This is a genomic window from Streptomyces ficellus, from assembly GCF_009739905.1.
Classification (GTDB): domain Bacteria; phylum Actinomycetota; class Actinomycetes; order Streptomycetales; family Streptomycetaceae; genus Streptomyces; species Streptomyces ficellus_A.
Genome location: NZ_CP034279.1, coordinates 3,923,628 through 4,143,864, shown reverse-complemented (window position 1 = coordinate 4,143,864; position 220,237 = coordinate 3,923,628). Strand labels below are relative to the sequence as shown.

Genomic DNA, 220,237 nt, shown 5'->3' with positions numbered 1-220,237 from the left:
GCGCGGGCCGAACCGGACGCGGACGCCGAGACCTGGACGGCGTACGTCCTCGACGCGGACGAGGCCGAGTTCTTCCAGGGCGACGCGCGGCGCCGGCACCTCCGCCTGCGCTACCGGCGCGATGCCGGGGGCGCGTGGGTGCGGGACCTGCTGTGGCCCTGACACGGACGGATCTATGAGAAACGGGTCGCCAGGCGCCGGCCCGCCTGGACGAGTTCGCGGGGGCGGACCTCGGTGAGTTCCGCGTCGAAGGTGGCGAGGATGCCGGCGATCCCGGCCCAGGACCACGCGCCGAGGGTGAGCCGGCAGTGCTCGTCGTCGAGGTGTTCGACGACCGAGCCGCCCGGCGCCCAGCGGGCGACGACCCCGGCGGGCAGCCCGAGCCGGGCGCTCCCGGTGCACGGCCAGGCGGCGACGGTGTCCCCGCGGTCGTGGCTGCTCATGACGAACCGGGCGAGGTCGCCTCCCGGCAGCTCGCGCGCGGTGAAGGGGTGCGTCGTGGGGCGCGGGTGAAGGCGGTCGACGCGGCGCACCCGCCACGCCCGGTCGGCGAGGTCGTAGGCGACCACGTACCACCGGCCGGCCCAGACGACCAGGTGGTGGGGTTCGACGCGGCGGGCGGGCCGGAAGTCGTCGTCGCCGGGTTCCGGGCGCGAGCCGTCGGCCCGCAGCGCTTCGGTGACGAGTACGTGGCGGTGGCGCACCGCGGCGCCCACGGCGGTGAGCGCGGCCGCGTCGATGGGTGGCGCGGGGAACTCCCAGTAGTTCCGCAGCCTGGTCAGGCGCAGGGACTCCATGGACGCCCGCAGCGGGGCGGGCATCACCCGTTCCAGGGCGGCCAGCGCCCTCGCCGCGTCGTCCGCCAGGCCGAACACCGTGCTGGGCGCGGTCTGCAGCGCCACCGCGACCGCCAGGGCCTGCTCGTCGTCGAACCGCAGCGGCGGGAGGGTGTGCCCGGCACCGAGCCGGTAGCCGCCGTCGGGGCCGTGGACGGTGGTGACCGGGTAGTCGAGCCGGCGCAGGGTCTCGATGTCGCGGCGGACCGTGCGCTCGCTGACCCCCAGCCGGGTGGCCAGCTCGCGCATCGGCCACAGGCGGCGCGATCCGAGGAGGGACAGCAGGTGTAACGCCCGTCGTGAAGTGCTCGCCATCGCCCCATCATGGCCCGGGTACCGGCCACCCGGTGTCCACCACCGGTGCCATCGTCGGTCCGCGAAGGCAACCCGGCGGTGGAAGGGGACGTGATGCGTGTCGTGGTGGTCGGTGGCGGGATCGGAGGGCTCGCGCTCGGCGCGGGACTGCGTCGTCACCCGGGATTTCAGGTGACGGTGTTCGACCGCGACGGCGAGGTAGCGGCGACGGGCGGCTACCACATCACCCTGGACGGGCGGGCGCAGACGGCGCTGGGGAAGCTGGTCGCGCCGGAGTTCACGGAACGGCTGCTGGCGTCGGCCTCGGCACTGCGGCTGCGTGACCGCGACGCGTTCTGGGACCACCGGGGCCGGCTCCTCGGCCACGGACCGGACCTCGGCCAGGACGCCGGTATCGACGTCGACCGCATCACTCTGCGCACCCTGCTCGCGGAGGCCGTCGGTGACGACCTGCGCCTGGGGCGGACCGTGTCCGGCGTCGGCCACGACGCGCACGGCGCGCCCCAGGTGCGGTTCGCGGACGCGCCGCCCGTCACGGCCGATCTGGTGGTGGGCGCGGACGGCGTCCACTCGCTCGTGGCCCGGCACCTGGCCGGGGGGCCGACGAACAGCCCGGCGGGCGTCATCGGGTTCTCCGGCCGGACGGCCCTCGGCGACCTGAGCCCCCGGGAGCAGCGGCGGCTCGGACCGCGCTCGGGGCTGGCGCTGGGCCCCCGGGGGACGGCGCTGTACGTCGGTTTCCTCGACCCGGTCGGCAACGCCGTGCTCGACGCACCCGAGCTGCGGATGTCCGTCACCACCGGACCCACCTACATCTGGGGCGCCATGCTCCCCGAATCCGTCGAGACCGACGCCCTGCGCGGACTGCGGGCCGGCGCGCTGCGGGCCGCGCTGCTGGACCGGTTCCGGCGGCGGGGCTGGGCCGAGGCCACGCTCGAGGTGATCGCCCGCGCCGACCCCGGCGGCGTGGCCGCGTTCCGCTTCAACGCCGCCTCGACCCGCGCGGCCGACCTCGCACCGTGGCCCGCGGGCCCGGTCACCGCGCTCGGCGACGCCGTCCACGCGACACCGCCCACCGCCGGAATGGGTGCCGGCGCGGCGATCCGCGACGCCGCCGCCCTGCTGGAGCAGCTGGGCGAGGTCGCGGGCGGGGCGGCCACACTCCCCGAGGCGGTCGGCCGGTTCGAGGCGGGTATGCGCCTGCGGGGCAGCGAGGTCCTGACGCTGGCCATGGAAGGAGTCCGCCTGATCCTGGCCACCGCCGACGCCGACGCCGCCGCCACCCCGGGCGGGACCGCACCGGATACGGTAGGTTGAACGCGTTCAGTTGAACATGTTCAAGAGCTGGGGGCGGTCATGGCGACGACTGCGACTTCCGTGACCTCACGGGTCGCCGGGGTGCACCGGTGGCAGCGCGCGCTCGCGGGCGTCGCGGCCCTGGGCACCCTGCCGGTACTGGGCTGGATGCTCGACAGCCACGTCTACCCCCTGCACGTCGGCACCGCGATCGCCATCGCCGCCCACCTGTTCCTGGTACGGCGCCCGGTGGCCTTCACCCGCGCCGCGACGACCGTCGGGCTGCTGCTCCTGCCCTGGGGCCTGCTGGGCATGTACATGGGCATGTGCCTGTTCTGGCCGTCGGCGGCGCTGCTCCTGCTGTCCGCGTACGCCGACCCCCGCGCCCGCCCGGCGGCCGCCCGGCTCATGGCCGTCACCGGCGGCGCGGTCACGGCGACCGCGCTCGCCTGCGCGGCCGTCGCCACCTGGACGTTCCACCTCGCCCCCGCCCTCGCCGAGCCCCACACCTTCCGCGCGGTGATCACCGAGGAGGCGTACCTCGACAGCCTCGACGCCCGGTACACCCCGCTCCAGGAACTCGGCGCGACCGGGGTGTCGGGGACCTGGACGGAGGAGCTGCCCCACCTGGAGGTCAGCTTCCCCGAGGACCTTCCCGAGGAGCGGCGGGCGGCCCTCAGGGCGGAGATCGCCGCGCTCCCCGGCGTGAGCGGCGTCGAGCTGTGCCCGGTCAGCGAGTGCGGCTGACGCGGCGGGCCGGCGGCCCCGGCGGCCGGGCCAGGGGACACGCCGGTGCTCCGACCGCCCCAGCCCGGCAGTCGTGTCACACCGTCTTGATGCCGCCGCCCTCGATGACGTAATCGGCGCCGGTCACGCTTGCCGCGCGGTCCGAGGAGAGAAACGCGACGACGGCCGCGACCTCGTCCGCCTCGACCATGCGGCCCGTGGTCATGCCCATCGCCGCGGGCACCCCGGCCACGAATGCGCGGTGTCCGACGCCGTTCGCCTCCGCGAGGCGGGCACCGAAGCCGTCGGCGTCCTCCCACATCCCGGTACGCGTCGGGCCGGGGGAGACGGTGTTCACCCGTACACCCCGCGGGCCGAACTCCTCGGACAGCGCCTTGCCGAACGCGTTGAGCCCCGCCTTCGCGGCGCCGTACTCGATCGGGCCCGTGCCCGGCAGGCGGGCACTCATCGACGAGACGTTCACCACCGAACCGCGACGCTCCAGGATGCTCGGCAGCAGCCGGCGGGTGACCCGGACCGTGCCGAACAGGTTGACCTCGAAGGCCCGCGCCCACAGGGCATCGTCGGTGGCGAGGAACCCGTTCAGGGTGAACGTGTCGCCGCCGCCCAGGTTGTTGACCAGGATGTCCACTCCGCCGAGTTCCGCGAGCGCCTGCGCCCCCAGCTCCTCGGCGCCTTCCGGCGTGCTCAGGTCCACCGCTACGGGGTGGGCACCGGCCTCCTTCAGTTCGGCCGTGATCGTGCGGGCCGCGCCGACCACGCGGACCCCCTCGGCGACGAGCTGCCGGGTGATCGCGAGGCCCACGCCCCGACTGGCCCCGGTGACGACCGCGGTCTTTCCGGCGAGATCGAGCTCCATGTCCGACTCCTTGAATGTATTTGACTCGCAGGTACAAAATTAGGCCGCCAAAGAGCCCGGCACCGAGCGGCGGCGCCGGACTACAGGGACGCCATCGCCGCGTCCACGACCCGCCTCAACTGCCCGGCGTCCTCGGCCGTCTTCGCCAGCACCCGCATGCCGATCACCGTCGCCAGCAGCCAGGCGGCCACCGCCGCCGCGTCACGGTCGCCGGCGATCTCGCCGGCCCGCTGCCCCTCCTCGACGGTCACCCGGAACGCGCTCTCCGTACGCGCGAACATCCTGCGCACCGTGTCAGCCGTCCCGGCATCCGACGTGGCCAGCTCGGCGGCGGTGTTGACCGCCATGCAGCCGCGCCGGTCCGGGTCGTCCAAGTCGAGCCGGACCAGCGCCTCCAGCGCACCCCTCAGTCGGTCCTTCGCCGAACCGGGGTGATCGAGGAGCGCCTCCAGCCACGCGACCTGCGAGTCGCGGTAGCGCGCGAGCGCCCGTTCGAACAAGGCATGCTTACTGCCGAAGGTGTTGTACAGGCTGCCCTTGCCAATGCCGATCTCGTCCACGAGATCCTGCGGCGTCGTCGCCGCGTACCCCTTGCGCCAGAACACGCCCATCGCGCGCTCCACCGCCACGTCCGGATCGAACTGCTTCGGCCTGCCCATGACGCCACCGTACCAGCATTTTTGACCTTGAGGTCAAGAATAAGTCGCTTCTCGTGATCGTTTCCGGATCGGGGCACTAGCGGGTGGCGTACGGGCGGTCCCGGCGGGCGTCCCGGAGCACCGAGCCCCACCAGTCCAGCTGGTCGAGCATCGCCTCGGCGGCGGCCCCGGGCTCGGCCGGGTCCTTGAGGTTGCCGTCCTCGTCGAACAGCAGGTAGTAGCGGGGAAAACTGACGTAGTCGCGCACGGTGTGGGCGTGCAGCTCGCCGAAGACCTGCTTGAGCTGCTCGATGGCGAGCAGACCGCCACTCGCGCCGCTGTAGCCGACGAACCCGACCGGCTTCGCCCGCCACTCGGTGTAGTGCCAGTCGATCAGGGCCTTGAGGGAGGCGGGGAAGCTGCGGTTGTAGTCGGGCGTGACCACGACGACCGCGTCCGCCTCCGCCAGACGGCGGCTGACGTCCGCCAGCCCGGCGGGCCGGGCCGGTTCGGGGTCCATCGCCGGGGGCACGGCGGGCAGGGCGAGCGGCAGCTCGGTCCCGGCCAGGTCGATGACGTCGACGTCGAACCGGCCGTGCGACTCCGCGTGCCCGGCGAACCAGCGGGCGACGACCGGCCCGAAGCGGCCGTCCCTGACACTGCCGATGACGATCGCGAGGCGGAGGGGCTGAGCGGGCTGAACGGACATGGCGGGGCTCCTGGGAAAGGCGGGGTGGGTGACGCCGATCGGGTCGGCGACCTCCAACCTGCCGGGACGGCCGGGCGCCAGGAAGGCCGGGCCGTGACTGGTAGGGGCAGGGCCACGATCCGCCGCCCCTCCCGCTGTTACCGTCGGCCGGGTGAGCGACAACGAGTTGGGGCTGTTCCTGCGCACGCGCCGCGAGGCGGTCACCCCCGCCGAGGTGGGCCTGCCCGCCGGGCCGCGACGCCGCACGCCCGGCCTGCGCCGCGCGGAACTGGCCACGCTCGCCGGGGTGAGCGTCGAGTACGTGACGCGCCTGGAGCAGGGCCGTGACCGGCACCCGTCGGCGCAGGTCATATCCGCCCTGGCGGACGCCCTGCGGCTGACGACGAGCGAGCGCGTCCACCTGCACCGCCTGACCAAGGGCCCCGGCGGCGGCCTGTGCACGGGCGCGGCACCCGCACTGACCGTGCGGCCGACCGTACGGGCGCTGCTGGACCGGCTCGAACCCGCCCCGGCGGTCCTGCTCAACCGGCTCGGTGACCTGCTCGGCTGGACGGCCGGGTACGAACGGCTCACCGAGCCCCTCGGCCTGCTGGAGGGCACCCCGCCGAACCTCGCCCGGTTCGTCTTCGGCGACCGGCGGGCCCGGGACGCCTTTCCGGACTGGGACCGCGTCGCCGACGAGCAGGTCGCCGCCCTCAAACACGACCCCTTCCTCGCGGACCCCCATGTGGCCGCCCTGACGAACGAGTTGACGGTCACGGCGGGCGCGGCGTTCACCGACCGGGTACGTACGCTGCCGGGCCTCCCGGCGGCCACCGGCGTCACCCGCCTCGCCCACCCCGAGGCGGGTGCGCTGCGCCTGGCGTACGAGACGCTGGAGCTGCCCGCCGACGACGACCAGCGGCTGATCGTCCACCTCCCCGCCGACGAGACCACCGCCACCGCCCTGGACCGCCTCACCGGCCGCCGGCCGGGCGCCCTGCGATCCGTCCCCGCCTGACCCGACGGGAACCCGTGGGACCCTGTCCGCGTCGACACGTACGACCACACACGATCTGGGGGAACGACATGTCCGTCACGCTGGCCGAGGAAATAGCGCTGCTCTCACTGGACGACGAGTCCGGCGCCGCGAAGGACCGGCAGTCGGCCGGCTGGGCGGTCGCGGGCGGCATCCTGCTGGAGCTGGCCATGGCCGGACGGGTCACCGTCGCCGACGGACGGCTGACCGTCACCGACCCGACCCCCACCGGCACGGCGCTGCTCGACGGGCGCCTCGCCCAACTCGTCGAGTGGACGGCCCGCAAGAGCCCGCGCAAGGTCTCCGACTGGCTCACCAAGGACCAGTCCAAGGCGGTCGCCGCGACGGCGCAGAGCCTGCGCGAGCGCGGCCTCGTCACCGAGGAGCGCAGCAAGGTGCTCGGCCTCTTCCCGGTACGCCGCTACCCGGAGGCCGACGGCTCGGTGGAGCAGGAGTTGCGCGCCCGGCTCACCTCGGTCGTCGTCCACGCCACGGAGCCGGACGACCGCACCTCCGGGCTCGTCAGCCTGCTCCACGCGGCCAAACTGCACCGCATCGCCTTCCCGGACGTCCCCCGCAAGCTGGTCGCGCCCCGCATGGCGGCGATCGCCGAGGGCCAGTGGGCGGGCGACGGCGTCCGCGAGGCGATCCGGAACATGCAGGCCGCGATGGTGGCGATCACCGTGGCGACCACCGCCACCGTCATCCTCTGACCGGGTCTCCCACCGGGCCCGCCGCCCCCGCGACGAACGCGGCCCAGGCGGCGGGCCCCACGGCGAACGTCGGCCCGCCGGTGACCTTGGAGTCCCGTACGTGGACGGCCTCCGGGCAGGCGGCGACCTCGACGCAGTCGCCCTCCTCGTTGCTGCTGTAACTGCTCTTGAACCAGGTCAGTGCGGGGGTCACAGCTGCGCCGCCATCCTCTCGATCAGCTCCACCGACTCCCACGGCGTGAGCGCCTGTGCCCGCAACGCGCCGAAGCGGTCGATGAGCTGGTTCACCTCTTCGGGCTTGGAGACCAACGTACCGACGAAGTGTCCCTCGGAGTAGGCGAGGTTACGGCCGTCCCGGGTACTCATCAGTTGCAGTGACCCGATGACAGACGCGTGCTCGTAGCGTCGGGTCGGCATGACCTGCAGCGTGACATGATTCCTCGTGCGCAGGCACTCCAGTACGTGCAGAAGCTGTTCCTTGAGCACCGCCTCGCCACCGATCGGCCGCTGGAACACCGACTCCTCGATCACATAACTCAAAGCCAGTCGAGGCTTGCGATCAAGGGCCGATTGCCGCTCAAGCCGAGCCTCCACGTACTCGTCGATGACCTCGGGCTCGTACGCCGGGACTCGCACCTCGTACAGCGCACGCACGTAGGCCGGTGTCTGCAACATGCCCGGGACCACCATGCTCTCGTAGGCGCTGTAGCTCGTCGCCTCGCCGATGGTGCGAACCCAGTTGAAGAACTTCGGCGAGTACTTCTCCCCCTCCATCAGCTCCGCGCACGACCTGAGCACCCCGCCCGCCCCCAGCGCCGCGTCCGCGTCGGCCAGGAACGCCGTCGTCGGGATGCGTTCCGCGCGCTCGTACGCGCCGACCAGCGACTCCGACATCAGCAGCCGGTCCGCGAGGTCCTTCTGCGTCATGCCCGCCTTGCCCCGGAACTTCTTGACCAGCTCACCCACGTGCCTTCGCGCCGGCGAGGGCTCCCCATTCGATCCCACAAGCGCCACCGTCCTTCCCACACCACCCCGAAGTGGATCGCGTCCCCCTGGTCACGCTACGCAACCACCCGGATCCTCGTAGCCATGACGAGCAACAATGTGCCCGATTGGGTACCGGCCTCCGGGCTGCGACTGCGCCTCGCGGGCGTCCACTTCGACGCCGTGCGGGTGCGTGGCGTGCGCGGGGAGGCGGTGGTGCACCACCTGGCCGATGTCACCGACGGGTGTCCGGGGCCCGTGGTGCGGGAGGTGTCCGGTGGGCGGTGGACGTACTTCCTGATTCCGCCGGGGAGCAGCAAGGGGTATGCGTGGCCGCCGGGCGCGGCGTGTTTCGGGCCGTGCGCGCGGGACCAGTACGTGGGGATCCCGGCCGCGTACGGCAACACGTATCCGCTGTCGTGGCGGTGCGGGCCACCGGTCCGGGACGTGTTCGTCGATCCGGAGCTGCTGCACGAGATCGTGACCGCGCAGCTGTGTGTGGAGCCGGGTGTCAGAGGTGTGTTCTAGCCTGCACTCATGTCGGTCAACATCTCCTTCACCCTCACCGTCACGGCTCTGGCGGACGAGCACCAGGCCCGGGAGGTCGTGCGGTCCCTCGACGAGGTGATGCGCGACGAGCGGATACAGGACCAGGTGCAGTTGGGCGTCGCGTGGGACGACGGGACGCCCTTCGTCTCCGGGGAGACCGACTTCCCGCTCAGCATCACCGGTTTCGCCGACTGGCAGCCGCACTTCGAGAGCTTCGTGAAGTTCGCGGTGGACGAGGTGGCGCCGGCGGCGACGCTCACTCTGGACTGGGGTTATCCGGACCTGGAGGGGTGAAGACCGGGGCGGTGACGCGGTCTTCGGCCGGGCGGAAGGTGACGATCAGGTCCATGCCGACGCGCAGGTCGTCCTCCGGGCAGTCGACGACCTCGGTCATCATGCGCGGGCCTTCGGCGAGGTCGACGACGGCGGCCGTGTAGGGCGTGCGGCCTGCGAAGGGCGGCAGGTCGTTGCGGTGGACGACGGACCAGGTGTAGAGCGTGGCGCGGCCGCTCGCGCGTTCCCAGGTGACGTCGTCGCTCCAGCAGTGCGGGCAGAACTCGCGCGGGTAGTGGTGGGCCCGCCCGCAGGTGCCGCAGCGCCGGATCAGCAGCCGGCCGTCGGCGGCGGCGTCCCAGTAGGGGCGGGTGAAGGGGTCGATGTCGGGGGTGGCCGCGGTCATGCGCCGAGCCAGCCGATCGCGGCGTCGAGGGACCAGGTCTGCCAGGACAGGGCGAGCAGGGCGACCAGCGAGATGAGGGCCATCATCGCGTTCTGGCCCTGTTCCGCCCAGTCGTGGATCATCAGGACGAGGTAGAGCAGGTTCAGGACGAGGCCGCCGAGCAGGGCTACGGGGGTCAGGAGTCCGGTGACCAGGCCGAGTCCGACGGCGAGTTCGGCGTACACGACGACGTATGCCATGAGTTTCGGCCGGGGCGCGACGACGCGCTGGAAGCCGGTGCGCACGGCCGGCCAGCGGTGGTCGCGGGCGACTCCGGCGGCCCAGGCGATGCCGGTGCCGCGTTCGAACCAGCCCTTCTTGTCCTTGTGCCGCCAGCTCTCCAGCCACCACAGGCCGAGGCCGACGCGCAGGACGGCGAGCCATTCGGCGCCGCTGAGCCAGACGGTCCGCATACCACCCACCCCTTAGATCTGACGGTACGTCAGTTCAACGGATGATCCGGCTCGGGCGCAAGGGGCTGTTCCTGCCAGGACCTCCAGCCGCTAATCTGACAGAGCGTCAGGTCTTCCCATCCCCGACGAGCAGGAGCGGCGGAACGATGCTTGGATCGACCCACGGCACCTTCACCACCGATCTCCGCGCCCGCGTGGTGGCCTGCGGCCAGACCACCGGCGCCACGGTCCACGGCACGACCGCCGCCGCCGGCGACACGGACGTCAGCGGCCGGCCCCTGTACGCCGCCGTGCCCGACCTGGACCGGCTGTTCCGGCCCGGGTCCGTCGCCGTCGTCGGCGCGTCCGACACCGAAGGGCGCCCCCATACCGGGATCACCCGGCAGCTCCTGCGCTGGGCCGAGCGGGTCGGCGCCCGGCTGTACCCGGTGCATCCCACCCGCCGTTCGGTCTTCGGGCTCGACTGCGTACCCTCCGTCGCCGACCTGCCCGTACCGGTGGACGTGGCCGTGCTCCTGGTAGCGGACCCGCTGCCGGTCGTGGAGGAACTGGGCGCGGCCAAGGCGCGGTTCGCGGTGGCGTTCGCGTCCGGGTTCGCCGAGACCGGCGCGGCGGGCGCCGCCGCGCAGGCCGCCCTCGCGGCCGCCGCCGGGCGCGCGGGCGTGCGCCTGCTGGGCCCGAACACCAACCTGAACGCCTTCGAGAAGTTCCGCGACGACCTCGAAGGGCCCGCGATCGCCCTGATCACCCAGTCCGGTCACCAGGGCCGCCCGCTGTACGCCCTTCAGGAGCTGGGCGTACGCCTCTCGCACTGGGCGCCCACCGGCAACGAGGCCGACCTGGAGGCCGCCGACTTCCTCTCGTACTTCGCCGAGCGCCCCGAGGTCGGCGCCGTCGCCTGCTACCTGGAGGGCATCAAGGACGGCCGCGCCTTCCTGCTCGCCGCCGACCGGGCGGCCCGGCGCGGGGTGCCGGTCGTCGCCGTCAAGGTCGGCCGCACCGAGGCGGGCGCGCGGACGGCCGCGTCCCACACCGGCAAGCTGACCGGGGCGGACCAGGTGGTGGACGCGGCGATGCGCCAGTTCGGTGTGGTCCGGGTCGACGGGCTCGACGAGCTCCAGGACACGGCGACCCTGCTGGCGCGGGCCCGCCCGCCGGTCGCGGACGGCGTCGCCGTCTACTCCATCTCCGGCGGCACCGGCGCCCACTGCGCCGACCTCGCCACCGCCGCCGGGCTCCGCCTCCCGGTCCTGTCGCAGGCCCGGCAGGACCAGCTCCACCAGTGGATACCCGGCTACCTGGACGTCTCCAACCCGGTCGACAACGGCGGCCACCCGGTCGGCGACGAACGCGGCCGGAAGATCATCGACGCGCTGCTGGCCGACCCGGACGTCGGCGTGCTGATCTGCCCGGTCACCGGCCCCTTCCCGCCCATGAGCGACCGACTGGTCCAGGACCTGGTGGACGCGGCGGAGACGACGGACAAGTTGGTGTGCGTGGTGTGGGGTTCACCGGTCGGCACCGAGGCGGCCTACCGCGAGACGCTCCTCGGCTCCTCGCGCGTGGCCACCTTCCGCACCCTCGGCAACTGCGTCGCCGCCGTCCGCGCCTACCTGGACCACCACCGGTTCACCCGCACCTACCGCTCGCCCTTCGACGAGGCCCCCCGCACCCCGTCGCCGTCGTACCGCAAGGCCGAGGCCCTGATGCTGCCCGGTCACCGGCTCAGCGAGCACGCGGCGAAGCAGCTCCTGCGGGCGTACGGCATCCGCGTCCCGCGCGAGCAGCTGGTGACCAGCGCGGCGGCGGCCGTCCGGGCGGCGAGCCTGGTCGGCTACCCGGTCGTGATGAAGGCGTCCGCCCCGCAGATCGCCCACAAGACCGAACTGGGCCTGGTCCGGGTCGGCCTGACGTCGGCGAGCCAGGTCCGCGACACCTACCGCGACCTGATCGACACCGCCCGGTACGAGGACGCCGCGCTGGACGGCATCCTGGTGTGCCAGATGGTCGACCGGGGCGTCGAGATGGTGGTGGGCGTCACCCACGACGACCTGTTCGGCCCGACGGTGACCGTCGGACTGGGCGGCGTGCTGGTCGAGGTGCTGCGGGACACGGCCGTACGCGTGCCGCCCTTCGGCGAGGACCAGGCGCGGGCGATGCTCGGTGAGCTGCGCGGGCGGGCCCTGCTCGACGGGGTGCGCGGGGCGCCGCCGAAGGACGTGGACGCGCTGGTCGAGGTCGTCCTGCGGGTGCAGCGGATGGCGCTGGAGCTGGGCGGCCGGCTGTCGGAGCTGGACATCAACCCGCTGATGGTGCTGGAGCGCGGGCAGGGCGCGGTGGCGCTGGACGCGATGGCGGTGTGCCGGTGACCGGGACCGTGCTCCACACCACCGGCGACGGCGTCTCGTGGATCACCCTCAACCGGCCCGAGACGCTCAACGCGCTCACCCCCGGCCAGCGGGACCGGATCGTCACCCTGCTCGCGGACGCGTCCGCCGACCCCGGCGTACGGGCCGTGGTCCTCACCGCCACCGGCGAGGGCTTCTGCTCCGGCGCCGACCTGCGCGGCGCGGCGACCGGCACCGGGGGCGGTACCGGGGGCGCGGCCCCCGCGCGGGTCTCCGGCGACGTCGCGCGGATGCTGCGGCTCGGCGCGCAGCGCCTGATCGGCGCCGTGCTCGACTGCGAGAAGCCGGTGATCGCGGCCGTCAACGGCACGGCCGCCGGGATCGGCGCGCACCTCGCGTTCGCGTGCGACCTGGTGCTGGCGGCGGAGTCGGCACGGTTCATCGAGGTGTTCGTGCGCCGGGGCCTGGTCCCGGACGGCGGCGGCGCGTACCTGCTGCCGCGCCTGGTGGGGCCGCACCGGGCGAAGGAGCTGATGTTCTTCGGCGACGCGCTGCCCGCCGAGCGGGCCCGGGAGATGGGCCTGGTCAACCGGGTCGTCCCGGACGGCGAGCTGGAGAAGACGGCCCGCGCCTGGGCGGAACGCCTGGCGCACGGCCCGACGCGGGCCATCGCCCTCACCAAGCAGCTGGTCAACGCCTCGCTCGACACCGACCGTGCCACCGCGTTCGCCGCCGAGGCGGCCGCGCAGGAGATCACCATGACGACGTACGACGCCAACGAGGGCGTGGCGAGCTTCGTGGAGCGCCGCACGCCCCGCTACAGGGGTGAGTGACGTGATGGGACACGCGGGCATGGCCGCCACGGCCGTCCGGTACCTGAGGTCCGTGGGGGCACCGGCCACGGGCGCCGCCCCGCCGCCGCCGCTGCGGGCGGTGCGGGACGACGAGCGGCTGCCGCTGGACCCGGCGGAGTTCCGGCGGGTGCTGGGCCACTTCGCGACCGGCGTCACCGTCGTCACGGCGGACGACGGGGCGGGCCCGGCGGGCTTCGCCTGCCAGTCGTTCGCCTCGCTGTCGCTGGACCCGCCGCTGGTCGCGTTCATGGTGGCGCGCACGTCCGCGACCTGGCCGCGCATCGCCCGGGCCGGCTCCTTCTGTGTGAACGTCCTGGGCGCCGACCAGGCGGGCCTGTGCCGGGCGTTCGCGGTGAGCGGGTCCACCGGGGCCGACAAGTTCGCGGGCGTGACCCACGAACCGGCGCCCGTGACGGGCTCGCCCCGGCTGGCCGGCGCGCCCGCCTGGGTGGACTGCACGGTGCACGCGGTGCACACCGGGGGCGACCACCTGATCGTGGTGGGCCGGGTGGAGGCCCTGGACGCCTCGGACGGCGGCGACCCGCTGCTGTTCCACCGGGGCGCCTTCGGCCGGTTCACGCCGTGAGCGCGGGGCGCCGCCGGATCACCAGGGCCATCAGGGCGGCCGCCGCGCACAGGGCGCCCGAGGCGTACCAGACGACGTCGTAGGACCCGAACACGTCCCGCGCCACCCCGCCGGCGAAGGCGACCACCGCCGCGCCGACCTGGTGGGAGGCGAGGACCCAGCCGAAGACGATCGCCGAGTCGTCGCCGTAGTGCTCACGGCACAGGGCGATCGTCGGCGGCACCGTGGCCACCCAGTCCAGGCCGTAGAAGACGATGAAGAAGACCATCGGCGGGTGCACGGACGGCGCCAGCAGCATCGGCAGGAAGAGCAGCGAGACGCCGCGCAGCGCGTAGTAGACGGCCAGCAGCCGCCGGGTGTCGAAGCGGTCGGTGAACCAGCCGGACGCGACATCCCGAAGCGCAGGACTGTACTGCGCGTCCGCTCACCCTCCGAGGTACAGCCATGCGCTGACCTCGGCTGCCGCCGGGAGGTCGCCACCCCTTGAACAGCTCGCCGTCAGTGAAGAGGTGGAGCGGGAAGGCATTGGGGAGAAGACGCCGGAAGGGCTGGAGGCTGCGGCCCGTAAAGGCAATGCCGGTGGGCGTCCGTCCGTCGTGGATGACGACAAGCTCGCCGTAACCCGTGCTCGGCATGCCAAGGGAGACAGTGTCACAACCATTGTCAAGGCCCTGGGTATAGGCCGCGCCACCGTTGTACCGCCACATCAAAAAGAGCGTCTGAGGCGGGCTCACAGGGACGCAGACAGGCCCTCGACATACGCCGGGGCCGCTGTCACGCGCGGACCTACCGGGCGGGACAGGGCAGGTCGGGAGCGGCTCGGTTTGGAGAGCACGTCACGATGGCGACGGAGTGGAAGACAGTGCCCTTCAGGTAGTGGCCCAGGGATACGTCTCCTCCCCACGTCAACCGCTCGACTGCACTCTTCACCAGAAGAACCAGTCTGGTTGCCTCCCGATCCTGCTCGGAGGCGAAACGAGGTGCGAACTCTGCGAGCTGGAGGCCCAGCCACTCGCCGGCCTCCTTGGGTTCTGCCCATGTCCCTCGGATCATCGAGGGCGGTTTCATGAGCCATTGCGCCGTCTGGATCGGGGGCACGTCGGTGGTCGGGAACACGGCCACGGCTTCTCGGTACCGGTCCTGTACCTCCATCTCGCTGCTTGCGGTCGGGGCCTGTCCGGCCGGTCTGCGGACGCTCTCCTTGTCGAACGTCTTCTTTTCCCCCAGCCATGCGTATCCGTGGTGGTGCACCGCCGCTCCGTTCCGAGAGATGACGACGGCCCCGCCCGTCGGGGTGAGGGCGGGGCCGTCAGTTCGGGTGGTGTTGTGGATCAGGCGGAGAGGTCGAATCGGGCGGGGTCGATGCCCGCCGCGTCCAGCTCGGCCGTGGTGAAGCGCAGTGGCTCGGCGTCCGGGCGCTTGCTGTCGCCCATGGCCCATGCGTCCGGACCGATCTTCGCGAGGGTCACGCACGCCTCGCCGTCCGGGTGGGTGTTGCCGCCGCACGCCTTCGAGAACTCGGCTCCTGCGATGGGGAGCCCGTACAGGTCGGTCATCGTTGTGTCCTTCCTGATCTGCTGACGGCCCAGAGTGGGCCGTCCCCCGCCCGTAGCGGACGGAAGTCTTCGAGTGGACTCAGGGAGTCGAGGGCACCCGCAGTGCTTCTGCGATCTGCTCAACCGCATCAGACCGGATCATCCCGAGGTGGACGTATGCCTGCCCGGTGTGCGTCACCACAGGCCGGACGCCGCTCCACGCGGACTCGGGGACTCCGAGCGCAGCGAGTGCCGCGCCTACGGACTCCGTCGCGTCCGTCGCCTGAGTCCTTGCGTCTCTCCACGTCTGCATGTCCATCAGTGACCGGTCCCGTGCATCCGAAGCAGGATGTTGCAGTCCGCGACCGTGGTGCTGTCACGCTCCAACCCGGCTGCCTTACGGAGCTGACCGAGCCGCGCGCACTCGGGGCAGCCGGGCACCGGACGGGGCGCAGGGCGCTCTTCCCGGATCGGCAGCTCTACCGGTGCTTCCTGCCACCGCGTGGGTTCTGTCCGCGTCACCGTCGCGCCCTCCCTGTCGCCGCCGAGGTCGATGAAGAGACCGTAGGGAGCGGCGTTGCGAGGGGTCCACGCTGTTGCACGTGGTTGCACGGATTCACCCGAGGGTGGAGAGAGCCTTCGTGATCAGGGCACGGGCTTCGGCCCCGCGCACGGCGGATCGGGACAGCTCGGAGAAGGCACGGAGGTACGTACGGATCTCGCCGGGCGCGGTCAGGTTGATCTCTGCCGTGAGAGTCTCCACCGCCACCTGTTGATCATCGAAGGCGTAGAAGGCTTCGAGCGGCCAGACGGTACGGCGGGCCCTTGCCGGGATGATGCCGAGGGATACGTTCGGCTGGCCCATCACCGAGAGCACGTGTTCAAGCTGGGTGGCCATCGCGGCGTCGTCGCTCACCCGGTAGTAGAGAACCGTCTCTTCGAGCAGCAGGGCGAATCGATGATCCCCCTCCCGGATCACGCGGGACCGTTGCGTCCGGGCCCGCACGGCGTCAGCTACGTCGTCCGGGGTTCCCTGAAACGTCGTAATCGACCGCAGAAGTCCTGCGGCATAGCCGGGAGTCTGGAGCATTCCCGGCATGACGTTCGACGCGTATACGCGAAAGGAGCGGGTCCGCTGATACAGCGGGACGGTCTGCTCATGAACGCGCCGCATCCCGTCACGGTGAATCTGCCGCCACTCGACGTACATCGATTCTGCGTTTCGGGACGCAGCGATCAGATCGGCCACGTGATCGTCGGCCCCGCACGCAGCGCACCAGGCGCGGATGTCAGCGTCCGAGGGAGGCGTCTTGCCGCGCGCGATCCGGGAGGACTTCGACTTGTGCCAGCCGCACCGAGCGGCCAGCTCATGCCCTGTGAGACCAGCGTCTTGCATGAGGCCCTGCAAACGGGCGGCCACAGCGGCTCGTGCCGCTTGGGCGCTGGAGAGTGGAGAGGAAGGCATGAGCTGACCGGTCAGGAATCAGACGGCGTACTTCTCGTGCGGGATGGCTCGCTCCCACACGGCTTCGAACGCCGACGCGCACAGCTCGACTACGGCAGGGTCTTCCGTCTGGTCAGTGTGGACCCACCGTCCGACCCCATCGAAGACGTTGAACTGGACAAGGCGACCGTCGAACAACCAGAAGTCGTTGCCCGGCAGGGCAAGGTCCGAGGCACTGCGACGGGGAAGCCAACGGATCTGCTCTCCAGCCGCCACGTTCGTGAAGGTGCCCGAGTGCTCGAAGGCGATGTAGTCGCTGACTGGCTCCGAGACGATGCGGGCGCGTCGGATGACAACGCCCTTGGCCGTGACCTCCTCAACAAGGTCGAGCCAGGGGCGCCACCATGAAGCCCGGTCCTCCGGGTCGAGCCGGCGCCCTTGCTTCCATGCGGCGAAGCCTTCGATCTCGTTCTCAACGCCGTACGTGTCGCGCATCTCAAGGTGCACGGCTGACTCCTGCACTGACCTGATGAGGTCAGAGAAGTCAGTCAGACTCTGCGACACGGAGCGCCTCCCTGAGAAGCGGGACCATCCGCTTCGGAACCCTGATCACCGACTCATGCCCGGGGATCGGCACATCCCGCGAACTCTCACCCGTGGTCCGCTCGTCTGCTGTCCACCCCTGGATCACAAGGTCCTTCGACTCTTGGTCCACCCACACAGCGGGGGATCCGTGGTCCCCGGACTCGGGATCTTTACCGACGAACCGTAAGGCCATGGCGTCCCTCCCTGTCGAGCGCGTTGCGCCTGGTTGCACGACCTTCACTCTGCCGGACAGCACTGGTCAAGGGGGCCGGAACCGGACTGTTCAGCATGGGGCGTTGTCGTACCGTCAGGGTGGTGCCGGAGTCTCCCGAATCTGATCAGCAGATCCCGCCGATGCTTCCCCCAGCATTACCACGCGCTCACCGTGCAGCGGGTCGATCAGCAGGCCCGGCAGCGAGATGAAGCCCGCCGCGCCGATGATCGTCACGAACGTGACGGCGGCGACGTACCAGGCGCGGTGGACGCGGGGCACGGGCCGGCGCGGCGGGCGGGCGGGCGCCGGCCCGGGCGCCGGGGCCGCCGCGGCGGGAGGAGGGGTTGTCTGGGTCACGTCCGACAGCATCGCGAGCGGGCCCGGAACCGTACCAGTGGCCCGGATGCCACCTACCGCTACGATCGGGCCATGTCCGGATCCGCCCCGCACCGCGTCGTCGTCCTGGCCCTCGCCGGGCTCCTCCCCTTTGAACTGGGCATACCCCACCGCATCTTCGGCCGCGCCAAGGACGCCGAGGGCCGCCCCCTGTACGAGATCCGGACGTGTGGAGTGTCCGCGGGGCCGGTGGCAACCGACGCGGACTTCCTCATCTCCGTCGAGCACGGGCCCGAGGCGCTCGCCACCGCCGACACGGTCGTGATCCCCGCCTCCTACGAACTCGGACCCGTCTACGAGGAGGGCAGGCTGACCCCCGAGCTGACCGCCGCGCTCGCCCACGTCCGCCCCGGCACCCGCCTCGTCGCGATCTGCACCGGCGGGTACGTGCTGGCCGCGGCCGGGTTCCTCGACGGCCGGCCCGCGACCACGCACTGGGCGTCCGCCGAGCACTTCCAGCGGCTGTTCCCGGAGGTCCGGGTCGACGCCGGCGTCCTGTTCGTCGACGACGGTGACGTCCTCACCTCCGCCGGGGTCGCCGCCGGGATCGACCTGTGCCTGCACATCGTGCGGCGCGACCACGGGTCGGCCGTCGCCAACGACGTCGCACGCCGCACCGTCGTACCGCCGCACCGGGACGGCGGCCAGGCCCAGTTCGTCCACCGGCCCGTCCCCGACCCGCAGTTCGCCACCACCACGCGCGCCCGCGCGTGGGCGCTGGAGCGCCTCCACGAGCCGCTCCAGCTGCGGGACATGGCCGAGCGGGAGGCGATGAGCGTGCGGACCTTCACCCGCCGCTTCCGCGACGAGGTGGGCGTCAGCCCCGGCCAGTGGCTCACCCAGCAGCGCGTGGAGCGCGCCCGGCACCTGCTGGAGTCCACGGACCTGCCGGTCGACCGGGTCGCGCGGGACGCCGGTTTCGGCACCGCCCAGTCGATGCGCCAGCACCTCCAGGCCGCGCTCGGCGTCCCGCCCACCGTCTACCGCCGCGCGTTCCGGACCGCCCGGGACGCGGCCGGCCGACGGTAGAACGTCTCTTCCATGAGCACGTCTCCCGTGAAGGCGTCTCAGTCGAACACGAGCACCCCCCGCGCGCCCCGGCCGTGGTGCGCGTCGTCCGCCGCCCGGGCGAAGTCCTCGACCGGGTAGGTCTCCGTGACCAGCTCGTCGAGCAGCAGGTCGCCCGAGCGGTACAGCTCGGCGTAGAGCGGGATGTCGGCCTGCGGGCGGGAGCTGCCGTAGCGGCAGCCGAGGACCGACTTGTCGAGGAACATCGCGGCGGGCGCGAAGGCCGCCTCGGCGCCTGGGGCGGTCATGCCGAGCAGGACGGCCTGCCCGTGCCGGTCGAGCAGGTCGATCGCCTCGCGTACGAGGCCGACGTGGCCCACGCACTCGAAGACGTGGTCGGCGCCGCCCGGCAGCACCTCCCGGACGGCGTCGACGGAGGTGACGAACTCCGTCGCCCCGAACCGCTTCGCCATCGCCTCCTTCTCCGCGCGCACGTCGACCGCGACGACCACGGACGCGCCCGCGAGCCGGGCCCCTTGCAGCACGTTGAGGCCGATGCCGCCGGTGCCGATGACGACGACGCTCTCGCCGCGTCCCACCCTGGCCCGGTTGAGGACGGCTCCGACGCCGGTGAGGACGGCGCAGCCGATCAGCGCCGCCGACGCGGGCGGGACGTCGGCCGGGATGCGCACCGCCTGGACGGCCTTGACGACGGTCCGTTCCGCGAACGCCGAGTTGGACGCGAACTGGTGCACCGGCCGGCCGCCGCGCGCGAACGGTGTCCCCGGCCGGCCGATCGCCCACCGGCACATCGTCGGCCGGCCCCGGTCGCAGTCCGGGCACGCCCCGCAGTTGGCCAGCGTCGACAGCGCCACGTGGTCACCGGGCGCGACGTGCGTCACGCCCGCCCCCACCGCCTCCACGATCCCGGTGCCCTCGTGGCCGAGCACCACCGGCACGGGGAAGGGGATCGTCCCGTCGATCACCGACAGGTCGCTGTGGCACAGTCCCGCCGCCGTGATGCCCACCAGCACCTCGCCCGGCCCCGGGTCGCGCACGACGAGGTCGTCCACCACCCGCGCGCGTTCCCCGTCGAAGACGACACCCCTCATCGCGGCTCCCTGGGCAGGCCGAGCACCCGCTCGGCGATGATGTCGCGCTGGATCTCGTCCGAGCCGCCGTAGATGGTGTCGGCCCGGCCGAAAAGGAACGCGCGCTGTACGTCGTCGAGTTCGTAGGCGCCCGGTGACCAGGGCGCCGGCCCGGTCGCGCCCGCCGCGCCCCGCACGGCCATCGCCAGCTCGCCGAGCCGCCGGTGCCACCGCCCCCACAGCAGCTTCGCCACGCTCGGATCACCGGGACCGTCCGCGCCGCCCAGCGTCCGCAGCGCGTTCCACCGCATCACCCGCAGCTCCGCCCACTGCCGTACCAGCGCGTCCTTCAGCACCGGGTCGGCGACCGCCCCGCCGGCCACGGCCCGGCGCAGCACCCGCCCCAGCTCCGCCTCGAACCCGATCTGCTGGGCGAGCGTCGACACGCCCCGCTCCCTCGCGAGCAGGCCCATGGCGACCCGCCAGCCGTCGCCCTCCGCGCCCACCACGTGGGCGGACCTCGCCCCGTCGAAGAACACCTCGTTGAACTCGGCCGTCCCGGTGAGCTGCCGGATGGGCCGCACCTCGATCCGGCCCGGCTGGTCCATGGGCACCAGCAGGAACGACAGCCCGTGGTGGCGCCGCGAGCCCGCCTCCGACCGGGCCAGGACGAAGCACCAGTCGGCGTCCCGGGCCAGCGAGGTCCAGATCTTGTGGCCGGTGATCCGGTACCCGGCGCCGTCCCGCTCGGCCCGGGTCCGCAGCCCCGCGAGGTCCGAGCCCGCGCCCGGTTCGCTGTAGCCCTGGCACCACAGCTCCTCGCCGCGCGCGACGGCGGGCAGGAACCGGTCCTTCTGTTCCCCGTCGCCGTACGCGAGGAGGGTCGGCGCGAGGAGGTTCTCACCGATGTGACCCGCCCGGCCGGGCGCCCCCGCCCGCGCGTACTCCTCGGCCCAGACGACCTGCTGGGTGAGCGTGGCGCGCCGGTTGCCGTACGCGCCGGCCGGCGTGTCCCAGCCGAGCCCGATCCAGCCGTCCGCGCCCAGCTCCCGTTCCCAGGCGCGCCCGCCCGCGCCCGGCGGGTGGGCGGTGAGCCACTCCCGCGCGACGGCCCTGAACGCCTCGTCCTCCGCCCCGAACGCGAAGTCCACGGTCCCGCCCCCTACGCGTTCGGGCGGGACGTGGCGGCCGCCGCCCTGGCCATCTCCTCCAGCCGCTCCAGCATCGGCATGGGGTCGGTGCCGACCGTGCCGGGCAGGAGGTCGGCGATCCGCTCGGGCGTCCAGGGCCCCTGCGCGTACGCCGCCCGCAGTTCGCGCGGCTGGGCCCAGACCGCGATCTTGGGTCCGGCGACCGTGTAGACCTGCCCGGTGATCCGCTCGGCGCGGGCCCGCTCGGAGAGCAGGTACACCACGAGCGCGGCCACGTCCTCCGGCTCGCCGATCTCCTTGAGTTCCATGGGCACGTTCGCCGACATGCGGGTCCGGGCGACGGGCGCGACGGCGTTGGCGGTGACGCCGTACTTGTGCAGGCCGAGGGCGGCGCTGCGGACGAGGGAGATGACACCGCCCTTGGCGGCCGCGTAGTTGGCCTGGGAGACCGACCCCTGGTGGTTTCCGCTGGTGAAGCCGATGAGCGTGCCGGCGCCCTGCCGGCGCATCACGGCGGACGCCGCGCGGAAGACGGTGAAGGTGCCCTTGAGGTGGGTGGCGAGGACGGGGTCCCACTCCTCCTCGGACATGTTGAACAGCATGCGTTCGCGGAGGATGCCGGCGACGCACACGGCGCCGTCGATCCGCCCGTACTCGGCGAGCGCGGTGTCCACGACGCGCTGGCCGCCCGCCATGGTGGAGATGTCGTCGGCGACCGCGACGGCCTGGCCGCCCGCCGAGGTGATCTCCTCGACGACGGCCGCCGCGACCTCGGAGGCGGGTCGGGCGCCGTCGATCGCGACGCCGTGGTCGTTGACGACGACCCGGGCCCCTTCGGCGGCGCAGGCGAGGGCGACGGCCCGGCCGATGCCCCGTCCGGCTCCGGTGACGGCGACGACCTTGCCTGCCAAAAAGTTCCCCATGCCCGGCCCCTCCAGCTCTCCCGCGTCACCACTTCCGCCGCATCTGACGGACCGTTAGATTTTATGGTCCGTCAGCCGCGTCAGCACAAGCCCCGGGAGGGTCCCATGTCACTGCCAGCCGCTTTCCACGAGATCGCCGAGCGCGTCAACAACTGGGGCCGCTGGGGCGACGACGACGAACGGGGCACCCTGAACCTGATCACCGACGCCGTCGTACGGGAGGCCGCCGCCACCGTGCGCAGGGGCTTGCGCGTCCCGCTGGCGCTCCCGCTGCGCCAGGACGGCGTCCAGACCGGCCTGATACCGGGCCGGGTCAACCCGCTGCACGTCATGGTCCAGATCAACCAGGAGCTGTTCGGCCCCGGTACGGTCGCGACCAGCGACGACGCCGTGACGCTCGGGCTCCAGGCGGGCACCCACTGGGACGCCCTCCCCCACGCCTCGCACGCGGGCCGGATCTACAACGGCCGGCCCGCCGCCTCGATCACCCCGCACGGCGGCGCCGGGTTCGCCGGCATCGACACGGTGGGGCACGTCGTCTCACGGGGCGTGCTGCTGGACGTGGCCCGCGCGAAGGGCGCCGACCGGCTGCCCGGCGACCACGCGGTGACGCCCGAGGACCTGGACGAGGCGGCGGAGTTCGCCGGGGTGGACGTCCGGGCGGGCGACATCGTGCTCGTACGGACGGGGCAGGTGCGGGTCCATCTGGCGGGCGACCCGCATGGGTACGGGTACCCGTCGCCGGGGCTGTCGGTGCGCACGCCCGAGTGGTTCCACGCCCGCGACGTGGCGGCGGTCGCGAACGACACGCTCACCTTCGAGATCTTCCCGCCCGAGATCGAGGACCTGTGGCTGCCGGTGCACGCGCTGCACCTGGTGGAGATGGGGATGCTCCAGGGCCAGAACTGGAACCTGGAGGACTTGTCCACAGCCTGTGCACAGGAGCGGCGGTACGCGTTCCTGCTGGCCGCGACGCCCGAACCCTTCACGGGCGCCACGGGAGCCCCGGTGGCCCCGGTGGCGGTGCTGTGACCCGCGCGGGACGGGAGGAGCCGTGAACGCGGCGCCCCGGGCGCATCCTTGGGTGGCGGCGCACGCATGCGCACCCCGAGCACGGCACGGCGGCCGCCACCCGGCTCCGGCGGGGCCGCCCCGAGGGCCCTGACCTGGAGCCGCCGCCGAGCCGCGACCCGCACTCGCCGAGGGCGTCAAGCCCTCGGCGTCCCCTCGCCACGAATCGCTGCTCCCAGGGTGATCAGCCGGATACGAGCCGTCAACACCTATTCGGGTGTACGACCGTTACGCCCCATTTGTGACAGCGCACGACGGCGCGTACCCACCGGGCTCACGCGCCACCCCCGTCACCCCCGGTACGCCCCGGTCCACTTCGCACCAGATGCTCTTCCCGGCGCCCTCCCGCTGCCACCCCCACCGGTCGGCGAGCCCGTCGACCAGCTCCAGGCCGCGCCCGTTGGTGTCGTCGCCCTCCGCGTGGCGCGGGCGCGGGGGGCGGGCGCTGGTGTCGGCCACCTCCACCCGTACCGTCCCGGCCTCCGCCGCGCCCGCCCCGAAGAGCATCCGCAGCACGGCCGGACAGCCGGTGTGCACCACGGCGTTGGTGACGAGCTCCGAAATGAGCAGCACCAGCGTCTCGGCCAGCGGCTCGTCATCCCCTATCCCGGAACCGGCGAGGCGGGACCGCGCCCACCTCCTGGCTCGGCCGACCTCTGCCGGGTCGGGGCCGATCTCCAACTGCACCTGAAGCACCTGCACCGCTCACACCATCCGAACCGGCGGACACAACGCCTCGCGTCTCACAGCGACCACAGCCTTCACAGTCGTCACTGAACGTGATTTCCCTGTGGGACAGCATGGTTGACGTACAGTCACCGCAACAAGCGCTTCGGGCATATTCCCGCGCGAAGGAGTACGCGTCGTGCATACTGTGCGACGCACGCCGCGGGTAGTCGAACAGGGGGGCGCACCGCGCCACCGAAGGGCACGAGCGGCGGGCACTCCCGGCCGGGGAGCTGCCGCACGAGCACCGCCGGGCCGCGCCGGCCTCCGAACCACTCGCATCCCACGGAGGGTACCGGAGGCGGGCGCCGACTCCGGGCCGTGACGAGTCACCGGATCACAACAACCCGGTATCAACGCTGCGTGACGGCTCACCCGAAGGGGTGGCCGGTACGACTCAGAGCGCTGCCGCGCACCTCTCCTCGGCCTCCGCCGTCCCCGTCCACCGCCGCGACCGCACCCACGCGCGCTTGAGGTGCAGGTGCACGTCCGCCTCCCAGGTGAAGCCCGTGCCGCCGTACACCTGGAGGCAGTCCCGGGCGCCGCGCACCGCCGCCTCGTCGGCCAGCAGCTTGGCGGCGGCGACGTCCACCGGGTCGGCGGTGACGGCCGCCGCGTACACCGCCGCGCGCGCCACCTCCGTCCGCGCGAGCATCTCCGCGCACAGGTGGGCCACGGCCTGGAAGGCGCCGATGGGGCGGCCGAACTGCTCGCGCTCGCGCGCGTACCGGGCCGCCATCTCCGTCGTCCGCCCCGCGCTGCCGAGCTGTTCGGCGGCGGTGAGCAGCACGGCCACCGGGTCGTCCCGCGCGGGGCCGCCCGGCTCCACCCGGTGCAGCGGGGTGAGCGGGTCCACGGACCGCACCGGCCTGGCACCCCGCGCGTCGCCGCCGCGTACGACGTCGGCGGCGTCCAGCCACTCGACGAGCGGCCCGTCCACGGCGGTGACGACCGCCCTCCCCTCCGCCGCCCCCTCGACGTGTCCGGCCGCGAGGTGCGTGGCGACCAGCGGGCCGGGCAGCAGCACCCGCCCGGCCTCCTCGAAGGCCAGCACCGCCTCGGGGAGCCCGAGCCCCACCCCGCCGTCCGCCTCCGGCAGGCTCAGGGCGAAGAACCCGGCGTCGCCCAGCGTCCGCCACAGCTTCCGGTCCAGGGTGCCCGCGTCCACGGCGGCCCGCAGCGCGTCCCGCCCGAACCGCCCCTGAAGCAGCTCCCGTACGCCCCGCCGCAGCGCCCGCTGGTCGTCGTCGAGTCGGAAAGGCACGGTCAGCGTCCCTTCGGCAGGCCGAGGACGCGCTCGGCGAGGATGCCGCGCTGGATCTGCGAGGTCCCGGCGGCGATGGTGTACGAGAGCGACGACAGCCGGTCGTGGACCCAGGGGCGGTCCAGGTCCAGCGCGCCGGCGCCGCCCAGCACCTCGGCGGCCGCGTCGTACAGCTCCTGGCGGGCGTGCGAGTAGCGCAGCTTGAACACCGAGCCGCCCGCCCCGGGCACCGCGCCGGTGGCCCCCGCCCCGCCGACGTTCCACTGGACCAGCCGCCACAGGGCGCGGAACTCGGCGCCCAGCCGCCCCAGCCGGCGCCGGAGCACGGGGTCGTCCCAGCGGCCGGTGGCGCGGGCCTCGCGCGCCAGCTCGCCGAGGACGCGGCGGCAGGCGACCACCTCGCCGGCGAACGCCGTGCCCCGCTCGTACGACAGCGTGACCATGGTGACCCGCCAGCCGTCGTTCTCCTCGCCCACCCGGTTGGCGACGGGCACGGGCACCTCGTCCAGGAACAGCTCCGCGAACTCCGCCGTCCCGGTGAGCGTGCGCAGCGGCCGTACGGTGATCCCGGGCGCGTCCATGGGCATGGCCAGCCAGGTGATGCCCCGGTGCCGGGGGGCGTCCGGGTCGGTGCGCACCAGCAGTTCGCACCAGTCGGCGACCTCGGCGTGGGAGGTCCACAGCTTGGCGCCGCTCACCAGGTAGCGGTCGCCGTCGCGGACGGCGCGGGTGCGCAAGGAGGCCAGGTCGGAGCCGGCGTCCGGTTCGCTGAAGCCCTGGCACCACACGTGGTCGCCGCGCAGGATCGGCGGCAGCCACCGGGCGCGCTGGGCGGCGGTTCCCTCGGCGGCGATGGTGGGGCCCGCGTGCAGCAGGCCGACGAAGTTGGCGCCCACGTAGGGCGCGCCGGCCCGTTCGGTCTCCTCCAGGAAGATCAGCCGCAGGGCGGGGGACGCGGCCCAGTGCAGGTCGCCGTACCCGGCGTCGTACAGCCTGCGCTGCCAGGCGGTGTCGTGGGCGCGGCGCGCCGGCCAGTCGGCGGGGTCCGGCGCGGGCGGCAGGCCGGGCAGCACGGCCGCGAGCCACTCCCGCAGCCGGGCCCGGAAGTCCGCCTCCTCCTCCGTGTCGGCCAGGTCCATCAGACGAGGTCCAGGCCGAGCATCCGGATCGCGTTCCCGCGCATCAGCTTGTACGTCGTCTCCTCGTCCAGGCCCTTGACGTGGTCGAGGGCGACCTCCTTGGTGTGCGGGAAGGTGGAGTCGACGTGCGGGTAGTCGGTCTCGAAGGTGGCGTTGTCGCGGCCGACGGCGTCCAGGGACGCGATGCCGTGCTTGTCGCGGAAGAAGCAGCAGAAGATCTGCCGGTAGTAGTACGTGGACGGCGGCTCGGGGATGAGGTCGCGGACGCCGCCCCAGGCGCGGTGCTCCTCCCAGACGTCGTCGGCGCGCTCCAGGGCGTAGGGGATCCAGCCCATCTGGCCCTCGCTGTAGGCGAGTTTGAGTGCGGGGAACCGAACGAGGACGCCGGAGAAGAGGAAGTCCGTCATCGACGCCATCGCGTTGTTGAACGACAGGGTCGCCTGGACGGCGGGCGGCGCGTCCGGGGAGGCGGCGGGCATCTGCGAGGAGGACCCGATGTGCATGTTGACGACGGTCCCGGTCTCCTCGCAGACCGCGAAGAAGGGATCCCAGTGGCCGGAGTGGATGGAGGGGAGTCCGAGGTGGGTGGGGATCTCGCTGAAGGTGACCGCGCGGACGCCCCGGGCGGCGTTGCGGCGGACCTCGGCGACCGCGAGGCCGATGTCCCACAGGGGGATGAGGCACAGCGGGATCAGCCGGCCGCCGCTGTCGCCGCACCACTCCTCGACCATCCAGTCGTTGTAGGCGCGCACGCAGGCCAGGGCCACCTCCTTGTCCTTCGCCTCGGCGAAGGTCTGGCCGCAGAAGCGGGGGAAGGTGGGGAAGCACAGGGAGGCCTCGACGTGGTTGAGGTCCATGTCCTCCAGACGCGCCTTGGGGTCCCAGCAGCCGCGCCGCATCTCGGCCCGGGTGATGCCCTCCAGGGTCATCTGGTCGCGGTCGAAGCCGACGGCGGCGATGTTGCGCTTGTACGGGAACCTCAGGTCCTCGTAGATCCACCAGTCGGCGGGCGGCCCGTCCGGGTCCATGGTGATCCGGTACTTCCCGCCCACGTACTCCAGCTCGCCGATCCCGGTGGTGAGCGGCCGGGGTCCGCGGTCGCGGTACCTGGCCGGGAGCCAGGTCTCGAAGAGGTGCGCCGGCTCGATGACATGGTCGTCGACGCTGATGATCCGAGGCAGTTCCGTCATGACGCGCCTCCCTCTTTCTGACGGGTCGTCAGCTATGTGGAGTCAGGCTAGCCCCGCACCCCTGGACCGACAAGGCGCACCGCCCTACGCTCACCGCACGCACCTGACGCAACGTCAGTTCGAGGAGGAGCCGACCGTGCCGGACACCGCACACGCCCTGGGCGCCTCACGCACCCTGTGGGAGCTCACCGAACGCCGCGCCCGCCTCACCCCCGACCGCCCCGCCCTCCTCCAGGACGACCGCGTGCTGACCTTCGGCGCCCTGCGCGACCGCGCCGAACGGACCGCCGCGGGCCTCCACAACAGGGGCGTACGGCCCGGCACCGTCGTCGCCTGGCAGCTGCCCACCCGCGTCGAGACCGTCGTCCTCACCCTCGCCCTGGCCCGGCTCGGCGCCGTCCAGACCCCGGTCATCCCGTTCTACCGGGACCGCGAGGTCGGCTTCGCCCTCCGCGGGTCGGGGGCCGCCCACTTCGCCGTACCGGGCCGGTGGCGCGGCTTCGACCACACCGCCATGGCCCGGCGGCTCGGCGCGCCCGGCGTCTTCGAGGCGTACGACACCCTCCCCGAGGGCGACCCCGCCGCACTGCCGGACCCGCCCGCCTCCGGCACCGACGTCCGCTGGATCTACTGGACCTCCGGCACCACGTCCGACCCCAAGGGCGTGCTGCACACCGACCGTTCCCTGATCGCGGGCGGCTCCTGCCTCGCCCACGCGCTGCGCCTGACGCCCGACGACGTCGGGTCGATCGCCTTCCCCTTCGCCCACATCGGCGGCCTCGACTACCTCGTCATGCTCCTGCTGTACGGCTTCCCCGCCGTCCTGCTGGAGACGTTCGCCCTGCCGGACTCCCTGGACACCTACCGCGCCCACGGCGTCACCACGGCGGGCGGCTCCACCGCCTTCTACGCGATGTTCCTCGCCGAACAGCGCAGACAGCCCGGCCGGAAGATCGTCCCCACCCTGCGGCTGCTCGCCGGCGGCGGCGCGCCCAAGCCGCCCGAGCTGTACCACGACGTCGTCCGGGAGATGGGCTGCCGGCTCACGCACGGCTACGGCATGACCGAGGTCCCCATGATCACCATGGGCTCCCCCGAGGACACCGACGAGAACCTCGCCACCACCGAGGGACGGCCGCCCGAGGGGATGGAGATACGGATCACCGACGGTGAGGTGCGGCTGCGCGGCGAGGCCGTGTGCCGCGGCTACCTGGACCCGGCGCAGACGGCCGAGGCGTTCGACGAGGACGGCTTTCTGCGCACCGGGGACCTCGGGCACCTCACCGACTCCGGGCACCTGGTGCTCACCGGGCGCCTCAAGGACGTCATCATCCGCAAGGGCGAGACCATCTCAGCCCGGGAGATCGAGGACCTGCTGCACCGGCACCCCGCGGTCCGGGAGGCGGCCGTGATCGGCCTGCCCGACCCGGAGCGCGGGGAGCGGGTGTGCGCGGTCGTCGAGAGCACCGGCGACGTGACCCTGGGCGCCCTCACCGCGTTCCTGCGCGGCGAGGGCCTGGCCGTCCACAAACTGCCGGAACGGCTGGAGGTCGTCGACGCCCTGCCCCGCGGCGACACCCTGCGCAAGGTGCTCAAGTACAAGCTGCGCGAACGCTACTCGTGAGCGGGGAGCCGGAAGCCCGGGAGCCCGGGAGCCCGGGAGCCCGGGAGCCCCCTACGGCTCCTGGGTCATGAAGTGGCGGGCGAAGGCCGTGACGGTCTCCTCCTCGCCGACCAGGCCGTCCCGGTCCTCGTCCAGCGACTCGGCCGCGAGCGCGGCGGCGTGCGACTCGACCCCCAGCGCCCGCAGCGCCCGCTCCAGCTCCGCCGTCCCCGTCCTGCCGTCGTCGTCCTGGCCGGCGACCGCGAGCAGGGCGCGGACGAAGGGGCGGGCGATCTCGGCGAACCGCTCCGGGTTGTCGCGCAGCCGCTTCACCGCTCCGCTCACGAACTCGCCCCGGGTCACCCGCTGGTCGCCGTCCACGTCCGCGATCCCGGCCAGGCCCTGCCAGAAGGCCTCCGCGCCGCCCGCCAGGGCCTGCCCCTTGTCCGACCGGAACGAGGTGCCGAACTCCTCCAGCAGCCGCTGGGCCGCGGTCGTGAAGTCCTCGCGGGAGATATAGCCGTTGCCGTCCTGGTCGAAGGCCGCGAACCGCGAGGCGATCCGGCGTTCGTACAACTCCTCTGCGTCCATGCCGGGAGCGTACGACGCCGGACGGGCTCCGTCACGCCGACAGTTGCTCGTCCTCCTCGCCGGTGGCCGAGGCGACGTCCGCGTACACCGCGAACAGCCGCCGTACGCCGAGGGCCGCCAGGACCCGGTTGACGTGCGAGCCCTCGACCGCGCCCCGGGCCGGCAGGATCAGCCGGAGCCTGCCCCGGCAGGAGTGCAGCAGCCGCCGGGACGCGATCAGCACGCCGACGCCGCTGGAGTCGCAGAACAACACCTCGGACAGGTCCAGGACGACGTCCCGCCTGCCCTCGGCGACCGCTTCGTGCACGCTTCTGCGGACCACGGGCGAGGTCACCAGGTCGAGTTCTCCCCGGATGCTGAGCACCGTCCAGGCGCCGTGCCCGGTTTCGTCCACCGTGAGCGTCACGCGCCTACCCTTCGCCGATCCAACCGGGGCCACCGCAAACGGAAGCGGTGCTTCCTTTGCGCCGCTGCTGCCCCGTCCTCCCCCCATGAAACACGATCCACTCGTTGTGACGGTTTCCTTACCATCCGGGACCGGCACGTGGGGCGCTTGGCACAAAAAGAGGCGCGTTGTCGGTGCGGAGCACTACATTCGAGGGGAGTCGGGTCGGGAGGGCTCCACATGGCGAAGGACACACCACCGCGCTGGGACCGCAAGATGCAGCAGCGGCTGGCGCGCGGCGAGGCGGCCGCCCTCGGCGAGCTGTACGACCGGTTCGCCTCCCTCGTCCACAACACGGCACACCGCGTCCTCGACGACGAGTCCGCCGCCGACCAGGTCACCCGGGAGGTGTTCGGGTACGTGTGGGAGAACCCGGACGCCTACGACCCCCGGCGGGAGGGGTCCATGCGCTCGTGGATCGCGAAGCTGACCCGCCACCAGGCCGTGCACCGGCTCCGCCAGGCCGAGGCCAAGGCGTACGCGGAACGGGGCGGTGGCTGCGCGGAGGAGCTGGAGCAGAAGGTGCGGCGCGCGGCCGTCTCCGCCCGCGCCGACTTCATCGTCCAGTCGATGCCCGCGCCCCTGCGCGCCGCACTGGAGCTGGCCTACTTCCAGCGCCGGGACTACCGCCAGACCGCCGCCGACCTCGGCGTCACCGAGGACGAGGCCCGGCGCCGGCTGCGGCTGGGACTCCAGCTGCTGGCCACCGCCAACAGCCGCCCGCTGGACGGGCGGACCCTATGACCGGGCCCCTGGACGGCGGCGGCCACGACGACGGCCAGGAGGAGGTGGGCGGCGTGCCGCGCATACCGGCCCCGAGGCGGGCCGCCGACAACTACGAGGCGCTGCCCGCGCCCACCGCGGCCGGCGCGCCGCCCGGGACCGCGCCGCCCGATACCACCCGGCCACCGGCCCTGCCGCACAAGGTCCTCCAGTCGCTGCTCGGTGCCTGGGCGCTGTCCGCCTGCTCCGCCGAGGAGACCACCGCCGTCGAGGAGCACCTCACCGAGTGCGCCCCCTGCGCGGAGGAGGCCCTGCGCCTGCGGGACGCGGTCGGACTGCTGCACCACGAGCGGGACCTGGACCTCGACCCGCTGCTGCGCTCCCGGGTGCTGGAGAACTGCCTGGGCCGCCGCCCGGCGCGCATCCCCGTGCCCCACTGGGCCGGCCCCTACGACGCGGAGACCGCCCGGCTGGACGCCCTGCTGCGGGACATCGGCGACTCCGAGTGGCACGCGCCGGTCCGGCTCAAGTGGTTCGAGCGCGACGAGCCCGTCAGCCGCCGCACCACCGTCGCGGGGGTGATAAGCCACCTCCAGGCCGTCGACAGCCTCGTCGCGACGGCGATCGGCCTGGACGACTCGCTGTCGCCCAAGACCCCGGCGGAGCGCACCGAGGCGTACTGGCAGGGCGCGCACCACCCGCCCACCAGATCGGTCCGCGGACCCTGGCGCGACCAGGCCCACACCCTGATCCGCACGGTGTCCTTCGCGGGCCGCGGCGTGGCCGAACTGTCCGTCTCGTACGGCGACTTCTCGCTGCCCCTGCGCGACGCGCTGCTGGACCGGGCCTTCGAGTGCTGGGTCCACGCGGACGACATCGCCAGCGCCGTCGACTACCCGTACGAGCCGCCCAGCGGCGACCACCTGCACCGGATGATCGACCTGGCGGCCCGTCTGCTGCCGGCCGCCCTCGCCGCCCGCCGCCGTGCGGGGCTCGCCGCCCCGGCCCGCCACCTCGTCGCGGCGGGGGCACCGGGCCGCTCGCTGCACCTGGAGGTCGAGGGCTCGGGCGGCGGCGACTGGTACATCGCGCTGGACTCCCCCACCGCCATCGGCTCGCCCGAGCGGAAGGTCGCCCAGGTGGCGCTGGACGGCGTGGAGTTCTGCCAGCTGGTGGCCGGGCACATTCCGCCCGAGGAGGCCGCCGCGGGCCAGGACGGTGACCGCGAGGCCATCCGTGACGTGCTCTTCGCCGCCGCCTCCCTGAGCCGCCTGTAGGCACCCCGGGGCACCGGGGTGCCTCGGGGCGGCGCTACGCGAAGACGACCGTGCGGCGGCCGTTGAGCAGGATGCGGCGTTCCGCGTGCCACTTGACCGCGCGGGCGAGGGCCTGGCACTCGACGTCCCGGCCGACGGCGACCAGCTGGTCCGGGGTGACCTCGTGGCCGACCCGCTCCACCTCCTGCTCGATGATCGGGCCCTCGTCGAGGTCGGCCGTCACGTAGTGGGCCGTCGCACCGATCAGCTTCACCCCGCGCGCGTGCGCCTGGTGGTAGGGCTTGGCGCCCTTGAAGCTCGGGAGGAAGGAGTGGTGGATGTTGATGATCCGGCCGCTCAGCTGCTTGCACAGGTCGTCCGACAGCACCTGCATGTAGCGGGCCAGCACCACCAGCTCGACGCCCTGCTCGCGCACCAGCTCCAGCAGCTCGGCCTCCGCCTGCGCCTTGGTGTCCTTGGTGACCGGGATGTGGTGGAACGGGACGTCGTACGAGGCGACCAGCTCGGCGAAGTCGGTGTGGTTGGACACGACCGCCGCGATGTCGACCGGCAGGGCGCCGATCCGCGCGCGGAACAGCAGGTCGTTCAGGCAGTGGCCGAACTTCGAGACCATCAGCACGACCCGCATGCGCTCGTCGGCGCGGTGGATCTGCCAATCCATCGCGAAGGAGTCGCCGACCGCCGCGAAGCTCGCCCGCAGCTTGTCCACCGTGACCGGCGCCTCGGCCGAGAAGTGGACCCGCATGAAGAACAGGCCGGTGTCCCGGTCCCCGAACTGCTGGCTGTCCTCGATGTTGCAGCCGGTGATGAAGAGGTAACTCGAAACGGCGTGCACGATGCCCTGTTTGTCCGGGCAGGAAAGGGTGAGGACATACTGGTCGGTCATCCTGGCAGGATGCCACATCCGCACGGAGCCCCGGACGGGGGTCCGCCAGGCGGAACGGCGGCCGGAAAGAGACGGGCGGAGACCCGTCAGGCGGCCCTGGTCATGATCCGCAGCACGTCCAGCGAGTGCGGCACCACGTCCGGGTCCTCGCCGTCGTTGACGGCCAGCCGCACGTGCGCGTCCCGCGCCGCCCGCACCGCCTCCGGCCAGCCGTGGTGCCCCATGTAGGCGGAGACGGGGGCGTCCGGGCCGACCTGGTGCATGATCCGCAGCACCCGCAGCACGGCGACGTCGACCAGCGCGGCCTCACCGGAGTCCCGGAATATCGTGCCCACGTACTTCTCGGCGGACCAGTTGTCCAGCCACGTGTCCTCGACCAGCCGGTACACGGCGTCGGTGACGTCCCCGTAGCCCTCCAGACCGGCCAGCCAGCACTCCTGGTGGAAGGCGGGGTCGGAGAGCATGTGCAGCGCCGAGCGCACGTTGGCGCGCCAGCGCCACCACGGCATGTCGTTGAGCGGCATGCCGCCCATGGTGGAGGAGCGACGGCCGCGACGGGAAGAGTTCACGGAAGCTGACACGTTCCGATCGTACGTTCCTTCGCATGCCCGGCGAACCGGCCCCCGCAATTCACCTCGGTGTCACCGAGCGTTGAACCGGCCTCACTCCCGCGTTACCCATGAGGCGGAATTGTGCGTGTGCATGACCGGTATCGGCAGGCGACGTTCCTCCTCCCCCTCCCTCCTCCGGACCGTGGCGGCCGTCGGTTCGGCCTGCCTCCTGGCCGGGTGCGGGGTCATCCCTGGGGCCACGGGGGGCTCCAGGGAACCCCTCACCGTCATGACCTGGGCGCCGGAGAACTCCCGCGCGACCAATATGCCCGGCATGCCCGCCATGGGGCAGGCGTACGCGCGCTGGGTCAACTCCCAGGGCGGCGTGGGCGGCCGCGAACTGCGCGTGCTCACCTGCAACGAGGGCAACGCGCCGATGGAGGCCGCCGCCTGCGCCCGCCGCGCGGTCCAGGAGGGCGCGGTCGCCGTCGTCGGCTCGTACAGCCAGCACGGCCGCGCGTTCATGCCGCGGCTGGAGGCCGCCGGCATCCCGTACATCGGCGGCTACGGGCTCTCGGACGACGAGTTCAAGAGCCCCACCTCCTACCCGGTCAACGGCGGACAGCCCGCACTGCTGGCCGGCAACGGCCTCCAGCTCGCCGACTCCTGCGACCGCGTCTCCCTCGTCCGGCCCGACTCCGTCACCGGCGCCGACCTGCCGTACATCCTCAACGCGGGCCTCACCCGAGGACACCACCGCAAGGCCGCCGACATCCCCACCGCCGACGACGCCGGCGCGTACACCGAGGAGGCGCGGCGGTCCCGCGAGCAGGTCGGCGACGACGGCGGCTGCGTCACCGCCGCGCTCGGCGAGCACACCGCGAACTTCTTCGACTCCTTCCGCCGGCTCCCGCCCGACGGCCGGGACGTCAGAGTCTCCTCGGTGCTCGGCAGCGTCGACCAGCCGCTCATCGACCGCACCGGCGGCGCCAACGGCCCGTTCGAAGGGGCCTACGTCACCGGCTGGTACCCCGAGGCGGGCGACGAACGCTGGGGCGCCATGAAGCGGGTGATCCGCGAGCACGCCTTCGCCGACAACCGCATCGACCCGGCCGACGCGGGCGTCCAGACCACCTGGATCGCGTACACCGTCCTGAAGAGCGTCGTCGAGTCCCTCGGCGACCAGGAGATCACACCGGGCGCCATCATCCACGCGCTCGACCGCGGGGTACGGGTGGACACCGGCGGCCTCACCCCACCGCTGCGCTGGCGCTACGAGGACATGCTCGGCACCCCGGCCACCCCGCGGACGGTGAACCACCAGGTCACCTTCCAAGTCGTGCGCATGGGACGGCTGGTGGCGCACAAGGAGGGCTTCGTCGACGTCGGCCCCACGCTCCGCGAGGCCGCCGCGCTCTAAAGCGCCTCGGCCGCCGTCACAGCTGGGCCGGCTGGCGCGGGGTCAGGCCGTACGTGCCCGCGATGGCGTTCCACAGGCGGGACGCCTCCTGCTTCGCGGTCGTCGCGTCACCGCTGGCCCGGTTGCCCTGGGCGAACTGGCCCGTGCTGCGCGCCTTGCCGCCCTTGCAGCCCTTCTTGCCCTTGACCTCGCCGGCCCAGGCCGCGTAGTGGTCGTCGGCGGCGGCGGACGCCTGCCACGCCCTGGTCAGCGCCGCGCTCAGCTCGGTGTGGCTCGGCAGCTTGTCGACGGACAGGGCCTGGAGCCGGGTCACCAGGTTCCGGCGCTGTCCGGCGGCGCCCCGCAGGTCGGTGGCGGCCTGGTCGAGGCCCTGGCACTTCTTGATGTTCTCCACGGAACGGATCACCGTGTCGCGGCTGTTGTTGCTGTCCGCGAGGAGCTTGTCGAGGGCCTCCGCCTGCGTCCTGGCCGGGTCGGGAGCCGCCTGCGAGGCACCCGACCCAGGGGTCGGGGAGCTGGCCCCGGCGACCCCGGCCTTGTCGGGCGCGCCCTTCTTCTCGCCCTCGCCGCCGCTGAGCAGCGCGCCGGCGCCGAGCCCGAGGACGGCGCAGCCGACGACGACGGCGGCGATCAGCGGCAGCTTCGACGACCGGCGCGGTGCGGGCTCCTGGTACGGCTGCGGGTCCTGGTACTGCTGCGGCGGCTGGTACGGCTGGCGGGCCTGCTGGTGCGGCGCCTGGTCCGTGACCGGCGGCAGGGCCTGCGTCGCCGGCGCGTCGGAGCGGAACAGGCTGTCGAACTCGGCCGGCGGCTGCCGGTCGCCGGGCGCCCCGGGGCGTATCCCGAAGGGCGCACCGGACGGCTGGGGCGGAACGGGCGATATGTACTGCGTGGCGTCCGCGTCCTGGGCGTGGGCGGCGGCGGGCCCGGTGCCGAGGAACTGCGTCGACTCGGCCGGGCTCTCGCCGGGCGCCGGTGCCGGCAGGGGCTGAGCCTGGGGCCGGGGCTGCGGCTGGGGCGCGCCGCCCGCGGCGGCGACCGGCGGGAGGTACTGGGTGGCGTCCGCGTCGGCGCCCCCCGCCGGCGCCTCCGGCGGCAGCGGCTGGGCGTACTGCGGCGGCTGCTGGTGCTGCGGCGGCTGCGGCTGGTGCTGCTGGTACGCGCCGGGGTGTGCGCCGTACGGGCCCGGCTGCTGGTCGTACGGTCCCGGCTGCTGCGGCGGCAGCGGCTGCTGGTGCCCGCCCGGCGGCCCCCACTGGCCGCCCCAGGGACGGCCCCCGGCCGGCCCGGCGCCGCCCGCGGTGTTCCAGGCCTCACCGCCCTCGGCGGGCAGCACGACACCTTCGTGCGCGGGTCGCGCCGCCGGAAGGTGCGGCTCCTGACCCTGTCCGCTCTGCGTCACCGGGACTCCTACGTGTGAACCTGTTAAACCTACGGAACCGTCGGCTCACGCTACCGGGTGACGCGGAGCCCGCGCACACGTGTGTGGCGGCAGTAACAAGAACCTCCTCCACGACGCTGATAACGCCCCGCCCCGCGAGCGCCCTAAGCCGCCTGGAGCTCCAGCCGGGCACCGAACTCCCGCACCGCGGGCTCGTCCGCGTACGGCTCCAGCCGCTGCTGGAGGTCGTCCAGGTACTCCGCGCCCCTCGACGACCGCAGGGCGCCCAGCAGTTCGGCCGCGCGCGTACCCGTGTGACAGGCGGCCTCCACCTCCCGCTGCTGCACCTGCGCCGCGGCCAGCAGCACCAGGCCGATCGCCCGCCGCCGCGCCCGCCCCTCGGGGTGCCCGTCCAGCGCCTCGCGCGCCGCCCGCGCCGCCTCCTCCGGCCGGCCCAGGTCCCGGTAGCAGTGGGCCAGTTCGTCGGCCAGGTACGCCCGGTCGAAGTGGGCGATCCACGCCGGGTCGTCGCCCGAGTCCGGGTCGCTGCGGTCCATGGCGGCGACCGCCCGCGCCGCCACCTCCTGACAGGTGCGCACATCCCCGAGCAGGGCGTGCCCGCGCGCCTCGGCCGCCAGGAACATCGCCTCCGCCCTCGGCGGCACGTGCCCCCGCGCCCCCTCCTGCGCCGCCCGCGCCAGCTGGGCGATCTCCCGCGGGTTGCCCAGCTGGGCCGCCAGGTGACTCATGGACGCGGCCAGGACGTACCCGCCGTACCCGCGGTCCCCGGACGCCTGCGCGAGCCGCAGCGCCTGGATGTAGTACCGCTGCGCCAGCCCCGGCTGCCCCGTGTCCACCGCCATGTACCCGGCCAGCTCCGTCAACCGCGCGACGGCGGAGAAGAGTTGGCGCCCCACGGTGTCCCGGTACGAGCCGGACAGCAGCCCCGACACCACGCTGTTCAGGTAGTGCACCACCACGGGCCGCACGTGCCCGCTGCCGAACCGGTGGTCCAGCTCCACCAGCGCCCCCGTCATCGCCCGGACCGCCTCGACGTCGGCCGTCCCCACCCGCGCCCCGGCCTGCCGGGCCACCTGCGGGTCGGCGGCCGTGATCAGCCAGTCCCGGCTGGGCTCGACGAGCGCGGACGCGGCCACCGTCGAGCCGGACAGGAAGTCCCGGCGGCCCACGTCGCTGCGCCACAGCTCGCAGACCTGCTCGATGGCGCCGAGCACGGTCGGGGAGAACTGCAGGCCCACCCCGGACGCCAGGTTCTTGCCGTTGGCCATGCCGATCTCGTCGATCGTGACCGTACGCCCCAGCTTGCGGCCCAGCGCCTCCGCGATGATCCCCGGCGCCCGCCCCCGCGGCTGCTGGCCGCGCAGCCAGCGCGCCACCGACGTCTTGTCGTAGCGCAGGTCCAGCCCCCGTTCCTGCCCGACCATGTTGACGCGGCGGGCGAGCCCGGCGTTGGAGCATCCTGCTTCCTGGATGAGAGCCTGCAGCCGTTCGTTCGGCTGACGGGCGACGAGCGGCCTCGCTGCCATGACTACCCCCTGTTGCCGCGGTGATCAGTCACGCTGATCACTGCCCGGCTGATATACGGAGAATGCAGAAGTTGACCTGCGAATACTGACGAAACCGATGAAGCACGAAGAAGGGCACGCACAGTTACCTAAGCGAGTGGAAGACACCGGAAGGGCTGGTCGCGCCCCATCTGCTGACGAACGACGACAGTTCACGCAATGGCGGGAGACCGCCCTATTCCCACCTCCCCCGACAGTGGCTACCCGGCCTCGGCTCCCGGCCCCCGTGCGCGCCCCCGTCCATGCATCCGTGCGCCCCGGATGCGGAATCGATGCTCCTCGGCCTCCCTTCCCGCGCCCCGTAACTCCGGGTGAAGCCGGTAGTTGAGCTGTCCGTGGAAGAGACCATCGGAGTCACGGAAGCCGCACAGATTCCCAAGCAGCGGGGCGAGCAGCTGCTGGACAGCGCCGTGCGGTACGCGGAAGAGCGGCACTGGGACGTGTTCCCCGGCACCTGGCTGGAGGCGGTCGACGGCATGGAGCGGTGCTCGTGCGCCGACACCGCGTGCCCCGCGCCGGGGGCGCACCCGGCGCGGCCGGACTGGGCGACCCAGGCGACGGGCAGCGCCGTGGTGGCGCGCCGGCTGTGGGGGAAGCAGCCGAAGGCGTCGATCCTGCTGCCGACGGGGCGCACGTTCGACGCGCTGGACGTCCCGGAGTCGGCGGGCTTCCTGGCCCTGGCGCGGATGGAGCGGATGGACCTGGCGCTCGGCCCGGTCACCTGCACCCCGGACCGCCGGATGATGTTCTTCGTCCTGCCGGGCGCCGCCGCCAAGGTGCCGGACCTGGTGCGCAAGCTGGGCTGGTCGCCGAGCGGCATCGACCTGGTGGCGCGCGGCGAGGGCCAGTACGTGGCGGCGCCGCCGACCCGGGTGGGCGGCCACGGCGCGGTGCAGTGGGCGCGCCGCCCCACACCGGCCAACCGCTGGCTGCCGGACGTCGAGGAGTTGATCTGCCCCCTGGCGTACGCCTGCGCCCGGGAGGCCGCCGATGCCCGTTCCCGGCAGGGCTGACCTGCTGCGACTGCCGGGTTCGGCCCCTGCCCGCGTACCGGTGCGTCCGTAGGCTGGTTCTCGTATCCAGGGGACTACGGGAGGCAGTGACCATGCCGGACCAGGTGAGGGACGGGCTCGCGCCCGCGGTGCGGGTCGAGGGGTTGTGGAAGCGGTTCGGCGAGCAGATCGCCGTCGCCGGGGTCGATCTGACGCTTCCGGCGGGCCGCTTCATCGGGCTGGTGGGTCCGAACGGGGCGGGCAAGACGACGACCCTGTCGATGGTGACGGGCCTGCTGCGGCCCGACCAGGGGCGGGTCGAGGTGGTGGGGCACGACGTGTGGCGCGATCCGGCCGCGGTGAAGGAGCGGATCGGTGTCCTGCCGGAGGGGCTGCGGCTGTTCGAGCGGCTGTCGGGGCGCGAACTCCTCGCCTACACCGGGCGGCTGCGGGGGCTCCCCGGGGACGAGGTCGACAAGCGGGCCGCCCAGCTGCTGGACGTGCTGGACCTGGCGGGCGCGCAGAACAAGCTGGTCGTCGACTACTCGACCGGTATGCGCAAGAAGATCGGGCTCGCGGCGGCTCTCCTCCACAATCCCGAAGTGCTCTTCCTGGACGAGCCGTTCGAGGGGGTCGACCCGGTGTCGGCGCAGACCATCCGGGGCGTCCTGGAGCGCTACACGTCCTCGGGCGCCACGGTCGTCTTCTCCAGCCATGTGATGGAACTGGTGGAGTCGCTGTGCGACTGGGTCGCGGTGATGGCGGGGGGCCGGATCCGGGCGCAGGGCACGCTGGCCGAGGTGCGGGGCGAAGCGCCCTCGCTCCAGGCCGCGTTCCTGGAACTGGTGGGGGCGCAGGGGCGGGACGCGGGCGAGTCGCTGGACTGGCTGGGCGGTGCCCGGTGACGCTGACGCAGGTCTTCGTACGGCTCAAGCTGTCGCTGCTGCTGAACGGGCTGCGGCAGTCGGCGGGGCGCACGGCGGCGTATGTGACGTCCGCCGTGCTGGCGTTGCTGTTCGCGGCGGGGCAGTTGCTCGGGCTGGTGCTGCTGCGGGGCAGCGAACACGCCGCCACGGTAACGGTGTTGCTGACGGGGTTGCTGGCGCTGGGGTGGGCGGTGATGCCGCTGTTCTTCCCGAGCGGGGACGAGACGCTGGATCCGACACGGCTGGTGATGCTGCCGCTGCGGCCGGGACCGCTGGTGCGGGCGCTGCTGGTGTCGTCCCTGGTGGGGATCGGGCCGCTGTTCACGCTGTGTCTGGCGGTCGGGTCGTCGGTGGCGCTGGCGCGCGGGGCGTTCGCCGTGCTGGTGGCCGTGGTGGCGGTGCCCCTGGTGCTGCTGGTGTGCGTGGCGCTGGCGCGGGCGGTCGCCGCGGCGAACGTCCGGCTGTTGACGTCCCGCAAGGGCCGGGACCTGGCGGTGCTGAGCGGTCTGGTGATCGCCGTGGGCATCCAGTTCGTCAACTTCGGTGCGCAGCGCCTGGGGCGGGCGGGCGGTCTGTCGGCGCTGGACCCGGCGGCGGACGTGGTGCGGTGGCTGCCGCCCGCGTCGGCGGTCTCGGCGGTCGGCTCGGCGTCGGCGGGCGCGTACGGCGAGGCCGTGGCGGGGCTCCTGCTGACGGCGGCGGCCCTGGTGGCGCTGCTGTACGCGTGGCGGCGCAGCCTGGTGAAGCTGATGACGGCGCCGGACGGTTCGACGCTGGCGGCGTCCTCGCGCCCGTCGCGCCGTGAGCCGTCCTCGTCCGGGCCCGGCCGGCTGTGGCCCGAGGGACGTACCGGCACGGTGATGCGACGGAGTCTCCAGTATGTGACGCGGGACCCGAAGACCAAGGCGGCCTGGGTGACGTCCCTGGTGATCGGTCTGATCGTGCCGCTGTTCAACGCCCTTCAGGGCACCGGGTCGGTGTACTTCGCGTGCTTCGCGGCGGGCATGCTCGGCATCCAGATGTACAACCAGTTCGGCCAGGACACCTCGGCCTTCTGGATGGTCGCCATGACGATCTCGTCCACGCGGGACGCCTACGAGGAGCTGAGGGCCCGGGCCCTCGCCCTCCTCCTCGTCACCCTCCCGTACACCCTGCTGGTCACCGGCCTCACGGCGGCGGTCCTGGGCGACTGGCGGTCACTGCCGCAGGCGCTGGGGCTCTCCTTCGGCGTACTGGGCGCGATGCTGGGCACCGGCGCGGTGGCGTCGGCCCGCTTCCCGTACTCCATCCCTCAGGACAGCGGCTTCAAGAACGTGGCACCGGGCCAGGCCGGACTGGCGTGGATCTCCATCCTGGGCGGCATGGTCGCCGCGGCGCTGCTGTGCGCCCCGCTGATCGTCCTCACGATCGTGCTGGACCCGGGCCTCTCCTCGGCGCTGCTCCTCCTCGCACTCGGTGCCGGCTGGGGCACGCTGCTGTCCTGGGCGGGCCTGCGCCTCGCCGCCCCCCGCACGGCGGACCGCCTCCCGGAGATCCTCGCGGCGGTGAGCAAGGGCTAGGACGTCAGGACGCCGTCCAGGAAGGGCGTGACGGCGGCGCGCCAGCCGTCCGGCTGGTCGTAGTGGACGAGGTGGCCGGCGTCCGGCACCTCCGCGTACTGGCCGTGCGGCAGGACCCGGACCATCTCCTGGGCCTCCGCACGGCCCAGCTCGCCGTCGAGGCCGCGGACCACGAGCGTGGGGCAGCGGACCTGGGCGAGGGAGTCCCAGTGGGCGTCATGGACCCAGGTCTTGCGGGACGTGAGCATCTGGCGGCGGGAGAACAGGGGGCGCCAGCCGTCGGGCCCCTCGGCCATGACCTCCGCGTAGAACGCGCCGCGCGCCGGGTTCGGCCGCTCCACCCAGGGGTCGTCCTCGCCGAACCACTTCCGCACGTCGGCGAGCGTGGCGAAGGGCAGCGGCCACGAGCGGAACCAGTCCTCCCACTCGCGCTGGGACGCGGCGCCCAGCGCGGAGGCCCGCATGTCGCAGATGACCAGCGCCCGCACGAGGTCCGGCCGCTCCGCGGCCAGCTGCCAGGCCGTCAGGGCGCCCATGGAGTGGCCGATGAGGGTGACCGGGGCGAGCCCCAGCTGTTCGACCGCGGCGACGGCGTCGGCGACGTACGCCTCGCGGGTGAAAGGGCCGTCCGCCGGCTTGGCGCTGTGCCCGTGCCCCCGCTGGTCGAGCGCGACGGCCCGGTGCCGCTCGGCGAGCCAGCGCGCGGTGGACGCCCAGTGCGAGGCGCGGCCCATCAGGCCGTGGAGAAGGAGCACCCCGGGCGCCCGCTCGGCGTCACCGGACGTCCGGCCCTTGGGCGGGTCGGCGAACTCCCAGGCGGCGAGGTGTAAGCCGTCGGCTCCGGTCAGGTCGATGCGTCGCACCATGTGTCCTGACACCCCCTTCTCTGACGTGCCCGGCCAGAGTATCGAACCTGCATTCGAAAACACGGCTCTCGCGCATAACACCGCTCGTTCGAGTGACCCCGCTCAAGGATTGACGGGCTCCGCCGAGGGGAGATCTTCATCGGGAGGCGGGCCGCTCGGGGAAAACGGTCCGAGGGGGACGACCCTGAGAGCTCGGGGCTCCGGGTCAGCACAGGGGAGGACAAGCCCCGGCGCCGAAAGGCGTCGGGGCTCTCCCCATGTCCGCGGCGCACCGGCTGTTCCCTCCCCGGGGTCATATGCCTCCCCCAAGACTGGCACGGGGCGCGTCCATCCGCTGCCATTCCGCCCACTTCCGGCGGGGGTACGCCACGCACCCCCCGTCCCGCACCCGGGGCGGGACCTGACCCGAGGCCCCCAACGGGTGGGAGCCGTCCGGCGGCGGGTCAGCGCTTGGCTACGAAGACGTGGGACGCGACGTCGGCGCCGAGTTCCGCGGCTTCGCCGCTGCTGCCGACCAGCACGCCGCCCGCCGACTCCGTCACGCTCACCACCGAGCCGGGCTGCACGCCCGCGCGGCGCAGCGTGTACATGAGCTGGGCGTCCGTCTGGATCGGCTCGCCGATGCGCCGCACGACCACGGTCTTGCCCTCCGGGCCCGCGTCGAGCTCGGCCAGCGACACCATGCCCTCGTCGAGGAACGCCTCGGCCTCCGACTTCTCGCCCAGCTCCTCCAGGCCCGGGATCGGGTTGCCGTACGGCGACTCGGTGGGGTGGCGCAGCAGCTCCAGCACGCGGCGCTCCACCGCCTCGCTCATCACGTGCTCCCAGCGGCACGCCTCGGCGTGGACCTGCTCCCACTCCAGGCCGATCACGTCGACCAGCAGGCACTCGGCGAGCCGGTGCTTGCGCATCACACGGGTCGCCAGGCGGCGGCCCTCGTCGGTCAGCTCCAGGTGCCGGTCGCCCGCGACGGTCACCAGACCGTCCCGCTCCATCCGCGCCACCGTCTGGCTGACGGTCGGCCCGCTCTGGTCCAGCCGCTCGGCGATGCGGGCGCGCATGGGCACCACACCTTCCTCTTCGAGCTCGAGGATGGTGCGGAGATACATCTCCGTGGTGTCGATCAGTCCGGACATTCGTGCCCCTCGAAAATTATCGTGCGCTGGCCCTGACTCAATTCTTGCGCATCGGGCCGACAACCGTGCCGCCCTGTGGACAAGCCGGTATTGACAGAGCAATGGTCCAGACCGCAACGTGATCCGCGACACGGAGAGAAGGGGCCTGACGCCATGCCTGAGACCAGTGGTGGGAGCGAGCTGGCCGACCGGTTCTTCGACGCCGCGATCGGCCTGCTCCGGCGGGTCCGGGACGAGGAGGCGCGGAACGTCGCCGCCGCGGGCGCGGTCGTCGCGGACGCCGTCGCCGCGGGCGGCCGGCTGTTCACGTTCGGCGCGGGCCACTCGTCGCTCGCCGCCCAGGACGTGGTCTACCGCGCCGGCGGCCTGGCACTGGTGAACCTGCTGGCCGTGCCCGGCGCCGTCGGGGTGGACGTGATGCCCGCGACGCTGGGGTCGGCCCTGGAGCGGGTGGACGGCCTCGCGGGCGCGGTCCTGGACTCGTCACCCGCCCGCGCCGGCGACGTACTGATCATTGTTTCGCTGTCCGGGCGCAACGCCCTGCCCGTGGAGATGGCGATGAACGCCCGCGCGCTGGGCCTGAAGGTCATCGGGGTGACGTCGGTGGCGTACGCGGAGGAGACGAAGTCGCGGCACACGTCCGGCACGTTCCTCCGGGACCACTGCGACGTCGTGGTGGACTCGAAGATCGCCGTGGGGGACGCGGAGCTCACCCACGAGGGCGTGGAGACACCGTTCGCGCCCGCGTCGACGGTCGTCACCAGCGCGCTGATGCAGGCGGTGATGGCGGCGGCCGCCGAGGCCATGGTGGCGCGCGGCATCGAGCCGCCGCTGCTGCGCTCCGGCAACGTCGACGGCGGACACGAGTGGAACGGCCGGGTGATGACCGAGTACGCGGACCGGATCTTCTTCCGCCACTAGGTCGTGCGCCCTAGGAGGCGGTCCCCCGGCCGAAGTCCACCCGCACGGTCAGTCCGCCGTCCGGCGCCGGGTGGGCCGTCGCCGTCGCCGACGCCCCGTGCGCGCGGGCGATGGACTGGACGATCGACAGGCCGAGGCCCGCACCCTCGCCGGGGGCGTGACGGCGTTCCGCGAGCCGCCGGAACGGCTCGAAGAGCAGCGGCACGGTCTCCGCCGGGACGACCGGGCCCGTGTTGGAGACCTCGACGCCCGCGGGCCCGGTGCGCACCGCAACCCGGCCGCCCCGCGCGTTGTGCCGGATGCCGTTGACGACGAGGTTGTGGACCAGCCGGTCCAGCAGGACCGCGTCGCCGGCGACGGTCAGCGGCTCGGCTTGGACCGAGACGGTGACGTCCCGTGCGGCGGCCTCGGCCGCGAGGGCGTCGGCGGCCGACCGGGCGACCTCGTGGACGGCGACCGGCTCCCGGGCCCGCAGGCCCTGGTCCGAGGCGGCCAGCAGCAGCAGTCCGTCGATGATTCGCTCGCTGTCGTCGGCGACGGCGATCAGCTTGCCGCGGATGCGGTCCACCCGCTCCCGGTCCGGCTCCCCGGCCAGGCCGATCTCCGCGGCCGCCCGCTGCACCGCCACCGGGGTGCGCAGCTCGTGCGCCGCGTTCGCCGCGAACCGCTGCTGCGCCCCGACGAGCTGTTCCATCCGGTCGAGCATCCCGTCGAAGGTGTCGGCGAGGCGCTTCAGCTCTCCGGGCGGGCCGGCGAGCGCCAGCCGTTCGTGGAGGTTCTCGCCGGACAGCCGCCGCGCCTTGTCGGTGATCACCGCGACCGGCCGCAGGACCCGCCCGGCCATCCACCACGCGAGGGCCACCGAGACCAGCGCGTACAGGGCGAGGACCAGCAGCGAGACGGTCAGCAGCCGGCTCAGCGCGGCCTCCTCGGCGGCGTCGCTGAGCTGCCGGGTGACCGCGTACCCGCGTGCCACCGCGCCGGGCGGGACGGGCAGCGGGCTGGCCGGCACGGCCGAGCGGGTGGGCAGCGGCTCCGCGGGCCGGAACCCGGAGGGGTCGAACGAGGACGCCGGGACGGCCGTCGTCACCGCCGTACTGATCGAGGTGTACAGGCCGTCCCGTACGAGCAGGTAGACGAGCCCCGTCAGCAGCGCGCCCGCCCCGACGAGCAGGCCGCCGTACAGCGCGGTGAGCCGGGCGCGTTCGCTGCTCACGAGGCGATCCGGTAGCCCGCGCCGGGCACCGTCTCCACCACGGGCGGCTCGCCCAGCTTGGCGCGCAGCTTGCTCAGGGCGACCCGTACCGCGCTGGTGCGGTAGCTGGTGTGCTCCTCCCACACCTGCTCGATCAGGTCCTCGCCGCTGACCACCGCGCCCTCCGCGCGCAGCAGCGCCTCCAGGACGGCGAACTCCTTGCGGGACAGGTTCAGGTACCGCCCGTCGCGGCTGGCCTGCCGGCGGGCGGTGTCGAGCACGATTCCGGCCCGCTCCAGGACCGGCGGCAGGGCGGGGTGCGCGCGGCGGCCGAGCGCCAGCACGCGCGCGAGGAGCTCGTCGTACGCGAAGGGCTTGGTCAGGTAGTCGTCGGCGCCGAGGCCCAGGCCGTCCACCCGGTCCCGTACGGTGCCGGACGCCGTCAGCATCAGGATGCGGGTCAGCAGCCCCTGCCGGACCACCCGGCGGCACACCTCGTCGCCGTGGAGGCCCGGCAGGTCCCGGTCCAGGACCATGACGTCGTACGCCCCGAACTGAAGTTTCCGCAGCGCCTCCGGGCCGTCCGGCGCCACGTCGACGGCGAGGGCGTCCCGGCGCAGGCCCTCCGCGATCATCTCCGCGAGGAAGTCCTCGTCCTCCACCACCAGTACGCGCATGCGTCCTGTGTAACCCACGGGCACCTTTCGGCGGTGTTAACGGATCCCTTGGCAGCGGCGAAACGTCCGTCCCGGGCAGCCTCCACGGCCATGAGAATCCGACACTGCACAGCCGTGGCCGCCCTCGCCCTGCTCGCCGCCGCCTGCTCGGGCACGGAGAGCGGGACGAAGACCGAGGACGTCAGCGGCGAGGGGAAGAAGGCCGACCAGGCCCTGGAGTACCGCACGTGCCTGCGCGAGAACGGGCTGGACGTGCCCGAACCGAAGCCGGGCCAGGACGAGCGCGGCATCACCGTCGGCGGCGACCTCAGCAAGGAGCAGATGGAGAAGGCCTTCAAGGCGTGCCGCGGGAAGGGCGGAGGCGCCGGCTCCGGCGAGATCACCCAGGCCGACAAGGACAAGGCGCTGAAGTACGCGCGCTGCATGCGGGAGAACGGCGTCAACATGCCCGACCCCACGTTCGACGGGTCGATGGCCCAGGCGCTGCCCATGCCGACGGCCGGCCCCGAGAAGGAGAAGTTCGACAAGGCGATGAAGGTCTGCGGGGGCGAGACCCGGTGACCCGCCGCCGACTCCTCGTCGCGCTCACCGTCATCGTCGTCGCGGCGGGCGGCGGCGCCGCCGTCACCGCGTACAGCGCCCCGGAGCAGAAGTCCGCGCCCAAGGACTCCGGCGGCCCGTCCGCGACGGCCACGGTCCAGCGCGGTGACCTCACCGACAGCAGCCGGCAGACCGGCACCCTCGGCTACGCCAAGGAGCGCCGCATCAACGCCGGGCCCTCCGGCACCCTCACCTGGATCGCGGGCGCCGGCTCCACCATCGAGCGCGACGAACGGCTGTACGAGGTCGACGGCCGGCCCGTCCGGCTCATGTACGGCAGCGGGCCGATGTACCGGACGCTGAAGCCCGGCGACGAAGGCCGGGACGTCGAGGAGCTGGAGGAGAACCTCCGCGACCTCGGCCTCGGTTCCGGTCTCGCCGTCGACGACACGTACACCGAGGGCACCGCCGACGCCGTCAGACGCTGGCAGGAGTCCCACGACCTGAAGCAGACCGGGCGCGTCGGACCCGACCAGGTCGCCTTCGCGTCCGGCTCCGTCCGGGTGAAGGAGACCGGTGGGGCGGTCGGTGACCCGGTGGGGCCGGGCAAGCCCGTGCTCACCGTGACCGGCGCCGAACGTGTCGTACGGTTCCAGCTGCCGGTGTCCGACGGGTCCCTGGCGAAAACCGGCACCAAGGTCACGGTCGAACTGCCCGACGGCACCAGCGCGCCCGGCGAGGTGACGGGCGTCGGCAAGACCGCGAAAACCAGCGACGACCCGCAGGACAAGACGCCGAAGATCGACATCACGGTGTCCTTCGACGACCCGGCCAAGGTCAGGGCGTTCGACCAGTCACCGGTCACCGTGAACCTCACCGGCCAGACCCGCAAGGGCGTCCTGTCCGTCCCCGTCAACGCCCTCCTCGCCCTCCCCGGCGGCGGTTTCGGCGTCGAGGTCGTCGAGGGCGGCCGCAGCCGGGACGTGAAGGTCGAGCTGGGCATGTTCTCCGACGGCCGGGTCGAGGTCAGCGGCGGCGGGCTGCGCGAGGGCATGAAGGTCGGGGTGCCGTCCCTGTGAACACGGTCGTCCGGCTGACCGGCGTCACCAAGGAGTACGCGGGCGGCGTCACGGCGCTCGACGGCGTCGACCTCTCCGTCACGGCGGGCGAGCTGGTCGGGATCGTCGGCCCGTCCGGATCCGGCAAGTCCACGCTGCTGCACATCGTCGGCACCCTCGACCGGCCGACGGCGGGGCGGGTGGAGATCGCCGGGCACGACGTGGCGGAACTGACCGACCGGCGGTTGTCGGCGCTGCGCGCCCGGCACATCGGCTTCGTGTTCCAGGCGTTCCACCTGGTGCCGGGGGTCAGCGCCCGGGACAACGTGGCGGAAGGACTCCTCTACTCCGGCCTGCCTCGCGCCCGGCGCCGCGCGCTGGCCGCCGAGGCGCTGGCCCGGGTCGGGCTCGCCGACCGCCAGGGGCACCGGCCGCACGAGCTGTCCGGCGGGCAGAAACAGCGGGTCGCGATCGCCAGAGCGGTCGTCGGCCGGCCGGACCTGCTGCTCGCCGACGAACCGACCGGGGCGCTGGACACGGCGTCCGGGGAGGCGGTGATGGAGCTGCTGCACGCCCTCAACGACGAGGGCGCCACCATCGCCGTCATCACACACGACACGGAGATCGCCGGACGACTGCCGCGTCAGGTGCGGCTCCGGGACGGGCGGATCGTCGCGGACACCAGGAAGGTGGCGGCCTGATGGCACGTCGTTCGAGAGCCGCCCGGCTCGGGCCCCGCGACGTCCTGCACGTCGGCGCGTCCGGGCTGCGCAGCCGGCCGGTGCGGATCGTGCTGTCCGCGCTGGGCATCGCCATCGGCATCGCCACGATGATCGCGGTGGTGGGCATCTCCGCTTCCAGCCAGGCCCAGTTGATGCGGCAGCTCGACGCACTCGGCACCAACATGCTGGTGGCGACGCCCGGTGAATCGATGTTCGCCGGGCAGGACGTCAAGCTGCCGAAGGACGCGCCCGGCATGGTCGGCCGCGTCGACGGCGTACAGCACGTCGGCGCCACGGGAGACGTGCCCAGGTCGGTGCGCCGCTCCGAGAAGATCCCCGAGGAGGAGACGAGCGGCATCGCCGTGAAGGCCGCCACGGAGGACCTCCTCGAGGTGCTGCGCGGCGCGGTCGGCCGCGGGACGTGGCTGAACGGCGCCAACGGCCGCTACCCGTCAGCCGTGCTCGGGCACATCGCCGCCGAACGGCTCGGCATCACGGAGCCGGGGCGCCAGGTGTGGATCGGCGACCGGTACTTCACGGTCGTCGGCATCCTCGACCCGCTGCCGCTCGCCCCCGAGATCGAACGGTCCGCCCTCGTCGGCTGGGCGGCCGCCGAACGGCTGCTGGGCTTCGACGGCCACCCCACGTCGGTGTACGAGCGGTCCACCGACGCCTCGGTCCAGGACGTACGCGCCCTGCTGGCGGCCACGGTCGACCCGCGCAACCCGCAGAACGTCCGGGTCACCGACCCGTCGTCGGCGCTGCGCGCCAAGGCGGCGACGGAGGGCGCCTTCTCGACGCTGCTGCTCGGCCTGGGCGGTATCGCGCTGCTGGTCGGCGGGGTCGGCGTGGCCAACACCATGATCATCTCGGTGTTGGAGCGGCGCCACGAGATCGGCCTGCGCCGCGCGCTGGGGGCGACGCGGGGGCAGATCCGGATCCAGTTCGTCACCGAGTCGCTGATGCTCTCCGGCCTCGGCGGGGTGGCGGGTGTCGCCCTGGGCGCCGCCGCCACGGGCGCGTACGCCGCGTCCGGCGGTCTTCCGTGGGTGGTCCCGCCCTGGGCGGTGGGCGGCGGGTTCGGCGCGACGCTGGTGATCGGCACGGTGGCGGGGCTGTATCCGGCGGTACGGGCGTCCCGCCTGTCCCCCACGCTCGCGCTGCACGCCGCGTAGCGGCCCACGACCCGCACCCGGCGACGTACCGGGGTGGGGCCGTGCAGGGTCGCCCCCGCAGCGGATCGGCGGCGAGATACGGCACCGTTTCGAGGCCGGGTGCCCCGCCGACCGCGAGGAGGCGAGCCCGGAGGGGCCACGCCCCACACCCACCGGGGGTCACCGCACCCAAGGCACCGCCCCAGGGCGAACCGGGACAGGGCACCGCCCCGGTCCCGTTGTGCCCACCCTCCCCCAAGCTCTCGGCTTCGCTCGAGCAGGGGGGACCCCCATCGCCCTGCGGAACGATTGCCCACAACGGGGTGGGCGGGGACGACTGCCGCAACGCAGCCGGTGGGGGTCAGTCGCGGGACAGGGACAGGTCCACCGACGCGGCTACGCGGACCGCGACGCTTTCCGCGTAGACCGCGTCCGGGCGTTCGAAGGCGGGGCGGGTGGCCGAGCGGAGGAAGGTGACCACGCCGAGCGTGCGGCCGCGGCTGCGGAGCACCGTGCACAGGGCGTGCGCCGCGTCCGGGGGCCATTGGCGTTCGGTCGCCCACGCCTCGGACGCGGCGCTCGCGCGCACGGAGCCCGCCCGCTCCACGGCCTGGAGCGCGGGGTGCCCCGCCGCGTACCGGACGGGGATTCCCGCGCCGGCGAGGCGGGCCACCGGGCCGGGCGCCCCGGTCGGGGAGGCGGCCGCCCGGACGAGGCGGCCGCCCTCGGCGAGGTCCACCAGCGCATGGTCGGCGAACCCGGCGAGCGCGAAGTCCAGGTAGGTGGCCGCGGCGTCCATCGGGTCCTCGCACTCGGCCGCCGCGCCGCCCGCCCGGTGCAGCTGGCTGACCCTGAACCGCATCCGGTCGGCCTCCTGTTCGGCGAGTTTCGCGTCCGTGACGTCGCGGAACAGCCAGCCGACCCCCAGCGGAACCGGTTCCTCGGCGAGCGGTGACGCCAGCCGCAGGAAGCCGCTGCGCCAGCAGCGCCGCCGCTCCCCCTCGGGCGTCCTGAGGGTCACCCACAGCTCGACGGGCGCCCGGGGCGCGCCTTCCGCCAGGACGTGGTGGAGGGCGCCCTCCAGTTCTTCCACGCCCTGCACGACCAGTTCGCCGAGCGGCCGCCCGAGCAGCGACGTACGGGCGGCGCCGAGGGCCTGCGCGGCGTGGGCGTTCACGACGGCGGGGCGCAGGTCGACGTCGACGAGGACGACGCCCCAGGAGGCGTCCTCGAACAGCGCCTCGCTCAGCGCGATCGACCGCTCCAGGTCGATCTGGGCGTGCACCTCGCTGAAGGCGCAGTACACCCCGGCGGGTGCGCCGTCCGCGCCCCGGACGCCGGCCGACTGGGTGCGCACGAGGACGCGGCCGCCGTCCTTGCGGAGGAGGGCGAACTCGTGGACCTGTCTGCCGGGCGTGTCCATGACGGCCATCAGGCGCTGCCGCACGTCGTCGGCGTCGGCGCTGCGGACGGCCCATCCGGCGAAGCCGCTGCGTCCGACGGCCTCCTCGGTGCTCCACCCGAGGATCCGTTCGGCCTCCCGGTTCCAGTGGGTGATCACCCCGTCGGCGTCGAACGCGCACAGTGCCGCGTCCATCCCGTCGAGCAGCGCGGCGAGCAGATCCGCCCCGGGCCCCAGGGCCCTCGCGGTCTCGCTCCTGGACGCACTCATCCCGGTACCCCCTGCAGGACGTGTACTCACGTGCACGTGCACGCCACCGGTCATTCAACTGGAACGTGACGCAGCGCACAGCCGGTTCCCGGAAATCCCCCTGCTCGAACCCCGCTCGAACCCGCTCGGAAAAACCGGTTGTGGGGCGCGGAGACGGTTCCTAGGGTGTGGAGCACACGAAGAAAGGAGGTGATCCGGAAGTGGTTTCTTTTCGGATGCGTGAGGTGACTGCGGGCTGAGGCCTGTTGTCGCACTCTGTGCACATGTCGGCAGGCCTCCTGCCGCAATCTCCAGCAGTCACCGACCCGCGGGCTCGCCGGCACATCCGGCCGGCCTCTCCGTCAGGAGAGCCAGAGCCCGCGGGTTTCTGCTTGCCCGGCACCCGGGCTCCCCGGCACCCACCCCTGAGTACCACCGCGCCACGATCTGAGTACCGGGGACCATGCCCCGCCCACCGGCCGGCGACCAGGATGGCCGTCATGGACACCACAGAGACGACCGCCCCCACGTTCGCCCCGAGCACCGGGGCCGTCCGCGTGTTCGCCGGCATCGGACTGCTGCTGCTGGTGTTCGCCTTCCTCCTGACCGTGGGCATCGTGCTCCACCAGGCGTACTCCGGCGACGGCGCCAGCGGCCCGTCCACCGAGCTGGCCCTGTGGGCGCTCGGCTTCTCCGGACTGGTGGGCCTGTGGGCGATGAGCCTGCCCAAGGAAGCCGTGGGCCACGCCGTCCGGCGCGGCGCGGTGTTCGCCCAGTACGCGCTGATGGCCGCCGGACCGCTGCTGGCCGCCGTCGACCTGTCGTAACGCGCGGCGCGGAACCCGCGCCCCGGCACCCCCGCGCCTACGGCGCCAGCCGCTCGACCCGCCAGGCGTCGCCGTCGCGGACGTACCGCAGCCGGTCGTGGAGGCGGTTCTCGTGGCCCTGCCAGAACTCGACGGTCTCCGGGGTGACGCGGAAGCCGCCCCAGTGGGGCGGGACGGGCACCTGCTCGGCCTGCGGGTAGCGGGTGGCGAGTTCCTCGTAGCGGGCGAGGAGCTCCGCCCGGGAGGCGATCACCGAGGACTGTTCGCTGGCCCACGCACCGAGCTGGGAGCCGTGCGGGCGGGTGCGGAAGTAGGCGGCGGTCTCGTCGCGGCCGACGCGGGTCGCGGTGCCGGTGACGAGGACCTGGCGGGCGACGGGGTGCCAGGGGAAGAGGAGTGAGACGTACGGGTTGGTCTCCAGCTCCGTGCCCTTGCGGGAGCCGTAGTTGGTGAAGAAGACGAAGCCTCCTTCGTCGTAGTGCTTCAGGAGCACCGTTCGCGACGAGGGCCGGCCGTCGGGCGTGGCCGTGGACACGACCATGGCGTTGGGCTCGGTGATCGCGTCGCTGCCGGCGGCGTCCTTGAACCAGCGCGTGAACTGTTCCATCGGCTCGGCCGCGAGGTCCGCCTCCCGCAGTTCGGCGGTGCGGTACTGCTCGCGCATGTCGGCGGGATCGAGAGCTGCTGGATCGAGAGCGTCTGTCACGGGGCCATCCTGCCGTAGCGGCCCAGTCTGCCCGGCACCGCGTGCCACTAATCCTGCCTGACCGGTTCGGCGCAGTGTGCCGGATGTCACGCTTCCCCGCATCGGAGGAACCCGACAGACTCATGGGCTGGGTCACTGTTCCCTCCCGACGACGGTGCCGGACGACCACCAGCCGTACGGGGCACCACCACTGGAAGACTCACCTCACGAGGAGCCGCCTGATGTCCGACTTCGTACCCGGTCTCGAAGGGGTCGTCGCGTTCGAAACGGAGATCGCCGAACCGGACAAGGAGGGCGGCGCGCTCCGCTACCGCGGCGTCGACATCGAGGACCTGGTGGGCCAGGTCTCGTTCGGGAACGTGTGGGGCCTGCTGGTCGACGGGGCGTTCAACCCCGGCCTGCCGCCCGCCGAGCCGTTCCCGATCCCGGTGCACTCCGGTGACATCCGCGTCGACGTGCAGTCCGCGCTCGCCATGCTCGCGCCCGTGTGGGGCCTGAAGCCGCTGCTCGACATCGACGAGGAGCAGGCGCGCGACGACCTCGCGCGGGCGGCCGTGATGGCGCTGTCGTACGTCGCGCAGTCGGCGCGCGGGCAGGGCCTGCCGATGGTGCCGCAGAGCGAGATCGACAAGGCGGAGTCCGTCGTCGAGCGGTTCATGATCCGCTGGCGCGGCGAGCCGGACCCCAAGCACGTGAAGGCCGTCGACGCGTACTGGACGTCCGCCGCCGAGCACGGCATGAACGCCTCCACGTTCACCGCCCGCGTCATCGCCTCCACGGGCGCGGACGTGGCGGCGGCGCTGTCCGGTGCCGTCGGCGCCATGTCGGGCCCGCTGCACGGCGGGGCGCCGTCCCGCGTCCTCGGCATGATCGAGGAGATCGAGCGGACCGGTGACGCCACCGCGTACGTCAAGCGGGCCCTCGACAAGGGCGAGCGCCTGATGGGCTTCGGCCACCGCGTGTACCGCGCCGAGGACCCGCGCGCCCGCGTCCTGCGCCGCACCGCCAAGGAGCTGGGCGCGCCGCGCTTCGAGGTGGCGGAGGCGCTGGAGAAGGCCGCGCTGGAGGAGCTGCACAACCGGCGTCCGGACCGGGTCCTGGCGACGAACGTGGAGTTCTGGGCGGCGATCATGCTGGACTTCGCGGAGGTCCCGGCGCACATGTTCACGTCGATGTTCACCTGTGCCCGCACGGCCGGCTGGTCGGCGCACATCCTGGAGCAGAAGCGCACCGGCCGCCTGGTCCGCCCGTCCGCCCGCTACGTGGGCCCGGGTTCGCGCGGCCCCCAGGAGATCTCCGGCTACGAGGACATCTCTTCCTAAGGGCTCATGGGGCCGCCGGGCCCAGTGCGCCGTCCAGGAGGGCGGTCCACTGGGCGACCACCCGGTCGCGGCGGGCGCTGTCGTCGGTGAGGAGGTTCGCGAGGCCGAGGCCCCGGGCCATGTCCAGCAGGCCCTGCACGGTCTCGCGGACGCCGGGGCGGGACTCGTCGGCGCCCAGCAGTTCGACCGCGATGCGGTGGGTCTCGCGGCCCACGCGGGCCTCCAGCTCCGTCACCCGGGGGCGCAGCTGCTCCTCGTCGCAGGCGGCGACCCACAGGTGGAGGGCAGCCCGGAACAGGGGGCCGGTGTAGAGGCCGACGAGGGCGGCGACGACCGACGCGCGGTCCTGCACCGGCAGGGCGCGCAGCGCCTGGGAGCGTTCCTCGGCGACGTACTCGACGGCGGCGGTGAACAGGTCCTCGCGGGTGGGGAAGTGGTGCTGTGCCGCGCCCCGGGAGACGCCGGCGTGTTCGGCGACGACGGAGACCGTCGAGCCGGCCCAGCCGCGTTCCGCGAGGCACGCCACGGCCGCCGCGAGGAGCCGTTGCCGGGTGGCCCGGCTGCGGTCCTGCTTCGGCTCCTTCGCGGCAGTGGTCACACCACCCATGCGGGGTCCCGTCGTTCGAGGAAGGCGGTCATTCCCTCGCGTGCCTCCGCCGAGGCGAAGAGCGAGGCCGAGCGCTGGACGAGGTCCTCCGCGTCGCGCTCGAAGGTCTCCAGCACCCTAGCCGTGACCAGCCTCTTGGCCTCGGCCAGCCCCTGGGGCGAGGCCCTGCGCAGGCCGTCCAGGACGGGTGCGAGGGCTTCGTCCACGTCGTCGCCGACGACGGTGACCAGCCCGATCCGTGCCGCCTCGGCGGCGTCGAACCGTTCGCCGGTGAGGTAGTAGCGGGACGCGGCGCGCGGGTCGAGGCGGGGCAGCAGGGACAGGGAGATCACGGACGGGGCGACCCCGATGCGTACTTCCGTGAGCGCGAAGTCGACGTCCGTCCCGGCGGCGACGACGTCGCAGGCCCCGAGGATGCCGAGCCCGCCGGCGCGGACGTGCCCGGCGACGCGGGCGACCACCGGTTTGGGCAGTTCCACGAGCGCCCGCAGCAGCGCCACGAACGTGTACGGGCTGGGCGGCGCCTTCAGGTCGGCTCCGGCGCAGAACGTGGGGCCGGTGTGCGTGAGCACCACGGCCCGTACCGCGGGGTCCTTGCCGCAGCTCTCCAGTGCCTGGGCCAGTTCGCCGACGAGCCGCGCCGACAGGGCGTTGCGGCTCGCCGGGGAGTCCAGTGTCAGGGTGGTGATGCCCCGCTCGTGCGCGGTGGTGACGAGACTCGTCATGCGCTTTCCCGTTCCCTTTCCCATTCCCTCAGTTCGCGCCGGAGGATTTTGCCCGACGCCGCCCTGGGCACGGCGTCGATGAACTCGACGCGCCGGATCTTCTTGTACGGGGCGACCTTCCCCGCCACGAAGGCGATGATGTCGTCGCCGGTGAGGCCGGTGGCGTCCGGCTGCCGTACGACGTAGGCCTTGGGCACCTCGTTGCCGTCGTCGTCGTACACCCCGATCACCGCCGCGTCCGCGACGCCCCGGTGGGTGAGCAGCAGTGCCTCGAGTTCGGCCGGGGCGACCTGGAAGCCCTTGTACTTGATCAGTTCCTTGACCCGGTCGACGACGAACAGCCAGCCGTCGTCGTCGACCCGTCCGACGTCGCCGGTGTGGACCCAGCCGTCGGCGTCGATCATCGCGGCGGTGGCGTCGGGGCGGCCCAGGTAGCCCTTCATCACCTGGGGGCCCCGGATGGCGATCTCGCCCTCGTCGCCGGGGGCGGCGTCCTTCGCCGGGTCGTCGAGGGACAGGATGCGCATCTCGGTGTTCGGCAGGAGCCTGCCGACGGTGCCGGGCGGCGGGTCGGTGGCGTCGAGCGGGACGACGTGCGTGCCGGGCGACAGCTCCGTCATGCCGTACGCCTGCCGCACCGGGGGCAGCCCGAGGCGGGTGGCGCAGGCTTCGGCGAGGCGGGCGTCCAGCGGGGCGGCGGCGCTGACGACGTACTCCAGCGAGGACAGGTCGTAGTGGGCGACCGCCGGGTGTTTGGCGAGGGCGAGGACGATCGGCGGGGCGACGTACAGGGCGTTGATGCGGTGCTTCTGGATGGCCGCCAGGAACTGGTCGAGGTCGAAGCGGGGCAGGACGACGACGGTGGCGCCCATCCGCAGCGGGGCGTTCATCAGGGCGGTCAGCCCGTAGATGTGGAAGAAGGGGAGGACCGCCAGGATCCGGTCGCCGGGTCCCATGGGGATGGTGGGTTCCAGTTGCGCCAGGTTGGTGGCGATGGAGCGGTGGGTGAGCATGACGCCCTTGGGGACGCCGGTGGTGCCCGAGGAGTACGGCAGGGCGGCGAGGTCCTCGTCCGGGTCGAGGGTGACGTCCGGTTCGGGGGCGGTCGAGCCGAGCATGTCGAGGACGGAGCGGTGCCCGTCGGCCTCGTCGCAGACGAGGATCTCGGTGACGCCGCCGGCGAGTTCGGCCGCCCGCCGCGCGGTGGCGAGCAGTGGCGAGACGGTGACGATCCAGCGGGCGCCGCTGTCGCGCAGCTGCTTGGCGAACTCCTCCGGGGTGGCGAGCGGGTGGACGGTGGTGACGGCGGCCCCGGCGCGCGTCGCCGCGTAGAAGACGACCGGGTAGGCGACCGTGTTGGGGCTGTGCAGGGCGAGGACGTCGCCCTTGCGCAGCCCCGCCTCGGCGAACGCGGCGGCGAGGCGCCGGTGGTAGGTGTCGAGTCGGCCGTAGGTGAGGGTCAGTTCGCCCGTGCCGTCGACGAGGGCGGGCCGGTCGGGGTGCGCGGCGGCCGACCGGGCCAGGACCGCGTCGTGGATGGGGAGGGAGACGGGGGGAACGTCCGCGTACGCGCTGTGGAACACCATCACGGCTCCTGTCGGTACGGCGGTACCGGGCACGGGGTGTGCTCAGTACGACTTGGGCAGGCCCAGGGTCTGGTGGGACACGTAGTTCAGAATCATTTCCCGGCTGACCGGAGCGATGCGTGCCACTCGCGACGCGGTGATGAGCGACGCGAGGCCGAACTCGCGGGTGAGGCCGTTGCCGCCGAGGGTGTGGACGGCGCTGTCGACGGCCCGCACGCACGCCTCGGCGGCCGCGTACTTGGCCATGTTGGCGGCCTCACCGGCGCCCGTGTCGTCGCCCGCGTCGTAGAGGTGGGCCGCCTTCTGCATCATCAGGCGGGCCAGTTCCAGTTCGATGTGGACCTGGGCGAGGGGGTGGGCGATCGCCTGGTGGGCGCCGATGGGGGCCTTCCACACCTGGCGGTCCCTGGCGTATGCGACGGCCTTCGTCACGGCGTACCGGCCCATCCCGAGGGCGAACGCGGCCGTCATGATGCGTTCGGGGTTGAGCCCGGCGAACAGCTGGAGCAGCCCGGCGTCCTCGTCGCCCACCAGCGCGTCCGCCGGGAGGCGCACGTCGTCGAGGGTCAGCTCGAACTGCTTCTCGTGGGCGTTGAGTTCCATGTCGATGCGGCGGCGGCCGAAGCCGGGGGCGTCGCGCGGGACGATGAACAGGCACGGCTTGAGCTTCCCGGTGCGGGCGTCCTCGGTGCGGCCGACGATCAGCGTGGCGTCGGCGATGTCGACGCCCGAGACGAAGACCTTCCGGCCGGTCAGCACCCAGTCGTCGCCGTCCCGGCGGGCGGTGGTGGTGATCCGGTGGGAGTTGGAGCCCGCGTCGGGCTCGGTGATGCCGAACGCCATGGTGCGGCTCCCGTCGGCGAGCCCCGGCAGCCAGGCGGCCTTCTGGGCGCCGGTGCCGAAGCGGGCGACGACGGTGCCGCAGATGGCGGGCGAGACGACCATCATGAGCAGCGGGCAGCCGGCCGCGCCGAGCTCTTCGAGGACGATGGACAGTTCGGCCATGCCGCCGCCCCCGCCGCCGTACTCCTCGGGCAGGTTGACCCCGAGGTAGCCGAGCTTCCCCGCCTCGGCCCACAGGGCGTCCCGGGCCGCCTCGTCGTGGGCGCGCCCGTGGCGGCGGCCGAGTGCGGCGACGGCGGCGCGGAGGGCGGACTGTTCCTCGGTCTCGACGACGGTGCTCATAGGTCGGTCTCCTTCTCCGGTGCTTCCTGTGCTTCCTGTGCTTCCTGTACGTGCTGTACGACGGCGAGCAGGGCACCGACCTCGACCTGGTGGCCGGGGGCGGCGTGGAGCGCGGTGAGCGTGCCGGGGGCGGGAGCGGTGACGCGGTGCTCCATCTTCATCGCCTCCAGCCAGACGAGGGGCTGCCCCGCCTCCACCCGGTCGCCAATCCGCACGTCGGCGACGCGGACGACGGTGCCGGGCATGGGCGCGAGCAGCGAGCCGGGCGCGGTGCGCTCGGCGGGGTCGGTGAACCGGGGGTGGGCGGCCAGCCGGTGGCCGTTCACGTGGACGACGCCGTCGCCGTACGCGGCGACCTGGAAGCGCCGCACGACACCGTCCACGTCGAGGCTGACGCACTCGGGGGAAACGGCCACCACGCGCGCGTGCGGGTGGGACTCGACGGTGAAGGAGCCGCCGCGGGTGGGCCGGTAGCGCACCTCGTGGTCGCCGTAGCGGGCGCTCTGCGGCTGCGAGGGGACGTTGCGGAAGGCGCCGAACCGGCCGGAGCGGGCGGACGCGGCGGCCAGGGCGGCGGCAACGGCCGCGTACTCGTCGCCGGGCGGGGGTGCGGTGAGCGCGCCGAGGTGCCGATCGTAGAAGCCGGTGTCGATCCGTCCCGCCGCGAAGTCGGGGTGCCGCAGCGAGCGGACGAGCAGGTCCCGGTTGGTGACCGGGCCGTGCACCCGGGCGCGGTCGAGGGCGTGGGCGAGGACGCGGACCGCCTCGCCCCGGGTGGGGGCGTGGGCGACGACCTTGGCGAGCATGGCGTCGTAGTGGACGCCGACCGTGTCGCCCGCCGCGTACCCGGCGTCGACGCGGAGTCCGGCGCCCCGGGGGACGTCCAGGGCGTGCACGACGCCCGTCTGGGGCGCCCAGTCGTGGGCCGGGTCCTCCGCGTACAGGCGGGCCTCCACGGCGTGGCCGCTCGGGGCGGGCGGCTCGGGCGGCAGGGGGGCGCCCTCGGCGATCCGGATCTGGTGGGCCACCAGGTCGAGCCCGAAGACGGCTTCCGTGACGGGGTGTTCGACCTGGAGCCGGGTGTTCATCTCCAGGAAGTACGCCCGGTCGCCGGCGACCAGGAACTCGACGGTGCCCGCGCCGGTGTAGCCGACGGCCCTGGCCGCCGCGACCGCCGAGGTGTGCAGCGTCTCGCGCAGGGCGTCTCCGAGGCCGGGCGCCGGGGCCTCCTCGACGACCTTCTGGTGGCGCCGCTGGAGCGAGCAGTCCCGGGTGCCGAGCGCCCACACCGTGCCGTGCGCGTCGGCGAGGACCTGCACCTCGACGTGGCGGCCGCGTTCGACGTACGGCTCCGCGAACACCTCGCCGTCCCCGAACGCGGACCGTGCCTCGGCGGTCGCCGCCGCCAGCTCGCCGGGCAGCGCGGCCAGGTCCCGTACGACCCGCATGCCGCGCCCGCCGCCGCCGGCCGCCGCCTTCAGCAGCAGCGGCAGGTCGGAGGCGGTGGCCGTCGCCGGGTCGACGGGCGCGAGGAGCGGGACGCCGGCCGCCGCCATCAGTTCCTTGGCGCGGGTCTTGGACGCCATCGTCTCGACGGCCTTGGGCGGCGGGCCGATCCAGGTCAGGCCCGCGTCCAGGACGGCCCGCGCGAAGTCGGCGCTCTCCGACAGGAAGCCGTATCCGGGGTGGACCGCGTCGGCGCCCGCCGCGAGCGCGGCCTTCACGATCAGGTCGCCGCGCAGGTACGTCTCCGAGGGCGCCGCGCCCGGCAGGCGTACCGCCGCGTCGGCCTCGCGGACGTGGCGGGCACCGGCGTCGGGGTCCGCGTACACCGCGACGGTGGCGATGCCGAGGTCGCGGCAGGTGCGGAAGACGCGGCAGGCGATCTCGGCGCGGTTGGCGACGAGGACGGTGGAGATCATGGTGGGGTCCCTCACATCCGGAAGACGCCGAAGCCGCCGCGTGCGCCTTCGACCGGGGCGGTGTGGATGGCCGACAGGCACAGGCCGAGGACGGTGCGGGTGTCGCGCGGGTCGATGACGCCGTCGTCGTACAGCCGTCCCGACAGGAACATGGGCAGGGACTCGGCCTCGATCTGCTGCTCCACCATGGCGCGAAGGCCCGCGTCGGCCTCGTCGTCGTAGGGCCGGCCCTTGGCGGCGGCGGAGGCCCGGGCGACGATCGACAGGACGCCGGCGAGCTGCTGGGGGCCCATGACGGCGGACTTGGCGCTGGGCCAGGCGAACAGGAAGCGGGGGTCGTAGGCCCGGCCGCACATGCCGTAGTGCCCGGCGCCGTAGGAGGCGCCGACGAGCACCGACAGGTGCGGGACCTTCGAGTTGCTCACCGCGTTGATCATCATGGCGCCGTGCTTGATGATGCCGCCCTGCTCGTACTCCTTGCCGACCATGTAGCCGGTGGTGTTGTGCAGGAACAGCAGGGGGACGTCCCGCTGGTTGGCGAGCTGGATGAACTGCGCGGCCTTCTGGGACTCGGCGGAGAACAGCACCCCTTGCGCGTTGGCCAGCACGCCGACCGGGTAGCCGTGCAGGCGCGCCCAGCCCGTGGTGAGCGACGGCCCGTACAGCGGCTTGAACTCGTCGAGGTCGGAGCCGTCGACGATCCGGGCGATCACCTCGCGCGGGTCGAACGGCGTCTTCAGGTCGCCGGGGACGATGCCGAGCAGCTCCTCCGGGTCGTACTTCGGGGGGTCGGCCGGGGCGGGGTCGGGGTGGGCCTTGCGGTGGTTGAGGCGGGCGACGATCCGGCGGGCCTGGCGGATCGCGTCGGCCTCGTCGACGGCGTAGTGGTCGGCGAGCCCCGACACGCGCGCGTGCATCTCGGCGCCGCCGAGCGACTCGTCGTCGCTCTCCTCGCCGGTGGCCATCCTGACCAGCGGCGGCCCGCCGAGGAACACCTTCGACCGCTCCTTGATCATCACCGTGTGGTCCGACATGCCGGGCACGTAGGCGCCGCCCGCCGTGGAGTTGCCGAAGACGACGGCGATGGTGGGGATCCCGGCGGCGGACAGGCGGGTGAGGTCACGGAACAGCGCCCCGCCGGGGATGAAGATCTCCTTCTGGGACGGCAGATCGGCGCCGCCGGACTCGACGAGGGAGATGCAGGGCAGGCGGTTGGCGTACGCGATCTCGTTGGCGCGCAGCGCCTTCTTCAGCGTCCACGGGTTGGACGCGCCGCCGCGCACGGTCGGGTCGTTGGCGGTGATCAGGCATTCGACGCCTTCGACGACCCCGATGCCGGTGACGATCGAGGCGCCCACCGGGTAGTCGCTGCCCCAGGCGGCCAGCGGGGACAGTTCGAGGAACGGCGCGTCGGGGTCGAGGAGCAGCTCGATCCGTTCGCGGGCCAGGAGCTTGCCGCGCCCCCGGTGCCGTTCGGTGTACTTCTCGCCGCCGCCGGCCAGCGCCCTGGCGTGCTCGGTCTCCAGCTCGGCGAGCCTGCCGAGCATGGTCGCGCGGTGGGCGGCGTAGTCGTCCGCGGTGGTGTCGAGGGCGGTGGGGAGGACGGTCACAGCAGGGCCTCCGGTAGGTCGAGGTGGCGGGCGCGCAGCCATTCGCCCAGCGCCTTGGCCTGGGGGTCGAAGCGGGCCTGGGCGGCGACGCCCTCGCCGAGCAGCCCGGTGACGGTGAAGTTCAGCGCGCGGAGGTTCGGCAGGACGTGCCGTTCGACGTCCAGGGAGGCGGTCTCGGGGAGCAGTTCGCGCAGCCGGTCGGTCGTCAGCGTGTGGGCGAGCCAGCGCCACGCCCGGTCCGTGGGGGCCCACACCCCGATGTTGGCGTCGCCGCCCTTGTCGCCGCTCCTCGCCCCGGCGACCAGCCCGAGCGGGGCGCGCCGGACCGGTCCGGGCGGCAGCGGCTCGGGCAGGGGCGGTTCGGGTACGGGTTCCAGGGGGCGGGTGGCTGCCGCGGGCGGGATCACCACGCGTTCGCCGCCGGGGAGCACGGCGGTGTGCGTGACGCCGGTGGGGTCGACGTACGCCGCTTCGAACACCCCGTAGGGCGCGCCCTTGCCGGGCGGGGCGGTGACGTGGAAGCCCGGGTAGCTGCCGAGGGCCAGCTCCACGGCGGCGCCGGTGACGGCCCGGCCCACCGCGTCGGGGTCGGCGTCGCGGACGACCAGGCGCAGCAGGGCGCTGGCGGTCTCCTCGGTGGCGGCGTCCGGCCGGTCGGTGCGGGCCAGCTCCCAGCGGACGTCGGAGGTCTTCGCGAACGAGCCCTCCAGCTGTTCGCGCACTAGCCGTGCCTTGGCCTCGACGTCGAGCCCGGTGAGGACGAACACGACCTCGTTGCGCCAGCCGCCGAGCCGGTTCAGCCCGGCTTTCAGCGTCGGCGGCGGCGCCTCGCCCCGTACGCCGGAGATCCGCACCCGGTCGGGGCCGTCCGCGTCGAGGCGCACGGTGTCGAGGCGGGCCGTCACGTCCGGCCCCGGGTAGCGGGCGCCCGCCGTCTCGTACAGCAGTTGCGCGGTGACGGTGCCGGTGTCGACGACGCCGCCGGTGGCGTGCTGCTTGGTGATGACGGATGACCCGTCCTCGTGCAGTTCGGCGACCGGGAAGCCGGGCCGGCGGACGTCGTGGCGGGTGAAGAAGGCGTAGTTGCCGCCCGTGGCCTGGGTGCCGCACTCCAGGACGTGCCCGGCGACCACCGCGCCCGCCAGCCGGTCGTACTCCTCGGGCCCCCAGCCGAACCACCAGGCCGCCGGCCCGCTGACCAGGGCGGCGTCCGTGACCCGCCCGGTCACCACCACGTCGGCCCCGCCGCGCAGGCACGCGGTGATGCCCCCGCCGCCGAGGTACGCGTTGGCGGTGAGCGCCCCGCCGGGCACCGGCAGCTGGTCGCCCTCCACGTGGGCGACGCGCACCTCCGGCAGGCCGAGGCGTTCCGCGAGGGCGCGCAGCGCGCCGGCGAGCCCGGCGGGGTTGAGCCCTCCGGCGTTGGTGACGATCTTGACGCCGCGTTCGCGGGCGAGCCCGAGGCCGTCCTCCATCTGCCGGAGGAAGGTCTTGGCGTAACCGAGGGCCGGGTCCTTCAGGCGGTCGCGGCCGAGGATGAGCAGGGTCAGTTCGGCGAGGTAGTCGCCGGTGAGGACGTCGAGTTCGCCGCCGGTGAGCATCTCGCGCACGGCGTCGAAGCGGTCGCCGTAGAAGCCGGAGGCGTTGCCGACGCGCAGCGGCCGTTTCACGCGGCCCCCTTGGGCGCGCGGCCGGGGCCGGCCGGTCCGGCGAAGGCCTGGGCGATGTCCAGCCAGGCGGACGCGTGGGCGCCCTCCGCGCGCAGGGCCGTGTCGTCGCGGTGGGCGCGCTGGGTGACCAGGAGGCAGAAGTCGAGGGCGGGGCCGGTGATCCGCTGGGTCGCGTCCTCGGGGCCGTAGGTCCACGGGCTTCCGTCCGGCGCGGTCAGCTCCACGCGGAACGGTTCGGCGGGCGGGGTCAGGCCCCGTACCGCGTAGGCGTAGTCCCGGGCGCGTACGCCGATCCAGGCGACGTGGCGCAGGCGGGCGGTCGGCGGGCGTACGGCGCCGAGGGCGTCGGCGACGTCCTGGCCGTGCGCCCAGGTCTCCATCAGGCGGGCGGTCGCCATGGACGTGGCGCTCATGGGCGGCCCGTACCAGGGGAAGCGGGCGCCGGCGGGGGCGGCTGCCAGGGCGTCGGCGAGCCGGGTGCGGCCGTCGCGCCAGCGGGCGAGGAGTTCGGCGGGCGGTGCGGCGGCGCCCGCGCCGGCGCCCTCGTCGACGAAGCCGTCGGGGTCCTTCAGCGCCTGTGCGGCGTGCGCGGCGAACCCGTCCGGGTCGGTGACCGCGAGCAGGGCCGCGTCGTCGGTCCAGGCGAGGTGGGCGATCTGGTGGGCGACGGTCCAGCGCGGCGCGGGGGTGGGGGTGGCCCAGCCGTCCGGTCTCAGGTCCGCGACCAGCCGGTCGAGCTCCTCGCTCTCCTCGCGCAGGTCGGCCAGCAGGGCATCGGACACGGGGCGCTCCCTCCGGGACACGGCAGTGCGTGCCCCGGAGCATGGCAGCGCCCCGAGAAACAAGCAAGCATGCTTGCTTTACTTTTTGGCCGTCCGCTTCGGCATCTGCGAGCGCACCGCGCCCATGCTCGCCGCGATGACCAGCGCGATCGCCAACGCATCGGTGACGGAGAGGGCTTGGTGCAGCACGAAGAACCCGGCGGTCGCCGCGATCGCCGGCTCCAGGCTCATCAGGATCGCGAAGGTCGGCGCGGGCAGCCGCCGCAGCGCCAGCAGTTCGAGGGTGTACGGGAGGACCGACGACATCAGCGCGACGGCGAGGCCCAGCCCGATCGTCGAGGGCACCAGCAGCTTGGACCCGGCCTCGGCGACGCCCAGCGGCACCGTCAGCACCGCGCCGAAGGCCATCGCGAGGGCCAGCCCGTCCGCCTGCGGGAACCGCCGCCCGGTCCGGGCGCTGAAGACGATGTACGCGGCCCACATCGCACCCGCCCCGAGCGCGAACGCCGCGCCCAGCGGGTCCAGCCGGTCGAAGCCGCCGCCGCTCAGCAGCACCACGCCGCCCAGCGCGAGCCCGGCCCACACCAGGTTGACCAGCCTCCGCGAGGCGACCACCGACAGCACGAGCGGCCCGAGCACCTCCAGGGTGACGGCGGCGCCCAGCGGGATGCGGTCGACGGCCTGGTAGAAGAGGACGTTCATGCCGGCCATCGCGGCACCGAAGGCCACGACCGTCCCCCAGTCGGCACGCGCGTACCCGCGCACCCGGGGCCGGCACACCGCCAGCAGCACCACGGCGGCGAGGATCAGCCGCAGCGTGACCACGCCGAGCGCCCCGGCCCGCGGCATGAGCAGCACGGCGACCGCGGACCCGAACTGCACGGACAGCCCTCCGGCCACCACCAGCGCGACCGGCCCCAGCGCCCCGCGCCGCCCACCGCCCGGCCCCTCGGGGTGCGCGGCGGACGCCTCGGGCAGCGCGACGGCGGAGGCGTCGGCGGTACGGGCGGCGGCGGCCTCCGTACGGGCGGTGTCGTTCACCGGGGGAACCTCGACTTCTTTCTCTTCGACGGGCGGACGGTGCGAGAAGGATCAGTCCACTGAAATGGACTACCAGTCCAGCCTACTGCACCGAATGGCGGGCCTCCCTCCACCGTAACCGCCGCCCCGGAGCCCGCCCCCTCAGCCCTCGGGACGCCCCTCCGGCCCGGCCTCCAGCGCCTCCGCCAGCACCTCCGCCAGGTGCCTGGCCCGCGCGCCCGCGAGGTGGGCGAGCTGGGTGCGGCAGGAGAAGCCGTCCGCGAGCAGCTCGGTGCCGGGGGCGGCGGCGCGGACCGCGGGCAGCAGCTGGTCCTCGGCGCAGGCGACCGAGACGTCGTAGTGGCCGCGCGTGAAACCGAAGTCGCCGGCCAGGCCGCAGCAGCCGCCGCTCAGCTCGCCCGTGAGTCCGGCGCGCTCGCGCAGGCGGCGTTCCGCGGTGTCACCGAGGACGGCGTGCTGGTGGCAGTGCGTCTGGCCGGCGACCGGGCGGTCCAGGCGCGGGGGCCGCCAGTCGGGGGCGTACTCCTGGAGGGCCTGGGCGAGGGTGCGGACGGAGTCGGCCAGCCGCCGGGCGCGCGGGTCGCCCGGGAGCAGTTCGGGCAGGTCGGTGGTGAGGGTGGCGGCGCAGCTCGGTTCGAGGACGACCACGGGCGTGCCCAGGACGGGCTCCAGGGTGTCGAGGGTGCGGCGCATCACGGTGCGGGCGTGGTCGAGCTGGCCGGTCGAGACGTAGGTGAGGCCGCAGCACACCCGGCCGGGCGGGAGCGCCGGGGGCAGGCCCGCCGCCTCCAGGACGGTCACGGCCGCGCGGCCCACGGACGGCGTCAGGTGCTCGGTGAACGTGTCGGGCCACAGGATCGGGTCCCCGGTTCCGCTCCCCCGGCCGCCCCGCCGCGCGAACCAGCGGGTGAACGTCTCGGGCGCGAGCACCGGCAGATCCCGCTCTGAGGCGACGCCCGCCGCCCGCTTGGCGAGGGCCGCGAGCGGGCGCGGGCGGGCGGCGGCGTTGAGGGGACGGGCGAAGGGGGCGGCGAGGCGCAGCCACCGGGGCAGGCGGCCCATCGCGTAGTGGGCGGCCGGGCGGAGCCGCCCCGCGTAGTGGTGGTGCAGGAACTCCGCCTTGTACGTCGCCATGTCGACCCCGACCGGGCAGTCGCTCCGGCAGCCCTTGCACGACAGGCACAGGTCGAGCGCGTCCCGCACCTCCGCCGACCGCCAGCCGCCGGTCACCACCTCGCCCGCCAGCATCTCGTGCAGCAGCCGGGCGCGCCCGCGCGTCGAGTGCTCCTCCTCGCCCGTGGCCCGGAAGGACGGGCACATCACCCCGGGGCCCTGGTTCGGGCCGTCCACCCGGCACTTGGCGACACCGACGCAGCGGCGGACGGCGGTGGCGAAGTCGCCACCGTCGTGCGGGTAGCCGAAGGTCACGTCCACCCGCTCGCGAGGCAGGACCGCGAAGCGCAGGTTCTCGTCGAGGCGGGCCGGGCGGGCGAGCATCCCGGGGTTCATGCCCCCGGCCGGGTCCCACAGGTCCTTGAACCGGCCGAAGAGGGCGACCAGTTCGTCCCCGTACATCCTCGGCAGCAGTTCGGCCCGCGCCTGGCCGTCGCCGTGCTCGCCGGACAGCGAGCCGCCGTGGGCGACGACGAGGCCGGCGACGTCCTCGGAGAACCGCCGGAAGCGCCGTACGCCCTCGTCGGTGACCAGGTCGAAGTCGATGCGGACGTGGACGCAGCCGTCGCCGAAGTGGCCGTAGGGCGTGCCGTGCAGCCCGTGGGCGGCCAGCAGGGCGCGGAAGTCGCGCAGGTACGCGCCGAGCCGGGCGGGCGGCACGGCGCAGTCCTCCCAGCCCGGCCAGGCCTCGGCGCCCGCGCCGGTGCGCGTGGCGGTCCCGGCGGCGTCCTCGCGCACCCGCCACAGGGCGCGCCGGGCGGCCGGGTCGGTGACGACGGTGCCGTCCAGGGCGTCGGCGGCGCGCAGCAGGGCCTCCGCGCGGGCGCGGGCCTCGGCGGGGGTCGCGCCGCCCGTCTCCGCGAACAGCCAGGCACCGCCCCGGGGCAGGGCGGCGCGGGCGGCCGGGTCGCGCACCAGGTCCTCGGCCATGCCCTCCACGGTGAGCGGGCCGAGCGGCAGGAGGCCGGGGGCCGCCTCGGCCGCCGCGCTCTCGTCGGCGTACCCGAGCACGGCGAGGGCGCGGGCGGGCGGCGACCCGACGAGCCGTACGGTCGCCTCGGTCAGCACTCCGAGGGTGCCCTCGCTGCCGCAGAAGGCGCGGGCCAGGTCGGTGCCGCGCTCGGGCAGCAGGGCGTCCAGGGCGTAGCCGGAGATGCGGCGGGGAAGACTGGGCGGGAACCCGGTGCGGAGCTGCGCCAGGTGCCGCCCGACCAGGTCCGCGAGGCCCTCCGGGCCGCCCTTCCATCCGCGCCCGAGGCGCAGTTCGGCGCCGCCGTACGTGGTGACCTTGAGGGTGTGGACGTTGTCGGCGGTGGTGCCCCACGCCACGGAGTGCGCGCCGCACGCGTTGTTGCCGATCATCCCGCCGAGCGTGCAGCGGCTGTGCGTCGACGGGTCGGCCCCGAAGGTCAGCCCGTGGGGGCGTACCGCCTCGCGCAGCCGGTCCAGCACGACGCCGGGCTGGACGACCGCCGTCCGCGCCTCGGGGTCGACCGCGACGACGTCCCGCATGTGGCGGGTGAGGTCGAGGACGACGCCGGTGCCGGTCGCCTGCCCCGCGATGGAGGTCCCCGCCCCGCGCGGCACCACCGGTGCGCCGTGCTCCCGGCACACCGCGAGGGCGGCGGCCACGTCGTCCGCGTCCCGGGGCGCCACGACGCCGACGGGGACGCGGCGGTAGTTGGACGCGTCCATGGTGTGCAGGGCCCGGGCCGCCGCCCCGAAGTCCACCTCGCCGCGCACGGCGCCCCGCAGCGCCCGCGCGAGGTCCGCCGTCTCCCGTTTCCGCCGCTGCTGATCGCCCATACGGCCAGCATGCCCCGCGGGGTGCCGCCGGGGCGGGAACGGGGCGGGGGGCGGGGCGGGGCTGGGGTGGGACTGGGTGTGATCTGAGTAAGAAAGCGCTCAAGAACTTCCCAAAGTGATCGTCAAGTCTCTTATAGTGACCCGGAATTGTTAGGGAATAGACGACTCCAGATGCCCCACGCCTCCCCCCGCTGCCCCACGCCAGAGGACTGACGATTTGCGCCCCTCACTCCGGCCGGTCGCGCCGGCCCTGCTGATCTCGGCGGCCGTCACCGGCCTCCTGTGCGCGGGAGCGGTGGCCCTCGCGCCCGGCTCCGTGCGGGCTCCGCTGGCGTGGGGCTCGGCCGCCGCCGCCGTCCTGTTCACGGCGGCCGTCGCCACCGCCGCCCACGCCCTCGACACCGCCCGTCGGCTGCGCGCCCAGGCCGCCGCGCTGACCACCGAGGCCGCCCACAGGGCCGCCGACACCGCCCGTACGGTCGCCGAGTCCCGCGGCGAGGCGGCCCGGACGCGGGCGGACGCCGACCGCGCCGTCGCCGAAGCCCACGCGGAGGCGGACCACGCCGTCGCGCAGGCCCACGCGGAGGCGGACCGCCTCGTGGCCGAGACCCGCGCGGAGGCGGACCAGGCGGTGACGCAGGCCCGCGACGAGGCGGACCGCCTCGTCGCCGAGACCCGCGCGGAGGCGGACCAGGCGGTGACGCAGGCCCGCGACGAGGCGGACCAGGCGCGCGCCGAGGCCGACCGGGCCCGCGCGGAGGCGGACCACGCGGTCGCGCGGGCCCGCGCGGAGGCGGCACGCAGCGAGGCCAACCGCGCCGCCGCCGTGGCCGCCTGCGCCAACGCCGCCGGCCGTATGCAGGCCCTGGCGACGAGCATGCTGGCCGACCTGCGCGAGATGGAGCACCGGCACGCCGACGAGGACGTCCTCACCGACCTCCTCCACCTCGACCACCGCACCGCCCAGGCCGGTCGCCTCGCCGACTCCGTCGCCGTCCTCACCGGCGCCCGCTCGGGCCGCCGCTGGGCGAAGCCGATCGTGATGGAGTCCATCCTGCGCGGCGCGATGGGGCGTATCGCCGGCTACCAGCGCGTACGGCTGCACACCACCAGCGACGCCGCGATCGCCGGCCACGCCGCCGAGGGCGTGATGCACGCCCTCGCCGAACTCCTCGACAACGCGGCGAACTTCTCGCCGCCCACCGCCGAGGTCCACGTGTACGTCGAGGAGGTCCCGGCCGGGCTCGTGGTCACCGTGGAGGACAGCGGCCTGGTCATGAGCGACGTCCAGCTCCGCCGCGCCGAACGGGCCGTCACCGCCGAACGCGCCGACCTGACCGGCCTGTCCGGCACCCGCCTGGGTCTCGCGGTCGTCGGCCGCCTGGCCCGCAAGCACGGCCTGACCGTGTCCTTCCGGCCCTCGGCCCGGGGCGGCACCGGCGCGCTGGTGATGATCCCGCACGAGCTGATCGCCCGGACCCGCCCGGAAACCGCGCCGGCGCCCGCGCCCAGGGCCCTGCCGCCCGCCCCCAAGACCCCGCAGGCCCCGCAGGCCCCGCAGGCCCCGGCCTCGCCCGAACCGCACGAGCGCCCCGCCTCCCCCTTCGGGGGGCCCGACGCCACCGAGGCCCCCTCCCCGGGCGGCCTCCCCAGGCGCCGCCGGGGCCAGACCCTCGCCGCCGCCCACCCCGAGGGCACCCCCGGCGGCACGTCGCCCGGCACCTCCGGCCGCGATCCCGACGGCACCCCCGCCGAGCCCGCCGGCCCCGCCTCGCGGACCCGGTCGGCCGCCCGCTTCAGCAGCTTCCGCCAAGCGGTACGCACCACCACGGAAGGCACCCCCCGATGACCACCGGCACCACCACCGACGAGAAGCTCAACTGGCTGCTGGACAACCTGATCCAGCGCACGCCCGGCGCCCGGCACGCGCTCGTGCTGTCCCGCGACGGCCTCAAACTGTGCCGTACGCCGGAGCTGTCCGTCGACCAGGCCGACCAGCTGGCCGCGATAGCCGCCGGCATCCAGAGCCTGTCGCACGGCGCTTCCGTGGAGTTCGGCGACGGGACCGGCGGCGTCCGGTCGGCGATGGCCGAGTTCTACGGCGGCGTCCTGCTGATCGTCGAGGCCGGGGAGGGCGCGCACCTCGCGGTCGTCGCCGCCGAGGACTCCGACGTCGGCCTGGTCGGGCACAACATGAGCGAGCTCGTCGAGCAGCTCGGCGAGCACCTGCACGCCGAGCCCCGTACCGCGTGAGTCCGGCCAGCCACCGGGACGAGTCGCCGGACCGGCTGTACACGCTCACCGGTGGCCGCACCCGTTCCGCCCCCGACGCGCCGTTCGACCTGGTGACCCTTGTGGTGGCCGAGTCGGAGGCGGCACCCGGCATGCAGTCGGAGCACGCGGCGATCCTGCGCATGTGCCGGCGGCCCACCGCGGTCGTCGAGGTGGCCGCCGAACTCGCCCTGCCCATCGGCATCGTGCGCATCCTGCTGTCCGACCTGCTCGACACGGGTCGCATCAGCGCCCGCCACCCCCGCGCGTCAGCCCACAGCCTTCCCGACCCCGACATCCTGGAGCAGGTGCTCGTTGGACTCCGCAACCTCTGAACGGACACCGCTCAGCAGCACCGCCGACAACGGTCTCAAGATCGTCATCGTGGGCGGTTTCGGTGTCGGCAAGACCACCCTCGTCCGCTCGGTCAGCGAGATCCGTCCCCTCAACACCGAGGAGACGATGACCCGCGCGGGCGAGAGCGTCGACGACGTCGCCCAGATCCACACCAAGACGTCCACCACCGTCGCGTTCGACTTCGGCCGCATCACGCTCGACGCCCACAACGTGCTGTACCTGTTCGGCGCCCCCGGCCAGGAACGCTTCTGGTTCCTGTGGGACCGGCTCTTCTCCGGCACCCTCGGGGCGGTCGTCCTCGTCGACACGCGCCGCCTCGCCGACTCCTGGTACGCGATCGACCGCCTGGAGCACCACGGCATGCCGTTCATCGTGGCCTGCAACGACTTCGGCGGCCCCGCCCACACCGAGCAGGAGATCCGCGAGGCGCTCGACCTGGCCGACCACGTACCGCTGGTCGAGTGCGACGCCCGCGACCGCTCCTCCAGCAAGTACGTGCTGATCACCCTCGTCACCCACCTCCAACGCCTCCAGGCCCAGGCCCGATCCCTCCGGGAGACCCGCGCATGACCGCCCCCGTACCCCTGTCCGGGACCCGGTTCCAGACCGAACCCGCCCAGCTGTACCGGGAGATGAGGCGCGAGCACGGAGCCGTCGCCCCGGTCCTCCTGGACGGGGACGTCCCGGCCTGGCTGGTGCTCGACTACCGCGAGCTGCACCAGGTCACCGGCGACCCGGTGCTGTTCAGCCGCGACTCCGACCTGTGGAACCAGTGGGACCGCATCCCCGCCGACTGGCCGCTGCTGCCGATGATCGGCCGCAAGCAGCCCTCCATCCTCTACACGGTCGGCGAGCGCCACCGCCGCCGCGCCGCGATGGTCGCCGACGCCCTGGAGTCGGTCGACCCCTTCACCCTGCGCCGGTACGCCGAGGAGTACGCGGACGGGCTCGTCGACGCGTTCTGCGGCGCGGGCGAGGCGGAGCTGATCGCCCAGTACGCCATGCTGCTGCCGGTCCGCGTGCTGGTGAAGATCTACGGCGTGCCCGACGAGCAGGGGCCCGGCCTGGTCACCGCGCTCAACGACATGATCGACGGCCGTGAGCGGGCGCTGGCCGGCCAGCAGCACCTGGCGGAGTCGGTGTTCGGCCTGCTCGCCGCCAAGCGGGCCGAGCCGGGTGAGGACGTCGCCTCGCGCATGCTGGCCGACCCGTCGGGGTTCACGGTCGAGGAGATGGCGCAGGACCTGATGGTCATGATGGCGGCCGGGCACCAGCCGACGGCCGACTGGATCGGCAACTCGCTGCGCCTGATGCTCACCGACGACCGGTTCGCCGCCTCGCTGTCCGGCGGCCGGCACTCCGTCGCCGAGGCGATGAACGAGGTGCTGTGGGCCGACACCCCCACCCAGAACGTGGCCGGCCGGTGGGCGTCGCGCGACACGCACCTGGGCGGGCGGCACATCAGGGCCGGCGACCTGCTGCTGCTGGGCCTGGCCGCCGCCAACGCCGATCCGCAGGTCCACATCGACAACGCGGCCCTCACCGGCGGCAACAGCGCCCACTTCTCGTTCGGGCACGGCGAGCACCGCTGCCCGTTCCCCGCGCAGGAGATCGCCGAGGTCATCGCCCGTACGGGGATCGAGGTGCTGCTGGACCGGCTGCCCGACCTGGACCTGGCCGTCCCGGCCGGGGCGCTCACCCGGCGCCCGTCGCCGTGGCTGCGCGGGATGACCGACCTGCCCGTGACCTTCACCCCGACCCCCGCCCTCGGAGGCACCCCGTGAACCCCGTGGAAAGACCGACCGTCGAAGAACCCATCGCGCTGGACCCCTTCGTCACCGACCTGGACGGCGAGAGCGCGGCGCTGCGCGCGGCCGGGCCGCTCGCCCGGGTCGTCCTGCCGGGCGGGGTCCCGGTGTGGGCGGTCACCCGGCACGCGGAGGCGCGCGCGCTGCTCACCGACAAGCGGCTCGTGAAGGACATCGGCGTCTGGGGCGCCTGGCGGCGCGGTGAGATACCGATGGACTGGCCGCTGATCGGCCTGGCCAACCCCGGCCGGTCCATGCTGACCGTGGACGGCGAGGACCACCGCCGGATGCGGGCGCTGGTCGCCCAGGCGCTCACCCCGCGCCGGGTGGAGCTGATGCGCGGGCGGATCACCGACCTGACCGAGCGCCTGCTGGACGACGTGGCCGCCCTGGCGGCCGAGTCCCCGGACGGCACGGTGGACCTCAAGGCGGCGTTCGCGTATCCGCTGCCCATGTACGTCATCAGCGACCTGATGGGCATCGACCCTGCGGACCACCCGCGGCTGAAGGTGCTGTTCGACAGGTTCTTCTCCACGCAGACGCCGCCGGAGGAGGTCGTGGCGACCCTCGGGGAGCTGGCGGAGATGATGGCGAAGGTGGTGGCGGTACGCCGCGCCGAACCGGGCGACGACCTGACGAGCGCGCTGATCGCCGCCTCCGAGGACGGCGACCACCTCACCGACGCGGAGATCGTCTCCACCCTCCAGCTGATGGTGGCGGCGGGCCACGAGACCACGATCTCGCTGATCGTCAACGCGGTGGTCAACCTGTCCGCCCACCCCGGGCAGCTGGCCCTCGTCCGCTCGGGCCAAGTCGGCTGGGATGCGGTGGTGGAGGAGACCCTGCGCTTCTCCACCCCTACCTCCCACGTCCTGATCCGGTTCGCCACCGAGGACGTGCCCGTCGGTGACCGCGTCCTGCCGGAGGGGGAGGCGCTGATCGTGTCGTACGGGGCGATCGGCCGGGACGAGGAGCAGCACGGCCCGACGGCCGGCGTCTTCGACGTCACCCGCTCCCCCAACCGGCACATCAGCTTCGGCCACGGGCCGCACGTCTGCCCGGGGGCGGCGCTGTCCCGCCTGGAGGCGGGGGTGGCGCTGCCCGCCCTGTACGAGCGGTTCCCGGACCTGGCCCTGGCGGTGCCCGCCGCCGAGCTGCGCAACAAGCCGGTGGTCACGCAGAACGACCTCTTCGAGCTGCCCGTCCTCCCGCGTCCGCGTCTCCGCTGACCCGCGTCCGCGTCTCCGCTGAACTTGCCATTTCGTGTCTCATCGGACGGACACGGTCTTCGGCCGTGTCCGTGAGCGGTTAGGCTCCGGACGTGGCTGAGATCCGGATTCCCGCTGACATCAAGCCCGCCGACGGCCGTTTCGGCGCGGGCCCCTCCAAGGTGCGAACGGAGGCGCTGGACGCGCTGGCCGCCACCGGCACCTCACTCCTCGGCACGTCCCACCGCCAGGCCCCGGTCAAGAACCTGGTCGGCGAGGTCCGTGCGGGCGTGCGCGATCTGTTCTCCCTCCCCGAGGGTTACGAGGTGATCCTCGGCAACGGCGGCTCGACCGCGTTCTGGGACATCGCGACCCACGGGCTGATCGAGAACAAGTCGCAGCACCTGACCTTCGGCGAGTTCTCCTCCAAGTTCGCCAAGGCGGCCAAGCTGGCGCCGTGGCTGGCCGACCCGACCGTGATCGCCTCCGACCCGGGCACGCACCCGGAGCCGGTGGCGGAGGCGGGCGTGGACGTGTACGCGTTCACGCACAACGAGACCTCCACCGGTGTCGCGGCGCCCGTCAAGCGCGTCCAGGGCGCCGACGAGGGCGCGCTGGTGCTGGTGGACGCCACCTCCGGCGCGGGCGGCCTGCCGGTCGACGTCGCCGAGTCGGACGTCTACTACTTCGCGCCGCAGAAGTCGTTCGCCTCCGAGGGCGGCCTGTGGATCGGTGTGTTCTCCCCGGCGGCGCTGGAGCGGGCCGCCCGCGTCCACGCCTCGGGCCGGCACGTCCCGGAGTTCTTCTCGCTGCCGACGGCGATCGACAACTCGCTGAAGAACCAGACGTACAACACCCCGGCGCTGTCCACGCTCTTCCTGCTCAACGAGCAGCTGAAGTGGATCAACGGCCAGGGCGGTCTGGACTGGTCGGTGCGCCGCACCGCGACCTCGGCGCGCACGCTGTACGGCTGGGCGGAGGAGTCCAAGTACGCGACACCGTTCGTCACCGACCCGGCGAAGCGTTCGCAGGTCATCGGCACGATCGACTTCTCGGACGAGATCGACGCGGCGGCGGTCGCGAAGGTGCTGCGCGCCAACGGGATCGTCGACACCGAGCCGTACCGCAAGCTGGGCCGCAACCAGCTGCGGATCGCGATGTTCCCGGCGGTCGACCCGGCGGACGTCGAGGCGCTGACGGCGTGCGTCGACTTCGTGATCGAGAAGCTGTAGGCACGCTCGCGCATGACGGAGGGCCCCGAACCGGAACCGGTTCGGGGCCCTCCGTCATGCGGCTGATAACCGCTCTATCCGCGGCCGCCGAGGGTCCCTACGATCCGAAGCACTCCGGAAGCACCGCCCCCGGATGTGCTTGTCATGTGCACACCGCTGGTGGCGCCCGTGTGCAGGCACCCACCATCCACGGTTGGACCCCCCACTTCGACCGGCAACCGATCGGAGACCCATGTCCGCAAGACCCAGAAGGCTGCTCACCGGCGCCGTCGTCACCACGGCCGTCGCGGCGACCGTCCTCGCCCCGTCCCCCGCCTCGGCGGGCATCGTCGCCCCGCCCGACAAGATCGTGATCGAGGTCGCGACCGTCAACGGCTCGGGCTGCCCCCAGGGCACGGCCGCCGTCGCCGTGGCCCTGGACAACACCGCCTTCACCGTGACGTACAGCGACTACCTCGCCCAGGTGGGCGTCGGCGCCTCACCGACCGACTTCCGCAAGAACTGCCAGCTCAGCCTGATCGTGCACGTCCCGGGCGGCTTCACCTACGCCGTCGCCAGCGCCGACTACCGCGGCTACGCCAAGCTGGAGAACGGCGCGCACGCCGTGCAGAAGGCGTCGTACTACTTCCAGGGCTCGCCCGACACGGCCCAGGAGAGCCACCCCTTCAAGGGCCCGTACGACAACAACTGGCAGGCGACCGACCAGACCGACTGGGGCCAGCTGGTGTGGGCCCCGTGCGGGGTGAAGCGGAACTTCAACATCAACACCGAGCTGCGGGTCAGCGCGGGCACATCGGACCCGAAGAAGACCAACAGCTTCATCGCCATGGACTCCACGGACGGAGACATCAAGACGGTCTACCGGCTGGCCTGGAAGGAGTGCCCGGCGTAAACCGGACCGGGTGGGCCCGCGCCCCCTCCGCGGGCCCACCCCCCACTCCCGGGGCCTGCCGTCAGCGGCTCAGCCGCTGGAAGCGCCGTACCGCGAGCGGCAGGAACAGAGCGGTGAGGACCAGCGGCCACACCACCGCCATCAGGACGGCGTTCTGCTCGATCCAGCTGCCGCCGCCCGCACCGGGGTTGCCGAACAGCTCACGCGTGGCCGCCGCCGTGGAGGAGATCGGGTTCCAGGCGGCGATCGTGCCGAGCCAGCCGGGCATCGTGTCCGGCTGGACGAACACGCTGGAGATCATGGTGAGCGGGAAGGCGACGACGAACAGCCCGCCGGCCGCCTCCGGGTCCGGCACCAGCAGTCCGAGCCAGATGCCGATCCACGTCAGGCTGTAGCGCAGCAGGAGCAACAGCCCGAAGGCCGCCGAGGCGCCGAGGAAGCCCCCGTCCGAGCGCCAGCCCATCACGAACGCCGTGCCCGCCAGGATGGCCAGTTCGGCGCCGGCGATGACCGCGTCGGTGACACCGCGCCCGGTGACCACGGCGGACGGCGCCATGGGCATTGAGCGGAACCGGTCGATGACGCCCTTGTTGGCGTCGGTGACCACGGCGGTCGCGGTGTTGATGAACCCGAAGGCCATCGTCATCACGAACATGCCCGGCATCAGGAAGTCCCGGTAGTCGGCCGCCCCGCCGCCGCCCGGCGGCTTCATCGCGCCGCCGAAGACGTACCCGTACAGCAGGACCGACAGGATCGGGAAGCCGAGCTGCCAGGCGATGTAGACGGGTTTGCGCTGGTAGTGCGTGAGTTGCCGGCGCACGATGGTCATGCAGTCGGCGAGCGCCCAGTACAGGCGTCCGCGCCCGGCGAGGGGCCGGAGGGTCTCCGTGGTGCTGGTGGTGCTGGTGGTGCTGCTCATGCGGCCACCTCTTCCCGGCCGTCGGCGGTGCTGCCGGGGGCGGTGTTGGCGTCACCGGCGTTGACGTCACCGGGCTCGGCGTCACCGGGTTTCCCGTCACCAGGTTTCCGGTCACCGGCCTTCCCGTCACCGGCCGCGTGGCCGGTCAGGCGGAGGAACACGTCGTCGAGGCTCGGCCTGCGCAGCCCGATGTCCTCGACCTGGACGCCCTCGTCCTGGAGGGTCCTGACGACCTCGGTGAGGGCCGCGACCCGGTCGCTGACCGGCGCGTGGACGCGCCGCTCCGCCCCGTCAACGCGCGGCTCGCCGTTGCACACCCGGGCCACGGTCCGGGCGACGCGCGGCAGGTCGGCCGGATCGGCGGCGACGACCTCGATGCGGTCGCCGCCGACGCGGTCCTTCAGCGCCTCGGGGGTGTCGTCGGCGATGGCGCGACCCCGGTCGATGACGGTGACGCGCGAGGCGAGCTTGTCGGCCTCCTCCAGGTACTGGGTCGTGAGCAGGACGGTGGTGCCGCCCGCGACGAGGGCCCGTACGGCGTCCCAGACCTCGCCGCGGCCGCGCGGGTCGAGCCCGGTCGTGGGCTCGTCGAGGAACAGCACCCGGGGCGCCAGGATCATCGAGGCGGCCAGGTCCAGGCGGCGCCGCATGCCGCCGCTGTAGCCGTCGACGCCCTTGTCGGCCGCCTCGGTGAGCCCGAACCGCTCCAGCAGCTCGGTGGCGCGGGAGCGGGCCCGGCGACCGCCGAGGTGGAAGAGGCGGCCGAACATCTCCAGGTTCTGGCGTCCGGTCAGCACCTCGTCCACGGCCGCGTACTGCCCGGTGAGCCCGATCAGGCCGCGCACCCGGCGGGGTTCGCGCGCCACGTCCACCCCGGCGACCTCGGCGCGGCCGCCGTCGAAGCGGCGCAGCGTGGCCAGGACCCGCACCGCGGTGGTCTTGCCCGCCCCGTTGGGGCCCAGCAGCCCGTGGACGGTGCCCGGCCGCACCGCGAGATCGAACCCGTCGAGAGCCCGCTGCTCCCCGTACCGCTTCTCCAGCCCTTCCGCCCGTACCGCCCAGTCGTCCGCCATGCGCCCTCCCGAAGCCGAAACTGAGTACACCGTACCCGATTGAGCGTACACCGTACCCAGTTTTGGTCCGGTGATTTACGCTGACGCCATGACCAGCGACAGGAAGTCCGGCGGGATGGCCGCGACCACCGGCAGCGGCGACATCGTCCGCAGCCTGGAACTGCTCTGGGGCACCGGCGAACCCCCCTCCCGGGGCCCGAAACGCGGGCTGTCCCTCGACCGGATCACCACCGCCGCCATCGAGGTCGCCGACGCGGAAGGGCTCGACGCGGTCTCGATGCGGCGGCTCTCGGCCGAACTGGGCACCGGCACCATGTCGCTGTACCGCTACGTCCCCGGCAAGGCGGAGCTGCTCGACCTGATGATCGACCGCGTCCAGGGAACCCTCATCGCCGCCGCCGGTGACCCCTCCGCCGACTGGCGCACCACCGTCGACGCCATGGCCCGCGCCCAGCTGGACCTCTACCGCCGCCACCCCTGGCTGCTGAAGATCAACCAGACCCGCACGGTCCTCGGCCCGAGCGCCCTGCGCAGCCTGGAACTCGCGCTGGCCGGCCTCAAGGGCATGGGCCTGACCGACCCCGAGACCATGTCCGTGATCATCGCCGTCCAGAGCTTCGTCACGGGCATCGCCCGCATGGAGGCCGAGACGGTCGAGGCGGTCAAGGAAACGGGCGTCAGCGACGAGGAGTTCTGGGGCCGCCAGGTCCCCTTCCTGAACCGCGCCATGGCCAGCGGCGACTTCCCCCTCATGGCCGCCCTGGCCGACGACACGTTCTCGGCCGACTTCGACCACTTCGCCTTCGGCCTGCGCGCGCTGATGGACGGCTTCGAGGTGATGGTGACGCGGGCGGCGGAGCGGTGACACCCGGCCCGCCGCGGCCGGGCCGCATCGCACCTGCCGACGGGTCGCACCCGTGCCGGTCCCGGGTTCTGTGCGTCCCCCAGCGGCCTGACCCGGTGAGGCGGCAGGATGGCCGCATGACCCGTACGCAACACAGGAGTTCCGCGAAAGCCGCCACGACGGGGGCGACAGCGTGGGAACGATAGACACCGGCATCGCCGCCGCGGCGGCGCTGTTCAGCGGGGTGGCAGCGATGGCGGCCTACAAGACGGCGAAAGAGGCGAACCGGACGTCCGCCTCGGTGGCGCAGATCGAACGGGACCGGTGGCACAAGGAGATGACGCCACAGGTCGAAGTGCGTTTCGACGACTCTCGCGGGTACCCGGAGCTGCTGGTGCAGTTCCTGGGACCGGCTCCGCTGATGCGGATCGAGGCGGCGCTGAGGATCCGGGACGACAAGGAGCGCAGCGGTTCACAGATCGGCGGGGGACCGACCGCGCAGCAGGTGGCCGATGTGATCTGGGGCCCTTACCGCTTCCGGCCCGGCGTCGACGGCGCGGACGCGCTCGGGCGGGCGGTCGCCCCCGTCGCACTGCTCCATCACGGCCATACGCGGTTCGCCCTGGAACCGACACTGGCACCGTCCTGGTACGCGAGTACGCAGACCTGGAGAGCGGAGCACGACGGCAAGCAGCTGCGACTGTGGGTCCAGTGCTCCGCGGAGGGGCACAAGCCCTGGCTGCTGAGCGCGGACGTCTCGACAGCCACGAGCGGACTGACACAACTCCAGAGGCGCGTGGTGGCTTCCTGAAGGTCTGGCCGTACGGTGCTGCCACCCGAGGAAATCGGCTTGCCTCGCGCAACGTGCTCACGTTGGCTCGGCACCATGGCCGAACCGCGCACCGACCGCCTCCTCCTTCGCCGATGGCGTGACCCCGACCTCGAACCATGGGCGGCGATGAACGCCGACCCCGAGGTCCGGCAGCACTTGGGCGACGTACTCACCCGCGAACAGAGCGACGCCTCCGTCGCCCGCTTCCGGGCCGCGTTCGACCGGCGGGGCTACGGATGGTGGGCGGTCGAGGTACGCGCCACGGGCGAGTTCATCGGCTTCGCGGGCCTGGACGACGTGGACGACGGCATGCCGTTCACCGGAGTCGAGATCGGCTGGCGGCTCGCCCGCTCCGCCTGGGGTCAGGGGTACGCCACCGAGGCCGCGCTGGCCGTACTGGCCCACGGCTTCGACACCCTGGCGCTTCCCGAGATCCTCGCCGTGACAACGGCCACCAACCTCCGCTCGCAGGCGGTCATGCGCCGGATCGGCATGACCCGCGACCCGGCCGACGACTTCGACGACCCCACCGCCCCCGAAGGCCCCCTGCGCCCGAACGTGCTGTACCGCATCAGCCGCGGTACGGGGACGGGGAAGCGGGAGTCCTGACCCGGCTCAAGACCGCCGCCCATCGTCAGATTCAGCAGGTCCACCGGACCATCGCCCACCATGAGTCCCCCACCCCCGTCGTCCACCGCATCCTTTCAGGGGTTCGGGGCATCGGACAGCGCCCCGTAGCGGGCCGCGAGCGTGGCGGCCCGGTCGTGCAGGGAGTCGCGGAGCCATGCGGGGCTCAGGGCTTCGGCGTCCGTGGCGAGTTGCCAGAGGGCCCACTCGGCGTGCCGGGTGTCCTGGAAGGTGACCTCCAGGCGGAGGCGGCCGTCCGCCTCGGATTCCTCGGAGTGGACGGCCAGCACCGTGCCCAGGAGGTCCTCGCGGCGAGCCGGGGCCAGCCGGAGCCGTACCGTGACCTGGTCGCCGCCGGCCCGGAACCGGGTGCCGCGTTCGCGCCAGGCGCGGTCCAGGTCGACCCGGTCCGGCCGCTGCGCGGGTTCGTCGAGTTCCTCGGCGGCCGTGATCCGGGACAGCCGGTAGGTGCGGTCGGCGCCGGACCTCGTGGCCAGCAGGTAGCCCTGCTCGCGGACGGTGACCAGGCCGATCGGGTCCACCGTGCGCCACTGCGGCGCCCGGTCCACCGCCGCGTACCGGATGCGCAGCTTGTGCCCGGCGAACACGGCCCGCCGGACCTCGGCCACCACCGCGTCCGGCACCTCCTCGGTGGCCACGCGGCGCGAGAGCAGGTCGGTCTCCGGGTCGATGAGCAGGCGTTCCGCCACACCGGCCGCGGTGTCCCGCTGGCCCTCCGGCAGCGCGTCCACCACCTTGAGCACGGCCGACGCGAGCGCCGAGCCGAGGCCGAACGCCTGCGCGCCGCGCCGCGATCCGGCGACCAGCAGCGCGAGCGCCTCGTCGTGGTTCAGTCCGGTCAGCTCCGTCCGGAAGCCGGGCAGCAGCGCGAACCCGCCGTGCCTGCCGCGTACGGCGTAGACCGGGACGCCCGCCGCGGACAGCGCCTCCATGTCGCGCAGCACGGTACGCGTCGACACCTCCAGCTCGCGGGCCAGCGTCGCCGCCGACAGCCGACCGCGCCGGCGCAGCAGCAGCACCAGCGAGACCAGCCGATCCGCACGCATGGCGCGACGCTACCCGAATACATGACACAGGGTGTCGTGATGCGCTGGAAGGCTCTCAACACGGCCCCGACAACGCCTGGTTGGGAGCCGACGACGCATGGCTGAACGGAGCTGATGGGACTGTGGAGCGAACGACGGTCAACCCGTGGCAGTGGTCGGTGGAGCTGGGGTACAACCAGGGTGAGGTCGTCTCCGGTCACACCCGGACCCTGTACTGCGCCGGGCAGGCCGCGATGAGCGCGGACGGCAAGCCCGAGCACGCCGGTGACATGGCGGCCCAGCTGGCGCTGAGCCTCGACAACCTGGAGGCCGTACTCGGCGAGGCCGGTATGTCCCTCGCGAACCTCGTGCGGCTCAACGTCCACACCACCGACGTCGACCTGCTGTTCCAGCACTACGGCGTGCTGGCGTCGCGGCTGGGCGCCGCCGGGGTGGCTCCCGCCACCACGATGCTCGGGGTGACCCGGCTGGCGGTCCCCACCCTGATGGTCGAGCTGGAGGGGACCGCCGTCGCCGCCTGACGGGAAGGAGCGACTCGCACGGGCACCGTCCGCCCGTGCCCGGTTACCGGGCGTCCGGCGAGGAGGATTCCGCCGCCGGCCGGTGCCGGTCGTTCACAGGCCCTGGCCGATCACGACCGCCCGGCCCGTGACGTGGGAGCGCGGGTCGTCGGGGGCGAGGTCGACGAGGAGATCGCTGGGGCGGCCCATGTCCTCGCCCTGGCGGATGGCGATCGTGGTGGGGCCGGTGACCTGGCCCAGCTCGCGGAGGTAGCCGCCGAGGGCCGCGGCGGCGGCTCCGGTGGCCGCGTCCTCGACGACGCCGCCCACGGGGAAGGGGTTACGGGCGTGGAAGCGCTCCGGCGCCTCGCGCCACACCAGGTTCACCGTCGTCCACCCGTGCTCCCGCATGACGCCGGCCAGGGCGTCGAAGTCGTAGTCCAGGTCGGCCAGCCGGGCGCGGGTCGCGGCGGCCAGGACGAGGTGCTCGTTGCCGCCGAAGGCCACGTGCGGAGGCAGGGCGGGGTCGAGGTCGGCGGCGGACCAGCCCAGGGCGCGCAGGGTGGGCTCCAGCTCGGTGGGTACGGCCGGCCTGCTGCGGGTGGGGACGCTGGTGAGCGTGGCCACCACCGCGCCCGTCGCGTCGTGGCCGGTCACCACCGGGATCTCACCGGCGGGGGTGTCCAGGAGGAGGTCACCGGTGCCCAGCCGTTCGGCGAGCGCGACGGCCAGGGCGATGGTGGCGTGGCCGCAGAACGCCACCTCCGCCAGCGGGCTGAAGTAGCGCACCCGGAACCGCCGTGCCGCGTCGTCCCGGTGGGTGACGAACGCGGTCTCCGAGTACCCGAGTGCGGCCGCGATCGCGAGCATCTCCGCGTCGTCGAGCCCGGAGGCGTCGGGGACGACACCGGCGGGGTTGCCGCCCTCGGGGTCACTGGTGAAGGCGGCGTACCGGAGAGGAGCTTCAGTCGTGGTCATGGCTCCATGCTGGACCGGGCAGGGCTATCGCGTCCAACGATCGGTTTCCATTGCGGCCATGTGCAGATCGCATAGCCTGGTCCGGTGGACACCCGACTCCTGCGCACCTTCACGACCCTCGCCCGGACCGGCAGCTTCACCGCTGCCGCCGCCGAGCTCCACGTTGCCCAGTCCACGGTCACCGTGCACATCCGTACCCTCGAACGGGACCTGGGTGTCCCGCTGTTCGACCGCCTCCCCACCGGCGCGCTCCTCACCGACGCGGGGCGGCGGCTGCTCCCGGAGGCCGAGGACGTCCTCGACGCCGTGGCGCGCCTCCGGGCGGGCGACGGCGCTGACGGGGGCGCCGGCGACGGTGCCGTACGGGGGCGGGTGACGGTGGGCACCCCGGAGTCGCTGTGCGCCACCCGGCTGCCGGACGTCATGGTCGCCCTGCGCGCCCGTCACCCCGCGATCGACGTCCAACTCCACGCCGCCGGCACGGCCGAGTGCGTCGCCGGCCTGCGGTCCGGCCGCCTCGACGTCGCCCTGCTGCTGGAGGAGACGGCCGACTTCCCCGACGTGACGGCCGAGCCGGTCGCCCGCGAACCGCTCGCCCTGCTCTGCGCCCCGGGGCACCCGCTCGCCTCCGGCACGCACCCCGCCACCTGGGAGAGGCTCGCGTCGGAGGAGTTCTTCCTGCTGGAGGAGGGCTGCTCCTACAGCGACGGGCTGGAGCGCCGGCTCCTCGCCCTGCCGGAGGTGCCGCACGCCGCACCGCCACGCCTGACCCGCTTCGGCAGCGTGGACGCGGCACGCGCCTGCGTCGCCGCCGGGCTGGGCCTGACCCTGCTGCCGCTCACCACGGTCGAGGAACACCTGCGGCAGGGGCGGCTGGTGCGGGTCGCGGGGCCGGCGTTCGCGGACGTACCAGTCCTGCTCGCCCGGCACCGCAAACGGTGGGTCGCACCGGCCGCGCACGCGTTCACGCGGGAGCTGGTGCGGCACCTGACCCGCTGACACGGCTCCCGCACCACGCGGACACCGCCGCCCGGACCCGCCCACACGCCGAAGGCCGCCACCGCGGCGGGGCGCCGCCCCTTCCGCACCAGGGCGACCCCCGAAGCGGGGTACCGCCCGAGGGCGTCGACGGCGCACGCGTGCTGGCCGCCGGCGCCGCCGAAACCAGCGCGTCCCGCCGGGCCCGGTGGGCGGCGTGGGCGGCTTGTCAGAGCCCAGGCCCCCGGCCGCCCCTGGCCGCGAGAAGGAGCAGGCGAGTCAGACTCCTGGACCCCGGGAGTGATCCACCCGCACGTAAGACCGACGTATCGCACCCGCACAGGACAGGCCCGAAGGCGCACCACGACGACCTCGGGCCTGTCCCATGCACCTGCGGTCAGAGCACGAGCCCGACCGACACCCCGCCTCCGCCCAACGCGACAGCGAAGGCGGCGCACCGTTGGAGACGGGTCACAGCACTGGCGCGGCCTCGCGCGGCGAGCACCATGACGGAGTTCGCGGCCAGGGCCGGCAGCAGGATCCCGAACGTGACGAACTTGACGGCGGCGTCCCAGCCCATCTCCACGGGACTCACCACGGCGGCGACGGCCACCGCCACGGCCGCAAGCCCGTAGAGCACAGCCGGTACGTGTGTGATGTGATCACTGGTGACGGGGCGAGGCCCGCGCTTGTGGTGGTGCCTCCAGTGGCGCCGTTCGGTTCCGAACCGGGCCAGTGCCATCAGCACCACTTCGACGACCACCGAGGCGACGGCAGCGACTTCCAGGGTTTTCATGACGACCTCAACGCTTGCAGTTGTTGGCGATGAGGGTGATGCCGATGAACGCCTTGACGGCCTCACGCTCGGTGGAACCGATCCGCTTCCCGTTGACGAAACGCCAGATGATGGAAGCCGTCTTCTTCGCTCCGTACCTCTTGAACAGTGCGACGGCGCGCACGACCTTGATGCTGGAGCCGGCCGGAAGGAACGAGAGCAGGACACCTGCCACGGCGGCCCCGCAAACGGCCAGGTACTTGGTCTCCTCCCACCAGCTGGGGTCGGCGACAACCGGGAACGCGGTGTTCTCGTCGAATGCGACGGTCTGCACGAGTGCACCGTCCTCGACGCGGTAGCTGGTCGGCACCGCGGCCCCTCGGGCGTCCTTGGCCCATGGAGCGGTGAACGTGCCGAGAATCTCCCCGTCCTTGCTGACGATGACGCTGCCGTCGTCCTGGTGCTCGGTCACGGCCCCGGTGGGGAGATCGAGACCGAAGCGGTACTCCTTGGCCGCCGTCTCGCTCTTGATGACGATCAGCGAGCGAACGCCCTGCGCAGTGGGCTGTACGGCGAGGTCGGCATCCCTGGCGGCACTGGGGTAGACGATGGTTCCGCCCACCGTCCTGGCACCGCTGACACCGTCCGAACTCGGCAGGCCGATGCCGATGGAGTTGCCGTCCGCCGCTGTCGACTGAACGGTCCCGTGAGCGGTGGCCGGGGCGGTCACGGTGCGCCGCCCCTCTCCTTCCACCGTCACGGCCTCCAGCGCCCCGCCCTCCGAGGGAGTGCTGGGGACGATGTCCTCGACGCCGGTGTACTTCTCGATCAGCTTGGCGGCCTGCGCCGCGACGCTGTCCTGCGGCGGTTCGGCGGCCGGTGCGGGTGCGCCGTGCGCGGCTGTCGTGGTGAAGATGGCGGCGGCCGTGACGGTCGCCACCCCGACAGTCAGACGACGTATGGATGCGCGCGACGAGTTACCTGTGGGCAAGTGATCCCCCCTGGGACGTATTGCGGCTGGCTCAACGCGTCGGCCGTCCCTGGTCAGTTGGACGCCGACACCTAGCCTGGTCGCACAAATTCGACCACAACCGAACACAGTCGCACGTGATGGAGGGCACAATTCCGGCTCAGAAACCGCTCACATCACGCCACCGCTGCGCTGCACCCACAATTCCCCACCGAGCGAACGGCCCGCCGACCCGCCGCCGCCCTCACTCCCGCGACCGCCGCCGCCCCTTCAGTACGAGGAAAAGCGCGGCGACCCCCGCCAGCACCAGCGCCCCGACCGTGGCGTCACCTCCGCCGACGCCACCGTCCGGGGACTTCGCCGCCCCCGGGGCGGACGCGGACGGGGACGGCGACCGACCGCCGCCCGTCGCCGGGGGCCCGCCCTCCACCGCCACCCGGGCCACCTCGCTGCCCGCGCCCTCGGAGCCGTACATCAGGGCCGAGCCGTCCGGCGTGTACGTCACCGACTCCGACTGCCGCATGATCGGCGCGGTCAGCCGCTTCTCGGCGCCGAGCCGGCCGTCCTTCCAGGCGTACGCCCGCGCGCTGAAGTAGCCGCGCAGCACCAGTTCCTCGCCGTCCGGCGAGAACGCGCCGTCCGTCACCCACGGCACCTCGCCGACCCGCCGGAACACGTTCGGGCCCCGGGTGCTCAGCTGCGCCGGGCCCTCGTACAGACCGCCGCCGTCCTCGTTCTTCGACGCGATGTAGACCCGCCCCGTCGTGGGGTGCACCATCAGCGCCTCGGCGTTGCGGGGCCCGTCGGCGTACGTGACCGTGTACTGGGTGGCGTCGACGGTCTGGTCGCGCAGCCGCTCCGGCTCCGGGAAGCGGTAGATCCACACGTGCGGCCAGGACCCGTCGAGGTTGTCGCCGATGTCCCCGACGTACACCGCGCCGTCCGCGCCGACCGAGATCGCCTCCATGTCGCGGGGCGTACCGACCCCGCGCAGGGTGACGGTCGCGACGGTCTTCCCCGTCCGGGAGTCCACGGCGAACACCCGGGGCTGGTCCTGGTCGTTGTGCGTCCAGTAGATCCCGGGGTGGGCACGGCTCGCGGCGAGGCCGCTGGACTCGGTGATCCGGGGGTCCTCGACGGTGAACCCGTCGTCCTCACCCTCGGCGACGGCGGGCGCGGCCGCCCACACCACCAGGGCCGACGCCAGAGCCACCGTCCTGCGCAACGAAACCATGGTCCCAGTGTCCATGGTCACATCGCACACCTGAGCCCCGGTCGGCGATGATGACCCCCATGCGTTTCATGTTCGTCGGCGACTCCATGACCATCGGACGCGCCGGCGACTACACCTGGCGCTACCGGATGTGGCAGCACCTCGCCACCACCTTCGACGGCCCGTACGGGATCGTCGGCCCGCGCACCGGGCTGTACGACGCGACCGCCGACGCCGCCGTCTCGCAACGCTACGCCGACCCCGCCTTCCCCGCCCACGCCCGCCGCCACCTCTCCGGCTGGGGCGAGGGCTGGCTGCACATGGCGCCGTTGATCGGCGAGGCGGTCGAGGCGGCGGAGGCGGACGTCCTGCTGGTGTCCCTGGGCCTGATAGACCTCGGCTTCTACACCAACAGCGCGCAGACGTCCGAGAACGTCCACGCCTTCGTCGCCGGGGCCCGCGCCGCGAACCCGCACGTCCGGGCCGTCCTGCTCCCCGTGATCCCCAACGTCCGCGCCCAGTACGACGCGCCCTTCGCCGCCGAGTGCGCCCGCTTCAACGAACTGCTCGCCAAGGCGGTCGCCGACCTCGACGAACCGGCCTCCCCGCTGCTCCTGGCCTCGGTACCGGAGTCGTACGACCTCGGCGCCGACACCTACGACGGCACCCACCCCGGCCCCTCCGGCGAGCACAAGCTCGCGTCCGCGTTCGCGACGGCGATGCACCAGGCGTGGGGCCTGGGCGGGCCGTACGCCCCGGCCACCGCCTGACGCCACCCGGCACAGGGCCGGTTCGGAGCCGGGCACTGCCGACCGTCGGGACGACTACGCGTGCCCCGTGCCCTCCCGGAGGAGTGACCGCCACGAGACCGGCCTCGGTGGCGGGCCGGCCACCGACGCGGCGGCCGCCTGGCGGCAGGGACCGCAGTGGGTCTCGTCGCCGACGGGCCGGAAGACGTGGTCGTCGCCCGGGCCCTCGCAGACGACCAGCCCCCGCACGGCGGGGCGCGGGTCCAGCGGTACGGGGAGCTTCTCGACCAGCCGGTGCCGCAGGAAGCCCACGGCGGAGCGCACCCCGCCCGGCGGCAGCCCGGTCGTCAGCGTGTGGTGCAGCTCGGCCGTCGAGAACCCGCGCCGCAGCCACTCGGCCGCCGCGTCCGCCAGGCCCCGCGCCTCCCGCACCCCGAGCCACAGCTCACGGTGGCTGTGCCGCAGCGACAGCAACACGCGTTCGGCGGTGACGACTTCGGGACTGGCGTCGTCTTCGGGTGGGGGGTGGGGAGTGTTCTTCTCCCGGTCTTCTTCTACCGGAGGAGAACCGGCGACCACCCGGGGGGCCGATTCACCGACGGTCCGTTCGGGGACACTCGGCGGCGACGGAGGAGGCGGATACGGAGGCTCGGACGCCCTGCCGTCGCGGAGCCGGTTCGCTTCCTCCCCCGTGAGGGTGACGTTGGACAACAACTGGTCCGTGTTCCAGCGGCCCCGGCCGCTCTGCCAGCGCCAGTGGTGGAAGAACCCGTTCGCGAGCAGTTCGTCCTTGGCCCGCTGAAAGGCCCGTGGCTTCATGCCCAGCGCCTCGGCGTGGTCGCCGAGCGGCTTGGCGGCCTCGGATTCGGGAAGCCCCTGCACGTAGATGACCAGCAACTTCGCGTCGCTGCCGAGGCGACGGTGCCGTACGAGATCGTGCGAGACCTTGGTGAAGCGCCGCTCGGGCGCGATAGCATGCCGAAGCATTTCTGGTGGACCTCTAGCTCCACTAGTGGTGAAGGTCCTCGGATTGGTGTTGCCGCACCGCCGGGGACCGCTCCATGTCCGCACCCTGTGCGCACTGAGCGTGATTGCGCGATCACCGTACAGCATGTTCGACTATTTCATGCAACAAGTCCGGTTCCACGAAGGGCACTTCGGCGGTCGGCCGCGACCTCCAGTCCAGCGGCCACGTCAGCCCCTCCAGCGCCGGAATCCCCACGAACGCCATCCCGCGCCCGCTCCGGCTCAACGCCCGCGCCCCGGCGGGCCACGCGTACGCGGCGGCCGTCCCGGGCGGCAGCAGGAAGTACACGTTCCGCTCCCCCGCCAGCTCCCGGACGATGGGCCCCGTGCGGAAGTCGGTGAACTCCATGAGCCGGTACGCCACTTCCTCGCCGAGCACCCCCCGTACCCGTACGGCGTCGAAGTGGATGCCCGCGTGGCGGAGGGCGTGACCGGAGGCGGGGATCCAGGACGGAACCCCGTCAAGTGAAATGCGCGGATTCATGCGCCCAGCTTTGCGGCGCAGCTCTACTGTGACCAGCGCCACAAGGCGTTTGTGCGGCGTTGTGCACCTGGGAAGGACGGGCGTGAACATCGGCAACAACGGCAGCCCCGGCGCCGCGAAGGCGTTCGGCCGGCTGCTGCGCTTCCACCGCGAACGGGCCAAGGTCTCCCAGGAGACGCTCGGCCGCGAGACCGGATACTCCAAGTCCCAGGTCGCCATGATCGAACGCGGCGAACGCCGCCCGCGCGGCAACTTCGTGGACGTGGCGGACGAGCTGCTGGGTGCACAAGGTGCACTCCTGGAGGTCGCGCAGGAGCTGAAGGCGAGCGGGGTCGCGGCGTGGTTCGAGGACTACCTGGAGGAGGAGGCGAAGGCGGCGGGTGTTCATTCGTACGAGAATCACCTCATCCCGGGGCTGCTCCAGACCGAGGGGTATGCGCGGGCCGTCTTCGCCTGCGCGAACCCGCCCTTCGAGGAGGAAGAGGTCGACGTCATGGTCGCGGCCAGGCTGGCAAGGCACAAACTGTTCCACCGCCGACCGACTGCTCTGGTCAGCTTCGTCTTGGAGCAAGCAGCACTCACCAAGCCGATCGGCGGGGTAGCCGTCCTTAAAGAGAACCTGCTGCACATCCTGGACATCGGCCGACTACCTAACGTACAGATCCAGGTGATGCCGGAGGGCCCGGAGGTCCACGCCGGACTCAGTGGACCTTTCACACTGCTGGAGACAGCCAAGCGTCGAAGCCAACTCGTCTACGTCGAGGGCCTGAGCGGGCGGTACTTTCTGAGCGAGCAGCCGGAGTTGGGGGACGCGTTCGCGCGGTATGGCGTACTACGGGCGCAAGCCCTCAACCCGAAAGACTCCGCCCGACTCATCGAACAGGTGGCATGCGAGCTATGAGCGTCAACCTCGACTGGTTCAAGAGCAGCTACAGCGGCGACCAGGGCGGCGACTGCGTCGAGGTCGCCGTCGCCTGGACCAAGTCCTCCTACAGCAGCGAGCAGGGTGGAAACTGCGTCGAGGTCGCCGTCCACCCCCACACCGTCCACGTCCGCGACTCCAAGGACGTGTCCCGCCCCGCCCTCACCCTCTCCCCCGCCGCGTGGGCGACCTTCGTGGCCGGCCCCGCGAGGCACGTGACGGCGGGGGTTCAGCGCCAGTCGTCGATCACGTAGGCGTCCGGGTGGCTGTAGCCGGGCTCGTTGGGCTTGTGCATGGTTACCCCTTGCAGCCAGGTGCGGAATCCACGGTCGGCCATGCACCGGTAGGCGTCCTGGCGGGCCAGGTTCACGCCGGCGTCCAGTTGCCCCAGACCCCTGTCGGCGGCGAGCTGCTCGCACGCGTCCAGCAGTCGTACGAACCGGTCCGCGGCGCCGGGGCCGGGGCGTACCGCGCCGAACTTGACGAAGCACACGTCCTCACCGGCCTCCGTTCCCGCTCCGCAGTGGCAGACGGCCAGGCCGTCGAGGCCGGAGTCGGCACCCTCCAGGAGGATGATGTCACCGAGCCCTTGCGCCTGGGTGGCCGTGATCTCGCGCTCCAGGCTCAGGCCCTCGTACACGGCCCCCGTCAGTGCGCGACTCAGGCGAAGTGCGTCGGGCCGCTCATCGGCGGTCAGCTCGCCGTACCGCACTCGGCCGGGGACCACGGCGCCGGCGGCGGTGACCTGCTTCTTCATGATGGCGGTGAGGAATCGCGGCCAGAAGCCGTAGCGGCGGTAGAGCTCAAGGTGCTTGGGACTGTGCGAGAAGGTGAAGAGGCCGAGGTGGCGGTTCTCCCAGGTGCCGAAGCAGGCCATGACCGGCTCCATGAGGTGCCTGCCGATGTGCCGGTCCCACAGGTCCGGCCGTACGGTCAGGGGGCCGAAGAACCCGACGCTGCCCCAGTTGGTGGCGAAGTTCGATCCGACGACCTGGCCGTCGACGGTCGCGACGAAGGCCGCGTGGGGGTCCGCCGCCCAGCGGGTGCGGACGTAGTCGGCGGTCCCGAAGAACGTCTGCGGCTCGGGGACACCGAGGAAGGTCCCGAAGGCGACTCTGAAGATCTCGTCGGCCTGATCGAGGTCCGGCTCGACCAGTGGGCGGACCGACACCGGGGCGGCGAGGCTCGTTCGCTCTCCTGCGGTCATGATCGCTCTCCTTTCCCGCCCCCCTCGGTTCCATCGCACCACGGACGTGCGCGGCAGGCGAAGCGACCCGGTCCGGCGGTGCGGTGCCTACGTCCGCTCGGAGCCCTTCCGGGGCTGGGAGGAGAAGTCGGCGGGCGGCAGCGGCAGCGGGAGGCCGGGCAGGCCGTCGATGCTCTGGGCGATGTGGTCCTTCTTGGCGAAGTACGCGCTCAGTGAGGCGTCGTCCTCGCGGGAGAAGCGGCGGCCGTGGAGGTCGCGGTCCTCGTCGTACGACATGAAGGGCACGCCGTATCCGCAGCTGTCGCGGACGAGTTCGGCCGTCACCACGATGATCGCGCGCAGGCCGTGGAGCGTGGGGTCGATGTCGGGGAAGCGGGCGAGCAGGTCCGGGAAGCGGGGGTCGTCGCGGAAGACGGGTTCGCCCCGGCCGTGTACCCGGACGATGTTGGGCGGGCCCTGGAAGGCGCACCACATCACGGTGATCCGGCCGTTCTCCCGCAGGTGGGCGACGGTTTCGGCGGTGCTGCCGGCGAAGTCGAGGTAGGCGATCCGCTGCTCGTCGAGCACCGCGAAGGAGCCTCTGAGGCCCTTGGGGGACAGATTGACCGTGCCGTCGCCGGACAGCGGGGCGGTGGCGGTGAAGAAGATCGGCTGCTCCTCGATGAAGGTGCGCAGCCGACCGTCTATGCGTGCGTAAGTCTTTCCCATGTCTAAGTATTATGCAGGGTAATTATTCGCCTGTCTAAGGACCCTGCGGAGCCGTGTCAGCCCTTGGACTGGAAGACCACCTCCGGGTGCTCGGGGGCCGGGCCGTCCAGCAGCTTCCGGTCCAGCCCCTTCAGGTGCTGGTCGAAGAAGGCCGTGACGTACGCGCGGGTGATCTCCTGCGAGCGCTTGCCCGACAGGGGCTCGTCCGGGGGCAGCAGGCCCAACTGGTCGGCGAGCACCGGGATGTCCGTGAAGGTGAAGTGGCCCGAGCCGGTGACGTTGATCCAGCGCTTCCAGCCGTCGAGGAGGGGCCAGTCGCGGGCCCAGGACGAGTCGTCGTCCCCGGTGCCGAGCAGCAGATACGGGCGCCCGCCGAGGCCTTCGGCCGGTACGGGTTCCATGAACGAGCCGTCGAGGTTCGCCCCGGCGAGGACGCGTGCGTCGCGGACCATGGTGGACATGGCGGAGGCGCCGCCGATGGAGTGGCCCGCCATACCGATCTTCGTCCGGTCGATCAGGCGGGCGTGCCGCCAGGCCGGGTGCCGGTCGGCCAGGAGCCGGTCGAGCAGGAACGACACGTCCTTGGCGCGGCCCTGGGGCACGACTCCGTACCCGCCCGGCTTGATCTGCTCGCAGGAGGCGCAGTCGAGGAGCCGCCCGCCGGGGAAGGCGGTGCCGACGGACTCGTAGGCGTGGTCGACGGCGGCGACGACGTACCCCTGGCTGGCCAGTTCCTCGGCGAGCAGGGTCAGGGTGGCGCGGTTGACGGAGAAGCCGGGTGACAGCACGACGAGCGGGTGCTTGCCGCGCACGGGTGCGGCGCCGGGGCGGGCGTGGGTGCGGGTGCCGCTGAGCGTGGCGGCGGACACCGCGTCGTTCAGCTCCCGGGCGTCGATGAAGGCCTGGGCCTCGCCCTTGGTCATGTAAGGGGCGGTGCGGCCGCCTCCGGGCCGGGCTGGGTAGTACATCGTCACCATCAGCTCGCGCGCCCCGGCCTCGGGCACCCATGGGTCGGTGCGGCTCCTGTCGACCAGGTGCAGGGTGTCCCGGCCGACCGCGTACTTACCGGTGGGAGCGGGGAGTTGGAGTCGTACGCGGGCGTCCTCGGCGGCGGCCGGAGTGACCGGAGTGACGGGGGCGGCGTGGGCGACGCCCGTACCGAGCAGGGCGAGGGACAGACTGAGTACGGCGGCGGCGCCGCGAGGCAGTCGATTCATACCGGCGAGGCTAGGCAGCGGGACCCCACCCCGGCGTCCACCCACGGGCCGGACCGTGTAGGTCCCCAGTGGTACGACGCCTCCGACCGGGGGCGGACGCATTCCGCGCGGCCCCCGGTCGGCTGAACTCGGTTTCGTACAAGAGGCGTTACAACTTCGGGCAGGCCGCCTGCGTGACCTTGCCGGCCTTGGCCGTGCTCGTCGCGATGTCCAGCGTCAGGCACTTGCCCGTCCACTGGTTCACGAAGTAGTAGGCGGCCGGACCGCCTTGCTGCTTCGCCGGGATGACGTTCCACAACTGGCTGCCCGAGAACCACCGGGTCTCGCAGGGCCACCAGAACAGCTGGGTGTCGTTGCCGGGCGGCGTGCCGTTGTTGTAGGGCACGGTGAGGCAGGAGCCGTTGTTCGCCTTGATCCAGAACCAGTCCTTACCCTCCTTGTACGAGGGCGGCGTGGCGGACCACTGATGGCTGCTGGGCGCGGGGTTCGCACAGGCCCGCTGGGTGACCAGGCCGCCCTCACCCTTCTCGAACTCGTCGCCGCGCACCATGCAGCGGTTGGGGGCGGCGGTGCCGACGTACTGCTTGCTGGGGCTGACGGTCCACAGCGCCGGATGCGGGTCGATGATGACGGCGTTGCGGTTCAGTCCGTCGACCACCGACAGCGGGGTCACACCGGGAGTGTCGCTGTGCTGGTAGAAGTTGACCGCGACGTAGTTCGGGTCACGCTTGGCGACGTCCTGGCAGTCCTTCTCGACGCGGTTCTTGAGGCTCTGCCCGTTGTCGCCGTGGGACTTGCTCTCCGGGTTGAGCACGCTGGAGTCGAACTGGTTGATGGTGAACAGCGGGGTCAGCTTGGTCCCCGGCATCTGCTTGAGGTCCAGGCTGTTGCTGTTCCGCGACAGGCACCCGTGCGGCCTGTTGCCTTTGTAGTCGTACGTCGTCTCCACGGTGCGCTTCCAGGTGTACATGAGGCGCCCGTACTCGGTACCCGCGTCACGGGTGGACGTGACGGGGATGTCGTCCGCCCACTTGTCCTGGAACACCACCAGGCGCTCGTTGCGGGTGACCATGTCGCGCACGCGCGGCCAGTTGCGCTTGTCGATGTCGAAGCCCGTGTCGGACGGCTGGAACAGCAGGTCGGTCGCCTTCTTGTCCTCCAGCACCTGGGCGATGGCCCGGGTCAGGGTCTCCTGACTCGCGTAGTTCTCCAGGAAGATCGTCACGACCTCGCTCTTGTTCTCCTGAAGGAAGTCCACGACGCGTGCGAGTTCGTTCTGGAAGAAGTCGTAGCAAATAACTTTGTGACAGAGCATCACGGCTTCCGGGCCGAACGGCGGGGACACCGTCTTGTCGTAGGTGTCGAACATCAGGCCGCGCACGCCGTCGTCGAGCTGCTCGGAGACGTTGCGCGACTGGGCGCGCGGCGGGATGGGCTTCGCCCAGTCGTAGGCGTAGGCGTTGTGCGTCGTCAGCCACGACCACTGGTCCAGCCGGGCGTCACCGTACTTGCTGGCCGCCACCGCGCTCGTCGGAGCGGTCAGCATCCCGGCCAGGATCAGCAGCGAGAGGACCGGAAGGGCCAGGAGGCGCAGCAGTCGGTGGCGGTGGACGCGGCCCGGTCGAGGTACCGGCCCCCGGGCGTCGGCCGTAGCGGCGCGGGCGCTTCTTGTACGCATGTCGTGTTCCGTCTCCCCCACGTGCAGGTGGTCGGTTTTGGTGGTCGGTGCGGTGGTCGGGTGCGCCGATCGGTCGGCCGCCCCCCGGGTCACCGGTAGCCAACACCGGCGGATATGGGGTGGGCCATGCGGTTCCCTTGGCAGAAGTACCGTCTTGCATACTTCTGCCGGTGGGTTCGGTCGCTCGGCCGGGCCCCCGCCGACCCGGGGGGGTACGCACATATGGACACCGGCATACCGGCCACGAACGGGTTCGGCGAGCGGCTGCGGGCCCTGCGTTCGGCCGCCGGACTCAGCCAGGAGGACCTGGCGCACACCGCGGGGGTGAGCGTCCGGGCGCTGTCCGACATGGAGCGCGGCCGGTCCCGGGGGCCGCAGCGGCGCACCGTGGAGGCCCTGGCGGGTGCGCTGGGCCTGGACGCCGCCGGGGCACGGGAGTTGGAGCGGGCGGCCAGCTTAGGCCGTACGCGTCCCCGCCCGGCCCGAGCCGCGGCCGCCGACGCCAATGCGTACGGCACGGGGACCGGCACCGGCGCCGCGAGCACGGCGCCCCACCCGGACCTCGCCCCGCACCACGCACTCGCGCTCCCCCGCGACCTGCACGACTTCACCGCCCGCGCCCCCGCCCTGGCCCGGCTGCGGGCGCTGGCCGAGCGACTCGACCCCGCGCATCCGCCGGTCGCCGTGATCTGCGGCCAGCCCGGCCTGGGCAAGACCGCCTTCGCCGTGCACGCCGCGCACGCCCTCGCGCCGTACTTCCCGGACGGGCGGTTCGCCGTCGACCTGCGGGGCATGGACCCGCGGCCCACCCCGCCCCGCGACGTCTGCGCCCGGCTGCTGCACGCCTTGGGAGTCCCCGCCGGAGCCGTGCCCGCCGGCACCGACGACCGCTGCGGCCTGCTGCGTTCCGTGCTCCGCGAGCGGCGGGTGCTCCTCCTGCTCGACAACGCCGCCGACGAGGACCAGGTCCGGCCCCTGCTGCCCGGCCACGGTCCGTCGCTCACCCTCGTCACCAGCCGCAACAGCCTGGCCGGGCTCGAATCGGTGCACCGCACCGAACTGGCCCTGCTGCGCCGCGAGGAAGCGGTCGAACTGCTCAGCCGCATCGTCGGTCCGGAGCGGGTCCGCGAGGAGGGACAGGCCGCCCGCGACCTCGCGCACCTGTGCGGGCACCTTCCCCTGGCCGTACGGATCGCCGGGCAGCGCCTCGCGTCCCGCCCCGGCGAGCGCATCGCCAAGCTCGTCACCCAGCTCGCGGCGTACGGGGGCCGCCTGGACGCGCTGCGGGCCGGGTCGCTCCAGGTGCGGGGCGCGTTCGCCCTCTCGTACCGGCAGCTGGACGCGCGGAACCGCACCGTCTTCCGCCGTGCCTCGCTCGCCGCCGGTCCCGACTTCAGCCCCGCGACCGCCGCGCTGCTCGCCGGCCTGCCGGTCCGGGAGGCCGCCCGGTGCCTGGAGACCCTGACCGACGCCGGACTGCTCCAGCCCCACCCGGCCGCCGACCGGTACCGCTTCCACGACCTGCTCGCCCTGTTCGCCGCGGAGCAGCTGGCCGAGGAGGACGACCCCGCGGACGTCGACGCCGCGGAGGACCGCACCGCCGCGTGGACGCTCCGCCGTGCCACGGCCGCCGCGCTGCGCTTCGACGCCGACCGCCCGGGTACGGCCGACGGCGACCCGGATCCCGCCACCGCGCCCCGCGACAACGCCGAGGCCCACCGCTGGCTGGAGGCGGAACGGGCCCAGTGGCTCGCCGCCCTGGTCCGGGCGCAGGAGGCCGGCGACCACCGGGTCGTGGTGCAGGCGGCGGAGGCGATGCACTGGTTCTCCGACCGCACCGCGCACTGGGAGCTGTGGGCGGAGGTCTTCCGGCGGGCCGTCGACTCGGCTCGCGCGCTGGGCAGCCGGCGGGACGAGGCCGTGCACCTCAACTACCTGGCGTGGGCCTACAACCACTGCCTCTACGACCCCCTCGCCGCCCTGCCGGCCGCGGAGGCGGCCCTGGAAGCGGCGCGCGAAGTGGGCGACCAGCTCCAGGTCGCCTGGGCACTGGGGTACGCGGCGGGAGCGCTGAACCGCCTCGGGCGGACCGACGAGGCCATCGCCCGGCTCCGGGAGTCCGCCGCGCACCTCGCGGACCAGACCTGCGCGCAGAGCCGCCTCGCCGAACTCAGCGCCCTCAACGCGCTCGGGCAGCAACTGCGCCAGGCGGGCCGCGCGGACGAGGCCCTGGTCATCCACCGGCGCAGCGAGGCGATCTGCCGGGCCGGCGTACCGGGGAAGCCCGGGGAACTGATCGGCCTCTATCTGGCGGCGACCCTCCAGCACATCGGCAACGACCTGGCGGCCCTGAACCGGTGGGACGAGGCGGAGGCCCCCCTTCGCTACGCGCTGGCGCACTTCGAGGCGGCCCGGATGCCCGCCTGGAGCGAGCCCACCCGGCTGGACCTGGGGATCGCCCTGCGCCACCTCGCCCGGCACCGGGAGGCACGGGAGACGCTGACCGCCGCCCACCAGGGCCTGGTGCGGCTGAACAACCCCCGACAGCTCGAAGCGGCCACCGAACTCGGCACGCTCGACGCACTCGACGCACTCGACGCACTCGACGCCCTCGACGGGGAGGCGTCCGCGTCGGCCCCACAGCCCGGGCCGAACCCCCGCGGGCTCTCCCGTCCCGATGGCCCGCGAGGCGACGACGGCGCAGATCGCGACGGTTGACCTCAACCGCGGTGCAGGTTCTACGGTCGGTCTCATGACAACGACGACGACCGTCCCCGCCCCCGCCGACCCCGCAGTCACCGACGAGGACCTGGCTTCGCAGCCCGTCGGCTACTGGAGCGGGGTCGTCCACAGGGCCGTCATCAGGCACATCCGCGACGCCATGGCCCGCGTGGACGTCACGCAGCCGCAGTGGTGGACCCTCAACCGGGTCGACGCCGGCGGCGACGTCACCCGCGAGGTGATCGCCGCCGGGCTCGCCGAGGTCGCGGACACCCCGTACGACGCCGGCCGCGCCGTCGACACCCTGCTCCACCGGGGCTGGCTGCGTCTCGACGACGCACAGCGCCTGCACCTCACCGACGACGGCCGGGCCGCCAAGGCGCGCATCAAGGCGCTGGTGACGGACGTCCGGGCGCGGATCCACGCCGGCATCACGGACGACGAGTACGTCGCCGCGCTCAAGGTGCTGCGCCGCATGACCGACAACGTCCGGGCGGTCACGCCCGCGTGAGCCGGTTCGCGAACGTCGACATGGTGTACGTACCGATGCCCATGACCACCTCCAGGGCGTTGCGTTCCGTGAAGCCGTGGGCGAGGAAGGCGGCGAGGTCCTCGTCGGGGACCTCGCCCGTCGTCGCGTAGACCACGTCGACGAACCGCCGTACGGCGGCGAGCCGTTCGTCGGGCAGCGGCGTGCCGTCGCGGAGCGCGGCGACGACGGCCGGGTCGGCGCCGAGGGCGCGGAGCTTGCGGACGTGGAGGTCGACGCAGACCTGGCAGCCGTTGCGGGTGGCGACCGTCATGATCACCGTTTCGCGGGCGACCGGGTCGAGGGTCGTGCGGTCGAACATGGCCGTGAGGGTCATGAAGCCCTCCAGCAGCTCGGGCGAGGCGGCCATGCGGGCGACGGCGGGCGGGAGGTGGCCCCCCATGCGCGCCGCGACGGCCTCCATGACCGGGCGGGCGGCGGGCGGGGCGGAGTCCGGGGTGTGGTCGACGAACAAGGCCGCTCCTAAGATGGACAACATGGTTGACGACAAGAAGGTAAACCAGGTTGTCGAACAAAGCAACGGGTACGAGCTGCCGCTGCTCCTCTTCGCCGGTTTCCGCACCCTCATCGACCGCCTCCACGCCGAACTGGCCGCCCAGGGCCACCCGGACGTGCGCCCCGCGCACGGGTTCGCCATGCAGGCGATCGGCGCCGGCGGGGCCACCGCCAGCGAGGTGGGGCGGCGGCTGGGCGTGTCCAAGCAGGCGGCCGGCAAGACCGTCGACCGGCTGGTCACCCTCGGGTACGCCGAGCGCGCCGACGACCCCGCCGACGCCCGCCGCAAGCTCGTCCGCCTCACCCCGCACGGGCTGGACGCCCTCACCCGCTCGGCCGCGATCTTCGACGCACTGCGGGCGGACTGGGTCCGCACCCTCGGGGCGGAACGGGTCACCGGCATGGAGGACGTCCTGCGCGCCGTCGTCCCCGCCGACGCCTTCCGGCTCGACGCGGCGGGCTGGCTGGGCGGCGCGTGACCCCTTGGCCGGCACCGCGACGTGAACCGGCGCCGCGACGCAATTGGCGAGTAGTCGCCACCGGCGTGTCGGCCCTTGCCCGCCTATCGTTGAGCCGCGCGGCTGCATGCGATCACGCGGCAGCGGGGAGGAGCGCCACGATGACCGTCGTAGACGACGACAGGATCCACATGGCCGACAGCAACGACGAGCGCACTCTGGACGACATGTTCGAGGCACTTGAGCGGATGGGCGTCCCCGAGGGATACAAGGCAGAGATCGTCGGGGGGCACATCTTCATGTCGCCACAGCGGGACACCCACTGGGACATCATTCTGGACATCGTCGAGCAGCTTCGGACCAAGCACCCGAGGAAGCGGATCAAGTCCGACGTCCGCATCGACTACCCCGGCCACCTCAACGGCTTCGCCACCGATGTGACCCTCGTCGCCGAAGGCGCCACGAGGGACGACAAGGGCCTGTGGCACTACCAGGACGTCGAGTTCGTCGCCGAGGTCATCTCCCGCAGCACCAGCATGAACGACTACGGCCCCAAGAAGGACGCGTACGCCGCGGCAGGCGTGCCGGCCTACCTGATCGTGAATCCCTACACCGGCAAGTGCGTGCTCCACACCACGCCCAAGGACGGCGCCTACCCCGAGCCCGAGCGGTTCGGCTTCGGGAAGCCCGTCGACCTCACCGACACCCCCGTCGGCCTCGTCCTCGACACCACCGACTTCCCCCGCGACTGATCCCCCCTCCCGGCCGCGCCCGGGCCCGGTCGCCCCCTTGCTTCGAGCGCGCTCCAAGGGCTTGGCTGTACGTCCATGAAGTACACGCAGCTCGGACGCACCGGACTCAAGGTCAGCCGACTCGTCCTCGGCACGATGAACTTCGGACCCCAGACCGACGAGGCCGGCAGCCACGCCATCATGGACGCCGCCATCGACGCGGGCATCAACTTCTTCGACACCGCCAACGTCTACGGCTGGGGCGAGAACAAGGGCCGCACCGAGGAGATCATCGGCTCCTGGTTCGCCCGGGGCGGCGACCGGGACAAGGTCGTGCTCGCCACCAAGGTGTACGGGAACATGGGCCAGGACCAGCAGGTGTGGCCCAACCACGACAAGCTCTCCGCCGTGAACATCCGGCGGGCCGTCGAGGCCAGCCTCAAGCGTCTCAACACCGACTACATCGACGTCTACCAGTTCCACCACATCGACCGGCGCACGCCGTTCGAGGAGATCTGGCAGGCCGTCGACGTCCTGATCCAGCAGGGCAAGGTCCTCTACGCGGGGTCGTCGAACTTCCCCGGCTACAAGATCGCCCAGGCCAACGAGGCCGCCGCCCGGCGCGGCATGGTCGGGCTCGTCAGCGAGCAGTGCCTCTACAACCTGGCCGAGCGCCGCGCCGAGATGGAGGTCGTCCCGGCCGCCCAGGAGTACGGCCTCGGGGTCATCCCCTGGTCACCGCTGCACGGCGGCCTGCTCGGCGGGGTGATCAAGAAGGAGGCCGAGGGCGGGCGCCGCTCCAGCGGCCGGTCGGCGGACGCGCTCGCCAACACCGACGTACGCCTCCAGATCCAGGCGTACGAGGACCTCCTCGACAAGCACGGGCTGAAGCCGGGCGAGGTGGCCCTGGCGTGGCTGCTGACCCGGCCGGGGGTGACGGGGCCGATCGTCGGTCCGCGCACCGCCGACCAGCTGGAGTCGGCGCTGCGGGCGGTGGACCTGGAGCTCGCGGACGAGGTCCTGACGGAGCTGGACGCGATCTTCCCGGGTCCGGGGCCGTCCCCGGAGGCCTTCGCCTGGTGACGCGACGGGGCGGCCGCCGCTCGGTCAGCCGAGCGCGGCCGCCACGGCGATGATCACGAACATCAGCACGAGCACACCGGCCATGATCCGGTTACGGGTCTTCGGGTCCACCCTTCGAGGTTAACCGGCCCCTCCGAGCGGCCAGGAGCCGACCGTCTCGTAACGCGGGTGCTCACCCGCCGCACCGCCGCGCGGGAGGTTGCTGCGCACCAGGGCCAGCTCGGTCACGTCCCAGCGGGAGCCGTCGAATTCCCGGAGCCGCTCCACGAAGGGCCGCAGGTCGACGGCGTCGTCCCGGCTGCGGGCGACCGTCAGGTGGGCCTGGTAGCGGCGGTGCTCGTCCATCGGGACGCCCGCCCGCCGGGCCGCCGCGTCCGCGCGCTCGGCGAGCAGCCGCATCTCGTCCAGCCCGCCCGCGGCGCCCGCCCACAGCACACGCCGCCCGAACCGCCCGCCCCCGTGGAGGCGCAGCGGGAAGGGCGCGGTGCGGTGCGCGCCGCGGGCGAGCCGGTCCCGCAGCTCCGGCACCACCCGGTCGTCGACCTCCCCCATGAACGCGAGCGTGAAGTGCCAGCCGTCCCGCTTCGTCCAGCGGAGGTCACCGGCGCCCGTGAGGGCCTGCAACAGGCCGACCTCCGCGGCGAGTTCGTCGACGGCCACCCGGCTCGGCAGCACGGCAGCGAAAAGCCTCATGGCGCGAGGTTACGCCGTCGGCGCGGCGCCCCCGCCCGGCACCGGCGACGTCAGGCCGCCGTGGCCAGGTGCTCGCGCGGGACGAACCGCACGTGCGGGTGGCGACCCCGCATCTCGACCTTGACGCGCAGCCCGCCCAGCCGGGCGAGGACCAGGCCGATCACCACGGCCGCGACCAGCGAGACGGCACCGCCGGTGGCGAAGCCGACGCGGGCTCCGTACGTGTCGGTGATCCAGCCCAGCAGGGGCGCGCCCACCGGCGTACCGCCGACGAACACCATCATGTAGAGGCTCATCACCCGGCCCCGCATCACGGGGTCGGTGGCGAGCTGCACCGACGAGTTCGCGGTGACGTTCACGGTCAGGCCGAACATGCCGATCGGCACCAGCAGCAGCGCGAACAGCCAGAACGACGGCGACAGCGCGGCGGCGATCTCCAGGACGCCGAAGGCGACCGCGCCGCCGACCAGCAGCCGCAGGCGCGAGGTGCCGCGCCGGGCGGCGAGCAGGGCGCCGATGAGGGAGCCGACGGCCATCAGGGTGTTGAGGAAGCCGTACGTACCGGCGCCGGCGTGGAAGACGTCGTCGGAGAAGGCGGTCAGCCAGATCGGGAAGTTGAAGCCGAAGGTGCCGACGAAGCCGACCAGGGCGATCGGCCAGATCAGCTCGGGGCGCCCGGCGACGTACCGCAGTCCCTCGCGCAGCTGTCCCTTGCCGCGCGGCGCCCGCTCCACCTGGTGCAGCTCGCTGGTGCGCATGAGCATCAGGGAGGCGAGTGGGGCGAGGAAGGACAGGCCGTTGACCAGGAAGGCATAGCCGCTGCCGACCGACGCGATCAGGGCGCCGGCGACGGCGGGGCCGACGAGGCGGGCGGACTGGAAGTTGGCCGAGTTCAGGCTGACGGCGTTGCGGACCTGGGCGGGGCCGACCAGCTCGGAGTAGAAGGACTGCCGGGCCGGGTTGTCGACGACCGTCACCATGCCGAGCAGGAGCGCGATCAGGTAGACGTGCCAGACCTGGACGTGTCCGGACAGGGTCAGCACGGCGAGCGCGAGCCCGCACAGGCCGAGGGCGCCCTGGCTGATCATGAGCAGGTACCGCTTGGGGTAGCGGTCGGCGATGACGCCGCCGTACAGGCCGAAGAGCAGCATGGGCAGGAACTGCAGCGCCGTCGTGATGCCGACGGCGGCGGCGGAGCCCGTGAGGCTGAGGACCAGCCAGTCCTGGGTGATCCGGGCCATCCAGGTGCCGGTGTTGGACACGATGGCACCGGTGAAGAAGAGCCGGTAGTTACGGACCTTGAGGGAGGAGAAGGTCCGGTTCCGGGTGGTGTCGTGGTCGGGGTTGTGTGCGGGTGCGGAGAGTGCTCCGGGTCCCGTACTCAAAAGGTTCGCCTCCTTGGCGTCGGTTCACAGATGCGCGAGCTTCTCCAGCACGGGTGCGGCGGCACGCAGCTTCGCCCACTCGTCCTCGTCCAGGCCCTCGGCGAGGGCGGCCAGCCAGGCGTTCCGCTTGCGGCGGGACTCTTCGAGCATGGCCTCGGCCGTCTCGGTCTGGCTGACGACCTTCTGCCGGCGGTCGTCGGGGTGCGGCTCCAGCCGGACCAGTCCCTTGGCTTCCAGCAGGGCCACGATGCGGGTCATCGACGGCGGCTGCACGTGCTCCTTGCGGGCCAGCTCACCGGGGGTGGCGGAACCGCAGCGGGCGAGCGTGCCGAGCACCGACATCTCGGTCGGGCTCAGCGATTCGTCGACGCGCTGGTGCTTCAGGCGCCGGCCCAGCCGCATGACGGCGGAGCGCAGGGAGTTCACGGCGGCTGCGTCAGCGGGGTCACCGTGGGACAGGTCAGGCATGTATTTAGCGTAACTCATTACCCTGGCTAAATACCACCGGGTAGGGCGGGGAGTGGGAGGGGTCACCCGTACGAGTGAGAGCAGGCCGGAAAGTGACGCACCGGGCCGCGCGGGGCCGCGACTCTGGGCGGCATGGGATCGACGGTGCTCAGCCTGCGCATAGACGGAGAACTGCTCGACAGGGTGCGACTGCATGCCGCCCGCAGCGGGATGAGCGTCCAGGACTACGTGGTCCGGACGCTGGTACGGAACGACTTCGACGAACGCTTCCAGGCGTCGGTCGACGAGACGACGCGCTTCTACGACGCGCGCGGCGCGTAACCCCTGCGCGGGGGCCCCGGACGGGCGGACCCGGGCCGGCGGACCCGGACGGGCGGCCCCCGGACTTGATCCTCACGCCGCGTGAGGCCCGAGGGTGGGGCGCATGAGCGACTGCTACGACGCGTTCGAGGTCAGCCCCGTGCCCGCTCCCGGCCCGGATGCCGTGCCGCCGGAGCCGTTCCGCGGCATCTACGGCATGCCCGCGTTCGCGACCCTCGTCGAAGTGAGGTGACGGTGATCACCCCCGAGAACGCCCGGATCGTCCTCACCGCGGCGAAGCCCTTCGATCCGGCGGGCGAGGAGGTGCGCAACCTCGCGGCCATCGGGATCACCGTGCCGGGGACCGGCGAGGAGGGAGACGGCGGGGAACCCGCCTGATCCCCCGGGCCGCCTGATCCCCCCGGGCCGCCTGAGCCCTCCGGGCGGGCCCGGGACGCCGCCCCGGGCCCGCCCCACGGGCGCCGTTACGTGAGGCCGAGCGCCGGCATCGCGTAGTAGAAGGCGAAGACCGCGGACACCGCGTACATCGCGACCGGGACCTCGCGGCCGCGGCCCGCCGCCAGGCGCAGGACACTGAAGGCGATGAAGCCGATGCCGATGCCATTGGTGATCGAGTACGTGAACGGCATCATCACCATCGCCAGAAACGCCGGCACCGCGATGGTGAAGTCGGACCAGTCGATGTCCTTCACCGAGCCCGCCAGGATCAGGAACCCGACGGCCAGCAGGGCGGGGGTGGCCGCCTGCGAGGGGACCATCGTGGCGATCGGGGTGAGGAAGAGCGCGACCGAGAACAGCGCACCCGTGACGACGGACGCCAGGCCCGTGCGCGCGCCCTCGCCGACGCCCGCCGTGGACTCCACGAAGCAGGTGGTGGCCGAGGAGGAGGTGGCGCCGCCGGAGGCGACCGCGAGGCCGTCCACCAGGAGGACCTTGTTGATGCCGGGGAAGTTGCCGTCCTTGTCCATCAGCTTGGCCTCGTCGCCGACGCCGAGGATCGTGCCCATCGCGTCGAAGAAGCAGGACAGCAGCACCGTGAAGACGAACAGGCAGCCGGTCAGCACGCCGACCTTCCCGAAGCCGCCGAACAGGCTGACCTCGCCCACGAGCCCGAAGTCGGGCGAGGCGACCGGGTTGCCGGGCCACTCCGGGGTGGTCAGGCCCCAGGAGGGGACGTCCGCGACCGCGTGGATCACCATCGCGACGATCGTCATCACGACGATCGAGATCAGGATGGCGCCGGGCACCTTGCGGACGATCAGCGCCAGCGTGAGCAGCGTGCCCAGGACGAAGACCAGGACCGGCCAGCCGCCCAGGTGGCCGTCGGCACCGAGCTGGAGCGGGACGGTGGTGTGGGCGGCGTCCGGGATGCGGGAGACGAAGCCGGAGTCGACCAGGCCGATCAGCATGATGAACAGGCCGATGCCGATCGCGATGCCCTTGCGCAGGCCGAGCGGCACCGCGTTCATCACCCGCTCCCGCAGGCCGGTGGCCACCAGGAGCATCACCACGAAGCCGGCCAGCACGACCATGCCCATCGCGTCCGGCCACGACATGCGGGGCGCGAGCTGGAGGGCGACGACCGTGTTGACGCCGAGCCCGGCCGCCAGGGCGATCGGGACGTTGCCGATGACGCCCATGAGCAGCGTCGAGAACGCGGCGGTGAGCACGGTGGCGGTGACGAGCTGGCCCCCGTCGAGCTGGTGCCCGTACATGTCCTTGGCGCTGCCGAGGATGATCGGGTTCAGCACGATGATGTAGGCCATCGCGAAGAAGGTGGCGAATCCGCCGCGCACCTCGCGGGCGACGGTGGAGCCACGCTCGGAGATCTTGAAGAAGCGGTCCAGGTGGCCGCTGGCCGACGGCTGGGGGGACGGCGGCTGGACGGCGTCCGCCGGCGCGGGGGCCGAGGAAGGCATGCGAAACCTCAGAGTGCGGGGGCGGGGAAACGAAAAGAAAGCGACCCTGGCCGGTCACATTTGGTCATTCACACGAATGAAACCGGTCAGACACAAGACGTTTCAGTATGAACGCATCAGTCGAAGATCGGTATCTCCGCGCGTAGAGCCATGCCTCGCACGGGCCCCGGGCCGCGCCGTGAGCCCCGCCTACACTGTGCACATGGCGAAGTGGACCCCCAAGCACGAGGCACCCGAGCCCCTGGAGGGGCCCGTCGTCGCCACCATCACCGGCGGCACGATCCTCTGGTTCGTCCTCTTCCTGGTGCAGGTCCCCTTCTACGGCTGGTTCGCCGACCGCGACCTCACGTGGTGGGTGTGGACCTGCCTCGCCGGAGCCGGGCTCGGACTCATCGGCATCTGGTACGTCCGCAAGCGCGACGCGGCGCTCAAGAGGGCGGCCGCCGAGCAGCACCACCCCGACCCCGCGTAAGCACCACCCCGGCACGTACGACCACGCGACCGTTCCCGTCGTACCACGGGACCGTTCCCGTCGTACCACGGGACCGTTCCCGTCGTACCACGGGCGGAACTTCACGCCACTCACCGTGTGCGGGGGCGGGGACGGCCGTACCGTCGGACACATGACGCAGCGGGCGAAGATCGAAACCGGCGGCACACCCCGAGCCGGCGGACCGGCCATCGACGCCGGGGCCGAACTCGACCCCGTCCACCCGGTACGGCCACCCGTCCAGCACCGGCCCGCCGGGCTGACGGCCGCCGAGGTGGCCGAGCGGGTCGCCCGCGGCGAGGTCAACGACGTACCCGTACGCAGCTCCCGCTCCACCGTCGACATCGTCCGCGGCAACGTCTTCACCCGCTTCAACGCGCTCATCGGCGTCCTGTGGGTGATCATGCTGGTGGTCGCGCCGATCCAGGACAGCCTCTTCGGCTTCGTCATCGTCGCCAACACCGGCATCGGGATCATCCAGGAACTGCGCGCCAAGAAGACCCTCGACTCCCTCGCCGTCATCGGCGAGACGAAACCCACCGTCCGGCGCGACGGCCGGGCCGCCGAGGTCCACACCTCCGAGATCGTCCTGGGCGACTGCATCGAGCTCGGCCCCGGCGACAAGGTCGTCGTGGACGGCGAGATCGCCGAGGCCGACAACCTGGAGGTCGACGAGTCGCTCCTCACCGGCGAGGCCGACCCGGTCCTGAAGCGGCGCGGCGACCAGGTCATGTCCGGCAGCTTCGTCGTGGCCGGCGGCGGCGCGTTCACCGCCACCAAGGTGGGGCGCGAGGCGTACGCGGCGCAGCTCGCCGAGGAGGCGTCCCGCTTCACGCTCGTCCGCTCCGAGCTGCGCTCCGGCATCTCCACCATCCTCAAGTACGTGACGTGGATGATGGTGCCGACCGCGATCGGGCTCGTCATCAGCCAGCTCGTCGTCAAGGACGTCGCCTTCAAGGACTCCATCGCCCGGACCGTCGGCGGCATCGTGCCGATGATCCCCGAGGGCCTGGTCCTCCTCACCTCCGTCGCCTTCGCGATCGGTGTCATCCGGCTCGGCCGCAAACAGTGCCTCGTCCAGGAGCTGCCCGCCATCGAGGGGCTCGCCCGCGTCGACGTCGTCTGCCTCGACAAGACCGGCACGCTCACCGAGGGCGGCATGGACGTCACCGAGCTGCGCCCCCTGAACGGCACGGACGAGGCCTACGTACGCACCGTCCTCGGCGCGCTCGGCGAGTCCGACCCGCGCCCCAACGCCTCCCTCAAGGCGATCATCGCCGCATATCCCGACCACGAGGAATGGCGGTGCACCCAGGCGCTGCCCTTCTCCTCCGCCCGCAAGTACAGCGGCGCCGCCTTCCAGGAGAGCGACGGGCAGTCCAGCACCTGGCTGCTCGGCGCCCCCGACGTCCTCCTCCCCGACGACGACCCCGTCCTCGGCGAGACCGACGACCTCAACCAGCAGGGCCTGCGGGTCCTGCTGCTGGCCCGCGCCGCCGACGGCGACGCCGAGCTGGACGACCCGGCCGTCGCCGACGGCGCCCACGCCGCCGCGCTCGTCGTCCTGGAGCAGCGGCTGCGCCCCGACGCCGCCGACACCCTCGCCTACTTCGCCGACCAGAACGTCGCCGCCAAGGTCATCTCCGGCGACAACGCCGTCTCCGTCGGCGCCGTCGCCGGCAAGCTCGGCCTGCCCGGCGCCGAGCACACCGTCGACGCCCGCAAGCTGCCCGCCGAACGGCACGAGATGTCCCGGGCGCTCGACGACGGCGCCGTCTTCGGGCGCGTCACCCCGCAGCAGAAGCGGAACATGGTCGGCGCGCTCCAGTCCGGCGGGCACACGGTCGCCATGACCGGCGACGGCGTCAACGACGTCCTCGCCCTCAAGGACGCCGACATCGGCGTCAGCATGGGCTCCGGCTCCGAGGCCACCAAAGCCGTCGCGCAGATCGTGCTCCTCAACAACAGCTTCGCCACCCTGCCCGCCGTCGTCGCCGAGGGCCGCCGCGTCATCGGCAACATCACCCGCGTCGCGACCCTCTTCCTCACCAAGACGGTCTACTCCGTGCTGCTGGCGATCCTCGTGGTGTGCAGCGGCATCGAATACCCGTTCCTGCCCCGCCACCTCACCCTGCTGTCCACCCTCACCATCGGCGCGCCCGCCTTCTTCCTGGCCCTCGCGCCCAACAAGGAGCGGGCCAAGCCGAACTTCGTCCGCCGCGTGATGCGGTACGCGATCCCCGGCGGCATCGTCGCCGCGGCGGCGACCTTCACCACCTACCTGCTGGCCCGCTCCCACTACAGCGGGACGGACGCCCTGGGCGCCGAGACCAGCGCGGCGACGCTCACCCTGTTCCTGGTGTCCATGTGGGTCCTGGCGATCGTCGCTCGCCCCTACACCTGGTGGCGGATCGCGCTGGTCGCGACGATGGCCGGGGCGTTCGTCCTGGTCCTCGCGGTGCCGTGGCTCCAGGACTTCTTCGCCCTGCGTCTGGTCGGCACGACGATCCCCTGGCTGGCGGTCGGCATCGCGGCGGCGGGCGCCGCGCTGGTGGAGCTGGCCTGGCGCTACGTGGACCGCAGGTACCCGGCCTGAGCCGCGCCCCGGCCGGCCGGGACCCCGGCTGACGGGGGTCCCGGCGGCGTCGGACCCCGGCTGACGGGGGTTTTGGCGGCCCGGGACCCGGCCGTCCGGGACCCGCGTCAGTCGAACCAGCGGTCGCGGGCCAGCTCCGCCGTCCGGGACGGGTCCTCCAGCAGCGCCGCCACCTCGAAGCGGCGCGGCCACTGGCCCGCCGCCCAGGCCAGGCCCGCCGCGACGCCCTCCAGGGTGGCGGCGTGCACCGTGCCGTCCGGGGTGCGGCGCCAGTCCAGTTCGACGCCGCCCGCGCGCAGCTCCTCGTGCTCGACGTACACCGCGGGCGTACCGGCGCCGAGCAGGGCGTGCACCGCGTCCGGCACCTCGTGCTCCTCGCCCGCCGCCTCGACGTCCGCCTCGATCTCCTCGCTCAGCCGCCGCACCTGGAACAGCTCCGCCAGGTCCGCCGCCCGTGCCGGGGCCACCGGCAGCAGGGCGCGGCCCCCCGCGAGCGGCAGCAGGTCCGGCGCGTCGGCGATCAGCGCGTCGGCCGCGTCCACCACCCGCACCTCGCCGTCGACGACCGCGCGCAGCTCGTCGGGGAGGGTGACCTGCTCGGGGTCCAGGTCCGCGAGCGCCGTGTACAGCCCGTGCAGCTGCGCGGGGCCCACCTCCCGCTCCGGGTCGGCGAGCCGCGCCAGCAGCTCGGCCGCACCACCCGGCTCGTCCAGCAGGGCGGCGACGGTGGTCCGCACGCCGAGGGCGCGCAGCACCTGCGGGTCGCGGAAGCCGGTCGCGATGTCGACCGCGTCGTACAGCCCCTCCAGCAGCGGGTCGACGCCCGCGGCACGCAGCCCGGCGGGCCGCCGGCCGTCCAGCACCGGATGGTCGCGCAGCCACCAGGCGGTGTACGAACGGACCGTCTCCGTCGTCCCGTCCGGCAGCAGCACCCGCACCGGCTGGGTCAGCGCGTCCCGCAGCGGCGGGCGGGCGAGCAGCGCCAGCGCCTCGGGCCAGGCGTCGTCGTCGACGAGGTCCAGGTCCCGTACGGCGACGATCTCGGTCGCCACCGGCGGCACCGGGGTGTCCGGCAGCCGGTCCAGCACGTCCTCGCACCACACGTCGACGGCGTCCAGCAGACCGGCGTCGTCCGGCTCGGCAAAGTCCCCGTCGCGCGGCTCCAGTTCGTCCGGGTCCAGCACCACGTCCGTGGCCCGTACGAGCGCGAAGTCCGCCAGCACCCCGCACGCGGCGAGCGGCTGCTCGCCCCACCGCTCGGCCAGCTCCGCGTCCACCAGCGCCAGGGCGTCCTCGCTCATCACGGAGGCGAACGGGCTGCCGGGCAGCACCAGTTCACCCGCCGGGGCGAGCTCGCCGTCCTCGTCGGGCAGCGCCAGCGCACCCAGCCACGGCTCGTCGCCCGGCTCGAGCCCGGCGTCCCGCACCAGCGCCAGCACGGTCTCCGCCAGCTCGTCGGCGTCCGGCGCGTCCTCGTCCCACACCTCCCCCGCGTCCAGCGACCCGGCGACGGCCGCCCGCACCTGAGGCGTGGTCAGCACCGCGCGCGGCGTGGCGGGCAGGGCGCCCAGCTTCTCCAGGAGCGGGTGCGCGGCGTCCGGGTGGGCGACCTTCAGGCCCAGCCTGGCCAGATCGGCGGGCGTGTCCGGCAGCGGCAGCAGCACGTGCCGCGGACCGGTCGCGGTACGGCCGCCGGCCAGCGGCACGGGCAGGCCCGTCAGCCGGTCGGGGTCGACGCCCGCGAGCGACTCGTACAGCCGGTGCCACCAGCCGGGGGTGCGCTCGGTGCCCGCCAGCCGGTCGATCGCGTCACCGAGCGACAGCCGGGCCACGCCCAGGGCGCGCAGCTCGGTACGGCGCTCCAGGCCGGCCGGCAGCAGTGTCGGCAGGACCTCCGCGAGGACCCGTACGGTGTCGGCGCCCGCCCCCTCCACGACCTCCGCCTCGAAGGGGCGCAGCGCGGTCAGCTCCTCGGTCGCCACGGCCGGGGCCAGGAACGCCACCCGCGGCAGCAGCTCCAGCACCGCGGCCCGGACCGCCCCGTCGAGGACGCCCTTGCCGAGCGGCCCCGGCACCAGGTCGATCGTCCCGCTCGTCACGGGCCGCCACTCGGCGAGCAGTTCGGCGTACGCCTCGGCGGCGCGCCGCACCAGGAAGTCGGTGAGCGGTCCGGGCGCCGGGTGACGGCGGGTGGTGTCCAGCGGGAACGTCGCGATGAGCAGCGCGGGGACACCGAGCGGCTCGTCGGTGGGCGTCGGGGCGTGCACCACGGGCGCGGTACGGGGCCGCTCCGGGGCGCCCTCGCCGTCTACCGGCACCGCCCACGTCACCGCCCAGTGCGGCCGCAGCCGCTCCTCGACCGGCCGGTCCTTCAGCAGGTCCGCGTCGATGGCGCCCTGATGGCTGACCGTCCGCCACCGACGGGTGACCCCGTCCGTGTCGTCGACGTGGACGTACCCGTCCCGCTCGTGGCGGGTGAGCGTGCGCGTCCCCTTCGGGCCCTCCACGACGACCTCGGTCAGCCCCGGCAGCGTCAGCAGCAGCGCGTCGTCGATCCCGGCGAGCAGCCGCTCCACGAGGTCCACCGCGGCGGCGTCCCGCAGCGGCAGGATCACCACCGTGTCGTAGCCCTCCGGCGCGGTGCCCTCGGCGGGCAGCGGCAGCCGCAGCAGCGGTACGTGCCCGTCCCTGCGCCGCAGTTCGTCGCCCAGTCCGGGGCTGCCCTGCGCGGCGCCGGCCGCCATCTCGCGGGCCTCGCGCAGCGACCACCGCACGCCGCCGTGCCGGCCCACGACCGCCGGCTCGTCGCTCACCGCCAGCACCGCGGCGAACCCGACGCCGAACCGGCCGACCGCGCCCTCGTGGCCCTCCCGCTTGGCGGACGCGCGCAGGGTGCTCAGCGACTCGACACCCGTCGCGTCCAGCGGCGCGCCCGTGTTGGCGGCGGCGAGCACGGCGGGGCCGCCCGCGTCGGCGGGGTGCAGGGTGAGCCGCAGCCGTCCGGGGACGCCCGCGCGGGCGGCGGCGTCGGCGGCGTTCTGCGCCAGCTCCACCACCAGCCGGTCGCGGTACCCGCCGAGCGCGAGGTCCTCCTCGGCGTTGGCGTCCTCCCGGAACCGCGCGGGCCCGGCGCCCCACGCGTCGAGCACCCCGCGCCGCAGCCGCGCGGTCCCGAACGGGTCGGCCCCATCGGTCGCCGTCGCCCTCACGCTCACGTCGTGCTCCGCTCTCTCGCCCTGCGCCTCGTTCCGGAGCCCGAAGGTACCGCCTGCGGCCCACCCCCGGCCCCGGCACCTCCGCCCCGCGGCCGGGCACCGTCCGGCTCGCGCCGTCCGGCTCCCGCCGGTGGGCGGGGGCGGGTGCCCGGGCCCGCCCGCGGAAGGGGGACGCGCAGTGGGGGGTGTTCCGGGCGTAAGACGACTGAGCTTGCGAAGGAGAGCCCGGGACACCCCCCACGGAGCGGACCCCGACGGCAACCGACGCCCGGGGCGCGGAGCCCACGGCAACCGGCGGCCGAACCCGCCGGAAGGCGCGCCCGCCCGGGGGGAGGGCTAGGGCGAAACACGCCCTAGCTGTGGCCCAGGTCCTCGGACGCCGCGTCCGGGGACACCGGCGGCACCGAGCCGCTGTCGCGCGCGGGCCGCAGCGGGAACTCGTCGGCGCCCATCGAGTCGAGCACGGGCGGCGCGGGGCGCGGCGGCTTCGGCATGACGGCCGCCTCGGAGTGACCGCCGCAGCCGTACGTGAGGGACACCACGCGCCCGTCCGCGGGCGAGAACTCGTTGGCGCACACGCCGAACGCCTGCTTCAGCGACCCGCCCAGCGGCATAAGGAACCCGCACGACACGCACGGCGCCGGGGCGGCCTGCGCCATCGGGGTCTTCGCGCCGAAGTTGTCCTCCCACCGGTCGGCCGCGACGTGCAGCCCGTACCGCGACAGCACCCGCGCCCGCCGCAGCCCGAGTTCCTCGGCGACGGCCGCGATGGAGCCCCGCGAGGGCGTGCGCGAGACGAGGTCGGCGTCCTCGGCGTCGACGAGCTCGGCCATCTCCTCCGAGACGGGGGAGTTCGGCGGCGGAACGTCCTCACCGGTGTACCCGGGCTCCAGGCGCAGGTCGTCCTGCTCGGTGGGCAGCAGGTCGCCCGGCCCCATGTCACCGGGCCGCAGCCGTTCGCTCCACGGCACCCACTCGGGCGCGAGGAGCGCGTCCGGCCCGGGCAGCAGGACCGTCTCGCCGAGGGTGACGACCTTCGCGCGGGACGCGCGGGCCACCGTCACGGCCCAGCGCCACCCGCGGTAGCCGGGTTCACGGCATTCGAAGAAGTGCGTGACGACCCGGTCGCCCTCGGCGACGACGCCCGCGTGTTCGCCGATCACCCCCGGCGCGGCCACCTCCGCGGCCGCCTCCCGGGCAAGGTCCACCGCCTCGGCGCACAGGCGGTCGGGGGCGGGGGTACGCGGGGTACGGCTTCGCGTCGTCGCAGCACTCACAGGTCTCGCTCATCTCCTACGCCGTCTCACAGGTGCGCCGGCCGATTCGCGATGTACGGGCGGCGGGCGGAGCGGACCAGAGGGCCGCATCGACGTCCGCGCCCGACGTGTCTCGGGCACACCTATCGTCATCCATTCTGCGGGATGCCGAAGAGGCGCGCGGCCAAGAACTTCCGCCGGTGGCGCGCTACGCACGCTACCCCCTCCGCAGCCCCCCGCCCACCTGCCCGCCCCAAGTAGCCCTCATCACGGTTCGCCAAAGGGACTGCCGGGGCACTATGACGAGGTGGCAGCCGTGAGGTCGTCCGACGGCGCCGGGCCGCTCAGCAGGGCGGGCCGGCGGGTGGGCCGTGCCCTGCACCTGCCGTTCACGGGCACGGCGCGCGGTATCCGGAAAGCGACCCACGCGCACGGTGCGGGTGAGTCGGGTCTCGGGAAGCTGATCGAGCTGCACGCGGTGAACGGCGCCGGTGACGTGATGGTCACCGTCGCGCTCGCCTCCACCGTCTTCTTCTCCGTACCGACCGACGAGGCCCGGGGCCGGGTGGCGCTGTACCTGGCGATCACCATGGCGCCGTTCACGCTGCTCGCCCCCGTCATCGGGCCGTTGCTGGACCGGCTGCCGCACGGCCGGCGGGCGGCGATGGCGGGCGCGATGCTCACCCGGGTGCTGCTGGCCGTCGCCCTGTCGGGCGCGGTCGCCACCGGCGACCTGGAGCTGTATCCGGCGGCGCTCGGCGTGCTCGTCGCGTCCAAGGCGTACGGCGTGGTCCGCAGCGCCGTCGTCCCCAGACTGCTGCCGCACGGCTTCTCCCTGGTGAAGGCGAACTCGCGGGTGACCCTCGCCGGCCTGCTGGCCACGGGCGTCGCCGCGCCCGTCGGGGTGGGGTTGCAGAGCATCGGCCCGCAGTGGCCGCTGTACGGGGCGTGCGTGCTGTTCGCCGGGGGGACGCTGCTGGCGCTGTCGATGCCGCCGAAGGTGGACTCGGCGAAGGGCGAGCGCAAGGCGCACATGCTGACGCACGGCGAGCGGAAGCCGAGCCTGCGCACGGTCGGGCCCTCGGTCCTGCACGGCCTCCAGGCGAACGCCGCGCACCGTGTGCTGTCCGGGTTCCTGATCTTCTTCCTCGCCTTCCTGCTGCGGGAGCATCCGCTGCCGGGGCAGAGCGCCGCGGTGTCGCTGGGCATCGTCGGCGTGGCGGCGGGCGTCGGCAACGCGTGCGGGACGGCGCTCGGCGCGCTGCTCAGGTCGCGGGCGCCGGAGCTGATCGTCGCCGCGATGGTGACGCTCGCGATGACGGCGGCGATCGTGGCGGCGGTGTTCTTCGGCGGGCTCGCGGTGGCGGTGCTGGGCGCGGTGGCGGGGCTGTCGCAGGCGCTGTCGAAGCTGTCGCTGGACGCGATGATCCAGCGGGACGTGCCGGAGGTGGTGCGGACGTCGGCGTTCGCCCGCTCGGAGACGCTGCTGCAGATGTCGTGGGTGGTCGGCGGCGCGATCGGCATCGTCCTGCCGCTGAACGGGACGCTCGGCATGTCGGTCGCGGCGGGCATCCTGGCGCTGGGCGTGGCGGTGACCGTACGGGGTCTGCTGTCCGCCGCCCGGCGCGGCACGCCGCACCCCCGCGTGGCGTGATGCGGGGCGGCGTATAGCCTTCGGGCCATGACCGTTGCGTTCTTTTCCGGTAAGGCCCGCCGGGCCGGCGTCGCTCTGGGTGCCGTCTCCGCCGGACTCCTCGTACTCTCCGCATGCGGCTCCAAGCCGACCCCGCTCGCGACCGTGACGGTCGGGTCCGACTCGGTCAACGCCGAAGCGGCCTGCTACAACGACGGCAAGGCGATCGCGGAGTCGCAGATCCAGTCGTGCCTGAAGAAGAAGCCGGAGAAGACGATCACCGTCGCGGCCGACGACCGGATCCGCTTCGGCGTCGACCCGGAGGTCGCCGAGAACGGCTGGACGCTGTTCATCGGCGGGCAGCAGGCCGAGCAGGAGCCCTACAAGAAGACGTACCGCTCGATCCCGGCCAGCGCGTTCCTCTCCAGCCAGACCGGTGAGACCTCCAACACGGCGCAGATCAGCATCGTGGAGACCAGCGGCAAGAAGCTGACGGGCATCTGGCACTTCGAGCTGAAGAAGGAGTCCTGACCCTGCGCGTCCTGGTCGTGACGGCGGTGGAGGCGGAGTCGGACTCCGTCGCCGCCGGTCTCGCGGGCCATGTGGCATCCGCGCCCCGCACCCTGGCCTCCGGTCACGCCCTGACCCGCCTGGCCGTCCCCGGGACCCCCGGTACGGGCACCCCGCCCGGTGTGGTGGACCTCGTCGCGGGGGGCGTCGGGCCCGCCGCCGCGGCGGTCGCGGCGACCGGCGCGCTGGCCGCCGCCCCGGACGCGTACGACCTGGTGGTCTCGACCGGTATCGGCGGCGGTTTCGCGCCGCGGGCGCCGCTCGGGACGGTCGTCGTGTCCGACCGGATCGTCGCCGCCGACCTGGGCGCCGACACGCCCGGCGGATTCGTGGCCGTCGAGGAGCTGGGCTTCGGCCGCTCCGTGCACCTGCCGCCGCCCGGCCTGGCCGAACGGATCGCCGGCGCGCTCCGCGGGGGCGGGCAGCGGCACGTCGTCGCACCGGCGCTGACCGTGTCGACGGTCACCGGGACGGCCGCCCGCGCCGCCGAGCTGATCGCCCGTCATCCGCGCGCCGCGTCGGAGGCGATGGAGGGGTTCGGCGTCGCCGAGGCCGCCGCCGCCCACGGCGTACCCGTCGTCGAGGTCCGCGCGGTGTCCAACGCCGTCGGCCCGCGCGACCGTGCCGCCTGGCGCGTCGCGGAGGCCCTGGACGCGCTGCGGGGCGCCTTCCGGCTGCTCGGCACCACCGTCTTCCTGGAGGACCTGTGACTGGAGGACCTGTGAGCCCCGTCCGGATCGCGTACTCCCCCTGCCCGAACGACACCTTCGTCTTCCACGCCTGGGCGCACGGCCTGGTGCCGGGCGCGCCCGGGCTGGACGTGACGTTCGCGGACATCGACGTCACCAACGGCATGGCGGAGCGGGGCGAGCTGGACGTCCTGAAGGTGTCGTACGCGGCGCTGCCCTGGGTCCTGGACGAGTACGCCCTGCTGCCGTGCGGCGGGGCGCTGGGCCACGGCGTCGGCCCGCTGGTCCTCACCCGTGAGCCGGGCCAGGACCTGACGGGCCGGACGGTCGCGGTGCCGGGCGAGCGCTCGACCGCGTACCTGCTGTTCCGCCTGTGGGCCGCCGACGTCGTCCCGGGCGGTGTCGGGAACGTCGTCGTGATGCCGTTCCACGAGATCATGCCGGCGGTGCGGGACGGCCGGGTCGACGCGGGCCTGGTCATCCACGAGGCCCGGTTCACCTACCAGCGCTACGGCCTGCACCGGCTCGCCGACATGGGCGAGCACTGGGAGAGCACGACGGGCCTGCCCATCCCGCTGGGCGCGATCATCGCCAAGCGGTCACTGGGCGAGGACACGCTGGAGCTGCTCGCCGCGTCGGCGCGCGCATCGGTCCGGATGGCCTGGGACGACCCCGGGGCGTCGCGCCCGTACGTACGGGAGCACGCCCAGGAGATGGACCGTGCCGTGGCCGATCAGCACATCGGTCTGTACGTCAACGCGTTCACGGCCGACCTCGGCGAGACCGGGTACGCCGCGGTCCGGTCCCTGCTCACCAGGGCGGCGGCGGAGGGCCTGGTCCCGCCCCTGAAGCCCGACGCGCTCGCCTTCCCCTGACGCGCGCTCGCGAGGCCGGCCGTACGGATCAGACGTCCAGCTGGTCCGCCACCGCCCGGAGCAGGCCGGCGATCTTCTTGCCGTGGACCTTGTCGGGGTAGCGGCCGCGCTCCAGCATGGGCGTGATGTTCTCCAGCAGCGTCGTCAGGTCCTGCACGATCGACGCCAGTTCGTCCGGCTTGCGCCGCTGTGCCGCCGCGACCGACGGGGTCGGGTCGAGAACCGTCACCGAAAGCGCCTGGTCACCGCGCTGGCCCGCGACCACGCCGAACTCGACGCGCTGCCCGGGCTTGAGGGCGTCGACTCCGGCAGGGAGCACCGACGAGTGCACGAAGACGTCGCCGCCGTCGTCGCGGGAGAGAAAGCCGAAGCCCTTCTCGCTGTTGAACCACTTGACCTTGCCGGTAGGCACGTCTGTCCTCGTCCTCGTACTCGATGTCTGGCGCCACGAAAAATGGCTCTGGATAGCACTACAGCGGGCCACCGCGGCCCGCCCGGAGTAAGGCTAATGGTCCAGGGGCTGGTGACAAGACGTCTCCGGATTCTTCCTCCGGCCGGGGAACTACCCTGGCCGAATGCGTAGTGAAACCCCTTCGACCAGCGCCGCCCCCGGTGACGGTCTCGTCCGGGCCGGCGGCATCGTGTTCGTCGTCGGCGCCGTCGCCACCCTGGTGACCGTCGCGCCGCTGTTCCTGGGCACCGATCCGTTCCCGCCGGTCGCGTACGCGGTCTGCATGCTCATGGGCGTCGGCTTCGTGATCGCCGCCGCGGGCGTGCTGCGTTCGATCGCCGCCCAGCGCCGTCAGGCCAGGTCGGCCCGGTAGGCGTCCCACCAGGCCGGGAACGCGGTCAGGTCCGGCAGAACGACGTCCGCGCCGGCCGCCCGCAGCTCCTGCTCGTCGCACGGCCCGGTCGGTATCGAGACGGCGAGCGCGCCGGCCGTGCGCGCGCCCCGCACGTCCCCGACGTGGTCGCCGACGTACACGGTGGCGCCGTGTTCGCGCAGCGCCTCCGCCTTGGCCTCGGCCCACAGCCAGCCGATGACCGCGTCGGGCTCGATGCCGAGGTGCGCGAGGTGCAGCTTGGCGTTGGGCTCGTGCTTGGCGGTGACGACGACGGCCCGGCCGCCCGCCGCGCGAACGGCTTGAATCGCACCCTTCGCGCCGGGCATCGCGAGCGTCGGCGCGATCGCGTACGCCGGGTAGATCTCGCGGTAGCGGTCGCACATGTCCTGGATCCGGTCGGCCGGGAACCAGTGGGCGATCTCCTGTTCGAGGGGTGGTCCCAGGCGGGTGACGGCCAGGTCCGCGTCGATCCACACGCCCGTTTCGGCGGACAACGCCCGGTACGCGGCGTGGATGCCGGGCCGGGAGTCGATCAGGGTCATGTCGAGGTCGAAGCCGACCGTCAGCGTGGGAGCCATGGCCGCCATTGTGCCCGCCGCCCGATTCCGGCCACCCGCCGCGCCCCCGGTGTCAGACGCGCCGGGCGCGCCACAGCAGGTAGAGGGCGGAGGCGAGGGCGGCGATCCGGAGCGTCCAGGGCCAGGCCGCGGCGAGCGCGGCGCCCATGGCCTCGCCGCCCGGGGCGATCGGCTCGCCCCAGCGCCGCTCGACACGGCCCCACAGCCAGACCGCGGTGCCCGCGGCGACGGCCCCGGGCAGGCCGAACACCGCCAGCTTCGCCTCCGTGCGGCTGAGCCGGCCCGAGGCGTACGCGAGGAGCCAGCCGCCGAGCAGGGCGACCCACGAGCCGAGGACGACGCCCACCACCAGGGCCACGGCGGCGGCCAGCAGCATCGGGTGGCCGAAGCGGAGCCGGGGCAGCGCGAGACGGCGCCGCGCGGGCACGGCGGGCGCGGGGGCCGGCGCGGACGGAGGCTGCGCCTCCGCGTCCTCCTCGGCGGCGGGCTCCGCCTTCGGCGGGGGTTTCAGCATGTCCGGGATCTCGACGCCGCCCCGGAACCCGGGCGGTACGAGGTCCGCGTCGATCGCCCCCTCCTCGACGCGCCACCAGTCCGGCTGCTCGCCCGACGCGCCGAGCTCGTCCATCCCCGCCAGGTGCGGGCTCGCCGCCGCAGGGACGTCCCGGGCCTCCGGCGCTTCCACGCGGCGGCGGAACCGGGTGCGCGGCGTGCGCTGCACCGGTACGGCGGGACGCGCCGCGCCGGGGCCGGGAGCCGTATCGGTACCGGGCGCTCTTCCCGCACCCGGCCCGGGGCCGCCGCCGCCCGAGGCCGCCGCCGTGACCACCTCGTCCGGCGTGCCGAGGGCGGTGAGAATGCCGCGTACCGCACCAGGGCTGTCGTCCTTGGCGCGCCGGCTGTCGATCTCGCCGCGCAGCGACGCCACGAGCCGCATCCGCGTGTACGAGGACAGGTGGTGCTGCTGGGCCAGGTCACCCACCCGGCTCAGGTAGTCGAAGACCAGCTGGTCGCTCTCGATCCCCACCGTCACGACGTTAGCGCCTGCGCAGGGGCTAACGTGGTCCGGATGGGGACCGGTGAGCTCGATCGGGAGGCGCTCGTGGCCGCAGGAACCGAAGCAGGCGGCGTCACCCCGGCGCCGCGCACCCTCGCCGAAGCCCTCCGGGCGCGCGGCGACGAAGGCCTGGCCGCGCTGCTCCACGCCCGACCCGACCTGCTGGTTCCCGTCCCGAGCGACCTGACGCAGCTCGCCACCCGGGCCGGCACCCGCGCCTCCGTCGTCCGCGCGCTGGAACGGCTCGACCGGTTCGCGCTCCAGACCGCCGAGGCGCTCGCCGTCGCCCCGGACCCGGCCCCCTACTCCGTGCTGCACGGGCTGATGGGCGGCGACGAGGGCGACCCGGACGTGTCGGCGGCGCTGCCCCGCGCGGTCGGCGTCCTGCGCGAACAGGCCCTGGTGTGGGGCGACGACGAGCGGCTGCGGCTGGTGCGGACCGCCCGGGAGCTGCTCGCCCCGTCCCCGCAGCACCCCTCCCCCACCGGGCTCGGCCCGACGGTCGCGGAGGCGACGGCGGGCATGTCGCCCACCCGGCTCCAGGAGATCATCGCGACGGCCGGGCTGCCCACCACACACGATCCGGTCTCCGCCGTCGCCGCGTTGACGGACCTGTTCACCGACCGGGAACGGATGGGCGCGCTGCTGGACACCGCGCCCATGGACGCGCTGGGCGTGCTGGACCGGCTGGTGTGGGGGCCGCCGTACGGCGAGGTGACGCCCAACCCGGCGCCGCCCGTGCGCTGGCTGCGCGACCGGGGCCTGCTGCTCCCGGCGACGGCGCGCACGGTCGTACTGCCGCGCGAGGCCGCCCTGCACCTGCGCGCCGGGCGCGCGCACCGGGCGCCCGAGCCGGTGCCGCCCGCCGTCACGCCCTCCCGTACCGCGACGTTCACCGAAGGCCGTCCACAGGTTGTGGACAGCGCCGCCGCGAGCCAGGCCTACACCGCGCTCGCCACCATCGACGAACTCGCCAAGGAGTGGAACGAGGGCGGCCCCGCCGTCCTGCGCGCGGGCGGCCTGTCCGTACGCGACCTCAAGCGCACCGCGGCCGCCCTCGACGTACCGGAACAGGTGGCCGCGTTCTGGCTGGAAGTGGCGTACGGGGCCGGGCTGATCGCCACGGACGGCGAGGCCGACGAACGGTACGCGCCCACGCCCGCCTACGACGAGTGGGCCGCCCTGCCGGCCGCCGAACGCTGGACCCGCCTCGCCGGGGCCTGGCTGGCCTCGACCCGGACACCCGGCCTGGTCGGCAGCCAGGACACCAAGGGCCGCACGCTCGCCGCCCTCGGACCCGACCTGGACCGGGGCGCCGCGCCCGAGGTGCGCCACCGGGTGCTGCGCCTGCTGGCCGGGCTCCCGGCCGGCGCCTCCCCGGACCCCGACTCGCTGCTCGCCCGGCTGCGCTGGGAACGCCCGCTGCGCGGCGCCTCCAAGGAGACGGGCGCCGACCTGCGCGCCCGGCTGGCCGGCTGGACGCTGTCGGAGGCGGAGCTGCTGGGCGTGACTGGCCGGGGCGCGCTGTCCGCGCACGGCCGGGCCCTGCTGCCCGGCGCCCCCGCCCCGGGCACCGACCACCCGGTCGACGGGCACGCCCCGGACCATCCGCGAAGAGCGCACGTCCCCGCCCCGGCCGGCCCCGGCGCCGACACGTTCAGCGGCCGCCGCCCCGCCCAGGCCGGCGACACCACCCACGCGGGCGCCGCCGCGCTCCTCGCCCCGCTGCTGCCCGAACCGGTCGACCACGTCCTGCTCCAGGCGGACCTCACGGCCGTCGCCCCCGGCCCCCTCCAGCGGCCGCTCGCCGACACGCTGGCCGTGCTCGCCGACGTCGAGTCCAAGGGCGGCGCCACCGTGTACCGGTTCACGCCCGGCTCGGTACGCCGCGCCCTGGACGCCGGGCAGGCCGCGGCCGACCTGCACGCCTTCCTGGAGGCCCACTCCCGCACGCCCGTTCCGCAGCCGCTCGCCTACCTCATCGACGACGTCGCCCGGAAGCACGGCCACCTCCGGGTGGGCGCCGCCTCCGCCTACGTACGCTGCGACGACGACACCGTGCTCGGCGAGATCCTCGCCGACAAGCGGGGCGCGTCCCTGCGGCTGCGGCGCCTCGCGCCGACCGTGCTGGCCTCCCAGGCGGACCCGGCGGCCCTGCTGGAGGGGCTGCGGTCCATGGGGTTCGCCCCGGCGGCCGAGTCGGCGGAGGGCGACGTCCTGATCACGCGGGCGCACACCTACCGCACCCCGGCGCGCACGGCGCCCGCGCCGGTACCCGAGGGGCCTCCCGCGCCGGACGCCACGCTGTTGGGCGCCGCGGTGAGGGCGATCCGCGCCGGGGACCTCGCCTCCACGGTCGCCCGCAAGGACGAGCCGGCCACCTCCGGCGCCGCCGGCAACGGCGACATGCCCCGCACCTCCGCCGCGGAGACGCTCGCCACCGTGCAGGCCGCCGCCATGACCGGCTCGGCCGTCTGGATCGGCTACGTCAACGCCGAGGGCGCCGCCAGCCAGCGCGTCATCGCGCCCGTCCGGGTCGAGGGCGGCTTCGTCACGGCGTACGACCACACCGCCGACGAGGTCCGCACCTACCCGCTGCACCGCATCACGGGCGTCGCCGAACTCGCCGACGACGCGGGCTGACCCCGGCCGGCCCCGCCCCCGGTCCTCGTCCCCGGCCGCCCCCCGTACCCGGCCGGTTCATGCGCGCACGCCGCGGATTTACCGCGCGTGAGTGACCGATTCCCCACCTCAGGGGGACCTCCCGCATTCTCCCGGCGCGGCGCGGGCAGCCAGGAGACGTCCCGGACCGGACCGGACCACAGGAATCCGCACCACGGGAAACCGCACCACAGGAAAGAGGTCGTCCCATGCGCCGTCGAGTCACCACCGTGTTCGTCACCACCGCCGCGTTCCTCTCCGCGCTCACCACCCAGGCCGCGGCCGTCGGCATCGATCTCGGGGGCGGTCTCACCCTCTGACCGCCCGCCCCGCCCCCCGAACGACCGGGCCCGCGCCACCACGGAAGGCGCGGGCCCGGTCCGCTGCCGCCGCAGAAGCGAAAGGAACCGAGATGAGCCGACGTATCGCCCTGCTCCTGACGGGCGCCGCCCTGCTGTTCACCGCCCTCGCCACCCCGGCCGCCGCCGTCACGCTGCCACCCGTCGGCGGACCGCTGGCCGACCTCCAGATCGAGGGCCCCCTGTTCAACAGCCCGCTGATCTGACCCGGCGCCCGGCCGCCTCCCCCCGCTCACGCCTCACCCCTGGCCCCGCACCCGGCCGGTTACTCCGCCGATGCGCGACACTGGATGTTTGGCCACGGTCCCCGGGCCACCAGGAAAGGGTGAGGCGTGAACGGACCCCTGATCGTCCAGAGCGACAAGACGCTCCTGCTCGAGGTCGACCACGAGCAGGCCGACGCGTGCCGCCGCGCCATCGCTCCCTTCGCGGAGCTGGAGCGCGCCCCCGAGCACATCCACACCTACCGGGTCACCCCGCTCGGCCTGTGGAACGCCCGCGCGGCCGGGCACGACGCCGAACAGGTCGTCGACGCGCTCGTCGAGTTCTCCCGCTACCCCGTGCCGCACGCCCTGCTGGTCGACGTCGCCGAGACGATGGCCCGCTACGGACGGCTCACCCTCTCCAAGCACCCCACGCACGGGCTGGTCCTCACCTCCACCGACCGGCCGGTCCTGGAGGAGGTCCTGCGCTCCAAGAAGGTGCAGCCGCTGGTCGGCGCCCGCATCGACCCCGACACCGTCGTCGTCCACCCCTCCGAGCGCGGCCAGATCAAGCAGACGCTGCTCAAGCTGGGCTGGCCCGCCGAGGACCTCGCCGGCTACGTGGACGGCGAGGCACACCGCATCGACCTGGCCGAGGACGGCTGGGCGCTGCGCCCCTACCAGCAGCAGGCCGTCGAGGGCTTCTGGCACGGCGGCTCCGGCGTCGTCGTCCTGCCCTGCGGCGCGGGCAAGACGCTCGTCGGCGCCGGTGCGATGGCGCAGGCCAAGGCGACGACCCTGATCCTGGTCACCAACACCGTCTCCGCCCGCCAGTGGAAGCACGAGCTGGTGAAGCGCACCTCGCTGACCGAGGACGAGATCGGCGAGTACAGCGGGACGAAGAAGGAGATCCGCCCCGTCACCATCGCCACGTACCAGGTGCTGACGACCAAGCGGAAGGGCGTCTACCCGCACCTGGAGCTGTTCGACTCCCGCGACTGGGGCCTGATCGTCTACGACGAGGTGCACCTGCTGCCCGCGCCGGTCTTCAAGTTCACCGCCGACCTCCAGGCCCGGCGGCGCCTCGGGCTGACCGCGACCCTGGTCCGCGAGGACGGCCGCGAGTCGGACGTCTTCTCGCTGATCGGGCCCAAGCGGTTCGACGCGCCGTGGAAGGAGATCGAGGCCCAGGGCTACATCGCGCCCGCCGACTGCGTCGAGGTCCGCGTCAACCTCACCGACAGCGAGCGGCTCGCCTACGCGACCGCCGAGACGGAGGAGAAGTACCGCTTCTGCGCGACGACCGCGACCAAGCAGAAGGTCGCCGAGGCGCTCGTCGGGAAGTTCGCCGGCCAGCAGATCCTCGTCATCGGCCAGTACATCGACCAGCTCGACGAACTGGGCGAGCACCTGAACGCCCCGGTGATCAAGGGCGAGACGCCCAACGCGCAGCGCGAGAAGCTCTTCGACGCCTTCCGCAACGGTGAGATCAGCGTCCTCGTGGTGTCCAAGGTGGCCAACTTCTCCATCGACCTCCCCGAGGCGACCGTCGCCATCCAGGTGTCGGGCACCTTCGGGTCGCGCCAGGAGGAGGCACAGCGCCTCGGCCGGGTGCTGCGGCCGAAGGCCGACGGTCACCAGGCCCACTTCTACTCGGTGGTCGCCCGGGACACGATCGACCAGGACTTCGCGGCGCACCGCCAGCGGTTCCTGGCGGAGCAGGGTTACGCGTACCGGATCGTCGACGCCGACGAACTGCTGGCGTCCAAGGACCCCGGCACGGATCTCAGCGGCGCCTGACGCCGGCTTCCTCCGCGAACTCGCCGAGGACCACCACGCCGAACGCCGCCTCGGCGAACACCTTGATCGCGCGCAGGGCGTTGCCGAGGCGGTGGGCGGGGTGCGGGGTCGTGCCGAGGGCGGTGGCGCCGGGGGCGTCGTGGAGGGTGGCTGTGGTCATGTCTCCATGATGGTCCCGGCCCATGGGCCGTACATCGGTCCACGGACCGAACCCCGGCGCCACCCGCGTACGACTCCAGGCATACCGCGTCCCCTACGGGACGGACGCCCGGACCCCGACCACCGGTTTAATCGGTCGCCCGCGCGCCCGCCGATGGCTAGAATCGCCGACCTTGCCCGCCTCCCTCCCGTGGAGCGCCGCCCTCCGGTCGGAAACCGGTCGGCCCGCCGTTCACCCCGCGTACCCCGCGTTCCTCGCGTACCCCGCGTTCCTCGCGTGCTCCGCGTACGACCTCCGGAGGCTCTGCCGTGCCCATCGACCCGCTCGCGCGCGAACGCGCCCACCTCGCCGCCTCGCGGGCGGCCCTGCGCGCCATGCGGGAGGACGTCGAAGCGCTCGACATCCGGGACGTCACCGCGAACTGGGTCAACGCCGCCGTGCTGTCGGCCCAGATCGACGAGCGGATCAAGGCGCTCGCCGACCTCTCCCACACGCCGCTGTTCTTCGGGCGGCTCGACTACCTGCACACCACGCAGGAGGGACAGCGCTTCTACATCGGGCGGCGCCACGTCCACGACGCGGACGGCGACCCCATGGTCATCGACTGGCGCGCCCCCGTCTCCCAGCCCTTCTACCGGGCGTCGAGGAAGGACCCGCAGGACGTCGCGCTGCGCCGCCGCTTCGGCTACACCGGCGGCGACCTCACCGCGTACGAGGACGAGCACCTGTCCGACCCGGCCGAGGAGGAGAAGGCGTCCAGGCTGCTCCAGGCGGAGATCGAACGCCCGCGCGTGGGCCCGATGCGCGACATCGTCGCCACGATCCAGCCCGAGCAGGACGAGATCGTCCGCAGCGGCCTCGCCGGCTCGGTGTGCGTCCAGGGCGGCCCCGGCACCGGCAAGACCGCCGTCGGCCTGCACCGGGTGGCGTACCTGCTGTACGCGCACCGGGAGCGGCTGGCCCGCACCGGCACCCTGGTCATCGGGCCGAACCGGTCCTTCCTCCACTACATCGAGCAGGTGCTGCCCGCGCTCGGCGAGCTGGAGGTCAGGCAGGCGACGGTCGCCGACCTCGTCGCCCACGTCGAGGTCCGGGGCACCGACGACGCGGAGACGGCCGTCGTCAAGGGCGACGCCCGGATGGCGGAGGTCCTGCGCCGGGCCCTGCGGTCGCACGTGACGCCGCCGGCCGAGCCGCTGGTGGTGGTGCGCGGCTCGCGCCGCTGGCGGATCCCGGCGTACGAACTGGAGGAGATCGTCACCGAGTTGCTCGACCGGGACATCCGGTACGGGGCCGCCCGGGACGCCCTCCCGCAGCGGATCGCCCACGCCGTCCTCGTACGGATGGAGCAGGCGGGCGAGGCGCCGGACGACCGCGTGCAGGACGCGGTGGCGCGGAATCCGGCGGTGAAGGCCGTGGTCAAGGCGGTGTGGCCGGCCGTCGACCCGGCGAAGCTGGTGCTGCGGCTGCTGTCCGACGCGGACTTCCTCGCGGAGCACGCGGCGGGGCTGCTGACCGCCGACGAGCAGAAGGCCGTGCTGTGGGCGAAGCCGCCGCGCTCGGTGAAGTCGGCGAAGTGGTCGGCGGCGGACGCGGTACTGATCGACGAGGCCGCCGACCTGGTGGAACGCACCCCGTCGCTGGGCCACGTCGTCCTCGACGAGGCGCAGGACCTGTCGCCCATGCAGTACCGGGCGGTCGGGCGGCGCTGCTCGACCGGTTCGGCGACGGTGCTGGGCGACCTGGCGCAGGGGACGACGCCGTGGGCGACCGCGAGCTGGGCCGAGGCGCTCGGCCACCTCGGCAAGCCGGACGCCGTGGTCGAGGAGCTGACGGCCGGTTTCCGCGTACCGCGCGAGGTGATCGCGTACGCGTCGCGGCTGCTGCCGCACATGTCGCCGGGGCTGGCGGAGGTGCGGTCGGTGCGGGAGTCGCCGGGCTCGCTGGAGATCGTGCGGTGCGGCGCGGACGACTTGGCGGCGTCGGTGGTGGCGGCGTGCCGCACGTCGCTGGAGCACGAGGGCTCGATCGGCCTCATCGCGGCGGACGCGCGGGTCCCGGTCCTGGCGGAGGCGCTGCGGGAGGCGGGCCTGCCGTGGCTGTCTCCCGGTGAGGAGACGACCGCCGCGTCCCGCCTGACCCTGGTGCCCGCCTCCCTGGCGAAGGGCCTCGAGTACGACTACGTGGTCCTCGACGAACCGGCGGCCGTCGTCGACGGCGAGCCCGACGAACGCACGGGCCTGCGGCGGCTGTACGTGGCACTGACGAGGGCGGTCTCCGGCCTCACGGTCGTCCACGCGGCCCCGCTGCCGTCGCAGTTGGACTGACGCGGGGAGTGTGCCGGTGGTTTCGCCGGCGTGAGGGTGACGGGGTCGCAGGCGGGGGGTGCTCGGACGTAAGACGAGCGGAGCGAGAGTCCGAGCGCCCCCGGCCGGAGGCCCCGGCGCCCGCCCCGGACCACCGGCGGTAGCCGTCGGCCCGGGGGCATCCGGAGGCATCCGGGGGGCTTCCGGGGGCCCCGGGGGCGGCGCCCCCGGGGACGTCACGCCGCGGGCTTGAAGGTCCGCAGCCGCAGGCTGTTGCCCACCACGAACACCGACGAGAACGCCATGGCCGCGCCCGCGATCATGGGGTTCAGCAGTCCCGCCGCGGCGAGCGGCAGCGCGGCCACGTTGTAGGCGAAAGCCCAGAACAGGTTGCCCTTGATCGTGGCGAGGGTGCGGCGCGAGAGGCGGATCGCGTCGGCGGCGGCGCGCAGGTCGCCGCGTACGAGCGTGAGGTCACCCGCCTCGATGGCGACGTCCGTACCGGTGCCCATGGCGAGTCCCAGGTCGGCCTGGGCGAGGGCGGCCGCGTCGTTGACCCCGTCGCCGACCATGGCGACCGACCGGCCCTCCGCCTGGAGGCGCTTCACCACGTCCACCTTGTCCTCGGGCATGACCTCCGCGTACACCTCGTCGATGCCGACCTCGGCGGCGACGGCCTCGGCGACGGCCCGGTTGTCGCCGGTGAGGAGGATCGGGGTGAGCCCGAGGCCCCGGAGACGCCCGATCGCCTCGGCGCTGGTGTCCTTGACCGCGTCGGCGACCTCCAGGACCGCGCGGGCCTCGCCGTCCCAGGCGACCGCGATGGCGGTACGGCCCGCCGACTCGGCCTTCTCCTTGGCGGCCCTGAGCGGCTCGGGCAGTTCCATCGCCCGGTCGGACAGCAGCTTCTCGCGGCCGACGAGGACCGCGTGGCCGTCCACCACGCCCTGGACGCCGAGGCCGGCGAGGCTGCTGAAGTCCTCGGGGGCGGGGAGCGTGCCGACGCGCTCGGCGGCGCCGGTGGCGACCGCGCGGGCGACGGGGTGCTCGGAGGCGTTCTCCAGGGCGCCCGCCAGGCGCAGGACGTCGTCCTCGCCGGTGCCTTCGGCGGTGTGGACCGCGAGGAGGGTCATCCGGCCGGTGGTGACGGTGCCGGTCTTGTCCAGGACGACGGTGTCGACCCGGCGGGTGGTCTCCAGGACCTCCGGCCCCTTGATGAGGATGCCGAGCTGGGCGCCGCGCCCGGTGCCGACCATCAGGGCGGTCGGGGTGGCCAGACCGAGGGCGCACGGGCAGGCGATGATCAGTACGGCGACGGCGGCGGTGAACGCGGCGGTGAGCCCGGAGCCGCTCAGGAGCCAGACGCCGAGCGTGGCGAGCGCCAGGACGATGACGACGGGGACGAAGACGGCGGAGATCCTGTCGGCGAGGCGCTGGGCGGCGGCCTTGCCGTTCTGGGCGTCCTCCACCAGCCTGGCCATCCGGGCCAGCTGGGTGTCGGCGCCGACGCGGGTGGCCTCGACGACCAGCCGCCCGCCGGCGTTGAGCGTGGCGCCGGTCACGGTGTCGCCGACGCCCACCTCCACGGGGACGGACTCGCCCGTGAGCATGGACGCGTCCACGGCGGAGGTGCCTTCGACGACCGTGCCGTCGGTGGCGATCTTCTCGCCCGGCCGGACGAGGAAACGGTCACCCACGCGCAGGTCGCCCACCGGGACGAGGGTCTCGCGTCCGTCGCGCAGGACGGTGACGTCCTTGGCGCCCAGCTCCAGCAGCGCCCTCAGCGCCGCGCCCGCCCGGCGCTTGGAGCGGGCCTCGAAGTAGCGGCCCGCCAGGATGAACGCGGTGACACCGGCGGCGGCCTCCAGGTAGATGTTCCCGGCGCCGTCACTGCGGGAGATGGTCAGCTCGAAGGGATGGGTCATGCCGGGCATGCCGGCCGTGCCGAAGAACAGGGCCCACACCGACCACAGGAACGCCGCCGAGGTGCCCACCGAGATCAGCGTGTCCATGGTCGCGGCGCCGTGGCGCGCGTTGGTCCACGCGGCACGGTGGAAGGGCCAGGCGGCGTAGGTCACGACCGGCGCGGCGAGGGTGAGGGAGAGCCACTGCCAGTACGCGATCTGGAGGGCCGGGACCATCGCCATCGCGATCACGGGTACGGACAGCACGACAGCCGTGAGCAGCCGCTGCCGCAGGGGCGCCAGCTCGTCGGGCTGCCGCTCCTCGGGGGGTGCGGTGGTCGTGGCCCGCGCGGGGCCGGGGGGTGCTGGCGGGGCCGGTGGTTCGGCGGTGTAACCGGTGGCCTCGACGGTGGCGACCAGGTCGGCGACCTCGACCCCCTCGGCGTAGGTGACCTTCGCCTTCTCGGTGGCGTAGTTGACGGTCGCGGTCACCCCCTCCATGCGGTTGAGCTTCTTCTCGACCCGGGCCGCGCAGGAGGCGCAGGTCATGCCGCCGATGGCGAGTTCCACCTCGGCCGTGGGGCCGGGGGTCGTGGTGGTGGGGGTGCTCATGAGTGCCGCTCCTCGCCGTCGATACCCCGACAGGGTATGCCGTTCCCTTGGCCTCATGTATACCCCTGGGGGGTACCCGGCGCAAGTTCGGGAGGCGCGTTCGACTGCCTTCGCGGTGCAGGCCCACTAGGCTGCTATTGGACTAGACCTGTAGCGATGGGAGTCGGCAGTGAGCAACCGTGCAGTCCTGGAGGTGATCGCCCTCGACGCGGAGGACGCGATCGCCGCGCAGGCCGGAGGAGCGGACCGCCTCGAACTCGTCACCGACATGGCCGCGGACGGGCTCACCCCGTCCCGCGAGACCTACGGACGGATCCGCGCCGCCGTCGACATCCCGCTGCGCGTGATGCTCCGACTGACCGACGGGTTCGCCGCGGACGACATCGACGCGCTCGTACGTGTCGCGCGAGGCATGCGCGAGGAGGGCGCCGACGAGTTCGTCCTCGGCTTCCTCGACCCCGAGGACCACGTGGACCTCGTCGCCGTCGAACGACTGGTCGCCGAGCTGGAGGGCTGCCGCTGGACGTTCCACCGCGCGCTCGACCGGGCCGCCGACCGGGACGCGGCCCGCAAGCAGCTCGCGGACCTGCCGGGCCTGGACACCTACCTCACGGCGGGCTCGGCCGCCGGGGTCGACGAGGGCCTGCCGACCCTGCTCGCCGAAGCCGCCGCCGCCGAGCGCGGTGAGCCCGGCTACGAGCCGCGGCTCCTGGTCGGCGGCGGTCTGCGGCTGGAACACGTCCCGCCGCTCCTCGCAGCGGGCGTCACCGCGTTCCACATCGGCGGCGCCGCCCGCCCCGCCGGCTGGACCGCCCCCGTCTCCCCCACCGCCGTCCACACCTGGCGCACCACCCTGGACGCCCCCGCCTGACGCTACCGTTGTGGGCATCCGCCCCGCAGGGCGGCTCCCTCCCGTTGTGGGCAATCGTCCCGCAGGGCGGGACGGGTGGGCACAACGGGACCGGGGCGGTGCCCGTTCCCGGTTCGCTCCGGTGCGGTGCCTTGGGTGCGGTGACCCCCGGTGGGGTGGGGGCGTGGCCCCTCCGGGCTCGCCTCCTCGGGGCCGGCGGCCTTCGGTTACGCGTGAGGGAGCCGCGCCTGCGCCGCCAACCCCTGCGGGGGCGACCCTGCACGGCCCCGCCCCGGGTACGTCGCCGGGTGCGGGCCCGTGCGTGGCGGTGGCGCGGCACAATGGCACCCATGGAGCCCCTCCCCGCCCACGACGACCTCCGCCGCCGGTGGTCGGCGGCCGTGCGGGGCGCGCCCCACGCGGACCGCTACGCCGACGACCTCCTCGCCCGCTGGGCCGAACCGCAGCGGCGGTACCACACCACCGATCACCTCCTCGCGGTCCTCGACCGGGTCGACGAGCTCGCGGACCACGCCGACGACGCCGACCTCGTACGCCTCGCCGCCTGGTTCCACGACGCGGTCTACCTGCCCGACCGGTCCACCAACGAGGACCGCAGCGCACGGCTCGCCGAGCGGGCCCTGCCCGAGCTGGGTCTCGGCGAGGCGGCCACGGCGGAGGTCGCCCGGCTGGTCCGGCTCACCGTCACCCATGACCCGGCGGACGGCGACCGCAACGGCGAGGTGCTGTGCGACGCGGACCTCGCGGTCCTGGCCGCCGCGCCCGACGCGTACGCCGCCTACGCCGCCGCCGTACGGGAGGAGTACGGGTTCGTGCCGGACGACGCGTTCCGCGAGGGGCGCGCGGCGGTGCTGCGGCAGCTGCTCGGGCTGCCGTGCCTCTTCCGTACGCCGCACGGCGCCCGCGCCTGGGAGGAGAAGGCCCGGCAGAACCTGACGACGGAGCTGAAGCTGCTGGAATCGTCGGGAATGTAAGCCCTGACGGAGGCGTTGACCCCTGGCATGCCGCCCAACGCCGAACGCACCCGTATGCCCCTGGCCGTCTACATCCTCGGCCTGTCCGTCTTCGCGCTCGGCACGAGCGAGTTCATGCTGTCCGGTCTGCTGCCGCCGATCGCCGACGACATGAACGTGTCGATCCCGCAGGCGGGGCTGCTGATATCCGCGTTCGCCGTCGGCATGGTGATCGGCGCGCCGCTCCTCGCGGTCGCCACGCTGCGACTCCCGCGCAAGATCACGCTCATCGCGCTGATCAGCACGTTCGGCGTCGGGCAGCTCGTGGGCGCGCTGGCGCCCTCGTACGGGATCCTCTTCGCGTCCCGCGTGGTCAGTGCCCTGGCGTGCGCCGGGTTCTGGGCGGTGGGCGCGGCCGTCGCGATCGCGATGGTCCCGGTCGGCTCCCGCGCCCGTGCGATGGCCGTGATGATCGGCGGCCTGTCCATCGCGAACGTCCTGGGCGTGCCGGCCGGCGCGTTCCTGGGCGAGCACCTGGGCTGGCGGTCCGCGTTCTGGGCGGTCGGCGCCGCCTCGGCGATCGCCCTGGTGGGCGTGGTGACCCTCATCCCGCGCATCCCGCTGCCCGCCGAGAAGCCGCGGCTGCGGCGCGAGCTGACGATCTACCGCGACCGGCAGGTGTGGCTCGCGGTCGTCGTCACCGCGCTCGCGGCGGGCGGCGTGTTCTGCACGTTCTCCTACCTGGCGCCGCTCCTCACCGACGTGTCGGGCCTCGACTCCGGCTGGGTGCCGACCGTGCTGGCCCTGTTCGGCATCGGCGCGCTCGTCGGTACGACCGTCGGCGGCCGGGTCGCCGACGCCCACCTGTTCGGCGTGCTGCTCAGCGGCATCACCGCGTCCACGGTGTTCCTCGTGGCGCTGGCGGTGTTCGCGTCCAGCCCGGTCGTCACGATCGTCCTCGCGTTCCTGCTCGGCGTCTCGGCGTTCTTCACCGCCCCGGCGCTGAACGCCCGCATGTTCAACGTCGCCGGTGCGGCCCCCACCCTCGCGGGCGCCACGACGACGGCCGCGTTCAACCTCGGCAACACCGGCGGCCCGTGGCTCGGCGGCACCGTCATCGACGCGGGCCTCGGCTACCCGGCGACCGCCTGGGCGGGCGCCGCGATGACGGTCCTGGGCCTCGCGGCGGCGGCCGTGGCCCTGCGCCTGCACACCTCGTCGGCGTCCCGCGTGGTGACCCGGTCGGACGCCGGGGCGGCGGTCAGGGAGACGCCCGCCGCTTCGGCCGCCGCAGACCGGCCTGCGTGAGCCGGCGTACGAGTTCCTTGGAGCCCACCTCCACGGCGCCCGCCGCCACCGCGTCCGCGTACCGCTCGGAGGGGACGTCGTAGTGGTCGCGGTCGAAGGCGCGGGGCGGGGCGCCGATCCGGGCGGCGAAGGCGTGGAGCTCGTCGTAGGACGTGTCGCTGACCATGTGGGACCACATGCGGCCGTGGCCCGGCCAGTCCGGCGGGTCGATGTAGACCGTCACGTGAGGCCGCCGACCCGCGCCACGACCACGCCCGCCTTGCCGCACACCCAGTGCGGGTCCGGGCCCAGCTCCGGCTCGACGTCCAGCGCGTGCGGGTCGCCCGAGCCGCACACCGGGCACAGCGGCCACCGGCCGTACCGCTCCAGCAGCGCGTCCTGGACGTCCTGGGCGACGAGCCCGGCGACGTACTCGACGCCTTCCGGCCACTGCTCGACCCACCATCGGCGGTGCGTCACCGCGTCCTCGACGAGCGAGACGACCTCCGCCTCGGCGACGTTCCGCGCCACGAGGTCGGCGATCACCAAGGCGCGTGCGGCGTGCAGGGCCTGCTCCAGGGGGTCCACGGCGTCCATGGAGCCATTGTCGCCCCAGGTCCGGAGGGGTTGACGACCCTCCGGGCTGGAAATATTTTTCAGAGGTGAGCAACGATGTGAAGGAAATTTTCAGCGACGGCCGGGGCAGACCGGGCGGGGTGGCCGCCCCCGCCGCCCCCGCACCGGCCGCCCTCGCCGCCAAGGTCCGCACCCTCGCGCCGTCCATGACCCGCTCCATGCAGCGCGTCGCCGAAGCCGTCGCCGGTGACCCCGCCGGCTGCGCCGCTCTCACGGTCACCGGCCTCGCCGAACTCACCGGCACCAGCGAGGCGACCGTCGTCCGCACCGCCCGCCTCCTCGGCTACCCCGGCTACCGCGACCTGCGCCTCGCCCTCGCCGGGCTCGCCGCCCAGCAGCAGTCCGGCCGGGCGCCGTCCGTCACCGCCGACATCGCCGTCGACGACCCGATAGCCGACGTCGTCGCCAAACTCGCCCACGACGAGCAGCAGACCCTCGCCGACACCGCCGCCGGCCTCGACACCGTCCAGCTCGGCGCCGCCGTCACCGCCCTGGCCTCCGCCCGCCGCACCGACATCTACGGCGTCGGCGCCTCCGGACTCGTCGCCCAGGACCTCGCCCAGAAGCTGCTGCGCATCGGGCTGATCGCCCACGCCCACAGCGACCCCCACCTCGCCGTCACCAACGCCGTCCAGCTCCGCTCCGGCGACGTCGCCATCGCCATCACCCACTCCGGCTCCACCGGCGACGTCATAGAACCGCTCCGCGTCGCCTTCGACCGGGGCGCCACCACCGTCGCCATCACCGGCCGCCCCGACGGCCCCGTCTCCCAGTACGCCGACCACATACTCACCACCTCCACGGCCCGCGAGAGCGAACTGCGCCCCGCCGCCATGTCCTCCCGCACCAGCCAGCTCCTCGTCGTCGACTGCCTGTTCACCGGCGTCACGCAGCGCACGTACGAAACGGCCGCCCCCGCGCTCTCCGCGTCGTACGAGGCCCTCGCGCACCGCCACTCACCCCGCACCCGCTGACCGGCCGAAAGAGCACGCCCGCATGAAGCCCTCCGAGCTGTCCGCCCTCACCACGGAAGCCTTCCGCCCCGAGCTCGCGGACATCGACCGCCTCCCGACCGCCGAGATCGCCCGCCTCATGAACGCCGAGGACCAGTCGGTCCCGTCCGCCGTCGCCGCCGAACTGCCCCGTATCGCCGCCGCCATCGACGCGACCGCCACCCGTATGGCGCGCGGCGGCCGGCTCGTCTACGCGGGCGCCGGCACGGCCGGGCGGCTCGGCGTCCTGGACGCCAGCGAGTGCCCGCCCACCTTCAACACCGCCCCCGCACAGGTCACCGGCCTCATCGCGGGCGGACCCACCGCCCTGCTGGAGGCCGTCGAGGGCGCCGAGGACTCCCCGGAGCTGGCCGCCGCCGACCTGGACCGCCTCGGCCTGACCGCCGAGGACACCGTCGTCGGCGTCTCCGCCTCCGGCCGCACCCCCTACGCCGTCGGCGCCGTCGAACACGCCCGTACGCGCGGGGCGCTGACGATCGGTCTGTCCTGCAACGCGGGCAGCGCCCTCGCCGCCGCAGCCGAACACGGCATCGAGGTCGTCGTCGGCCCGGAGCTGCTCACCGGCTCCACCCGCCTCAAGGCCGGCACCGCGCAGAAGCTCGTCCTCAACATGATCTCGACCATCACGATGATCCGGCTCGGCAAGACCTACGGGAACCTCATGGTCGACGTCCGCGCCTCCAACGAGAAGCTCCGCGCCCGTTCCCGCCGGATCGTCGCCCTGGCCACCGGCGCCTCCGACCCCGACATCGAAGCCGCCCTCACCGCCACCGACGGCGAGGTCAAGCCCGCGATCCTCACCCTGCTCGCCGGTGTCGACGCCGGCACGGCGGCCCAGCTCCTCGCCAAGACGGACGGCCACCTGCGCGCGGCACTCGACCAATAGCCCACTCGACCAATAAGGCGGGGCCCGGCGCGCCCACCGGCGCGCACCCGCCCGCGAACGCCCGCCCCCTGGCAGCATCCGCGCCATGCCCCCGCTCGACACGCACCGCGAACTGGCCGGCGACCTCCTCCCCCTCGTCGGCGGCGCCGCGAACGTCACCTCCGTCGCCCACTGCATGACCCGCCTCCGCCTGGGCCTCAACGACCGCACCCTCGTCCAGGACGAGGCGCTCGCCGCGCACCCCGCCGTCCTCGGCGTCGTCGAGGACGGGGCGACCTACCAGATCGTCCTCGGCCCCGGCACCGTCGCCCGCGTCACCCCCGAGTTCGAAGCCCTGCTCCTCCAGGCCCGGGGCGCCGCGATCAAGGACGCCCAGAAGAGCCGGAACGCCACCCCCGGCAAGCTCCTCCTGCGCCGCGTCGCGAACATCTTCGTACCGCTCATCCCCGCCCTCATCGGCTGCGGCATCATCGCCGGGATCAATGGCCTGCTCCTCAACCTGCACTGGCTGCCCGCCCTGACCCCCGCGCTCGCCGCCATCGCCTCCGGCTTCATGGCGCTGATCGCCGTGTTCGTCGGCATCAACACGGCCAAGGAGTTCGGCGGTACGCCGGTCCTCGGCGGGGCCGTCGCCGCGATCATCGTGTTCGCGGGCGTCGCCGAGGTCGAGGCCTTCGGCCGGGAACTCGCCCCCGGGCAGGGCGGCGTCCTCGGCGCCCTGGCCGCCGCCGCGCTCGCCGTCCTGGTCGAGAAGTGGTGCCGCCGCCGCGTGCCGGAGGCGCTGGACGTGCTGGTCACCCCCACGCTCACCGTGCTGGTGGCGGGCCTGGTCACCGTGTACGGGCTGATGTTCGTCGCCGGAGCCGTGTCGACCGCCATCGGCGTGGCCGCCGACTGGCTCCTCGCCCACGCCGGGGCGGTCGCCGGGTTCGTGCTGGGCGGGCTGTTCCTGCCGCTCGTGATGCTCGGGCTGCACCAGGCCCTGATCCCCATCCACACCACCCTCATCGAGCAGCAGGGCCACACCGTGCTCCTGCCCATCCTCGCGATGGCCGGCGCGGGCCAGGTCGGCGCGGCCGCCGCCGTCTACGTACGCCTCCGCCACCGCACCGACCTGCGCCGCACCATCAGGTCCGCGCTGCCCGCCGGGCTCCTCGGCGTGGGCGAACCGCTCATCTACGGGGTGTCCCTGCCGCTCGGCCGGCCGTTCGTCACCGCGTGCGTGGGCGGCGCGTTCGGCGGCGGGTTCGTCGGACTGTTCACCATGCTCGGCCACACCGTCGGCTCCACGGCGATCGGCCCGTCCGGCTGGGCGCTGTTCCCCCTGCTGGCCGGCGACCGGGGCCTGTCCCTGACCACGGTCGCCGTCTACGCGGGCGGGCTCCTGACGGGGTACGCGGCCGGGTTCGCCGCCACGTACCTCTTCGGCATCGGCAAACCACTGCTCGACGCGGTCGGCCCGGGGGGCCAGGGGGGTGAGGGGGGCACGGGGGACAAGGCCGAACTCGTCGGCCCCGGGCGCCCGGTTGATCCGGTCGGCCCGGGGCGTACGGCCGATCCGGTCAGCCCACCACCCGCTCCTTGATCGTCACCCGTCCCTGGCGGATCGTCGCGATCCTGGGCGCGCGCCGCGCCAGCGCCGTGTCATGGGTGACCATCACGAACGTCAGCCCGTTCTCCTCCCACAGCCCCTCCAGCAGGTCCATGATCTCGTCGCGCGTCGACTCGTCCAGGTTCCCGGTCGGCTCGTCCGCCAGCAGCACTGCCGGCCGCTTCACCAGCGCCCGCGCGACCGCCACCCGCTGCTGCTGACCGCCCGACAACTCCCCCGGCACGTGCCCGCGCCGCTCGCCTAGCCCCACCGACACCAGCGCCTCCGCCGCCCGCTCGCGCCGCTCGGCGGCCCGCAGCCCGAGCGGCGCGAGCGCCGTCTCCACGTTCTCCTGCGCGGTGAGCGTCGGCACCAGGTTGAACCCCTGGAACACGAACCCGATCTTCTCCGCCCGCACGCGCGTGAGCCGCGCCTCCGGCAGCGTGGCCAGGTCGGTGCCGTCCAGCAGCACACGCCCTTCCGAGGGCCGGTCCAGGCCGCCCAACATCTGCAACAGCGTCGACTTGCCGCCGCCGGTCGGGCCCTGGATCACCAGTCGCCCGCCGTCCTCGATGATCAGGTCCACCCCGTCCAGGGCCCGGACGGTGTCCTTGCCTCGCCGGTAGCGCTTGGTGACGCCACTGAGCTGGTACATGTGCTGTCAACTCCAGTCGTACGTGAAGGGGATCGGCGGTCAGGCGACGCGGCGCAGCGCGTCCGCAGGGCGCAGCCGCGACGCCCGCCAGCCGCCGAAGCCGCCCGCGACGAGACCGCCCGCGACGGCGAGGCCCACGGCGAGCGCGATGGTCATGAGGGACACGGGCGCGGTGAGCGCCACGTCCACGGCACGGGACGCGGCGTCGCGCACCGGCCCGCCACCACCGCCTGGCCCGCCGACGACCTGCCGGGCCCCGCCACCGGGGGCGCCGCCCAGCTCGGCCGTGAGCGTCGGCCCGAACGCCGTGACCGCCCACGCCCCGGCCAGCCCCACGCCGATCCCCAGCACCCCGCCGATCAGCCCGTGCACCAGCGACTCGCCGACCACCTGCCGGGTGACCCGCCCGCTCCTCCACCCCAGCGCCTTGAGCGTGCCGAACTCCCGCACCCGCCGGCCGACGGCCGACGACGTCAGCAGCCCCGACACGACGAACGCCGCGCCCAGCACGACGACCGACAGCCACGTGCCCACCCCCGCCGCCAGCCCGGACGCGGTCGACAGGGACCCGGAGACCGTGTCGGCGAGGTCGGCGGACGTGGTGACGGTGGTGCCGGGCACGTTCCTGGCGATGGCCGCCTCGACCCCGGCGATCCGCTGGGAGTCGGTCACCCGGACGTAGACGGTCGTGACCTCGTCCTTCGCGTCGGCGAGGGCCTGCGCCCGGGCGAGCGGCAGGTAGACGTCGGCGGCGGCGTCCCCGCTCTCGGCGGTCGCCACACCGACGACCGTGTACGCGGTGCCGGAGACGGTCAGCTTCCCGCCGACCGCCAGCCCCTGCTCCTTGGCGTACGCGCTGTCGACGACGGCCACCGCGGCGGACGTCTCGGCCGCCCTGAACGTACGCCCGGACGTGATCCTCGACGTGGTCAGCGGCCCGAGTTCCTGGTGGGCGACGTCCGTCCCGTACACGGAGTACGAGTCGACCCCGAAGTCCGCCCCGCCGCCCTGGACGGGCTTCCCCGGCCGGGCCTCGCCGGGCCCGAACCGCCCGTCGACCTTCATCACCCGGGCGCTCAGCCCGCCGACGGCATCGGCGACCCCGTCCTGGGCGCCGACCTTCGCGACGGTCGAGGCGGGGAGCGTCTCGAACCCCTGCACCATGACGACGTCCTGACTCTGTCCGCCGCCGTCGCCCTTCGCGTCGAACTCGAACCTCGGCCGCCGCACCGTCTCGCCCTCGCCGGGCGGCGACGCGGCCTTGGTGACCGTCATGTCGGTCCCCAGCCCGTACAGCGACTCCAGCACCCGGTCCTGAGCCCGGCCCATCCCGGCCGTGACCGAACTGACGACGATGACGAGCGCGATTCCGAGGCCCAGCCCCGAGGCGACGACCAGCGCCGCCCTCCGTCGACGGCGCAACTCACGCCGCAGGTAGGTGAAGAACATGCCGCGAAAGCTATGGACGCGGCGTGATGGGGGGTTGAGGAGCCGGTGAGAGTCGCATGAGAAGCAGCGGCGTCACTCGGACGGGCAACAACTGCACGAGAACCGTAGTATGTCGTTGACGACATACTACGGTCCGGAGCATGGACGAGCTGCTCACGATTGAGCTTGAGCCGGAGGTGCACGAGTGGCTGGCACTTCTACCCGGCAAGCAGTACCGCAAGGTGGAGGAGTACGCCGGGTTACCGGCGAGGACACCCGCATCACCTACTGGTTCGCTCCCGGTCAGCGCATCGTGCTCCTGACCGTCTTCCGGAAAACCCGCATGCGCGAGGACGCCCAAGTGGATCGAGCCGTGACCGCCCGCAAGGAGTGCTCGGAGCATCACGGGCCTGCCCACACGATCTACAGCCGCGACAAGAGGGGATGAGCACGATGAATCACACACGCTGGAAGCTCGGCCGAGACAGGGCGGTGAGCGAGGGACACGTCGAGTCCGAGGAAGCCGCGTCCGAATACGCCGAGATCCGGTTGGCCATGGCCTTCGCCAAAGCCGTCTACGACCGCCGCCAGGCACTCGCACTGTCCCAGTCCGAGGTCGCCGAGCGCGCCGGGCTGACCCAGGCGAAGATCTCGCGCATCGAAGGGGCCGACACGGTACCGACCCTCCCCCTGCTTCGACGCCTGGCCCAGGCCCTGGACGCCACGCTGAACATCGCCCTGGGCGGCGACCGCGAAGAAGTGACGTTCATCGACCGTCGGGCAGCGTGAACGAGTTCACCGCAGACGCCACCGCTGGTTCAACTCTCGAACGCGTGCCCGCAGCACGTCGCCCGGCGGGACGGGCGTCAGCGCCTCGGGCGGACAGTCCCACTCCCGGCCGCCTCCCAGCGGCCGTAGCTGCACATAGCCGCCCTCCCGGCCCATCACTTCGCCGATCCGCCCGTCCCGGCCGTCAATCAGGTACTCGGGCCCGCTCATCGCCCCGCCTCGCGCAGCACGGCGACCAGCCGCATGGCGGTGTCCATGTTGCAACGCCCCAGCTCCACCAGCGGATACGGCACCTCGCTCGCGGCGGTGACCGGATCGACCCGCAGGGACGGAAGGGTCACGCCCACCCTGCCGAGCTCGTCCCGCAGCTGGTCCACCACTTGCTCCACGGATCGCATCACCATGACCGGGCACCTCCACGCTGAGTGTTCGGGTTCTGTACACAGCGTGGTCGATTCGCGGCTAGTCTGAACACAAAGGCGGCCCAACAACCCCATCTGTGCTAACGGGAGTTGACACATGCCCGGTCCGAAGGATCTCGACCCGTCTTCCTCACCCAGGGCACTGCTCGGCGCCGAACTGCGCCACGCCCGCGAAAACGCCGGACTCAGCCAGGACGCGCTGGGCCTGAAACTCTTCGTGAGCGGCTCGTTCATCGGCCAGTTGGAGGCCGGTACGCGCCGGATGCAGCCGGACTTCGCGGCACAGATCGACGAGATACTGGGCACGAACGGGTTCTTCCAGCGGAACTGCGCGGCCGCGAACAGGTCGCGGTACCCCGATCACTTCGCGGAAGCGGCGGAGTCGGAAGCGGTCGCGACGACGATCAAGGAGTACGCGCCGCTGTTGATCCCGGGCGTGTTGCAGACGGAGCGGTACGCGCGGGAGGTCTTCCGCGCGTACCAGCCCACCGCGACGGAGGACGTCATCGACGGCCTGGTCGAGGCCCGCCTGGCACGAGGGCACATCCTGGACGATCCAACGACGCCCCTGTTGTGGGCGGTTCTCGACGAGGCCGTCCTACGGCGCCGGGTCGGTGGCCCGGCGGTCATGGCGGAGGCGTTGCAACACGTCGCCGTGTTGGGCCGCGCGCATCGAGTGATCGTGCAGGTGCTGCCGTTCGCGGCCGGCGCGCACTCCTCCATGGGCGGCGCACTGAAGTTGATGGACTTCAAGGACGCACCACCGGTCGCATACTTCGAGGGCCCGGGCACAGGACAACTGCATGACGACCCAGCCACCGTCAAACACTACGAACTGTCCTACGATCTGCTCGTGGCCAGCGCACTGCCACCCAACGATTCCCTGGCTCTGATCGAAGCAGTGGCGGAGGATGACGCCCATGAAGATCGAGATCATTGAGTGGCGCAAGTCCACGTACAGCGACGGAAGCGGCGGCAACTGCCTCGAAGTCGCAGACGGGCACCCGGACCTCATCCCCGTCCGTGACTCCAAGAACCCCACCGGCCCGAAGCTCGTGTTCCGGGCCGCTGCCTGGTCCGCGTTCATGAGGGACCTCAAGCGATAGGCGCGACGCGCTCGGCCCGGGACGTGAGCTCCGAGAGCCGAGCGCTCTTAACAAGGATTGGTACTTAAGGGTCTGGTCGACAACCCGCCCACCCACCCGGCGAGTTGTCGCCAGTATGACTATGCGCATCGCATTTGCCACGTACGGTGATGAGGCTCTAGCGTCCCGATAGACGAAACAGCCCCCGCTAGGTGCGCGAACACCTGCGGGGGCCTCACCAACGAGATCGATCGAGGCTCGATCCATGGCTGACGCCCAGTTTAGTGCTGTCTCGCACCCCCTCGCCAAGCCCGGATACGGCAAGCGTTCCGCTCCCGGCCAGAAGCCGCCTGCGGCCAGCGACTTCGCGCATCTGCCGCCGCGCGAGCGGAGTATCGCCGGGTACATCGACAGGTTGACGGACGGCGCGGACATCTCGTGCAAGACGCTCGCGAAGGTGCTGCCGCTGTACGGCCAGTGCGCCGTCCGCACTGCCCTGAACCACCTCGTCCGCGCCGGCCATCTGCGGCGGGGCCGGGAGCAGGTGGTCTCGGCGTCCGGCACCGAGCACTGGGTGACACGCACCTGGTGGTCGCGGACCGCGCGGGACGACGACTGGTGGGCGGCGTTCCAGCGGGGGGACGTGCCCGAGGACCGGCCACCGCGACGGACGCGTTCCCGCGCGTTCATCCTGCTGGCCGCGCTGGGGCGCGAGGCGCCCATGATGGCGCTGTCCGACACCGAGTGCGCCGCGCTGGCGCCGCTGGTCACCGAGTGGTTCGAGCGCGGCGCCGACGAGCGGCACGTCCTGCACGCCCTGACGGCGGGCCTGCCGTCGCAGGTGCACCGCCCGATGGCCCTGGCCCGTACGCGGCTCACGACGAAGATCCCGCCCGAGCCGGTCAGGCAGGTCCGCCCGCCGCGCCGGGTGCTGGAGTGCACGACGTGCGGTGATCCGGCCCGCCCGGAGGCCCTCCTGGACGGCGAGTGCGCCGCCTGCCGGGGCGAGACGCCACCCCCGCCCCGTACGACGCTGCCACCCGACCGGGTCCGCGCCCGCGCCGCCCAGGCCCGTGCCGCCGCGACCCACCGACTCGAAAGGAGCCATGCATGACCCCTGGCAGCGACGAGCCCGCGCAGATGCCCGTCGAGGACTTCGAAGAACTCGCCCGCGCCGCCCCGGAAACCGTCACGCTCGAATTCATCGGCGGCAGGCTGAAGGTCAAGCCCGTGCCCGACGGCGACCACGCAGAGATCACCATGTGGCTGATCCGGCAGTGCATGCAGCAACGGCCAGAGCTCGATCTCCACCCGAAACAGGGTCTGCTGGTCGAGAGCTACCGGAAGGGACGGGCCAGGCCCGATGGCGCGCTCGCACCCGTGGGGTACTTCGCGGGGCACGGCGACTGGGCGGACGCGGCGGGCGTCCTGATGACCGTGGAGGTGACGTCGTTCGACTCCGACACCGACAGCCGGGACCGCAGGGAGAAAGGCATCGGCTACGCCCAGACGGGCATCCCCGTGTTCCTCCTGGTCGACCGCAGCTCCGACACCGTGACCGTCCACAGCGAACCGTCGCACGGGACGTACCAGAAGCACGTCTCCTACAAGTACGGCGACACCGTCACGCTTCCCGACCCGGTCGGCATCACGCTCGACACGGAGAAGCTCAAGGACTTCGCCCACTGAAGCACCGCGCCGCGAGCGGACACCCGCCCGCCCGAAGGGATGCACACATGACCACCCGAACGAGAAACCGGGCAGTCTGTAGGGGAGGAGGCACCACCATGACCCCTGGCACCGCTCAGCGCCCGCAGATGTCCGTCGAGGAGTTCGAGGAGCTGGCCCGCAATGCTCCGGAGAACGTGGAGCTGGAGTTCCTCGACGGGCGGCTCTACGTGAAGCACGGCCCCATCGGAGTCGAGGACTTCGAAGAGCTGTCCCGTCGGGCTCCCGAAACGGTGACGCTGGAACTGATCAACGGAAAGCTGGAGGTCAAGCCCGTGCCGGACCAGCTCCACGGGGCAATCATCATGTGGCTGATCCGGCAGTGCATGCACCAGCGCCCCGACTTGGCCCTGTACCCGGAGCAAGGGCTGAAGATCAATACCTACCGCCAGGGTCACGCCAAGGCCGATGGCGCACTCGTGCCCGTCGACCACTTCGTGGGACAGGTGGGCGAATGGGCGGACCCGGATGGGGTCCTGCTGACGGTCGAGGTCACCTTGCGCGACTCCGACGCGAAACGCCGGGACCACAACGAGAAGCGCATCGGATACGCGGAGGCCGACATCCCCGTGTACCTCCTCGTGGACCGTGATTCCGACACGCTCGTGGTGTACAGCGAACCCTCACACGGGACGTACCAGAAGCACGTCTCCTACAAGTACGGCGACACCGTCACGCTCCCCGATCCCGTCGGCATCACCCTCGACACCGAGAAGCTCAAGGACTACGCACACTGAAACGACCGCGAGCCGGACCGCCGCTTCAGGCGCGGCCCTTCTCGTAGGTGACCAGGCCCTGCGTGAGCTTCAGCGGGACGCCGATCAGCTCGACCAGGAGGGCCTTCCAGGCGTAGAAGACGTTGACTGCCTTGTTCATGTACACGAACGGGAAGTTGCGGAGGATGCGCAGCCAGGACAGGTGTCGGCGTCTTATCGCGTAGATCAGCGGCAGCCACATCAGCACCATCTCGAAGCCCAGCCACCACATCATCGTGGTTCCGACGTCCTGGTGGAGGACGAAGATCAGGAAGAAGGGCATGAAGTACCAGAGCGGTGCGGTGACGATGTCCCAGCAGGCGATGAGGATCCACAGCAGCAGCAGCGGCTTGTGGAAGGCCATGTCCTTGCTGTGGATGCGGACGTTCTGGAAGAAGCCGGCCATCCAGCGCCACACCTGCTTGCGGAGGTAGGTGAGGTCGGAGGGGTCGGCCGCCCAGGCGACGGCGTCACCGACGTACACCGCGCGGCGGCCTTCGATCTGCTTGCTCCAGGTGTAGTCCATGTCCTCGACGATGGTCCGCTCGGGGAAGCCGCCGAAGCGGCGCAGCTCGTCGGTGCGGAAGGCGGAGCAGCAACCGGAGCAGACGACGGGGCTGTTGGCGGCGTTCTGGATCGGCCGCTGGAAGTGGAAGCCGAAGAGGTACTCGATGCACCGGCCGCGCTCGGTCGCGGTGTCGTCGAACCGGGTCTGGACGCAGCCGGCGGCGATCGCCACGTTCTCCTCCTGGAAGGGCGCCTTGACCAGTTCGACGTAGTCGGGGGCGAGGAGGGTGTCGGCGTCCACGGGCAGGACGAGGTCGGTGCGGACGTGGGGCAGCCCGTAGTTCTGGGCCTTGGCCTTGCTGCCCCGGTTGCGCTCGGGGCGGACGACGGTGACCCCGTAGGAGCGGGCGACGTCCCCGGTGCGGTCGGTGGAGCAGTCGTCGACGACGATGATCTCGTCGAAGGGGTCGGTCTGGTGGAGGAGGGACTCCAGCGTGTCGCCGAGCCCCTCCTCCTCGTTGTGCGCCGGGACCAGGGCGGTGACGGACAGGCGCTTCGCCGGGGGGCGCGGTCCGGGCGCCGCCGCCTGGTCCTGCGGCGTGAGGGTGGCGGTGGAGGCCATCACTTGCCCCTGAACCAGTACAGCAGCTTGCCGACGACGGCGGCGATGACGCCGATGAGGGCATAGAGGGGCCAGGAGATGCCGGTATACGCGAGTGAGCCATACATGACGGTGCCGGGTTTCCGTGGAAGCGGTGCGGGGGGAGGCGCACGGCCAGGTGCGCCGGAGGGGGGCCATCCGCTCACCGAGGTGCCAGATGCGGGCTGACCCTTCGATGTATGTTTACGCCGTATGCGTATAGTGTCGGCTTTGCCCGTTCAAGCGTCAAGACCTTACCAGGGAGTAGGCGGAGGCACCTCGTATACGGCGGCCGTTTACGACGTACACGTACGGAGGACACCGCGCCCCGTCGTCCCGGGCATACCTGTCCCGGGGGCCGACTCGACGGAACGGAACGGAGAGTGCCGTGCCTGCTGGGGACACGACCGGGCGACGCGCCAGCGACAAGGGACGCTACGGGAGGCTGACCCGGGAGCGGGTGCTGGCGGTCGCCCTCGGTGTGGTCGACGCGGAGGGGCTGTCCGCCCTCAGCATGCGGCGCCTCGGCTCCGAGCTGGGTGTCGAGGCGATGTCGCTGTACCGGTACCTGCCGGGCAAGGACGCCCTGCTGGACGGCATGGTGGAGGCCCTGTACCAGGAGGTGGAGGAGCACCTGCGGGCGAACCCGGACCCCGCCCCGGACGACGGCCCCACCCCGGAGGACGGCCCCGCCTGGCGCGCCGGGCTCCGGCACATCGCCCGTGCCACCTACGCCGTCGGGCTGCGCCACCCCGAGGTGGTGCCGCTGCTGGCGACCCGGATGCTGAGCGTGCCCCTCGCCCGGCGCCCCGCCGCCGTGCTGCGCGCCGACGAGCGGATCCTGCGGCTGCTGCACGAGGGCGGGCTCGACGAGCCGACCGCGACGGCCGCGCACCGCGCCTTCACGGCCTGGCTGCTCGGCTACCTGCTGGTGGAGCTGCGCGCCATGGTCGACGCGCCGGAGGAGCCGGACCCGGCGTTCCGCCTGGGCCTGCACCGCATGCCCGCCCAGGACTTCCCCCGGCTGCGGGCGGGCGCGGCGGCCCTCGCCGGCCAGGGGGGCCACGGCGAGCTGACCGCCGGGATCGACGCGCTGCTGGACCGGGTCACCACGCCGACCGCGTGACGAGTGGTGGGGAAAACGCCCGAGGGCGGCACCCCCTGGGAGTGGGGTACCGCCCTCGTCAGCGAAAGGACGTGTCCGATCCGTCAGGATCAGAAGTCCATGTCACCGCCCGGCATGCCGCCCGGAGCACCGGCCGCGGCCTTCTCCGGCTTGTCGGCGATGACGGCCTCGGTGGTGAGGAACAGCGCCGCGATGGAGGCCGCGTTCTGCAGGGCGGAACGGGTCACCTTGGCGGGGTCGATGATGCCCTCGGCGATCATGTCGACGTACTCACCGGTCGCGGCGTTCAGGCCGTGGCCGACGGGCAGGTTGCGCACCTTCTCGACGATGACGCCACCCTCGAGACCACCGTTGACGGCGATCTGCTTGAGCGGGGCCTCCAGCGCGAGGCGGACGGCGTTGGCGCCGGTGGCCTCGTCGCCGTCGAGCTCCAGCTTCTCGAAGACGCTGGACGCCTGGAGCAGGGCCACGCCACCACCGGCGACGATGCCCTCCTCGACGGCGGCCTTGGCGTTGCGCACCGCGTCCTCGATGCGGTGCTTGCGCTCCTTGAGCTCGACCTCGGTGGCGGCACCGGCCTTGATGACGGCCACGCCGCCGGCCAGCTTCGCCAGACGCTCCTGGAGCTTCTCGCGGTCGTAGTCCGAGTCGGAGTTCTCGATCTCGGCGCGGATCTGGTTGACGCGACCGGCGACCTGGTCGCTGTCACCGGCACCGTCGACGATCGTGGTCTCGTCCTTGGTGATGACGACCTTGCGGGCGCGGCCCAGCAGGTCCAGGCCGGCGTTCTCGAGCTTGAGGCCGACCTCCTCGGAGATGACCTGGCCACCGGTGAGGATGGCGATGTCGTTCAGCATGGCCTTGCGGCGGTCGCCGAAGCCCGGGGCCTTGACGGCGACGGACTTGAACGTGCCGCGGATCTTGTTGACGACCAGGGTCGACAGGGCCTCGCCCTCGACGTCCTCGGCGATGATCAGCAGCGGCTTGCCCGACTGCATGACCTTCTCCAGCAGCGGGAGCAGGTCCTTCACCGAGGAGATCTTCGAGTTGACGATCAGGATGTACGGGTCGTCGAGCGACGCCTCCATACGCTCCATGTCGGTGGCGAAGTACGCCGAGATGTAGCCCTTGTCGAAGCGCATACCCTCGGTGAGCTCCAGCTCCAGACCGAAGGTCTGGGACTCCTCGACGGTGATGACGCCTTCCTTGCCGACCTTGTCCATGGCCTCGGCGATGAGCTCGCCGATCTGGGTGTCGGCGGCGGAGATGGAGGCCGTGGAAGCGATCTGCTCCTTGGTCTCGACATCCTTCGCCTGCTCGAGCAGCGCACCGGAGACGGCCTCGACGGCGGTCTCGATGCCGCGCTTCAGGGCCATCGGGTTGGCGCCGGCGGCGACGTTGCGCAGACCCTCGCGGACGAGCGCCTGGGCGAGGACGGTCGCGGTGGTCGTACCGTCACCGGCGACGTCGTCCGTCTTCTTGGCGACTTCCTTGACCAGCTCGGCGCCGATCTTCTCGTACGGGTCCTCGAGCTCGATCTCCTTGGCGATGGAGACACCATCGTTGGTGATCGTGGGGGCGCCCCACTTCTTCTCGAGGACGACGTTGCGACCCTTGGGGCCCAGGGTCACCTTGACGGCGTCGGCGAGCTGGTTCATGCCGCGCTCGAGGCCGCGCCGTGCCTCCTCGTCGAACGCGATGATCTTGGCCATGTGAAGTGGTCCTCCCGGACTGGGGTGGATGCTCCGGACCGCGCTGGCGCCCGCGACGGACGGTCTGCCGGCCTGAGGTGGTTCCTTGCCCCACCGGCCTGCGGACCTCACCGACCCGGTCCTTCGTTGTCACTCTCACCTTCAGAGTGCTAACGCCAATGATTAGCACTCGACCCCTGCGAGTGCAAGCGCCTCCCGCAGATCGGGAGCGCCGCCCGGGTGCGGAAGCGGGCGAGGTGCCCGGACACGCGCGAGGGGCCCGCGTCCCCTGGAACGCGAGCCCCTCGGCTCTAGCGATGTCGACAGTCGTTGGTCGGTCGATCGCGACGCGGCTCTCAGCCGGCGGCGAGCTTGACCATGTCCGCCTGCGGACCCTTCTGGCCCTGCGAGATCTCGAACTCGACCCGCTGACCTTCTTCAAGGGTGCGGTACCCGTCCATCTGGATCGCGCTGTAGTGGACGAAAACATCCGCACCACCGTCGACCGCGATGAAGCCGTACCCCTTCTCCGCGTTGAACCACTTGACGGTGCCCTGAGCCATGCCTAACTCCCCTATTACTGGCCCTTGCACAGGACCGCACTTCGCGGACCCGGGTCAGACCTCGCTCCCCTTGACAGGAGGGAGCGTGCGCCGGAACGCGTCGACCGCCGCTGAATGTATCTGCCCAACTGCCGTCTGCAACAGGTCAATCGGACGAGAAATCCGAGCACGCGTGAACGGAAAATGCGGCGGAAGAGGCCAGAATCCCGGGCAAGTCGGGCCCGGCAAAGCGCTCAAAATGGCGCAATTCGCGGGGGCACATTGACTGCATCTTGTCGCAGCCGCGCAATCTCTCATATGCGCGCGGCACAGGCGGCGGCGGGGACTTCCCCAACTCTACCGCGCTCAACCATGCAGAATTGCCCCCTCCGCTTCTCTCGCGGAGGGGGCAACACCGGTCACGCGGTGTGGGTCAGCAACCGCCGGCGACGGCCGGGATGATCGACACGCCCGCCCCGTCCGGGGTGGCCGTCGCCAGACCGTCCTCGAAGCGCACGTCGTCGTCGTTGACGTACACGTTCACGAAGCGGCGCAGCTTGCCCTGGTCGTCCAGGACGCGGGCGGCGATGCCCGGGTGGTTCTTCTCCAGCGACTCGATGACCTCGGAGAGGGTCGCCCCCTCCGCCGGCACCTCGGCCTGCCCGCCGGTGTACGTACGGAGGATCGTGGGGATGCGGACGTTGACGCTCATGTCGTGATGCTGCCTTTCGTGCGGGCTCGGTACGGGTCAGGCCAGGCCCGCGTCGCGGAACGCGTCCAGGCTCGGGCGGATCGTCGCGGTCGGGCCGGTGGTCGGCGCGACGGCGTCGAGGGTCTTCAGGCCGTCACCCGTGTTGAGCACGACCGTGGTCAGCGACGGGTCCAGCACCCCCGCCTCGAACAGCTTCTTCGTCACGCCCACGGTCACACCGCCCGCCGTCTCGGCGAAGATGCCCTCCGTACGCGCCAGCAGCTTGATCGCCTCGACGACCCGCTCGTCGTCGACGTCCTCCACCGCGCCACCCGTCCGGCGGGCGATGTCCAGCACGTACGGACCGTCCGCCGGGTTGCCGATGGCGAGCGACTTCGCGATCGTGTCCGGCTTCTGGGGCCGGACGACGTCGTGACCCGCCTTGAAGGCCGCCGACACCGGGGAGCAGCCCTCCGCCTGCGCGCCGAAGATCTTGTACGGCTTGTCCTCGACCAGACCCAGCCTGACGAGCTCCTGCAGCCCCTTGTCGATCTTGGTCAGCTGCGAGCCGGACGCGATCGGGATGACCAGCTGGTCGGGCAGCTCCCACCCCAGCTGCTCGCAGATCTCGTACGCGAGGGTCTTCGAACCCTCCGCGTAGTACGGCCGCAGGTTGACGTTCACGAAACCCCAGCCCTCGCCCAGCGGGTCGCCGATGAGCTCGGAGCAGAAGCGGTTGACGTCGTCGTAGTTGCCCTCGATACCGACCAGGTCGTCGCCGTAGACCGCGGCCATCACGACCTTGCCCTGCTCCAGGTCGTGCGGGATGAACACGCACGAACGGAACCCGGCCCGCGCGGCGGCGGCGCCGACGGCACCCGCGAGGTTGCCCGTCGAGGAGCAGGACAGCGTGGTGAAGCCGAAGGCGCGGGCGGCCTCGATCGCCTGGGCGACGACCCGGTCCTTGAACGAGTGCGTCGGATTGCCCGAGTCGTCCTTGACGAACAGCTTGCCCGGCTCCGCGCCCAGCTCGCGCGCCAGGTTGTCCGCGCGGACCAGCTGGGTCCAGCCCGGGTTCAGGTTCGGCTTGTCCGCCACGTCGGCCGGCACCGGCAGGAGAGGGGCGTACCGCCAGATGTTGGCGGGACCGGCCTCGATGCGCTTACGCAGGGCTTCCGGGTCACCCACCGGCAGGTCGTAGGCGATCTCCAGCGGCCCGAAACACAGCTCACAGGCGAAGATCGGGCCGAGCGGGAAGCGCTCGCCGCACTCGCGACAGGAGAGGGCGGCAGCAGGCCCGAGGTCGACGTTCTTGGCGGTGGCGACAGTCTGTACAGCCATGGAGGCGAGGCCCTTTCTCCTCATCTTCCTCATGGCGCGCTTCGCCATGAGACGGATTTGGCACCTTCCCTAGCCGGGGCCCCGCGCATGGTGGTTGCGAGTGCCGACTGGAGGGTTGCCGGGGCTTCAACGGGCCGTGTCCCTCTGCCCCTCTGGATGAGCGGTATTCGATTGTTTTCGCGGGGACCCGACATGCGACGGTCATCCGCGTTGTTCAAGACTGTAACCGAACCCCCGGACACCTGAGACGGTCGTCCGATACGCGAGATGGAGATCACGTGCTGGAAGAGGTGGAGCGCTGGCTGGAGCAGCGGTCCTGGTCCGTGGCCGACCGGCCGCTCGACCGGCTGCTCGCGGCCAAGCGCGGCACGACCGTCAGCGTCGTCCTGCCGGCGCTCAACGAGGAGGCCACCGTCGGCGAGATCGTCACCGTGATCCGCCGCGACCTGATGTCCGCCTCCGCCCCCCTCGTCGACGAACTCGTGGTGATCGACTCCGGGTCCACCGACCGCACCTCCGAGGTGGCAGCCGCGGCCGGGGCGCGCGTCGTGCACCGCGACGCGATCCTGCCCCGCATACCCGCCCTCCCCGGCAAGGGCGAGGTCCTGTGGCGCTCGCTCCTCGTCACCGGCGGCGACATCGTCTGCTTCGTCGACGCCGACCTGCGTGACTTCTCGGCCGACTTCGTCACCGGCATCGTCGGCCCCCTCCTCACCGACCCGTCCGTCCACTTCGTCAAGGCCATGTACGACCGCCCCCTCGCGGGCGCCCCCGGCCGCGGCGGACGGGTCACCGAGCTGGTGGCCCGGCCACTGCTCAACCTCCACTGGCCGCAGCTCGCCGGCTTCGTCCAGCCCCTCGGCGGCGAGTACGCGGCCCGCCGCAGCCTGCTGGAACGGCTCCCCTTCCCCGTCGGGTACGGTGTCGAACTCGGCCTCCTCGTGGACGCCCTGCACACCGTGGGCCTCGACGCCCTCGCTCAGGTCGACGTGGGCGTCCGGAAACACCGGCACCAGGACGAACGGGCACTCGGCCGGATGGCCGCGGCGATCTACCGGACCGCACAGGTGCGGCTGTCCCGCGGACACCTGGTGCGGCCCCGGCTCACCCAGTTCGACCGGGCCGACCACGGCTTCGTACCGCGCACCCACGACGTCGACAGCGAGGAACGCCCGCCCATGACCGAAGTGGCCGAGTACGCACGCCGCCGCCGGGTGGCCTGATCGGCGCACGTTTGAGCGTTTGGGCAACGGGCTAGGTTCGTCTCCATGGCAGCCCAGATTCTTGTCGCCTCGAACCGCGGTCCCGTCAGCTACGCCCCCCGTGCGGACGGCACGTTCGACGCCCGGCGCGGCGGGGGCGGGCTGGTGTCGGGACTGTCCGCGATCGGGCCCGACGCGGGCGCCCTGTGGGTGTGCGCCGCGCTCAGCGACGGCGACCGGCAGGCGGTCCGGCAGGGCGCCGCGGCCGAGCCGGGCGTGAAGATGCTCGACATCGACGCGGCCGTGCACGCCGACGCCTACAACGGCATCGCGAACTCGGTGCTCTGGTTCGTGCACCACATGCTCTACCAGACGCCCCTGGAGCCCGTCTTCGACGCGGAATTCCGCCGGCAGTGGGCGTCCTACCGCCTCTACAACCGCGCCTTCGCCGAGGCGCTCGCCGAGGAGGCGGGCGACGGCGCCGTCGTCATCGTCCAGGACTACCACCTGGCCCTCGTCCCCGGCATGCTCCGCGAACTCCGGCCCGACCTGCGCATCGGCCACTTCTCCCACACCCCGTGGGCGCCCACCGAGTACTTCGCCATGCTCCCCGACGACATCGCCGAGGAACTGCTGCTCGGCATGCTCGGCGCGGACCGGCTCGGCTTCCTGACCTGGCGCTGGCTGAAGGCCTTCCAGTCCTGCTGCGCGCGCTCGCTGCGGGACATGGACGTACGGACCACCTGGGCCAAGGACCTCCCCCCGACCGTCGAGCACTCCGCACACGGCCGCCCCCACCGCACCGAACTGGGCGTGCACGGCCTCGGCGCCGACGCCGACTTCCTCCGCGAGCGCTCGCGCCGCCCCGACGTCGCCGACCGGATGGCCGCCCTGCGCGACCAGATCGGCCCCGACCGCAAGACCATCGTGCGCGTCGACCGCACCGAGCTGTCCAAGAACATCGTCCGCGGCCTCCTCGCCTACCGGCACCTGCTCGCCGAACGCCCCGAATGGCACGAACGGGTGGTGCACCTCGCCTTCGCCTACCCCTCCCGGCAGGACCTCGCCGTCTACCGCGACTACACCGCCCAGGTCTCCCGCCTCGCGGACGAGATCAACGCGGAGTACGGCCGCGACGGCTGGACCCCGGTGATCCTGCACGTCGAGGACGACTTCGCCCGCTCCCTCGCCGCGTACCGCCTCGCGGACGTGGCGCTCGTGAACCCCGTACGCGACGGCATGAACCTCGTCGCCAAGGAGGTCCCCGTCGTCTCCGACGCGGGCTGCGCGCTGGTCCTCTCGCGCGAGGCGGGCGCGCACGAGGAGCTGGGCGACGACGCGATCACGGTGAACCCGTACGACGTCGTCGGCACGGCGGACGCCCTCCACGAGGCGCTGACCCTCTCCCCCACCGACCGCGCGGACCGCACCAAGCGCCTCGCCGCCGCGGCGACGTCCCTCCCGCCCTCCCGCTGGTTCCTCGACCAGCTGAACGCCCTCCGCACGCTCTGACCGGCCCCTGCGGGGCGGGCGGGCATCTCCCGCTCCGCAGGACGGAGCCCGGTCAGGGACGGATGACCCTCACCCGTCCGCGGGTGCGGAAGCCGAGGGCGTGACGGTAGATCTCCGGCAGCCGGTACAAGCCGTCGGAGTCCCGGTCGAGGGCCCCGGCTTCCCTGAGCCTCGTGATGGCGTTCGCGTCCAGACCCACGTCCTCGGCGTTGAACGGCATGACGACGTCGTCCGCGTGCCTGCCGACGCTCAGCAGCAGCTCGCCAACGGCTGGATTCTCCTGTCGCAGTTCGTCCAACTTCTCCTGGCTACCCTTGACCAGCGCCTGACGCATGGCGCTCGGCGTCAGCAGGCGGTCCTGCCAGTCCTGGTCGTTCTGCGAGAACTCCGCCGCGTCGCGGATGAAGCGCACGACGTCACGGGCTTGAACCTGGTCGTTGAAGTCGCCCAGGGCCGCCGGCACCCAGCGGTCCGAGCGAGCCTCCCGGGAGTTCTTGCGGCCCATCTTCACCCCCCAGACCGGAACGAGAGCCTGCACGAGGCGCTCCCACGAGTAGTCCATCAGGTCGCCGTCGGCCTGCGGTACGGCCTTCGCGGTGGTAGCGACCCAGAGCGCCAGGCGCAGGGCCTCCTGGGAGTCCCAGCGCAGCGCATAAGGGTCGTAGCGGTCGAGGAACTGGCCCAGGTTCTGCCGGACCGCGAACCGCACCAGATCGCTGCGCACGAAGATCACGGTGCCGAACGGGCGCCCGCGGAAGGACCGCAGCCAGTCGGGGACCTCGGTGAAGAGCGCCCGCAGGGCGACCCGCTTCGCCTCGCCTTCGAGGGCCTGGAAGAAGTCCTCCAGACCGTCGAAGACGAACAGGGCCTGGCGGGTGTGCGAACGCTGAAGCAGGACCTGTTCGGGATCCTCGTCGATGACCTCCGGACCGGCCAGTGCCACGGCCATGCAGCGCAGCCAGGCGCGCCGCCAGTCAGCGAGGTTCTCACGGCCGGCCGGATCGTTGAGGACGGACTCCAGTACGCCCGTGATCTCCAGTCGGCCCGCGCCCTGTCCTCCGGCGGCCCGGTCCCGCAGCTGTTGCGGGCTGATGCCCTCACCGGGCTGCTCCATGTTCGCCGGGTCGAGGACCGGGACCACCGGGGCGTCCACCCGGACCTCCTCGCCGGCTCCTGCGGCGAACCTCTCCCAGCTCCCGGCGGCACACATCCGCGCGTACGTGAAGGTCTTGCCGGACCCCTTGGCGCCAACCACCACCGTCACCGGCAGGGACGTGCGATTGTCGCCGACGAGCCTTCGCAGAGGAGCGGTGGAGAGGAACCCCAAGCCATTGTCCAGGCCCGTCCGCTCGGCGAAGACCAGCGATCGCGCCCTGCGGTGGAGCGCGGTGCGGCGCGTCTCCAGTCCCTCCGCCGCGCCGCCCTCCGGGGCCGGCTCCGCGTCGGAGAGGATCGGCAGCGTCTCGGCGAGGCTTTCGCCGATACCGAGCCGGCGGGTGACCTCGACAACCTCGTCCCAGGTCTGGGGCAGGGCGAGCAGTTCCTCGCGGAAGGGGCTGAAAACAGGCTCGGTGAGCACCGACGCGTCCACGTCGCTCGTGTCCCCGGGCTTCGTTGTCTCCCCGGTACCGGGGGTGGGTGCGGCACGCATGGCTTCGAGCGCCTGTGAGAGCTGAAGCCGAGCCTTGTCGACCTCGGCGGCGTGCCGGTCCTGGCGGTACTGGGTCACCACGACGGCCGGCTCCGGGTCCTGCCCGGTGATGGCCACGGCCTTGTCACCCAGCTGGCGGATCATCCGCTCCGTGCCGTCCAGGGACTGGCTGCTGAGCGTGGTGACGAAGGTACGGTGAACCCGGGGATCGAGCAGGATCGGGGCGGACAGTTCCGAAGCGCCCGCCCGCAGGTCGACAACCACCGTGTCGAGGCCGGCGACGGACGCCAGTTCCGCCAGCGACTCGGTGAGGAAGTACCGCGACCGGTCCGGTGTGAGCAGCTGGGCGGGCTCAATACGCGGCGGCCCGAGGCGTGTGCGCCGGCTCGTGGGCAGGATGACCAGCCGCCCACCGTTCTTGTGCCGGATCGTCTCCTGGTTCACCAGGTACCCCGCGGCGATCGCCACCGCCCTTGCACCGTCCCCGCCGGTGGAACCGTGCAGGAGCGCCAGGAGGTCGTCGTACGCGATGTCGCACGCCCCGCCCTGTGCCTGGTGCATCCAGCTGACCCCCGGCGCTTCGAGGTCCGCGTCGACCAGGAGCACCCCACGTCCGCGTTGGGCGAGGAGATCGGCGAAGGCGACGGCGTGAACGGTTCGCCCGACCCCTCCCTTGAACGAGTGGAAGGCCACCACCTGCGTGCCCCCGGCGAAGCCGTCCTCGGCCGGACGGGGAAGGGGGGAGCCGAGCGCCTCGGTGATCCGCCGCTCCACGAGGAGAGGGGGGCGGAACCCCGGGGAGAAGTCGTCGGCCGGGTAGATGCGTACCGGCAGGCCCTCGCGTTCCATCAACTGGGGCCGGTCGAGCACGAGCACGGGACCGTCGGCCGAGCCGATCACGGAACCCCTCCCGAAGGCCGTGTCGAGCCAGGCGAGGACGTCCTCGTCGGATACGCCGGAGTCGATCGTCAGCTCGATGCCGTCCCACCAGGCGTTGGCCTCCCTGAGCCAGTCCGGCCAACGGCCGGCCACGGCCAGGGACGTGCAGTGCTCATCGACGTCCACCCAGGTCAGCAGGTTTCCCGGCAGGAGGGGTGAGGTCGCTTCCATGGGATCTCCGATCACGTCTACGCCCGGGAGGCTTTGATGAGGGCCCGCAGGGCCAGGACCGCACGCTTCTCGTCGTCCGGATCCAGATCGGCGCCGTAACGCCATGCTTCGTGCAGCTCGGAGGGGCCCACCCAGCCGTTGCGCTGACCGGCCTCCCCCAGCGAGCCCTGCATGATGCGCCGGCAACGCTCCGTCGCCTCCGCCACGCCAGCGGGGAGGCCCAGAGCCTTGGCCAAGGATCTGAGATTGTGCGTCCGCAGGTCCTCCGGCAGACCCGTGGTGTCCCGCGACCGGCAGACCCGCACGAGGATCTCCGCCTTCAAGCCGCACTCGGCCGCGTAGAAGAGCAGCAATCCCGCTGTGGCCAGGTCCCCCAGTTCGGCTGTCTCCTCACCACGCGCGCTCAGCCGGTCGCGACTTCTGCGTAGCTGCCCCACCCTGACATCCACCATCCGCAGATGGTATCGATCTACGTCAGGCGGTCGCGGCCGCCAGCGCGGACAGCAGGTCCGCCACACCCGCCGGGCCCGGGACCGAGAGGTCGGCGCGGGCGGCGACCTCCGTGACCTCGTCGCTTCCGCTGCACACCAGCAGCCCCGGCACCCCGTCCGCCCGCAGTTTCTCCACCGCCGCGAACGCCGGCAGGTCGCCCAGGTCGTCGCCCGCGTACAGGACCGCCTGCGCGCCGGTCTCCCGTACGTACTCCGTCAGCGCCACGCCCTTGTCCACGCCCGGGGGCCGCAGTTCCAGGACCATGCGGCCGGGTTCGAGGACCAGGCCGTGCCGGGCCGCCAGGTCGGACAGGGGGGCGCGCAGGGCGTCGAAGGCGGCCTGGGGGTCGTCCGCGCGGCGGGTGTGGACGGCCACCGCGCGGCCCTTCTCCTCGATCCACGTGCCGCGCCACGCGCCCGCCCGGTCGAGGAACCCGGGCAGTTCGGCGCGGACGGCCGCCACGCCGGGGTGCTCGGGGGCGGCGCGGACGGTGCCGGTGACGGCGTCCCACCGTTCGGCGCCGTAGTGGCCGAGGACGACCAGGTGCTCCAGGCCGGGCACCCCGGCGAAGCCGCCGTACCGCACGGCCACCCCGGCCGGGCGACCGGTGACGACCGCGACGGACGCGACGCGCGGGGCGAGCGCGGCGATGGCGGGGACGGCGCCGGGGTGAGCGCGGGCCTGTTCGGGGTCGTCGACGATGTCGGCGAGGGTGCCGTCGAAGTCGAGTGCGACGACCGCCCGCCCGGGGTCGGCGAGGAACGCCGCGAGGCCTTCGCGGCCGGCGGGCGTGGTGGGACGCGGCAAGGATGCGGGTTGGGTGCCCATGCCCCGAACCTATCCAGGGCCCCGCCCGCGCACACCTACCTGCGTGCCTCGCGCGACGCCCGCAGCCGCCGCAGCCGGTTGACGGTGACGGCGTCGTGGGCGAGGGCCCTGGGGTCGTCGAGGAGGGCGTTGAGCAGCTGGTAGTAGCGGGTGGGCGACAGGCCCAGCTGCTCCCGTATCGCGCGTTCCTTGGCGCCGGGGCCGGGCCAGGAGCGCCGTTCGAGGGCGAGGACGGCGCGGTCCCGGTCGGTGAGTGGCTCGGCGGTCATATGAGCAACATAGTCACTCGTCCGCGGCGGCGTCCTCGGCTTCCCGCGCTATGCCGGACAGCACGGTGTCCGGGTCGCTGCCCGGGGCCACGGCGCCGCCGATGTTCTTCTTGACGCTCTCGCTGACCCTGGCCCACGAGGTGCGGCCCACGGGGTACAGCTCGGACGTGGGCAGCTCCTCCAGGAACGGCCAGAGGGCCTTGTGCCGGGGGTCGCTGCGCATGTCGGCGCTGGCGGTGCTGGTGACGGGGAGGATGTCGTACTGGTCGGAGAAGGCGAGGACGTTCTTGTCCTGGTAGACGTACTCGAGGAAGGTGCCGATCTCCTTGCGGTGGCCGTTCTGCTTGAAGGCCATCATCCAGTCGGCCACGCCCATCGAGGGCCGGGGTTCGCCGTCGGGGCTGGGCAGCGGGACCTTGCCGACGTCGATGCCGGCCTTCTCGGCGGCGTCCATGAGGGTGGGGTGGCCGTTGAGCATGCCGACGTCGCCGCGTACGAAGGCGTCGAACGCGGCCTGCCGGTCGAGCTTGCCGGGCGCGACGGGGCCGGTCAGTCCCTTGCCGACGAGGTTGTCCTTGAGCCAGGTGAAGGTGGCGACGTTCTCGGGGGAGTTGATGGCGTACGAGAGGTTGGTGGAGTCGCGGTAGCCGCCTCCGCCGGCGAGCATCCACATCATGGTCTCGGCCTGGGACTCCTCGGCGCCGAGCGGCAGCGCGAAGGGGTACGGCACGCCCTTGGCCTTGAGCTTCCCGGCGGCGGCGCGGATGTCGTCCCAGGTCTTCGGCGGCTGGGCGCCGGCCTTCTCGAACAGGCCCTTGTTGTAGAAGAGGAGCCGGGTGCTGGCCGCGAACGGCATGCCGTACTGGTCGCGGTCGACCTGGCCGGCCCGGCTGAGGAGGGGCAGGAAGTTGGCCTGGGTGGCGACGGAGACGAGGTCGTCGACCTTGTAGAGCCGGTCGGCGGCGGCGTGGTCGGCGTAGGCGCCGATCTGCGCGAGGTCGGGGGCGTTGCCGTCGGCCACCATCTCGGCGACCTCGCGGTCGACGTCCTTCCAGGACATGACGTCGACGTCGACCTTGATGCCGGGGTGGGTCTTCTCGAACGAACGGGCCACGCCGTCCCAGTACTTCTGGGAGGTGTTGGCCTGGGAGCTGCCGTAGTCGGCGGCGACGAGCTTGAGTGTCACGTCGCCCGATCCCCCGCCGGCCCCGCAGCCGGCCAGCGTCGCGGCCATGCTCAGTGCGGCCACCGCCGCGGTCAGTCCTGTATAGCGGCGCTGCACAACTCTTCCCCACTTTTGATCACTGCCTGCGCCATGATTTTCCCACAGCGCGGGTGAGGTCTACACCACCTGGGTATCGCTCTGGCCAAACAGTCCCCGCAGCCCGGGAGTGGACCGCTCATGTCACGTACCGCAGCAGAGATCGCCACCCAGCCCTCCTGCTGGCGCCGCGCCGCCGAGGCGGCCGCGTCGTTCGGGGAGGGCCTGCCGCGGCCCGGGGAGCGGGTCGCGGTGACCGGCTGCGGGACGTCCTGGTTCATGGCCATCGCGTACGCGGCGCTGCGGGAGGCGGCGGGCCAGGGCGAGACGGACGCGTACGCCTCGTCGGAGTTCCCGTCCGCGCGCGCGTACGACCGGGTCGTGGCGATCACCCGTTCGGGGACGACGACGGAGGTGCTGGACCTGCTGGGCGCGCTGCGGGGTCGCGGGGTGCCGACGCTGGCGCTGACGGCCGACCCGAAGACGCCGGTGATGGAGGCGGCGGACGCGGTGGTGGTGCTGGACTGGGCGGACGAGGAGTCGGTGGTGCAGACCCGGTTCGCGACGACGGCGCTGGCGTTCCTGCGGGCGGCGCTCGGGGAGGTGCCCGGCGTGAAGCCGGTCGCCGAGGCGGCCGTGGACGCGGAGCTCGCGGTCGCCGAGCCGTTGCCGGAGGCGGTGGTGGCGGCGGAGCAGTGGACGTTCCTGGGCCGTGGCTGGGCGTACGGGCTGGCACTGGAGGCGGGGCTGAAGATGCGGGAGGCGGCGGGCGCGTGGACGGAGGCGTACCCGGCGATGGAGTACCGCCACGGTCCCGTCGCGATCACCGGTCCGGGGCGGGTGGCGTGGGTGTTCGGTGAGGTGCCGGAGGGGCTGGCGGGTGAGGTCGCCCGGGTGGGCGGGACGCTGCACGCCCACGCGACGGCCGACCCGATGGCCGACCTGATCCGGGCGCAGCGCCTGGCGGTCGCCCTGGCGGAGGCGGCGGGCCGGGACCCGGACCGTCCGCGCAACCTGACGCGGAGCGTGATCCTGTCGTCCTAGCGCGTCCTGGCGCGTCCGTAGCCCCGGGGTCATTTGTATGCCGTGGCAACAATCCACGAAAGTGGACTAGACCTTTCACGGGTTCACGAGCGACACTGTTTCCGTGAGACACGTCATCGCCCTCGATGTGGGCGGCACCGGGATGAAGGCCGCCCTGGTCGGAGCCGACGGCACCCTGCTGTACGAGGCGCGCCGGGCGACCGGCCGCGAGCGGGGCGCCGACGCGGTCGTCGAGGGCATCCTCGGCTTCGCCGCCGAGCTGTACGCCCACGGCCGCGAGCGGTACGGCACGGCGGCCGTCGCCGCCGGGGTGGCCGTGCCCGGCATCGTCGACCCGGACCGGGGCGTCGCGGTCTACGCGGCGAACCTCGGCTGGCGCGACGTCCCGCTGCGCGCCCTGCTCACGCGGCGGCTCGGCGGCCTGCCCGTCGCCCTCGGGCACGACGTCCGCACCGGCGGGCTCGCCGAGGGCCGGGTGGGCGCCGGACGGGGCGCCGACCGGTTCCTGTTCGTACCGCTGGGCACCGGCATCGCGGGCGCCATCGGCATCGGCGGCGCCATCGAGGCGGGCGCGCACGGGTACGCCGGCGAGATCGGGCACATCGTGGTCCGCCCCGGCGGGCCCGCCTGCGGCTGCGGCCAGCGCGGCTGCCTGGAGACGCTCGCCTCCGCCTCGGCAGTGTCCCGGGCGTGGGCGGCGGCCAGCGGCGACCCGGAGGCGGACGCGGCGGACTGCGCCAAGGCCGTCGAGTCGGGCGACGCGCGGGCCGCGGCGGTGTGGCGGGACGCGGTCGACGCGCTCGCCGACGGCCTGGTCACCGCGCTCACCCTGCTGGACCCCCGCACGCTCATCATCGGTGGCGGTCTCGCCGAGGCGGGGGAAACGTTGTTCACACCCCTGAGGGCGGCCGTCGAGGAGCGCGTGACGTTCCAGAAGCTGCCCGCCATCGTGCCGGCGGCCCTCGGGGACACCGCCGGATGCCTGGGCGCGGGCCTGCTCGCCTGGGACCTACTCGCCAGTTCGGAGGTATCCGCCTGATGGCCGATCACAAGGTTCTCGCCGGCGCCCGCGTGGTGCTGCCGACCGGGACCGTGGACAACGGGCGGGTGATCGTCGCAGACGGCCGCATCTCGGGCCACGCCCCGGCGGACGCCCCGGCCGTCGACCTCTCCGGACACTGGATCGTGCCCGGGTTCGTCGACATGCACAACCACGGCGGCGGCGGCGCGTCCTTCACGTCCGGCACCGTCGAGGAGGTCCTGAAGGGCGTCCACACGCACCGGCTGCACGGCACCACCACCACCGTCGCCTCCACCGTCACCGGCGACATGGACTTCCTCGCGCACCGCGCCGGGGAGCTGTCCGAGCTGGCCGAGCAGGGCGACATCGCGGGCATCCACTTCGAGGGGCCGTTCATCTCCCCGTGCCGCAAGGGCGCCCACAGCGAGGCGCTGCTGCGCGACCCCGACCCGGCCGAGGTGCGCAAGCTGGTCGACGCCGCGCGCGGCCACGCCCGCATGGTCACCCTCGCCACCGAACTGCCCGGCGGCATCGACTCCGTACGCCTGCTGGCCGAGCACGGGGTGATCGCCGCGATCGGGCACACGGACGCCACGTACGAGCAGACGGCCGAGGCGATCGAGGCGGGCGCCACCGTGGCCACGCACCTCTACAACGCGATGCCCGCCCTCGGCCACCGCGCGCCCGGCCCGATCGCCGCCCTGCTGGAGGACGAGCGGGTCACCGTCGAGCTGATCAACGACGGTACGCACCTGCACCCGGCCGCCCTGGAGCTGGCGTTCCGTCACGCCGGCCCGGACCGGGTCGCGTTCATCACGGACGCGATGGACGCCGCGGGCTTCGGCGACGGCGTCTACCACCTCGGCCCGCTCGAGGTGGAGGTGCGCGAAGGCGTCGCCCGGCTGGCGGAGGGCGGCTCGATCGCGGGCTCCACACTCACGCTCGACACCGCGTTCAAGCGGGCGGCGACCATCGACCGGCTGCCCGTCGAGTCGATCGTCCGCGCGGTGTCCGCCAACCCGGCGAAGCTGCTCGGCGTGTACGACGAGGTCGGCTCCCTCGAACCCGGCAAGTACGCCGATCTGGTGGTGCTGGACGCCGAGTTCACCCTCGTGGGCGTCATGCGCCGGGGCGAATGGGTGATTGAGCCCCAACTGGGCTGATTGTTGCTCGAATTACTGCAAGGCGGTGGGCCAGGGGGACTGGGCCAACCGCCTCCGGTTTGGCATGATCAGACCCCGGAAACGGAAGCTAGCGCATACCTTCGCGGGGGTGTCACGGGTGATCCTGACGGTCACGCTCAACACCGCGCTCGACATCACGTACCAGGTCGACGCCCTCACCCCGCACACCACGCACCGCGTCACCGACGTCATCGAGCGCCCCGGCGGCAAGGGCGTCAACGTCGCCCGCGTCCTCGCCGCCCTCGGCCACGACACCGTGGTCACCGGCTTCGCGGGCGGCACCACCGGCGGCGTCCTGCGCGACCTGCTCGCCCCGCTGCCCGTACGGGACGCGCTCGTCCCGGTCGCCGGCACCACGCGCCGCACCGTCGCCGTCGCCGACGCGGCGACCGGCGACACCACTCAGCTCAACGAACCGGGCCCCACCGTCGGCCCCGACGAGTGGTCGGCCTTCCTCACCGCCTACGAGGAACTGGTACGGGACGCCGACGCCGTCGCCCTGTGCGGCAGCCTGCCGCCCGGCATCCACGTCGGGGCGTACGCCGACCTCGTGCGCCGCGCCCGCGCCGCCTCCGTCCCCGTCGTCCTGGACACCAGCGGCGAACCGCTGCGCCGGGGCATCGCCGCCCGCCCCGACCTGGTCAAACCCAACGCGGACGAGCTGGCCCGGCTCACCGGCGCCCGCGAACCGCTGCGCGCCACGCGGGACGCCCGCCGCCGCGGCGCCCACGCCGTGGTCGCCTCGCTCGGCCCGGACGGACTGCTGGCGGTCACCCCGGACGGCACCTGGCGCGCCGCCCCGCCCGAACCCGTACGGGGCAACCCGACCGGCGCGGGCGACTCGGCCGTCGCCGGCCTGCTGTCCGGCCTCGTCGAGGGCGCGGCGTGGCCGGACCGGCTCGCCCGGGCGACCGCCCTTTCGGCGGCGACGGTGCTGGCCCCGGCGGCGGGCGAGTTCGACATGGCGACGTACCGGGAACTGCTGTCCCGGATCACAGTGACGGAGCACGCCACGGCCGCTTGATGGAGGTACCGCACATGCCCCTCGTCCCCACCGGTGAACTCATCGCCCGGGTCAGGTCCGCGGACGGCGCCGTCGCCGCGTTCAACGTCATCACCCTGGAGCACGCCGAGGCGATCGCGGCCGGCGCCGAACGGGTGGGGCGGCCCGCGATCCTCCAGATCTCCGAGAACGCCGTGAAGTTCCACGGCGGCGACCTGTCCGCCGTCGCCGCCGCCGCGGCGGCCGTCGCCCGCGCGTCCTCCGCACCCCTCGGCCTGCACCTGGACCACGTCGTCTCCCCGGACCTGCTGCGCACCGCGCACACCGAGGGCTTCAGCTCCGTGATGTTCGACGCGTCGAAGCTGAACTACGGCGACAACGTCAAGGCGACCGCCGAGGCGGTGCGCTGGGGCCACGAACGGGGCATCTGGGTCGAGGCCGAGCTGGGCCGGGTCGGCGGCAAGGACGGCGAGCCCCCGCTCGACGCCCACACCCCCGGCGTCCGCACCGACCCGGCGGAGGCCGCCGCGTACGTCGCGGACACCGGCGTCGACGCCCTCGCCGTCGCGGTCGGCTCCACCCACGCGATGACCCGCCGCACGGCGACCCTGGACCACACCCTGATCACCGCCCTGCGCGACGCCGTGCCCGTCCCGCTGGTCCTGCACGGCTCCTCGGGCGTCCCCGACGACGAACTGCGCGCCGCGATCGCCGCCGGCATGACGAAGATCAACATCGGTACGGCCCTGAACACCGCCTTCACCGGCGCGGTGCGCGACCACCTGGCCGCCCACCCCGACGTGGTCGACCCCCGGAAATACCTCGTCCCCGCTCGCGAGGCGATGGCGGGGACGGTGGCGCACTTCCTGACGGTGGTCAGCCCTTGACCTGGCCCTCCTTGAGCCAGACCTGGTCGAGGTACGCCTCACACTGATTGCTCGGCTCGCACGACATCTTCATCGTGTTCGTGCCCTTCTTCAGCTCGGCGTAGGAGTAGGTGTACGTCCACCCCTTCTCCCAGTCGCCCTCGGCCGCGTGCGCGAAGTTCTTCATACGGATGTTGCGCGGCGCCTCGCCGTTGACGGACAGGGACGCGTTGGCGTCCTTGCCCGGCACGCTGTAGCTGAGGAACAGCGTGTACTGGCCGTCCTTCGGGACGTCGACCGTCCAGCTCGCCGAGCCGCCGACACCGTTGAACATGACGTACGCGCCGTCGGCGCCCTTGGCGCCCTTGACGTCCTTGCCCAGCGCCGCCGGGCCGCCGAGCTGGAGCGTCGCCGCGTCCTGCCGGGGCAGCTCGACCGGCTTCTCGTCCTCGCCCTTCGAGGCGTCCGGGCTCGGCGTCTCCTGGACCTGGGAGGCCGGCGCCGTCGGGTTCGCCTTGTCGCCCTTGCCGTCGCCCTTGCCGTTCGTCAGCACGGCGACCGTGATACCGATCACCACCACCAGGACGACCGCGATCGCGCCGATGAGCAGGCCCTTGGTGTTCGGGCCACCGCCCCGCCCGCCGCCGCGCGCGGGCTGGACCTGGGGCACCGGGCGGGTACGGTCACCGCCACCGCCCGGATAGGTCTCGGGAGCCGCGTACTGCGGGCTGGGCTGGGCGTACTGCTGCTGGTACTGCGCCTGCGGCGGCACCTGGCCACCGCCGCCGTACTGCCGCTCGCCCACGGCCCTGACCTGGTTGTACGACGTTCTGGGCACCCCGGGCTGAGCGGCCGGACCCGGGTAGCCGTAGCCGCCGCCCTGACGCGGCGCCTGCGCACCCGCCGTCTGTCCGTCCGCGTAGAGGTAGCCGAACGGATCGTCGTCCTCGGGCGTGCTCGCGCCGTTGTTACCGGCAGCCATCCCTGGTCACTCCATTTCCGTGCTCGCCAGCGGTCACCGACCCGGGCGAGCCTACCCCGAACGGCTCACCCCGCCCGGCGGTGAACCTTGGCGCGAGAACGCTTCTCGATGTACATCCGCTGGTCAGCGGAGTTCAGCACCTCTTCGACGGACATTCCGCACTCCGCCCAGCCGATGCCGAAACTGGCCCCTACCCGCACCGCGCGCCCATCCACCCGGATCGGCGGAATGATCGCGTTGCGCAGGCGTACGGCCAGGTCGGCGGCGTCCGCCGCGCCGAGCCCGTCAGCCAGCACCACGAACTCGTCACCCCCGAGCCGGGCGACCGTGTCCCCGTCCCGCACCCCTGCGGTCAGCCGGCGGGCCACCTCGATGAGAACCGCGTCACCCGTGTGGTGCCCGAACCGGTCGTTGATCGACTTGAAGCCGTCCAGGTCGCAGAAGAGGACCGCCAGGCCCTTCGTCCCGTCGTCGACCTCGTCGTCGGGCGCCACCGCGTGCACATGGTGGTCGTACGCGCCGCCCTCCGCGCGGGCGGCGAAGTCGAAGCCGTCACCGCGGTAGGCGTGCTCCCCGTACTCGTAGTCACCACTGTCGTAACTGTCCGCGTAGCTGTCGGCGACGCCGCCCGCGTAGCCGTCGCCGTCGGCCGGCCCCGCCGTCGACCGCACCGCGTGCGGTCTGGAGCACAGCCGGGAGCTGAGCCGGGCGCGCAGCTCGGCGCTGTTGGGCAGACCGGTCAGCGCGTCGTGCGAGGCACGGTGGGCGAGCTGGAGCTCATGGCGCTTGCGCTCCTCGATGTCCTCGACGTGCGTGAGCAGGAAACGCGGCCCGTCGGCGGTGTCCGCGACCACCGAGTTCCGCAGCGACACCCATACGTACGTGCCGTCCCGGCGGGCCAGCCGCAGCTCCGCCCGGCCGCCCTCGGCCGACGTGCGCAGCAGGGTGCCGATGTCCTCCGGGTGGACCAGGTCGGCGAAGGAGTACCGGCGCATCACGGACGACGGCCGGCCCAGCAGCCGGCACAGGGCGTCGTTGGCGCGCAGCAGCCGGCCGTGCTGGTCGCCGCCCATCTCGGCGATCGCCATGCCCGACGGCGCGTACTCGAAGGCCTGGCGGAACGACTCCTCGCTGGCGCGCAGCGCCTGCTGCTCCCGCTCCAGGCGCACCAGGGCACGCTGCATGTTGGCCCGCAGGCGGGCGTTGCTGATCGCGATCGCGGCCTGCGAGGCGTACATCTGGAGCGCCTCCTGGCCCCAGGGGCCGGGGCGGCGGCCGTTGCGCGGCCGGTCGACCGAGATGACGCCGAGCAGCTCACGGCCGCTGCCGGAGGCGTACATGGGGGCGTAGAGGCGGTCGCGGGGGTGCCACTCGTCCTCGAAGCGGGGCTCGGGGCCGTCGGTGTGCCACTGCGGCACGTCGTCCTCGATCAGGACCCAGCCCTCGGTGTGCGGTATGAAGCGCAGCTCGCCCCACGCCTCGCCCATGCTCAGGCGCCGCTCCCAGGAGGCGCGGGAGCCGACCCGGCCGGTGATCAGCGCCTCGGCCGCCGGGCTGCCGGCGAAGGCGGCGACGACCAGGTCACCGTCGGGGCGTACGAGGTTCACACAGGCCAGCTCGTACCCGAGACCGGCGATGATGCCGTCGGCGACGGTCTGCAGCGTGTCGGCCAGGCTGCGGGCCGTGTTGAGGTTGGCGACGACCTGATGCAGCTGCCGCAGGGTCGCAAGACGGACGTACGGCTCCGACTCGGTCTCCATTGCTCGCTCTCCCCGAGACCTCGACAGCAACTCCAGGGTTCTCATCGGCGCTCGTGTTGCACTGTCACCGCCACTGAATCACAGCGAGCTGCGCCTCAGGTACACAGGGTCAACAAAACCTGTGCTCTGTGACTCAAGTCACATGCAATGATGTTGGTTTGAGACTACCGCCGAACTGCGGGTAACCGGTCGGTCGGATTTCTTCTGAACGCACAGTATGGGTCACGACCGCGTCCGGACCTAGGACTGCCGCCGTCGGCAGCTGGTCCCCGGGCCCGATGCGGGCCCGATCGGTGCCGGGCTAGCGTTCCCGGTGTGTTGCCGACGACCCACACCACCCGCCCCTCGTACGCACCCGCCGTCCCCCATGCTGAGGGGGTGAGCAACGACGAGTTCCGGGCCGCGATGTCCCGGCTGGCCGCGGGTGTGGTGCTGGTCACGGCCCACGACCCCGACGAAGGCCCGCGGGGCGAGGACGTCGGCATGACCGCGACGGGGTTCCTGTCCGTGTCCCTCGACCCGCCCCTGGTCCTGGTGAGCCTGCGCGAGGGCTCCCGCATGGACGACCTCCTGGCCGAACAGCCGCTGTGGGGCGTCTCCATCCTCGCGGAGGGCCAGCGGCAGGTCGCCGGCCGGTTCGCCATGAAGGGCCGCGTCAGCGACCGGCTCCTCTTCGCTGACCTCCCGACCACACGCGGCGAGGCGAGCGGCGCGCTGCTGGTCGGCGGGGCGCTGGCGACGCTGGAGTGCCGCACGGAACAACGGGTGCCGGCGGGCGACCACACGCTCGTCATCGCCCGGGTGCTCACCGCCGCGTTCCCCACGGCGGACGGCGCCCCACTCACCTACTTCCGCGGCAACTACCGCCACCTCTCCTGACGGGGCGCGGGCGCCCCGCCGCGAGGGTCCCTCCCGTTGTGCCCACCCGTCCCGCAGGGCGGGACGGGTGGGCACAACGGGACCGGGGCGGTGCCCGTTCCCGGTTCGCCTGGTGGGCGGTGCGGATACGCACGGTGGGGGCGGGGCGTGGCCCCTCCGGGCTCGCCTCCTCGGGGCCGGCGGCCTTCGGTTACGCGTGAGGGAGCCGCGCCTGCGCCGCCAACCCCTGCGGGGGCGACCCTGCACGGCCCCACCCCGGTACGTCGCCGACTGCGGGCGGGGGTGGGTTGGGGCACGGCCCCACCCCGGTGGTACGGCGGGTGCGGACGGGGTTACGTCCAGTCGCGGGACGACCGGCCCCGTTTGGTCTCCCCGCGCTGCTTCTTCTGCCGCAGCCGCCGCTCGTTGATCCCGCGCGGGATCTTCGTCGGGCGCCGCGGCTTCGGCGGCGGCGCCGTCGCCTCGGCCAGCAGGGCCGCCAGCCGCACCGCCGCCGTCTCGCGGTTGCGCCACTGCGAGCGGTGGTCCGAGGCGCGGACGGTGAGCACCCCGTCGACCAGCCGCGACGCCAGGCGCTCCAGGGCGCGCTCCTTCCAGACCGGAGGCAGCGCTTCCGTACCCGCCAGGTCGAACCGCAGCTCCACCTGCGAGTCGCTGGTGTTGACGTGCTGCCCGCCCGGCCCGGACGACCTGGAGAAACGCCACATCAGCTCGGCCTCCGGCAGGGAGACCGAACCGCGGATGACATGGGGACCGGACATGCCTCCATGGTCCCTGTCCGGACACGGTCACGTCACCCCGTTTTACGGAGGTGGAACCAGCCCGCCGCGTCACGCGTTATCGGGTACGACGCTAGGTTCGAGGAAAGGGACTCTCCATGGCTGTAAGCCTGTCCAAGGGCGGCAACGTCTCGCTGACCAAGGAGGCGCCGGGTCTGACCGCCGTCACTGTGGGGCTCGGCTGGGACGTCCGTACCACCACCGGCACCGACTTCGACCTCGACGCGTCCGCCATCGGCGTCGACCAGGCGGGCAAGGTCGCCTCGGACGCCCACTTCGTCTTCTTCAACAACAAGTCCACCCCGGACCAGACCATCGTCCACACCGGTGACAACCGCACCGGCGAGGGCGGCGGCGACGACGAGCAGATCAACGTGAACCTGGCGGGTCTGCCGGCGAACGTGGACAAGATCGTCTTCCCGGTCTCCATCTACGACGCGGTCACCCGCTCGCAGAACTTCGGCCAGGTCCGCAACGCCTACATCCGCATCGTCAACCAGGCCGGCGGCGCCGAGATCGCGCGCTACGACCTGAGCGAGGACGCGGCCACCGAGACCGCCATGGTCTTCGGCGAGCTGTACCGCAACGGCGCCGAGTGGAAGTTCCGCGCCGTCGGCCAGGGCTACGCCTCCGGCCTGGAGGGCATCGCCCGCGACTTCGGCGTCAACATCTGACCCGGCCCGCACGTGGCGGCCCCGGCGGCGAAGTCCGCGCCGGGGCCCTACTGTTTCCGCATGATCGTCGAACCGCTGGAGGGCGGCGAGGAGGGCGCGCTGCCCGGCCCGCTCCTCACCGAACTGACCGGGCTCTACGCGTCGAACCGCGAGTTCCAGCAGCTCAGCGGGGACTTCCCGGACCCCGACGACATCCGGCCCGAGCAGGTCGCCGCCTCGCTCGCCGAGGAGCTGGTGCACCCGGACACCGAGGTGCTGCTGGCCCGTTCGGCCGGGCACGTCATCGGCATCTCGGTGACCCGCGCCCAGCACCCCGACGACCCGGACGACCCGGACCCCTGGATCGGCCTGCTGATGGTCCACGCCCGTGAGCACCGGGCCGGCTTCGGCCGGGAGCTGGCCGAGATCGTCGAGAAGCGGTTCCGGGAGCTGGGCAGGAAGGGCCTCCGGCTCGCGGTGCTGGAGAACAACGTGAAGGCCGCCGCCTTCTGGCGCGCCCTCGGCTACGAGGAGATCGACCGCCGTCCGGACCGGCGGCTCGGCCGGGACTGCGTCGTCATGCGGAAGGGTCTGTAGGGCGGTCGTCCCCGTACAGCCACACGTCCCACAGGTCCGTCAGGTCCTCGCCGGACACGTCCTCGACGTAGGTGGTGAAGTCCCGTGTCGAGGCGTTGGCGTGCCGGTGCTTGGCCGCCCAGCCGCGCAGGATGCCGGAGAAGGCGTCGTCACCGACGGCCTGCCGGACCTTGTGGAGGACCATCGCGCCCCGGCCGTAGACCGGTGGTCCCGAGAGGTCCTCGGGGGTGGGCGGCGCGGCCGGCGGGAACGCCCAGTTCTCGTCGTCGGCGAACACCTCGTCGAAGCTCTCCTGCACGGGCTTGTCGTCGAACTCCTCCGCGTACAGCCATTCGGCGTACGTCGCGAAGCTCTCGTTCAGCCACATGTCCCGCCATGACTTCGGCGAGACGGAGTTGCCGTACCACTGGTGGGCGAGTTCGTGCACCAGTGTCGAGGGCTCGAAGGTGTTCTTGTCGAAGAAGGGCCGGCTCTGCGTCTCCAGGGCGTAGCCGACGTCCACCGTGGTGTCGACGATGGCGCCGGTGGAGGAGAAGGGGTACGGGCCGAACTTCCCGGTGGTCCAGGCGAGCAGCTCGGGGATCCGGTCGAGGAGGGTCGCTTCCCCGCGGGCGGCGGTGTGGACGGGGAGGCCGGACGGGGTACGGGAGCTCTTCGTCTCATACCGGCCGACGGCGATCGTCGCGAGGTAGCTCGCCATCGGCTCGGCGGAGCGCCATACGAACGTGTCGCGGCCGCCGGCGGTGCGGTGCTCCGTCAGTTCGCCGTTGGAGACGGCGCGGTGGCCGTGGGGCACGGTGACGGCGACTTCGTACGTGGCCTTGTCGGACGGGTGGTGGTTGCCCGGGAACCAGGCCGTGGAGCCGGTGGGCTCGCCGAGCGCGACGCCGCCGTCGGCGGTCCGCAGCCAGCCCTCCCGCGCCCCCTCGGCGTCGGTGATCGTGGCCGGCGCCCCGGAGTAGCGGACGACGGTGCGGAAGGTGGCGCCGTCAGCGATGTCCTCGGCGGGCCGCAGGGTCAGTTCGCCGCCGGAGCGGCGGACGGTGGCGGGGGCGCCGGCGACGGTGGCGCTGTGCACGGTGAGGCCGGTGAGGTCGAGGTTGAAGGCGCTGAGCGGCTGGGTGGCGCGGGCCGTGATGTCGGCGGTGCCGGTGAGGCGGTTGGTGCCCGGTTCGTAGGAGAGGGTCAGGGCGTAGTGGCGTACGTCGTACCCGCCGTTGCCGAGCTTCGGGAAGTACGGGTCGCCGACCCCGGCCGCACCCGGCTCCGCCCTCGCCCCCGTGCCCCGCTCGTCGCCGGTGCAGCCGGTGAGGGCGGCGGCGACGAGCAGGGCGACGGCGGCGAGGGCAGGGGGTCGGCGAGGGTCCATCCGGTGATCGTAAGCCGGGGTCAGCGGCTGAGCGCGGCCACGCCCGCCTGGGCGAACTTCTCGTCGAGGGCGCCGCTGGGCGCACCGGCCACGCCGATCCCGGCTATCGGCGCGCCCTTGGCGGTGACGGGCGCGCCGCCCGCGAGGAACAGGGTGCCGGGGATGTCCTTGAGGTTCGGCGCCGACTCCAGGCGCTTGGCCAGCTCGGACGTGGGGGCGTCCCAGGAGACGGCGGTGTACGCCTTGCGCTCGGCCGACTCGTACGACTGGGGTCCGGCGCCGTCGCCGCGGAGGGTGACGACCGTGTTGCCGTTGCGGTCGACGACGGCGACGGTGACGCGCTGGTTCTCGCGCTCGGCGGCGTCCAGGGCGGCCTGCGCGGCCCGGGTGGCGGCGTCGATCGTCAGGTGCGTGGACTGCGTCAGGTCGCGGGGCTGGGCGGTGGCCGCGGCGGGCGTCTGCGTAGGGGCCGGTTCGGCGGCGGTCGCGGACACGGCGCCGAACGTCCCGGCGCCGAGCGCGGCGGCGGCGACGGTGCCGGTCAGCAGGCGGGTGCGCAGCGACGTCTTCTTCTTCGGGTGCTTCGTCATGTCTTCGATCGTGGGGGCGGAACCGGGGGCCCGGGGTCAGCCGATCGGTTGATGCCGGAGGGGGGCGGCCGGGTGAGGATGGACGCGGAGATCCGGTACGAGGAGTGGTGGACGTGGAGCGGGACCCCGACGCCCGATGGCTCGCCCGGGTGCTGCACGCCGCGTTCTTCGCGCTGCTGGGCGCCTCGCTCGCGAGGTTCCTGCTGCGGCACCCGTGGCTGGACCTGGGCCCCTGGGTGGTGGCGCTGTCGGCGGCCCTGGCGGTGCTGTACGTGCTGCCCGTGCCGCGCCGCCTGGCGTGGCTGTGCACGGTGGTCGCCGTGTGGATGGTGCTGGTGGTGCTGGCGCCGAGCTTCGCGTGGTGCGCGGTGCCGTTGTTCTACAGCGGGCTGCGGACGCTGCCGCCGCGCGCCGCGCTCGTCCTGGTCGCCCTGCTGACGGTGTTCGTGGTGGCCGCCCAGCTCCGGCTCGCCGACGGCGTCCTCGACCCGAACCTGCTGATCGCCCCGCCGGCCGTCGCCGCGATCGCCACGGCCGTGTTCGTGCACGCGCAGCGGCAGGCGGAGCGGCTGGCCGCCACCGAGCGCCGCGAGGGCACCCTCGCCGAGCGGCAGCGCCTGTCGATGGAGATCCACGACAGCCTCACCCAGGGCCTGTCCAGCCAGCGCATGCTGCTCCAGGCCGCCGACCGCACCTGGGACGCCGACCCGGCGGCCGCCCGCCGCCACGTCCGTACGGCGGCGTCGACCGCCGAGCGCAGCCTGGCCGAGGCCCGCCGGTTCGTGCACGACCTGGCGCCCGCCGACCTCGCCGGGGGCGGCGGCCTGGAGGACGCGCTGCGCGCGCTGGCCGCCCGTGAGTCGGCGAACCTCCCGGTCGGCTTCCGGACCGACGGCCCCGCGGTGGCCCTGCCGGACCGGGTGGGCGCGGCGCTGCTGCGGATCGCCCAGGGCGCCCTCGCCAACGTGACCGAGCACGCCGGCGCCACGTCCGCCGCGCTGACCCTGACGTACCTGGACGACCAGGTGGTCCTCGACATCGCCGACGACGGGCGCGGCTTCGACTCCCGCACCGTGGCGCCCTCCGGCGGCCGGGGCCACGGCCTGCCCGCGATCCGGGCCCGCGCCGAGCAGCTCGGCGGCACCCTGACCGTCGAGTCCGCACCCGGCGAGGGCACCGTCCTGTCCGTGTCGATCCCCCTGGAGGAGCCCCGGTGACGGTCCGCATCCTGCTGTGCGACGACCACGCGGTCGTACGCGCCGGGCTTCTGGCGCTCCTCGGCAGCGCGCCCGGCATCGAGGTCGTCGGCGAGGCGGGCAGCGGTGAGGAGGCCGTCGCGATGGCCGCCAAGCTGCGGCCGGACGTCGTCCTGATGGACCTCCAGCTCGGCCCGGGCATCGACGGCGTCGAGGCCACCCGCCGCATCGCCTCCCCCGAGGTCCGCGTCCTGGTCCTGACCACCTACGACACGGACGCCGACGTCACCCGCGCGATCGGCGCCGGGGCCACCGGCTACCTCCTGAAGGCCGAACGCCCGGAGGAGCTGTTCGCCGCGATCCACGCCGCCGCGGCGGGCCGCCCCTCCCTGTCCGCCCCGGTCGCCGTCCGCCGTGCGGCGGCCCCCGCGCTCACCGCCCGCGAGCTCGACATCCTGGGCCAGCTCGCGCGGGGCCTCGGCAACCGCGAGATCGCCCGCGCGCTGTTCATCAGCGAGGCGACCGTCAAGACCCACCTGGGCCGGATCTACACCAAGCTCGGCGTCGACACCCGGGCGGGCGCCGTCGCGGTGGCGAAGGAGCAGCGGCTGCTGCGGTGAGCGTCAGAACGCCCCGGTGTCGAGGTCGAACCCGACCGGCTCGGGCAGCGGGACCACCTCACCGAGCTTGTACGCCGCCTTGGTGTCGTAGTCCTCGCCGGACGGCTCGGTGCACACCACCACCTGCTCGGTCTCCCGGTCGATGAGCAGGTAGACGGGGATACCGGCGCGCGCGTACCCGCGGATCTTCTTCACGCGGTCGTTGCCGGCGGTGGAGCGGGAGGTGACCTCGGCGACGAGCAGGACGGCGGAGGCGTCGTGGTACTCAGCGTCGTCGGCGAAGCTGCCCTTGGGCGCGAGGACGACGTCCGGCTGGACCCGGCCGCTGACGGAGGCATCGGGCAGGAAGAGCCCGATGCCGGTGTAGCGTCCCAGGTCCTTCCGGTGGTCCCGTGCCTGTCCGGTCACCTCGGACACGATCTCTTCCTGCTCGCCATTGGCAGGAGGCGTCACGTGGATCTCCCCTTCGATCAACTCCACGCGCCAGCCCCGGGGGGCAGCCGCATTCAACGTCTCGAAGGCTTCCTCCACGGGCATACCGGGGTACTGCTGCTCGTACTCGGACGCGTGCGGCTCATGCTCGGGGACGGGTAGTGCCACGGCGGACCTCCTTCGATACGGAGCGACGCCCTCAGAGTAGGGCGCGTGAGCGCCCGTCCCGGCCGTGGGACCATCGACCACGTGCTCGACATCGGCTACTCCCTCTCCCGCCGCTTCCCGGACCCGCCACAGACGGACTACCGCCACGCGGACGTCCACGCGCTGCGGCACGACCTGTTCTGCGGTGACGTGTACATCGCCGACACCAAGGCCGACCGCGAGGTGTCCACGGCCTGGGGATGGGTGCCGGTGCTCGACTTCGCGTGGGCGCTGTGCGACATCGTCGAGCGGCTCGACCGCGACCCGCGCGGCAGCCGGTCGGCCGGGCCGCAGTACGCGGAGCTGGACTTCACCGAGTCGGCGGACCGGATGCTCTTCGAGCGCCGTTTCGGCTGGGTGGACGTCGAGGCCGACTGGATGCCGGCCGAGGAGCCGCCGCTGACGTTCAACCACGCGGCCCTGCGCCGGGAGGCCCGCGACTTCCTCCACGACCTGATCGCCGACCTCACCGACATGCACGACGGCCTGGCGGACAACCCGGCGATCTGGACCCTCCAGTCCCGCTTCCCGCGTCTCCCCTGACCCGCGGCCGCCCACCGGCCCGGGGCGGGGCCGTGCAGGGTCGCCCCCGCAGGGGCCGGCGGCTGCGAAACGGCTCCCTTACGCGTAACCCGAGGCCGCCGGCCCCGAGGAGGTGAGCCCGGAGGGGCACCGCCCCCACCCACCGGCAGCCCACCGGACCGCACCCGTACCAGGCACCGCCCCCGGGCCGAACGGGACAAAGGCAGCCCACCGGCCCGCACCGGCCGAAGAGAACCCCGGCCCGACAACGCACGCGCCCCTTGACCTCAACCAAGCTCGAGGTAACAGGCTCCTCTCCACCGACCCCGACCGATCGAGAAGAGCCCACCATGCACGCGATCCGCCTCCACGCCTTCGGCCCCGCCGAGAACCTCACGTACGAGGAGACGCCCGACCCCACTCCCGCTCCCGGCCAGGTCCGCATCGCGGTCACCGCCGCGGGCGTGCACCTCCTCGACACCGCGCTGCGCGAGGGCGAGCCCGGCCCGTTCCCCGTACCGCCCGAGCTGCCCACCGTGCCCGGTCGCGAGGTCGCCGGCACGGTGGACGCCCTCGGCGAGGGCACCGACCCCTCCTGGCTCGGCAAGCGCGTCGTCGCCCACCTCGGCATGGTCCCCGGCGGCTACGCCGAACTGGCCGTCACCGACGCCGCCCGGCTCCACGAGATCCCGCCCGCCCTCGACGACGCCGAAGCCGTCGCCATGATCGGCACCGGACGCACCACCCTGGGCATCGTCCAGTTCACCGACCTCGGCCCGGACGGCGTCGCCGTGGTCACCGCCGCCGCCGGCGGCATCGGCACCCTCCTCGTCCAGTACGCCAAGAACGCCGGCGCCACCGTCATCGGCCTCGCCGGCGGCCCCGAGAAGACCGCCCGCGTCCGGGCCAACGGCGCCGACCTCGCCGTCGACTACAACCGCCCCGACTGGCCGGACCAGGTCCGCGCCCACCTCGGCGACCGGAAAGCCACCGTCGTCTTCGACGGCGTCGGCGGCACCGCCGGCCGCGCGGCCGTCGACCTCCTCGGCAAGGGCGGACAGCACGTCGTGTACGGCTGGTCCGGCCAGGGCCTGCGCGACGGCGAGCCGCTCACCTTCACCGACGCCGAACGCGCCGAACTCGCCGAACGCGGCATCACCTCCGAGCCCGTCCTCGGACCGGTCATGCTGCGGAAGGCCGGCGGAGACGTCCGCACCCTGGAACTCCGCGCCCTCGACGAAGCCGCCACCGGCCGCCTGCGCCCCGCCGTGCAGCGCTTCCCGCTCGCCGACGCCGCCGCCGCGCACCGCGCCCTGGAGACCCGGGCGACCATGGGCAAGGTGGTCCTCGTCCCCGGCCTCGTGCCCGGCCTCGTGCCGTGACGCCTCTCCGCCCGCCGGGTGAACCGGCGTAGCGGAACCGGCCCAGTGCCCGCGTGGGGAGGACTACGGCGGAACGCGGCTCCCGCACCATCCAAGCCGACCGAACAGGAGGCAAGGATGTTCACGAGACCCCCCACCAGGCTGTACACGCTGGGAGCCGCGTCGGTACTGCTGCTGTGGACCGTCACCACGGCCCACGCCACCCCACCGGCCACACCAACCGCCCCGACCCCACCGACCACCACAGCTGCCGCCGCCCCGGCCACCACCGGCCCCGTCACCCACTGCTCCCCCGGCGGCACGCTGCGCGGCCCGCACGGCCTGTACGCCGACGTCGCCCTGTGCGTCACCCAGTCCGGCGCCACCATGACCGTGCAGGCCGCGGCGACCTGCCGCCGGGGCGCCGACCACGTCCGCCCCGGGTGCCGCATCTCCGGCACCTGGACCGCCCACCGCCACGGCGGTCCGACCGCCGAGCCCACCGCCACCGGCACCCTCGCCGGGCGCGCCGACTACCCGGGCCCCGGCACGTACGACATCAGCGCTACCGTCGACGTACGCCCCGACGCGCCCACCGACAGCGCCGGCACCGCGCACACCACGCACCCCGCTCTGCACGGCCAGGTGCGCGCCACCGTCACGTTGACCGAGGCCAAGCCGCGCCCCAGCCACACCATCGGCGTCACCCTGAAGCCCGGCACCACCAAGCCCGGCACCACCAAGCCCGGCACGGCCAGGGCGACCACCCTGAAGCCGGGCACCACCAGCACCCTCACCTACACCGTCGCCCGCGTCAGCGACGTCGGTGACGGCAGCGCGCGCCTCGGGCTGATCGGCGAGGAGGCCAGCGGCATCCGCCTCACCTCGGCCGACAAGCGCTGCGTGAACCCGCTGCCCGGGCGCTACCCCTCCACCGCCCGCAGCATGTACGCGCTGGACTGCGCGCTCACCGACCTGCAACCGGGCAGGCCCACCACGGTCACCGTGCGCGCCACACTCCAGAAGGGCGCCTGTTCCACCGTCGTGTCCAAGCTGGGCTACTGGACGCCACGGGGCCAGGAGAGCACCGGAGGGATGATCACCGGCCCCACCCTCACCTGCACCGCCGGCTGACCGGGCCTCACCAGGGCCCGAGCAGACCCCCGCCCAGGAGCCCAGCTCAAGAGCCCAGGCGCTCCAGCGCCCCGTCGGTCAGCCGGTACACCGTCCACTCGTCCTGCGGCCGCGCGCCCAGCGACTCGTAGAAGGCGATCGACGGGGCGTTCCAGTTCAGTACGGACCACTCCAGCCGCTCGTAGCCGCGCTCCACGCAGATCCGCGCAAGCTCCCGCAGCAGCGCCTTGCCGTGCCCGCCGCCGCGCAGCTCGGGCCGTACGTACAGGTCTTCCAGGTAGATGCCGTGCACCCCGCGCCAGGTGGAGAAGTTCAGGAACCACAGCGCGAAGCCCGCGACCTGGCCGTCCTCCGTCTCGGCGATGTGCGCGAAGGCGGCCGGCCGCTCGCCGAACAGCGCTTCCCGCAGTTGTTCCTCGGTCGCCCGTACCTCGTCGAGGGCCTTCTCGTACTCGGCGAGTTCGCGGACCATCGCGTAGAGGGCCGGAACGTCATCCACCACAGCGCTACGAATCATGACCGCAGCCTGCCCCGGGAACCCCCCGCCGCGCCAGCAGCGTCCATCCTCTGAACCCCTTACCGCCCCAGCAGCAGCCGGGCCACCACCACCCGCTCCCCCTCCAGGACGGTCTCCCCGTCCTCCACGTCCCACAGGGAGTCCTGCAGCACCCGCCCCAGCGTCCACGCGGCGGCCCGCTCCCGGTCCAGTCCCAGTACGTCCGCGAGCAGGTCGAAGCGCCACAGCACGTCGCCCGGGTCGAACCGGTTGAACAGTGACGGCAGCAGCTCGAAGCCGGGGTCGCCCGCCAGCGGCTTGGGGTCGATCGCGAGCCACGGTTCCCGGTCCGACGCCAGGACGTTGTCGAAGTGCAGGTCCCAGTGCAGCAGCCGGTCCCCGGGCTCGCCGGCCACTTCCCGGACGGCCGCCGCGCAGTCCCGGAGCAGCCGACGGTCTTCCTCCCGCTCCAGTGCCCGCACCGCACCGTCCACGTCCTCCAGCATCCGCGCCGCGACGTCCCCCAGGCGCCGCAGCCCGGCCGGAGCCGGCACGGACACCAACCGCGCCATCAGCTCCGCGAGGATCCGCGTGGCCTCGCGCGCGTCCGCCACCGCCGACAGGTGCCGGTTCTCGTCCAGCCGCTCCAGCAGCAGGGTCCCCGTCGCGGGGTCGTCCGCGAGGAGCCGTACCGCGCCGTCGCCGTTCCAGGCGCGCAGCGCGGGTGCCTCGCCCTCGCTCTCCTCGTCCAGCAGCTGCAGCTTCAGCGCGGCGGGCGTACCGTCGTGTGCCACGACCGGAAGCACCAGCGCCGACCATCCGTGCATCGCCGGCCCGGTGCGCCGCAGCTCCCACTCCTCCAGGAACCGCTCCGCCCGTCCCGGCAGCGCCGTGACGAACTCCCGGCCCTCCGCACCGTTGATCTCGCTCTGGATCCTCGCCAGCTCCGCCGGGACCTCGATCACCGCGCACCCCATCCGATAGCGTCCACACCCACCCACTGACGATGGACCCGAGGAACCACATGAGCACCGTCAACGGCGGCATATCGTTCTGGTACGCGCAGGAGGGCACCCCGGTTCCCCGGGAGCCCCTCCCCGGCGACACCACCGCCGACGTCTGCGTCATCGGAGGCGGTTACACCGGCCTGTGGACCGCGTACTACCTGAAGAAGGCCGTTCCCTTCCTCAACATCATCGTCCTGGAGCAGAAGTTCTGCGGCTACGGCGCTTCCGGCCGGAACGGTGGCTGGCTCTACAACGGCATCGCGGGGCGCGGCCGTTACGCCAGGGCGCACGGGCACGAGGCGGCCGTGCGCCTCCAGCAGGCCATGAACGACACGGTCACCGAGGTCGTCAGGACCGCGTCCGACGAGGGCATCGACGCCGACGTCCACCAGGGCGGCGTCCTGGAAGTCGCCCATACGCCCGCCCAGTTGGCGCGCCTCAGGGCGTTCCACTCCGTCGAGGTCGCCTTCGGGGAGAAGGACCGCGAACTGTACGGGGCCCGGGAGACCGCCGAGCGCGTCCGGGTCACCGGCGCCGTGGGTTCCTCGTGGACGCCGCACGGCGCCCGCATCCACCCGGTCAAGCTGGTGAAGGGCCTCGCCGCCACGGTCGAGGCGCTGGGCGTCACGATCCACGAGTCGACGCCGGTCACGGAGATCAGGCCCAAGCACGCCGTCACCCCGTACGGCACGGTCCGCGCGCCGTACGTCCTGCGCTGCACCGAGGGGTTCACCGCGAGCATCAAGGGCCACAAGCGCACCTGGCTCCCCATGAACTCCTCCATGATCGTCACCGATCCGCTCCCTCAGGACCTCTGGGACGCCATCGGCTGGGCCGGCCGCGAGACCCTCGGCGACATGGCCCACGCCTACGTGTACGCCCAGCGCACGGCCGACGACCGCATCGCCATCGGCGGCCGTGGCGTCCCGTACCGCTTCGGCTCGCGCACCGACAACGACGGCCGCACCCAGCAGGCCACCGTGGACGCCCTCCGCGAGGTCCTCGTCCGCTTCTTCCCCCGCCTCGCCGGCACGCCCGTCGCCCACGCCTGGTCCGGCGTGCTGGGCGTCCCTCGCGACTGGTGCGCCACGGTCACCCTCGACCGCTCGACGGGTCTCGGCTGGGCCGGCGGCTACGTCGGCTCGGGCGTCGCCACCGCCAACCTCGCCGCCCGCACCCTGCGCGACCTGATCCAGCAGGACTCGGGCCAGGGCGGCCCCACCGACCTGACGACCCTCCCCTGGGTCAACCACAAGGTGCGCCGCTGGGAACCCGAACCCCTGCGCTGGCTCGGCGTCCACGCCCTCTACGCCGCCTACCGCACCGCCGACCGCCGCGAGGCCACCACCCACACCCCCACCACGGACCGCGTCGCCACCCTCGCCGACCGCGTCTCCGGCCGCCACTGACCCACCCCGGAGACGACAAAGGCCCCGGACGCATCGCATCGTCCGGGGCCTTGCTCATCGAGCACTGGAGCCCCCTGTCGGGTTCGAACCGACGACCCCCGCTTTACAAGTTCGATCAGGGGCACTGTGCCACTCGCCCGGCAGGGCGACCGGCCGTCGCGCTGGGCCGCTCGTGTATGCGGCTGTGTGCCCTCGTTGATGTCAGCCGTGGATGTCAGGCCGCCTGTCACGGCGTCGTGACGACTGATCTGCCAAACCGGTTGTGGAGCGTTACGAAGATGCGGTGTACTGGCAGGTTCTCCAGATAGGGGTGGCAAGTGGATCCGGAAGAGTCCGCACTTCTTCGCTATGCGGCAGGAAAGGTGAATTCGGCGATCGCCAATGGCGAATTTACCGCAGACGATGACGATCGGGTTTCGGCAACTTTGCTGTCCGCCATGGCGGAGGCTGTAAGTAACTCCACTGAGATTACGCCCGCTGATCACAAATGGTTTCAGCGTCGCATTCATAAGCGCCGTCATTCTGGCGCTGCCTACATGGGGAAGGTGCGGCGCTCTCTTTTGAAGCGATGGGGGCGCGGTCTACGGCTCTACGATCAGACGCTCATCGCAGCCGAAGTATTGAACGAGGCGCTCGAAGACTGTATCGGAGCCTGGATTCTAAGCGATGACTGTGCCCAGCCGGAAAAGCTGTTAGGCGTCGAGGGCGCTATGGGCGGGCGCAGCTTGAAATGCATCCTTATGCTGTCGCTGCAATCTCGGGCATGCTCGGTGGCCCACGAGATTCGCTTGCTGGCGGAACGAGGCTTCCCTGAAGGGGTTATGGCCAGAAGTAGAAGTCTGCATGAGTTCGCGGTGATTGCCGCCGCGCTCTCTTCACTCGGCCTGGTCGACACCTCAGTTTCTGACAGGTACGGCGCATGGACAGTGGCGGAGGCCCGGAAGGCAGATCGCGTTATTGCGGGGCAAGGAGGCACGCCGGAGCCGCGGGGACAGTCGGGTGCGGAGCTGGAAACTCGGGCAGAGGCCACCTGGGGCAGTGACTTCTTCAAACAGAACGCTTGGGCGACTCCCTTGTTTCCGAACAGGCGGCCCCCCATCCCGTTCGTTGATATCGAAAAGCATGTAGGCATGGACCACATGCGTAGCTACTACCTGGCAGGTAACGAAGCAATTCACGCTGGCCCTTCCGCACTCACTGACCGTACACGGTTTCGTAACGGATCAATCTTCCCGGTCAGTAGCGAGGTCCAGCATGAGACGGTTCGGCACTTCTTGGCTGTCGCCTTGATTTCGCTGACGGATGTCAGTATCGAAGCATGTAAAGCGGTTGCCTCTATTACGCAAGATTTCGACCTCATGTTCGCTGTAAAGGTGATATCTGACGCGTCTGAAGAGGCGGTTGAAGAGTTTAGGCAAGGCGGGATGAGGCCATAGCGCTAGGTCGGTGGAGCGGGTTTGGCCGGTGGCCTGCCCGGTTTGGGGCCGAGCATGATCAGGGGGCCGTACGCTGGTTGGCAACTCGGGCAGGCTTTGGACCTGCCCGTAATGAGCACGAGTGGCCCCCTGGTCTTGCTCGGCGCGGGACCCGGACCGGGGAGGTGGCTAAAGCCGCGGAGCCGACCGCCCCAGCCACAGCGGGTTTCTCCCACTCATCAACCCGAGCTGCTAGGCGTGCGGCCGGCGGCCGGGCCGGAGCGGGGCGGAGACAGGAGCGTCGGCCCGGACGACGGGCCGCGCGCGCCGCGCTGTGCGCGGCGGGTGCCTTGATGAAGTAGGGAAAGTTCTACCGCGCTGGGCTGAGGTGCTTGCCGTCGTGGCTTCGGACGTGAGGGCCATCCCCGTCCAGGGCGTCCAGCAGCCGGACTGCGTAGACCTCGGACATCCGCTCGGTGATCTCTTCGGGCGTGAGCCAGTCGACTGCCAGCGATTCTGCCGACGTGCGTTCGGTGCCCCCGGAGGGCTTGCAGCGGAACACCAGGGCGACGATGCCCCGAGCCGTGTTCTTGTAGACGCCGGTCAGCTCGTCGACCTCGACGCGGATGCCGGTCTCTTCCAAGACCTCGCGGGCTACGCCTTCTTCCGGCGACTCCGCCAGTTCCAGCACTCCACCCGGCAGCTCCCAAGTCCCGTTGTCCGCGCGCCGGATCGCCAGGAGCCGCCCGTCCTCCCGCACCACCGCTCCCGCCACGGACACGGAGTGCAGCGGCGTTGACTTGTGTTGCTGGGAACCCGTACTCATGTACAGGAGCATAGGAGGAAGAGAAGGACTATGGGAACTTCGGTAGGAGGTGGCAAGGCCGTACCCCGATACCTACAGATCGCTGACGAGATCGTTCAGCAGATCCGGGCAGGCGTCCTGAAGCCTGGTGACATGGTGCCGAGTGAGTCGGAGCTGGTGGAGCGCTACGGCGTCTCCGGCGGAACGATTCGCAAGGCCATGGTGGAGGTCCGGGCCAGTGGGCTCGTCGAGACCCGCCACGGCAAGGGCTCGATCGTGAAGGACCGGCCGCCCGTACGACTGCGGTCTTCGGACCGGTTCCGAGCGTCCCATCGTCGGGGCGGCAAGGCCGCGTACCTCGCCGAGTCCGAGCAGTCCGGGGCGACCGCCAAGGTGAGCGTTCTGTACATCGGTCCCATGGAGGCCCCCGAGGACATCGCTGAGCGACTTGGCGTCGAGGCCGGCACCCAGGTGCTCGCCCGACGGCGCCTGTACTTCCGCAACGGCACCCCGGTCGAGACTGCCTCGTCGTACCTTCCGTGGGACGTGGTCAAGGACATCCCCGAGCTGTTCGCCGAGAACCCCGGCCCTGGTGGCATCTACGCCCGGCTCGAAGACTACGGCCACACCTTCACCGAGTTCGTTGAGACACTCACGGCCCGGGCAGCCGCCAAGGCTGAGGCGTCCGAACTGGCCCTGAGCCCCGGTGCACCAGTGGTCCACCTGATCCGCAACGCGGTCACGACCGAAGGTCGTGTGGTGGAGGTCTGCGACACGCTCATGGCCGCTGACCAGTTCGTTTTCCAGTACCGGATCCCTGCCGCCGACTGACGCTCGCTCAACTCCCCCCAGCCCGCCGTGATTTCTTCTTCGCGGCGGGTTGACTCATGTACAGGAGTGCTGCACTCTTCTTCATGTCACTCATGTACATGAGTGACGGAGTTCAGCACTTCTAGAGGAGTGATCTCTGTGCGTCAGATTCCCGTGGACATGACCGGCACGACCGTGATGGTCGCCCAGCCGCCCCAGCTCAAGATGCGCGACAAGAAGCACGGCGTCGTGGCCGTCGACCCCGAGACCAACGGGTCCCTGATGACCGTCGACGTGCTGTTCGTCGCGAACGGCAACGCCGAGGTGATCACGGTGACCGTCCCGGAGGCGGACATCTCCGGTGAGCTCACGACCGGGACCCCGGTCGCCCTGACCGGCCTGGTCGCCCGGCCCTGGGAGAACGAGTTCAACGGCCAGAAGCGCCACGGCATTTCGTTCCGCGCCGCCGCTGTCACCTCGCTGGCGGGCTGACCGATGACCGGCGGACAGATCACCGCGCTGATCGGCTTAGCGCTCGTCGTAGCCGGGTTGGTGCTACTGCGCTGGCAGCGACCGGCCTGGTACTGGGTCGCCTTCGCCGCCCCTGCCAAGCTCGTGCGGATCGTGGCCACCTACCGCTCCGTCATGGAGGCGTGCGGGCTGACCGAGCCTCCGTCCCGCATACGGCTGGCCATCGCGGCGGCCACCAACCGGACCGCGACCCGCATGGTCCCCCGCCTCACCCGCTTCCGGATCACCGCGAACGGCATGGTGCTGCGGATCAGGCTTCGGCCGGGCCAGGAAGTACGGGACTTCCAGACCGCCACGGAACGGCTCCGTCACTCCTGGCGGGCCCACGGTGTCCACATCAAGGCGCTCAAGCCGGGCTGGCTGCAAATCCGGATCATCGGCTACGACGTACTGCGGCGAGTCGTCATGCCACGTACGGCCGTACCCGACCTGCTCGCCGTTCCGGTCGCACTTCGCGCCGACGGAGGCGTACAGATACGGGACTTCCGCACCATCGCCCACGAGTTGGTGATCGGCGCCACCGAGTCCGGCAAGTCCGTATACCTGCGCGGACTGCTCAAGGGCCTCGCTCCACAGCCGGTCGCCCTGGTCGGCATCGACTGCAAGTGGGGTGTCGAACTGGCCCCGTTCGCCCGCCGTCTGTCGGCACTCGCCTGTACGCCGGAAGAAGCCGCGGAACTGCTCGACGCCCTGGTCGACGAGATGACCAGCCGCTACGAACTGATCCGCTCGGTTCAGCGGCTGACGCGGGATACGCCGTTGGAGTCGTTCACCTCCGACATCTGGGGGCTCGATGAGGACATGCGGCCGGTGCCGGTCGTGGTGTTCATCGACGAGGTGGCCGAGCTGTTCCTGACGGCCACGGCCGCCGACGAGAAGCGGCGGGATCACATGGTGTCCCAGCTCGTACGTCTCGCTCAGCTCGGCCGGGCCGCCGGCATCTACCTGGAGGTCTGCGGCCAGCGTTTCGGCGCGGAACTCGGCAAGGGAGCCACCGCGCTGCGTGCCCAGCTCAGCGGCCGGGTCTCGCACCGGGTCAACGAGGAAACGACGGCCAAGATGGCACTCGGCGACATTGGCCCGCTCGCGATGAACGCCGCGACCGCGATACGGCCCGACAAGCCGGGGACCGCCGTGGTCGGTGTCTCCTCCGGTAGCTGGTCGCTGATCCGCAGCCCGTTCAGCAGCCTCGATGACGCTGTGGCGGCCTGCAACGAGCACGCGGCCATGACGCCGCACCTCCCGTCGCTCGACGCGTTCCACCCGGACACCACGCTGTCCGCGCTGGCGCTCGTCGCCGACAAGGCGTGATCCCGATGCGCTCGTCCCTGCGGCTCGACGCCGTACTCGTACAAGCCGTCATCGCCGGTGCCCTGTCCTTCTCCCACCTTCACGACTTAGCGGCCGCCGCTGGGCAGAACGGCTGGAAGGCATGGGCCTACCCGATCTCCGTGGACCTGCTGCTCGTCGCCGCCTGGCGTCAGCTTCGGGCACTGCGCGGAACCGACGCTCCACGGCGCTCGGCCTGGACCTGGTTCGCGGTAGCGCTCGCCGCCTCGCTCGGAGCGAACGTCGCCACGGCCGGACTGCTCGACCTGAACGACGTTCCGGACTGGCTGCGCATCCTCGTCGCCGGGTGGCCGGCGCTCGCCTTCCTCGGCGGCACCCTCCTGGTCCACACCCCGGCTCCCGAGCACCACGAGCCGACGCCGGTGGAGGCGGAAGAGACCGAGCCGGTACGCGAAGAGGTCACCGAGCCGGAGCCCACGCCCGCGCTGCCTCCCGCCGCTCCGAACGTCCCGCCCGCCCTGATCGCCCACGCCCGCAAGCTCGCCGACGCCCACCAGGCGTCGACCGGCCAGCCCATCGACGCCGACACCCTGCGCGCCCGGCTCGGCGTCCCCGCCCCGATGGCCGACGCCATCGCCGCCCAGCTCACCTGAGAGGAGGTGAACCCATGGCCCGCAACCGCTTCTGGGACATGGACCGCATCGGCCCCGTCCAGATCGGCACCCACCACGACCGCAACGGACGCGAAGCGCACGCCGCCGCCTGCACCGCGCCCGGCTGCGACTGGTCGGCCGACTACTTGAGCCGCGCCGCCGCCGAACTCGCTGCTCGCACCCACCGCTGCAACCCCCGCTGACACAAGGGAGATCACCGCCATGGACGTCCCGCTCTGGCTCGGCCTGATCGTCGTCGGCTGGCTCGGCATCAAGCTCGTCCGACCGCCCCTCTGGCTCGTCGTCGTCCTGATCCTGGGCGGCTACCTCCTCGCCGACAGCTTCCTGAGCCCCGCCATCGACCCGCTCGCCAAGTAGGAGGCACACCCGTGTTCAAGCCCAAGTACCCGCCGTCCGACACCCACCAGGCCATCACGCCCCACAGCGCCCCGGCCCCCGTCGTACCGACGCACCAGGCCCAGCCCGGCCTCGTCCAGAGGGTCGGGGCCAACCCCACGGCGGCCGTGGTCGGCGTCGTCGCGGTCGGAGCCGTGCTCGTCTCCACGCTCCTGGCCGTGGCCATCACCGGTATCGCGCTCTCGATCAGCGGCGTGGTGCTCCTGCTCCTGGTCCGCCTGCTCCGCCAGGAACTCAACCGCTGACCGGCCGCCGGGCGGTGCCACAAGCCGCCAAGCATCGCCACCGCCCCGGACGGCCCATACAACGCCCCTTCCAACCGCAACAAGGGAGAACCGTGGACACGCAAGCGCTCGCCTTATCCCTGCCCCTGCTCGGCTGGGCCGCCCACTCCGGGTACCTCGCCCACCGGCTGGCCACCGCCCGCCGCGACCCGCTCACCGGCCTCCGCACCCGCGCCGGATGGACCGCTCGGGCCGAACGCCTCATCCGCCGGCACCCCGACGCCCTGGTCCTCCTCCTGGACGTCGACGACTTCAAGACCCTCAACGACACCCACGGCCACGCCGCCGGGGATGCCGCGCTCACCGCCACCGCCGCACGCCTGACCGTCTGGTGCGGCCGGGACGGCATCGCGGGCCGACTGGGCGGCGACGAGTTCGTGGCCGTGGCCCACTCCAAGACCGCACGCGACATCGACGGCCTCGTGGACTTCCTCCAGGAGCCGCTGGCTTACGCCGGTAAGAGCATCCCGATGTACGTCTCCGTGGGCGCCTCCCGCGTCGAGGACCTGCCGGTTCGCAGCCTCTCCGACGCGCTCTCGGCCGCCGACGCCCACATGTACGAGATCAAGGGAAAGACCGGTCGCCGGGGCTCTCGCTCCCTCGCGCCCTGACCCTCAGCGCGCACACGTTCTGACCGGCCTCCGGGCGGCGCACAAGCCGCCAAGCATCGCCGCCGCCCGGACGGTCCGGCCCCTTCCAACCGCAATCGAAAGGAAGCTCCATCATGTCCCAGCACAGCCCCGCCCGGATGCGGGTCTGCCCCGACTGCGACGGCTTCCCCGTCGTCGCGATCGACACCGGCACCCGCCTCCCCGACGGCACCCGCGCCACCCTCCAGGTCACCTGCCGCCGCTGCCGGGGCATCGGCGCCACGACCGTCCCGGCCCAGGTCGCCCTCGGCCACCAGGAGCGCATGTGACCGACACCGCGACGTTCGCGGGCCTGGACCCGGTCACCTTCGGCGATCTGCTGCGGGTGGCCGGGTCACCGGGCTTCGACCGCTGGCAGGACCAGATCCGCCGCACCGGGGGCTGCGCCAATCCGATCCACCTCACCGGCTGGACCATCACCAAGGAGAAAGCCACCGGCGAGGTCCTGCACCGCTACTCCACCGAGGACGAACCCGGGGGGCGCCTCCGCCTGGCCTGCGGCAACCGCCGCGCCTCCCGCTGCCCCGCCTGCGCCTGGATGTACGCCGCCGACACCTACCACCTGATCCGCGCCGGACTCGCGGGCGACCAGGACAAGGACGTCCCCGCCACCGTCCGCGATCACCCGCGCGTCTTCGCCACCCTCACCGCCCCCAGCTTCGGCCCAGTACACAACCGCCCCGACACCGGCCGCTGCCGCTGCGGCACCCAGCACCAGGCCGACGACCACGCACTCGGCACCCCGCTGAACCCGGACACCTACGACTACGCCGCCGCCGTGCTGTTCAACAACTACGCGGGTGCCCTGTGGCAGCGGTTCACCAACCGGCTCCGCCGCGAGATCGCCGCCCGCGCCGGGCTCACCCAACGGGAGCTGAAGGAAGCCGCCCGCGTCTCGTACGGCAAGGTCGCCGAGTTCCAGAAGCGCGGTGCCGTCCACTTCCACGCCGTCATCCGCCTCGACGGACCGGACGGCCCCGAGGACCCGCCGCCCGCCTGGGCCACCGGGCAGCTCCTCACCGACGCCATCCGCGCCGCCGTCGCCCACCCCTACACGACCGTCACCGTCCCGGCCGCCGCCGACCAACCCGCCCGCACCCTGCGCTGGGGCACCCAGCTCGACATCCGGCCCATCCGCGCCTTCGAGGCCGGCACCGACATCACCGAACAAGCCGTCGCCTCCTACGTCGCCAAGTACGCCACCAAAGCCGCCGAAACGACCGGCACCCTGGACCGCCGCATCGGCGAACTCGCCGAACTCGACCGCCACCAGGTCCCCCAGCACGCCCAGCGCCTCATCCGGGCCTGCAAGCAACTCGACCCCGTCTACCCCGACCGCCGCCTATGGGCCTGGGCGCACATGCTCGGCTTCCGCGGCCACTTCTCCACCAAGTCGCGCCGCTACTCCACCACCCTCGGCGCACTCCGCCAGATCCGCGCCGACTACCGCGCCGCCCAACAACGCGAAGCCCTCGGCCTGCCCGACCTCGAGCACGACCAGGACGACACCGTCCTCGTCCTCGCCGACTGGCAGTACGCCGGACACGGCCACACCCCCGGCGAATCAGTCCTCGCGGCCTCCATCGCCCGAGACCTCCAGCTCAACCGCGAAACCGCCCGCGAAGCCCTGCACGACGTCCAACTGGCCCTGGAAGGAGCCGCCGCATGACGACCGCAACCGCTGAGCTGCTGACCGTGCCGGAGGTCATGGCGCGGCTCAAGCTGGGACGCTCCAAGGTCTACGACCTGATCCGCTCGCGTCGCCTGACCTCCATCAAGATCGACGGCTGCCGCCGAGTCCCCGCTGACGCGGTCCGGGACTTCATCCTCGGTCAGATCGAGGAGGCCGCCTGATGGCCGTACAGCGCAAGCGCAACCCGAACGGCGCGGGCACCATCACCAAGCGCAAGGACGGCCGCTACCAGGCCGCCGTCTACGTCCTCCAGCCCGACGGCACCCGCGCCCGCAAGTTCGCCTACGGCAAGACTTGGGCCGAGTGCGACACCAAGCGCCGCGAACTCCTCGACAAGGTGGACCAAGGCGTGCCCGTGCCCACTCGCTCGGCCAAGCTCGCGGAGTGGCTACCGTACTGGCTGGACAACATCGTCAAGCCCCGGCGCAAGCTCAGCACGTACGAGAAGTACGAGGCACACGTCCGCCTCCACCTCTCCCCCATGCTGGGCACCAAGCGGCTCGAAACCCTTGGCGTCGCCGACGTGCGCCGCTTCCTGACCACGCTGGAGAAGAAGACCACCGCCGCCACCGCGAAGGAGTCGCACCGCGTCCTGCGCTCCGCGCTCTCCTCCGCCTGCCGCGAGGAGCTGATCACGCGCAACGTGGCCAAGCTGGTGGAGCCGCCGCGCCCCACGCCCCGGGACCTGCGCCCGTGGTCCCTGGACGAGACGCTGACGTTCCTGGCCGCCGCCCGGAAGGATCCGCTCTACGCGGCCTTCGTGCTCGCCATCACGATGGGCCTGCGCCGGGGTGAGGTCGTCGGGCTCCGCTGGTCGGACATCGACCTGGACAACCGCGTCCTGGTCGTGCGCCAGCAGCTGCAGCGACGGCGCGGCGTGCTCTACAACGACGAGACGAAGGGCCGCCGCTCTCGCGCCCTGCCGCTGCCCGTACTGTGCGTCGCGCCGCTCCGGTGGCACCGGATGCGCCAGGAGGCCATGCGCGTGAGCGCCGGTAAGGACTGGCAGGACACCGGCTACGTCTTCACCACTCGCTCGGGCCGTCCCATCGAGCCGCGCAACCTGCACCGCTCCTTCGTTCGGGTCTCCGCCGCCGCCGGCCTCCGCCCCATCCGCCTCCACGACGCCCGGCATGGCTGCGCCACGCTCCTCACGGCGGCCGGGGTCGCACCCCGCGTCGTGATGGAGATCCTGGGCCACAGCCAGATCAGCCTGACGATGGACGTCTACACGCATGTGGTGCAGGACACGCAGCGCGAGGCGATCAGTCACATGGACCGGCTGCTCAAGAGGCGGCCCGCCCGCGAGTGACCGCCGCCGTTGATGTCACCCGTGGATGTCAAAGACCCCCCGCCATGATCGGCGGGGGGTCTTTTCGCTGGAGCCCCCTGTCGGGTTCGAACCGACGACCCCCGCTTTACAAGAGCGGTGCTCTGGCCAGCTGAGCTAAGGAGGCACTGCGCACGAGTGTAACCGGACACCACCACGACCCGGTCGGGAATTTCCCTGGCCATCGGCTACTGACAGACCGCATGTCGCCAGGTAGCGTCACCCCAGGTTCGTGTGCGTTTCACGCGCGCGGACCGGACCGTCTCTCCCTCTACTCGGATCGTCCGGCACGTTCCTGCCGGTGAAGGGACTACATCACCATGGCTTCTGTCACGTTCGACAAGGCGACCCGGATCTACCCCGGGGGCACCAAGCCCGCCGTCGACCAGCTGGAGATCGAGATCGCCGACGGCGAGTTCCTCGTTCTCGTCGGCCCGTCCGGCTGCGGCAAGTCGACCTCGCTGCGCATGCTCGCCGGGCTGGAGGACGTCAACGGCGGCGCCATCCGGATCGGTGACCGTGACGTCACGCACCTGCCGCCGAAGGACCGGGACATCGCCATGGTGTTCCAGAACTACGCGCTGTACCCGCACATGACCGTCGCCGACAACATGGGCTTCGCGCTCAAGATCGCCGGGGTCAACAAGGCGGAGATCCGCAAGAAGGTCGAGGAGGCGGCGAAGATCCTCGACCTCACCGAGTACCTGGACCGCAAGCCGAAGGCGCTCTCCGGCGGTCAGCGCCAGCGGGTGGCGATGGGCCGTGCCATCGTGCGCGAGCCGCAGGTGTTCCTGATGGACGAGCCGCTGTCGAACCTCGATGCCAAGCTGCGTGTCTCCACCCGTACGCAGATCGCGAGCCTCCAGCGCCGCCTCGGCATCACCACCGTGTACGTCACGCACGACCAGGTCGAGGCCCTCACCATGGGCGACCGGGTCGCGGTCCTCAAGGACGGTCTGCTCCAGCAGGTCGACACGCCGCGCAACATGTACGACCGCCCGGCCAACCTGTTCGTCGCCGGCTTCATCGGCTCCCCCGCCATGAACCTGGTGGAGGTGCCGATCACCGACGGCGGCGTGAAGTTCGGCAACAGCGTGGTGCCCGTGTCGCGCGAGGCGCTGTCCGCCGCGGCCGGCAAGGGCGACACCACGGTGACGGTCGGCGTCCGGCCCGAGCACTTCGACGTGGCGGGCGCGGAGAGCGACCAGGGGCTGGCCGTGTCGGTCAACGTCGTCGAGGAGCTCGGCGCCGACGGGTACGTGTACGGCTCCACGCGCGTCGGCGGCGAGGACAAGGACTTGGTGGTCCGCGTCGGCGGGCGCGCCATCCCGGACAAGGGCTCCGTGCTGCACGTCGTACCGCGCCCGGACGAGATCCACGTGTTCTCCACCTCCACGGGCGAGCGCCTCACCGGCTGACGCCGAAGAACTCGCGCCGAAAACTCGTACGCGGCCCCGCACTTCGGTGAGGGGCCGCGTACTTCGGTGGGGGCGCTGGGCGTCCCGGCGGCCCTTGATGTCGACAAATACCCCGGCACATGGGTCAATTCGGACCCCGTTCGTCAACACCCAATTCGAAAAGGAGCATCGAACCATCCCCCGTGGGGGTGACTAAATGTCTCCAAATCATCACTGGCCGCTACGCTCACGTCCGTGACCCACACCGCACGCCGAATCGGCCGCTCTCTCGCCCTCGTCCTGCCCGTCGTCCTGGTGCTCTCCGGAACTCTCGCGGTCACCAGTGTGCCGTGGGCGGGCAGCAGCTCCCAGACGCAGATGCTCACCGCGTCCTCCGAGAACGTCTCGGTACGGGCCAAGCCCCGTGCCCCGCAGGATATTCTCCGCGACAAGCTCCTCGCAGAGCTTCAGGAGAAGGACCCGGGTGTCGCGCTGACGCACCTCCAGCGCACCGTGGAGGAGCGCCCGTCGCTCGCCAAGCACTGCATGTCGATCGCCCGCGCGCTCGGCAAGGCCGCCGTACAGCACTACGGCCCCGTCCGCGCCCAGACGTTCTCCCGCCCCGTGTGCGACACGTCCTACGCCGCCGGCGTCGCCCACGAGAGCTGAGCGTATCGCCGGCACCGGGGTGCGCCTATCGTGCGCGGTATGCACACCTCTCCGACGCAGGCCGTGGTCCTGGCGGGCGGCCAGGGTTCCCGACTGCGCCCGTACACGGACGACCGCCCCAAGCCGATGGTCGAGATCCCGGGAACCGGGACCCCGATCATCGGCCATCAGCTTTCCTGGCTGGCCGCCGAGGGCGTGACCGACGCCGTCGTCTCCTGCGGCCACCTCGCCGAAGTGCTCCAGCAGTGGCTGGCGACGGCCGAACTGCCCCTGCGCGTCACCACCGTCGTGGAGACGGAGCCGCTGGGCCGCGGTGGCGGCCTCAAGTACGCGGCCGCGCACCTGCCGCACCCCGACCGGCCGTGGTACGCCACGAACGGGGACATCTGGACCCGCTTCTCGCTGCGTGAGATGGCCGCGTTCCACACCGAGCGCGACGCCACCGCGACACTCGCCCTGGCGCGTCCCCGTATCCCCTGGGGGGCCGTCGAGACGGACACCTTCGGGCACATCACCGACTTCATCGAGTCGCCGCCGTCGCCCTACCTCATCAACGCGGGCGTGTACGTCTTCTCCCCGGCCTTCACGGGCCTCCTGCCGGACGTCGGGGACCACGAGCGCACCACGTTCCCCGGGCTGGCCCGTGAGCGGCGCCTGGCGGGCTTCCCGCTGCCGCACGGGGCGTACTGGAGGGCCATCGACACCGCGAAGGACCTCCAGGAGGCGGCGAAGGAGCTGGGCGCCCGGACGTCGTAGGAGGACGACGGCACACACGGGAGGGGCGGTCACCGCGTTCGCGGTGACCGCCCCTCCCGTGTGTCGTCCCGCCGGCTCCCGCCGGCGTACGTCAGCCGAGCAGGCCGCCGATGGGGTTGCGGTTGCCGCCGGTGGACGAGCCGCCGCCGGAGCCGCTCGAACCGCCGCCGCCGGAGCCGCCGCCCGAGCCGGAGCCGCCGGAGCCGCTGTCGTCGCCGCCACCGCCGCCGCTGCCGCCGCCGTCACCGCCGTCGCCGCCGCCCGTGGAGGTCGGGCCGGCGCTGCTGGTCGGCGGGGGAACGGGCTCGGACTGCTCCGGGGCCTCCTGGCCGGTGCCCTGCGAGGCGGTCGGCCGCTGCTCCTCGACGCGCTCCTCCTCCTCGGCGGTCTCGGCCGGCGAGGACGCGGACTCCTCGGCCGTCGGGCCGGTGGACGCGGACGCCGAGGGCTCGGGGCTGCCGGTGGACTCGCGGGCCGACGGGGAGCGCTCGCCGGGCTCCTCGGGGAGCGGCCGGCCGGGCAGGTGGTTGGTGGGGTCGTCGTTCGGCCCGGGGACGGTGACCATCTCCGTGGACCGTACGGCGCCGCCGAGGACCGAGCCGATGAGCAGCGTCAGGCCGACGACCACGGTGGCGACGACCACGCCGCGCCGCAGGACCCGGCGGCGCAGGTCCCAGAGGGCCGAGCGGGGGCCGAGGGTGCGCCAGGCCTCGCCGGCGAGGCGCCCGTCGATGGAGTAGACGGGCGCGCCGGCGATGATCAGCGGCGACCAGGCGGCGAGGTAGATGATGTCGGGCGCGTCGTAGACGGGGACGGTCTTCCAGCTGACGGTGAGGATCAGCGCGGCGGACAGCATGACGCCGAAGACGGCGGCGACCCGCTGCCAGAGGCCCAGCACGGTGAGGACGCCCACGATGACCTGGGCGAAGGCGACGGTGAGGCCGGCGCCGACGGGGTGGGCGAGCGCGAAGTCGCGCAGCGGCTCGGCGAGCGCCCAGGGGTGGAGGGAGTTGAGCCACTTGACCATGGAGCCGCGTTCGCCGCCGTCGAAGTAGACGGGGTCGCAGAGCTTGCCCATGCCGGCGTAGATGGAGATGAAGCCGAGGAACACGCGCAGCGGGAGCAGCACGACGCCGAGGTTCATCCGGCGGCCGGGGTAGTACGCGTGCCGGTGGGCGGGGCCGGTGTACGCCCCGTCGGCGGGGCGGTCGTCGGCGCGGGCGTCGTGGCCGTCGCGGTCGAGGCCGTCGCGGTCGTCGCGGTCGAGGTCGTGGCCGGTGCCGTACGCGTCGGCGTAGCCGTGGGGCCGGTGGCCGTCGGGCTGCTCGTCGTAGGCGCCGACCGCGCGGCGCATGGGCGGCAGGAGCGGTGGCGCGTCGGGGCCGACGCGCTGGGCGCCGACGACGGGCGTCGGCATCGTGTCGTCGAGGCGCGGGATGACCTGGGTGGCGCCGGCGTCGAGCGTGCCGAGGGCCGTCGATTCCCGCACGGCCTGGAGCAGACCGGTCGCGCCGGGGTCGCCGGGCGAGGACTTGCCGCTCCACACGACGGGGGCGCGCCGCCTCGCCGCCGCACCGCCGGCGCCGGCCGCGCCGCTCATGGCGGGCACGCGGGCGGGGTCGGCCGACCGGGGCTTGTTCGCCGGGGCGAGCTGCACACGGAAACTGGCGTGGTTCACGATGACCTGCGCGGGATCGCAATCCACCTTGACCATGCTCAGCGCAGGCTGATCGTCGAAACCGGGCCGGGGCGTTCTGGTGTCCACACTCATCTAACCGAGTGACGCGGGTTTAGGACACTGCCTTGACGGCCGGTAAATGTCCGAGACCCGTCAAGATCATGACGGGTCCCGGGATCGTGCGGGATCAGGCGCGCCGGCGGGCCGCCTCGTACAGCACCACACCGGCCGCGACACCCGCGTTGAGGGACTCGGCGCCGCCCGGCATGGGGATGCGGACGAGGTGGTCGCAGGTCTCGCCGACCAGGCGGGACAGGCCCTTGCCCTCGCTGCCGACGACGATGACGACCGGGCCGCCCAGGGCCTCCAGGTCGCCGACCTCGGCGTCGCCGTCAGCGGCCAGGCCGACGACGGTGATGCCGGCCTTCTGGTACGCCTCGAGGGCGCGGGTGAGGTTGGTGGCGCGGGCGACCGGGGTGCGGGCGGCGGTGCCCGCGGCGGTCTTCCAGGCACCGGCGGTCATCCCGGCGGCGCGCCGCTCGGGCACGACGACGCCGTGGCCGCCGAACGCGGAGACGGAGCGGACGACGGCGCCGAGGTTGCGCGGGTCGGTCACGCCGTCGAGGGCGACGATCAGCGGGTCCTCGCCGTCGTCGAAGGCGGCGGCGGCGAGGTCCTCGGGGTGGGCGTACTCGTACGGCGGGACCTGGAGGACGAGGCCCTGGTGGTTGAGCCCGTTCGTCATGCGGTCCAGCTCGGCGCGCGGGGCCTCCATGAGGTTGATGCCGCCGCGGTCGGCCGCGAGCTTCAGCGCGTCGCGCACCCGCTCGTCGTTGTCGATGAACTGCTGCACGTACAGCGTCGACGCCGGTACGCCGTCCCGCAGCGCCTCGAAGACGGGGTTGCGGCCGACGACCATCTCGGACGAGCCCTTGCCGCCGCGGCGGGCGACCTGGCGGCGCTGGGTCTGCTTGGCCTTGGCGTTGGCGACGCGGTTCTTCACATGGCCCTTGCGCGCGGACGCGGGCGGCGTGGGGCCCTTGCCCTCGAGGCCCCGGCGCCGCTGGCCACCGCTGCCGACCGTCGCGCCCTTCTTGTTGGACGTGCGGCGGTTCCTGCGCTGGCTGTTCCCGGCCATGACTTACCTGCTCTGTCGATGCGTGTCGTACGTACGTGTATATGAAGTGTGCCAGCGGAAGCGTGCCGGCGAGGGCTCAGCGTGCGCCGAGCGTCCAGCGCGGCCCGTCGGGGCCGTCCTCGATGACGAGCCCGGACTGGCCCAGCTGGTCGCGGATCGCGTCGGCCGTGCCCCAGTCCTTGCGGGCGCGGGCCGCCTCGCGCTGGTCCAGGACCAGCCGTACGAGGCTGTCGACGACCCCGTGCAGGTCCTCGCCCCGGTCGGCCTCGCCGGCCCAGTGCGCGTCGAGCGGGTCCAGGCCGAGGACGCCGAGCATGGCGCGGACCTCGGCGAGCCGTGCGACGGCGGCTTCCTTGTCGTCGGCGGCCAGCGCGCTGTTGCCCTGCCGGACGGTGGTGTGGATGATCGCCAGCGCCTGCGGGACGCCCATGTCGTCGTCCATGGCCTCGGCGAAGGCGAGCGGCACCTCGGCGGCCGGTTCGACGGGTCCGGCCTTCTCGACGACCCGCTGGACGAAGCCCTCGATGCGCGCGAACGCCGACTCGGCCTCGCGCAGCGCCTCCTCGCTGTACTCGATCATCGACCGGTAGTGCGGGGTGCCGAGGTAGTAGCGCAGGACGATCGGCCGCCACTGCTTGACCATCTCGGAGACCAGGACGGAGTTGCCGAGCGACTTCGACATCTTCTCGCCGCTCATGGTGACCCAGGCGTTGTGCACCCAGTAGCGGGCGAACTCGTCGCCGAACGCCTTGGCCTGGGCGATCTCGTTCTCGTGGTGCGGGAAGACCAGGTCCAGTCCGCCGCCGTGGATGTCGAAGGCGGAGCCCAGGTACTTGTGCGCCATGGCCGAGCACTCCAGGTGCCAGCCGGGGCGGCCGCGCCCCCACGGCGTCTCCCAGTCGGGCTCGCCGGGCTTGGTGGCCTTCCACATGGCGAAGTCGCGCGGGTCGCGCTTGCCCGCCACGCCCTCGTCGGGCTGGCGCAGGTCGTCGATGTCCTGGTTCGACAGCGCCAGGTAGTCGGGGAAGGACCGGACGTCGAAGTAGACGCTGCCGTCGGCGACATAGGCGTGGCCGCGCTCGATCAGGCCGCGCATCATCTCGATCATCTCCGGGACGTGCCCGGTGGCGCGCGGCTCGTAGCTGGGCGGCAGGCAGCCGAGCGCCTCGTACCCGTCGTTGAACGCGCGCTCGTTGTCGTACCCGATCGACCACCAGGGGCGGCCCTGGTCGGCCGACTTCGCGATGATCTTGTCGTCGATGTCCGTGACGTTGCGGACGAACGTGACGTCGTAGCCGCGGTAGGCGAACCAGCGGCGCATGATGTCGAAGTTGAGCCCCGACCGGATGTGACCGATGTGCGGGGCGGCCTGCACGGTGGCACCGCACAGGTAGATCGAGACGCAGCCCGGCGTGAGCGGGGAGAAGTCACGGATCTGCCGGGCGCTGGTGTCGTACAGACGAATAGTCACCACTCCAGGGTAGTGGGCGCGTGCCAGTGCCCCGCGCCCGTAGGGCGGAACGGGCGCTTCAGCCGCGCCGTACGAGGAGCGCCGTGGCGATGGCGGCGAGGCCCTCGGCGCGGCCGGTGAGCCCGAGGCCGTCCGTCGTCGTGCCGGACACCGCGACGGGCGCCCCGGCCGCCGCGCCCAGCGCCTTCTGCGCCTCGTCGCGCCGCTTGCCGATCTTCGGGCGTACGCCGATGACCTGGACGGCGATGTTGCCGATCTCGAAGCCCTCGGCGCGGACGATCCGGGCGGCCTCGGCGAGGAGCGTCACGCCGGAGGCGCCGGACCACTCGGGGCGGGAGGTGCCGAAGTGGGCGCCGAGGTCGCCGACGCCGGCGGCGGAGAACAGGGCGTCGCAGGCGGCGTGGGCGGCCACGTCGCCGTCGGAGTGCCCGGCCAGCCCGTAGCCGTCGGAGTCCTCCCAGAGGAGGCCCGCGCACCACAGTTCGCGGCCCTTCTCGAAGGCGTGGACGTCGGTGCCGATGCCGATGCTGGGCAGGTCAGAAGCCATCGTTGGCCCTCCTCCGGGCGAGGACCGCCTCGGCGAGTACGAGATCGAGCGGGCGGGTCACCTTGAACGCCTCCTCGTGGCCGGGCACCACGACGACCGGCTCGCCGAGCTGTTCGACCATGCTCGCGTCGTCGGTGACGTTGTCCGTGACGGTCGCGTGGGCGCGCACGAGCGTGTCGCGGTCGAAGCCCTGCGGGGTCTGCACGGCGCGGAGGGTGGCGCGGTCGGGCGTGGCGAGGACGGGCTCGGCCTCGCCCTTCTCGCGCGGCTCGACCTGCTTGACGGTGTCGGCGAGCGGTACGGCGGGCACGACGGCGACGGCTCCGTCGCGGACGGCCTCGACGACCGCGTCGACGGTGTCGACGGGTACGAGCGGGCGGGCCGCGTCGTGGACGAGGACGGCCGTGATGTCGTCGGGCAGCGCCTCCAGCCCGAGGCGCACGGACTCCTGGCGGGTCTCGCCGCCGGGGACGACGCGGTAGTCGGTCCTCTCGGGCAGGGCGTGCGTGTCGAGGAGGTTCTTCACCTCGGGCGCGCCGTCCGGCGGGGCGACCACGACGACGAGGGAGACCGCGCGGGAGGCCGCCATGGCGCGGACCGCGTGGATGAGCATGGGCGTCCCGTTCAGCGCGCGGAGCGCCTTCGGGGCGCCCGGGCCGAGCCGTACTCCCCGGCCGGCGGCGGGGATGACCGCGGCGGTGCGGGTGGGGGGACTGACGTCTGACATCGGTTGCACTCCGGCAGGTTTGTCGACTCGGCCGACGTGGGTATGGCCTTCTGCGGGGCGGCGCGACGCCTTGACCGGACCCTTCCGTGACCCGGGCCGGGCGACTGCGCCGACTGCCCGGGCACGAGGCCCGTACGGGCGGAAGCGGTCCTGGAGCCGGACATGCCGCAGCGCCCGGCGACACGGCTGTTCTCACAGCATGTCAGCGGGCACCGCGGCATCGCTTCTCATCCGCTGCGCGTTGCGACGACCGGTGGCCGCGCGCGACGCGTCAGGACGCGAGGACCTCGTCGAGCAGGGCCTCGGCCTTGTCCTCATTGGTGTTCTCCGCGAGCGCCAGCTCGCTCACCAGGATCTGCCGCGCCTTGGCGAGCATGCGCTTCTCTCCTGCGGAGAGACCGCGCTCACGCTCACGACGCCACAGGTCACGCACCACTTCGGCGACCTTGATGACATCGCCGGAGGCGAGCTTCTCGAGATTTGCCTTGTAGCGACGGGACCAGTTCGTCGGCTCCTCGGCGTACGGTGCGCGCAGCACCTCGAAGACCCGGTCCAGTCCGTCCTGCCCGACCACGTCGCGCACGCCGACGAACTCCGCATTGTCCGCGGGCACGCGAACCGTCAGGTCGCCCTGGGCGACCTTGAGCACCAAGTAGGTCTTGTCCACGCCTTTGATCTGGCGAGTTTCGATGGCCTCGATCAGCGCGGCCCCGTGATGGGGATAGACCACGGTGTCGCCAACCTTGAACGTCATGTGACAGGTACCCCTTCCGTGGCTATCCAGGGTAACACGGATTCGGCTTCTTCTGAATGGCGTTTTCGCAGGTCAGGGCATATCTCGGGGCTTGACAACAGCAACGCGAACGTGCTGCGGACGCCTTCCGGAACGAGGTATTCGCAGGTCGGAGCGGCTGCACGGGGGGACGGAAACGGGCACGTCACACCCCCTGACGGACGCCCCTGAGAGGCGAATCATCCCGGTTTGTCGGGTTCCAGGAGGTGAACTTCCCGTACTCCGTTCGGCGGCCGCTCACTCGTACGGGCGGGCGCCGCGGATGTTTGTCGAAATTGACGACCACCGCCCGCGCGTTGACCGCCGAGCGTGATCGCCCCGGCCTTTTCGCAAGGAATGCGCGAGGGCCCCGGAATTGATCAAGAGTGGTTATGTGAACGCGGGGCGGAGCGGTGACGGCGGCGGATCCCGCCCGCGCCCGGCGGGTCCCCGACACGGGACTGGGGCGGGTCGGGTGCGGGGCGGGGCGGAGGGGTCGGTAACCTGAGCGCGCCGAGTGATCCTTAAGCCCCCTTCACCGGGTCGGCCCCCGGACCGCCCCGGCCACGAGTACCGCCAGACCGTGCCCGTCCCTCCGTCCGTACGTCCTAGGAGTTGCCGCCGCCGTGAGCCGCAGCCTTCGACGCGGCGCCCTCGCCGCCACCGCCATCGTGTTCTCGATCGCCTCGCTCTCCGCCTGCGGTGCGGGCAACAACGCGCAGACCCTCGGCGTCAAGCCGGACAACGCCGCCACCTCGGTCGGCACCGTCAAGATCCAGAACGCCCTGGTGATCACGCAGCCGAAGCTGGACGCGGTGGGTCCCGCCGTCGTCACGGCGATGCTGTTCAACAACGGCGCCAAGGCGGAGACCCTGGAGGCGATCGAGCTGCCCGGCTCCGACGCCCAGGTCAAGCTCACCGCCGCCGGCGGCTCCGGCCCGATCAGCATCCCGGCGGGCGGCTCGGTCCTCCTCGGCGGCAAGGGCAACGCCTCCGCGGTCATCGAGAAGGGCCGCGAGGCCGTCGAGGACGGCAACGGGCAGGACGTCGTCTTCAAGCTCAGCGAGACCGGCGACGTGAAGCTCGAGGCCTTCGTCGTCCCGGCGACCGGCTACTTCACGGGCTACGGCCCGGCCGAGGTGCCGCAGAAGCCGGCGGAGCCGACCCCGTCCGTCCCGCCCGCCCCGCCGTCGGGCCAGCCCACCGGCAGCGCCTCCGCCTCGCCGGGCGCGCCGGACGCCCCCAACGAGGACAACGACGGCCAGGGCGAGCCCGAGGGCGACGCGGGCGCGGGCGCCGAGCCGTCCGACTCCGCCTCGGCGTCGCACGGCACCGGCCACTGACGCACCCGCACCCGTACACGTACAGGCGCTCGTACCCGTACACGCTGAAGGGGCGCCCCACTGCGGTGGGGCGCCCCTTCGGCGTGCGTGAGGCGGGGCGGGCGTACGGGCGGACGGCTTACGGCCTACGGCTCGAACTTGTAGCCGAGGCCGCGGACCGTGACGAGGTAGCGGGGGGCGCCGGGGTCGGGCTCGATCTTGGCGCGCAGGCGCTTGACGTGGACGTCGAGGGTCTTGGTGTCGCCCACGTAGTCCGCGCCCCAGACCCGGTCGATCAGCTGCATGCGGGTGAGGACCCGGCCCGCGTTGCGCAGCAGCATCTCCAGCAGGTCGAACTCCTTCAGCGGCAGGTCGACCTTGCCGCCCGCGACCGTGACGACGTGACGGTCCACGTCCATGCGGACCGGCCCGGCCTCCAGGGCCGCGGGGGTGACCTCCTCCGGCTCGCCGCGGCGGCGCAGCACCGCGCGGATGCGGGCGACCAGCTCGCGGGACGAGAAGGGCTTGGTGACGTAGTCGTCCGCCCCTATCTCCAGCCCCACGACCTTGTCGATCTCGCTGTCTTTGGCGGTCACCATGATGACCGGGACGTTCGACCGGCCGCGCAGCTGGCGGCAGACCTCTGTGCCGGGCAGGCCCGGCAGCATGAGGTCGAGCAGGACGAGGTCGGCGCCGTTGCGCTCGAATTCGTCGAGCCCCTCGGGGCCGGTGGTCGCGACGGCGACCTCGAAGCCCTCCTTGCGGAGCATGTAGGACAGGGCGTCGCTGAATGATTCCTCATCCTCGACGACGAGCACACGGGTCACGGAAGGACCTCCGGGGCGGTAAGGGGTTCTTGGTGGTTCTCGGAGTGGTACTGCGGGGAGTGACCGGAACGGGACGGGCGGTCCCGCACGGCGCCGGCCTCGGGGAGGCGGAGGGTGAACGTGGAGCCCTGGCCCTCGGTGCTCCAGACGGTGACCTCCCCGCCGTGCGAGGCGGCCACGTGCTTGACGATGGCGAGGCCGAGGCCGGTGCCGCCGGTCGCGCGGGAGCGGGCGGGGTCGACGCGGTAGAAGCGCTCGAAGATGCGCTCCTTGTCCTTGTCGGGGATGCCTATGCCCTGGTCGGTGACCGCGATCTCGATCTGGTCGCCCCCGGGCGCGGTGACGCGGCGGGCGGCGATGCCCACGCGGGTGTGGGCCGGGGAGTAGTTCACGGCGTTCTCGACGAGGTTGCCGAGGGCGGCGGCGAGCTGGCCGCGGTGCCCCCAGACGCGCAGGTCGGCGGTGCCTCCGGCGGCCATGGTGATCTGCTTGCTGGAGGCGGGCTGCCGGGAGCGGTCGATGGCCTCCGCGACGAGCTCGTCGACGCGGACGGGCTCGGCGTCCTCCAGCGGGTCGTCGTTCTGGACCCGGGAGAGGTCGATCAGCTCCTGGACGAGGTTGGTGAGGCGGGTGGCCTCTATCTGCATGCGGCCCGCGAAGCGCATGACGGCCTCGGGGTCGTCGGAGGCGTCCATGACGGCCTCGGACAGCAGGGAGAGGGCGCCGACGGGTGTCTTGAGCTCATGGCTGACGTTGGCGACGAAGTCGCGGCGTACGGCCTCGATGCGGCGGGCCTCGGTGAGGTCCTCGACCAGCAGCAGCACGAGGCGGGAGCCGAGCGGGGCGACGCGGGCGGAGACGGCGAGGGCCTCGCCCCGGCCGGTGCCGCGCCGCGGCAGGTCCAGCTCGACCTGGCGTATCTCCCCGTCGCGGCGGGTGTCGCGGGCCATGTGGAGCATGGGTTCGACGGCGAGCTTGCCGCCGCGGACGAGCCCCAGCGCGTACGCTGCCGAGCTGGCCTTGACGACGGAGTCGCTCTCGTCGAGGACGACCGCCGAGGAGCGCAGCACGGACAGGACCGTGTCCACCCCCGGCGGCAGCACCGCGTCGGTGTGGAGGGAGGTCCGGGTGGGCCTTGCCTGGTCGCGCTCGCTCCAGCGGAACGCCAGCATGGCGATCACGCCGGTGCACGCCCCGGCGATCGCGGCCACTGCGGCGACCGCCGCGTTCACGTCCATGCATCCAGGTTATGCGTGGCCGCGGACACTCTCCCAGCCATGAGGGGGTCGGCTCGAACAGTCGTCGCCCAGAGTTCACCGAGGGGAAAGTGACGGTTCACTTGGGGTGGAGGCCCCGGACTTTTTGCCCTCGGAGCGTGTAAGCGTGGGGACCGAGCCCCACCCGGACCCCTGTCGGTCACAGTGAGACCGGTCGTAGTGAGAGAGGCACATCCATGCGGGACGCGTACCACGAGGAACTGGACTCGATCGGCGAGGGCCTGGTCGAGATGGCCCGGCTGGTCGGGTCGGCGGTCGGGCGCGCCACGACGGCGATGCTCGACGCGGACCTGAAGCTGGCGGAGGCCGTGATCGCGGCCGACCAGAAGGTCGACGACCTCCAGCACGACCTGGAGGCCCGGGCGATAGCCCTGCTGGCCCGGCAGCAGCCGGTGGCGACGGACCTGCGGATCGTGGTGACCTCGCTGCGGATGAGCGCGGACCTGGAGCGCTCCGGCGACCTGGCCCAGCACGTGGCGAAGCTGGCCCGGCTGCGTTTCCCCGACGCGGCGGTGCCGCGCGACCTGCACGCCACGATCCTGGAGATGGGGCAGCTGGCGCAGCGCCTGATGGCGAAGGCGGCGGAGGTCATCATCACCAAGGACGTCGACCTGGCGCTCCAGCTGGAGGCCGACGACGACGAGATGGACCGGCTGCACCGGACGCTGTTCCAGCACCTGATGGACGACCGCTGGAAGCACGGCATCGAGACGGCGGTCGACGTGACGCTGCTGGGCCGCTACTACGAGCGGTTCGCCGACCACGCGGTGTCGGTCGCCAAGCGTGTCGTCTACCTGGTGACGGGCGAGCACGCGGACGAGCTCCAGCAGTCGGAGGCACCGGTCGAGGGCGCGTGACGCGCGCGGGACGTGCGCGGCGCGGGATCCGCACGTCTGTGCGCCGTTGATGCGCCCTGACGGGTGGGCATGCAATGGGGAGAGGCGACGTACGCCTTGGAACGTACGTCTTCGAGGAGGATCCATGGCAGAGACGCCCATGACCGACCCCGACCGGGAAGTATCCGTCGAAGTGCCCCGTCTGCCGCTGCTGGGTGCCTGTGGCTGCGGCTCGGGCTGCGGCTGCGGCTGCCAGTCGGGCGCTCCGTGCCAGTGCGGCGGCTGCTGCGGCTGACCCGCCGCCGGGTGTTCACGGAGGGGCCCCGTCCGGCTTCCCGGGTGGGGCCCTTTCGCGTGAGCGGTTCGCGTGGGGCCTTTCCCTGGGCGGTTCGGTGCCGTCCGGGCTGCCGGCTCACCCGTCCGGACCTTCGGGCTGTGCACGGGGTGCGGTGGGCGTGACGCTGTTGGCGGTGCCCACCCCCAGGAGCGTGATCATGGCCCGGAACCGCTGTCTCATCCTCAGCCCGCCGTCCGACGTCTGGCGCCTGTTGTCCGACGGCCGCCGCTACGGGGAGTGGGTGACGGGAAACCGGGAGGTCCTCGCGGCGGACCCGCACTGGCCGGACGTGGGCGCCCGGCTGAAGGTCCGCCTCGGCGCCGGGCCCCTGACCCTCGACGACACCTGCGTCGTCCGGATCTCCGAGCCCGCTCACCGCCTGGAGCTGGAGGCGAAGGCCGACCCCTTCGGGGCGGCGCGCATCGCCATGAGGCTGACCCCCTGGGGCGAGCACACGCTCTTCACCCTGGACTGGCACCCCCTGCGCGGCCCCGGCACGCGGATGCACGGCCTGCCCGTGGACTACTTCGTCAGGGTCCGCAACGGCATGATGCTGACGAAGCTGGCGCGTATCGCGGTGCGGGAGCGTGAACGTGAGAGTGGCACGCGAGTCTGAGGCGCGGACAGGCCTCCGGTCCGCGGGGATACCGCGGCCGGGAGGCCTGTCCGGGGGGTGCTGCTACTTCTTGCCCTGGTTCTTGACCGCTTCGATGGCCGCCTTGGCCGCCTCGGGGTCCAGGTAGGTGCCGCCCGGCTTGAGCGGCTTGAAGTCGGCGTCCAGCTCGTAGGCGAGCGGGATGCCGGTCGGGATGTTCAGGCCCGCGATGTCGGCGTCGGAGACGCCGTCCAGGTGCTTGACCAGGGCGCGCAGGCTGTTGCCGTGGGCGGCGACGAGGACCGTGCGGCCGGCCAGGAGGTCGGGAACGATGCCGTCGTACCAGTACGGCAGCATGCGGACGACGACGTCCTTGAGGCACTCCGTGCGGGGGCGCAGCTCCGGCGGGATCGTGGCGTACCGGGCGTCGTTCGCCTGGGAGTACTCGTTGTCGTCGGCGAGGACCGGCGGCGGGGTGTCGTAGGAGCGGCGCCACAGCATGAACTGCTCCTCGCCGAACTCGGCGAGCGTCTGCGCCTTGTCCTTGCCCTGGAGCGCGCCGTAGTGCCGCTCGTTCAGGCGCCAGGAGCGGTGGACCGGGATCCAGTGGCGGTCGGCGGACTCCAGGGCGAGCTGCGCGGTGCGGATCGCGCGCTTCTGGAGCGAGGTGTGCAGCACGTCGGGAAGCAGACCGGCGTCCTTGAGCAGCTCACCGCCGCGGACTGCCTCCTTCTCGCCCTTCTCGGTGAGGTTGACGTCCACCCAGCCGGTGAACAGGTTCTTCGCGTTCCATTCGCTCTCGCCGTGGCGGAGGAGGATCAGCTTGTACGGTGCGTCGGCCATGCGTACGAGATTAATGGACGCCGATGACACTTGACGGTCCCCGTCAATTGACTGGCCCGCGGGAACGGCGCGCTTGTAATGTCCGGGCACCGGGTCGGGCACTTACGGGGGGTACGCATGTCCATGGGCACGCTCAAACGGGCGGCGACGGAGACCGTGTCGGGTCTTCCACGGGCCTTCTGGTGGCTGTGGACCAGCACGCTGATCAACCGGCTCGGCGCCTTCGTCGCCACGTTCATGGCCCTGTACCTGACCCTGGAGCGGGGGTACTCGGCCTCGTACGCCGGTCTGGTCGCCGCCCTCCACGGGCTCGGCGGCGTGGTGTCGTCGCTGGGCGCGGGGGTGATGACCGACCGGCTGGGGCGCCGCCCCACGATGCTGGTCGCCCAGGTGGCGACGGCCCTGTCGGTCGCCCTCCTCGGCTTCATGCACCACCCGGTGGCGATCGCGGCCGTCGCGTTCCTCGTGGGCGCGGCGTCGAGCGCCTCGCGGCCCGCCGTGCAGGCGATGATGGCCGACATCGTCCGCCCCGAGGACCGGGTGCGGGCGTTCTCGCTGAACTACTGGGCGATCAACCTGGGTTTCGCCGTCTCGACGGCGGCCGCCGGTTTCATCGCCGAGTACAGCTACCTCGCCGGCTTCCTCGGCGAGGCCGTGCTGACCCTGGTCTGCGCGGTGCTGGTCTACGTCAAACTTCCCGAGTCCCGCCCGGCGCAGGACCCGCCCGCACGCCCGGGCTCCGCCGCCGGGAAGGCCGCGAGCGTCGAGGCGGGGCTCGGGACGGTGCTGCGCGACGGGCGGTTCATGGGCGTGGTCGGCCTGTCGTTCCTGGTGTCGCTGATATTCCAGCAGGGGTACGTGGGGCTCCCGGTGGCCATGGGCGCGGACGGGTTCGACGCGGCGGACTTCGGTCTGGCGCTGGCGGTGAACGGCGTCCTCATCGTGGCGCTCCAGATCCCGGTCACGCGCTTCATCGAGCACCGCGATCCGCGCCGGCTGCTGATCCTGTCCTCCCTGCTGGCCGGGTACGGCTTCGGGCTCACGGCCTTCGCGGGGTCGGTCGGCGTGTACGCGCTGACCGTGTGCGTGTGGACGCTCGCCGAGATCGTCAACGCCCCCACGCAGACGAGCCTGGTGGTGCGGCTGTCGCCGGTGCACGGACGCGGCCGCTACCAGGGCATGTACGCGATGTCGTGGTCGGTGGCCGCGCTGGTCGCGCCGCTGATGTCCGGCTGGGTCATCGACCGGTACGGGGCGTCGTGGCTGTGGGGCGCGTGCGCGGTCCTGGGCACGGTGGCCGGGCTCGGCTACTGGCTGCTGATGCGGAACCTGCCGGCGGAGGACGGTGCGCAGGCCGTGGACGCGTCCCCGACGGCGGTGAAGACGCCCGCCGCGCCGGAGACGGTCACCACCTGAGGCACCGGGACGAGCCGAGGCGTACGCCCCGGCTCACTTCTCCCGCTTCTCCGGGCGGGTCAGGTGGCTGAACGCGTCCAGGTTGCGGGTGGATTCGCCGCGGGCGACGCGCCAGGCGTACTCCTTGCGGATCGCCGACGCGAAACCCAGCTCCAGGAGCGTGTTGAACGCCCCGTCCGCCGCCTCCAGGACCGAGCCGAGCACCCGGTCCAGCTCCTCAGGGGTGACCGCGGACAGCGGCAGCTTGCCGGCCAGGTAGATGTCGCCGAGGCCGTCGATCGCGTACGCCACCCCGTACAGCCGCAGGTTCCGCTCCAGCAGCCAGCGGTGGACGCCCGCCTCGTTCTCGTCGGGGTGCCGGATCACGAACGCGTTCAGCGACAGGGAGTGCCTGCCCAGCCGCAGCGACAGCGTGGTGGACAGCTTGCGCGTACCGGGAAGGGTGACGACGTACGAGCCGGGCTCGGGGGACTCCCACGTCAGCTCGGCGTCGGTCAGCGCGGACTCGATGATCTTCCGGGCGTCAGCCATGACGCGAGCGTACGCCACGGCGGTGTTCGTGCATGGCCGCGGTGTACACCTCCGCCGTCCCCGACGCGGCCGTCTCCCAGCCGAACGCCCCGGCGTGCCGGGCCGCGGCCTCGCCCAGGCGGCCGGTCAGCGCGGGGTCGGTGACGAACCGGCGCAGCGCGGCCGCGTAGTCCGCCGGGTCGTGACCCTTTATCAGGAAGCCGGTCGAGCCGTCCCGTACCGCCACCGGAAGCCCGCCCACCGACGCGGCGACGACCGGTGTGCCGGCGGCCTGCGCCTCGATGGCGACCAGCCCGAAGGACTCGCTGTACGAGGGCATGACGAGGACGGACGCCGCCCGGAACCAGTCGGCGAGCCGCTCCTGGCCCACGGGCGGGTGGAAGCGGACGACGTCGGCGATGCCGAGGCGCGCGGCCAGCTTCTGGAGGCCCTCGGGCTTGGCGAGGCCGCTGCCGCTGGGCCCGCCGACGACCGGGACGAGCATCCGGGACCGCAGGGAGGGGTCCTCCTCCAGCAGCAGGGCGGCCGCCCGCAGCAGGATGTCGGGCGCCTTCAGGGGCTGGATGCGGCCGGCGAAGACGGGGATGAACGCGTCGGCCGGCAGCCCCAGCCGGGCGCGGGCGGCGGCCCGCCCGTCGGCCGGCCGGAACCGGTCGAGGTTCACGCCGGGGTGCACGACGGCGACCTTCGACGGTTCCGCCTCGTAGAAGTGGACCAGCTCGTCCGCCTCGCCCGCCGTGTTGGCGATGAGCCGGTCGGCGGCGCGCACGATCTGCGTCTCGCCGATCACCCGGGCCGGCGGTTCGGGGGTGTCGCCCTGCGCGAGCGCCGCGTTCTTGACCTTCGCCATGGTGTGCATGGCGTGCACGAGCGGCACGCCCCACCGTTCGGCGGCGAGCCAGCCGACGTGGCCGGAGAGCCAGTAGTGCGAGTGGACCAGGTCGTAGTGGCCGGGCCGGTGCTGCGCCCACGCCCGCATGACGCCATGGGTGAAGGCGCACAGCTGGGCGGGCAGCTCCTCCTTGGCGAGCCCCTCGTACGGCCCGGCGTCCACGTGCCGTACGAGCACGCCCGGTGCGAGCTCCACGGCCGGGGGCAGCCCGCCGGCGGTGGCCCGGGTGAAGATCTCGACCTCGATGTTGATCGCGGCCAGCCGCTTGGCCAGCTCCACGATGTAGACGTTCATGCCGCCGGCGTCGCCCGTGCCGGGCTGGTGCAGCGGGGAGGTGTGGACGCTGAGCATGGCGACCCGCCGTGGCACCCGCGCCCGCCCGGGCAGCCGGAGCCGGTGCGGCGGGGCCGGCCGGTGACCGGCGGCCCGGTGCTGCCCGGCCAGGGTGCCGGCGAACCGGGACACGTACTGGCTCACGTCGGCGTCCTTCCGCAGAGCGGGCTTGGCGGGGCACAGCAGGGCATGGCGAGAGGAGGACACGCGCGCGGCGGTGCGTACGGCCCTCCTCAGGGCGACAACAGCGGAGGCGGCCGTCGCATTTCCGCTTTGCCAATTCATTACGCGTGGCGGTCCGTGCCGCGGGTGTGGTCCTCGTAGGTGGCCGTACCGGTGGCCGTCCCGGCGGCTGTGGGGAACCGCTTACCCTCGTGCCCATGGCCCCGCGCACCACCCGCCCCGTCGGCACCCCGACCCGCGGGACCACCAACCCCAACCGGCTGCGCCGCATGGACCGCTGGATCGCCGCCGTCCACGGGCCGGCCCTGCGCCGCGCCGACGACCCGCCCACGGCGGTCGACCTCGGGTACGGGGCCGCGCCCTGGACCGCGGTGGAGCTGCTCCAGCGGCTGCGCGCCGACGCGGACCCCCGCACCCGGGTCGTGGGCGTGGAGATCGACCCCGCCCGGGTTGCCGCCGCCCAGCGGCACGCGCGCGAGGGGCTCACCTTCGTGCACGGCGGGTTCGAGGTCCCGGTGGACGGCGCCCCGGCACTGATCCGGGCGGCGAACGTACTGCGCCAGTACGACGAGGAGCAGGTCGCCGCGGTGTGGGCGCGGCTGTGCGCGCGGCTCGCGCCGGGCGGGCTGCTGGTGGAGGGGACGTGCGACGAGATCGGGCGGCGTCACGTGTGGGTGGCGCTGGGTCCCGAGGGGCCGCGGACGGTGACGTTCGCGACGCGGCTGGGGTCGCTGGAGCGGCCGTCGGACCTGGCGGAGCGGCTGCCGAAGGCGCTGATCCACCGGAACGTGCCGGGTGAGCCGGTGCACGCGTTCCTGCGGGACTTCGACCGGGCGTGGGCGGCGGCGGCTCCGTTCGCCTCGCTGGGTGCCCGGCAGCGGTGGATCCGGGCGGCACGGGACCTGGCGGCCGACTGGCCGCTGGCGGACGGCCGACGGCGGTGGCGGCAGGGCGAACTGACGGTGCGGTGGGCGGCGCTGGCACCGGGTTCGTACTGAAGCACACCGGTACGGAACGCCCGCGCGCGATCTATCGTCCCACACCAGTGGGTGCGGCTCTGTCGTTTTCGTCACCGCCGTGGCACCATCTCGGACGGCACCCAAAGTTACTGACGGTAAATCAGATGGGGAGATGGGGGAGTCCGTGAACCGACGCCGCTGTGCCACCGCCGCGATCACCGTGGTCTGCGCTCTGACCGTGCTGGCGTCACCGGCCCAGGCGGCGTTCGCCGCGCCCACCCCACCGGTCACGACACCGGCACCCGCGCCCACGCCTTCCGCCCACCCGTCCGGCAAGAGCCTGGAGCAGGTACGGCGGGAGATCGACACCCTCTACCGCCAGGCGGCCTCCGCCACCGACGCGTACAACCTCGCCGACGAACGGGCGAAGAAGCAGTCGGCCGAGATCGTCAGACTGGCGCAGGCGATCGTGGACGGCCAGGCCCGGATCGAGGACCTGAAGAACCGGGCCGGCGCGGCCGCCCGCGCCCAGTACCGCAACGGCGGCATCCCCGACGAGGCCAAGCTCGTCCTCACCGACGACCCGCAGCTCTTCCTGAACGGGGTCGGCCGCCTCCAGCAGGGCCAGAAGGCCACCAAGGACCTGCTCGCCGAACTGAAGCAGCGGCAGGACGACTTGGAGGCGTACACCAAGGACGCCAGCGCGCACTGGACCCGGCTCGAGGCCAACCGGATCCAGCAGGCGAAGACGAAGAAGCAGATAGAGACCAAGATCGCCGCGGCGAAGAAGCTGGAGTCCCAGCTGGAGACCGCGGAACGCGAGCGGCTGCTGCGGATGGAACAGGACGAGCAGGCCAGGGCCCAGACGGCGTGGCTCGGCTCCGGTGTGCTCAAGGACGTCGCCGGCGGCGCGAGCCCCGAGGGCAAGAAGGCGATCGCGTTCGCCACGGCCCAGCTCGGCAAGCCGTACGTGTGGGGCGCGGAGGGCCCGGGCTCGTACGACTGCTCGGGACTGACCTCGCAGGCGTGGGCGGCCGCCGGTACCGGGATCCCCCGCACCTCGCAGGAGCAGTGGCGGCTGCTGCCCAGGATCGCCGTCGAGGACATGCGCCCCGGCGACCTGATCATCTACCACGCCGACGCCAGCCACGTCGGCCTCTACATCGGTGACGGCGCCATCATCCACGCGCCCCGCCCGGGACGTGACGTCACCGTCGCCGGCGCGGGCTCGATGGCCATCCTCGGAGTCGTACGCCCGGACAAGTGAGCGGGGCGCGGTAGGCGCGGGCCTGCGGGCGCGGGCCTGCGGTGTACGGGCCTGCGGGCGCGGGCGTGCGGTGTACGGGGTACGGGCCGGGCGGTACGGGTGCGGGCGCCGCCCAGGGCGGCCGGGGCCACCGTCCCCCGAGCCGCCCGCGGCGCGGTGTGCGCGCCGTACCCCAACCGGCCGCAGCCCGCCGGATACGTCCGGGATGTGACCGGCCCAACACCTGGCGCGTGACGTTCGTCATGACCCGGTGCCCAACTACCTCCCACTGCGCGGCATATGCCATCGGCTCTTCGTCGATCGCCATTCCGTTCGGCCACCGCGGACCGCTATGGTCCCCGTCGGTGGTGCGTCGTCCGACGCGCCATCGTGCCCTCGGGGGGAGGGAAGGAAACCAACCGATGCCCGTACCCGTACCGCGACAGAGGGTGAGCAGTCCGAGCCGGGCCGCGGTCGCAGGGACCACCTCCGCCGCCGTCTCGGACCTCGTCCTCCTGGTGATCGAGGACGATCCGGCGGGCACGTTCACCGTTCCGGAGCTGGTCGACGCGTCCGGCAGCCGGGTCAAGATGCGTACCGCCCGCAACCTCACCGAGGCCGAGCGGCTGCTCACCGATGACGTGCACTGCGTGCTCGTCGACCTCGCGCTGCCCTCCTGCCGCCCCGACGACGACCCGCTGACGCCCCTGCACCACGTGCTGCGCCTCGCGCCGCGCCACGCGGTCCTGGCCCTGACCCCGTCGGGCGACGCCGAACTGGCCGCCGCCGCGGTGAGCGCCGGGGCGCAGGACCACCTGTGCCGCGAGGAACTGGACGGACCGCTGCTCATCCGGGCCATCCGGTACGCCGTGGAACGCAAGCGGGCCGACTCGGTGCAGGTGAAGCTGGCCGAGTCACGGCTGCGCGCCCAGGAGAACGCCCGCCTGGAGCGGGGCCTGCTGCCCACGCCGCTGCTCCAGGGCTCCGACCTGCGGTTCGCCGCCCGCTACCGGCCGGGCCGCTCGCGCGCGCTGCTGGGCGGCGACTTCTACGACACCGTCCGCACGCCGGACGGCACCGTGCACGCCATGATCGGTGACGTGTGCGGGCACGGACCGGACGAGGCCGCGCTCGGCGTCGAGCTGCGCATCGCGTGGCGGGCGCTGACGCTCGCGGGGCTGTGCGGGGACGAACTGCTGTCGACGCTCCAGCAAGTGCTGGAGCACGAGCGGGACAACGAGGAGATCTTCGCGACCCTGTGCACGGTCGACATCGCGCCGGACGGGCGCCGCGCCGGGCTGTGCCTGGCGGGTCACCCCTCGCCGTTGATCGCCCGCAGCGGCCGGGCGGCGCAGCTCCTGCCGTACGAGGACGGCGGCCCCGCCCTCGGTCTGCTGCCGCGCGCCCGCTGGCCGCGCCGCCAGGTGGAGCTGGGCGGCTCGTGGAGCCTGATGATGTACACGGACGGCCTCATCGAGGGCCGCTCGGCGGGCCCGGACTCGCCGCGGCTCGGCCAGGACGGCATGGTCGAGATGATCAACCGCCAGCTGTCGGCGGGCCTGGGCGGCGAGGAGCTGCTGGAGGCCGCGGTGGCGGAGGTACGGGAGCTGAACGGCGGTGAGCTGACGGACGACGTCGCCGTGCTGCTGCTCGCACGCGACCGTACGACGGCCGACCGCACGACGGCCGATCACCCCGGCACGCCGGCGACCGCCCCCGGCCGGCGCCGCGCCCGCCGCCGCGGCTAGGGCAGGGGGTCTCCGGGCCCTGCTAACCCGGGCCCGCGGTGCCCGGGATGAGCTCGACGAGGAAGCGCTGGGCCGGCCCGTTGCCGCACGGCTGCTGTACGGCCTCGGCCCCGACCGCGGCGGAGCGGGCGGGGGCGACGGGGGCGACGCCTTCGCGCATGCCGAGGCACAGGTCCGTGTGCGCCCGGCGCAGGCGGTAGCCCTGGGCCGTGGCGCCGGGGCCGAACCGCTCGATCCGGAAGAGCTGGGCGTCGTCCCCGGCCCGGCAGTCCTCCTGCGGCTCGACCAGTCCCTGGGCGGGGCCGCTGTCGAGGATGGTGAGGCAGCCCATGCCCTTGTCGACCGGGTGCTCCCACTTGATGCTGGTCAGGCCGTTCTCGACGGGGTGGAGGAAGGTCCGTGGCCCCGGTTCGGCGCAGGGCCGCTGGACCGCCACCTCGGACCGGTACCGTCCGGAACGCTCACGCCCGGCCGTGAGGCACAGCCCGGCCGGCCGGGCGGGGCGGATGCGGGCCCAGGTCCCGGCCGACGTCAGCGGCAGGAGTTCCGGGCGGGCGGCGCGGGGCTCACGCGGGACGGTGCCGTCCGGGTCGCCGGCCACCAGCCACAGGCCGGTGAGGCCGGCGCACAGGACTGCGGCGGCGACCAGGGCCGGAAGCCCCCGGAGCCGACGGCCGGGCGGCCCGCCGCTCCCTCCCCGCGCCGAACGCTCCGTACCCTCCGCGCCGTCCGCTCCGTCCGCTCCGTCCGCCCCTTCCGCCCCGTCCGCCCCTTCCGCGAAGGACAGGCGCTTCCAGGCGCCCATCCATTCCGGCAACCGGTCGCCCTGACCGCAGGCGCGCACGAACGCCGCCAGCAGGTCGGGGCGCGGCAGGCTCGGTTTGCGCAGCATGTCGGCGACGGTGCTCCGGGGCAGGACGTCGCCGCGTTCGGCGGCCCGGTTCTCCAGCTCCCGCAGCGTCAGTCCGGACCGCGCTTTCAGCGCCCGTAACGCCGCCGTGAACTCTGCGGCGCCGGCCAAGCGCCCGGGCTGCTCCACGTGGTCTTCGTACGTCTCGTACGCCTCGTACGCCTTGTCACCCTCGTCCATCCGCCCAGAGGTAACGCATGACCCGGCGGGAGGACAACGGCGCCTGTCCGGCCTCCCGGACAGCGTGTCCGCACATGCCCTGACCAGGCGGGACGTGTCCGGACTGTCCGGGACGGCACGTTGCCCTGTTCCGGTCGGCCGCCGGGGCCCAGGGTGGATGACGTGGCCACGAAACGGTCCACGGCCCGGCTCCGTCCGGGAGACCCGTCCCACCCCACAAGGAGATGACGCATGCGTGCACGTCTGTTGGTCACGGCCATGGCCCTGGGCACCACCGTGCTGGCGGGTGGCGCCGTCGCCCAGGCCGCCCCCTCGCAAGCCGTTGCGGCCAGTACGACGCAGGCCGTGCCCGGGTACTGGAAGTACGACGGGACGTACTCCGAGTCGACCTGCCGCTCGCTGGCGGCTTCCTACGTCGGCCCCGCCTACTGCACCCCGGCCGGCGGCAACAACCGGTACGCCCTTTACATCTGGGTGGAGTAACCACCGCACGCCGAGGGGGCCGGCCCGATGCGGGCCGGCCCCCTCCGGTCGTCACTCGGCCGGGGCATGCCCTACCGGCCGCCGTTGTACGGGCCGTACGGGCCGTCGCTGCTGGAACCGCCGCCTCGGCGGCCACGACGGCCCCCGCCGGACACCTGCTGGAGCGCGGGGCGCACGTCGACCATGAACACGATGGACGCGACGAGCCCGGCGATCTGGAGGAACAACATCGGGACGAGCAGGTTCACCGCGACCGTGACGCCCAGGATGATCAGCCAGAACATCTTGGTCTGCTTGTCGGCGGCGCGATAGGCGTCCTCGCGAGCCGTCACCGCGATGAAGAGGGCGACCACGGCGATCAGGAGCATGGCGAGGTTGAGCAGAAAGAGGAACGTGCTGAATCCTGCGAGCAACATGCTGAGCACCGCCTAGTCAGTGAGTGAAGCGCCTCGCGGCCAAGGTACCGGTACAACGCCCCGGCCACGCCGAATGTGCCCGGCCGTGGCAGGGGCGGAGGCCGGGGCCGGGCACGTTCGGGGAGCGGCGCCTAGCTGTCCGACGCCGTGGACTTCTTCGCGGCCGGCTTGCGCGGCGCGGGGGCCTTCTTGGCCGTGGCGGCCTTCTTCGCGTCCGGCGCCGTGGCGGCCGCCTGCGAGGTCTGCGCCGCCTTCGGCTCCTCGACGCGCGGCTCGGGGTCCGGCTCGACGGCGATGGCGATCTCGTTGATCTCCTCGGCGGCCTCGCCACGCCACTGCTTCACGGCCTGCTCACCGTGCTCGGCGACCTTCTCGTACGCCTCGCGCGCCCTGACGGCGTACTCGGCCGCCACGCCGACGCTCCGCAGCGCCAGGTTCTGGGCGTTCTCGCCGAGCTTCTTCAGGTCGGTGTCCAGGGAGCCGAGCACCTCGGTGACCTTCGCCTGCACGGTGGCCTGGGCCTCCTTGGCCTGCGTGCTCACCTTCTCCTGCACGGCCTTGGGGTCGCTGTTGCGGACCGCGTCGATGCGCGCGGGCGCCTCCGCGGCGATCTGCTCGATCAGGCCCGGAACCTTCTTCGCCTGCTGCACGGCGAGGTCGGCCGTACCGGCGGCGAAGTAGAGGGGCGTGCGGAGTTCTTCGATGATGGCCACGACTGTGGTCCTCCCGGATCGCAGAGTCAGACTTCGGGTGAGGTGCCGTCCTCGGTGATGTGATCGGCACCTTTCATCTCCGTATCGAGTCCGTTCTCCTTGCGGAACGACTCGTAGATCTGGAGCAGCACCTGCTTCTGCCGCTCGTTGATCGACGGGTCGGCGAGGATGACGGCACGCGTCTCCAGTTCCTCGCGCTCGCGCTCGTCCAGGATCCCGGCCCGCACATACAGCGTCTCGGCGGAGATCCGCAGCGCCTTGGCGACCTGCTGGAGCACCTCCGCGCTCGGCTTGCGCAGTCCGCGCTCGATCTGGCTCAGATACGGATTGGACACCCCGGCGGCATCGGCGAGCTGACGCAGCGACAGCTGCGCGGTGCGCCGCTGTTCGCGCAGGTACTCACCGAGATTGCCGACGTTGAGTGATGCCATGCTCTCGATGGTGCACCCACTTGCTAACTATTGCAAGCGAGCGCTTGCAATAGTGTCGCCCGCCACGTGCCCGCGACTCGGACCGGGACCGTCGTCGATCCCTACCCGATGCGGTCGAGGAAGCCGAGCACCCGACGGTTGACCTGCATCGCGGCCTGTTCGTCGTAGGACGGCAGGCTGCTGTCGGTGAACAGGTGCCTGTCGCCGGGGTAGAGGAACAGCTCGGCATCCGTCACCGTCTCAACGACCGCGCGGGCGGCGTCCCGGTCGCCCTCCCCGGCGAAGAACGGGTCCGCGTCCATGCCGTGGATCTGAACCGGGACGTCGCGGGGCCAGGCGGCGCCGAACTCCGCGACCGGGACGCACGCCTCGAGCAACAACGCACCCTGTGCGCCCGGGCGAGTCTGGGCCAGCTTCTGCGCCGGCAGGACACCGAGCGAGAAGCCCACGTAGACGAGCTCCGCGGGCAGCCCCTCCGCGACGGCGGCCCCGCGCGCGATGATCGTGCCGAACCCGACGCTCCCCGCGTAGCCGGCGCCCTCCTCGAGGCTGTCGAACACCCGCCCCTCGTACAGATCCGGAACGTGGACGGTGTGTCCGGCCCCCCGCAACACCTCGGCGAAACCGCGAACGCCGGCGGTCAGCCCGTGTCCATGGTGGAAGACCAGCACCTCGGCCATGTCGCTCCCCTCGCACTTCGATGCCCGGACGGCACCGCGGCACGAGTATGGACCGCAGGTCCGACAACCTCAGGCCGGCCGCCCCGAACCCCGCTCCCCCGCCCCCCCGTTGACCTTCACCCTGGGGAAGCCCGCAGCATCGGTGGGGCCGGGTGAGGTGCCCGGCGCGGGGAGGAGCGAGCATGCGGTTGCTGACCATCGGGGCGTTCGCGAAGGCGTCCCGGCTGTCGCCGAAGGCCCTGCGGCTGTACGACGAACTCGGCCTGCTGCCACCGGCCCGGGTCGACCCGGTGACCGGTTACCGGCTGTACGCGCCGGAACAACTGGACCAGGCCCGGCTGGTCGCCTGGCTCCGGCGCCTGGGGATGCCGCTGGCCCGTATCCAGCACGTCCGAGGGCTGGACGCGGGCGCGGCGGCCCGGGAGGTCCGGGCGTTCTGGGCGGAGACCGAAGCCGACACCGCCGCACGGCGGGACCTGGCCACGTTCCTCATCGACCATCTGTCACGGAAGGACCCTGCCATGCCCCCGTCCGCCCAGCGCCTGGGAATCCGTTACGCCGCGCTTTCCGACACCGGCCTCGTCCGCGAGAGCAACCAGGACACCGTCCACGCCGGATCCCGCCTGCTGGCCGTCGCCGACGGCTTCGGCGCCCTGGGCGCCCCCGCGAGCGCCGCCGCCGTCGACGCGCTCAAGCACCTCGAGACCACCGGCGTACCGGCGGGCGATCTCCTCAACGTCCTGGAAGACGCCGTCGAGCAGGCCGCGCAGGCCGTGCGCGGCGTCGTCACCGGCACCAGCACCGGCGGGATGGCCGGCGCCGACGGGGTCAATGGTGCCGATGGGTCGGGCCGGGCCGGCTGTCCGCCCGAGGAGGCCGGCACGACGCTCACCGCGATGCTCTGGACCGGGTCGCAGCTGGCCCTCGTCCACATCGGCGACTCGCGCGCCCATCTTCTGCGCGACGGAGAGCTGTTCCAGATCACGCACGACCACACCATGGTGCAGACGATGGTCGACGAGGGCCGCCTCAGTCCGGAGGAAGCCACCTCCCACCCCCAACGGTCGCTGCTGGTAAGGGCCCTGGGCCCCGGCGTCGACGGCACTCCCGAGATGCGCCTGCACGACGCCCGGCCGGGGGACCGCTATCTGCTCTGCTCCGACGGCCTGTCCACCGTCGTCCCGGCCGGGGAGATCCAGCGGGTGCTGGCCGAGGCCCCGGAGCCGGAGCAGGCGGTACGCGCCCTCGTCGCGCTCGCCAACGGCTCCGGCGGCCCGGACAACGTCGGCTGCGTGGTGGCTCATGTCGTCGAGCTCCAGCAGCCGGAGTGAGGGCGGGCGAACCGTCCCAGAAACCGGCGAAACCGGCGCACAAGATGAACAAGAGATGACACTAAGGGTAAGTCCGCGTGTACACAGGGGTAACGACAAGCCTCTCGTTGACACTCTCCGTGGTCGGAAGCTAACTTCACGGCGTCGTCGCCACACCAGGAGCACGAGGCTCCATCGGGACTAGCGATGCGAAGGACTTCCCAGTTGACGACTGAGACCGTCTTCGAGATTCGGCCCTTCACCGCTCCGGACACCGGCACCGCTGCCGGACTGTTCACCGTTCAGCCCTACACCGCCCACTGCCAGGTGATCCGCGCCGAAGGCGCCCACGCCGTGATCGGCGTCTCGCCCGGCAACAGCTATTTCTCCGCCCAGCGCGTCACCGACCTGGCGCGCTGGGGCCTCGCCCACTTCGACCGGGTCGACTTCGTCTACACCGACCTCCATGTGGCCGAGATGTACGAGGCGTCCGGCTACACCGCCGAGGACGCCCGCCGCAAGGCCGTGAAGAACCTGCGCGGCGTACGCGCCAAGGTCACGGGCGCCGTCGCCGCCGTCGACCCGGACGGGCGGCGCCTGCGCGGCCGGCCCATGTCGGCGTTCCTGGACAACCCGGCCTACCGGGAGATACGCCGGGACCTACAGACCCGGCTGGAGACCGACCAGGACTTCCGGGCCGCCTGCGACGCGCTCATCGACTCCTTCCTCTCCTCCAAGGTCCTGCACGGGAACGCGCCCACGGCCCGCCAGCGCGAGGTGTGCGTCGAGTACGTGCGCGCCGAGGCCCCGCTGTTCCTGGACACCCCCGCCATCCTGGGCGTGCCGTCGTCCCTCAACTGCTACCACCAGCTGCTGCCCATGGCCGAGCTGCTCTACTCGCGCGGCTCCGGGCTGCGCGCCTCGCGCAACCAGGGGCACGCCATCGTGACCCCCGCACAGCACGCCGCCGAAGGAGACGCCTCCGATGTCCGTTGAGACACTGCCCGACGACCTCCTCGACTTCCCGTTCTCCTGGCGCGGCGACCGCATTCCCCCCGAGGTCGAACTCCTGCGCAAGGAACCGGTCAAGCGGGTGCGGACCATCGCCGGCGACGAGGCGTGGCTGGTGTCCTCGCACGCCCTGTGCAAGCAGGTCCTCGAGGACCCGCGCTTCAGCCTCAAGGACACCTCGGCACCGGGCGTGCCCCGGCAGTACGCGCTGACGATCCCGCCCGAGGTCGTCAACAACATGGGCAACATCACCGGCGCCGGCCTCCGCAAGGCCGTCCTCAAGGCGCTCAACCCGAAGGCGCCCGGGCTCACCGAGTGGATGCGGTCGGCCGCCGCCGACCTGGCCGACCGCATCCTCGCCGACGGCGCCCCCGGCGACCTGCGCGCCGGGTTCGCCGACCCGTACTCCGCCGCCATGCACTGCCACATCCTCGGCATCCCGCAGGCGGACGCGCCCCGCCTGATGCGCAGCCTGGACATCGCGTTCATGAACTCCGCCTGCCCGATCGCCGGGGCCAAGCTCAACTGGGACCGCGACATCGCCTACATGGTGGAGCGGCTGGACGACCCGGCGACCACCGGGCTGATGGCCGAACTGGCGGCCCTGCGCGGCGACCCGGAGTACGGACACCTCACCGACGAGATGCTCGCGACGGTCGGCGTGACCATGTTCGGCGCCGGGGTGATCTCCACCGCCGGGTTCCTGACCATGGCCCTCGTCTCCCTCATCCAGCATCCCGAGCTGAAGACCGAACTCCTCGCCGACCGCACCAAGATCCCGGCGGCCGTCGACGAGTTGCTGCGGATCAACCTCTCCATCGGTGACGGCCTGCCGCGCCTGGCCCTGGAGGACGTGACGCTCGGGGACGTGGAGGTGAAGAAGGGCGAGCTGCTCCTGGTGCTCGTCGAGGGCGCCAACTTCGACCCCGAGGTGTTCACCGACCCGCACACCGTGGACCTGACGCGCGACAACAGCGCGGCCCACCTCTCCTTCGGCGGCGGCCGCCACTACTGTCCCGCGACCGCGCTCGGCAAGAAGCACGCCGAGATCGCCCTGGAGACCGTGCTCGACCGGATGCCGGGCCTCCAGCTCGCCGTGCCGATCGAGCAGTTGGTGTGGCGTACGGGATTCATGAAGCGGATCCCGGAGCGGTTGCCCGTGATGTGGTGACCGGCCGGTGAGACCGGGACCGCCGCCTCAGGAGGGGGCGGCGGTCCCTGTGCGATCAACGGCATTGACCTCAAGCGCACGTGACGTCCGAGGCTCGGTACCGCGGGCGCCGGACGGACCGGATCACGGCCGCGGGCGGAGGGGTGTGAGTGCGATGCGCGCGGTGCGGGCGGTACGGTTCGGCGGTCCGGAGGTCCTGGTCCCGGCGGACGTCCCGGAACCGGTGGCGGGCCCCGGCCAGGTGCTGGTGGACGTCGCCGCGATCGACACGATCTTCCTGGAGACCCAGTTGCGGTCCGGCTGGGGCGGCGACTACTTCCCGCTCGAACCGCCGTACGTCCCCGGAGGCGGCATCGCCGGTACGGTACGGGCCGTCGGCGCGGGCGTCGACGCCGCGGCGTGGGTGGGCCGCCGGGTGGTCGCCTCGACCAGGGTCACCGGCGGGTACGCCGAGCGGGCCGTCGCCGACGCGGCCGGGTTGACGCCGGTTCCGGACGGGCTGGCGTTCACGGACGCGGCGGCCCTCGTCCACGACGGAGTGACGGCGTTCGCGCTGATGGGCGCGACCGGACCGAAACCCGCCGAGACCGTGCTCGTCGTCGGCGCGTCCGGCGGCATGGGCACCCTGCTGGTCCAGCTCGCGCGTGCGGCGGGCGCCCACGTCGTCGGCACCGCGCGCGGCGCGCGCAAAGCGGCGCTCGTACGCGAACTCGGCGCCCACGCGGTGATCGACACGAGCGCCCCCGACTGGGCCGGCCGCGCCCGTGACGCCCTCGGCCCCGCCGGGGCGGACGTGGTGTTCGACGGTGTGGGCGGCGAGGTGGGCGCGGCGGCGTTCGCGCTCGTGGCGGACGGCGGACGGTTCTCCGCGCACGGCGCGCCGACCGGTGGCTTCGCCGCGATCGACCCGGCGGCGGCGGAGCGGCGGGGTGTGCGGCTGCTGGGCATCGACGACGTGCGGCTGGCGGCGGAGACGCACACCGGGTTGGCCGGGCAGGCACTCGCCCAGGCGGCGGACGGGCGCCTGCGGCCGGTGATCGGCGGCGTGTTCCCCCTGGAGCGGGCGGCCGACGCCCACACGGCCATCGAGAACCGCACCCTGCTCGGCAAGGTGGTGCTCACCGTCTGACCGGCTAGCTCCGCCGCCGACGGACACGGCCGCCGCGTCCGC

The 220,237-nt window shown here is 72.7% G+C and carries 225 protein-coding genes, 1 tRNA gene, 3 pseudogenes and 1 riboswitch (1 of these 230 running past the window's edge); of the genes and pseudogenes, 119 read left to right on the top strand and 110 right to left on the bottom strand.

All coding sequences use genetic code 11. The features are described 5' to 3' along the window. On the top strand, positions 1-162 hold the end of the coding sequence (locus EIZ62_RS18660) for a pyridoxine/pyridoxamine 5'-phosphate oxidase (RefSeq protein WP_156693786.1). 495 nt of this gene lie to the left of the window's left edge; 162 of the gene's 657 nt are visible here — the last part of the coding sequence; the start codon falls outside the window, past its left edge; it ends in the stop codon at positions 160-162. Positions 163-173: 11 nt separating this feature from the next. On the opposite strand, the gene EIZ62_RS18655 is transcribed toward EIZ62_RS18660, so the two are convergent. Beyond that, positions 174-1,151, bottom strand: a complete 978-nt coding sequence (locus EIZ62_RS18655; RefSeq protein WP_156693785.1) for a helix-turn-helix transcriptional regulator — start codon at positions 1,149-1,151, stop codon at positions 174-176. A 93-nt stretch (positions 1,152-1,244) separates the two neighbouring features. Here EIZ62_RS18655 and EIZ62_RS18650 point away from each other — a divergent pair, with 93 nt between their 5' ends. Then, positions 1,245-2,468 (top strand): FAD-dependent oxidoreductase, encoded by a 1,224-nt coding sequence (locus tag EIZ62_RS18650; RefSeq protein WP_156693784.1) that lies wholly within the window; start codon positions 1,245-1,247, stop codon positions 2,466-2,468. Positions 2,469-2,507: 39 nt separating this feature from the next. Beyond that, positions 2,508-3,194 (top strand): hypothetical protein, encoded by a 687-nt coding sequence (locus EIZ62_RS18645; protein ID WP_156693783.1) that lies wholly within the window; start codon positions 2,508-2,510, stop codon positions 3,192-3,194. Between the two features lie 76 nt (positions 3,195-3,270). On the opposite strand, the gene EIZ62_RS18640 is transcribed toward EIZ62_RS18645, so the two are convergent. The 3 genes from EIZ62_RS18640 to EIZ62_RS18630 all read right to left on the bottom strand — a co-directional run bounded on the left by EIZ62_RS18640 (position 3,271) and on the right by EIZ62_RS18630 (position 5,400). Then, a complete protein-coding gene (locus EIZ62_RS18640; RefSeq protein WP_156693782.1) occupies positions 3,271-4,053 on the bottom strand; it encodes an oxidoreductase in 783 nt (260 codons plus the stop codon). An 80-nt stretch (positions 4,054-4,133) separates the two neighbouring features. Continuing rightward, a complete protein-coding gene (locus tag EIZ62_RS18635; protein ID WP_156693781.1) occupies positions 4,134-4,712 on the bottom strand; it encodes a TetR/AcrR family transcriptional regulator in 579 nt (192 codons plus the stop codon). Positions 4,713-4,788: 76 nt separating this feature from the next. Continuing rightward, a complete protein-coding gene (locus EIZ62_RS18630; protein ID WP_156693780.1) occupies positions 4,789-5,400 on the bottom strand; it encodes an NADPH-dependent FMN reductase in 612 nt (203 codons plus the stop codon). 151 nt (positions 5,401-5,551) lie between these two features. On the opposite strand from EIZ62_RS18630, the gene EIZ62_RS18625 reads away from it, so the two are divergent. Both EIZ62_RS18625 and EIZ62_RS18620 read left to right on the top strand, forming a co-directional pair. Continuing rightward, positions 5,552-6,400: a helix-turn-helix domain-containing protein gene (locus EIZ62_RS18625; RefSeq protein WP_156693779.1), complete on the top strand. Its 849-nt coding sequence runs from the start codon at positions 5,552-5,554 to the stop codon at positions 6,398-6,400. A 68-nt stretch (positions 6,401-6,468) separates the two neighbouring features. Next, positions 6,469-7,131, top strand: coding sequence for a GOLPH3/VPS74 family protein (locus EIZ62_RS18620; RefSeq protein WP_156693778.1), 663 nt, complete (start codon positions 6,469-6,471; stop codon positions 7,129-7,131). Here the strand turns inward: EIZ62_RS18620 and EIZ62_RS18615 are convergent. Continuing rightward, a complete protein-coding gene (locus EIZ62_RS18615; protein ID WP_425281830.1) occupies positions 7,121-7,366 on the bottom strand; it encodes a DUF397 domain-containing protein in 246 nt (81 codons plus the stop codon). The genes EIZ62_RS18620 and EIZ62_RS18615 overlap by 11 nt on opposite strands. Continuing rightward, complete coding sequence (locus EIZ62_RS18610) at positions 7,321-8,097, bottom strand: helix-turn-helix domain-containing protein (protein WP_156693776.1); 777 nt, start codon at positions 8,095-8,097, stop codon at positions 7,321-7,323. The genes EIZ62_RS18615 and EIZ62_RS18610 overlap by 46 nt, the downstream gene beginning before the upstream one ends. A gap of 123 nt (positions 8,098-8,220) precedes the next feature. Between EIZ62_RS18610 and EIZ62_RS18605 the strand changes: the two genes are divergently transcribed. Further along, positions 8,221-8,643: a hypothetical protein gene (locus EIZ62_RS18605; protein WP_156693775.1), complete on the top strand. Its 423-nt coding sequence runs from the start codon at positions 8,221-8,223 to the stop codon at positions 8,641-8,643. Between the two features lie 9 nt (positions 8,644-8,652). Continuing rightward, positions 8,653-8,958: a hypothetical protein gene (locus EIZ62_RS18600; RefSeq protein WP_156693774.1), complete on the top strand. Its 306-nt coding sequence runs from the start codon at positions 8,653-8,655 to the stop codon at positions 8,956-8,958. Here the strand turns inward: EIZ62_RS18600 and EIZ62_RS18595 are convergent. Then, positions 8,921-9,343 carry a Zn-ribbon domain-containing OB-fold protein gene (locus tag EIZ62_RS18595; protein ID WP_156693773.1) on the bottom strand — a complete coding sequence of 141 codons (423 nt, stop codon included), beginning with the start codon at positions 9,341-9,343 and terminating at the stop codon, positions 8,921-8,923. The genes EIZ62_RS18600 and EIZ62_RS18595 overlap by 38 nt on opposite strands. After that, on the bottom strand, positions 9,340-9,795 hold the full coding sequence (locus tag EIZ62_RS18590; RefSeq protein ID WP_156693772.1) for a DoxX family membrane protein: 456 nt from the start codon (positions 9,793-9,795) through the stop codon (positions 9,340-9,342). Before EIZ62_RS18590 ends, EIZ62_RS18595 begins: the two co-directional genes overlap by 4 nt. A 146-nt stretch (positions 9,796-9,941) precedes the next feature. Between EIZ62_RS18590 and EIZ62_RS18585 the strand changes: the two genes are divergently transcribed. The 3 genes from EIZ62_RS18585 to EIZ62_RS18575 are packed head-to-tail and all read left to right on the top strand — an operon-like array spanning position 9,942 to position 13,583. Continuing rightward, positions 9,942-12,164 carry an acetate--CoA ligase family protein gene (locus tag EIZ62_RS18585; RefSeq protein ID WP_156693771.1) on the top strand — a complete coding sequence of 741 codons (2,223 nt, stop codon included), beginning with the start codon at positions 9,942-9,944 and terminating at the stop codon, positions 12,162-12,164. After that, on the top strand, positions 12,155-12,976 hold the full coding sequence (locus EIZ62_RS18580) for an enoyl-CoA hydratase/isomerase family protein (protein WP_156693770.1): 822 nt from the start codon (positions 12,155-12,157) through the stop codon (positions 12,974-12,976). Before EIZ62_RS18585 ends, EIZ62_RS18580 begins: the two co-directional genes overlap by 10 nt. 19 nt (positions 12,977-12,995) lie before the next feature. Beyond that, positions 12,996-13,583 (top strand): flavin reductase family protein, encoded by a 588-nt coding sequence (locus EIZ62_RS18575; RefSeq protein ID WP_156696478.1) that lies wholly within the window; start codon positions 12,996-12,998, stop codon positions 13,581-13,583. Here EIZ62_RS18575 and EIZ62_RS18570 read toward each other — a convergent pair. From EIZ62_RS18570 to EIZ62_RS18545, 6 genes and pseudogenes are all read right to left on the bottom strand, one after another. After that, positions 13,573-13,974: pseudogene (locus EIZ62_RS18570) on the bottom strand (MFS transporter); the annotation flags it as partial. The gene EIZ62_RS18575 and the pseudogene EIZ62_RS18570 sit on opposite strands and share 11 nt — an antisense overlap. 395 nt (positions 13,975-14,369) lie before the next feature. Further along, positions 14,370-14,834, bottom strand: a complete 465-nt coding sequence (locus tag EIZ62_RS32490; RefSeq protein ID WP_156693769.1) for a hypothetical protein — start codon at positions 14,832-14,834, stop codon at positions 14,370-14,372. Positions 14,835-14,914: 80 nt separating this feature from the next. Then, positions 14,915-15,139, bottom strand: a complete 225-nt coding sequence (locus tag EIZ62_RS18560) for a DUF397 domain-containing protein (protein ID WP_156693768.1) — start codon at positions 15,137-15,139, stop codon at positions 14,915-14,917. 595 nt (positions 15,140-15,734) lie between these two features. Beyond that, positions 15,735-16,583 carry a helix-turn-helix domain-containing protein gene (locus tag EIZ62_RS18555; RefSeq protein ID WP_156693767.1) on the bottom strand — a complete coding sequence of 283 codons (849 nt, stop codon included), beginning with the start codon at positions 16,581-16,583 and terminating at the stop codon, positions 15,735-15,737. Positions 16,584-16,601: 18 nt separating this feature from the next. After that, entirely contained in the window at positions 16,602-17,126 is a 525-nt protein-coding gene (locus EIZ62_RS18550) for a DUF6879 family protein (RefSeq protein WP_156693766.1), read from the bottom strand. Positions 17,127-17,526: 400 nt separating this feature from the next. Beyond that, positions 17,527-17,730: pseudogene (locus EIZ62_RS18545) on the bottom strand (MFS transporter); the annotation flags it as partial. 60 nt (positions 17,731-17,790) lie between these two features. Here EIZ62_RS18545 and EIZ62_RS18540 point away from each other — a divergent pair. Beyond that, a complete protein-coding gene (locus EIZ62_RS18540; protein ID WP_156693765.1) occupies positions 17,791-18,786 on the top strand; it encodes a GlxA family transcriptional regulator in 996 nt (331 codons plus the stop codon). Positions 18,787-18,824: 38 nt separating this feature from the next. On the opposite strand, the gene EIZ62_RS18535 is transcribed toward EIZ62_RS18540, so the two are convergent. From EIZ62_RS18535 to EIZ62_RS18525, 3 genes are read right to left on the bottom strand one after another with little or no spacing between them, the layout of a single operon-like run. Beyond that, a complete protein-coding gene (locus EIZ62_RS18535; protein ID WP_156693764.1) occupies positions 18,825-19,877 on the bottom strand; it encodes an alcohol dehydrogenase catalytic domain-containing protein in 1,053 nt (350 codons plus the stop codon). Next, on the bottom strand, positions 19,874-21,007 hold the full coding sequence (locus EIZ62_RS18530; RefSeq protein ID WP_156693763.1) for an acyl-CoA dehydrogenase family protein: 1,134 nt from the start codon (positions 21,005-21,007) through the stop codon (positions 19,874-19,876). Before EIZ62_RS18530 ends, EIZ62_RS18535 begins: the two co-directional genes overlap by 4 nt. Positions 21,008-21,018: 11 nt before the next feature. Next, positions 21,019-21,930, bottom strand: a complete 912-nt coding sequence (locus EIZ62_RS18525; protein WP_156693762.1) for an SDR family oxidoreductase — start codon at positions 21,928-21,930, stop codon at positions 21,019-21,021. A gap of 105 nt (positions 21,931-22,035) precedes the next feature. Between EIZ62_RS18525 and EIZ62_RS18520 the strand changes: the two genes are divergently transcribed. Continuing rightward, positions 22,036-22,962, top strand: a complete 927-nt coding sequence (locus EIZ62_RS18520; RefSeq protein WP_156693761.1) for a cyclase family protein — start codon at positions 22,036-22,038, stop codon at positions 22,960-22,962. A 267-nt stretch (positions 22,963-23,229) separates the two neighbouring features. Here the strand turns inward: EIZ62_RS18520 and EIZ62_RS18515 are convergent, their stop codons facing one another. The 4 genes from EIZ62_RS18515 to EIZ62_RS18500 all read right to left on the bottom strand — a co-directional run bounded on the left by EIZ62_RS18515 (position 23,230) and on the right by EIZ62_RS18500 (position 27,320). Further along, positions 23,230-23,703, bottom strand: a complete 474-nt coding sequence (locus EIZ62_RS18515; protein ID WP_156693760.1) for an ATP-binding protein — start codon at positions 23,701-23,703, stop codon at positions 23,230-23,232. Positions 23,704-24,124: 421 nt separating this feature from the next. Further along, a complete protein-coding gene (locus tag EIZ62_RS18510) occupies positions 24,125-24,991 on the bottom strand; it encodes an acyl-CoA dehydrogenase family protein (RefSeq protein ID WP_156693759.1) in 867 nt (288 codons plus the stop codon). Between the two features lie 2 nt (positions 24,992-24,993). After that, positions 24,994-26,130 (bottom strand): acyl-CoA dehydrogenase family protein, encoded by a 1,137-nt coding sequence (locus tag EIZ62_RS18505; RefSeq protein WP_156693758.1) that lies wholly within the window; start codon positions 26,128-26,130, stop codon positions 24,994-24,996. After that, positions 26,130-27,320, bottom strand: coding sequence for an amidohydrolase family protein (locus tag EIZ62_RS18500; protein WP_156693757.1), 1,191 nt, complete (start codon positions 27,318-27,320; stop codon positions 26,130-26,132). Before EIZ62_RS18500 ends, EIZ62_RS18505 begins: the two co-directional genes overlap by 1 nt. Before the next feature lie 136 nt (positions 27,321-27,456). Here EIZ62_RS18500 and EIZ62_RS18495 point away from each other — a divergent pair, with 136 nt between their 5' ends. Beyond that, on the top strand, positions 27,457-28,944 hold the full coding sequence (locus EIZ62_RS18495; protein WP_156693756.1) for a class I adenylate-forming enzyme family protein: 1,488 nt from the start codon (positions 27,457-27,459) through the stop codon (positions 28,942-28,944). Between the two features lie 51 nt (positions 28,945-28,995). Here EIZ62_RS18495 and EIZ62_RS18490 read toward each other — a convergent pair whose 3' ends face one another. After that, complete coding sequence (locus tag EIZ62_RS18490) at positions 28,996-29,514, bottom strand: EF-hand domain-containing protein (protein WP_156693755.1); 519 nt, start codon at positions 29,512-29,514, stop codon at positions 28,996-28,998. A gap of 31 nt (positions 29,515-29,545) precedes the next feature. Next, a complete protein-coding gene (locus tag EIZ62_RS18485) occupies positions 29,546-29,920 on the bottom strand; it encodes an STAS domain-containing protein (protein ID WP_156693754.1) in 375 nt (124 codons plus the stop codon). A 219-nt stretch (positions 29,921-30,139) separates the two neighbouring features. Between EIZ62_RS18485 and EIZ62_RS18480 the strand changes: the two genes are divergently transcribed. Then, positions 30,140-30,703: a sigma-70 family RNA polymerase sigma factor gene (locus tag EIZ62_RS18480; protein ID WP_156693753.1), complete on the top strand. Its 564-nt coding sequence runs from the start codon at positions 30,140-30,142 to the stop codon at positions 30,701-30,703. Further along, positions 30,700-31,959: a zf-HC2 domain-containing protein gene (locus EIZ62_RS18475; RefSeq protein ID WP_156693752.1), complete on the top strand. Its 1,260-nt coding sequence runs from the start codon at positions 30,700-30,702 to the stop codon at positions 31,957-31,959. Before EIZ62_RS18480 ends, EIZ62_RS18475 begins: the two co-directional genes overlap by 4 nt. A 34-nt stretch (positions 31,960-31,993) precedes the next feature. Here EIZ62_RS18475 and purU read toward each other — a convergent pair whose 3' ends face one another. Together purU and EIZ62_RS18465 are read right to left on the bottom strand one after the other, a co-directional pair. Continuing rightward, on the bottom strand, positions 31,994-32,845 hold the full coding sequence (gene purU, locus EIZ62_RS18470; RefSeq protein WP_156693751.1) for a formyltetrahydrofolate deformylase: 852 nt from the start codon (positions 32,843-32,845) through the stop codon (positions 31,994-31,996). An 86-nt stretch (positions 32,846-32,931) separates the two neighbouring features. Then, a complete protein-coding gene (locus tag EIZ62_RS18465) occupies positions 32,932-33,378 on the bottom strand; it encodes an SCO4402 family protein (protein WP_425281880.1) in 447 nt (148 codons plus the stop codon). A gap of 169 nt (positions 33,379-33,547) precedes the next feature. Between EIZ62_RS18465 and EIZ62_RS18460 the strand changes: the two genes are divergently transcribed. After that, the gene (locus EIZ62_RS18460; RefSeq protein WP_156693749.1) at positions 33,548-34,816 is read left to right on the top strand and encodes an ABC transporter substrate-binding protein; all 1,269 of its coding nucleotides are present in this window, start codon (positions 33,548-33,550) and stop codon (positions 34,814-34,816) included. Between the two features lie 16 nt (positions 34,817-34,832). Here the strand turns inward: EIZ62_RS18460 and EIZ62_RS18455 are convergent, their stop codons facing one another. Both EIZ62_RS18455 and EIZ62_RS18450 read right to left on the bottom strand, forming a co-directional pair. Next, a complete protein-coding gene (locus EIZ62_RS18455) occupies positions 34,833-36,218 on the bottom strand; it encodes a hypothetical protein (protein ID WP_208827976.1) in 1,386 nt (461 codons plus the stop codon). Positions 36,219-36,361: 143 nt separating this feature from the next. After that, on the bottom strand, positions 36,362-37,744 hold the full coding sequence (locus EIZ62_RS18450) for an NsdA family TPR-like regulatory protein (RefSeq protein WP_156693748.1): 1,383 nt from the start codon (positions 37,742-37,744) through the stop codon (positions 36,362-36,364). 374 nt (positions 37,745-38,118) lie between these two features. Here EIZ62_RS18450 and EIZ62_RS18445 point away from each other — a divergent pair, with 374 nt between their 5' ends. The 3 genes from EIZ62_RS18445 to EIZ62_RS18435 all read left to right on the top strand — a co-directional run bounded on the left by EIZ62_RS18445 (position 38,119) and on the right by EIZ62_RS18435 (position 41,260). Beyond that, positions 38,119-38,796, top strand: coding sequence for a bifunctional DNA primase/polymerase (locus EIZ62_RS18445; RefSeq protein WP_156693747.1), 678 nt, complete (start codon positions 38,119-38,121; stop codon positions 38,794-38,796). 92 nt (positions 38,797-38,888) lie between these two features. Continuing rightward, positions 38,889-39,680, top strand: coding sequence for an ABC transporter ATP-binding protein (locus EIZ62_RS18440; RefSeq protein ID WP_156693746.1), 792 nt, complete (start codon positions 38,889-38,891; stop codon positions 39,678-39,680). Then, positions 39,677-41,260, top strand: a complete 1,584-nt coding sequence (locus EIZ62_RS18435) for a transporter (RefSeq protein ID WP_244375779.1) — start codon at positions 39,677-39,679, stop codon at positions 41,258-41,260. Before EIZ62_RS18440 ends, EIZ62_RS18435 begins: the two co-directional genes overlap by 4 nt. Here the strand turns inward: EIZ62_RS18435 and EIZ62_RS18430 are convergent. Continuing rightward, positions 41,257-42,126 (bottom strand): alpha/beta fold hydrolase, encoded by an 870-nt coding sequence (locus EIZ62_RS18430; protein WP_156693745.1) that lies wholly within the window; start codon positions 42,124-42,126, stop codon positions 41,257-41,259. The two genes, EIZ62_RS18435 and EIZ62_RS18430, sit on opposite strands and share 4 nt — an antisense overlap. 443 nt (positions 42,127-42,569) lie before the next feature. Further along, a complete protein-coding gene (locus EIZ62_RS18425; protein WP_156693744.1) occupies positions 42,570-43,262 on the bottom strand; it encodes an iron-dependent transcriptional repressor DtxR in 693 nt (230 codons plus the stop codon). Positions 43,263-43,415: 153 nt separating this feature from the next. Here EIZ62_RS18425 and EIZ62_RS18420 point away from each other — a divergent pair, with 153 nt between their 5' ends. After that, the gene (locus EIZ62_RS18420; protein WP_156693743.1) at positions 43,416-44,183 is read left to right on the top strand and encodes an SIS domain-containing protein; all 768 of its coding nucleotides are present in this window, start codon (positions 43,416-43,418) and stop codon (positions 44,181-44,183) included. Positions 44,184-44,193: 10 nt separating this feature from the next. Here EIZ62_RS18420 and EIZ62_RS18415 read toward each other — a convergent pair whose 3' ends face one another. Both EIZ62_RS18415 and EIZ62_RS18410 read right to left on the bottom strand, forming a co-directional pair. Then, on the bottom strand, positions 44,194-45,399 hold the full coding sequence (locus tag EIZ62_RS18415; protein ID WP_156693742.1) for an ATP-binding protein: 1,206 nt from the start codon (positions 45,397-45,399) through the stop codon (positions 44,194-44,196). After that, entirely contained in the window at positions 45,396-46,055 is a 660-nt protein-coding gene (locus EIZ62_RS18410) for a response regulator transcription factor (protein WP_156693741.1), read from the bottom strand. Before EIZ62_RS18410 ends, EIZ62_RS18415 begins: the two co-directional genes overlap by 4 nt. A 90-nt stretch (positions 46,056-46,145) precedes the next feature. On the opposite strand from EIZ62_RS18410, the gene EIZ62_RS18405 reads away from it, so the two are divergent. Genes EIZ62_RS18405 through EIZ62_RS18390 form a run of 4 tightly spaced genes read left to right on the top strand, consistent with a single transcriptional unit; the run spans position 46,146 to position 49,550 of the window. Then, entirely contained in the window at positions 46,146-46,616 is a 471-nt protein-coding gene (locus tag EIZ62_RS18405) for a hypothetical protein (protein ID WP_156693740.1), read from the top strand. Next, complete coding sequence (locus EIZ62_RS18400) at positions 46,613-47,674, top strand: efflux RND transporter periplasmic adaptor subunit (RefSeq protein WP_244375777.1); 1,062 nt, start codon at positions 46,613-46,615, stop codon at positions 47,672-47,674. The genes EIZ62_RS18405 and EIZ62_RS18400 overlap by 4 nt, the downstream gene beginning before the upstream one ends. Continuing rightward, positions 47,671-48,354, top strand: a complete 684-nt coding sequence (locus EIZ62_RS18395) for an ABC transporter ATP-binding protein (RefSeq protein ID WP_156693739.1) — start codon at positions 47,671-47,673, stop codon at positions 48,352-48,354. The genes EIZ62_RS18400 and EIZ62_RS18395 overlap by 4 nt, the downstream gene beginning before the upstream one ends. Beyond that, positions 48,354-49,550, top strand: a complete 1,197-nt coding sequence (locus EIZ62_RS18390; RefSeq protein WP_156693738.1) for an ABC transporter permease — start codon at positions 48,354-48,356, stop codon at positions 49,548-49,550. Before EIZ62_RS18395 ends, EIZ62_RS18390 begins: the two co-directional genes overlap by 1 nt. A 340-nt stretch (positions 49,551-49,890) precedes the next feature. On the opposite strand, the gene EIZ62_RS18385 is transcribed toward EIZ62_RS18390, so the two are convergent. Next, entirely contained in the window at positions 49,891-51,201 is a 1,311-nt protein-coding gene (locus EIZ62_RS18385) for a PAS domain-containing protein (RefSeq protein ID WP_156693737.1), read from the bottom strand. A gap of 479 nt (positions 51,202-51,680) precedes the next feature. On the opposite strand from EIZ62_RS18385, the gene EIZ62_RS18380 reads away from it, so the two are divergent. Then, complete coding sequence (locus EIZ62_RS18380; RefSeq protein ID WP_156693736.1) at positions 51,681-52,007, top strand: hypothetical protein; 327 nt, start codon at positions 51,681-51,683, stop codon at positions 52,005-52,007. A gap of 37 nt (positions 52,008-52,044) precedes the next feature. Here the strand turns inward: EIZ62_RS18380 and pdxH are convergent, their stop codons facing one another. After that, positions 52,045-52,713, bottom strand: a complete 669-nt coding sequence (pdxH, locus tag EIZ62_RS18375) for a pyridoxamine 5'-phosphate oxidase (RefSeq protein ID WP_156693735.1) — start codon at positions 52,711-52,713, stop codon at positions 52,045-52,047. A gap of 221 nt (positions 52,714-52,934) precedes the next feature. On the opposite strand from pdxH, the gene EIZ62_RS18370 reads away from it, so the two are divergent. Beyond that, entirely contained in the window at positions 52,935-54,035 is a 1,101-nt protein-coding gene (locus EIZ62_RS18370; protein ID WP_156693734.1) for a citrate synthase 2, read from the top strand. A 4-nt stretch (positions 54,036-54,039) separates the two neighbouring features. On the opposite strand, the gene EIZ62_RS18365 is transcribed toward EIZ62_RS18370, so the two are convergent. The 10 genes from EIZ62_RS18365 to EIZ62_RS18320 form a co-directional block, all read right to left on the bottom strand. After that, a complete protein-coding gene (locus EIZ62_RS18365) occupies positions 54,040-54,642 on the bottom strand; it encodes a TetR/AcrR family transcriptional regulator (RefSeq protein WP_156693733.1) in 603 nt (200 codons plus the stop codon). Continuing rightward, positions 54,630-55,367, bottom strand: coding sequence for an enoyl-CoA hydratase family protein (locus tag EIZ62_RS18360; RefSeq protein ID WP_156693732.1), 738 nt, complete (start codon positions 55,365-55,367; stop codon positions 54,630-54,632). The genes EIZ62_RS18365 and EIZ62_RS18360 overlap by 13 nt, the downstream gene beginning before the upstream one ends. Further along, entirely contained in the window at positions 55,364-56,953 is a 1,590-nt protein-coding gene (locus EIZ62_RS18355; RefSeq protein WP_156693731.1) for a 4-coumarate--CoA ligase family protein, read from the bottom strand. Before EIZ62_RS18355 ends, EIZ62_RS18360 begins: the two co-directional genes overlap by 4 nt. A 42-nt stretch (positions 56,954-56,995) precedes the next feature. Then, a complete protein-coding gene (locus EIZ62_RS18350) occupies positions 56,996-58,138 on the bottom strand; it encodes an acyl-CoA dehydrogenase family protein (protein WP_156693730.1) in 1,143 nt (380 codons plus the stop codon). Continuing rightward, on the bottom strand, positions 58,135-60,060 hold the full coding sequence (locus tag EIZ62_RS18345; protein WP_156693729.1) for an acetyl/propionyl/methylcrotonyl-CoA carboxylase subunit alpha: 1,926 nt from the start codon (positions 60,058-60,060) through the stop codon (positions 58,135-58,137). Before EIZ62_RS18345 ends, EIZ62_RS18350 begins: the two co-directional genes overlap by 4 nt. A gap of 11 nt (positions 60,061-60,071) precedes the next feature. After that, complete coding sequence (locus EIZ62_RS18340; RefSeq protein ID WP_156693728.1) at positions 60,072-61,670, bottom strand: acyl-CoA carboxylase subunit beta; 1,599 nt, start codon at positions 61,668-61,670, stop codon at positions 60,072-60,074. Further along, positions 61,667-63,340 carry an acyclic terpene utilization AtuA family protein gene (locus EIZ62_RS18335; protein ID WP_156693727.1) on the bottom strand — a complete coding sequence of 558 codons (1,674 nt, stop codon included), beginning with the start codon at positions 63,338-63,340 and terminating at the stop codon, positions 61,667-61,669. Before EIZ62_RS18335 ends, EIZ62_RS18340 begins: the two co-directional genes overlap by 4 nt. Further along, positions 63,337-64,122 carry a TIGR03084 family metal-binding protein gene (locus tag EIZ62_RS18330; protein WP_156693726.1) on the bottom strand — a complete coding sequence of 262 codons (786 nt, stop codon included), beginning with the start codon at positions 64,120-64,122 and terminating at the stop codon, positions 63,337-63,339. The genes EIZ62_RS18335 and EIZ62_RS18330 overlap by 4 nt, the downstream gene beginning before the upstream one ends. A 78-nt stretch (positions 64,123-64,200) precedes the next feature. Continuing rightward, positions 64,201-65,163, bottom strand: a complete 963-nt coding sequence (locus EIZ62_RS18325) for an EamA family transporter (protein WP_156693725.1) — start codon at positions 65,161-65,163, stop codon at positions 64,201-64,203. Positions 65,164-65,304: 141 nt separating this feature from the next. After that, the gene (locus tag EIZ62_RS18320; protein WP_156693724.1) at positions 65,305-68,142 is read right to left on the bottom strand and encodes an FAD-binding and (Fe-S)-binding domain-containing protein; all 2,838 of its coding nucleotides are present in this window, start codon (positions 68,140-68,142) and stop codon (positions 65,305-65,307) included. Positions 68,143-68,437: 295 nt separating this feature from the next. On the opposite strand from EIZ62_RS18320, the gene EIZ62_RS18315 reads away from it, so the two are divergent. From EIZ62_RS18315 to EIZ62_RS18280, 8 genes are all read left to right on the top strand, one after another. Next, positions 68,438-69,991, top strand: coding sequence for a sensor histidine kinase (locus EIZ62_RS18315; protein WP_425281879.1), 1,554 nt, complete (start codon positions 68,438-68,440; stop codon positions 69,989-69,991). Next, on the top strand, positions 69,988-70,395 hold the full coding sequence (locus EIZ62_RS18310) for a roadblock/LC7 domain-containing protein (protein WP_156693722.1): 408 nt from the start codon (positions 69,988-69,990) through the stop codon (positions 70,393-70,395). Before EIZ62_RS18315 ends, EIZ62_RS18310 begins: the two co-directional genes overlap by 4 nt. Further along, positions 70,392-70,748 (top strand): DUF742 domain-containing protein, encoded by a 357-nt coding sequence (locus EIZ62_RS18305; RefSeq protein WP_156693721.1) that lies wholly within the window; start codon positions 70,392-70,394, stop codon positions 70,746-70,748. Before EIZ62_RS18310 ends, EIZ62_RS18305 begins: the two co-directional genes overlap by 4 nt. Beyond that, positions 70,729-71,340, top strand: coding sequence for a GTP-binding protein (locus EIZ62_RS18300; protein ID WP_156693720.1), 612 nt, complete (start codon positions 70,729-70,731; stop codon positions 71,338-71,340). The genes EIZ62_RS18305 and EIZ62_RS18300 overlap by 20 nt, the downstream gene beginning before the upstream one ends. Then, positions 71,337-72,554: a cytochrome P450 gene (locus tag EIZ62_RS18295; protein WP_156693719.1), complete on the top strand. Its 1,218-nt coding sequence runs from the start codon at positions 71,337-71,339 to the stop codon at positions 72,552-72,554. Before EIZ62_RS18300 ends, EIZ62_RS18295 begins: the two co-directional genes overlap by 4 nt. A 5-nt stretch (positions 72,555-72,559) precedes the next feature. Beyond that, positions 72,560-73,807 carry a cytochrome P450 family protein gene (locus EIZ62_RS18290; protein ID WP_156696474.1) on the top strand — a complete coding sequence of 416 codons (1,248 nt, stop codon included), beginning with the start codon at positions 72,560-72,562 and terminating at the stop codon, positions 73,805-73,807. 92 nt (positions 73,808-73,899) lie between these two features. Next, positions 73,900-75,018: a phosphoserine transaminase gene (serC, locus tag EIZ62_RS18285; RefSeq protein ID WP_156693718.1), complete on the top strand. Its 1,119-nt coding sequence runs from the start codon at positions 73,900-73,902 to the stop codon at positions 75,016-75,018. Between the two features lie 232 nt (positions 75,019-75,250). Beyond that, on the top strand, positions 75,251-75,910 hold the full coding sequence (locus EIZ62_RS18280) for a DUF4360 domain-containing protein (protein ID WP_156693717.1): 660 nt from the start codon (positions 75,251-75,253) through the stop codon (positions 75,908-75,910). Positions 75,911-75,971: 61 nt separating this feature from the next. Here the strand turns inward: EIZ62_RS18280 and EIZ62_RS18275 are convergent, their stop codons facing one another. Beyond that, positions 75,972-76,829, bottom strand: coding sequence for an ABC transporter permease (locus EIZ62_RS18275; protein ID WP_156693716.1), 858 nt, complete (start codon positions 76,827-76,829; stop codon positions 75,972-75,974). Continuing rightward, positions 76,826-77,902: an ATP-binding cassette domain-containing protein gene (locus tag EIZ62_RS18270; RefSeq protein ID WP_156693715.1), complete on the bottom strand. Its 1,077-nt coding sequence runs from the start codon at positions 77,900-77,902 to the stop codon at positions 76,826-76,828. Before EIZ62_RS18270 ends, EIZ62_RS18275 begins: the two co-directional genes overlap by 4 nt. 88 nt (positions 77,903-77,990) lie before the next feature. Between EIZ62_RS18270 and EIZ62_RS18265 the strand changes: the two genes are divergently transcribed. The 3 genes from EIZ62_RS18265 to EIZ62_RS18255 all read left to right on the top strand — a co-directional run bounded on the left by EIZ62_RS18265 (position 77,991) and on the right by EIZ62_RS18255 (position 80,187). Next, positions 77,991-78,767, top strand: a complete 777-nt coding sequence (locus EIZ62_RS18265) for a TetR/AcrR family transcriptional regulator (RefSeq protein WP_156693714.1) — start codon at positions 77,991-77,993, stop codon at positions 78,765-78,767. A gap of 172 nt (positions 78,768-78,939) precedes the next feature. Further along, the gene (locus EIZ62_RS18260) at positions 78,940-79,557 is read left to right on the top strand and encodes a hypothetical protein (RefSeq protein WP_156693713.1); all 618 of its coding nucleotides are present in this window, start codon (positions 78,940-78,942) and stop codon (positions 79,555-79,557) included. Between the two features lie 75 nt (positions 79,558-79,632). Then, entirely contained in the window at positions 79,633-80,187 is a 555-nt protein-coding gene (locus EIZ62_RS18255) for a GNAT family N-acetyltransferase (protein WP_156693712.1), read from the top strand. 95 nt (positions 80,188-80,282) lie between these two features. On the opposite strand, the gene EIZ62_RS18250 is transcribed toward EIZ62_RS18255, so the two are convergent. Beyond that, positions 80,283-81,272, bottom strand: coding sequence for a helix-turn-helix transcriptional regulator (locus tag EIZ62_RS18250; protein ID WP_156693711.1), 990 nt, complete (start codon positions 81,270-81,272; stop codon positions 80,283-80,285). 122 nt (positions 81,273-81,394) lie between these two features. On the opposite strand from EIZ62_RS18250, the gene EIZ62_RS18245 reads away from it, so the two are divergent. Continuing rightward, entirely contained in the window at positions 81,395-81,793 is a 399-nt protein-coding gene (locus tag EIZ62_RS18245; protein ID WP_156693710.1) for a RidA family protein, read from the top strand. 93 nt (positions 81,794-81,886) lie between these two features. On the opposite strand, the gene EIZ62_RS18240 is transcribed toward EIZ62_RS18245, so the two are convergent. Further along, the gene (locus tag EIZ62_RS18240) at positions 81,887-82,750 is read right to left on the bottom strand and encodes a PhzF family phenazine biosynthesis isomerase (protein WP_156693709.1); all 864 of its coding nucleotides are present in this window, start codon (positions 82,748-82,750) and stop codon (positions 81,887-81,889) included. A gap of 84 nt (positions 82,751-82,834) precedes the next feature. On the opposite strand from EIZ62_RS18240, the gene EIZ62_RS18235 reads away from it, so the two are divergent. Then, positions 82,835-83,749: a LysR family transcriptional regulator gene (locus tag EIZ62_RS18235; protein WP_156693708.1), complete on the top strand. Its 915-nt coding sequence runs from the start codon at positions 82,835-82,837 to the stop codon at positions 83,747-83,749. Between the two features lie 376 nt (positions 83,750-84,125). Here EIZ62_RS18235 and EIZ62_RS18230 read toward each other — a convergent pair whose 3' ends face one another. The 3 genes from EIZ62_RS18230 to EIZ62_RS18220 all read right to left on the bottom strand — a co-directional run bounded on the left by EIZ62_RS18230 (position 84,126) and on the right by EIZ62_RS18220 (position 86,707). Then, entirely contained in the window at positions 84,126-84,524 is a 399-nt protein-coding gene (locus EIZ62_RS18230; protein WP_156693707.1) for a hypothetical protein, read from the bottom strand. A 7-nt stretch (positions 84,525-84,531) separates the two neighbouring features. Beyond that, on the bottom strand, positions 84,532-85,443 hold the full coding sequence (locus EIZ62_RS18225; protein WP_156693706.1) for a hypothetical protein: 912 nt from the start codon (positions 85,441-85,443) through the stop codon (positions 84,532-84,534). A gap of 274 nt (positions 85,444-85,717) precedes the next feature. Continuing rightward, positions 85,718-86,707 (bottom strand): WD40 repeat domain-containing protein, encoded by a 990-nt coding sequence (locus tag EIZ62_RS18220; RefSeq protein ID WP_156693705.1) that lies wholly within the window; start codon positions 86,705-86,707, stop codon positions 85,718-85,720. Between the two features lie 59 nt (positions 86,708-86,766). Here EIZ62_RS18220 and EIZ62_RS18215 point away from each other — a divergent pair, with 59 nt between their 5' ends. After that, positions 86,767-87,456 carry a GDSL-type esterase/lipase family protein gene (locus tag EIZ62_RS18215; protein WP_156693704.1) on the top strand — a complete coding sequence of 230 codons (690 nt, stop codon included), beginning with the start codon at positions 86,767-86,769 and terminating at the stop codon, positions 87,454-87,456. 54 nt (positions 87,457-87,510) lie between these two features. On the opposite strand, the gene EIZ62_RS18210 is transcribed toward EIZ62_RS18215, so the two are convergent. Together EIZ62_RS18210 and EIZ62_RS18205 are read right to left on the bottom strand one after the other, a co-directional pair. Continuing rightward, a complete protein-coding gene (locus EIZ62_RS18210; protein ID WP_156693703.1) occupies positions 87,511-88,422 on the bottom strand; it encodes a hypothetical protein in 912 nt (303 codons plus the stop codon). Between the two features lie 112 nt (positions 88,423-88,534). Beyond that, on the bottom strand, positions 88,535-88,945 hold the full coding sequence (locus EIZ62_RS18205) for a hypothetical protein (RefSeq protein ID WP_156693702.1): 411 nt from the start codon (positions 88,943-88,945) through the stop codon (positions 88,535-88,537). An 82-nt stretch (positions 88,946-89,027) separates the two neighbouring features. Here EIZ62_RS18205 and EIZ62_RS18200 point away from each other — a divergent pair, with 82 nt between their 5' ends. Beyond that, positions 89,028-89,846, top strand: coding sequence for a helix-turn-helix domain-containing protein (locus EIZ62_RS18200; protein WP_244375775.1), 819 nt, complete (start codon positions 89,028-89,030; stop codon positions 89,844-89,846). After that, a complete protein-coding gene (locus EIZ62_RS18195; protein WP_156693701.1) occupies positions 89,843-90,121 on the top strand; it encodes a DUF397 domain-containing protein in 279 nt (92 codons plus the stop codon). The genes EIZ62_RS18200 and EIZ62_RS18195 overlap by 4 nt, the downstream gene beginning before the upstream one ends. Here EIZ62_RS18195 and EIZ62_RS18190 read toward each other — a convergent pair. The 4 genes from EIZ62_RS18190 to EIZ62_RS18175 all read right to left on the bottom strand — a co-directional run bounded on the left by EIZ62_RS18190 (position 90,097) and on the right by EIZ62_RS18175 (position 94,677). After that, positions 90,097-91,074, bottom strand: coding sequence for a GNAT family N-acetyltransferase (locus EIZ62_RS18190; RefSeq protein WP_167536391.1), 978 nt, complete (start codon positions 91,072-91,074; stop codon positions 90,097-90,099). The two genes, EIZ62_RS18195 and EIZ62_RS18190, sit on opposite strands and share 25 nt — an antisense overlap. 87 nt (positions 91,075-91,161) lie before the next feature. Then, positions 91,162-91,782, bottom strand: a complete 621-nt coding sequence (locus EIZ62_RS18185) for a pyridoxamine 5'-phosphate oxidase family protein (protein ID WP_156693700.1) — start codon at positions 91,780-91,782, stop codon at positions 91,162-91,164. A 56-nt stretch (positions 91,783-91,838) separates the two neighbouring features. Beyond that, on the bottom strand, positions 91,839-92,999 hold the full coding sequence (locus tag EIZ62_RS18180) for an alpha/beta hydrolase family protein (protein ID WP_156693699.1): 1,161 nt from the start codon (positions 92,997-92,999) through the stop codon (positions 91,839-91,841). A 148-nt stretch (positions 93,000-93,147) separates the two neighbouring features. Then, positions 93,148-94,677 carry a phosphoinositide-specific phospholipase C-related protein gene (locus EIZ62_RS18175; RefSeq protein WP_156693698.1) on the bottom strand — a complete coding sequence of 510 codons (1,530 nt, stop codon included), beginning with the start codon at positions 94,675-94,677 and terminating at the stop codon, positions 93,148-93,150. A 222-nt stretch (positions 94,678-94,899) separates the two neighbouring features. Here EIZ62_RS18175 and EIZ62_RS18170 point away from each other — a divergent pair, with 222 nt between their 5' ends. Then, positions 94,900-97,395 carry an ATP-binding protein gene (locus tag EIZ62_RS18170; RefSeq protein ID WP_156693697.1) on the top strand — a complete coding sequence of 832 codons (2,496 nt, stop codon included), beginning with the start codon at positions 94,900-94,902 and terminating at the stop codon, positions 97,393-97,395. A gap of 34 nt (positions 97,396-97,429) precedes the next feature. Continuing rightward, positions 97,430-97,909, top strand: coding sequence for a MarR family winged helix-turn-helix transcriptional regulator (locus tag EIZ62_RS18165; RefSeq protein ID WP_156693696.1), 480 nt, complete (start codon positions 97,430-97,432; stop codon positions 97,907-97,909). On the opposite strand, the gene EIZ62_RS18160 is transcribed toward EIZ62_RS18165, so the two are convergent. Continuing rightward, on the bottom strand, positions 97,896-98,426 hold the full coding sequence (locus tag EIZ62_RS18160) for a carboxymuconolactone decarboxylase family protein (RefSeq protein WP_208827972.1): 531 nt from the start codon (positions 98,424-98,426) through the stop codon (positions 97,896-97,898). The genes EIZ62_RS18165 and EIZ62_RS18160 overlap by 14 nt on opposite strands. Between EIZ62_RS18160 and EIZ62_RS18155 the strand changes: the two genes are divergently transcribed. The 3 genes from EIZ62_RS18155 (at position 98,425) to EIZ62_RS18145 (ending at position 100,715) form a co-directional block, all read left to right on the top strand. After that, positions 98,425-98,922 (top strand): MarR family winged helix-turn-helix transcriptional regulator, encoded by a 498-nt coding sequence (locus tag EIZ62_RS18155; protein WP_425281829.1) that lies wholly within the window; start codon positions 98,425-98,427, stop codon positions 98,920-98,922. The two genes, EIZ62_RS18160 and EIZ62_RS18155, sit on opposite strands and share 2 nt — an antisense overlap. Positions 98,923-99,062: 140 nt before the next feature. Next, positions 99,063-99,653, top strand: a complete 591-nt coding sequence (locus EIZ62_RS18150) for a Uma2 family endonuclease (protein ID WP_156693693.1) — start codon at positions 99,063-99,065, stop codon at positions 99,651-99,653. Positions 99,654-99,728: 75 nt separating this feature from the next. Beyond that, positions 99,729-100,715: an aldo/keto reductase gene (locus EIZ62_RS18145; RefSeq protein WP_156693692.1), complete on the top strand. Its 987-nt coding sequence runs from the start codon at positions 99,729-99,731 to the stop codon at positions 100,713-100,715. A 120-nt stretch (positions 100,716-100,835) separates the two neighbouring features. Here EIZ62_RS18145 and thpR read toward each other — a convergent pair whose 3' ends face one another. Genes thpR through EIZ62_RS18130 form a run of 3 tightly spaced genes read right to left on the bottom strand, consistent with a single transcriptional unit; the run spans position 100,836 to position 103,261 of the window. Further along, a complete protein-coding gene (gene thpR / locus EIZ62_RS18140) occupies positions 100,836-101,408 on the bottom strand; it encodes an RNA 2',3'-cyclic phosphodiesterase (RefSeq protein WP_156693691.1) in 573 nt (190 codons plus the stop codon). Between the two features lie 50 nt (positions 101,409-101,458). Then, positions 101,459-102,793 (bottom strand): MFS transporter, encoded by a 1,335-nt coding sequence (locus EIZ62_RS18135; protein WP_156693690.1) that lies wholly within the window; start codon positions 102,791-102,793, stop codon positions 101,459-101,461. Positions 102,794-102,817: 24 nt separating this feature from the next. Continuing rightward, entirely contained in the window at positions 102,818-103,261 is a 444-nt protein-coding gene (locus EIZ62_RS18130) for a MarR family winged helix-turn-helix transcriptional regulator (RefSeq protein ID WP_156693689.1), read from the bottom strand. Positions 103,262-103,393: 132 nt separating this feature from the next. On the opposite strand from EIZ62_RS18130, the gene EIZ62_RS18125 reads away from it, so the two are divergent. Further along, complete coding sequence (locus EIZ62_RS18125; RefSeq protein ID WP_156693688.1) at positions 103,394-103,582, top strand: ribbon-helix-helix protein, CopG family; 189 nt, start codon at positions 103,394-103,396, stop codon at positions 103,580-103,582. 103 nt (positions 103,583-103,685) lie between these two features. Continuing rightward, positions 103,686-103,960, top strand: a pseudogene (locus tag EIZ62_RS18120) (hypothetical protein). Positions 103,961-104,046: 86 nt separating this feature from the next. Here the strand turns inward: EIZ62_RS18120 and EIZ62_RS18115 are convergent. Next, on the bottom strand, positions 104,047-105,501 hold the full coding sequence (locus tag EIZ62_RS18115; RefSeq protein ID WP_156693687.1) for an NCS2 family permease: 1,455 nt from the start codon (positions 105,499-105,501) through the stop codon (positions 104,047-104,049). Positions 105,502-105,703: 202 nt separating this feature from the next. Here EIZ62_RS18115 and EIZ62_RS18110 point away from each other — a divergent pair, with 202 nt between their 5' ends. Continuing rightward, positions 105,704-105,973 (top strand): DUF2530 domain-containing protein, encoded by a 270-nt coding sequence (locus EIZ62_RS18110; RefSeq protein ID WP_156693686.1) that lies wholly within the window; start codon positions 105,704-105,706, stop codon positions 105,971-105,973. 151 nt (positions 105,974-106,124) lie between these two features. After that, positions 106,125-108,587 carry an HAD-IC family P-type ATPase gene (locus tag EIZ62_RS18105; RefSeq protein ID WP_156693685.1) on the top strand — a complete coding sequence of 821 codons (2,463 nt, stop codon included), beginning with the start codon at positions 106,125-106,127 and terminating at the stop codon, positions 108,585-108,587. A 107-nt stretch (positions 108,588-108,694) separates the two neighbouring features. Here the strand turns inward: EIZ62_RS18105 and EIZ62_RS18100 are convergent, their stop codons facing one another. Both EIZ62_RS18100 and EIZ62_RS18095 read right to left on the bottom strand, forming a co-directional pair. Next, entirely contained in the window at positions 108,695-111,802 is a 3,108-nt protein-coding gene (locus tag EIZ62_RS18100; RefSeq protein ID WP_425281828.1) for a sacsin N-terminal ATP-binding-like domain-containing protein, read from the bottom strand. Between the two features lie 353 nt (positions 111,803-112,155). Continuing rightward, positions 112,156-113,079, bottom strand: a complete 924-nt coding sequence (locus EIZ62_RS18095) for a DUF3027 domain-containing protein (RefSeq protein ID WP_156693684.1) — start codon at positions 113,077-113,079, stop codon at positions 112,156-112,158. A gap of 286 nt (positions 113,080-113,365) precedes the next feature. On the opposite strand from EIZ62_RS18095, the gene EIZ62_RS18090 reads away from it, so the two are divergent. The 4 genes from EIZ62_RS18090 to EIZ62_RS18075 are packed head-to-tail and all read left to right on the top strand — an operon-like array spanning position 113,366 to position 116,825. Continuing rightward, positions 113,366-114,712 (top strand): MFS transporter, encoded by a 1,347-nt coding sequence (locus EIZ62_RS18090; RefSeq protein WP_156693683.1) that lies wholly within the window; start codon positions 113,366-113,368, stop codon positions 114,710-114,712. Positions 114,713-114,739: 27 nt separating this feature from the next. Beyond that, positions 114,740-115,222: a DUF2771 domain-containing protein gene (locus EIZ62_RS18085; protein ID WP_156693682.1), complete on the top strand. Its 483-nt coding sequence runs from the start codon at positions 114,740-114,742 to the stop codon at positions 115,220-115,222. A 2-nt stretch (positions 115,223-115,224) separates the two neighbouring features. Beyond that, complete coding sequence (locus tag EIZ62_RS18080) at positions 115,225-115,971, top strand: futalosine hydrolase (protein ID WP_156693681.1); 747 nt, start codon at positions 115,225-115,227, stop codon at positions 115,969-115,971. Between the two features lie 11 nt (positions 115,972-115,982). Beyond that, positions 115,983-116,825 carry a 1,4-dihydroxy-6-naphtoate synthase gene (locus tag EIZ62_RS18075; protein ID WP_244375773.1) on the top strand — a complete coding sequence of 281 codons (843 nt, stop codon included), beginning with the start codon at positions 115,983-115,985 and terminating at the stop codon, positions 116,823-116,825. A 28-nt stretch (positions 116,826-116,853) separates the two neighbouring features. Here EIZ62_RS18075 and EIZ62_RS32755 read toward each other — a convergent pair whose 3' ends face one another. Further along, complete coding sequence (locus tag EIZ62_RS32755; protein WP_031073201.1) at positions 116,854-117,237, bottom strand: cold-shock protein; 384 nt, start codon at positions 117,235-117,237, stop codon at positions 116,854-116,856. Between the two features lie 163 nt (positions 117,238-117,400). Here EIZ62_RS32755 and EIZ62_RS18065 point away from each other — a divergent pair, with 163 nt between their 5' ends. Beyond that, positions 117,401-117,649, top strand: a complete 249-nt coding sequence (locus EIZ62_RS18065) for a hypothetical protein (RefSeq protein WP_156693680.1) — start codon at positions 117,401-117,403, stop codon at positions 117,647-117,649. Here EIZ62_RS18065 and EIZ62_RS18060 read toward each other — a convergent pair. Together EIZ62_RS18060 and EIZ62_RS18055 are read right to left on the bottom strand one after the other, a co-directional pair. Continuing rightward, positions 117,628-118,248, bottom strand: a complete 621-nt coding sequence (locus tag EIZ62_RS18060) for an HAD family hydrolase (protein ID WP_244375771.1) — start codon at positions 118,246-118,248, stop codon at positions 117,628-117,630. The two genes, EIZ62_RS18065 and EIZ62_RS18060, sit on opposite strands and share 22 nt — an antisense overlap. A 52-nt stretch (positions 118,249-118,300) precedes the next feature. Beyond that, positions 118,301-119,275, bottom strand: a complete 975-nt coding sequence (locus EIZ62_RS18055) for a hypothetical protein (RefSeq protein ID WP_156693678.1) — start codon at positions 119,273-119,275, stop codon at positions 118,301-118,303. Between the two features lie 42 nt (positions 119,276-119,317). On the opposite strand from EIZ62_RS18055, the gene EIZ62_RS18050 reads away from it, so the two are divergent. The 3 genes from EIZ62_RS18050 (at position 119,318) to EIZ62_RS18040 (ending at position 124,328) form a co-directional block, all read left to right on the top strand. Beyond that, positions 119,318-121,948: a helicase C-terminal domain-containing protein gene (locus EIZ62_RS18050; RefSeq protein WP_156693677.1), complete on the top strand. Its 2,631-nt coding sequence runs from the start codon at positions 119,318-119,320 to the stop codon at positions 121,946-121,948. A 430-nt stretch (positions 121,949-122,378) separates the two neighbouring features. Then, positions 122,379-122,531: a hypothetical protein gene (locus EIZ62_RS18045; protein WP_156693676.1), complete on the top strand. Its 153-nt coding sequence runs from the start codon at positions 122,379-122,381 to the stop codon at positions 122,529-122,531. A gap of 126 nt (positions 122,532-122,657) precedes the next feature. Continuing rightward, positions 122,658-124,328, top strand: a complete 1,671-nt coding sequence (locus tag EIZ62_RS18040; protein WP_156693675.1) for a DNA repair helicase XPB — start codon at positions 122,658-122,660, stop codon at positions 124,326-124,328. On the opposite strand, the gene EIZ62_RS31990 is transcribed toward EIZ62_RS18040, so the two are convergent. After that, a complete protein-coding gene (locus tag EIZ62_RS31990) occupies positions 124,315-124,488 on the bottom strand; it encodes a hypothetical protein (protein ID WP_167536390.1) in 174 nt (57 codons plus the stop codon). The genes EIZ62_RS18040 and EIZ62_RS31990 overlap by 14 nt on opposite strands. Positions 124,489-124,862: 374 nt before the next feature. On the opposite strand from EIZ62_RS31990, the gene EIZ62_RS18035 reads away from it, so the two are divergent. Beyond that, a complete protein-coding gene (locus tag EIZ62_RS18035; RefSeq protein ID WP_156696469.1) occupies positions 124,863-126,815 on the top strand; it encodes a HelD family protein in 1,953 nt (650 codons plus the stop codon). Positions 126,816-127,030: 215 nt separating this feature from the next. On the opposite strand, the gene EIZ62_RS18030 is transcribed toward EIZ62_RS18035, so the two are convergent. Continuing rightward, positions 127,031-129,310 carry a heavy metal translocating P-type ATPase gene (locus EIZ62_RS18030; RefSeq protein ID WP_156693674.1) on the bottom strand — a complete coding sequence of 760 codons (2,280 nt, stop codon included), beginning with the start codon at positions 129,308-129,310 and terminating at the stop codon, positions 127,031-127,033. A 169-nt stretch (positions 129,311-129,479) separates the two neighbouring features. Between EIZ62_RS18030 and EIZ62_RS18025 the strand changes: the two genes are divergently transcribed. The 3 genes from EIZ62_RS18025 to EIZ62_RS18015 all read left to right on the top strand — a co-directional run bounded on the left by EIZ62_RS18025 (position 129,480) and on the right by EIZ62_RS18015 (position 132,442). Further along, complete coding sequence (locus EIZ62_RS18025) at positions 129,480-130,181, top strand: copper homeostasis protein CutC (protein ID WP_156693673.1); 702 nt, start codon at positions 129,480-129,482, stop codon at positions 130,179-130,181. 320 nt (positions 130,182-130,501) lie between these two features. After that, entirely contained in the window at positions 130,502-131,155 is a 654-nt protein-coding gene (locus EIZ62_RS18020; protein WP_156693672.1) for an HD domain-containing protein, read from the top strand. A gap of 54 nt (positions 131,156-131,209) precedes the next feature. Continuing rightward, positions 131,210-132,442, top strand: coding sequence for a Cmx/CmrA family chloramphenicol efflux MFS transporter (locus tag EIZ62_RS18015; protein ID WP_156696468.1), 1,233 nt, complete (start codon positions 131,210-131,212; stop codon positions 132,440-132,442). Here the strand turns inward: EIZ62_RS18015 and EIZ62_RS18010 are convergent. Beyond that, positions 132,396-132,665 (bottom strand): DUF4031 domain-containing protein, encoded by a 270-nt coding sequence (locus EIZ62_RS18010; protein WP_156693671.1) that lies wholly within the window; start codon positions 132,663-132,665, stop codon positions 132,396-132,398. The genes EIZ62_RS18015 and EIZ62_RS18010 overlap by 47 nt on opposite strands. After that, the gene (locus tag EIZ62_RS18005) at positions 132,662-133,018 is read right to left on the bottom strand and encodes a hypothetical protein (RefSeq protein ID WP_156693670.1); all 357 of its coding nucleotides are present in this window, start codon (positions 133,016-133,018) and stop codon (positions 132,662-132,664) included. The genes EIZ62_RS18010 and EIZ62_RS18005 overlap by 4 nt, the downstream gene beginning before the upstream one ends. A gap of 65 nt (positions 133,019-133,083) precedes the next feature. Between EIZ62_RS18005 and EIZ62_RS18000 the strand changes: the two genes are divergently transcribed. From EIZ62_RS18000 to EIZ62_RS17990, 3 genes are all read left to right on the top strand, one after another. Further along, positions 133,084-134,031, top strand: a complete 948-nt coding sequence (locus EIZ62_RS18000; RefSeq protein WP_208827968.1) for a MurR/RpiR family transcriptional regulator — start codon at positions 133,084-133,086, stop codon at positions 134,029-134,031. 22 nt (positions 134,032-134,053) lie between these two features. Continuing rightward, complete coding sequence (murQ, locus tag EIZ62_RS17995; RefSeq protein WP_156693669.1) at positions 134,054-134,956, top strand: N-acetylmuramic acid 6-phosphate etherase; 903 nt, start codon at positions 134,054-134,056, stop codon at positions 134,954-134,956. 85 nt (positions 134,957-135,041) lie between these two features. After that, positions 135,042-136,541: a PTS transporter subunit EIIC gene (locus tag EIZ62_RS17990; protein WP_156693668.1), complete on the top strand. Its 1,500-nt coding sequence runs from the start codon at positions 135,042-135,044 to the stop codon at positions 136,539-136,541. Here EIZ62_RS17990 and EIZ62_RS17985 read toward each other — a convergent pair. Both EIZ62_RS17985 and EIZ62_RS17980 read right to left on the bottom strand, forming a co-directional pair. Next, entirely contained in the window at positions 136,519-137,202 is a 684-nt protein-coding gene (locus EIZ62_RS17985) for an ABC transporter ATP-binding protein (protein ID WP_156693667.1), read from the bottom strand. The genes EIZ62_RS17990 and EIZ62_RS17985 overlap by 23 nt on opposite strands. Before the next feature lie 39 nt (positions 137,203-137,241). Continuing rightward, the gene (locus tag EIZ62_RS17980; RefSeq protein ID WP_156693666.1) at positions 137,242-138,651 is read right to left on the bottom strand and encodes an ABC transporter permease; all 1,410 of its coding nucleotides are present in this window, start codon (positions 138,649-138,651) and stop codon (positions 137,242-137,244) included. A 140-nt stretch (positions 138,652-138,791) separates the two neighbouring features. Here EIZ62_RS17980 and EIZ62_RS32845 point away from each other — a divergent pair, with 140 nt between their 5' ends. After that, positions 138,792-138,953: a hypothetical protein gene (locus EIZ62_RS32845; RefSeq protein ID WP_341873951.1), complete on the top strand. Its 162-nt coding sequence runs from the start codon at positions 138,792-138,794 to the stop codon at positions 138,951-138,953. 130 nt (positions 138,954-139,083) lie between these two features. After that, positions 139,084-139,419, top strand: a complete 336-nt coding sequence (locus tag EIZ62_RS17970; RefSeq protein ID WP_156696466.1) for a helix-turn-helix domain-containing protein — start codon at positions 139,084-139,086, stop codon at positions 139,417-139,419. A 6-nt stretch (positions 139,420-139,425) separates the two neighbouring features. Here EIZ62_RS17970 and EIZ62_RS17965 read toward each other — a convergent pair whose 3' ends face one another. Beyond that, complete coding sequence (locus tag EIZ62_RS17965) at positions 139,426-139,629, bottom strand: hypothetical protein (RefSeq protein WP_156693665.1); 204 nt, start codon at positions 139,627-139,629, stop codon at positions 139,426-139,428. After that, complete coding sequence (locus EIZ62_RS17960; protein WP_244375767.1) at positions 139,626-139,823, bottom strand: hypothetical protein; 198 nt, start codon at positions 139,821-139,823, stop codon at positions 139,626-139,628. Before EIZ62_RS17960 ends, EIZ62_RS17965 begins: the two co-directional genes overlap by 4 nt. A gap of 115 nt (positions 139,824-139,938) precedes the next feature. Here EIZ62_RS17960 and EIZ62_RS17955 point away from each other — a divergent pair, with 115 nt between their 5' ends. From EIZ62_RS17955 to EIZ62_RS17935, 5 genes are all read left to right on the top strand, one after another. Then, the gene (locus tag EIZ62_RS17955; protein ID WP_156693664.1) at positions 139,939-140,781 is read left to right on the top strand and encodes a helix-turn-helix domain-containing protein; all 843 of its coding nucleotides are present in this window, start codon (positions 139,939-139,941) and stop codon (positions 140,779-140,781) included. After that, positions 140,753-140,947 (top strand): DUF397 domain-containing protein, encoded by a 195-nt coding sequence (locus EIZ62_RS17950; protein WP_156693663.1) that lies wholly within the window; start codon positions 140,753-140,755, stop codon positions 140,945-140,947. Before EIZ62_RS17955 ends, EIZ62_RS17950 begins: the two co-directional genes overlap by 29 nt. A 244-nt stretch (positions 140,948-141,191) precedes the next feature. Further along, a complete protein-coding gene (locus EIZ62_RS17945) occupies positions 141,192-142,040 on the top strand; it encodes a hypothetical protein (protein ID WP_156693662.1) in 849 nt (282 codons plus the stop codon). Further along, positions 142,037-142,615: a Uma2 family endonuclease gene (locus EIZ62_RS17940; RefSeq protein ID WP_156693661.1), complete on the top strand. Its 579-nt coding sequence runs from the start codon at positions 142,037-142,039 to the stop codon at positions 142,613-142,615. The genes EIZ62_RS17945 and EIZ62_RS17940 overlap by 4 nt, the downstream gene beginning before the upstream one ends. 98 nt (positions 142,616-142,713) lie before the next feature. Next, positions 142,714-143,391 (top strand): Uma2 family endonuclease, encoded by a 678-nt coding sequence (locus EIZ62_RS17935; RefSeq protein WP_156693660.1) that lies wholly within the window; start codon positions 142,714-142,716, stop codon positions 143,389-143,391. 25 nt (positions 143,392-143,416) lie between these two features. Here EIZ62_RS17935 and EIZ62_RS17930 read toward each other — a convergent pair whose 3' ends face one another. Continuing rightward, entirely contained in the window at positions 143,417-144,538 is a 1,122-nt protein-coding gene (locus EIZ62_RS17930; RefSeq protein ID WP_156693659.1) for a glycosyltransferase family 2 protein, read from the bottom strand. A gap of 406 nt (positions 144,539-144,944) precedes the next feature. Here EIZ62_RS17930 and EIZ62_RS17925 point away from each other — a divergent pair, with 406 nt between their 5' ends. Continuing rightward, complete coding sequence (locus tag EIZ62_RS17925; RefSeq protein ID WP_156693658.1) at positions 144,945-145,682, top strand: TetR/AcrR family transcriptional regulator; 738 nt, start codon at positions 144,945-144,947, stop codon at positions 145,680-145,682. Positions 145,683-145,771: 89 nt separating this feature from the next. Here EIZ62_RS17925 and groL read toward each other — a convergent pair whose 3' ends face one another. The 4 genes from groL to thrC form a co-directional block, all read right to left on the bottom strand. Next, positions 145,772-147,394 (bottom strand): chaperonin GroEL, encoded by a 1,623-nt coding sequence (groL, locus tag EIZ62_RS17920; protein WP_156693657.1) that lies wholly within the window; start codon positions 147,392-147,394, stop codon positions 145,772-145,774. Positions 147,395-147,729: 335 nt separating this feature from the next. Continuing rightward, positions 147,730-147,936, bottom strand: coding sequence for a cold-shock protein (locus EIZ62_RS17915; RefSeq protein WP_008743607.1), 207 nt, complete (start codon positions 147,934-147,936; stop codon positions 147,730-147,732). Between the two features lie 412 nt (positions 147,937-148,348). Then, entirely contained in the window at positions 148,349-148,627 is a 279-nt protein-coding gene (locus EIZ62_RS17910; RefSeq protein ID WP_156693656.1) for a ubiquitin-like small modifier protein 1, read from the bottom strand. Between the two features lie 36 nt (positions 148,628-148,663). Further along, positions 148,664-149,971 (bottom strand): threonine synthase, encoded by a 1,308-nt coding sequence (thrC, locus tag EIZ62_RS17905; protein WP_156693655.1) that lies wholly within the window; start codon positions 149,969-149,971, stop codon positions 148,664-148,666. Next, positions 149,965-150,110, bottom strand: a riboswitch (SAM riboswitch). (Overlaps the previous gene by 7 nt.) Before the next feature lie 115 nt (positions 150,111-150,225). Between thrC and EIZ62_RS17900 the strand changes: the two genes are divergently transcribed. Together EIZ62_RS17900 and EIZ62_RS17895 are read left to right on the top strand one after the other, a co-directional pair. Beyond that, positions 150,226-151,170 carry a glucosyl-3-phosphoglycerate synthase gene (locus tag EIZ62_RS17900; protein WP_156693654.1) on the top strand — a complete coding sequence of 315 codons (945 nt, stop codon included), beginning with the start codon at positions 150,226-150,228 and terminating at the stop codon, positions 151,168-151,170. A gap of 45 nt (positions 151,171-151,215) precedes the next feature. Then, positions 151,216-152,661, top strand: coding sequence for an alpha,alpha-trehalose-phosphate synthase (UDP-forming) (locus EIZ62_RS17895; RefSeq protein ID WP_156693653.1), 1,446 nt, complete (start codon positions 151,216-151,218; stop codon positions 152,659-152,661). 52 nt (positions 152,662-152,713) lie between these two features. Here the strand turns inward: EIZ62_RS17895 and EIZ62_RS17890 are convergent, their stop codons facing one another. From EIZ62_RS17890 to EIZ62_RS17870, 5 genes are read right to left on the bottom strand one after another with little or no spacing between them, the layout of a single operon-like run. Continuing rightward, positions 152,714-155,422: a KGGVGR-motif variant AAA ATPase gene (locus tag EIZ62_RS17890; RefSeq protein WP_244375765.1), complete on the bottom strand. Its 2,709-nt coding sequence runs from the start codon at positions 155,420-155,422 to the stop codon at positions 152,714-152,716. 17 nt (positions 155,423-155,439) lie between these two features. Then, complete coding sequence (locus EIZ62_RS17885; protein WP_156693652.1) at positions 155,440-155,874, bottom strand: hypothetical protein; 435 nt, start codon at positions 155,872-155,874, stop codon at positions 155,440-155,442. Positions 155,875-155,896: 22 nt separating this feature from the next. Next, entirely contained in the window at positions 155,897-156,742 is an 846-nt protein-coding gene (otsB, locus tag EIZ62_RS17880; protein WP_156693651.1) for a trehalose-phosphatase, read from the bottom strand. 35 nt (positions 156,743-156,777) lie between these two features. After that, complete coding sequence (locus EIZ62_RS17875; protein ID WP_156693650.1) at positions 156,778-157,011, bottom strand: DUF3263 domain-containing protein; 234 nt, start codon at positions 157,009-157,011, stop codon at positions 156,778-156,780. 13 nt (positions 157,012-157,024) lie between these two features. Beyond that, positions 157,025-158,293 (bottom strand): extracellular solute-binding protein, encoded by a 1,269-nt coding sequence (locus EIZ62_RS17870; protein WP_483030210.1) that lies wholly within the window; start codon positions 158,291-158,293, stop codon positions 157,025-157,027. A gap of 120 nt (positions 158,294-158,413) precedes the next feature. On the opposite strand from EIZ62_RS17870, the gene EIZ62_RS17865 reads away from it, so the two are divergent. The 5 genes from EIZ62_RS17865 (at position 158,414) to EIZ62_RS17845 (ending at position 163,411) form a co-directional block, all read left to right on the top strand. After that, entirely contained in the window at positions 158,414-159,316 is a 903-nt protein-coding gene (locus tag EIZ62_RS17865; RefSeq protein WP_156693649.1) for an SIS domain-containing protein, read from the top strand. Between the two features lie 103 nt (positions 159,317-159,419). Next, positions 159,420-160,355, top strand: coding sequence for an ROK family protein (locus EIZ62_RS17860; RefSeq protein ID WP_156693648.1), 936 nt, complete (start codon positions 159,420-159,422; stop codon positions 160,353-160,355). Continuing rightward, positions 160,355-161,500 carry an N-acetylglucosamine-6-phosphate deacetylase gene (nagA, locus tag EIZ62_RS17855; protein ID WP_156693647.1) on the top strand — a complete coding sequence of 382 codons (1,146 nt, stop codon included), beginning with the start codon at positions 160,355-160,357 and terminating at the stop codon, positions 161,498-161,500. The genes EIZ62_RS17860 and nagA overlap by 1 nt, the downstream gene beginning before the upstream one ends. 118 nt (positions 161,501-161,618) lie before the next feature. Further along, entirely contained in the window at positions 161,619-162,545 is a 927-nt protein-coding gene (locus EIZ62_RS17850) for a 1-phosphofructokinase family hexose kinase (RefSeq protein WP_156696462.1), read from the top strand. A gap of 14 nt (positions 162,546-162,559) precedes the next feature. After that, complete coding sequence (locus tag EIZ62_RS17845) at positions 162,560-163,411, top strand: class II fructose-bisphosphate aldolase (RefSeq protein ID WP_156693646.1); 852 nt, start codon at positions 162,560-162,562, stop codon at positions 163,409-163,411. Here the strand turns inward: EIZ62_RS17845 and EIZ62_RS17840 are convergent. Both EIZ62_RS17840 and cdgB read right to left on the bottom strand, forming a co-directional pair. Next, positions 163,401-164,372, bottom strand: a complete 972-nt coding sequence (locus tag EIZ62_RS17840) for a carbohydrate-binding protein (protein ID WP_156693645.1) — start codon at positions 164,370-164,372, stop codon at positions 163,401-163,403. The two genes, EIZ62_RS17845 and EIZ62_RS17840, sit on opposite strands and share 11 nt — an antisense overlap. A 65-nt stretch (positions 164,373-164,437) precedes the next feature. Then, positions 164,438-166,132, bottom strand: a complete 1,695-nt coding sequence (gene cdgB / locus EIZ62_RS17835) for a diguanylate cyclase CdgB (RefSeq protein ID WP_156693644.1) — start codon at positions 166,130-166,132, stop codon at positions 164,438-164,440. Between the two features lie 315 nt (positions 166,133-166,447). Here cdgB and EIZ62_RS17830 point away from each other — a divergent pair, with 315 nt between their 5' ends. Then, positions 166,448-167,011 (top strand): flavin reductase family protein, encoded by a 564-nt coding sequence (locus tag EIZ62_RS17830; RefSeq protein ID WP_156693643.1) that lies wholly within the window; start codon positions 166,448-166,450, stop codon positions 167,009-167,011. A gap of 332 nt (positions 167,012-167,343) precedes the next feature. On the opposite strand, the gene arfB is transcribed toward EIZ62_RS17830, so the two are convergent. Further along, positions 167,344-167,772 carry an alternative ribosome rescue aminoacyl-tRNA hydrolase ArfB gene (gene arfB / locus EIZ62_RS17825; RefSeq protein WP_156693642.1) on the bottom strand — a complete coding sequence of 143 codons (429 nt, stop codon included), beginning with the start codon at positions 167,770-167,772 and terminating at the stop codon, positions 167,344-167,346. A 116-nt stretch (positions 167,773-167,888) separates the two neighbouring features. Here arfB and EIZ62_RS17820 point away from each other — a divergent pair, with 116 nt between their 5' ends. Together EIZ62_RS17820 and EIZ62_RS17815 are read left to right on the top strand one after the other, a co-directional pair. Then, a complete protein-coding gene (locus EIZ62_RS17820) occupies positions 167,889-168,464 on the top strand; it encodes a TerD family protein (protein ID WP_156693641.1) in 576 nt (191 codons plus the stop codon). 60 nt (positions 168,465-168,524) lie between these two features. Beyond that, positions 168,525-169,040, top strand: a complete 516-nt coding sequence (locus EIZ62_RS17815) for a GNAT family N-acetyltransferase (RefSeq protein WP_156693640.1) — start codon at positions 168,525-168,527, stop codon at positions 169,038-169,040. Here EIZ62_RS17815 and EIZ62_RS17810 read toward each other — a convergent pair. Together EIZ62_RS17810 and EIZ62_RS17805 are read right to left on the bottom strand one after the other, a co-directional pair. Further along, the gene (locus EIZ62_RS17810) at positions 169,021-170,409 is read right to left on the bottom strand and encodes a M1 family metallopeptidase (RefSeq protein WP_156693639.1); all 1,389 of its coding nucleotides are present in this window, start codon (positions 170,407-170,409) and stop codon (positions 169,021-169,023) included. The two genes, EIZ62_RS17815 and EIZ62_RS17810, sit on opposite strands and share 20 nt — an antisense overlap. A gap of 20 nt (positions 170,410-170,429) precedes the next feature. After that, positions 170,430-170,999: a GlcG/HbpS family heme-binding protein gene (locus EIZ62_RS17805; protein ID WP_156693638.1), complete on the bottom strand. Its 570-nt coding sequence runs from the start codon at positions 170,997-170,999 to the stop codon at positions 170,430-170,432. Positions 171,000-171,112: 113 nt separating this feature from the next. Between EIZ62_RS17805 and EIZ62_RS17800 the strand changes: the two genes are divergently transcribed. Together EIZ62_RS17800 and EIZ62_RS17795 are read left to right on the top strand one after the other, a co-directional pair. Further along, on the top strand, positions 171,113-172,216 hold the full coding sequence (locus EIZ62_RS17800) for a sensor histidine kinase (protein ID WP_425281827.1): 1,104 nt from the start codon (positions 171,113-171,115) through the stop codon (positions 172,214-172,216). Continuing rightward, positions 172,213-172,815: a response regulator gene (locus EIZ62_RS17795; RefSeq protein ID WP_156693636.1), complete on the top strand. Its 603-nt coding sequence runs from the start codon at positions 172,213-172,215 to the stop codon at positions 172,813-172,815. Before EIZ62_RS17800 ends, EIZ62_RS17795 begins: the two co-directional genes overlap by 4 nt. Positions 172,816-172,818: 3 nt before the next feature. Here the strand turns inward: EIZ62_RS17795 and EIZ62_RS17790 are convergent, their stop codons facing one another. After that, positions 172,819-173,415 (bottom strand): Uma2 family endonuclease, encoded by a 597-nt coding sequence (locus EIZ62_RS17790; RefSeq protein WP_244375761.1) that lies wholly within the window; start codon positions 173,413-173,415, stop codon positions 172,819-172,821. 81 nt (positions 173,416-173,496) lie between these two features. Here EIZ62_RS17790 and EIZ62_RS17785 point away from each other — a divergent pair, with 81 nt between their 5' ends. The 3 genes from EIZ62_RS17785 (at position 173,497) to EIZ62_RS17775 (ending at position 176,471) form a co-directional block, all read left to right on the top strand. Continuing rightward, on the top strand, positions 173,497-173,997 hold the full coding sequence (locus EIZ62_RS17785; RefSeq protein ID WP_156696460.1) for a hypothetical protein: 501 nt from the start codon (positions 173,497-173,499) through the stop codon (positions 173,995-173,997). Between the two features lie 329 nt (positions 173,998-174,326). Beyond that, a complete protein-coding gene (locus EIZ62_RS17780) occupies positions 174,327-175,358 on the top strand; it encodes a zinc-binding dehydrogenase (protein ID WP_156693635.1) in 1,032 nt (343 codons plus the stop codon). 117 nt (positions 175,359-175,475) lie between these two features. Beyond that, a complete protein-coding gene (locus tag EIZ62_RS17775) occupies positions 175,476-176,471 on the top strand; it encodes a hypothetical protein (RefSeq protein WP_208827964.1) in 996 nt (331 codons plus the stop codon). A 46-nt stretch (positions 176,472-176,517) separates the two neighbouring features. On the opposite strand, the gene EIZ62_RS17770 is transcribed toward EIZ62_RS17775, so the two are convergent. Together EIZ62_RS17770 and EIZ62_RS17765 are read right to left on the bottom strand one after the other, a co-directional pair. Further along, the gene (locus EIZ62_RS17770) at positions 176,518-176,988 is read right to left on the bottom strand and encodes a GNAT family N-acetyltransferase (protein WP_156693634.1); all 471 of its coding nucleotides are present in this window, start codon (positions 176,986-176,988) and stop codon (positions 176,518-176,520) included. Positions 176,989-177,047: 59 nt separating this feature from the next. Further along, on the bottom strand, positions 177,048-177,944 hold the full coding sequence (locus tag EIZ62_RS17765) for an aminoglycoside phosphotransferase family protein (protein WP_156693633.1): 897 nt from the start codon (positions 177,942-177,944) through the stop codon (positions 177,048-177,050). Between the two features lie 47 nt (positions 177,945-177,991). On the opposite strand from EIZ62_RS17765, the gene EIZ62_RS17760 reads away from it, so the two are divergent. Continuing rightward, complete coding sequence (locus EIZ62_RS17760) at positions 177,992-179,383, top strand: NAD(P)/FAD-dependent oxidoreductase (protein ID WP_156693632.1); 1,392 nt, start codon at positions 177,992-177,994, stop codon at positions 179,381-179,383. Between the two features lie 317 nt (positions 179,384-179,700). Beyond that, positions 179,701-180,819, top strand: a complete 1,119-nt coding sequence (locus EIZ62_RS17755; RefSeq protein WP_156693631.1) for a DUF5677 domain-containing protein — start codon at positions 179,701-179,703, stop codon at positions 180,817-180,819. Between the two features lie 349 nt (positions 180,820-181,168). Here the strand turns inward: EIZ62_RS17755 and EIZ62_RS17750 are convergent, their stop codons facing one another. Continuing rightward, positions 181,169-181,636 (bottom strand): NUDIX hydrolase, encoded by a 468-nt coding sequence (locus EIZ62_RS17750; RefSeq protein WP_156693630.1) that lies wholly within the window; start codon positions 181,634-181,636, stop codon positions 181,169-181,171. A gap of 18 nt (positions 181,637-181,654) precedes the next feature. Between EIZ62_RS17750 and EIZ62_RS17745 the strand changes: the two genes are divergently transcribed. The 12 genes from EIZ62_RS17745 to EIZ62_RS17695 all read left to right on the top strand — a co-directional run bounded on the left by EIZ62_RS17745 (position 181,655) and on the right by EIZ62_RS17695 (position 189,243). Next, positions 181,655-182,434 (top strand): GntR family transcriptional regulator, encoded by a 780-nt coding sequence (locus EIZ62_RS17745; RefSeq protein WP_156693629.1) that lies wholly within the window; start codon positions 181,655-181,657, stop codon positions 182,432-182,434. Between the two features lie 138 nt (positions 182,435-182,572). Further along, on the top strand, positions 182,573-182,905 hold the full coding sequence (locus tag EIZ62_RS17740) for an SCO3933 family regulatory protein (RefSeq protein ID WP_156693628.1): 333 nt from the start codon (positions 182,573-182,575) through the stop codon (positions 182,903-182,905). Positions 182,906-182,908: 3 nt separating this feature from the next. Continuing rightward, entirely contained in the window at positions 182,909-184,255 is a 1,347-nt protein-coding gene (locus EIZ62_RS17735; RefSeq protein WP_156693627.1) for an FtsK/SpoIIIE domain-containing protein, read from the top strand. Between the two features lie 5 nt (positions 184,256-184,260). Then, the gene (locus EIZ62_RS17730) at positions 184,261-184,887 is read left to right on the top strand and encodes a DUF2637 domain-containing protein (RefSeq protein ID WP_156693626.1); all 627 of its coding nucleotides are present in this window, start codon (positions 184,261-184,263) and stop codon (positions 184,885-184,887) included. 14 nt (positions 184,888-184,901) lie between these two features. Next, positions 184,902-185,090, top strand: a complete 189-nt coding sequence (locus EIZ62_RS17725; RefSeq protein WP_156693625.1) for a mobile element transfer protein — start codon at positions 184,902-184,904, stop codon at positions 185,088-185,090. Positions 185,091-185,109: 19 nt separating this feature from the next. Then, entirely contained in the window at positions 185,110-185,265 is a 156-nt protein-coding gene (locus EIZ62_RS31985) for a hypothetical protein (RefSeq protein ID WP_167536389.1), read from the top strand. A gap of 11 nt (positions 185,266-185,276) precedes the next feature. Continuing rightward, positions 185,277-185,549 (top strand): SpdD protein, encoded by a 273-nt coding sequence (locus EIZ62_RS17720; protein WP_156693624.1) that lies wholly within the window; start codon positions 185,277-185,279, stop codon positions 185,547-185,549. A gap of 92 nt (positions 185,550-185,641) precedes the next feature. Continuing rightward, complete coding sequence (locus EIZ62_RS17715; RefSeq protein WP_156693623.1) at positions 185,642-186,199, top strand: GGDEF domain-containing protein; 558 nt, start codon at positions 185,642-185,644, stop codon at positions 186,197-186,199. Between the two features lie 113 nt (positions 186,200-186,312). Further along, positions 186,313-186,507 (top strand): hypothetical protein, encoded by a 195-nt coding sequence (locus EIZ62_RS17710; RefSeq protein ID WP_156693622.1) that lies wholly within the window; start codon positions 186,313-186,315, stop codon positions 186,505-186,507. Beyond that, positions 186,504-187,907 carry a replication initiator protein RepSA gene (gene repSA / locus EIZ62_RS17705; RefSeq protein ID WP_167536388.1) on the top strand — a complete coding sequence of 468 codons (1,404 nt, stop codon included), beginning with the start codon at positions 186,504-186,506 and terminating at the stop codon, positions 187,905-187,907. The genes EIZ62_RS17710 and repSA overlap by 4 nt, the downstream gene beginning before the upstream one ends. Next, complete coding sequence (locus EIZ62_RS17700; RefSeq protein ID WP_156693621.1) at positions 187,904-188,092, top strand: helix-turn-helix domain-containing protein; 189 nt, start codon at positions 187,904-187,906, stop codon at positions 188,090-188,092. Before repSA ends, EIZ62_RS17700 begins: the two co-directional genes overlap by 4 nt. Continuing rightward, entirely contained in the window at positions 188,092-189,243 is a 1,152-nt protein-coding gene (locus EIZ62_RS17695) for a tyrosine-type recombinase/integrase (RefSeq protein WP_156693620.1), read from the top strand. The genes EIZ62_RS17700 and EIZ62_RS17695 overlap by 1 nt, the downstream gene beginning before the upstream one ends. A 68-nt stretch (positions 189,244-189,311) precedes the next feature. Here the strand turns inward: EIZ62_RS17695 and EIZ62_RS17690 are convergent. Continuing rightward, positions 189,312-189,388: transfer RNA gene (locus EIZ62_RS17690), tRNA-Thr, on the bottom strand. A gap of 193 nt (positions 189,389-189,581) precedes the next feature. Here EIZ62_RS17690 and EIZ62_RS17685 point away from each other — a divergent pair. The 3 genes from EIZ62_RS17685 (at position 189,582) to EIZ62_RS17675 (ending at position 192,083) form a co-directional block, all read left to right on the top strand. Further along, complete coding sequence (locus tag EIZ62_RS17685) at positions 189,582-190,679, top strand: ABC transporter ATP-binding protein (RefSeq protein WP_156693619.1); 1,098 nt, start codon at positions 189,582-189,584, stop codon at positions 190,677-190,679. 234 nt (positions 190,680-190,913) lie between these two features. Further along, the gene (locus tag EIZ62_RS17680) at positions 190,914-191,327 is read left to right on the top strand and encodes a hypothetical protein (RefSeq protein WP_156693618.1); all 414 of its coding nucleotides are present in this window, start codon (positions 190,914-190,916) and stop codon (positions 191,325-191,327) included. Between the two features lie 39 nt (positions 191,328-191,366). Then, entirely contained in the window at positions 191,367-192,083 is a 717-nt protein-coding gene (locus tag EIZ62_RS17675; protein WP_156693617.1) for a nucleotidyltransferase family protein, read from the top strand. 91 nt (positions 192,084-192,174) lie between these two features. Here EIZ62_RS17675 and EIZ62_RS17670 read toward each other — a convergent pair whose 3' ends face one another. From EIZ62_RS17670 to EIZ62_RS17645, 6 genes are all read right to left on the bottom strand, one after another. Next, positions 192,175-193,854 (bottom strand): DoxX family protein, encoded by a 1,680-nt coding sequence (locus tag EIZ62_RS17670; protein WP_156693616.1) that lies wholly within the window; start codon positions 193,852-193,854, stop codon positions 192,175-192,177. 94 nt (positions 193,855-193,948) lie between these two features. Continuing rightward, positions 193,949-194,899, bottom strand: a complete 951-nt coding sequence (rlmB, locus tag EIZ62_RS17665; protein ID WP_156693615.1) for a 23S rRNA (guanosine(2251)-2'-O)-methyltransferase RlmB — start codon at positions 194,897-194,899, stop codon at positions 193,949-193,951. A 76-nt stretch (positions 194,900-194,975) separates the two neighbouring features. After that, on the bottom strand, positions 194,976-196,370 hold the full coding sequence (cysS, locus tag EIZ62_RS17660; RefSeq protein ID WP_156693614.1) for a cysteine--tRNA ligase: 1,395 nt from the start codon (positions 196,368-196,370) through the stop codon (positions 194,976-194,978). A 58-nt stretch (positions 196,371-196,428) separates the two neighbouring features. Beyond that, the gene (gene ispF, locus EIZ62_RS17655; RefSeq protein ID WP_156693613.1) at positions 196,429-196,917 is read right to left on the bottom strand and encodes a 2-C-methyl-D-erythritol 2,4-cyclodiphosphate synthase; all 489 of its coding nucleotides are present in this window, start codon (positions 196,915-196,917) and stop codon (positions 196,429-196,431) included. Further along, positions 196,907-197,644, bottom strand: coding sequence for a 2-C-methyl-D-erythritol 4-phosphate cytidylyltransferase (ispD, locus tag EIZ62_RS17650; protein WP_156693612.1), 738 nt, complete (start codon positions 197,642-197,644; stop codon positions 196,907-196,909). The genes ispF and ispD overlap by 11 nt, the downstream gene beginning before the upstream one ends. A 271-nt stretch (positions 197,645-197,915) precedes the next feature. Further along, on the bottom strand, positions 197,916-198,398 hold the full coding sequence (locus EIZ62_RS17645) for a CarD family transcriptional regulator (RefSeq protein ID WP_003953493.1): 483 nt from the start codon (positions 198,396-198,398) through the stop codon (positions 197,916-197,918). A 644-nt stretch (positions 198,399-199,042) separates the two neighbouring features. Between EIZ62_RS17645 and EIZ62_RS17635 the strand changes: the two genes are divergently transcribed. Continuing rightward, complete coding sequence (locus tag EIZ62_RS17635) at positions 199,043-199,759, top strand: DUF461 domain-containing protein (RefSeq protein WP_156693611.1); 717 nt, start codon at positions 199,043-199,045, stop codon at positions 199,757-199,759. Positions 199,760-199,884: 125 nt separating this feature from the next. Here the strand turns inward: EIZ62_RS17635 and phoP are convergent, their stop codons facing one another. Both phoP and phoR read right to left on the bottom strand, forming a co-directional pair. Continuing rightward, the gene (gene phoP, locus EIZ62_RS17630) at positions 199,885-200,556 is read right to left on the bottom strand and encodes a two-component system response regulator PhoP (RefSeq protein ID WP_465269169.1); all 672 of its coding nucleotides are present in this window, start codon (positions 200,554-200,556) and stop codon (positions 199,885-199,887) included. A gap of 5 nt (positions 200,557-200,561) precedes the next feature. Then, positions 200,562-201,803 (bottom strand): two-component system sensor histidine kinase PhoR, encoded by a 1,242-nt coding sequence (phoR, locus tag EIZ62_RS17625; RefSeq protein WP_156693610.1) that lies wholly within the window; start codon positions 201,801-201,803, stop codon positions 200,562-200,564. 215 nt (positions 201,804-202,018) lie between these two features. On the opposite strand from phoR, the gene phoU reads away from it, so the two are divergent. The 3 genes from phoU (at position 202,019) to EIZ62_RS17615 (ending at position 203,631) form a co-directional block, all read left to right on the top strand. Then, complete coding sequence (gene phoU / locus EIZ62_RS17620; protein ID WP_156693609.1) at positions 202,019-202,699, top strand: phosphate signaling complex protein PhoU; 681 nt, start codon at positions 202,019-202,021, stop codon at positions 202,697-202,699. Between the two features lie 124 nt (positions 202,700-202,823). Further along, positions 202,824-202,973, top strand: a complete 150-nt coding sequence (locus tag EIZ62_RS31980; protein WP_167536387.1) for a hypothetical protein — start codon at positions 202,824-202,826, stop codon at positions 202,971-202,973. Positions 202,974-203,172: 199 nt separating this feature from the next. Further along, positions 203,173-203,631, top strand: a complete 459-nt coding sequence (locus EIZ62_RS17615) for an SRPBCC family protein (protein WP_156693608.1) — start codon at positions 203,173-203,175, stop codon at positions 203,629-203,631. Between the two features lie 63 nt (positions 203,632-203,694). On the opposite strand, the gene EIZ62_RS17610 is transcribed toward EIZ62_RS17615, so the two are convergent. Beyond that, complete coding sequence (locus EIZ62_RS17610; RefSeq protein ID WP_156693607.1) at positions 203,695-204,453, bottom strand: phosphoglyceromutase; 759 nt, start codon at positions 204,451-204,453, stop codon at positions 203,695-203,697. Between the two features lie 117 nt (positions 204,454-204,570). On the opposite strand from EIZ62_RS17610, the gene EIZ62_RS17605 reads away from it, so the two are divergent. Next, on the top strand, positions 204,571-205,869 hold the full coding sequence (locus tag EIZ62_RS17605) for an MDR family MFS transporter (protein ID WP_156693606.1): 1,299 nt from the start codon (positions 204,571-204,573) through the stop codon (positions 205,867-205,869). A 33-nt stretch (positions 205,870-205,902) separates the two neighbouring features. Here EIZ62_RS17605 and EIZ62_RS17600 read toward each other — a convergent pair whose 3' ends face one another. Together EIZ62_RS17600 and mshA are read right to left on the bottom strand one after the other, a co-directional pair. Continuing rightward, positions 205,903-206,400 (bottom strand): type III secretion system chaperone family protein, encoded by a 498-nt coding sequence (locus EIZ62_RS17600; RefSeq protein WP_156693605.1) that lies wholly within the window; start codon positions 206,398-206,400, stop codon positions 205,903-205,905. Further along, entirely contained in the window at positions 206,393-207,769 is a 1,377-nt protein-coding gene (gene mshA / locus EIZ62_RS17595; protein ID WP_156693604.1) for a D-inositol-3-phosphate glycosyltransferase, read from the bottom strand. The genes EIZ62_RS17600 and mshA overlap by 8 nt, the downstream gene beginning before the upstream one ends. A gap of 236 nt (positions 207,770-208,005) precedes the next feature. On the opposite strand from mshA, the gene EIZ62_RS17590 reads away from it, so the two are divergent. From EIZ62_RS17590 to EIZ62_RS17580, 3 genes are all read left to right on the top strand, one after another. Further along, positions 208,006-208,806 carry a class I SAM-dependent methyltransferase gene (locus EIZ62_RS17590; RefSeq protein ID WP_156693603.1) on the top strand — a complete coding sequence of 267 codons (801 nt, stop codon included), beginning with the start codon at positions 208,006-208,008 and terminating at the stop codon, positions 208,804-208,806. Between the two features lie 145 nt (positions 208,807-208,951). Then, a complete protein-coding gene (locus EIZ62_RS17585) occupies positions 208,952-210,034 on the top strand; it encodes a C40 family peptidase (RefSeq protein WP_156693602.1) in 1,083 nt (360 codons plus the stop codon). A 401-nt stretch (positions 210,035-210,435) separates the two neighbouring features. Then, positions 210,436-211,761: a PP2C family protein-serine/threonine phosphatase gene (locus EIZ62_RS17580; RefSeq protein WP_156693601.1), complete on the top strand. Its 1,326-nt coding sequence runs from the start codon at positions 210,436-210,438 to the stop codon at positions 211,759-211,761. A 22-nt stretch (positions 211,762-211,783) separates the two neighbouring features. Here the strand turns inward: EIZ62_RS17580 and EIZ62_RS17575 are convergent, their stop codons facing one another. After that, entirely contained in the window at positions 211,784-212,851 is a 1,068-nt protein-coding gene (locus EIZ62_RS17575) for an RICIN domain-containing protein (RefSeq protein ID WP_156693600.1), read from the bottom strand. A gap of 231 nt (positions 212,852-213,082) precedes the next feature. Between EIZ62_RS17575 and EIZ62_RS17570 the strand changes: the two genes are divergently transcribed. Then, complete coding sequence (locus tag EIZ62_RS17570; protein WP_156693599.1) at positions 213,083-213,334, top strand: hypothetical protein; 252 nt, start codon at positions 213,083-213,085, stop codon at positions 213,332-213,334. 71 nt (positions 213,335-213,405) lie between these two features. Here EIZ62_RS17570 and EIZ62_RS17565 read toward each other — a convergent pair whose 3' ends face one another. From EIZ62_RS17565 to EIZ62_RS17550, 4 genes are all read right to left on the bottom strand, one after another. After that, positions 213,406-213,750, bottom strand: coding sequence for a DUF2516 family protein (locus EIZ62_RS17565; RefSeq protein WP_156693598.1), 345 nt, complete (start codon positions 213,748-213,750; stop codon positions 213,406-213,408). 131 nt (positions 213,751-213,881) lie between these two features. Next, entirely contained in the window at positions 213,882-214,463 is a 582-nt protein-coding gene (locus EIZ62_RS17560) for a hypothetical protein (protein ID WP_156693597.1), read from the bottom strand. A gap of 26 nt (positions 214,464-214,489) precedes the next feature. Further along, positions 214,490-214,894 carry a helix-turn-helix domain-containing protein gene (locus EIZ62_RS17555; protein ID WP_156693596.1) on the bottom strand — a complete coding sequence of 135 codons (405 nt, stop codon included), beginning with the start codon at positions 214,892-214,894 and terminating at the stop codon, positions 214,490-214,492. Between the two features lie 101 nt (positions 214,895-214,995). Further along, positions 214,996-215,574: a dienelactone hydrolase family protein gene (locus EIZ62_RS17550; RefSeq protein ID WP_156693595.1), complete on the bottom strand. Its 579-nt coding sequence runs from the start codon at positions 215,572-215,574 to the stop codon at positions 214,996-214,998. Between the two features lie 182 nt (positions 215,575-215,756). Here EIZ62_RS17550 and EIZ62_RS17545 point away from each other — a divergent pair, with 182 nt between their 5' ends. The 4 genes from EIZ62_RS17545 (at position 215,757) to EIZ62_RS17530 (ending at position 220,195) form a co-directional block, all read left to right on the top strand. Further along, a complete protein-coding gene (locus EIZ62_RS17545) occupies positions 215,757-216,905 on the top strand; it encodes a MerR family transcriptional regulator (protein WP_156693594.1) in 1,149 nt (382 codons plus the stop codon). Between the two features lie 204 nt (positions 216,906-217,109). Further along, positions 217,110-217,880, top strand: coding sequence for a cyclodityrosine synthase (locus EIZ62_RS17540; protein ID WP_244375759.1), 771 nt, complete (start codon positions 217,110-217,112; stop codon positions 217,878-217,880). Then, a complete protein-coding gene (locus EIZ62_RS17535; protein WP_156693592.1) occupies positions 217,870-219,066 on the top strand; it encodes a cytochrome P450 in 1,197 nt (398 codons plus the stop codon). The genes EIZ62_RS17540 and EIZ62_RS17535 overlap by 11 nt, the downstream gene beginning before the upstream one ends. 154 nt (positions 219,067-219,220) lie before the next feature. Then, a complete protein-coding gene (locus EIZ62_RS17530; RefSeq protein WP_156696456.1) occupies positions 219,221-220,195 on the top strand; it encodes a zinc-binding dehydrogenase in 975 nt (324 codons plus the stop codon). The last annotated feature ends 42 nt before the right edge of the window (positions 220,196-220,237 follow it).

Bases quoted from the DNA above. Each gene is read 5' to 3' on its own strand.
- EIZ62_RS17675 (WP_156693617.1), top strand. From the start codon at position 191,367: ATGCACACCTCTCCGACGCAGGCCGTGGTCCTGGCGGGCGGCCAGGGT.
- EIZ62_RS17575 (WP_156693600.1), bottom strand. From the start codon at position 212,851: ATGGACGAGGGTGACAAGGCGTACGAGGCGTACGAGACGTACGAAGAC.
- EIZ62_RS18065 (WP_156693680.1), top strand. From the start codon at position 117,401: ATGCGTAGTGAAACCCCTTCGACCAGCGCCGCCCCCGGTGACGGTCTC.
- EIZ62_RS17615 (WP_156693608.1), top strand. From the start codon at position 203,173: ATGGCCCGGAACCGCTGTCTCATCCTCAGCCCGCCGTCCGACGTCTGG.
- EIZ62_RS18555 (WP_156693767.1), bottom strand. From the start codon at position 16,583: ATGCCTTCCTCTCCACTCTCCAGCGCCCAAGCGGCACGAGCCGCTGTG.
- EIZ62_RS18195 (WP_156693701.1), top strand. From the start codon at position 89,843: ATGAGCGTCAACCTCGACTGGTTCAAGAGCAGCTACAGCGGCGACCAG.
- EIZ62_RS17565 (WP_156693598.1), bottom strand. From the start codon at position 213,750: ATGTTGCTCGCAGGATTCAGCACGTTCCTCTTTCTGCTCAACCTCGCC.
- EIZ62_RS17530 (WP_156696456.1), top strand. From the start codon at position 219,221: ATGCGCGCGGTGCGGGCGGTACGGTTCGGCGGTCCGGAGGTCCTGGTC.
- EIZ62_RS18500 (WP_156693757.1), bottom strand. From the start codon at position 27,320: ATGACGGAACTGCCTCGGATCATCAGCGTCGACGACCATGTCATCGAG.
- EIZ62_RS18210 (WP_156693703.1), bottom strand. From the start codon at position 88,422: ATGCTTCGGCATGCTATCGCGCCCGAGCGGCGCTTCACCAAGGTCTCG.
- thpR (WP_156693691.1), bottom strand. From the start codon at position 101,408: ATGAGGCTTTTCGCTGCCGTGCTGCCGAGCCGGGTGGCCGTCGACGAA.
- EIZ62_RS18215 (WP_156693704.1), top strand. From the start codon at position 86,767: ATGCGTTTCATGTTCGTCGGCGACTCCATGACCATCGGACGCGCCGGC.
- EIZ62_RS17745 (WP_156693629.1), top strand. From the start codon at position 181,655: ATGGGAACTTCGGTAGGAGGTGGCAAGGCCGTACCCCGATACCTACAG.
- EIZ62_RS18050 (WP_156693677.1), top strand. From the start codon at position 119,318: ATGGGGACCGGTGAGCTCGATCGGGAGGCGCTCGTGGCCGCAGGAACC.
- nagA (WP_156693647.1), top strand. From the start codon at position 160,355: ATGGCCGATCACAAGGTTCTCGCCGGCGCCCGCGTGGTGCTGCCGACC.
- EIZ62_RS18170 (WP_156693697.1), top strand. From the start codon at position 94,900: ATGGACACCGGCATACCGGCCACGAACGGGTTCGGCGAGCGGCTGCGG.
- EIZ62_RS18605 (WP_156693775.1), top strand. From the start codon at position 8,221: ATGACGAGCAACAATGTGCCCGATTGGGTACCGGCCTCCGGGCTGCGA.
- EIZ62_RS18405 (WP_156693740.1), top strand. From the start codon at position 46,146: ATGAGAATCCGACACTGCACAGCCGTGGCCGCCCTCGCCCTGCTCGCC.
- EIZ62_RS18540 (WP_156693765.1), top strand. From the start codon at position 17,791: ATGTCCGGATCCGCCCCGCACCGCGTCGTCGTCCTGGCCCTCGCCGGG.
- EIZ62_RS18180 (WP_156693699.1), bottom strand. From the start codon at position 92,999: ATGAATCGACTGCCTCGCGGCGCCGCCGCCGTACTCAGTCTGTCCCTC.
- EIZ62_RS18360 (WP_156693732.1), bottom strand. From the start codon at position 55,367: ATGACGAGTCTCGTCACCACCGCGCACGAGCGGGGCATCACCACCCTG.
- rlmB (WP_156693615.1), bottom strand. From the start codon at position 194,899: ATGGCCGGGAACAGCCAGCGCAGGAACCGCCGCACGTCCAACAAGAAG.
- EIZ62_RS18265 (WP_156693714.1), top strand. From the start codon at position 77,991: ATGACCAGCGACAGGAAGTCCGGCGGGATGGCCGCGACCACCGGCAGC.
- EIZ62_RS31985 (WP_167536389.1), top strand. From the start codon at position 185,110: ATGGACGTCCCGCTCTGGCTCGGCCTGATCGTCGTCGGCTGGCTCGGC.
- EIZ62_RS17555 (WP_156693596.1), bottom strand. From the start codon at position 214,894: ATGGCATCACTCAACGTCGGCAATCTCGGTGAGTACCTGCGCGAACAG.
- EIZ62_RS17915 (WP_008743607.1), bottom strand. From the start codon at position 147,936: ATGGCTCAGGGCACCGTCAAGTGGTTCAACGCGGAGAAGGGGTACGGC.
- EIZ62_RS18520 (WP_156693761.1), top strand. From the start codon at position 22,036: ATGTCACTGCCAGCCGCTTTCCACGAGATCGCCGAGCGCGTCAACAAC.
- otsB (WP_156693651.1), bottom strand. From the start codon at position 156,742: ATGGGCACCCAACCCGCATCCTTGCCGCGTCCCACCACGCCCGCCGGC.
- EIZ62_RS17890 (WP_244375765.1), bottom strand. From the start codon at position 155,422: ATGGAAGCGACCTCACCCCTCCTGCCGGGAAACCTGCTGACCTGGGTG.
- EIZ62_RS17845 (WP_156693646.1), top strand. From the start codon at position 162,560: ATGCCCCTCGTCCCCACCGGTGAACTCATCGCCCGGGTCAGGTCCGCG.
- EIZ62_RS17875 (WP_156693650.1), bottom strand. From the start codon at position 157,011: ATGACCGCCGAGCCACTCACCGACCGGGACCGCGCCGTCCTCGCCCTC.
- EIZ62_RS18365 (WP_156693733.1), bottom strand. From the start codon at position 54,642: ATGGGTGGTGTGACCACTGCCGCGAAGGAGCCGAAGCAGGACCGCAGC.
- EIZ62_RS18585 (WP_156693771.1), top strand. From the start codon at position 9,942: ATGCTTGGATCGACCCACGGCACCTTCACCACCGATCTCCGCGCCCGC.
- ispF (WP_156693613.1), bottom strand. From the start codon at position 196,917: ATGGCTTCTGACCTGCCCAGCATCGGCATCGGCACCGACGTCCACGCC.
- EIZ62_RS18475 (WP_156693752.1), top strand. From the start codon at position 30,700: ATGACCGGGCCCCTGGACGGCGGCGGCCACGACGACGGCCAGGAGGAG.
- EIZ62_RS18535 (WP_156693764.1), bottom strand. From the start codon at position 19,877: ATGAGGGGTGTCGTCTTCGACGGGGAACGCGCGCGGGTGGTGGACGAC.
- EIZ62_RS18645 (WP_156693783.1), top strand. From the start codon at position 2,508: ATGGCGACGACTGCGACTTCCGTGACCTCACGGGTCGCCGGGGTGCAC.
- ispD (WP_156693612.1), bottom strand. From the start codon at position 197,644: ATGTCAGACGTCAGTCCCCCCACCCGCACCGCCGCGGTCATCCCCGCC.
- EIZ62_RS18370 (WP_156693734.1), top strand. From the start codon at position 52,935: ATGTCCGACTTCGTACCCGGTCTCGAAGGGGTCGTCGCGTTCGAAACG.
- EIZ62_RS18205 (WP_156693702.1), bottom strand. From the start codon at position 88,945: ATGAATCCGCGCATTTCACTTGACGGGGTTCCGTCCTGGATCCCCGCC.
- EIZ62_RS17735 (WP_156693627.1), top strand. From the start codon at position 182,909: ATGACCGGCGGACAGATCACCGCGCTGATCGGCTTAGCGCTCGTCGTA.
- arfB (WP_156693642.1), bottom strand. From the start codon at position 167,772: ATGTCCGGTCCCCATGTCATCCGCGGTTCGGTCTCCCTGCCGGAGGCC.
- EIZ62_RS17750 (WP_156693630.1), bottom strand. From the start codon at position 181,636: ATGCTCCTGTACATGAGTACGGGTTCCCAGCAACACAAGTCAACGCCG.
- EIZ62_RS17895 (WP_156693653.1), top strand. From the start codon at position 151,216: ATGGCAGCCCAGATTCTTGTCGCCTCGAACCGCGGTCCCGTCAGCTAC.
- EIZ62_RS18425 (WP_156693744.1), bottom strand. From the start codon at position 43,262: ATGTCCGGACTGATCGACACCACGGAGATGTATCTCCGCACCATCCTC.
- EIZ62_RS17550 (WP_156693595.1), bottom strand. From the start codon at position 215,574: ATGGCCGAGGTGCTGGTCTTCCACCATGGACACGGGCTGACCGCCGGC.
- EIZ62_RS17805 (WP_156693638.1), bottom strand. From the start codon at position 170,999: ATGACGAAGCACCCGAAGAAGAAGACGTCGCTGCGCACCCGCCTGCTG.
- EIZ62_RS17775 (WP_208827964.1), top strand. From the start codon at position 175,476: ATGTTCACGAGACCCCCCACCAGGCTGTACACGCTGGGAGCCGCGTCG.
- EIZ62_RS18410 (WP_156693741.1), bottom strand. From the start codon at position 46,055: ATGCGCGTACTGGTGGTGGAGGACGAGGACTTCCTCGCGGAGATGATC.
- EIZ62_RS18505 (WP_156693758.1), bottom strand. From the start codon at position 26,130: ATGGACCTGGCCGACACGGAGGAGGAGGCGGACTTCCGGGCCCGGCTG.
- EIZ62_RS18310 (WP_156693722.1), top strand. From the start codon at position 69,988: ATGACCACCGGCACCACCACCGACGAGAAGCTCAACTGGCTGCTGGAC.
- phoR (WP_156693610.1), bottom strand. From the start codon at position 201,803: ATGGACGTGAACGCGGCGGTCGCCGCAGTGGCCGCGATCGCCGGGGCG.
- EIZ62_RS18020 (WP_156693672.1), top strand. From the start codon at position 130,502: ATGGCACCCATGGAGCCCCTCCCCGCCCACGACGACCTCCGCCGCCGG.
- thrC (WP_156693655.1), bottom strand. From the start codon at position 149,971: ATGAGGAGAAAGGGCCTCGCCTCCATGGCTGTACAGACTGTCGCCACC.
- EIZ62_RS18655 (WP_156693785.1), bottom strand. From the start codon at position 1,151: ATGGCGAGCACTTCACGACGGGCGTTACACCTGCTGTCCCTCCTCGGA.
- EIZ62_RS18385 (WP_156693737.1), bottom strand. From the start codon at position 51,201: ATGAGTGCGTCCAGGAGCGAGACCGCGAGGGCCCTGGGGCCCGGGGCG.
- EIZ62_RS18005 (WP_156693670.1), bottom strand. From the start codon at position 133,018: ATGGACGCCGTGGACCCCCTGGAGCAGGCCCTGCACGCCGCACGCGCC.
- EIZ62_RS17780 (WP_156693635.1), top strand. From the start codon at position 174,327: ATGCACGCGATCCGCCTCCACGCCTTCGGCCCCGCCGAGAACCTCACG.
- EIZ62_RS18380 (WP_156693736.1), top strand. From the start codon at position 51,681: ATGGACACCACAGAGACGACCGCCCCCACGTTCGCCCCGAGCACCGGG.
- EIZ62_RS17730 (WP_156693626.1), top strand. From the start codon at position 184,261: ATGCGCTCGTCCCTGCGGCTCGACGCCGTACTCGTACAAGCCGTCATC.
- EIZ62_RS18525 (WP_156693762.1), bottom strand. From the start codon at position 21,930: ATGGGGAACTTTTTGGCAGGCAAGGTCGTCGCCGTCACCGGAGCCGGA.
- EIZ62_RS18450 (WP_156693748.1), bottom strand. From the start codon at position 37,744: ATGGCAGCGAGGCCGCTCGTCGCCCGTCAGCCGAACGAACGGCTGCAG.
- EIZ62_RS18650 (WP_156693784.1), top strand. From the start codon at position 1,245: ATGCGTGTCGTGGTGGTCGGTGGCGGGATCGGAGGGCTCGCGCTCGGC.
- EIZ62_RS31990 (WP_167536390.1), bottom strand. From the start codon at position 124,488: ATGACCACAGCCACCCTCCACGACGCCCCCGGCGCCACCGCCCTCGGC.
- EIZ62_RS18255 (WP_156693712.1), top strand. From the start codon at position 79,633: ATGGCCGAACCGCGCACCGACCGCCTCCTCCTTCGCCGATGGCGTGAC.
- EIZ62_RS17725 (WP_156693625.1), top strand. From the start codon at position 184,902: ATGGCCCGCAACCGCTTCTGGGACATGGACCGCATCGGCCCCGTCCAG.
- EIZ62_RS18015 (WP_156696468.1), top strand. From the start codon at position 131,210: ATGCCCCTGGCCGTCTACATCCTCGGCCTGTCCGTCTTCGCGCTCGGC.
- EIZ62_RS18575 (WP_156696478.1), top strand. From the start codon at position 12,996: ATGGCCGCCACGGCCGTCCGGTACCTGAGGTCCGTGGGGGCACCGGCC.
- EIZ62_RS18150 (WP_156693693.1), top strand. From the start codon at position 99,063: ATGACCGTCGTAGACGACGACAGGATCCACATGGCCGACAGCAACGAC.
- EIZ62_RS18190 (WP_167536391.1), bottom strand. From the start codon at position 91,074: ATGACCGCAGGAGAGCGAACGAGCCTCGCCGCCCCGGTGTCGGTCCGC.
- EIZ62_RS18105 (WP_156693685.1), top strand. From the start codon at position 106,125: ATGACGCAGCGGGCGAAGATCGAAACCGGCGGCACACCCCGAGCCGGC.
- EIZ62_RS18155 (WP_425281829.1), top strand. From the start codon at position 98,425: ATGGTTGACGACAAGAAGGTAAACCAGGTTGTCGAACAAAGCAACGGG.
- EIZ62_RS18085 (WP_156693682.1), top strand. From the start codon at position 114,740: ATGACCGTTGCGTTCTTTTCCGGTAAGGCCCGCCGGGCCGGCGTCGCT.
- EIZ62_RS17670 (WP_156693616.1), bottom strand. From the start codon at position 193,854: ATGAGTGTGGACACCAGAACGCCCCGGCCCGGTTTCGACGATCAGCCT.
- EIZ62_RS18465 (WP_425281880.1), bottom strand. From the start codon at position 33,378: ATGGGCGGCATGCCGCTCAACGACATGCCGTGGTGGCGCTGGCGCGCC.
- EIZ62_RS17815 (WP_156693640.1), top strand. From the start codon at position 168,525: ATGATCGTCGAACCGCTGGAGGGCGGCGAGGAGGGCGCGCTGCCCGGC.
- EIZ62_RS31980 (WP_167536387.1), top strand. From the start codon at position 202,824: ATGGCAGAGACGCCCATGACCGACCCCGACCGGGAAGTATCCGTCGAA.
- EIZ62_RS17605 (WP_156693606.1), top strand. From the start codon at position 204,571: ATGTCCATGGGCACGCTCAAACGGGCGGCGACGGAGACCGTGTCGGGT.
- EIZ62_RS18560 (WP_156693768.1), bottom strand. From the start codon at position 15,139: ATGACCGACCTGTACGGGCTCCCCATCGCAGGAGCCGAGTTCTCGAAG.
- EIZ62_RS18220 (WP_156693705.1), bottom strand. From the start codon at position 86,707: ATGGTTTCGTTGCGCAGGACGGTGGCTCTGGCGTCGGCCCTGGTGGTG.
- EIZ62_RS18640 (WP_156693782.1), bottom strand. From the start codon at position 4,053: ATGGAGCTCGATCTCGCCGGAAAGACCGCGGTCGTCACCGGGGCCAGT.
- EIZ62_RS18145 (WP_156693692.1), top strand. From the start codon at position 99,729: ATGAAGTACACGCAGCTCGGACGCACCGGACTCAAGGTCAGCCGACTC.
- EIZ62_RS17955 (WP_156693664.1), top strand. From the start codon at position 139,939: ATGCCCGGTCCGAAGGATCTCGACCCGTCTTCCTCACCCAGGGCACTG.
- EIZ62_RS18420 (WP_156693743.1), top strand. From the start codon at position 43,416: ATGCCTGAGACCAGTGGTGGGAGCGAGCTGGCCGACCGGTTCTTCGAC.
- EIZ62_RS18595 (WP_156693773.1), bottom strand. From the start codon at position 9,343: ATGACCGCGGCCACCCCCGACATCGACCCCTTCACCCGCCCCTACTGG.
- EIZ62_RS18590 (WP_156693772.1), bottom strand. From the start codon at position 9,795: ATGCGGACCGTCTGGCTCAGCGGCGCCGAATGGCTCGCCGTCCTGCGC.
- EIZ62_RS18490 (WP_156693755.1), bottom strand. From the start codon at position 29,514: ATGGACGCAGAGGAGTTGTACGAACGCCGGATCGCCTCGCGGTTCGCG.
- EIZ62_RS17770 (WP_156693634.1), bottom strand. From the start codon at position 176,988: ATGATTCGTAGCGCTGTGGTGGATGACGTTCCGGCCCTCTACGCGATG.
- EIZ62_RS18060 (WP_244375771.1), bottom strand. From the start codon at position 118,248: ATGGCTCCCACGCTGACGGTCGGCTTCGACCTCGACATGACCCTGATC.
- EIZ62_RS17910 (WP_156693656.1), bottom strand. From the start codon at position 148,627: ATGAGCGTCAACGTCCGCATCCCCACGATCCTCCGTACGTACACCGGC.
- EIZ62_RS18440 (WP_156693746.1), top strand. From the start codon at position 38,889: ATGCCGGACCAGGTGAGGGACGGGCTCGCGCCCGCGGTGCGGGTCGAG.
- EIZ62_RS17980 (WP_156693666.1), bottom strand. From the start codon at position 138,651: ATGTTCTTCACCTACCTGCGGCGTGAGTTGCGCCGTCGACGGAGGGCG.
- EIZ62_RS17930 (WP_156693659.1), bottom strand. From the start codon at position 144,538: ATGGCCTCCACCGCCACCCTCACGCCGCAGGACCAGGCGGCGGCGCCC.
- EIZ62_RS17940 (WP_156693661.1), top strand. From the start codon at position 142,037: ATGACCCCTGGCAGCGACGAGCCCGCGCAGATGCCCGTCGAGGACTTC.
- EIZ62_RS18110 (WP_156693686.1), top strand. From the start codon at position 105,704: ATGGCGAAGTGGACCCCCAAGCACGAGGCACCCGAGCCCCTGGAGGGG.
- EIZ62_RS17645 (WP_003953493.1), bottom strand. From the start codon at position 198,398: ATGACGTTCAAGGTTGGCGACACCGTGGTCTATCCCCATCACGGGGCC.
- cdgB (WP_156693644.1), bottom strand. From the start codon at position 166,132: ATGGAGACCGAGTCGGAGCCGTACGTCCGTCTTGCGACCCTGCGGCAG.
- EIZ62_RS18165 (WP_156693696.1), top strand. From the start codon at position 97,430: ATGACAACGACGACGACCGTCCCCGCCCCCGCCGACCCCGCAGTCACC.
- EIZ62_RS18175 (WP_156693698.1), bottom strand. From the start codon at position 94,677: ATGCGTACAAGAAGCGCCCGCGCCGCTACGGCCGACGCCCGGGGGCCG.
- EIZ62_RS18045 (WP_156693676.1), top strand. From the start codon at position 122,379: ATGAGCCGACGTATCGCCCTGCTCCTGACGGGCGCCGCCCTGCTGTTC.
- EIZ62_RS17710 (WP_156693622.1), top strand. From the start codon at position 186,313: ATGTCCCAGCACAGCCCCGCCCGGATGCGGGTCTGCCCCGACTGCGAC.
- EIZ62_RS18460 (WP_156693749.1), top strand. From the start codon at position 33,548: ATGACCGGTATCGGCAGGCGACGTTCCTCCTCCCCCTCCCTCCTCCGG.
- EIZ62_RS18230 (WP_156693707.1), bottom strand. From the start codon at position 84,524: ATGAAAACCCTGGAAGTCGCTGCCGTCGCCTCGGTGGTCGTCGAAGTG.
- EIZ62_RS17935 (WP_156693660.1), top strand. From the start codon at position 142,714: ATGACCCCTGGCACCGCTCAGCGCCCGCAGATGTCCGTCGAGGAGTTC.
- murQ (WP_156693669.1), top strand. From the start codon at position 134,054: ATGAAGCCCTCCGAGCTGTCCGCCCTCACCACGGAAGCCTTCCGCCCC.
- EIZ62_RS18160 (WP_208827972.1), bottom strand. From the start codon at position 98,426: ATGTTGTCCATCTTAGGAGCGGCCTTGTTCGTCGACCACACCCCGGAC.
- EIZ62_RS17885 (WP_156693652.1), bottom strand. From the start codon at position 155,874: ATGGTGGATGTCAGGGTGGGGCAGCTACGCAGAAGTCGCGACCGGCTG.
- EIZ62_RS18030 (WP_156693674.1), bottom strand. From the start codon at position 129,310: ATGAGCACCCCCACCACCACGACCCCCGGCCCCACGGCCGAGGTGGAA.
- EIZ62_RS17865 (WP_156693649.1), top strand. From the start codon at position 158,414: ATGTCACGTACCGCAGCAGAGATCGCCACCCAGCCCTCCTGCTGGCGC.
- EIZ62_RS18390 (WP_156693738.1), top strand. From the start codon at position 48,354: ATGGCACGTCGTTCGAGAGCCGCCCGGCTCGGGCCCCGCGACGTCCTG.
- EIZ62_RS18130 (WP_156693689.1), bottom strand. From the start codon at position 103,261: ATGCCTGACCTGTCCCACGGTGACCCCGCTGACGCAGCCGCCGTGAAC.
- EIZ62_RS17535 (WP_156693592.1), top strand. From the start codon at position 217,870: ATGTCCGTTGAGACACTGCCCGACGACCTCCTCGACTTCCCGTTCTCC.
- EIZ62_RS18270 (WP_156693715.1), bottom strand. From the start codon at position 77,902: ATGGCGGACGACTGGGCGGTACGGGCGGAAGGGCTGGAGAAGCGGTAC.
- EIZ62_RS18185 (WP_156693700.1), bottom strand. From the start codon at position 91,782: ATGGGAAAGACTTACGCACGCATAGACGGTCGGCTGCGCACCTTCATC.
- EIZ62_RS17970 (WP_156696466.1), top strand. From the start codon at position 139,084: ATGAATCACACACGCTGGAAGCTCGGCCGAGACAGGGCGGTGAGCGAG.
- EIZ62_RS18280 (WP_156693717.1), top strand. From the start codon at position 75,251: ATGTCCGCAAGACCCAGAAGGCTGCTCACCGGCGCCGTCGTCACCACG.
- EIZ62_RS17590 (WP_156693603.1), top strand. From the start codon at position 208,006: ATGGCCCCGCGCACCACCCGCCCCGTCGGCACCCCGACCCGCGGGACC.
- EIZ62_RS18600 (WP_156693774.1), top strand. From the start codon at position 8,653: ATGTCGGTCAACATCTCCTTCACCCTCACCGTCACGGCTCTGGCGGAC.
- phoU (WP_156693609.1), top strand. From the start codon at position 202,019: ATGCGGGACGCGTACCACGAGGAACTGGACTCGATCGGCGAGGGCCTG.
- EIZ62_RS18320 (WP_156693724.1), bottom strand. From the start codon at position 68,142: ATGGGCGATCAGCAGCGGCGGAAACGGGAGACGGCGGACCTCGCGCGG.
- EIZ62_RS17950 (WP_156693663.1), top strand. From the start codon at position 140,753: ATGACGCCCATGAAGATCGAGATCATTGAGTGGCGCAAGTCCACGTAC.
- EIZ62_RS18275 (WP_156693716.1), bottom strand. From the start codon at position 76,829: ATGAGCAGCACCACCAGCACCACCAGCACCACGGAGACCCTCCGGCCC.
- EIZ62_RS18125 (WP_156693688.1), top strand. From the start codon at position 103,394: ATGGGATCGACGGTGCTCAGCCTGCGCATAGACGGAGAACTGCTCGAC.
- EIZ62_RS32845 (WP_341873951.1), top strand. From the start codon at position 138,792: ATGGACGAGCTGCTCACGATTGAGCTTGAGCCGGAGGTGCACGAGTGG.
- EIZ62_RS17965 (WP_156693665.1), bottom strand. From the start codon at position 139,629: ATGAGCGGGCCCGAGTACCTGATTGACGGCCGGGACGGGCGGATCGGC.
- EIZ62_RS17960 (WP_244375767.1), bottom strand. From the start codon at position 139,823: ATGGTGATGCGATCCGTGGAGCAAGTGGTGGACCAGCTGCGGGACGAG.
- EIZ62_RS17765 (WP_156693633.1), bottom strand. From the start codon at position 177,944: ATGGGGTGCGCGGTGATCGAGGTCCCGGCGGAGCTGGCGAGGATCCAG.
- EIZ62_RS17820 (WP_156693641.1), top strand. From the start codon at position 167,889: ATGGCTGTAAGCCTGTCCAAGGGCGGCAACGTCTCGCTGACCAAGGAG.
- groL (WP_156693657.1), bottom strand. From the start codon at position 147,394: ATGGCCAAGATCATCGCGTTCGACGAGGAGGCACGGCGCGGCCTCGAG.
- EIZ62_RS18480 (WP_156693753.1), top strand. From the start codon at position 30,140: ATGGCGAAGGACACACCACCGCGCTGGGACCGCAAGATGCAGCAGCGG.
- EIZ62_RS18355 (WP_156693731.1), bottom strand. From the start codon at position 56,953: ATGGTGTTCCACAGCGCGTACGCGGACGTTCCCCCCGTCTCCCTCCCC.
- EIZ62_RS18430 (WP_156693745.1), bottom strand. From the start codon at position 42,126: ATGGTGCGACGCATCGACCTGACCGGAGCCGACGGCTTACACCTCGCC.
- EIZ62_RS18295 (WP_156693719.1), top strand. From the start codon at position 71,337: ATGACCGCCCCCGTACCCCTGTCCGGGACCCGGTTCCAGACCGAACCC.
- EIZ62_RS17545 (WP_156693594.1), top strand. From the start codon at position 215,757: ATGCGGTTGCTGACCATCGGGGCGTTCGCGAAGGCGTCCCGGCTGTCG.
- EIZ62_RS17945 (WP_156693662.1), top strand. From the start codon at position 141,192: ATGGCTGACGCCCAGTTTAGTGCTGTCTCGCACCCCCTCGCCAAGCCC.
- EIZ62_RS18345 (WP_156693729.1), bottom strand. From the start codon at position 60,060: ATGATCTCCACCGTCCTCGTCGCCAACCGCGCCGAGATCGCCTGCCGC.
- EIZ62_RS17840 (WP_156693645.1), bottom strand. From the start codon at position 164,372: ATGGCTGCCGGTAACAACGGCGCGAGCACGCCCGAGGACGACGATCCG.
- EIZ62_RS17700 (WP_156693621.1), top strand. From the start codon at position 187,904: ATGACGACCGCAACCGCTGAGCTGCTGACCGTGCCGGAGGTCATGGCG.
- EIZ62_RS17810 (WP_156693639.1), bottom strand. From the start codon at position 170,409: ATGGACCCTCGCCGACCCCCTGCCCTCGCCGCCGTCGCCCTGCTCGTC.
- EIZ62_RS17570 (WP_156693599.1), top strand. From the start codon at position 213,083: ATGCGTGCACGTCTGTTGGTCACGGCCATGGCCCTGGGCACCACCGTG.
- EIZ62_RS18115 (WP_156693687.1), bottom strand. From the start codon at position 105,501: ATGCCTTCCTCGGCCCCCGCGCCGGCGGACGCCGTCCAGCCGCCGTCC.
- EIZ62_RS18350 (WP_156693730.1), bottom strand. From the start codon at position 58,138: ATGAGCACCGTCGTCGAGACCGAGGAACAGTCCGCCCTCCGCGCCGCC.
- EIZ62_RS18620 (WP_156693778.1), top strand. From the start codon at position 6,469: ATGTCCGTCACGCTGGCCGAGGAAATAGCGCTGCTCTCACTGGACGAC.
- EIZ62_RS17760 (WP_156693632.1), top strand. From the start codon at position 177,992: ATGAGCACCGTCAACGGCGGCATATCGTTCTGGTACGCGCAGGAGGGC.
- EIZ62_RS17990 (WP_156693668.1), top strand. From the start codon at position 135,042: ATGCCCCCGCTCGACACGCACCGCGAACTGGCCGGCGACCTCCTCCCC.
- EIZ62_RS17685 (WP_156693619.1), top strand. From the start codon at position 189,582: ATGGCTTCTGTCACGTTCGACAAGGCGACCCGGATCTACCCCGGGGGC.
- EIZ62_RS17610 (WP_156693607.1), bottom strand. From the start codon at position 204,453: ATGGCCGACGCACCGTACAAGCTGATCCTCCTCCGCCACGGCGAGAGC.
- EIZ62_RS18250 (WP_156693711.1), bottom strand. From the start codon at position 81,272: ATGCGTGCGGATCGGCTGGTCTCGCTGGTGCTGCTGCTGCGCCGGCGC.
- EIZ62_RS18635 (WP_156693781.1), bottom strand. From the start codon at position 4,712: ATGGGCAGGCCGAAGCAGTTCGATCCGGACGTGGCGGTGGAGCGCGCG.
- EIZ62_RS17580 (WP_156693601.1), top strand. From the start codon at position 210,436: ATGCCCGTACCCGTACCGCGACAGAGGGTGAGCAGTCCGAGCCGGGCC.
- EIZ62_RS17985 (WP_156693667.1), bottom strand. From the start codon at position 137,202: ATGTACCAGCTCAGTGGCGTCACCAAGCGCTACCGGCGAGGCAAGGAC.
- purU (WP_156693751.1), bottom strand. From the start codon at position 32,845: ATGACCGACCAGTATGTCCTCACCCTTTCCTGCCCGGACAAACAGGGC.
- EIZ62_RS18035 (WP_156696469.1), top strand. From the start codon at position 124,863: ATGCGGGAGGACGTCGAAGCGCTCGACATCCGGGACGTCACCGCGAAC.
- EIZ62_RS18240 (WP_156693709.1), bottom strand. From the start codon at position 82,750: ATGACCACGACTGAAGCTCCTCTCCGGTACGCCGCCTTCACCAGTGAC.
- EIZ62_RS17600 (WP_156693605.1), bottom strand. From the start codon at position 206,400: ATGGCTGACGCCCGGAAGATCATCGAGTCCGCGCTGACCGACGCCGAG.
- EIZ62_RS18630 (WP_156693780.1), bottom strand. From the start codon at position 5,400: ATGTCCGTTCAGCCCGCTCAGCCCCTCCGCCTCGCGATCGTCATCGGC.
- EIZ62_RS17695 (WP_156693620.1), top strand. From the start codon at position 188,092: ATGGCCGTACAGCGCAAGCGCAACCCGAACGGCGCGGGCACCATCACC.